General features: G+C 63.8%; 172 protein-coding genes, 1 tRNA gene and 1 rRNA gene. 56 read left to right on the top strand and 118 right to left on the bottom strand.

The features are described from left to right. Nucleotides 1–113 (bottom strand): 16S ribosomal RNA (locus O0881_RS25595); the annotation flags it as partial. A 605-nt stretch (nucleotides 114–718) separates the two neighbouring features. On the opposite strand from O0881_RS25595, the gene O0881_RS25590 reads away from it, so the two are divergent. The 3 genes from O0881_RS25590 to O0881_RS25580 all read left to right on the top strand — a co-directional run bounded on the left by O0881_RS25590 (nucleotide 719) and on the right by O0881_RS25580 (nucleotide 4,193). Continuing rightward, nucleotides 719–2,011: a histidine kinase gene (locus tag O0881_RS25590; RefSeq protein WP_289913544.1), complete on the top strand. Its 1,293-nt coding sequence runs from the start codon at nucleotides 719–721 to the stop codon at nucleotides 2,009–2,011. A gap of 68 nt (nucleotides 2,012–2,079) precedes the next feature. Next, nucleotides 2,080–2,838, top strand: coding sequence for a LytTR family DNA-binding domain-containing protein (locus tag O0881_RS25585; protein ID WP_034751497.1), 759 nt, complete (start codon nucleotides 2,080–2,082; stop codon nucleotides 2,836–2,838). A gap of 164 nt (nucleotides 2,839–3,002) precedes the next feature. Then, nucleotides 3,003–4,193: a PAS domain-containing sensor histidine kinase gene (locus tag O0881_RS25580; RefSeq protein WP_289913543.1), complete on the top strand. Its 1,191-nt coding sequence runs from the start codon at nucleotides 3,003–3,005 to the stop codon at nucleotides 4,191–4,193. 47 nt (nucleotides 4,194–4,240) lie between these two features. Here the strand turns inward: O0881_RS25580 and O0881_RS25575 are convergent, their stop codons facing one another. The 3 genes from O0881_RS25575 to O0881_RS25565 form a co-directional block, all read right to left on the bottom strand. After that, entirely contained in the window at nucleotides 4,241–5,188 is a 948-nt protein-coding gene (locus O0881_RS25575) for a porin (RefSeq protein ID WP_046682561.1), read from the bottom strand. A gap of 185 nt (nucleotides 5,189–5,373) precedes the next feature. After that, on the bottom strand, nucleotides 5,374–6,024 hold the full coding sequence (locus O0881_RS25570; protein WP_099665030.1) for a class I SAM-dependent methyltransferase: 651 nt from the start codon (nucleotides 6,022–6,024) through the stop codon (nucleotides 5,374–5,376). Nucleotides 6,025–6,085: 61 nt separating this feature from the next. Next, a complete protein-coding gene (locus O0881_RS25565) occupies nucleotides 6,086–7,027 on the bottom strand; it encodes a CysB family HTH-type transcriptional regulator (RefSeq protein ID WP_034751505.1) in 942 nt (313 codons plus the stop codon). 160 nt (nucleotides 7,028–7,187) lie between these two features. Here O0881_RS25565 and O0881_RS25560 point away from each other — a divergent pair, with 160 nt between their 5' ends. The 8 genes from O0881_RS25560 to O0881_RS25525 all read left to right on the top strand — a co-directional run bounded on the left by O0881_RS25560 (nucleotide 7,188) and on the right by O0881_RS25525 (nucleotide 14,971). Next, nucleotides 7,188–7,961, top strand: coding sequence for a sulfite exporter TauE/SafE family protein (locus O0881_RS25560; RefSeq protein WP_289906107.1), 774 nt, complete (start codon nucleotides 7,188–7,190; stop codon nucleotides 7,959–7,961). 82 nt (nucleotides 7,962–8,043) lie between these two features. Further along, nucleotides 8,044–9,732: a nitrite/sulfite reductase gene (locus O0881_RS25555; RefSeq protein ID WP_289906108.1), complete on the top strand. Its 1,689-nt coding sequence runs from the start codon at nucleotides 8,044–8,046 to the stop codon at nucleotides 9,730–9,732. Continuing rightward, nucleotides 9,725–10,285: a DUF934 domain-containing protein gene (locus O0881_RS25550; protein WP_099665033.1), complete on the top strand. Its 561-nt coding sequence runs from the start codon at nucleotides 9,725–9,727 to the stop codon at nucleotides 10,283–10,285. Before O0881_RS25555 ends, O0881_RS25550 begins: the two co-directional genes overlap by 8 nt. A 9-nt stretch (nucleotides 10,286–10,294) precedes the next feature. Further along, nucleotides 10,295–11,011 carry a phosphoadenylyl-sulfate reductase gene (locus O0881_RS25545; protein ID WP_289913542.1) on the top strand — a complete coding sequence of 239 codons (717 nt, stop codon included), beginning with the start codon at nucleotides 10,295–10,297 and terminating at the stop codon, nucleotides 11,009–11,011. A gap of 40 nt (nucleotides 11,012–11,051) precedes the next feature. Further along, nucleotides 11,052–11,963 carry a sulfate adenylyltransferase subunit CysD gene (gene cysD, locus O0881_RS25540; RefSeq protein WP_176390377.1) on the top strand — a complete coding sequence of 304 codons (912 nt, stop codon included), beginning with the start codon at nucleotides 11,052–11,054 and terminating at the stop codon, nucleotides 11,961–11,963. Continuing rightward, nucleotides 11,963–13,279 (top strand): GTP-binding protein, encoded by a 1,317-nt coding sequence (locus O0881_RS25535; RefSeq protein ID WP_251350055.1) that lies wholly within the window; start codon nucleotides 11,963–11,965, stop codon nucleotides 13,277–13,279. The genes cysD and O0881_RS25535 overlap by 1 nt, the downstream gene beginning before the upstream one ends. Before the next feature lie 28 nt (nucleotides 13,280–13,307). Then, nucleotides 13,308–14,072 (top strand): uroporphyrinogen-III C-methyltransferase, encoded by a 765-nt coding sequence (gene cobA, locus O0881_RS25530; protein WP_289913541.1) that lies wholly within the window; start codon nucleotides 13,308–13,310, stop codon nucleotides 14,070–14,072. Between the two features lie 248 nt (nucleotides 14,073–14,320). Next, nucleotides 14,321–14,971 (top strand): hypothetical protein, encoded by a 651-nt coding sequence (locus O0881_RS25525; protein WP_289913540.1) that lies wholly within the window; start codon nucleotides 14,321–14,323, stop codon nucleotides 14,969–14,971. Here the strand turns inward: O0881_RS25525 and O0881_RS25520 are convergent. From O0881_RS25520 to lptF, 4 genes are read right to left on the bottom strand one after another with little or no spacing between them, the layout of a single operon-like run. Further along, nucleotides 14,968–15,936 carry a Stealth CR1 domain-containing protein gene (locus O0881_RS25520; RefSeq protein WP_289913539.1) on the bottom strand — a complete coding sequence of 323 codons (969 nt, stop codon included), beginning with the start codon at nucleotides 15,934–15,936 and terminating at the stop codon, nucleotides 14,968–14,970. The two genes, O0881_RS25525 and O0881_RS25520, sit on opposite strands and share 4 nt — an antisense overlap. Beyond that, entirely contained in the window at nucleotides 15,933–16,340 is a 408-nt protein-coding gene (locus O0881_RS25515) for a CbiX/SirB N-terminal domain-containing protein (RefSeq protein WP_289913538.1), read from the bottom strand. The genes O0881_RS25520 and O0881_RS25515 overlap by 4 nt, the downstream gene beginning before the upstream one ends. Further along, nucleotides 16,340–17,509 (bottom strand): LPS export ABC transporter permease LptG, encoded by a 1,170-nt coding sequence (lptG, locus tag O0881_RS25510; protein ID WP_289900075.1) that lies wholly within the window; start codon nucleotides 17,507–17,509, stop codon nucleotides 16,340–16,342. The genes O0881_RS25515 and lptG overlap by 1 nt, the downstream gene beginning before the upstream one ends. Further along, complete coding sequence (gene lptF / locus O0881_RS25505; RefSeq protein WP_077401100.1) at nucleotides 17,506–18,651, bottom strand: LPS export ABC transporter permease LptF; 1,146 nt, start codon at nucleotides 18,649–18,651, stop codon at nucleotides 17,506–17,508. Before lptF ends, lptG begins: the two co-directional genes overlap by 4 nt. 67 nt (nucleotides 18,652–18,718) lie before the next feature. Between lptF and O0881_RS25500 the strand changes: the two genes are divergently transcribed. Then, nucleotides 18,719–20,212, top strand: coding sequence for a leucyl aminopeptidase (locus tag O0881_RS25500; RefSeq protein ID WP_289906114.1), 1,494 nt, complete (start codon nucleotides 18,719–18,721; stop codon nucleotides 20,210–20,212). A 186-nt stretch (nucleotides 20,213–20,398) separates the two neighbouring features. Here the strand turns inward: O0881_RS25500 and O0881_RS25495 are convergent, their stop codons facing one another. Genes O0881_RS25495 through O0881_RS25480 form a run of 4 tightly spaced genes read right to left on the bottom strand, consistent with a single transcriptional unit; the run spans nucleotide 20,399 to nucleotide 22,011 of the window. Continuing rightward, nucleotides 20,399–20,926 carry a hypothetical protein gene (locus O0881_RS25495; protein ID WP_251350050.1) on the bottom strand — a complete coding sequence of 176 codons (528 nt, stop codon included), beginning with the start codon at nucleotides 20,924–20,926 and terminating at the stop codon, nucleotides 20,399–20,401. Nucleotides 20,927–20,936: 10 nt separating this feature from the next. Further along, nucleotides 20,937–21,407 (bottom strand): CreA family protein, encoded by a 471-nt coding sequence (locus O0881_RS25490; RefSeq protein WP_077401094.1) that lies wholly within the window; start codon nucleotides 21,405–21,407, stop codon nucleotides 20,937–20,939. Between the two features lie 33 nt (nucleotides 21,408–21,440). Further along, nucleotides 21,441–21,629 (bottom strand): DUF1653 domain-containing protein, encoded by a 189-nt coding sequence (locus O0881_RS25485; RefSeq protein ID WP_034782199.1) that lies wholly within the window; start codon nucleotides 21,627–21,629, stop codon nucleotides 21,441–21,443. A 10-nt stretch (nucleotides 21,630–21,639) separates the two neighbouring features. Next, complete coding sequence (locus O0881_RS25480) at nucleotides 21,640–22,011, bottom strand: hypothetical protein (protein WP_034751548.1); 372 nt, start codon at nucleotides 22,009–22,011, stop codon at nucleotides 21,640–21,642. 569 nt (nucleotides 22,012–22,580) lie between these two features. Here O0881_RS25480 and xth point away from each other — a divergent pair. Beyond that, nucleotides 22,581–23,345, top strand: a complete 765-nt coding sequence (gene xth, locus O0881_RS25475) for an exodeoxyribonuclease III (RefSeq protein ID WP_289913537.1) — start codon at nucleotides 22,581–22,583, stop codon at nucleotides 23,343–23,345. On the opposite strand, the gene O0881_RS25470 is transcribed toward xth, so the two are convergent. Further along, complete coding sequence (locus O0881_RS25470) at nucleotides 23,342–27,004, bottom strand: EAL domain-containing protein (RefSeq protein WP_289913536.1); 3,663 nt, start codon at nucleotides 27,002–27,004, stop codon at nucleotides 23,342–23,344. The genes xth and O0881_RS25470 overlap by 4 nt on opposite strands. Before the next feature lie 212 nt (nucleotides 27,005–27,216). Here O0881_RS25470 and prpR point away from each other — a divergent pair, with 212 nt between their 5' ends. From prpR to O0881_RS25445, 5 genes are all read left to right on the top strand, one after another. Continuing rightward, a complete protein-coding gene (prpR, locus tag O0881_RS25465; RefSeq protein WP_289913535.1) occupies nucleotides 27,217–28,842 on the top strand; it encodes a propionate catabolism operon regulatory protein PrpR in 1,626 nt (541 codons plus the stop codon). A 25-nt stretch (nucleotides 28,843–28,867) separates the two neighbouring features. Continuing rightward, the gene (locus O0881_RS25460) at nucleotides 28,868–29,794 is read left to right on the top strand and encodes a phytanoyl-CoA dioxygenase family protein (RefSeq protein WP_289913534.1); all 927 of its coding nucleotides are present in this window, start codon (nucleotides 28,868–28,870) and stop codon (nucleotides 29,792–29,794) included. Between the two features lie 90 nt (nucleotides 29,795–29,884). After that, entirely contained in the window at nucleotides 29,885–30,757 is an 873-nt protein-coding gene (locus tag O0881_RS25455; RefSeq protein ID WP_289913533.1) for an alpha/beta hydrolase, read from the top strand. Nucleotides 30,758–30,760: 3 nt separating this feature from the next. Then, nucleotides 30,761–31,825, top strand: coding sequence for a histidine kinase (locus O0881_RS25450; RefSeq protein ID WP_289913532.1), 1,065 nt, complete (start codon nucleotides 30,761–30,763; stop codon nucleotides 31,823–31,825). Continuing rightward, the gene (locus O0881_RS25445; protein ID WP_289913531.1) at nucleotides 31,822–32,541 is read left to right on the top strand and encodes a LytTR family DNA-binding domain-containing protein; all 720 of its coding nucleotides are present in this window, start codon (nucleotides 31,822–31,824) and stop codon (nucleotides 32,539–32,541) included. Before O0881_RS25450 ends, O0881_RS25445 begins: the two co-directional genes overlap by 4 nt. Nucleotides 32,542–32,546: 5 nt before the next feature. On the opposite strand, the gene O0881_RS25440 is transcribed toward O0881_RS25445, so the two are convergent. The 3 genes from O0881_RS25440 to clpS all read right to left on the bottom strand — a co-directional run bounded on the left by O0881_RS25440 (nucleotide 32,547) and on the right by clpS (nucleotide 38,707). Continuing rightward, nucleotides 32,547–35,900: a S41 family peptidase gene (locus O0881_RS25440; protein WP_289913530.1), complete on the bottom strand. Its 3,354-nt coding sequence runs from the start codon at nucleotides 35,898–35,900 to the stop codon at nucleotides 32,547–32,549. A 207-nt stretch (nucleotides 35,901–36,107) separates the two neighbouring features. After that, nucleotides 36,108–38,408, bottom strand: a complete 2,301-nt coding sequence (clpA, locus tag O0881_RS25435; protein ID WP_035825884.1) for an ATP-dependent Clp protease ATP-binding subunit ClpA — start codon at nucleotides 38,406–38,408, stop codon at nucleotides 36,108–36,110. Next, the gene (gene clpS / locus O0881_RS25430; RefSeq protein WP_034751577.1) at nucleotides 38,405–38,707 is read right to left on the bottom strand and encodes an ATP-dependent Clp protease adapter ClpS; all 303 of its coding nucleotides are present in this window, start codon (nucleotides 38,705–38,707) and stop codon (nucleotides 38,405–38,407) included. Before clpS ends, clpA begins: the two co-directional genes overlap by 4 nt. A gap of 321 nt (nucleotides 38,708–39,028) precedes the next feature. Between clpS and O0881_RS25425 the strand changes: the two genes are divergently transcribed. Next, on the top strand, nucleotides 39,029–39,232 hold the full coding sequence (locus O0881_RS25425) for a cold-shock protein (protein WP_010395943.1): 204 nt from the start codon (nucleotides 39,029–39,031) through the stop codon (nucleotides 39,230–39,232). A gap of 92 nt (nucleotides 39,233–39,324) precedes the next feature. On the opposite strand, the gene icd is transcribed toward O0881_RS25425, so the two are convergent. After that, nucleotides 39,325–40,578, bottom strand: coding sequence for an NADP-dependent isocitrate dehydrogenase (gene icd / locus O0881_RS25420; protein WP_289906125.1), 1,254 nt, complete (start codon nucleotides 40,576–40,578; stop codon nucleotides 39,325–39,327). Nucleotides 40,579–40,870: 292 nt separating this feature from the next. Here icd and O0881_RS25415 point away from each other — a divergent pair, with 292 nt between their 5' ends. From O0881_RS25415 to O0881_RS25405, 3 genes are all read left to right on the top strand, one after another. Continuing rightward, nucleotides 40,871–41,434: a pseudouridine synthase gene (locus tag O0881_RS25415; protein WP_099665051.1), complete on the top strand. Its 564-nt coding sequence runs from the start codon at nucleotides 40,871–40,873 to the stop codon at nucleotides 41,432–41,434. Between the two features lie 107 nt (nucleotides 41,435–41,541). After that, the gene (locus tag O0881_RS25410) at nucleotides 41,542–41,868 is read left to right on the top strand and encodes a hypothetical protein (RefSeq protein ID WP_143451357.1); all 327 of its coding nucleotides are present in this window, start codon (nucleotides 41,542–41,544) and stop codon (nucleotides 41,866–41,868) included. 162 nt (nucleotides 41,869–42,030) lie between these two features. Further along, nucleotides 42,031–42,474 (top strand): DUF192 domain-containing protein, encoded by a 444-nt coding sequence (locus O0881_RS25405; RefSeq protein WP_289900062.1) that lies wholly within the window; start codon nucleotides 42,031–42,033, stop codon nucleotides 42,472–42,474. Nucleotides 42,475–42,636: 162 nt separating this feature from the next. On the opposite strand, the gene rpsT is transcribed toward O0881_RS25405, so the two are convergent. Next, complete coding sequence (gene rpsT, locus O0881_RS25400; protein WP_010395935.1) at nucleotides 42,637–42,903, bottom strand: 30S ribosomal protein S20; 267 nt, start codon at nucleotides 42,901–42,903, stop codon at nucleotides 42,637–42,639. A gap of 308 nt (nucleotides 42,904–43,211) precedes the next feature. On the opposite strand from rpsT, the gene murJ reads away from it, so the two are divergent. Next, nucleotides 43,212–44,759 carry a murein biosynthesis integral membrane protein MurJ gene (gene murJ / locus O0881_RS25395; RefSeq protein ID WP_289913529.1) on the top strand — a complete coding sequence of 516 codons (1,548 nt, stop codon included), beginning with the start codon at nucleotides 43,212–43,214 and terminating at the stop codon, nucleotides 44,757–44,759. A 160-nt stretch (nucleotides 44,760–44,919) separates the two neighbouring features. Here the strand turns inward: murJ and O0881_RS25390 are convergent, their stop codons facing one another. The 12 genes from O0881_RS25390 to gspG form a co-directional block, all read right to left on the bottom strand. Next, nucleotides 44,920–45,417: an FxDxF family PEP-CTERM protein gene (locus O0881_RS25390; RefSeq protein WP_077401053.1), complete on the bottom strand. Its 498-nt coding sequence runs from the start codon at nucleotides 45,415–45,417 to the stop codon at nucleotides 44,920–44,922. Nucleotides 45,418–45,639: 222 nt separating this feature from the next. Continuing rightward, on the bottom strand, nucleotides 45,640–46,281 hold the full coding sequence (locus O0881_RS25385; RefSeq protein ID WP_289913528.1) for a type II secretion system protein: 642 nt from the start codon (nucleotides 46,279–46,281) through the stop codon (nucleotides 45,640–45,642). A gap of 5 nt (nucleotides 46,282–46,286) precedes the next feature. Beyond that, on the bottom strand, nucleotides 46,287–46,670 hold the full coding sequence (locus O0881_RS25380; protein WP_099665056.1) for a prepilin-type N-terminal cleavage/methylation domain-containing protein: 384 nt from the start codon (nucleotides 46,668–46,670) through the stop codon (nucleotides 46,287–46,289). A 3-nt stretch (nucleotides 46,671–46,673) separates the two neighbouring features. Next, nucleotides 46,674–47,165, bottom strand: a complete 492-nt coding sequence (locus tag O0881_RS25375; protein ID WP_251350037.1) for a type II secretion system protein — start codon at nucleotides 47,163–47,165, stop codon at nucleotides 46,674–46,676. Next, nucleotides 47,162–49,177 (bottom strand): secretin N-terminal domain-containing protein, encoded by a 2,016-nt coding sequence (locus O0881_RS25370; RefSeq protein WP_289913527.1) that lies wholly within the window; start codon nucleotides 49,175–49,177, stop codon nucleotides 47,162–47,164. The genes O0881_RS25375 and O0881_RS25370 overlap by 4 nt, the downstream gene beginning before the upstream one ends. Next, the gene (locus O0881_RS25365) at nucleotides 49,177–49,695 is read right to left on the bottom strand and encodes a hypothetical protein (protein WP_289913526.1); all 519 of its coding nucleotides are present in this window, start codon (nucleotides 49,693–49,695) and stop codon (nucleotides 49,177–49,179) included. The genes O0881_RS25370 and O0881_RS25365 overlap by 1 nt, the downstream gene beginning before the upstream one ends. After that, the gene (locus O0881_RS25360) at nucleotides 49,692–50,288 is read right to left on the bottom strand and encodes a hypothetical protein (RefSeq protein ID WP_289913525.1); all 597 of its coding nucleotides are present in this window, start codon (nucleotides 50,286–50,288) and stop codon (nucleotides 49,692–49,694) included. The genes O0881_RS25365 and O0881_RS25360 overlap by 4 nt, the downstream gene beginning before the upstream one ends. Then, nucleotides 50,285–50,833 (bottom strand): hypothetical protein, encoded by a 549-nt coding sequence (locus O0881_RS25355; protein ID WP_289913524.1) that lies wholly within the window; start codon nucleotides 50,831–50,833, stop codon nucleotides 50,285–50,287. Before O0881_RS25355 ends, O0881_RS25360 begins: the two co-directional genes overlap by 4 nt. Continuing rightward, the gene (locus O0881_RS25350) at nucleotides 50,830–51,648 is read right to left on the bottom strand and encodes a hypothetical protein (protein ID WP_289913523.1); all 819 of its coding nucleotides are present in this window, start codon (nucleotides 51,646–51,648) and stop codon (nucleotides 50,830–50,832) included. The genes O0881_RS25355 and O0881_RS25350 overlap by 4 nt, the downstream gene beginning before the upstream one ends. Next, entirely contained in the window at nucleotides 51,641–53,347 is a 1,707-nt protein-coding gene (locus tag O0881_RS25345) for a GspE/PulE family protein (protein WP_289913522.1), read from the bottom strand. The genes O0881_RS25350 and O0881_RS25345 overlap by 8 nt, the downstream gene beginning before the upstream one ends. After that, a complete protein-coding gene (locus O0881_RS25340; RefSeq protein ID WP_289913521.1) occupies nucleotides 53,344–54,549 on the bottom strand; it encodes a type II secretion system F family protein in 1,206 nt (401 codons plus the stop codon). Before O0881_RS25340 ends, O0881_RS25345 begins: the two co-directional genes overlap by 4 nt. Before the next feature lie 36 nt (nucleotides 54,550–54,585). Further along, nucleotides 54,586–55,029, bottom strand: a complete 444-nt coding sequence (gene gspG / locus O0881_RS25335; RefSeq protein WP_034782166.1) for a type II secretion system major pseudopilin GspG — start codon at nucleotides 55,027–55,029, stop codon at nucleotides 54,586–54,588. 262 nt (nucleotides 55,030–55,291) lie between these two features. On the opposite strand from gspG, the gene O0881_RS25330 reads away from it, so the two are divergent. Further along, a complete protein-coding gene (locus tag O0881_RS25330; protein ID WP_289913520.1) occupies nucleotides 55,292–55,657 on the top strand; it encodes a protease inhibitor I9 family protein in 366 nt (121 codons plus the stop codon). Between the two features lie 6 nt (nucleotides 55,658–55,663). Here the strand turns inward: O0881_RS25330 and O0881_RS25325 are convergent, their stop codons facing one another. From O0881_RS25325 to O0881_RS25305, 5 genes are all read right to left on the bottom strand, one after another. Next, nucleotides 55,664–56,347 carry a LuxR C-terminal-related transcriptional regulator gene (locus O0881_RS25325; RefSeq protein ID WP_289913547.1) on the bottom strand — a complete coding sequence of 228 codons (684 nt, stop codon included), beginning with the start codon at nucleotides 56,345–56,347 and terminating at the stop codon, nucleotides 55,664–55,666. Next, entirely contained in the window at nucleotides 56,347–57,057 is a 711-nt protein-coding gene (locus O0881_RS25320) for a winged helix-turn-helix domain-containing protein (protein ID WP_251350029.1), read from the bottom strand. Before O0881_RS25320 ends, O0881_RS25325 begins: the two co-directional genes overlap by 1 nt. Nucleotides 57,058–57,252: 195 nt before the next feature. Beyond that, the gene (locus O0881_RS25315; protein ID WP_251350027.1) at nucleotides 57,253–57,891 is read right to left on the bottom strand and encodes an NF038129 family PEP-CTERM protein; all 639 of its coding nucleotides are present in this window, start codon (nucleotides 57,889–57,891) and stop codon (nucleotides 57,253–57,255) included. A 10-nt stretch (nucleotides 57,892–57,901) separates the two neighbouring features. Next, nucleotides 57,902–60,916, bottom strand: coding sequence for an ExeM/NucH family extracellular endonuclease (locus O0881_RS25310; protein ID WP_289913519.1), 3,015 nt, complete (start codon nucleotides 60,914–60,916; stop codon nucleotides 57,902–57,904). 124 nt (nucleotides 60,917–61,040) lie between these two features. Next, a complete protein-coding gene (locus O0881_RS25305) occupies nucleotides 61,041–61,367 on the bottom strand; it encodes a hypothetical protein (RefSeq protein WP_289913518.1) in 327 nt (108 codons plus the stop codon). On the opposite strand from O0881_RS25305, the gene O0881_RS25300 reads away from it, so the two are divergent. Continuing rightward, nucleotides 61,366–62,088: a PEP-CTERM sorting domain-containing protein gene (locus O0881_RS25300; RefSeq protein ID WP_251350025.1), complete on the top strand. Its 723-nt coding sequence runs from the start codon at nucleotides 61,366–61,368 to the stop codon at nucleotides 62,086–62,088. The two genes, O0881_RS25305 and O0881_RS25300, sit on opposite strands and share 2 nt — an antisense overlap. Before the next feature lie 65 nt (nucleotides 62,089–62,153). Here O0881_RS25300 and O0881_RS25295 read toward each other — a convergent pair whose 3' ends face one another. From O0881_RS25295 to O0881_RS25255, 9 genes are all read right to left on the bottom strand, one after another. Continuing rightward, entirely contained in the window at nucleotides 62,154–63,194 is a 1,041-nt protein-coding gene (locus tag O0881_RS25295; RefSeq protein WP_257218703.1) for a TIGR03790 family protein, read from the bottom strand. Nucleotides 63,195–63,268: 74 nt separating this feature from the next. Next, entirely contained in the window at nucleotides 63,269–64,723 is a 1,455-nt protein-coding gene (locus O0881_RS25290; RefSeq protein WP_289913517.1) for a mannose-1-phosphate guanylyltransferase/mannose-6-phosphate isomerase, read from the bottom strand. 20 nt (nucleotides 64,724–64,743) lie between these two features. After that, a complete protein-coding gene (locus tag O0881_RS25285) occupies nucleotides 64,744–65,898 on the bottom strand; it encodes an NDP-sugar synthase (RefSeq protein WP_289913516.1) in 1,155 nt (384 codons plus the stop codon). A gap of 49 nt (nucleotides 65,899–65,947) precedes the next feature. After that, nucleotides 65,948–67,210 (bottom strand): glycosyltransferase family 4 protein, encoded by a 1,263-nt coding sequence (locus tag O0881_RS25280; RefSeq protein WP_099665071.1) that lies wholly within the window; start codon nucleotides 67,208–67,210, stop codon nucleotides 65,948–65,950. Then, complete coding sequence (locus O0881_RS25275) at nucleotides 67,191–68,501, bottom strand: UDP-glucose/GDP-mannose dehydrogenase family protein (protein ID WP_077400992.1); 1,311 nt, start codon at nucleotides 68,499–68,501, stop codon at nucleotides 67,191–67,193. The genes O0881_RS25280 and O0881_RS25275 overlap by 20 nt, the downstream gene beginning before the upstream one ends. Next, nucleotides 68,498–70,513, bottom strand: coding sequence for an alginate lyase family protein (locus O0881_RS25270; RefSeq protein WP_289913515.1), 2,016 nt, complete (start codon nucleotides 70,511–70,513; stop codon nucleotides 68,498–68,500). Before O0881_RS25270 ends, O0881_RS25275 begins: the two co-directional genes overlap by 4 nt. Nucleotides 70,514–70,520: 7 nt before the next feature. Next, complete coding sequence (asnB, locus tag O0881_RS25265; RefSeq protein WP_289913514.1) at nucleotides 70,521–72,389, bottom strand: asparagine synthase (glutamine-hydrolyzing); 1,869 nt, start codon at nucleotides 72,387–72,389, stop codon at nucleotides 70,521–70,523. Between the two features lie 26 nt (nucleotides 72,390–72,415). After that, nucleotides 72,416–73,450, bottom strand: a complete 1,035-nt coding sequence (locus tag O0881_RS25260) for a glycosyltransferase family 4 protein (RefSeq protein WP_289913513.1) — start codon at nucleotides 73,448–73,450, stop codon at nucleotides 72,416–72,418. 231 nt (nucleotides 73,451–73,681) lie between these two features. Beyond that, nucleotides 73,682–74,893 carry a glycosyltransferase gene (locus O0881_RS25255; protein WP_289913512.1) on the bottom strand — a complete coding sequence of 404 codons (1,212 nt, stop codon included), beginning with the start codon at nucleotides 74,891–74,893 and terminating at the stop codon, nucleotides 73,682–73,684. Between the two features lie 316 nt (nucleotides 74,894–75,209). Between O0881_RS25255 and O0881_RS25250 the strand changes: the two genes are divergently transcribed. Then, nucleotides 75,210–76,196 carry a glycosyltransferase gene (locus tag O0881_RS25250; RefSeq protein ID WP_289913511.1) on the top strand — a complete coding sequence of 329 codons (987 nt, stop codon included), beginning with the start codon at nucleotides 75,210–75,212 and terminating at the stop codon, nucleotides 76,194–76,196. 48 nt (nucleotides 76,197–76,244) lie between these two features. On the opposite strand, the gene O0881_RS25245 is transcribed toward O0881_RS25250, so the two are convergent. From O0881_RS25245 to O0881_RS25095, 31 genes are all read right to left on the bottom strand, one after another. After that, nucleotides 76,245–78,476, bottom strand: a complete 2,232-nt coding sequence (locus O0881_RS25245) for a heparinase II/III family protein (protein WP_289913510.1) — start codon at nucleotides 78,474–78,476, stop codon at nucleotides 76,245–76,247. Between the two features lie 205 nt (nucleotides 78,477–78,681). Further along, nucleotides 78,682–79,626 carry a glycosyltransferase family A protein gene (locus tag O0881_RS25240; RefSeq protein WP_289913509.1) on the bottom strand — a complete coding sequence of 315 codons (945 nt, stop codon included), beginning with the start codon at nucleotides 79,624–79,626 and terminating at the stop codon, nucleotides 78,682–78,684. Further along, entirely contained in the window at nucleotides 79,626–81,044 is a 1,419-nt protein-coding gene (locus O0881_RS25235) for an O-antigen ligase family protein (RefSeq protein ID WP_099665077.1), read from the bottom strand. The genes O0881_RS25240 and O0881_RS25235 overlap by 1 nt, the downstream gene beginning before the upstream one ends. Beyond that, nucleotides 81,037–82,575 (bottom strand): lipopolysaccharide biosynthesis protein, encoded by a 1,539-nt coding sequence (locus O0881_RS25230; protein ID WP_289900038.1) that lies wholly within the window; start codon nucleotides 82,573–82,575, stop codon nucleotides 81,037–81,039. Before O0881_RS25230 ends, O0881_RS25235 begins: the two co-directional genes overlap by 8 nt. A gap of 64 nt (nucleotides 82,576–82,639) precedes the next feature. Beyond that, the gene (epsI, locus tag O0881_RS25225) at nucleotides 82,640–83,326 is read right to left on the bottom strand and encodes an exosortase-associated protein EpsI, B-type (protein ID WP_077400965.1); all 687 of its coding nucleotides are present in this window, start codon (nucleotides 83,324–83,326) and stop codon (nucleotides 82,640–82,642) included. After that, a complete protein-coding gene (gene xrtB / locus O0881_RS25220; RefSeq protein WP_289913508.1) occupies nucleotides 83,323–84,231 on the bottom strand; it encodes an exosortase B in 909 nt (302 codons plus the stop codon). The genes epsI and xrtB overlap by 4 nt, the downstream gene beginning before the upstream one ends. Next, nucleotides 84,231–85,109 (bottom strand): chain length determinant protein tyrosine kinase EpsG, encoded by an 879-nt coding sequence (epsG, locus tag O0881_RS25215; protein ID WP_077409017.1) that lies wholly within the window; start codon nucleotides 85,107–85,109, stop codon nucleotides 84,231–84,233. Before epsG ends, xrtB begins: the two co-directional genes overlap by 1 nt. 13 nt (nucleotides 85,110–85,122) lie before the next feature. Continuing rightward, nucleotides 85,123–86,520, bottom strand: coding sequence for a chain length determinant protein EpsF (gene epsF, locus O0881_RS25210; RefSeq protein ID WP_077400960.1), 1,398 nt, complete (start codon nucleotides 86,518–86,520; stop codon nucleotides 85,123–85,125). A 41-nt stretch (nucleotides 86,521–86,561) separates the two neighbouring features. Beyond that, complete coding sequence (gene epsE, locus O0881_RS25205) at nucleotides 86,562–87,350, bottom strand: polysaccharide export protein EpsE (RefSeq protein ID WP_077400957.1); 789 nt, start codon at nucleotides 87,348–87,350, stop codon at nucleotides 86,562–86,564. A 56-nt stretch (nucleotides 87,351–87,406) separates the two neighbouring features. Then, nucleotides 87,407–88,345 carry an EpsD family peptidyl-prolyl cis-trans isomerase gene (locus O0881_RS25200; protein ID WP_289913507.1) on the bottom strand — a complete coding sequence of 313 codons (939 nt, stop codon included), beginning with the start codon at nucleotides 88,343–88,345 and terminating at the stop codon, nucleotides 87,407–87,409. 527 nt (nucleotides 88,346–88,872) lie between these two features. After that, complete coding sequence (locus O0881_RS25195; protein ID WP_099665081.1) at nucleotides 88,873–90,255, bottom strand: undecaprenyl-phosphate glucose phosphotransferase; 1,383 nt, start codon at nucleotides 90,253–90,255, stop codon at nucleotides 88,873–88,875. 8 nt (nucleotides 90,256–90,263) lie between these two features. Further along, nucleotides 90,264–91,502: an XrtB/PEP-CTERM-associated polysaccharide biosynthesis outer membrane protein EpsL gene (gene epsL / locus O0881_RS25190; protein WP_289913506.1), complete on the bottom strand. Its 1,239-nt coding sequence runs from the start codon at nucleotides 91,500–91,502 to the stop codon at nucleotides 90,264–90,266. A 40-nt stretch (nucleotides 91,503–91,542) separates the two neighbouring features. Next, nucleotides 91,543–92,205, bottom strand: a complete 663-nt coding sequence (locus O0881_RS25185) for a CAAX prenyl protease-related protein (protein WP_289913505.1) — start codon at nucleotides 92,203–92,205, stop codon at nucleotides 91,543–91,545. Between the two features lie 176 nt (nucleotides 92,206–92,381). Next, complete coding sequence (locus O0881_RS25180; protein ID WP_077400945.1) at nucleotides 92,382–94,274, bottom strand: ATP-binding cassette domain-containing protein; 1,893 nt, start codon at nucleotides 94,272–94,274, stop codon at nucleotides 92,382–92,384. 172 nt (nucleotides 94,275–94,446) lie between these two features. Then, nucleotides 94,447–94,521 (bottom strand) — tRNA-Arg (locus O0881_RS25175). 71 nt (nucleotides 94,522–94,592) lie between these two features. Further along, a complete protein-coding gene (locus O0881_RS25170; RefSeq protein WP_289913504.1) occupies nucleotides 94,593–95,660 on the bottom strand; it encodes a hypothetical protein in 1,068 nt (355 codons plus the stop codon). 8 nt (nucleotides 95,661–95,668) lie between these two features. Beyond that, complete coding sequence (locus O0881_RS25165; protein WP_354669673.1) at nucleotides 95,669–97,036, bottom strand: MBOAT family protein; 1,368 nt, start codon at nucleotides 97,034–97,036, stop codon at nucleotides 95,669–95,671. Between the two features lie 340 nt (nucleotides 97,037–97,376). Continuing rightward, nucleotides 97,377–98,150, bottom strand: coding sequence for a PEP_CTERM-anchored TLD domain-containing protein (locus tag O0881_RS25160; protein WP_251350006.1), 774 nt, complete (start codon nucleotides 98,148–98,150; stop codon nucleotides 97,377–97,379). Nucleotides 98,151–98,269: 119 nt separating this feature from the next. After that, the gene (locus O0881_RS25155; RefSeq protein WP_099665086.1) at nucleotides 98,270–98,662 is read right to left on the bottom strand and encodes a RidA family protein; all 393 of its coding nucleotides are present in this window, start codon (nucleotides 98,660–98,662) and stop codon (nucleotides 98,270–98,272) included. A gap of 17 nt (nucleotides 98,663–98,679) precedes the next feature. Then, nucleotides 98,680–99,840, bottom strand: coding sequence for an acyl-CoA dehydrogenase family protein (locus O0881_RS25150; RefSeq protein ID WP_289913503.1), 1,161 nt, complete (start codon nucleotides 99,838–99,840; stop codon nucleotides 98,680–98,682). Between the two features lies 1 nt (nucleotide 99,841). Further along, nucleotides 99,842–100,696 carry an enoyl-CoA hydratase family protein gene (locus O0881_RS25145; protein WP_289913502.1) on the bottom strand — a complete coding sequence of 285 codons (855 nt, stop codon included), beginning with the start codon at nucleotides 100,694–100,696 and terminating at the stop codon, nucleotides 99,842–99,844. A 2-nt stretch (nucleotides 100,697–100,698) separates the two neighbouring features. Beyond that, nucleotides 100,699–101,211 carry a MarR family transcriptional regulator gene (locus tag O0881_RS25140; RefSeq protein WP_289913501.1) on the bottom strand — a complete coding sequence of 171 codons (513 nt, stop codon included), beginning with the start codon at nucleotides 101,209–101,211 and terminating at the stop codon, nucleotides 100,699–100,701. A gap of 13 nt (nucleotides 101,212–101,224) precedes the next feature. Then, nucleotides 101,225–102,025: an SDR family NAD(P)-dependent oxidoreductase gene (locus O0881_RS25135; RefSeq protein ID WP_289913500.1), complete on the bottom strand. Its 801-nt coding sequence runs from the start codon at nucleotides 102,023–102,025 to the stop codon at nucleotides 101,225–101,227. A gap of 1 nt (nucleotide 102,026) precedes the next feature. Continuing rightward, nucleotides 102,027–104,414, bottom strand: coding sequence for a bifunctional salicylyl-CoA 5-hydroxylase/oxidoreductase (locus O0881_RS25130; protein ID WP_289913499.1), 2,388 nt, complete (start codon nucleotides 104,412–104,414; stop codon nucleotides 102,027–102,029). Then, on the bottom strand, nucleotides 104,411–106,030 hold the full coding sequence (locus O0881_RS25125) for an AMP-binding protein (protein WP_289913498.1): 1,620 nt from the start codon (nucleotides 106,028–106,030) through the stop codon (nucleotides 104,411–104,413). Before O0881_RS25125 ends, O0881_RS25130 begins: the two co-directional genes overlap by 4 nt. A gap of 93 nt (nucleotides 106,031–106,123) precedes the next feature. Then, entirely contained in the window at nucleotides 106,124–106,834 is a 711-nt protein-coding gene (locus O0881_RS25120) for a response regulator (protein WP_289913497.1), read from the bottom strand. Nucleotides 106,835–106,920: 86 nt separating this feature from the next. Beyond that, complete coding sequence (locus O0881_RS25115) at nucleotides 106,921–111,105, bottom strand: two-component regulator propeller domain-containing protein (RefSeq protein ID WP_289913496.1); 4,185 nt, start codon at nucleotides 111,103–111,105, stop codon at nucleotides 106,921–106,923. Between the two features lie 99 nt (nucleotides 111,106–111,204). Then, entirely contained in the window at nucleotides 111,205–112,374 is a 1,170-nt protein-coding gene (locus O0881_RS25110; RefSeq protein WP_034751717.1) for a patatin-like phospholipase family protein, read from the bottom strand. A gap of 41 nt (nucleotides 112,375–112,415) precedes the next feature. Beyond that, nucleotides 112,416–114,191 (bottom strand): gamma-glutamyltransferase, encoded by a 1,776-nt coding sequence (ggt, locus tag O0881_RS25105; protein ID WP_289913495.1) that lies wholly within the window; start codon nucleotides 114,189–114,191, stop codon nucleotides 112,416–112,418. Nucleotides 114,192–114,285: 94 nt separating this feature from the next. Further along, nucleotides 114,286–115,044, bottom strand: coding sequence for a 3-hydroxyacyl-CoA dehydrogenase (locus O0881_RS25100; RefSeq protein WP_099665094.1), 759 nt, complete (start codon nucleotides 115,042–115,044; stop codon nucleotides 114,286–114,288). Nucleotides 115,045–115,196: 152 nt separating this feature from the next. Next, nucleotides 115,197–115,592, bottom strand: coding sequence for a hypothetical protein (locus tag O0881_RS25095; RefSeq protein WP_289913494.1), 396 nt, complete (start codon nucleotides 115,590–115,592; stop codon nucleotides 115,197–115,199). Here O0881_RS25095 and O0881_RS25090 point away from each other — a divergent pair. Continuing rightward, complete coding sequence (locus tag O0881_RS25090) at nucleotides 115,591–115,797, top strand: hypothetical protein (protein WP_289913493.1); 207 nt, start codon at nucleotides 115,591–115,593, stop codon at nucleotides 115,795–115,797. The genes O0881_RS25095 and O0881_RS25090 overlap by 2 nt on opposite strands. Nucleotides 115,798–115,912: 115 nt before the next feature. Next, entirely contained in the window at nucleotides 115,913–117,970 is a 2,058-nt protein-coding gene (locus O0881_RS25085; RefSeq protein ID WP_289913492.1) for a TonB-dependent receptor, read from the top strand. Between the two features lie 129 nt (nucleotides 117,971–118,099). On the opposite strand, the gene O0881_RS25080 is transcribed toward O0881_RS25085, so the two are convergent. The 9 genes from O0881_RS25080 to O0881_RS25040 form a co-directional block, all read right to left on the bottom strand. Continuing rightward, on the bottom strand, nucleotides 118,100–118,450 hold the full coding sequence (locus O0881_RS25080; RefSeq protein ID WP_289900020.1) for a glycine zipper family protein: 351 nt from the start codon (nucleotides 118,448–118,450) through the stop codon (nucleotides 118,100–118,102). Between the two features lie 13 nt (nucleotides 118,451–118,463). After that, complete coding sequence (locus O0881_RS25075; RefSeq protein ID WP_289900019.1) at nucleotides 118,464–118,850, bottom strand: hypothetical protein; 387 nt, start codon at nucleotides 118,848–118,850, stop codon at nucleotides 118,464–118,466. Nucleotides 118,851–119,040: 190 nt separating this feature from the next. Continuing rightward, nucleotides 119,041–121,164, bottom strand: a complete 2,124-nt coding sequence (locus tag O0881_RS25070) for a sodium-translocating pyrophosphatase (RefSeq protein WP_289913491.1) — start codon at nucleotides 121,162–121,164, stop codon at nucleotides 119,041–119,043. 180 nt (nucleotides 121,165–121,344) lie between these two features. Next, entirely contained in the window at nucleotides 121,345–122,001 is a 657-nt protein-coding gene (gene adk / locus O0881_RS25065) for an adenylate kinase (RefSeq protein WP_077400901.1), read from the bottom strand. Nucleotides 122,002–122,245: 244 nt separating this feature from the next. Then, nucleotides 122,246–123,001: a 3-deoxy-manno-octulosonate cytidylyltransferase gene (gene kdsB / locus O0881_RS25060; RefSeq protein WP_099665099.1), complete on the bottom strand. Its 756-nt coding sequence runs from the start codon at nucleotides 122,999–123,001 to the stop codon at nucleotides 122,246–122,248. 2 nt (nucleotides 123,002–123,003) lie between these two features. Beyond that, entirely contained in the window at nucleotides 123,004–123,180 is a 177-nt protein-coding gene (locus tag O0881_RS25055) for a Trm112 family protein (RefSeq protein WP_010395789.1), read from the bottom strand. Continuing rightward, nucleotides 123,161–124,216, bottom strand: coding sequence for a tetraacyldisaccharide 4'-kinase (gene lpxK / locus O0881_RS25050; protein ID WP_289913490.1), 1,056 nt, complete (start codon nucleotides 124,214–124,216; stop codon nucleotides 123,161–123,163). Before lpxK ends, O0881_RS25055 begins: the two co-directional genes overlap by 20 nt. A gap of 74 nt (nucleotides 124,217–124,290) precedes the next feature. Beyond that, nucleotides 124,291–124,731: a biopolymer transporter ExbD gene (locus tag O0881_RS25045; RefSeq protein WP_035825768.1), complete on the bottom strand. Its 441-nt coding sequence runs from the start codon at nucleotides 124,729–124,731 to the stop codon at nucleotides 124,291–124,293. Next, nucleotides 124,728–125,330: a MotA/TolQ/ExbB proton channel family protein gene (locus O0881_RS25040; protein WP_251349991.1), complete on the bottom strand. Its 603-nt coding sequence runs from the start codon at nucleotides 125,328–125,330 to the stop codon at nucleotides 124,728–124,730. The genes O0881_RS25045 and O0881_RS25040 overlap by 4 nt, the downstream gene beginning before the upstream one ends. Nucleotides 125,331–126,199: 869 nt before the next feature. On the opposite strand from O0881_RS25040, the gene O0881_RS25035 reads away from it, so the two are divergent. Both O0881_RS25035 and xseA read left to right on the top strand, forming a co-directional pair. Next, nucleotides 126,200–126,343 (top strand): hypothetical protein, encoded by a 144-nt coding sequence (locus O0881_RS25035; protein ID WP_289913489.1) that lies wholly within the window; start codon nucleotides 126,200–126,202, stop codon nucleotides 126,341–126,343. 316 nt (nucleotides 126,344–126,659) lie between these two features. Further along, complete coding sequence (xseA, locus tag O0881_RS25030; RefSeq protein WP_289913488.1) at nucleotides 126,660–128,021, top strand: exodeoxyribonuclease VII large subunit; 1,362 nt, start codon at nucleotides 126,660–126,662, stop codon at nucleotides 128,019–128,021. An 81-nt stretch (nucleotides 128,022–128,102) separates the two neighbouring features. Here the strand turns inward: xseA and O0881_RS25025 are convergent, their stop codons facing one another. The 6 genes from O0881_RS25025 to O0881_RS25000 all read right to left on the bottom strand — a co-directional run bounded on the left by O0881_RS25025 (nucleotide 128,103) and on the right by O0881_RS25000 (nucleotide 136,218). Then, nucleotides 128,103–130,565: a TonB-dependent receptor gene (locus O0881_RS25025; RefSeq protein ID WP_289913487.1), complete on the bottom strand. Its 2,463-nt coding sequence runs from the start codon at nucleotides 130,563–130,565 to the stop codon at nucleotides 128,103–128,105. 108 nt (nucleotides 130,566–130,673) lie between these two features. Then, nucleotides 130,674–131,714 carry a sn-glycerol-3-phosphate ABC transporter ATP-binding protein UgpC gene (gene ugpC / locus O0881_RS25020; protein ID WP_289913485.1) on the bottom strand — a complete coding sequence of 347 codons (1,041 nt, stop codon included), beginning with the start codon at nucleotides 131,712–131,714 and terminating at the stop codon, nucleotides 130,674–130,676. Nucleotide 131,715: 1 nt separating this feature from the next. Further along, on the bottom strand, nucleotides 131,716–133,089 hold the full coding sequence (locus tag O0881_RS25015; RefSeq protein WP_289913484.1) for a GH1 family beta-glucosidase: 1,374 nt from the start codon (nucleotides 133,087–133,089) through the stop codon (nucleotides 131,716–131,718). Between the two features lie 27 nt (nucleotides 133,090–133,116). Then, a complete protein-coding gene (locus O0881_RS25010; protein WP_289913483.1) occupies nucleotides 133,117–133,935 on the bottom strand; it encodes a carbohydrate ABC transporter permease in 819 nt (272 codons plus the stop codon). Continuing rightward, nucleotides 133,932–134,921: a sugar ABC transporter permease gene (locus tag O0881_RS25005; RefSeq protein WP_289913482.1), complete on the bottom strand. Its 990-nt coding sequence runs from the start codon at nucleotides 134,919–134,921 to the stop codon at nucleotides 133,932–133,934. The genes O0881_RS25010 and O0881_RS25005 overlap by 4 nt, the downstream gene beginning before the upstream one ends. A gap of 7 nt (nucleotides 134,922–134,928) precedes the next feature. Then, a complete protein-coding gene (locus tag O0881_RS25000) occupies nucleotides 134,929–136,218 on the bottom strand; it encodes an extracellular solute-binding protein (RefSeq protein ID WP_289913481.1) in 1,290 nt (429 codons plus the stop codon). Nucleotides 136,219–136,638: 420 nt separating this feature from the next. Between O0881_RS25000 and O0881_RS24995 the strand changes: the two genes are divergently transcribed. The 4 genes from O0881_RS24995 to O0881_RS24980 all read left to right on the top strand — a co-directional run bounded on the left by O0881_RS24995 (nucleotide 136,639) and on the right by O0881_RS24980 (nucleotide 140,122). After that, nucleotides 136,639–137,658: a substrate-binding domain-containing protein gene (locus O0881_RS24995; protein WP_289913480.1), complete on the top strand. Its 1,020-nt coding sequence runs from the start codon at nucleotides 136,639–136,641 to the stop codon at nucleotides 137,656–137,658. Between the two features lie 329 nt (nucleotides 137,659–137,987). Next, nucleotides 137,988–138,566, top strand: coding sequence for a Fe-Mn family superoxide dismutase (locus O0881_RS24990; protein WP_099665109.1), 579 nt, complete (start codon nucleotides 137,988–137,990; stop codon nucleotides 138,564–138,566). Nucleotides 138,567–138,796: 230 nt separating this feature from the next. Then, the gene (locus tag O0881_RS24985; RefSeq protein ID WP_289913479.1) at nucleotides 138,797–139,168 is read left to right on the top strand and encodes a lysozyme inhibitor LprI family protein; all 372 of its coding nucleotides are present in this window, start codon (nucleotides 138,797–138,799) and stop codon (nucleotides 139,166–139,168) included. A gap of 78 nt (nucleotides 139,169–139,246) precedes the next feature. Then, the gene (locus tag O0881_RS24980) at nucleotides 139,247–140,122 is read left to right on the top strand and encodes a Kdo hydroxylase family protein (protein WP_289913478.1); all 876 of its coding nucleotides are present in this window, start codon (nucleotides 139,247–139,249) and stop codon (nucleotides 140,120–140,122) included. A gap of 48 nt (nucleotides 140,123–140,170) precedes the next feature. Here the strand turns inward: O0881_RS24980 and O0881_RS24975 are convergent, their stop codons facing one another. Beyond that, a complete protein-coding gene (locus O0881_RS24975) occupies nucleotides 140,171–141,751 on the bottom strand; it encodes a CYTH and CHAD domain-containing protein (RefSeq protein WP_289913477.1) in 1,581 nt (526 codons plus the stop codon). Between the two features lie 121 nt (nucleotides 141,752–141,872). On the opposite strand from O0881_RS24975, the gene mgrA reads away from it, so the two are divergent. Next, entirely contained in the window at nucleotides 141,873–142,913 is a 1,041-nt protein-coding gene (gene mgrA / locus O0881_RS24970) for an L-glyceraldehyde 3-phosphate reductase (RefSeq protein WP_289913476.1), read from the top strand. A 14-nt stretch (nucleotides 142,914–142,927) separates the two neighbouring features. Here the strand turns inward: mgrA and O0881_RS24965 are convergent, their stop codons facing one another. From O0881_RS24965 to O0881_RS24955, 3 genes are all read right to left on the bottom strand, one after another. Beyond that, complete coding sequence (locus tag O0881_RS24965; RefSeq protein ID WP_289913475.1) at nucleotides 142,928–143,389, bottom strand: DUF2244 domain-containing protein; 462 nt, start codon at nucleotides 143,387–143,389, stop codon at nucleotides 142,928–142,930. Nucleotides 143,390–143,463: 74 nt separating this feature from the next. Next, nucleotides 143,464–143,781, bottom strand: coding sequence for a hypothetical protein (locus O0881_RS24960; RefSeq protein ID WP_077400845.1), 318 nt, complete (start codon nucleotides 143,779–143,781; stop codon nucleotides 143,464–143,466). A 96-nt stretch (nucleotides 143,782–143,877) separates the two neighbouring features. Next, a complete protein-coding gene (locus O0881_RS24955; protein ID WP_099665118.1) occupies nucleotides 143,878–144,183 on the bottom strand; it encodes a hypothetical protein in 306 nt (101 codons plus the stop codon). Between the two features lie 284 nt (nucleotides 144,184–144,467). Here O0881_RS24955 and O0881_RS24950 point away from each other — a divergent pair, with 284 nt between their 5' ends. The 7 genes from O0881_RS24950 (at nucleotide 144,468) to O0881_RS24920 (ending at nucleotide 151,112) form a co-directional block, all read left to right on the top strand. Continuing rightward, nucleotides 144,468–144,785, top strand: coding sequence for a DUF4148 domain-containing protein (locus O0881_RS24950; RefSeq protein ID WP_180278609.1), 318 nt, complete (start codon nucleotides 144,468–144,470; stop codon nucleotides 144,783–144,785). A gap of 131 nt (nucleotides 144,786–144,916) precedes the next feature. Beyond that, nucleotides 144,917–146,329 carry an efflux transporter outer membrane subunit gene (locus tag O0881_RS24945; RefSeq protein WP_289913474.1) on the top strand — a complete coding sequence of 471 codons (1,413 nt, stop codon included), beginning with the start codon at nucleotides 144,917–144,919 and terminating at the stop codon, nucleotides 146,327–146,329. Between the two features lie 73 nt (nucleotides 146,330–146,402). Continuing rightward, the gene (locus tag O0881_RS24940) at nucleotides 146,403–146,909 is read left to right on the top strand and encodes a MarR family transcriptional regulator (RefSeq protein ID WP_034782299.1); all 507 of its coding nucleotides are present in this window, start codon (nucleotides 146,403–146,405) and stop codon (nucleotides 146,907–146,909) included. 10 nt (nucleotides 146,910–146,919) lie between these two features. Then, nucleotides 146,920–149,064, top strand: a complete 2,145-nt coding sequence (locus tag O0881_RS24935; protein ID WP_289913473.1) for an FUSC family protein — start codon at nucleotides 146,920–146,922, stop codon at nucleotides 149,062–149,064. Continuing rightward, complete coding sequence (locus O0881_RS24930) at nucleotides 149,054–149,254, top strand: DUF1656 domain-containing protein (RefSeq protein WP_070224633.1); 201 nt, start codon at nucleotides 149,054–149,056, stop codon at nucleotides 149,252–149,254. The genes O0881_RS24935 and O0881_RS24930 overlap by 11 nt, the downstream gene beginning before the upstream one ends. A 38-nt stretch (nucleotides 149,255–149,292) precedes the next feature. Beyond that, complete coding sequence (locus O0881_RS24925; RefSeq protein WP_099665121.1) at nucleotides 149,293–150,198, top strand: efflux RND transporter periplasmic adaptor subunit; 906 nt, start codon at nucleotides 149,293–149,295, stop codon at nucleotides 150,196–150,198. Continuing rightward, entirely contained in the window at nucleotides 150,195–151,112 is a 918-nt protein-coding gene (locus tag O0881_RS24920) for a LysR substrate-binding domain-containing protein (RefSeq protein ID WP_289913472.1), read from the top strand. The genes O0881_RS24925 and O0881_RS24920 overlap by 4 nt, the downstream gene beginning before the upstream one ends. A gap of 10 nt (nucleotides 151,113–151,122) precedes the next feature. Here O0881_RS24920 and O0881_RS24915 read toward each other — a convergent pair whose 3' ends face one another. From O0881_RS24915 to O0881_RS24895, 5 genes are all read right to left on the bottom strand, one after another. After that, nucleotides 151,123–151,659, bottom strand: coding sequence for an ester cyclase (locus O0881_RS24915; RefSeq protein WP_289913471.1), 537 nt, complete (start codon nucleotides 151,657–151,659; stop codon nucleotides 151,123–151,125). Between the two features lie 121 nt (nucleotides 151,660–151,780). Continuing rightward, nucleotides 151,781–152,527 carry an SDR family oxidoreductase gene (locus O0881_RS24910; RefSeq protein WP_289913470.1) on the bottom strand — a complete coding sequence of 249 codons (747 nt, stop codon included), beginning with the start codon at nucleotides 152,525–152,527 and terminating at the stop codon, nucleotides 151,781–151,783. A gap of 91 nt (nucleotides 152,528–152,618) precedes the next feature. Beyond that, nucleotides 152,619–152,843 (bottom strand): hypothetical protein, encoded by a 225-nt coding sequence (locus O0881_RS24905; RefSeq protein ID WP_070282668.1) that lies wholly within the window; start codon nucleotides 152,841–152,843, stop codon nucleotides 152,619–152,621. A gap of 14 nt (nucleotides 152,844–152,857) precedes the next feature. Beyond that, entirely contained in the window at nucleotides 152,858–153,529 is a 672-nt protein-coding gene (locus tag O0881_RS24900) for a thiol:disulfide interchange protein DsbA/DsbL (RefSeq protein WP_289913469.1), read from the bottom strand. A 146-nt stretch (nucleotides 153,530–153,675) separates the two neighbouring features. Beyond that, a complete protein-coding gene (locus tag O0881_RS24895) occupies nucleotides 153,676–155,211 on the bottom strand; it encodes a TonB-dependent receptor (protein WP_289913468.1) in 1,536 nt (511 codons plus the stop codon). A gap of 245 nt (nucleotides 155,212–155,456) precedes the next feature. On the opposite strand from O0881_RS24895, the gene O0881_RS24890 reads away from it, so the two are divergent. Beyond that, the gene (locus tag O0881_RS24890) at nucleotides 155,457–157,745 is read left to right on the top strand and encodes a M1 family metallopeptidase (protein WP_289913467.1); all 2,289 of its coding nucleotides are present in this window, start codon (nucleotides 155,457–155,459) and stop codon (nucleotides 157,743–157,745) included. After that, complete coding sequence (locus tag O0881_RS24885) at nucleotides 157,742–158,626, top strand: hypothetical protein (RefSeq protein WP_099665129.1); 885 nt, start codon at nucleotides 157,742–157,744, stop codon at nucleotides 158,624–158,626. The genes O0881_RS24890 and O0881_RS24885 overlap by 4 nt, the downstream gene beginning before the upstream one ends. Here O0881_RS24885 and O0881_RS24880 read toward each other — a convergent pair whose 3' ends face one another. Next, a complete protein-coding gene (locus O0881_RS24880) occupies nucleotides 158,627–159,517 on the bottom strand; it encodes a LysR family transcriptional regulator (RefSeq protein WP_289913466.1) in 891 nt (296 codons plus the stop codon). Between the two features lie 114 nt (nucleotides 159,518–159,631). On the opposite strand from O0881_RS24880, the gene O0881_RS24875 reads away from it, so the two are divergent. Continuing rightward, nucleotides 159,632–160,435, top strand: coding sequence for a class III extradiol ring-cleavage dioxygenase (locus O0881_RS24875; protein ID WP_289913465.1), 804 nt, complete (start codon nucleotides 159,632–159,634; stop codon nucleotides 160,433–160,435). 69 nt (nucleotides 160,436–160,504) lie between these two features. Here O0881_RS24875 and ylqF read toward each other — a convergent pair whose 3' ends face one another. Continuing rightward, entirely contained in the window at nucleotides 160,505–161,452 is a 948-nt protein-coding gene (gene ylqF, locus O0881_RS24870) for a ribosome biogenesis GTPase YlqF (RefSeq protein WP_083411975.1), read from the bottom strand. Nucleotides 161,453–161,652: 200 nt separating this feature from the next. Here ylqF and O0881_RS24865 point away from each other — a divergent pair, with 200 nt between their 5' ends. Next, nucleotides 161,653–162,450 carry a hypothetical protein gene (locus O0881_RS24865; protein ID WP_289913464.1) on the top strand — a complete coding sequence of 266 codons (798 nt, stop codon included), beginning with the start codon at nucleotides 161,653–161,655 and terminating at the stop codon, nucleotides 162,448–162,450. Nucleotides 162,451–162,619: 169 nt separating this feature from the next. Continuing rightward, nucleotides 162,620–163,006, top strand: a complete 387-nt coding sequence (locus O0881_RS24860) for a hypothetical protein (protein WP_143451364.1) — start codon at nucleotides 162,620–162,622, stop codon at nucleotides 163,004–163,006. A gap of 13 nt (nucleotides 163,007–163,019) precedes the next feature. On the opposite strand, the gene O0881_RS24855 is transcribed toward O0881_RS24860, so the two are convergent. Next, a complete protein-coding gene (locus O0881_RS24855; RefSeq protein ID WP_289913463.1) occupies nucleotides 163,020–163,946 on the bottom strand; it encodes a histone deacetylase family protein in 927 nt (308 codons plus the stop codon). Between the two features lie 244 nt (nucleotides 163,947–164,190). Here O0881_RS24855 and O0881_RS24850 point away from each other — a divergent pair, with 244 nt between their 5' ends. The 5 genes from O0881_RS24850 (at nucleotide 164,191) to O0881_RS24830 (ending at nucleotide 170,061) form a co-directional block, all read left to right on the top strand. After that, nucleotides 164,191–165,099, top strand: coding sequence for an AAA family ATPase (locus tag O0881_RS24850; RefSeq protein WP_251349961.1), 909 nt, complete (start codon nucleotides 164,191–164,193; stop codon nucleotides 165,097–165,099). A 5-nt stretch (nucleotides 165,100–165,104) separates the two neighbouring features. Continuing rightward, entirely contained in the window at nucleotides 165,105–166,103 is a 999-nt protein-coding gene (locus O0881_RS24845) for a DUF58 domain-containing protein (protein ID WP_289913462.1), read from the top strand. Next, on the top strand, nucleotides 166,100–168,121 hold the full coding sequence (locus O0881_RS24840) for a DUF3488 and transglutaminase-like domain-containing protein (protein WP_289913461.1): 2,022 nt from the start codon (nucleotides 166,100–166,102) through the stop codon (nucleotides 168,119–168,121). The genes O0881_RS24845 and O0881_RS24840 overlap by 4 nt, the downstream gene beginning before the upstream one ends. A gap of 8 nt (nucleotides 168,122–168,129) precedes the next feature. Next, the gene (gene mltB, locus O0881_RS24835) at nucleotides 168,130–169,290 is read left to right on the top strand and encodes a lytic murein transglycosylase B (protein WP_289913460.1); all 1,161 of its coding nucleotides are present in this window, start codon (nucleotides 168,130–168,132) and stop codon (nucleotides 169,288–169,290) included. A gap of 438 nt (nucleotides 169,291–169,728) precedes the next feature. After that, nucleotides 169,729–170,061, top strand: a complete 333-nt coding sequence (locus tag O0881_RS24830; protein ID WP_034751784.1) for a hypothetical protein — start codon at nucleotides 169,729–169,731, stop codon at nucleotides 170,059–170,061. Nucleotides 170,062–170,161: 100 nt separating this feature from the next. Here the strand turns inward: O0881_RS24830 and cysM are convergent, their stop codons facing one another. Continuing rightward, a complete protein-coding gene (gene cysM / locus O0881_RS24825; protein WP_035825682.1) occupies nucleotides 170,162–171,064 on the bottom strand; it encodes a cysteine synthase CysM in 903 nt (300 codons plus the stop codon). Nucleotides 171,065–171,316: 252 nt separating this feature from the next. Here cysM and O0881_RS24820 point away from each other — a divergent pair, with 252 nt between their 5' ends. From O0881_RS24820 to O0881_RS24805, 4 genes are all read left to right on the top strand, one after another. Continuing rightward, the gene (locus tag O0881_RS24820; protein ID WP_289913458.1) at nucleotides 171,317–173,086 is read left to right on the top strand and encodes an FAD-dependent oxidoreductase; all 1,770 of its coding nucleotides are present in this window, start codon (nucleotides 171,317–171,319) and stop codon (nucleotides 173,084–173,086) included. A 125-nt stretch (nucleotides 173,087–173,211) separates the two neighbouring features. Further along, nucleotides 173,212–174,777: a phospholipase D family protein gene (locus O0881_RS24815; protein ID WP_289913457.1), complete on the top strand. Its 1,566-nt coding sequence runs from the start codon at nucleotides 173,212–173,214 to the stop codon at nucleotides 174,775–174,777. Nucleotides 174,778–175,007: 230 nt separating this feature from the next. Continuing rightward, complete coding sequence (locus tag O0881_RS24810; RefSeq protein WP_289913456.1) at nucleotides 175,008–175,766, top strand: PEPxxWA-CTERM sorting domain-containing protein; 759 nt, start codon at nucleotides 175,008–175,010, stop codon at nucleotides 175,764–175,766. 77 nt (nucleotides 175,767–175,843) lie between these two features. Continuing rightward, nucleotides 175,844–176,689, top strand: coding sequence for a sterol desaturase family protein (locus O0881_RS24805; RefSeq protein WP_289913455.1), 846 nt, complete (start codon nucleotides 175,844–175,846; stop codon nucleotides 176,687–176,689). Between the two features lie 86 nt (nucleotides 176,690–176,775). On the opposite strand, the gene O0881_RS24800 is transcribed toward O0881_RS24805, so the two are convergent. The 15 genes from O0881_RS24800 to gyrA all read right to left on the bottom strand — a co-directional run bounded on the left by O0881_RS24800 (nucleotide 176,776) and on the right by gyrA (nucleotide 193,693). After that, on the bottom strand, nucleotides 176,776–177,477 hold the full coding sequence (locus O0881_RS24800; protein WP_289913454.1) for a helix-hairpin-helix domain-containing protein: 702 nt from the start codon (nucleotides 177,475–177,477) through the stop codon (nucleotides 176,776–176,778). A 164-nt stretch (nucleotides 177,478–177,641) separates the two neighbouring features. After that, nucleotides 177,642–178,595 (bottom strand): D-glycero-beta-D-manno-heptose-7-phosphate kinase, encoded by a 954-nt coding sequence (gene rfaE1 / locus O0881_RS24795; protein WP_077400769.1) that lies wholly within the window; start codon nucleotides 178,593–178,595, stop codon nucleotides 177,642–177,644. Beyond that, the gene (locus O0881_RS24790) at nucleotides 178,592–179,959 is read right to left on the bottom strand and encodes a UDP-glucose/GDP-mannose dehydrogenase family protein (RefSeq protein ID WP_099665144.1); all 1,368 of its coding nucleotides are present in this window, start codon (nucleotides 179,957–179,959) and stop codon (nucleotides 178,592–178,594) included. The genes rfaE1 and O0881_RS24790 overlap by 4 nt, the downstream gene beginning before the upstream one ends. Nucleotides 179,960–180,098: 139 nt before the next feature. Further along, nucleotides 180,099–181,274 carry a lipopolysaccharide assembly protein LapB gene (gene lapB / locus O0881_RS24785; RefSeq protein WP_077400762.1) on the bottom strand — a complete coding sequence of 392 codons (1,176 nt, stop codon included), beginning with the start codon at nucleotides 181,272–181,274 and terminating at the stop codon, nucleotides 180,099–180,101. A 46-nt stretch (nucleotides 181,275–181,320) separates the two neighbouring features. Further along, entirely contained in the window at nucleotides 181,321–181,623 is a 303-nt protein-coding gene (locus O0881_RS24780; protein WP_077400759.1) for a LapA family protein, read from the bottom strand. Nucleotides 181,624–181,747: 124 nt separating this feature from the next. Next, nucleotides 181,748–182,053, bottom strand: coding sequence for an integration host factor subunit beta (locus tag O0881_RS24775; RefSeq protein ID WP_008446215.1), 306 nt, complete (start codon nucleotides 182,051–182,053; stop codon nucleotides 181,748–181,750). Nucleotides 182,054–182,070: 17 nt separating this feature from the next. Further along, entirely contained in the window at nucleotides 182,071–183,783 is a 1,713-nt protein-coding gene (rpsA, locus tag O0881_RS24770) for a 30S ribosomal protein S1 (protein ID WP_071650172.1), read from the bottom strand. A 141-nt stretch (nucleotides 183,784–183,924) separates the two neighbouring features. Next, entirely contained in the window at nucleotides 183,925–184,593 is a 669-nt protein-coding gene (gene cmk, locus O0881_RS24765) for a (d)CMP kinase (protein WP_251349951.1), read from the bottom strand. A 15-nt stretch (nucleotides 184,594–184,608) separates the two neighbouring features. Beyond that, nucleotides 184,609–185,964, bottom strand: a complete 1,356-nt coding sequence (aroA, locus tag O0881_RS24760; protein WP_289913453.1) for a 3-phosphoshikimate 1-carboxyvinyltransferase — start codon at nucleotides 185,962–185,964, stop codon at nucleotides 184,609–184,611. A gap of 18 nt (nucleotides 185,965–185,982) precedes the next feature. Beyond that, nucleotides 185,983–186,888 (bottom strand): prephenate dehydrogenase/arogenate dehydrogenase family protein, encoded by a 906-nt coding sequence (locus O0881_RS24755; protein WP_289913452.1) that lies wholly within the window; start codon nucleotides 186,886–186,888, stop codon nucleotides 185,983–185,985. Between the two features lie 4 nt (nucleotides 186,889–186,892). Next, nucleotides 186,893–187,999 carry a histidinol-phosphate transaminase gene (hisC, locus tag O0881_RS24750; RefSeq protein ID WP_289913451.1) on the bottom strand — a complete coding sequence of 369 codons (1,107 nt, stop codon included), beginning with the start codon at nucleotides 187,997–187,999 and terminating at the stop codon, nucleotides 186,893–186,895. Nucleotides 188,000–188,043: 44 nt separating this feature from the next. After that, complete coding sequence (pheA, locus tag O0881_RS24745) at nucleotides 188,044–189,114, bottom strand: prephenate dehydratase (protein WP_077400751.1); 1,071 nt, start codon at nucleotides 189,112–189,114, stop codon at nucleotides 188,044–188,046. An 83-nt stretch (nucleotides 189,115–189,197) separates the two neighbouring features. Further along, nucleotides 189,198–190,289 (bottom strand): 3-phosphoserine/phosphohydroxythreonine transaminase, encoded by a 1,092-nt coding sequence (serC, locus tag O0881_RS24740; protein WP_289913450.1) that lies wholly within the window; start codon nucleotides 190,287–190,289, stop codon nucleotides 189,198–189,200. A 27-nt stretch (nucleotides 190,290–190,316) separates the two neighbouring features. Beyond that, a complete protein-coding gene (locus O0881_RS24735; protein WP_289913449.1) occupies nucleotides 190,317–190,901 on the bottom strand; it encodes a DUF2059 domain-containing protein in 585 nt (194 codons plus the stop codon). Between the two features lie 107 nt (nucleotides 190,902–191,008). Then, nucleotides 191,009–193,693, bottom strand: coding sequence for a DNA gyrase subunit A (gyrA, locus tag O0881_RS24730; protein WP_251349945.1), 2,685 nt, complete (start codon nucleotides 193,691–193,693; stop codon nucleotides 191,009–191,011). Nucleotides 193,694–194,309 lie beyond the last annotated feature (616 nt).

The raw sequence follows: 194,309 nt of genomic DNA, 5'->3' as shown, positions 1-194,309 counted from the left end.
TACTCACCCGTTCGCCACTCGCCACCAGAGCAAGCTCCGTGCTGCCGTTCGACTTGCATGTGTAAGGCATGCCGCCAGCGTTCAATCTGAGCCAGGATCAAACTCTTCAGTTTAATCTCTGTTTAATGTCATTTCTGACAGGTCGAACAGTATCACTACCATCCAAATCTTTTGCATTGCAAAAGATTTGCTCACTCAAAAAACTGACAGGCTACTTCCGAAGAAGTATCCTATCTCATTATTTCTTGTGAACATTTGATATATTTTAAGTATTACGCTAATCCGAAGATTGGCGCTGCACTGACATCAAATGCCCACACTTATCGACTGTTAATTGTTAAAGAACTGTATTCGGCACTGCTTTCGCGCTATCGACAAAGCGTTGTGTTTGTCAGCTGCGAAGAAGGAAGAGTATGAAGCAATTTGCTACGTCCGTCAACTCCTTCTTTTTCTCGTCTCACTCGGCATTTGCATGCGTCGTTCAGCGAGGGGGAGAATTATAGCCCTGCCCTGCACTCTCCGCAAGGGCTATTTCCCCGCCCTCACGGCCCAGCAAGCCTTGTCTTCACTTCAAGCGCCTTTTTGTGCAGCCTGTCGCAATCGGCTGGTGTAGTTCGTGGTCTTTAGGCACAGTGGCAACATCAGACTCTGACGCGGCTCAACAAGAGGTTAAACTTGCCCGCTGCGTCGATTAACTCTTGTACTTGAAAGTGCCCCCATGCTTCCGATTTCCAGCCTGCCCCAATTGTTGAAAACCATCCTCGCTTGGTTGCAACGGGCATTCGACGCGACGACGACCTGGGTCACCCAACTGTCCTGGTGGAAATTCTTCCTGTTCGCTGCGCTGGCCCTGATCGCCGGTTCCATTTTGCAAGATGAACTGTTCTCGTCCAGTCAGAATGAAGAAGTGGTCATCAAGTCGCACAAGCGCAGCAGCAAGGGCTCGGGTGAAACCAATATCCTGATCGACGATACGGGCATCCATTTCAATCCCCGCAACAGCAAGAACCGGCGCAACAGCACGACGGATGCGGCCAGCGATCCAGCCGATGCCGCCGAGGCGGACGAGCACGCAAACGCCGTGCCGCCGGCGCCGCCGGAACCGCCGGCTGCCCCCGCCAAGCCCAGCTATCCCGTAACGACGAATGCCTCGGGCGAAGAAGTCCATATTGAACTGCCACCGCAAATCGGTGAAGAGTTGTCGAATGCCATCGAAGAAGCCGTCGATGATGCAGCAGAACAAAAAGTGTCGCGCTATCACCAGCAAGCCTCGACCTGGTTCAAGAGCTTTGTGTCCTTGCTGGTATTGGCCCTGTTCGCCATGAAGGCCTTGGTCGGCGGCAAGAAACGTGCGGAAGCGGAAACCGTCACGGCAAACGAGGCCGCCGAGCGCGAATCCATGCAGCGCCAGCTCAGCGAAGCGAAGATGCAGATGATGCAAGCCCAGGTCGAGCCGCATTTCCTGTTCAACACGCTTGCTTCCGTCGAACACCTGATCCAGGTCGACCCGCCGCGCGCGGCCAAGATGCAGCGCAGCCTGATCCAGTATCTGCGCGCCGTGCTGCCGCAAATGCGCGACAACGCCCTGATTACCAACCTGGGCCGTGAAGCGGACATGGTGCAAGCGTACTTGAATCTGCTGAAAATGCGCATGGAAGAACGCCTGACCGTCGACTTCCAGATTCCCGACGGCCTGCGCAGCGCCGCCTTCCCGCCCATGATGCTGCAATCGATGGTGGAAAATGCCATCAAGCACGGCCTGGAAGTCAAACCGGAAGGCGGCACCCTGCGCATCGTGGCCGAAGTGGCGCACAGCAAGCTGCGCGTGACGGTGACCGATGACGGCCTGGGCTTTGGCGTGGTGCCCAGCGATGGCACGGGACTGGGTTTGCCCACCATCCGCGAGCGCCTGAAGCTGTTGCATGGCGACCAGGGCAGCCTGACCATTACGCCAAATCAACCGTCCGGCGTGTGTGCCGTGATCGAAGTGCCATATCAATTGTCCAAATAAGACAGAGTAGTTGATAAAAACGCTAAATCATTGAATAATCAATCTTCGCCTGTTCACACTTGAGACCTATGCCTACCGCTATTATTGCCGACGACGAAAGACTGATGCGCGACCAGCTGCGCCTGCGCCTGGGCCAAGCCTGGCCTGAACTGGAAATCATCGGCGAAGCCAAGAATGGCGACGAAGCGATCGAACTGGTGGAACAACTGAAACCGGATTTTGCCTTCCTCGATATCCGCATGCCGGGAAAGACGGGCATGGAAGCGGCGCAAGTGATCGGCAGCAAGACGCATATCGTCTTCGTCACGGCCTACGATAGCCACGCCGTCGAAGCCTTCGAGCGGGGCGCCGTCGACTACGTGCTCAAGCCGCCCGAGCATGAGCGCTTGCTGGTCACTGTCGAGCGCCTGAAAACGCACTTGAACAAGCCGGCCCTGGACGTCAACAGCAGCGTCACGGCCATGCTGTCGCAACTGGCGGAAAAAATCACGGCCAAGCCCACCTACCTGCAATGGATACAGGCCAGCATCGGCCAGGACTTGCGCATGATCCCCGTGGAAGAGATCCTGTTCTTCCGTTCTGACGAGAAATACACCTGCGTGCAGACCGCCAAGTACGAGGCGCTGATCCGCAAGCCCGTGCGCGACCTGGCCGAAGAGCTCGATCCTTCGCTGTTCTGGCAAATCCACCGCGCCACCCTGGTCAACGTGAATGCCATCGAAGGCGTGACGCGCGACATCCGCGGCCGCCACCTGGTACTCATCAAAGGCAAGTCCGACAAGCTCGAAGTGAGCCGCAGCTTCTTGCACCTGTTCAAACAAATGTAAGTCTCCCGCCGCCGCCCGGCCCAGGCCGGCACGGCGCGCACCCCTCTTCTTTCCCCTTCCTGCGCCACATCAAGCCACGCCGCGCCAACAGGCATAGGCTATATCAAGTCCTGTCCGTCGCTCCTGTCTTGCCTGCCTTCGTTCACGTTCGCAAGGAGAATCCCATGCCTGACCGAGGCAGTTCGACACTGCTGCGCATCCTGCCGCTAGGCATGGCGGCGATGCTTTTGCTGTGCTTGTTTCCTCCACTGAAAGCCCGCCGGCAGCAGCAGGCGCGTGGCCAGGCCATCATAGACAGCGCCAGCGACGCCTTCATCAGCATCGACAGCGGGCAAATCATCCTGCATGCGAACGCGGCGGCAGCCAGATTGTTCGACGACACGCCGGCCGGCATGCGCGGCATGCGCCTGGGCCACTACATCCTGCGCGACTTGCGTACCCTGGGCGGCCTGGGCAAGCACGATGGCGATCCGCCGTTTGGCGACATCAGCCAGGAGCTGCGCCTGACGGGCCGGCGCGCCACCGATTACACGCTGACGGGACGGCGCAGCGATGGCCTCATGTTTCCCCTCGAAGGCTCGCTCTCGGCCATGCAGGAAGACGGCCATAGCGTGTTTACCATCATCGTGCGCGACATCAGCGCGCGCCAGCAGATGCATGAACAGCTGGCCCGCTCCTTTTCGCAACTGCGCGAATTGTCGAGTGCGCTGCAATCCATCCGCGAAGAGGAGCGCAAGCATATCGCGCGTGAATTGCATGATGACCTGGGGCAATTGCTGGCCACCTTACGCGTCGACCTGACCCTGGTGCGCCAGCACACGGACACCACGGAGTCTCTGCAAGCCTTGCTGCACAGCATGGATGGCTTGCTGGTGACGGCCATCACCTCGTTGCGGCGCATCGCCAGCAACCTGCGTCCGCGCGCGCTCGATGAAGGGGGATTGTATTTTGCGCTGCAAAAACTGCGCCACGACTTTCTGCTGCGCCGCGCCATCCATTTCGACTTGCTGGCCGACGAGGCCGATCTCGTGCTCGACGATGCGCGCAGCACGGCCATCTACCGCATCGTGCAGGAAGCGCTGACGAATATCGCGCGCCATGCCGAGGCCAGCCACATCACCATCGCCCTGCACCGCATCGATTCCTCGCTGGCCATCACCATCCAGGACGACGGCCGCGGGATTGCCGAACACGACCTGGAAAAAGCCACGGCCCTGGGCTTGCTGGGCATGCGCGAACGGGTGTGGGGCTTGAACGGCAGCATCCATATCGGCGCCGACAGCGAGCTAGGCGGCACGCGCATCGAAATCTCGCTGCCCATGCACGCGGAAGCGGCAGCGGCGGCGATGCAATAAAAAAAGGCGCCCGCAGGCGCCTTTCACTTCGTCACATCGAACGATGCTTAGAATTTGTGTGCCAGGCCGATCTGGTACGAGGTCAGCGACTTCACGCGCTCGCGGCCAGCGTAAGCGTACACGTCGGTGCGCTTCGACAGGTGGTAGTCGTAGCCGACGCCGAATTCCTTGATGGTGTCCTGATCCTTGAACTTGTTGTTACTTTGCTCTTGCTTGCCATACGACACTTTGGCATCGCCGCCGCCAACCGTGTAGTTCAGGCCGATCAGGTAGGACTTGAATTCGCCAGTCGTGGCTACCTTGGTGTCGCCTTTCGAGTAGGCGGCCGTGATCTTGGCCGGGCCGAATTTATAGCCGCCACCGATGGACCACAGGTCAGGCTTGGCGGCCGTTGCCGTTGCTTGCACGGCTTTTTCGTAGCCGGCGTGCAAGCTGATCGGGCCGTTGTCGTAGGTTGCCAGGCCAATCACGCCTGCGTCAGCGCTGTTGACTTCGCTCAACACGTATTGCAGGCTGCCCACGAAACCTTCAAAGCTTGGGCTGTTGTAGGTCACTGCATTGTTGACGCGCGACGAACCGACGCCCGAACGCAGCAAGGTTTCATTGTTCTTGCCGACCACGCCGTAGGTGTTGAACGGATCGACGCGGGCGATGGTGCCATCGACCAGATTCTTGGTGCGGCCCAGGATGGCGGTACCAAACGCGCCTTTCAAGCCCACATACGCTTGACGGTCGAACAACACGCCTTTTTGCGCGCCGGTGTCGGCCAGGAATTCACTTTCCAGGTTGAAAATTGCGGACAGGCCGCCACCCAGATCTTCCGTACCCTTGAAACCGAGGCGCGACGCGTTGTTTTCGCGTTGTACCGTCGGCTGGCCAGTGGTCTTGGCAATACCGAGGTCAACCAGGCCGTACACGGTGACGTTCGATTGTGCTTGTGCCGTAGCTGCTGCGAAGGTGCCGATGATCAATGCTGCCAGAGTAATTTTTTTCACTTGAGATTCTCTACATTAGGTTGGACAAGAGTGGTGCTGCTTAGCTGCTGAACCGAATCATGCCCACCAAATACTTCAACAATATGACATCGACAAGATGTTGTTTTTTAGCACAACATCTTGTCAGATAAAAACAACAGGCGAAAAAAAACCGCCCGAAGGCGGCTTGTGTTGCCATGACTGCCTTACTTCAGGCGGCAGCTCAGCAGCCAGTAGTATTCCAGGCGCTTCATGCGGATTTCGCGGGCCGAATGGGCAAACTTCTTGCGCAGGTGGCTATCCGACGGGAAATTCTTCAACACTTCATAGCGCTCGCCCCCCTCCGTCGTGCGGAACTGGTGGGTATTGCCTTCCAGGTCGGTGCGCGCGATGACCGTGCTGCTGCCGTCGACATAGGAATTGTCGATCAGCACCAGCAGGATGTCCTTGCCCAGCTTGCTGCGCAATTGCTTCAGGTATTTGTCCTGGTCTTCGCGCTTGACGTGCGACCACCAGAAACCGGCGAACACGGCAGTGAACTTGCCCAGCAGATCGTCCGGCAGATTGAATGCGTCGAGCTTGGCGAAGGTCACGTTGTCGGGCAAGCCGCGTGCCTGGGCCAGCGCCAGCATTTCATCGTTGATATCGGTGGCCAGCACGGACTCGGCCGACTCGGCGACCACTTCCGTCCAGTAACCGGTGCCGCAAGCCAGTTCCAGCACGGTGTGGCCTTCCAGCACGTCGGCGACCTTGTCGCGCAACACTTCCAGGTCTTCCTGGCGTTCGGGCTTGTCATAGACGCGCTCGTACTGCTGCGCGATGGTGGCGTAATATTTGGCAAGCTGATCGGTAATCATTGTTTCTTCTCTTCTTAAATAATCTTGGCCAGGCACCTCGCCCGGCCGATTTCATGCATTGTTATAGTTCGTAGTGCTCTTTATCACCGCTCATCGCCTGCTCGATGAGCTTGCGGTTCAGGGTCGGCGTCAGCAACTCGATAAAGGTATAGATATAGCTGCGCAAATACGCGCCTTGCTTGACGGCAACGCGCGACACATTCATGCCGAACAGGTGGCCGACAGGGATGGCGCGCAAGCCTTTGTCGCGCTCGGCATCGAAGGCCATACCCGCTATGATACCAATCCCCATGCCCAACTCGACATAAGTCTTGATCACGTCCGCGTCGATGGCCTCCAGCAAGATGTCCGGCTTCAAGCCGCGCAGCACGAAAGCATGGTCGATCTTGTTGCGTCCGGCGAACGCGCTGTCATAGGTAATCAGGGGGAAAGCGGCGATTTCTTCCAGGGTCACGGACTTCGACTTGAGCAGCGGATGGTCGACCGGCACCACCACCACGTGTTCCCATTGATAGCAGGGCAAGGTGATCAAGCCATCGATGGCGGCGATCGATTCCGTGGCGATGGCCAGGTCGGCCTGGTCGCGCTGCACCATTTCGGCGATCTGGCGCGGATTGCCTTGCAGTAACGACAATCTTACCTTCGGGAACTTCAGCATGAAGGCTTGCACCACCTTGGGCAAGGTGTAGCGCGCCTGCGTATGCGTGGTGGCAATGGTAAAGCTGCCGCTGTCCTGCGCCGCGAATTCCTTGCCGATGCGCTTCATGCTGTCGATTTCCTGCATGATCAGCTCGACCGATTCCAGCACCAGGCGGCCCGGCTCCGTCAAGCCGCGGATGCGCTTGCCGTGGCGCGTAAAAATATCCACGCCCAGTTCTTCCTCCAGCTCGATGATGGCTTTCGATACGCCCGGTTGCGACGTAAACAAGGCCTTGGCGGCGTCCGTCAGGTTGTAATTCTGCCGGACCGCTTCGCGCACGAAGCGCAGTTGATGGAGATTCATTGCTGGTTTGCCCTAGATTGCCGTGATTTGCCGAGTTTCCGCCCCACCCATGATTTTGCGTTCATGCATATACGCATATCGCATATAAGCAAATGCGTACTTAGTAGTTTGGATTAAACGCCAAGTTTATTACTATTGCGGGTACTTTGGGGGTGAAAGCATGACTTTGTCTTATATAGTCTCAGGATTTGCCGTAGGATTACTCGTAGGAATGACCGGCGTGGGCGGCGGTTCGCTGATGACGCCGCTGCTAACCTTGCTGTTTGGCGTGCCGCCTTCCGTGGCCGTGGGTACCGACCTGGCCTTCGCCTCGATCACCAAGAGCGCCGGCACGCTGACGCACCGCCTGCGCGGCACCATCCGCTGGGATATCGTCAAGCGCCTGTGCATCGGCGCCCTGCCCGCTGCCGTCGTCTCGACCCTGGCGCTGAAATCGTTCGGCACCCTGTCGCCGGAAATCGGCCAGATCATCCGTTACTCGATCGCCGGCTCCGTACTGCTGACCGTCGTGGCGCTGATCTTCAAGGGCCGCATGCTGGCTTGGATCAATGCCCACCCCGAGAAACAATTACAAGGCAACAAGCTTGCCGCCGCGACCATTATTTCCGGCGCCGTGCTGGGCGTGCTGGTGACGGTATCGTCGATCGGCGCCGGCGCCATTGGCGCCACTCTGCTGGTGATGCTGTATCCCCGCATGAGCTCGGCCGAAGTGGCCGGCACCGATATCGCCTACGCCGTGCCCCTGACGGCCATCGCCGCCCTCGGTCACTGGTGGCTCGGCTCCATCCACTGGGAATTGCTGGCCTCCTTGCTGGTCGGCTCCCTGCCCGGCATCACGCTCGGTTCCTGGGTCGCCCGCTCCGTGCCGGAAAAGTTTTTAAGAGTGCTGCTGGCGATGACCTTGACCGGCGTGGCAGTGAAGCTAATCTATTAATTGACCGACCATGTGACACGAACAGTATCAAGAACATAATCCCAGGCAATCTTCCAGCACCCCGGCTTTTTTAGGAATTGATATGTACCATTACGATCAGTACGACCACCTCATCATCAAAGAACGCATCGCCCAGTACCGAGACCAGGTTGCGCGCCGTATCGCCAATGAACTGACGGAAGAGGAATTCATTCCGCTGCGCCTGCAAAACGGCCTATACATGCAGCGCCATGCCTACATGCTGCGCATCGCCGTGCCGTACGGCTTGCTGTCGTCGAAGCAGATGCGCATGTTCGCGCACATCGCGCGCAAGTACGACCGCGGCTATGGCCACTTCACCACGCGCCAGAACATCCAGTTCAACTGGATTGAGCTGGAGCAAACACCCGATATCCTGACCGACCTGGCATCCGTGGAAATGCACGCGATCCAGACCTCGGGCAACTGTATCCGTAATACAACATCCGACCCGTTCGCCGGCGTCGCGGCCGATGAAATCATCGATCCGCGCCCGTACGCGGAAGTCTTGCGCCAGTGGAGCACCTTCCACCCCGAGTTCATCGCCCTGCCGCGCAAGTTCAAGGTCGCCATCAATGGCGCCGAAGAAGACCGCGCCGCCATCGCCGTGCACGATATCGGCTTGACGGCCGTGCGCAATGCGGCCGGCGAAGTGGGCTTCAAGGTCATGGCGGGCGGCGGCATGGGCCGCACCCCGATCCTGGGCAGCGTCGTGCGCGAATTCCTGCCGTGGCAGCACTTGCTGACCTACATCCAGGCCATCATGCGCGTGTACAACCTGCACGGCCGCCGCGACAACAAATACAAGGCGCGCATCAAGATCCTGTTGAAAGCCATCGGCGTGGAAGAATTCACGCGCCAGGTGGAAGCAGAGTGGGTCGATCTGAAGGATGGTCCGGAAACCTTGAGCGCCGAGGAAATGCAGCGCGTGGCGGACTTCTTCAATCCGCCCGCCTACCTTGCCCTGCCGGAACTCGACTACAAGGCCGAGCACGCGGACAACAAGGCGTATGTGAACTGGCTGGCACGCAACGTCAAGCCGCACCAGCGCCCCGGCTACGTGGCCGTGGTACTGTCCTTGAAGAAAACCGGCGTGCCGCCGGGCGACGCGACGGCCGAGCAGATCGACTTCGTGGCCGACCTGGCCGACCGCTACAGCTTTGGCGAACTGCGCGTGACGCACGAGCAAAACCTGGTGCTGGCCGACGTGGAGCAATCGAAACTCTTTGCACTGTGGCAAGAAGCCAAGGCGCACGGCCTGGCCACGCCGAACATCGGTTTGCTGACGGACATGATCTGCTGCCCCGGCGGCGACTTCTGCTCGCTGGCCAACGCCAAGTCCTTGCCGATCGCGGCCGCCATCGCGGAACGCTTCGACAGCATCGACTTCCAGCACGACATCGGCGAGATCGAACTGAATATTTCCGGCTGCATCAATGCCTGCGGCCACCATCACGTGGGCAGCATCGGCATCCTGGGCGTCGACAAGGATGGCAGCGAATGGTATCAAGTGTCGATTGGCGGCGCGCAAGGCAACAACGCGGCCATCGGCAAGATCATCGGACCATCGTTCTCTTCCCTGCAGATGCCTGAAGTCATCGGCCGCCTGCTGCACGTCTACGTGCGCGACCGCCATGAAGGCGAGCGCTTCGTCGATACGGCCCAGCGCCTGGGCCTGGCGCCGTTCAAGGAACACGTATATGCAACGCCGATCACCGTCGGCAACCTGGTGGGAGAAGACGAATATGTTTGAAGTACGCGAAGAAATCATCAAGAACGCCGCCGTGGTGCCGAATACCTGGGGCTTGCTGCGCCTCGATGAAAACGACACGCCGGAAACGGTGGTCGTTCCGGCCGGCAAGGTCATCGTGCCGTTGCTCGTTTGGCAAGCCCAGCGCGCAACCCTGGCCGCGCGCCTGCCCGACATCGGCGTGTGGCTGGCCAGCGACGAGCGCCCGGAAGAACTGGCGGCCGACGTGGCGCAACTGCCCGTCATCGGCGTGGATTTCCCGAAATTCACGGATGGCCGCGGCTACTCCATCGCCTTCAACCTGCGCGCCCGCCTGGGTTTCCAAGGGGAATTGCGCGCCATCGGCGACGTGTTGCGCGACCAGCTGTTTTCCATGCACCGCGTCGGCTTCGATGCGTATGCGACGCGTCCGGACCGCAGTATCCATGACGCGCTGAAAGGTTTGTCCGTGTTTTCGGAAACCTACCAGGCGTCGTGGGATCAAAAATCGCCGCTGTTCCGCCGCCACCAGCGCGAAGGCCAGAATCCTGACCTCGACAACGCGGCCGGCATCTGAGGGCCAATCATGAGCGATCTGACTTCTTTGATACACGCCACCGAGCAAACGCTGACACGCATCGCCGCGGATTTTTCGCCGGCCGTGTTCGCGTCCAGCCTGGCAGCCGAAGACATGGTGCTGACCGACATGATTCTCAAGGCGAAGCTGCCCATCGGCATCTTTTCCCTGGAAACAGGCCGGCTGCACCAGGAAACCCTGGCCGTGCTCGACAAGGTCAAGGCCCGCTACGACCACGACATCACCCTGTACCGCCCGCAGCCCGACGCCGTGGCCGCCTACGTGGAACAGAACGGCTTGAACGCGTTCTACAATAGTGTCGAAATGCGCCGCGAATGCTGCCGCATCCGCAAGGTCGAACCGCTGGGCCGCGCCCTGGCCGGCAACAAGGCCTGGGTGACGGGACAACGCCGCGCACAGTCCACCACGCGCGCCGAATTGCACGTGCAGGAAGAGGACGCCGCGCACGCGATGACGAAATTCAATCCGCTGGCCGACTGGTCGGAAGAAGACGTGTGGGCCTATATCCGCGCCAACGACGTGCCGTACAACGCGCTGCACGACCAGGGCTACCCGTCGATCGGCTGCGAACCGTGCACGCGGGCCGTCCAGCCTGGCGAAGACGTGCGCGCCGGACGCTGGTGGTGGGAAAACCCGGATTCCAAGGAATGCGGCCTGCACATGGTGGACGGCAAATTGATACGCATCAAATCCGTGGCAGCTTGATCAGACACAACAGATACAGCAGAACAAGAAAGCACCCTATATGAGCAATATTTTGAACCAGCGTCACCTCGACAGCCTTGAATCGGAAGCCATCCACATCATGCGCGAAGTGGCGGCCGAATCGGCCAACCCTGCGCTGCTGTTTTCCGGCGGCAAGGATTCCGTCGTCCTGCTGCGTTTGGCCGAGAAAGCCTTCCGCCCAGGCAAGTTCCCGTTTCCCCTCGTGCATATCGACACGGGCCACAACTTCCCGGAAGTCATCACTTTCCGCGACAAGAAGGTGGCGGAACTGGGCGAGCGCCTGATCGTCGGCTCCGTGGAAGACTCGATCAAGCGCGGCACCGTGCGCCTGCGCAACCCGGCCACGGATTCGCGCAATGCGGCCCAAGCCGTGACCTTGCTGGAAACCATCGCCGAACACGGTTTTGACGCCTGCATCGGCGGCGCCCGCCGCGACGAGGAAAAGGCCCGCGCCAAGGAACGCATCTTTTCGTTCCGCGACGAATTCGGCGCCTGGGATCCGAAAGCCCAGCGTCCGGAACTGTGGGACCTGTATAACACCCGCGTGCATCCCGGTGAAAACATGCGCGTCTTCCCCATCTCGAACTGGACCGAACTGGACGTATGGCAATACATCGCCCGTGAAAAACTGGAATTGCCGCCAATCTACTTCGCGCACGAGCGCCAGGTGATCCCGCGCAACGGTTTATTGGTGCCGCTGACGGATTTGACGCCGCCGCGCGAAGGCGAAACGGTGGAAACGCAGGTCGTGCGCTTCCGCACGGTGGGCGACATTTCATGCACCTGCCCCGTGTCGTCGGATGCGGCGACGGTCGACGCCATCATCGCCGAAACGGCAATCACGCAAATCACGGAACGGGGCGCCACCCGCATGGATGACCAGACGTCCGAAGCCTCGATGGAAAAACGCAAGAAAGCAGGGTATTTCTAATGAACGCAGCAATCCAGAACACCAATCTCACCGACAGCGTCGAACGCGGCATGTTGCGTTTTATCACGGCCGGTTCCGTCGATGACGGCAAGAGCACCCTGATCGGCCGTTTGCTGTTCGACAGCAAGGGCATCTTCGCCGACCAGCTCGACGCCATGTCGCGCTCCAAGCACAAGCGCACGGTGGGCGACACGGTCGACCTGTCGCTGCTGACGGACGGCCTGGAAGCGGAACGCGAACAAGGCATCACCATCGACGTGGCTTACCGTTACTTCGCCACGCCGAAACGCAAATTCATCATCGCCGACACGCCCGGCCACGAGCAATACACGCGCAACATGGTCACCGGTGCATCCACGGCCGACGCCGTCATCATCCTGATCGACGTGTCGAAGGTCAAACTGGGTGACGATGGCAGCGTGGAACTGTTGATCCAGACCAAACGCCATTCGACGATCGCCCATTTGCTGCAGATCGAGCACGTGGTCGTTGCCGTCAACAAGATGGACCTGGTCGACTACGATGAAACGGTCTACAACCGCATCGTGGCCGCCTACCGCGAATTCGCCCAGTCGCTGGGTTTGAAAGATATCACGCCGATCCCCCTGTCCGCCTTGACGGGCGACAACGTCGTCGAACGCGGCGACAAGCTGGGCTGGTACACGGGCCCGACCCTGATCGAACTGCTCGAATCGCTGTCCGTCTACGACGAATCGCACGACACGCCGTTCCGCTTCCCCGTGCAACTGGTGGCGCGCCACAATGGCCACGAAGCGAACGACTTCCGTGGCTACATGGGCCGCATCGAGGCGGGCAAGGTCAGCATCGGCGACACCCTCGTGGTGCAGCCATCGGGCCAGACGGCAACCGTCAAGGATATCGTCACCCTGGACGGCTCGCTGCCGACGGCCGTCGTGGGCCAGTCCGTGACCTTGCTGCTCAATGAATACCTGGATATTTCGCGCGGCGACTTGCTGGCGAGCAACGATCGCCCTGCCACCCTGCTGAAACAGGTGGTGGCCGACGTGTGCTGGCTGTCGGAAGATGCGCTGGACCTGCGCCGCAAATACTGGATCAAGCACGGCACGAAGCAGACGGCGGCCAAGGTGACGGCGATCGAATCTATCCTCGACATCAACACGCAGCAGCGCCACCCGGCAGAAGGCTTGAAGCTGAACGACATCGCCCGCATCAGCCTGAACGTGCAGCAGGCGCTGGCGGCCGACGCGTATGCCGATATCCGTGCCACGGGCGCGTTTATCCTGATCGATGAAGTGACCCACCAGACGGTCGCGGCCGGCATGGTCCGGCTCTAACCCCGTATCGTCCAGGAAAGGCAGCCATATGAACAGCTCCCCATCTCTCCCCGGCAAGGTTTACCTGGTCGGCGCCGGCCCCGGCGCGCAAGACCTGATGACCTTGCGCGGCGCGCGCCTGCTGGCGCAAGCGGACGTCGTGCTGCACGACGCGCTGGTCACCGAAGAGATGCTGGAGCTGTGCCCGCAGGCGCAAAAAATCCTGGTCGGCAAGCGCTGCGGCCAGTTGTCGACGGCGCAGGCCTTCATCAACAAGCAACTGGTCGACAACGCGCGCAAGCACGCCGTCGTCGTGCGCCTGAAAGGGGGCGACCCCATGCTGTTCGGCCGCGCCGACGAGGAATTGCGGGCGCTGGAAGAGGCCGGCATCGCCGTCGAAGTGGTGCCCGGCATTACCACGGCCCTGGCGGCGGCCGCCGCCACGCAGCAGCCGCTGACCAAGCGGGGCGTGTCGCGCAGCGTGGCCTTCTTTACGTCCAGCACGGCGCCGGGCGAGCCGGACCAGACGCGCATTCCCGACTGCGATACCTTGGTGCAATACATGGGTGGCCGCGAAGCCATCGCCACGGCCCAGCGCCTGCTGGCCCAGGGACGCCGTGCCGACACCCCGGTGGTGGTGATTGAAAACTGCAGCCGCCCGGACCAGCGCATCGTGCGCCTGCCGCTGAGCAGCCTGGCGCATGGCCTGGGCGACACCCACGGCCCCGTGCTGGTGATGCTGGGTGACGCCATGGCCGCGCGCGCGCACCAGGTCACGGAAGCAGCGGTCGCCATTCTGGCGCGCCATGCTTGAATAAACACACCGTATTTTACCGACTTTAAAGTCAGTAACTGACGTCTTCCGAGGAAACATGATACGATGCTCACGCATCTTTTCTCGAGAAGTTGTTGCGTGATAGCAAGAAAATCACGCTTCGCCCCGCCATCGCGCTTGCTGCGCGGCCTCCCGGCTGACGGGAGCCGTCCGGCAATCTCCCCGAAAAAAGCTGCGCCCGCAGGCTGCAATACCGCGCCGCGCAACTTGAGCCGTCACAATCAACAATGAATTTCTCTTCCGTGCGCGAAGCCCTGACTTCGCTCAGCCGCAGCAATGCCGGCGTCGCCGGCGCTGTGCTGCTCAGCATGCTCGCCTCCATCGCCCTGTGGACGGTGTTCCCGAATATCGACGATGAAAACCACTTACTGGAATGGCTGCAGGCGCTGCTCCTGGCCCTGGCCTGCACCGTGCACGGCACGCGCGCCTGGCAAGAGACTGACCGCCAATCCTTGCGTTTCCTCATGCATGCCGGCTTGTCGGCCCTGCTGTTCGGCTTCCTGCTGCGCGAACTCGATATCGACCAGTTCGGCACGGCGCCCGCCTGGGCGCAGCTGGAAAAAGCCCTGCGCGTGGTGGAATTGCTGATATTGATACGCGTGCTGATCTTTTTCGCACCGCGCGCGCGCAAGGTATTTGCCCATGCGCCGCAGATTTTCAGCATGCGCATCACCATCCTGACGGCCATCGGCGGCTTGCTGATGGTCGCCGGCTGGCCCTTCGACAAGAAGGTCTTCCATGGCATGCCGGACGCCTATGCGCTGCTGGGCGAGGAAGTCTTCGAACTGGGCGCCTATTTGCTGCTGTTCCTCGCATCGCTGTCCGACAGCTCGGCCGCCGCCCGCATCAGCCTGGCGCCGAAGACAAAGCTGGCCTAGCCCAGTTCAAACAAGGATGGCAGCGGCAGCAGCCGCTGCAAGGTAGCGGCCACGCGCAGCAGGCGCGGGTCGTCGTCCTCGGCCTCGTCGCAGGTATCGTTGATACAGAAAAACGGCAAGCTGCCGAAACGCGCCGCCAGCTCCTCGAGCTGCTGCGGCGCCTGCACATCGCCGCTGGCGATATGCAGCGGGTCGAGCATGCGCGAGCGCGCCAGCCCCTGATGCACCATCCAGCGCGGCACCAGGTCGGGCAGCAAGGCCGGCACCTGCCACGAGCGGAACACCGTCGCGCGCACGCCGGCAAACATGGCCGGCGCCAGCCCTTCCAGTACATGCAGTGCGCTTTTCAGCATGGGCCGCGGCGCATGCGCATACAGGCGCGGTTCATGCCGGTAATCGGCGTACTGCGCCGACAGCCATTGCCGCGACAAGGTGGCGCAATTGACGGGCGCCGCCACGTCGGCGCGCAAGCCCTGCAGCTCATCCTGCAGAGCGCTCTCCGTGAAAACGCTCAACCGCCCGTCCCCTTCCCCGCCAAACCAGAATGCGGGTTCGAACGGCGCGCCGAAAAATACGTCGTCGTTCAGATACAGGAAACGCTCGGACAAACCCGGAATATGGTGCAGATACGATTCGATATGGCCGGAATCGAACACCGGCAGGGATGCATCGGGCATCAGGCTGGCATGGTCGATCACCGTCAGGCGCTTTGATGCGCGCAGCCAGCGGGGAACTTGCCGGTCCGTCAGCAGGTAGACATGGCCGTGGCCGGGGAAGAAGCGCTCGAGCGCGCGCAGGTTGTAGCGCAGTTCGCCATTGTCGCGGTAGCGCCCCGCCACGTTGCCGTGCAGGGCCAGCTGGCCGGGATGCGCCTGCGCCCAGGCGGCATATGCCTGCTGCCGGCGCGCGCGCCAGGCGGGATCGGCGCCGTCCACCCACAGGTAGACGATGTCGATGCCGCTCAAGGCAGAGGGCTGGAGCCTGGCGCCGCCACGCAGTAATCGGCGATGGCGGCAAGCACGCTGGCGTTCTCGCCCACCGCCTCGACCACCTTCAGGCGCAGCGCCGGATGCTGCTGGCGCAATTCTTCCAGCAACAGCGGCAAGTCGCGCAGCACATGCCCGCCCTGCCCCAGGAACACGGGCACCACGGTGGCGTCCAGGATGGCGCCGGCGGGCAGCTTGGCCAGCAGGGTCGCCACCAGTTCGGGCAGGCGCGGCGACATCAGCTCCAGGAAGGCCAGGTGCACGCCGGTGCCCGGCATGCGCGCCTGGGTCAGGTCGCGCAGGCGCTCGAAGGGCGCGGCCCACGATGCGGCGCGCGCGCCATGGGCAAACAGGATCAGCGCCTGCTGCACGTTCGTCTCCATCAGTGCCGCTCCACCCACCACAGGGCGCCCAGCGCCAGCAGCAGGTACAGGGCGCTCGGCGCCACCGCCGTCAGGAAGGCCGGCCAGGTGCTGAGCAGGCCAAGATGCGAGAACAGGGTGTTGACCAGCATGAAGCTCACGCCGATCATGATGCCGATGAAGATCTTCAGGCTGATGCCGCCGCTGCGCGTATGCATGTAGGCAAACGGCAGCGCCAGCGCCATCAGCACGAAAATGGCCAGCGGGTCGATCAGTTTTTTCCAGAAGGCGATGCGGAAACGCTCGGTTTCCTGCTTGTTCTCGGCCAGGTGGCGCGTGTACACGGCCAGTTCGCTGGCCGACATGCGCTCGGGATCGGACGCCGACACCGTCAGGATCTTCGGCGTCACTTCCGACGTCATGTCCTTGCTCGCGCTTTGCACCGTGCGCACCAGGCTCGTTTCCTGCCCATAGTAGTTCGCCAGCTTCGGCTCGAAGCCGGGCGAGGCGGCCGCGCTGTTCGAGAACGACGTTTCCGTCACCTCGGTCAGGCGCCAGATATTATTGCCCTGATACGTAGCACCCTTGGCCACGGTCAAGGTGCGCAAACGCATATCGGTGTCAAATTCATACAGCTTGACGTTTTTCAGCTGGCCGTCCGGACGCGCTTCGCCGACATTGAAAAAGCGCGAACCGGTGACGGTGCCCGTCAAGCCCTCGCTCTTGACCATGTCCTTGGTCCACAGGCCGGAGCGAAACTCGCTCGACACGGCCGCGCCGCGCGAGGTCAGCTTGAGGCGTTCGGCCAGCGGTTCCGTGCGCGGCGTGATCAACTCGCCGAAGATGAAGGTGATGACGACGAAGACGATACCGATGCGGAACAGGAAACCGGCCGCCATCGCCGTCGACATGCTCGATGCGCGCATGATGGTAAATTCGGAGCTGGCGGCAAACTGCGCCATCGTGTAGATGGTGCCGATCAGCGCCGCGATCGGCATCACCTCGTACACGTGTCCCGGCACCAGCACCAGCACGTACAGGAAGGCATACTGGATGGTGTAACCGTTGCGCCCCACCTTGGGCAGTTCGCCCGTCAGGTCGATGAAGGCTTGCAGTGCCAGGAAGGCCAGCAGTACGAACAGCACCGCCTGGAATATCGAGACCGCAAAATAGCGCTGTAAAATCTTCATTTCGATGCCGCTTTACTTGTGTTGCCGGCGCGGCGCGCGCGCTTGAAAGCCGCCAGCAGGACCAGCGGATGATAGCGGTGGTTCACATTCAGGCGCCACGCGAACAGCCCCACCACGGCCAGCGCCGCCAGCAGGTGCAGCGGCCACCAGGCCAGGCCGAAGGTCAGGCGGCCCTGCTTCACGCTCGCTTCGATGACCTTGATCAGGTTGCTGTACGTAAAGAAAATCAGCAGGGCGATGATCAAATTGGTCGAACTGCCGGCACGCGGATTGACAAAGCCCAGCGGAATGGCCAGCAGGATCAGCATCAGGCCGATCAGGGGCGCACTGACACGCCACAGCAGTTCGGCCATGGTGTAGGGGTTCGGCTCGGCGATGAGCGCCATGGTGCTCATGGCGCGCACGCCCAGTTCCGCGCCCAGTTCCTGCTGCTTGCTCTCGATGCGCATGATGTACTGTTCGAATTCCATGGTCTGGAAGTCCGCCTGCGTCGGCACGCCCTGGTAGCGGCGGCCGCTCTTGAGCACCAGGAAGCGTTCGCCCTTGGCGTCGGTATTGATCACGCCTTCCTTGGCGACGACGACGACGGCGCTGCCTTTTTCATCGACGGTATTGACGAAGACGTTCTGCACCACGGTCTTCTCGCCGCTGACGCCCTCGACGAAGAAGATGCGGTTGCTGCCGGCCGATTCGCGGAACTGGCCAGGCGTGACTTTCTGCAGGTCTTCGCGCTTCTCGAAGCGCGCCACGTATTCATCGCTCTTCTTTTGCGCCCACGGCGTGGCGTACAGGCTCAGGATGCCGGTGGCCAGCACCAGCGGCAGGCCGAAGCTGAGCACGGGCCAGATCCAGCGCGACAGGCTCAGGCCGGAGGCGAACCACACCACCATCTCCGACTCCTTGTAGCTGCGGGTGACGACCATCAGCACCGAGATGAAACCGGTGAGGATGAGGATGGTGGGCAGCTGCATCAGGGCGGAAAAAACCATCAGCGACATGACGTCGGACGACGCGATTTTGCCGCCCGCCGCCTTGCCGAGAATACCGATCAGCATCCAGGTGAGCAGGATGCTGAACAAAACTGTGAAGGTGGCCCCGGCGGCACTAGCCAATTCACGTCGAAGGGCGCGTTGAAAGATCATTCGGAGTTTATAATTCGGGTCAGTTAGTTGAGTAACACGTTACTAGTAAATGAAAACGGAGAACCAAATGGACTTTAGCATAAAAGCATTCGATACCAAGAGCACCCTCGGCACGGCCAAAAGCGGATGCATCGCGGTTGCGGTATTCGAAAACAAAAAACTGTCGCCAGCGGCAAAATCGCTGGACAGCAAGGGTGCGATTTCGGCTGCGCTGAAGTCCGGCGACATCAGCGGCAAGCCTGGCAGCACTTTGCTGCTGCGCGCAGTCGATGGCGTCGCCGCCGAACGTGTTCTGCTGGTAGGCATGGGCAGCGATGACGCTGTCAGCGAAAAAAGCTTCACGACCGGCGTACAAGCCGCACTGAAGGCCTTCGGCTCGCTGGGCGCTGCGGACGCCATTATCGCACTACCGCTGACTGAAGTGAAAGAGCGCGACGTAAATTGGGCAATCCGTTGCGTGGTGCAAGCCGCACATGACAGCGAATACCGCTGCGACTCGCAAAAAAGCAAAAAAGATCCGGCACCGGCAGGCGTGCGCAAGATCGTCCTGGCGGCGCCTGCAACGGCAGCCACGCGCGGCGCGCTGGCGCAAGCCATCGCCATTGCCAACGGTTCCGACCTGACGCGCAACCTGGGCGACCTGCCGGCGAACATCGCCAATCCGACCTACCTGGCCAACACGGCCAAACAGCTGGCCAAGGATTACAAGTTCGAAGTCGAAGTGCTGGACCGCAAACAGCTCGAAGCGCTGAAAATGGGCAGCTTCCTGTCCGTCACCAACGGCAGCGAGCAGCCACCGAAGTTCATCGTCCTGAAACACATGGGCGGCAAGGCCAAGGATGCGCCAGTGGTCCTGGTCGGCAAGGGCATCACCTTCGACACGGGCGGCATTTCGATCAAGGCCGGTCCTGGCATGGATGAAATGAAGTACGACATGTGCGGCGCCGCCTCGGTCCTGGGCACCTTCCGCGCCATCGGCGAAATGAACCTGAAGCTGAACGTCATCGGCGTCATCGCCGCGTGCGAAAACATGCCGTCGGGCCGCGCCACCAAGCCGGGCGACATCGTCACCTCCATGAACGGCCTGACCATCGAAGTGCTGAACACGGACGCCGAAGGCCGTCTGGTGCTGTGCGACGCGCTGACCTACGCCGAACGCTTCAAGCCGGCAGCCGTGGTCGATATCGCCACCCTGACGGGCGCTTGCGTCGTCGCCCTGGGCCACCACAACAGCGGCCTGTTTACGCGCAGCGATGCGGCGCATGACCAGCTGGCCAATGAATTGCTGGCAGCAGGCAAGCAGTCGAGCGACACGGCATGGCGCATGCCGATCGAAGAGGCGTACAACGAGCAGCTGAAATCGAACTTCGCCGACCTGGCCAACATCGGCACGCCAGGCGGCGGTTCGGTGACGGCAGCGGCCTTCCTGGAAAACTTCACCAAGAAGTACACCTGGGCGCATCTAGACATCGCCGGCACGGCGTGGAAGTCGGGCGGTTCGAAGGGCGCGACCGGTCGTCCCGTCCCCCTGCTGACGACGTTCCTGATCAACCGCGTGTAAGAGAACGCCAGACCAAACCTACTGCGCGGGGCTATTGGCGGCCGGCGATGCTCGCTGTACATAAAGTACAGCTGCGCTTCTCGGCCACCACTAGCTCCCGCTCGCTACGGTTTTGTCAGGCGTCGTTACGCAAGAAGACAGCCGCCATGGTCACTGCCCCTGGCGGCTTTTTTATGTGCTGTTGAATCAGTAGACGACGGGATTGGGCAGAGGCGATGGCGCCACTTTCGGCTGCACCACCGTTTCCGGCACGGCAGCCGCTGGCGGCGGCGCTGAAATCGGCGCGGGCGGCGGCGCCAGGCGCGCGGGGTCCTGCATGACGATGGTCAAAATGGACGGGTAGTCGAAGCCGGCGCCCGTGTTGCGGTCGACGAAATAGCCGACGCCCAGGGTCAGGATGACATTGCCCCAGACGCTGCCATTGAGCTTGGGATCGATATGGTCGTCCGTCGCGATGGCGGGCGAACCGTGCTTGCGGCAATCGACCTTCAGCGGTTCCTGGCTCTTGCGGATGGTGATGCGCCCGGGCGTGGTAACGAACCACTTGCCCACGTCGTTGCTGAGGATGCAGCCGGCGCCCGTCAGCTCGCGGTTGTCCTGGATGGTTTGCACCAGCACCATTTGCTCGGTGTTGCCCGTCAGGGTGGCGCAGCCGCCCAGGCCCAACAGCAACAGCGTCCTGGCGGCAAAGGGAGCAGACAGCGGCACGCGCATGGGAGCTCGCTTAACGGACGGGAATCGGCTGGTCGCCAGGCACGGCGACGGCGGTGACGCTGTTTTTCGGACTGCCTTCGATCAGGCGGTCGGAATACACGAGGTAGACCAGCGCATTGCGCTTGCTGTCGACCATGCGCACGACGCGCACGTGCTTGAAGAAGATCGAGGCACGCTCGGTAAACACTTCTTCCTGGCGCGGCAGCTTGCCCTTGAATTGCAGCGGCCCCACCTGGCGGCAGGCCACGGCCGCATCGGCCTTGTCTTCGGCCAGGCCGACGGCGCCCTTGATGCCGCCCGTCTTGGCGCGCGACAGATAGCAACTGACGCCAGCGACGCGCGGATCGTCATACGCTTCGACGACGATCTTGTGGTCAGGGCCGATCAGTTTGAACACCGTATCGACCGAACCGATGGTTTCGGCCTGCGCCGCGGCGCAGGCAAGGCCCAGCACCAGAGCGGCAGGCAGCAATTTACGCATGAAGGGTATCCCGGGCACGCACGCAGGCGGCCATCAGTTGATGGGAGCGAAACGCTGGACCATGACGCCTTCGACTTCGATCAGTTGAAAGAACACGTCTTTCGGCCGGGTCCAGATGGAACCGTCGGCGGCGCGATACACGATCATCGGCGTCAGATCCGCTTCCAGCGTGGCTTCGCACACCAGTTCATAAATGCCGCCCTTGTAGTGCCGATAACGCATCGCCGTCCCCTCAAGCCGTGGAATCTTCGCTCTTGTCGTCGGCCAGTGCCTTCTGCTTCTGCTTCAGGCCCTGGATCACTTTCAGTATGCCTTCCATGCCGGCCGCGCCATCGGCGCCGCTGAAGGCGTCGAGCACCTCATTGAGCACCTTGTTGCGCACGGTCGCTTCATCGGAAGACATTTCCAGCGCGCGCTGGGCTTTCGCCGCCTTTTCGGCCGCGCTCACGCGCGGCTTGGCAGCCGTCTTGCCATGCGTAAGAGCAGCCTGCCAGATAACCCAGCGGCGCTGGGTCTCGAAAATCAGGTACTCATCCGGTTTGTCTTCTCTTCGCCGCACAATGTGGCCGTCACGCTGCGCCCACGCTTCAAATGCAGTTCGCATTTTCTTCCTTTGCAAATGCTACGCGCAAGTCTCACTATTAAAACTGCAACATTTCAAAATAGTACCATCTATTGATGTCGCAAAACAGTCTCATAGATATAGTACTGCAATTTATATAACAAGTCTGGCGGCGCCAAGGACGGAATTGACATTCCGTCCCCGGCACAGTGGTCATGTAATCGGAATAGCAATTACAACTAATTACAACTGCTTCCTGTTCGGTTCTTAACTTGGCTGTAACAAAGCCGTATGACACAGTTGTTACACGGTGCCATTTTAGTAGTTTTTATCGCGTTTTAGCGAGAAACTTTACACCTTTGTCGCGTTAAACGGCCAGACGCATCCTGCCGCGCCAGCCACTTATGCCAAATCAAACATAGGGGTTGATCAATGATACACAAAAACATAATATTCATGCGTCACGATTGGTTAAGTATAAATATTTTATCTGCACTCTTTTTCCCGGCCAGTAAATAAAGCCCGCACCGGCCAGGCAGCGCAGGACGCCGGCGACACGCATGCGGTAAGATTCGCGCCTATCGATACCTATTCAAGCAAGGATTTTTCCCATGAAACTCGCCACCTGGAACGTCAATTCGCTCAAAGTGCGCCTGCCGCAAGTGCTGCAATGGCTGACGGACAACCCGGTCGACATACTCTGCCTGCAAGAAACCAAGCTCACGGACGACAAGTTCCCCGTCGCCGAAATCGAGGCGGCCGGCTACCAGGTGGTCTTCAGCGGCCAGAAAACCTACAACGGCGTGGCCATCCTGTCGAAGCTGCCGATCACCGACGTGGTGAAGAACAACCCGCGCTATGAAGATGCGCAGCAGCGCATCCTGGCCGCCACCGTCAAAGGCGTGCGTGTCGTCTGCGCCTACGTGCCGAACGGCCAGAGCATCGATTCGGACAAGTACGAATACAAGCTGGGCTGGCTGGCCGCCCTGCACGACTGGCTGGCGGAAGAAGCGCAGCAGCACCCGCAACTGGCCGTCGTCGGCGACTACAATATCGCGCCGGACGACCGCGACGTGCACGACCCCGTCGCCTGGGCCGGCCAGGTGCTGGTCTCGGACAAGGAACGCGCCGCCCTGCAGCGCCTGTTCGACCTCGGCCTGACGGACGCCTTCCGCCTGTTCGAGCAGGCGGACAAATCGTTCAGCTGGTGGGATTACCGCCAACTGGGCTTCCGCCTGAACAAGGGCCTGCGCATCGACCACATCCTGCTCTCGCCCGCCCTGAGTGGCCGCTGCACGGCCTGCGTGATCGACCGCGTGCCCCGCAAGTGGGAACAGCCGTCCGACCACGCGCCGGTCGTGGCAACGATTGATTAACTAGCGGCTATCCGCTCCAGCAAGGCCTGCGCGTTCACGGCAGGCACGGGCGCGGAAAACAGATAGCCCTGCGCATAGCGGCAGCCGTTCGCCTGCAGCAGGGCGAACTGCTCTTCCGTCTCCACGCCCTCGGCCACGGCCGACAATTGCAGGCTGTCGGCCAGCGCGATGATGGCCGCCACGATGGCGCGGTCTTCCCCGCTGTGTTCGAGGTCCTTGATGAAGGCGCGGTCGATCTTGACCTTCTTCACGGGGAAGCGCTTCAGGTAGGCCAGGCTGGAATAGCCGGTGCCGAAATCGTCGATCGACAGGCGCAAGCCCATGCCATTGATCTGCCGCAAAATCTCCAGCGTATGCTCGCCGTGCTGCATCAGCGCCGTCTCGGTGATCTCGAATTCCAGCAGCGCCGGGTCAATGCCCGTTTCCCGCACCACGGTTCCGATGGCCGCCACCAGGCCCTTGTGCATGAACTGGCGCGGCGACAGATTCACCGCCAAGGGCACGGGCTGCAAGCCCTGGCGCTGCCAGGCCATGCTTTGCTCGCACGCCTGGCGCATCACCCACTCGCCCACCGGCACGATCAAGCCGTTTTCCTCCATGATGGGGATGAAGCGATCCGGCAGCACCAGGCCGTGGCCGGGACGGCGCCAGCGCAGCAGCACTTCCATGCCGTGCAGCCGGCGCGTGGCGATATCGATGACCGGCTGGTAAAACAGCTCGAACTGCTGCTGCACCAGCGCCGTGCGCAAGCTGCTTTCCAGGTCGAAGTGCAGGGCCGCCGCCTGGTTCATCGTCTGCGTGAAGAACTGGTAGTTATTGCGGCCATTGCCCTTGGCGTGGTACATGGCCGCATCCGCATGGCGCATCAGCGCGTCGACATCGCCGCCATCGTCCGGATACAGGCAGATGCCGATCGACGGCGTCACGTGCAGCACGTGGCCGTCGAGCGGAAAGGCGGGCGTCAGCGCCTCGATGACCTTCTCGGCCACGTGCGCCGCTTCGTCGCTGCCGCGGATGCCCGGCACCAGCACGACGAATTCATCGCCGCCCAGGCGCGCCACCGTGTCGCTGGCGCGCACGGCGCCGCACAGCCGGGCGGCCACTTCCTTGAGCAGCAGGTCGCCCGTCATGTGGCCCAGCGAATCGTTGATGGTCTTGAAGCGGTCCAGGTCGATGAACATCACGGCCAGCTTGCGCCCGGAGCGCTGCGCGGCCAGCATGGCCCGCTCCAGCCGGTCCGACAGCAGCGCGCGGTTCGGCAAGCCCGTCAGGTTGTCGTGGTACGCCATGTGATGCACCCGCGCCTCGGCCTGGCGCCGCTCGACGATTTCGCCCTGCAGCAGCAGGTTGGCGCCGGCCAGTTCGGCCGTGCGCTCCTGCACGCGCAATTCCAGCTCGTCGCGCGCGCGGCGCACCGCCTCGGCCGCCTCGCGGCGCGCCGTCACGTCGTCAACCAGCCACACGGAACGGCCATGCGCATGCGCCAGATCGAACGGCCGGCCGGACAGGCGCGCCCAGAAACGGCTGCCATCCTTGCGCACCAGCTGGTATTCGGACATGTGCACCCTGCCCGCATCGAAATCGCGCGCCGTCTCGCCGCGTGCCGCCTTCCACGCGGCCACGTCGGGATACAGGGCCTGCACCGACAGGCCGTTGATCTCGCCCGGTCCATAGCCGAACAGCTCTTCCATCTTGCTGTTGGCGCGCAAATTGTGGCCGCCTTCCACCACCGAGATGCCCAGCACGGCGCTGTCGAGGATCGCCTGGTTTTCCAGCAGCGCGTTGCGCAGGGACTCTTCGGCGCGCTTGGCTTCCGTGCGGTCCTCGATGATCCAGATGGTGCCGGCGGCGGGATCGTCGGGATTGACGACATAGGCGATCAGCTGCGCCCACAAGGTGCTGCCGTCGCGGCGCATCATTTCCACTTCCGTCTGGAAGGGCTTGGCCACGGACAGGAAGGGAAAGGCCGCCGCGCCCAGCAATTCATAGGATTGCTGCGACACGTACAGCGCGCGCCCGGGCAAGCCCAGCGCCTCGTCGCCGCTGTAGCCGAACATCGCGGCAAAGCCCAGGTTATAGCGCGTGATCTGGCGGTTCTTGGTATACAGGATGCTCACCGAGGCATTCGTCATGATGGCCGCCACTTCCATCTGCGTCTGGCGGCTGGCCGTGACGTCTTCCAGTATCCAGATGGCGCCCTGCTCGCTGTGCGCCTGGTCGACGGCCTTGGCGCGGATGCGGCACCAGAACAGGCTGCCGTCGCGGCGGCGGAACAGCGATTCATCCTGCTCGTAGGGCAAGCCCTGTCCCAGCAGCGGCGTGGCTTGCACGCCAAACGCCTCGTAGGCGGCGGGGGAAGGAAACAGCTCGGCGGCGGGCAAGCCCGTCATCTCCTCCTGCGCGTAGCCGAACATTTCGGCGAAGCGGGGATTGCAGCGCAGGACCAGGCGCGAACGGGAAAACAGGATACCGACGGAGGCGTTGTCGAGGATAGCCTGCTGCTCCAGCATCAGCTGGCGCGTCGCCTCCTCGGCCGCCTTCTGCGCGCTGCGGTCGTCGAATAGCCAGATCGTGTCGCGCAGGCCGCGGTCCGTCTGGCTCTCCGGATTCAGGACATAGCCATACGCCAGCGCCCAGAAAGTGGAACCGTCGCGGCGGCGCATCTCCATCTCGCCCTGGAACGGCTGGCCGCGCCGCAGCAGGGGAGACGCCTGCCTGACGACATTTTCATACGCCGCGCGCGACGGATACAGGTCGGCGACGGCCATGCCCACGCCGCTGTCGCCATCGAAACCGAAGCATTCGGCGAAGCGCCGGTTGTAGCGCAGCACGCCCTTGTCGCGCTGAAAACCGATGGCCAGGGGCGCGTTATCCATCACGGCCTGCATTTCCAGCATGGCGCGGCGCAGCTGGTCTTCGTCGCGCCGGTGGTCGCTGATATCCTCGATGATCCAGACCGTGCCGTCATGCGTATTGAGGGGATCGACGGCGCGCCCGTGCAGGCGGCTCCAGAACAAGCTGCCGTCCTGGCGCCGCAATTCCAGTTCGGTGCGGTACGGCTTGCCCTTCGACAACAGCGGCGCCGCTTCCAGCCCCAGGGCGCGGCAATGCTCGGCGGAGCGGTACAACACCGCGCCCGGCATGCCCGTCAACTGGTGGCGCGCGTAGCCGAGCATCTCGGCGGCGCGGATATTGCACTCTTCGATGAAGCCGCCCTTGGAAAAAACGATGCCGACGGCCGCGCTTTCCAGGATGGCCTGCTGCTCGAGCAAGGTCTTGCGCAAGGCTTGCTGGTCGCGCTGCTGCACGCGGATGTCGGCAAACACGAGGGTCGCGCCGGGCAAGCCATCGTCCACCAGCAGGGGCCGGGACCAGACCTGCACGGCGATGGCGCCCGCCGCCCCTTCCAGACTGCTGTCCCAGTGCCGCTCGCGCCCCGCCGCACCGAGCGCGCCGCGCAGCATGCTGGTGCTCGACGCGCGGTAGGCGTCCGTAAAGCAGTCGGCCAGCAGCCGGCCCGCGATATCCCGGCCCAGCAGGGCCTGCAAGGCGCCATTCGCCGCCACCACCATGCCGCAGGCATCGCAGGCGCACGCCGGCAAGGCGATCAGTTGCAAGGCATCGGCGATGAAATCGGGACTGGTCGGTACGCGGTTCATGGACACCATGGGACGGTTAAGGACAAGATAAACATGCGCCTGGGAAAAAGATTCTTACAAGCATCATGGTGCTGCTAGATCATAAACCAGTTTCCCACGGTTTTTTCATATTCCTTATTGGCAATATCTGAAACACCACAGACCACCTGCAACACGCCCGTTGCAACGCCGTTGCATGGCTGGAAAATGAAACAAATCGTTTAGAATAAAGCATGCGCCGCCCTCCCCAACCTCCGCTCGACCACCGCGACAAACCCGTCATATGGACAGTCTCCGTCTCGCGCCTGTTCGACCTGTTCCGCGACATCACGCTCGAATACGACGACCTAGCGACGATCGAACCGATCAACCTGGGTTTCGACGACGCCGTGCGCCACATCCGCGAACGCATGGCCACGGAACGCTGCGACGCCGTCATCGCCGCCGGCTCGAACGGCGCCTACCTGAAAGGCCGGCTGTCGGTACCCGTCATCATCGCCAAGGCCAGCGGCTACGACGTGATGCAGGCACTGGCGCGCGCGCGGCGCATCTCGCCGCACATCGGCGTCGTCACCTACCAGGACCCGATGCCGGAACTGGCCGAATTTGCCGCCACCTTCGGCTTCCAGATCGCGCAGCGCACCTACGCCACAGAGGAAGACGCGCGCGCGCAGATCAATGAACTGAAGGCGGCCGGCGTCAAGGCCGTCGTCGGCGCGGGCCTCGTCACCGACCTGGCCGAGGAAGCGGGACTGGCCGCCGTCTTCGTGTATTCGGCCACGGCCATCCGGCGCGCCTTCGACGACGCGCTGGAACTGGCGCGCCTGACCCAGATCGAATCGAACCGCGGGCGGCGCGCGGTGGTGGCCGACACCCTGCGCGCGCGCCACGGCCTGCACGATTTGCGCGGCGAATCGGAAGCGATGGAAGCGCTGCGCCAGTCGGTGGTGCTGTATGCCCGCTCGCCGGCGACGGTGCTGATCCAGGGCGAGACGGGCAGCGGCAAGGAACTGGTGGCGCAGGCGATCCACCGTGAAAGCCCGCGCAGCCTGGGCGCGAACCGGCCCTTCATCGCCATCAATTGCGGCGCCATCGCCGAATCCCTGCTGGAATCGGAACTGTTCGGCCACGAGGATGGCGCCTTCACGGGTGCGCGCCGGGGCGGCCATGCTGGCCTGTTCGAAGCGGCCAACCACGGCACCCTGTTCCTCGACGAAATCGGCGAAATGCCGCTGGCCCTGCAAACGCGATTGCTGCGCGTGCTGGAAGAGCGCGAAGTGGTGCGCGTGGGCGGCACGCGGCCCATCGCCATCAACGTTCGCATCATCAGCGCCACCCACTGCGACCTGGAACAGCGCATCCGCGAAGGACGCTTCCGCGCCGACCTGTTCTACCGCCTGGCCGTGCTGCGCCTGCATCTACCCGGCTTGCGCGAACGCGCCAGCGACATTCCAGGCCTGGCCGAATGGTCGCTGAAAAACGCGCTGGCGGCGCTGGGCGCCCGTCCGCATCCCAACCTGCACGCGGAAATCCAGGCTTGCGCGCCGCTGCTGCGCCGCTACGACTGGCCCGGCAACGTGCGCGAACTGCGCAACCTGGCCGAACGCCTGGCGCTGTTCCTGGCCGCCGAACCGCTGCAGGCGCTGACGCCCGCCTTCGTGCTGGGCGTGGCGCCGGAACTGGCCAACGCTGCCGGCACGGCGGCGCTGCCGCCGGCGCCGGCTACCGCCGCCGCGCCGCGCCTGGAGGACGAAAGCGCCAGCGCCGTGCTGGCGCGCTTCGGCGGGCGCCGCGACGCCGCCGCCCAGTACCTCGGCATCAGCCGTACCACCTTGTGGCGCCGCCTGCGCGCCGGCTGATTTTTCCAACCAGACAAAAAACACCATGGACGACTGGGCTCACTTGCACGATTTATGGCAGCGCTGCACGGGACAAGGCGCCGTGAGCGGCAACCCGGGACTGGCACGCGACCACAGCGACATCAAGGCGCTGTACGCACGCGGCATTTCGATGGAAGACGCGCTGCACTTCCTGTATCAGCAACGGCCGACCCTGCAAGCCTACACGGACTGGATCGCCGCGCGCACGCGCCCACGCCCGGCCCACGCCGGCAGCCCGCACGAGGACGTGCTATCCGCAGCCGAGCTGCACCATTTCGAGGAGCACGGCTACCTGGTGCTGCGCGGCGCCGTGCCGCGCGCGCAGTGCGCCGCCGCCCGGGCGGCGATCTGGGACTACCTGGGCGCCTCCCCGGACGATGCGGCATCGTGGTACCAGCCGCACCCGGGCAAGCGGGGCCTGATGCTGCAGTTTTCCGACCACCCGGCCCTCGAGGAAAACCGCCACAGCGCGCACATCCGCCACGCCTACCAGCAGCTGTACGGCACTGGCGCCGGCATCTACGCCAGCATCGACAAGGTGAGCTTCAATGCTCCGGAAACGCCGCAGCACCGCTTCCTCGGCAGCGCCCTGCACTGGGACGTCAGCCTGCAGCAGCCGATTCCATTCAAGCTGCAAGGCATGCTGTACCTGAGCGACTGTCCGGCGCAGCACGGCGCCTTCCACTGCGTGCCCGGCTTCCAGCACCGCATGGCCGGTTGGCTGCGGCAAGTGCCGCCAGGGCGCCAGCCGCGCGAATGGGCCGTCGACGACTTGCGGCCCGTGCCCGTCGAAGGCATGGCCGGCGATTTCATCATCTGGCACCAGGCCCTGCCCCATTGCGCCACGCCCAACCGCGGCCCGGCGCCGCGCATGGTGCAATACCTGACCTACCATCCGGACCACTGCCAGGACCACGATGGGTGGATCTGAACCGCTCATCCCGCCCTGGCGCCGCTCATCCCGCGACGCTGGCCGCGCGTTCCCGGCAACGCTAGCATGGTCGTCAAGGAGGAGTACCCCATGAAACGAACACTGCAAACATTGATCTTGCTCAGTACGGCGCTGCTGGCGGGCGCCAGCCAGGCCGCCGCGCCCAATGCCTTCACGGTCGAGGTCACCGGACAAGGCCGTCCCCTGATCCTGATTCCCGGCCTCGCATCCTCGGGCGAAGTGTGGCAAGCCACCGTGGCGCGCCTGTGCGGCCCGCAGGCCGCGCGCCAATGCCACGCGCTGACATTGGCCGGCTTTGCCGGCGTGGCGCCCATCGCAGGCGACCTGCTGGCGCAGGCGGAACAGCAGCTGGCCGACTACATCGGCACCCGCAAACTGGGCCAGCCGGCCATCATCGGACATAGCCTGGGCGGCTTCCTGGCCCTGAAAATGGCCATCGACCATCCGGCGCAGACGGGCAAGCTGGTGATCGTCGATTCGCTGCCGGCGCTGGGCGCGACGCAGCTGCCCTCCATCACGCCGGAGCAGCTGCAAGCCATGTCGCAGCAGATGCAGGCGGCCATGCGGGCCCAGGATGCGGCGGCCGCCAGCGCCAGTCAGCGCCGCACCGTCGCGACCATGGCCAGCGCGCCGGCCGACGTGGAACGCATCATCGGCTGGGGCCAGCGCTCGGACCGCGAAACGGTGATCAAGGCCATGGGCACCCTGATGGCCAGCGATTTGCGCCAGGACGTGGCGAAAGTGCAGTCGCCCACGCTGGTGCTGGGCACCTGGATCGCCTACAAGGACTACGCGCCGCGCGCCGCCATCGAGGCCACCTTCCAGCAACAGTATGCCCAGCTGCCGGGCGTGCAGATCGCGCTGGCCGACACGGCGCGCCACTTCATCATGTACGACCAGCCGGACTGGATGTTCGGCCAGATCGAGCAATTCCTGCATTGAGCCATGACGCCACCCCACCGCCCCCCGTTGCTGGCCCGGATCGACTGGTACTGGACCTTCCAGCTGGCCGGCTGGGGCGCGCTGGCCCTGTTCAACAGCGTGTACGGCGGCTCCTCGCAACTGCGCATCGTCGCGACCATCGCCTGCTGGGGATCGCTTGGCGGCTTGCTGCTGTCGCACCTGTGGCATGGCGTGCTGCGCCGGCGCGGCTGGGCGGCAAACGGCTTGCGCTGGAAACGTATCGTGCCGTCGCTGATCCTGCTGGCCGCCATCCAGACGGCCAGTGTGACGGCCGCCTTCCACGTCATGTATCCGCCCGACATCCTGCGCGGCATCGCCTGGCTGCCCGGCGCGCTGCTGTTCTGGTTCGGGGTCTTCCTGACCTGGACGGTGTTCTACTTCACCGCGCTGTCGCTGCGCCGCGCCGCTCGCCTGGAAGCGGAAACCCTGCGCCTGCAGCTGCACGGACGGGAGGCCGAACTGCGCGCCCTGCAGGCGCAAGTCAATCCGCATTTTTTCTTCAACAGCCTCAATAGCGTGCGCGCCCTGATCTTCGAAGACCGCGAAGCGGCCGCGCACATGATCGACCAGCTGGCAGGCCTGATGCGCCACGCGCTGCAATCGGGCCAGCACGCCACGGTGCCGCTGGCGGCCGAACTGGACGCCGTGCGCGCCTACCTGGCCATCGAACAGATACGCTTCGAGGAACGCTTGCGCGTCAGCTTCGCGATCGAGATCAGCGCGCCCGACGTGGAATACGTGCGCGTGCCGCCCATGGCCCTGCAGACGCTGGTGGAAAACGCCGTCAAATACGGCGTCGAAGCAAGCGCCGAGGGCGCCGACATCCGCATCGCGGCGCGCCGTACCAGCCCCGCCGACGGCGCGGCCATGCTGCAGATCGACGTGGCCAACACGGGCGCCTTGCGCGAACCGGGCAACTCCACCTGCGTCGGCCTGCGCAATGCGCGCCAACGGCTGCAACTGGCTTGCGGCGAACGCGCCAGCCTGGAATTGCGCGAACAGGCGGGCTGGGTGCATGCCACCATCCACCTGCCGGAGCGGGCATGAACGGCCAGCCGCTCAAGGTACTGCTGGTCGATGACGAGCGCCTGGCGCGCGCCGAGCTGCGACGGCTGCTGGCGCCGCATGTGCAGCGCGGCGCCGTGGAGATCGTGGGCGAGGCGGCCAGCGCGGCCGACGCCGTCGCGCAGATCGGCAAGCTGCGGCCCAACCTGCTGCTGCTCGACGTGCAGATGCCGGGCGGCTCCGGCTTCGACCTGCTGGCCGCGCTCGACGATGCGCCCGACGTCATCTTTTGCACGGCCTTCGACCAGTACGCGCTGCAGGCGTTCGAGGTCAGCGCCCTCGACTACCTGCAAAAACCCGTGCAGGCGGCACGCCTGGCCACGGCGCTGGCACGCGCCGGCGCGCGGGCACAAGCCGTGCCGCCGCCCGCGCCGCGCAAAGTCTTCATCAAGGACGGGGAACGCTGCTGGTTCGTGGCATTTGACGATATCCGCCTGCTGGAATCGGAAGGCAACTACACACGCGTGCATTTCGGCGCGCAGCGTCCGCTGATGCTGCGCACCCTGAACCAGCTGGAAGAAAAGCTCGATCCGGCCCTGTTCCTGCGCGCCAACCGGCGCCAGATCGTCAACCTGGCGCAGGTGGCGCAAGTGGCGCCGAATGCGGCCGATGGCCTCGACCTGCACCTGCTGGATGGCAGCGTGGTCGAGGTGTCGCGCCGCCGCGCGCAACAGTTCAAGGCCGCCTGCGGCCTGTAGCGGGACTACTTCAGCGCGGGGATCGGCTGCGCCTGGAAAGCGGGGCGCGGCTGCTCCTTGAGCTTTTTCGCCAGCATGTCGAGCGCCACTTCCAGCTGGCGGTCGGCGCCATTGAAGGTGGCGTGCGGCGGATTTTCCACCTCCACGTCCGGCACCACGCCCACGCCTTCGATCAGCCACTGGCCGTCGATGCCGAACTGGCCGTTTTCCGCCACGCGCGCCATGCCATTGTCGGCCAGGCGCGTATTGTCGCTGAGCCAGACGCCCGCGCCAGCCGTGCGCTTGCCCACCAGCGGCGCCAGCCCCAGGGCCTTGATGCCAGCGGCGAAGGTCTCGCCATCCGAATACGTGAGTTCGTCGACCAGCACGACCAGGTGGCCGCGGAAGGTATTCTGCATGTTCGACGACGGCTGCACGCCCGGCGGCGCCCAGTAGGCCCAGGCCTTGCGCAGCAGTTTTTCGATGATCCAGCTGTCGATATTGCCGCCGTTATTGCGCCGCACGTCGATGATCAAGCCTTCGCGGTTGACGTTCGCATAAAAATCGCGCGCGAACGAGGCGATGTCGTTGGGCCCCATGGCACGCAAATGCAGGTAGCCGATGCGCCCCTGCGAGGCGGCCGCCACCTGCTCGGCGCGGCTCAATTCCCAGTCGCCATAGCGCAGCGCCGTCTGTTTCGCCATGTTGACGGGCGTGACGATGACGGCGCGCGGCGCGCCTTTGCCCCGTTTGACCTGCAACAGCACCTGCTTGTCGGCCTGGTTCAGCAGCAGGTCGCTGATGTCGCGCGCGCCCAAGACGTCCTTGCCGTTGACGGCCGTGATCACGTCGCCCGCCTTCACGTCCACGTCGGGACGCGACAAGGGTGCGCGCGCCGAAGGCAGCTCCGCCTCGCTGCGGTAGACATGCTCGACCCGGTAGCCGTCGCTGGTGCGCGCCAGCACGGCGCCCAGGCCCGCCGGCGTGCCTTCCTGTTCCGTGCGGCGCAATTCGCCGGGGCGGATCTGCGAATGCAGGGCGCCCACTTCGGCCACCATCATGCCGAGTAGATCATTGAGTTCGGCGCGGTCCGTGACCCGTTCGACCAGCGGCGCATATTTGTCGCGCGCCGCCTTCCAGTCCACGCCGCGCATCTTCGCGTCGTAGAGAAAATCGCGGTGCAAACGCCAGGCGTCGTTGAACATCTGCTTCCATTCCAGGCGCGGATTCGACACGAAAGTCCAGTCGTCGACCTTGACCTTGGCCTTCGACAGGTCGGCCGGCAGCTTGGCGCCCGCCTCGATCACCAGCATCTCGCCCGGTCCCGTGGCCGCCGCCGTGCGGTAGTACAAATGCTTCTTGTCCTGCGCCAGGTCGAATTCGCGCACATTGGCCACCAGCAATTCCGGCTTGGAGCCGGTGTTGCCAATCGCCAAGGTCTTCAGGCTGGACTTGTTTTCGCCGCTGTCCCGCTCGAGGAAATACAGGCGCTTGTCATCGGCGGCCAGCGCGCTGTAATTGCCCGCCGCCAGCGGCACTTCATACAGGCGTTCGGCCAGGCCCTGGCTGACGATGGCTGGCAGTGCCGCCGGCGCCTTTTTCACGGCGCCCTTGCCGCCCGCCTTTTCCAGCGCTTTTTCCGCCGCCGATTCGGCCGCCTTTTCATCGTCCGTCTCGGGCGGCTTCACTCCCGGACGGCTCAGTTCATCGTCGGGCTGGAACGGGAACCGGTTGCCCGGCTGCAGCGCCAGCGCATACACGCCGGTGCGCTTGTCGAACACGGGCCCCATGTTGCGGTCGCCCCATGGCGAACCGTTGGCCAGCTGGAAATTGCGCGCCGACAAGAAATACAGCCAGCGCCCGTCCGGCGAAAACACGGGCGAACCAGACGTGTAGCGGTCGCTGGTGACGAATTGCAGCTGCTTCGACGCGAGGTTGTACAAGCCTATCTGCTCGCGCTGCTCGTTGCTGGCCACGCGCACGATGGCCAGGTTGCGGCTGTCGGGCGACCATTGCACTTCGTCGTGCTTGTCCACGCCCGCCTTGCCCGCGTCGTCGATCAGCGCGTTGCCCCTGGTCGCCAGGTCCAGCAGCCAGAAACGGCCCTTTTTATCCGTGTGGGCCAGCCAGCGACCATCCGGCGACGGATACAATTTCCAGCGGTGATTATCGCCCTGCGTCGTCAGCTGCTCGCCCTTGCCCGAGCCATCGGCGGCGTACTTCCAGATTTCATTCTCGCCGCTCGTGTCGACGACGGCGAAGATGGATTTCTCGTCGCTGGAAAAGACGGCGTCGCGCGCCCGCGCCCCTTCCGGAATGGCGATGTCGACGCGGCGCAGGCTGCCCGTGCCGGCGATGCTGACACGGCCCCTTGCAGTAAGGATGATGCGCTCATCCTTGCCCGACACCTGGACATTGCTCAAGGTATCGAGCGGCGAACGGATCTGGCGCGCGCGCTGCTGGTCGAAATCGGACACGAGGCTGATGGCCAGCGGCTGCGAGGCGCCCGTTGCCGGGGCGTTCAGGTCGAGCACATGCAAATCGGCGCCCAGCTGGTAGACGATCTTGCCGTCGCCCAGGGACGCATTGCGCACGTCCCACTGCGTGTGGCTGGTCAAGGCGCGGCGGTCGGAGCCGTCGGGCAGCATGCTCCACAGATTGTCGCTGCCGCCCGCGTCACTGATATAGTAGACACGGCCCTGCCACCACATGGGGCGCTTGTTGTTGCCAGCCAACACAGCGGGCTCCGCGTGCATGCGCACCGCCTCGCCCTTGCCATCGAGGTCGTAGCGCCACAGGACGGCATGCGCGCCGCCCCGGTAGTTGCGCACATTGTCGTTGGTCATGGCCAGGCCGAAACGCGTGAAGAACAGCGTCTTGCCGGCGTCGTCGAGCACGGCATCGTTGGCGTCGGCCACGGGAAACACGCGGCGCGTCTGTTTCACGGGATCGATGGCGGCAACGATGCGGCGCGACGCGGGACCGTCCGTATTTTGCGTGCTGACCAGCACTTCGCCCTGCGCCGTCCAGCCCAGCACCAGCACGCCGCCATTGTCGTACGAAATACGCCGCGGCAAGCCGCCGGCCAGCGGCATCACATACGCTTCCTGCGCCCCTTCATAGGCGGCGGAAAAGGCGATCCACTGGCCATCGCGCGAAATCGCCGCATTCGTTTCATAGCCCGGATGCGTGGTCAGGCGCTGCGCCGCGCCACCGCGCAGATTGCTTTTCCACAAGTCGCCTTCGGCCGTGAAGACGACGGTATCGCCGCGCACGGCGGGGAAGCGGAAGTAGCTGCCGGCAGGCGCGGCAGCGGCGGCAGCGCTCCCCAGCAAGCCGGCGGACAACAGGAGGAAGGCGAGAGTACGGGAAATTTTCATGTAGGCAGTCTTTCAACGAGCAGTCAGCGGTCATGGAAACGATGCGGGGCAAGGCCGACACCGGGATCCCGATTCTTGCATAGCTGATGCAAAAGCAATACCTTTTTTTAAACAAGGCAATTTGCATAATAGTTTCCATTACTCACTTACGGGCGTAAAAAAACCCGCGCCACTTGCGTGGGCGGGTTTTTGTTGACGGCAGGAAGCTTATTCCACTTCCACCGTTTCCGGCGCAGCCGTCGGCGCCGCGTCTGGCGGTTCCGGGAATTCCAGCAAGACCTGGTCCTTGTCGTCGAGGTCGACCGTGACCCGTCCGCCCGTCACCAGGCGGCCGAACAGCAGTTCGTCGGCCAGGGCCTTGCGGATCATGTCCTGGATCAGGCGCGCCATCGGCCGCGCGCCCATCAGCGGATCGAAACCTTTCTTGCCGAGGAAAGCGCGCAGCTTCTCGGTAAATACGGCTTCGACCTTTTTCTCGTGCAACTGCTCTTCCAGCTGCATCAGGAACTTGTCGACCACGCGCAGGATGATTTCCTGATCCAGCGAACGGAAGCTGATGGTCGCGTCGATGCGGTTGCGGAACTCCGGCGTAAACATGCGCTTGATGTCGGCCATCTCGTCGCCAGCCTGCTTCGAGTTGGTGAAGCCGATCGACGTCTTTTGCAAGCTTTCCGCTCCCGCATTCGTCGTCATGATGATGATCACGTTGCGGAAATCGGCTTTGCGGCCATTGTTGTCCGTCAAGGTACCGTGATCCATCACTTGCAGCAGGATATTGAAAATGTCCGGATGGGCTTTTTCAATTTCATCGAGCAGCAAGACCGCATGCGGCTTCTTGGTGATCGCTTCCGTCAGCAAGCCGCCCTGGTCGAAACCGACGTAGCCCGGTGGCGCGCCGATCAGACGACTGACGGCGTGGCGTTCCATGTATTCCGACATGTCAAAACGGATCAGCTCGATACCGAGGATGAAGGCCAGCTGTTTCGCCACCTCGGTCTTGCCCACGCCCGTCGGACCGGAGAACAGGAAGGAGCCGATCGGCTTGTCCGTCTTGCCCAGGCCGGCACGTGCCATCTTGATGGCCGACGCCAGCGCATCGATGGCCGGATCTTGCCCGAACACAACATTGCGCAAGTCGCGGTCGATCGTCTGCAGCTTGCTGCGGTCGTCCTGATTGACCGTTTGCGGCGGAATGCGGGCGATCTTGGCGATGATGTCCTCGATCTCGGCCTTGCCGATGGTTTTCTTTTGCTTCGACTTCGGCAAGATGCGCTGCGCCGCGCCCGCTTCATCGATGACGTCGATCGCCTTGTCGGGCAAGTGGCGGTCGTTGATGAAGCGCGCCGCCAGTTCGGCCGCCGTCGACAGGGCCGAGGCCGAGTATTTCACGCCATGGTGCTCTTCGAAGCGCGATTTGAGGCCGCGCAAGATTTGCACGGTTTGCTCGACGGTTGGCTCGTTGACGTCCACTTTCTGGAAGCGGCGGCTCAAGGCATGATCTTTCTCAAACACGCCGCGGAATTCCGTGTACGTGGTCGCGCCGATGCACTTCAACTGGCCGTTGGCCAGTGCCGGTTTCAGCAGGTTGGACGCATCCAGCGTGCCGCCCGACGCCGAGCCCGCACCGATGATGGTGTGGATCTCGTCGATGAACAGGATGCCGTTCGGATTGTCCTTCAGCTGTTTCAGCACGGCTTTCAGGCGCTGTTCGAAGTCGCCGCGGTATTTGGTACCGGCCAGCAAGGCGCCCATGTCCAGCGAATACACGACGGCATTCTGCAGGATTTCCGGCACGTCGCTTTGCGTGATGCGGTAGGCGAGGCCTTCGGCGATGGCCGTCTTGCCCACGCCCGCTTCGCCGACCAGCAGCGGATTGTTCTTGCGGCGGCGGCACAGGATCTGGATCACGCGGTCGACTTCTTCCTCGCGGCCGATCAGCGGGTCGATCTTGCCTTCGGCAGCGGCCTTGTTCAGGTTTTGCGTGAACTGGTCGAGCGGGCTTTCCTTCGGCTGGCCGTCGACGGGCGCCTCTTCCACGCCTTCGGAGGCTTTCGCGCTTTCCGTCGACTGGTCCTTGCGCACGCCATGCGAAATGAAATTGACCACGTCCAGGCGCGTCACGCCCTGCTGGTGCAGGTAGTAGACAGCATGCGAATCCTTTTCGCCGAAGATGGCCACCAGCACATTGGCGCCCGTGACTTCCTTCTTGCCATTCGAGGCGGACTGGACGTGCATGATGGCACGCTGGATCACGCGCTGGAAACCAAGCGTCGGCTGGGTGTCGACTTCGCCCGTGCCAGGCACGGTCGGCGTGTTATCGCCGATGAAATTGGTGAGGGTCTTGCGCAGGTCTTCAATATTGACCGCGCAGGCACGCAACACCTCGGCAGCGGAGGGATTGTCCAGCAGTGCCAGCAGTAAATGCTCAACCGTGATGAATTCGTGTCGTGCCTGCCGAGCTTCGACAAACGCCATGTGCAAACTTACTTCTAATTCCTGCGCAATCATACTTCCTCCATCACGCACTGCAGGGGGTGCCCCGCCTTGCGCGCATGCGTTAAAACGAACTCCACTTTGGTACACGCTATATCTTTAGAGAACACGCCGCACACTCCTTTGCCGTAGCGATGAACACTGAGCATGATTTGCGTCGCCGTTTCACGGTCCTTGTTGAAATACTCCTGAATGATGGCCACCACAAATTCCATGGGGGTGTAGTCGTCATTGAGCAAGGCTACCTGGTAGAGCGGTGGCGGCTTCAGCACTTGCCGCTCCAGCAGGGTTTCTGTGTCGTGCTTGGTTGCCATACGCTTATTCTAATGCTTTCACAGTGGTTGTCATGCGCAATATCTACGCCTTTCCAATTGTTTTCAATCTTACGCGTTTTCTTAATAGTGCGCAGATGGCGACCTTGCCGTCAAAATCAAGAGTTGCTTTTTTGGTTGTCGTGAAGAATTTGGCAATATCGATGGAAAAGCGCTTGACTTCATTATTTATTCCGCCAACAATGCTGTATCGACTGTTGCAGTAATGTACAGCTTGATAAGAAGTGAGACGTCGAGGAGGGGGCAAGAAGCTTCTTGCTTTTATGGCTCGTGTGATTTGTTTTAATTTTGAAAGTTCTTTTTATGGCAACAGGTACAGTTAAGTGGTTCAATGATTCCAAAGGTTTTGGCTTCATCACTCCAGATGATGGCGGCGAAGATTTGTTTGCTCATTTCTCCGCAATCAACATGAACGGTTTCAAGACCCTCAAAGAAGGTCAAAAAGTTCAATTCGAAGTCACGCAAGGCCCTAAAGGCAAGCAAGCTTCCAACATCCAAGCAGCCTAAGCATCGCCGGCCCTCAGATGTGAAAAACCCCGTTTCCTTGAAGCGGGGTTTTTTTTCGTTCGCAGGGCGCGCAGCACCCTGCCCCGTTTCCTTTACATGTGCTCGACCATCACCTGGCCGAAACCGGAGCACGACACTTGCGTGGCGCCTTCCATCAGGCGGGCGAAATCATAGGTGACGCGCTTCGAGGCGATCGATTTTTGCATCGAGGAAATCACTAGGTCGGCCGCTTCCAGCCAGCCCATGTGGCGCAGCATCATTTCCGCGGACAAAATCAGCGAACCGGGGTTCACGTAATCCTTGCCCGCGTACTTAGGCGCCGTGCCGTGCGTCGCTTCGAACATGGCGACGGAGTCGGACAGGTTGGCGCCCGGCGCGATGCCGATGCCGCCCACTTGCGCCGCCAGCGCGTCGGAAATGTAATCGCCGTTCAAATTCAGGGTGGCGATGACGCTGTATTCGGCCGGACGCAGCAAAATCTGTTGCAGGAACGCGTCAGCGATGGAATCCTTGACGATGATGTCGCGGCCCGTCCGTGGGTTCTTGAACTTGCACCACGGGCCGCCATCGATCAGCTCGGCGCCGAATTCCTTTTGCGCCAGCGCATACGCCCAGTCGCGGAAGCCGCCTTCCGTGTACTTCATGATGTTGCCTTTGTGCACGATCGTCACGGATGGCTTGTCATTGTCGATCGCATACTGGATGGCCTTGCGCACCAGGCGCTCGGTGCCTTCGATGGAAACGGGCTTGATGCCCAGGCCCGACGTGGCCGGGAAGCGGATCTTCGTCACGCCCATTTCATTGACGAGGAAATCCATCAATTTCTTTGCTTCGGGCGAGCCTTGCTGGTATTCGATGCCGGCATAAATATCTTCCGAGTTTTCGCGGAAAATCACCATGTCCGTCTTTTCCGGCTCTTTCACGGGCGATGGCACGCCCGTGAAGTAGCGCACGGGGCGCAGGCAGACGTACAGATCGAGCTGCTGGCGCAAGGCCACGTTCAGCGAGCGGATGCCGCCGCCGACGGGCGTGGTCAGCGGGCCCTTGATGGAGACCACGTAATCTTTCAGCACGGCCAAGGTTTCTTCCGGCAGCCACACATCGGGGCCGTACACATTCGTCGCTTTTTCGCCCGCATAGATTTCCATCCAGCTGATCTTGCGCGCGCCGCCGTAGGCCTTGGCCACGGCCGCGTCGATCACCTTGATCATGACCGGGCTGATATCGATGCCCGTGCCATCGCCTTCAATGAAGGGAACGATGGGATTATCTGGTACATTCAGCGAAAAATCGGCGTTGACGGTGATTTTTTGGCCGTCAGCAGGTACAGTGATATGTTGATACATCGTGATCTCCGAAGTGGGACACACCGCTGGCGGGCAACACAGGCCGGCGACGCGCTCTGCGGTTGCAGAGTTTACAAAAACAAGTCCGAACAGGGCGGCAACAACGCACTTTAGCAGGGAAAGAACACCCGGGCCACCCGCGGCGCCAAAGAACCGCATTGCCATACCGCCTCAAGTCTTCTATAAGACATAAGACTAACATTTCACATTATGCACCAGTATCTTACAGGGCGCCACGCTTTTGCGGCGCCGATCAGCAGCCACCATCGCTTACATCAATTCCCTTACCAGCATGCCACTCATCCTCTTCAATAAACCATTCCAGGTCCTGTGCCAGTTTTCGCCGCAGGAGGGCCGCGCCACCCTGGCCGACCACATCACCATCCCCGGCATCTACCCGGCCGGCCGGCTCGACGCGGACAGCGAAGGCTTGCTGCTGCTGACGGACGACGGCCGCCTGCAGCACGAGATCAGCCACCCGGACCGCAAGGAAGCGAAAACCTACCTGGTGCAGGTCGACGGCGTGCCCGATGCGGCCAGCCTGGCGCGCCTGCAGGCGCCGCTGGACCTGGGCGACTTCATCACCAAGCCGTGCAAGGCCGTGCGCATCGCCGAGCCGGACTGGCTGTGGCCACGCAATCCGCCGATCCGCGCGCGCGCCGACAAGCCCACCTCGTGGCTGGCGATCACCCTGAAAGAGGGAAAAAACCGGCAAGTGCGGCGCATGACGGCCGCCGTCGGCCTGCCCACCCTGCGCCTGGTGCGCAGCGCCATCGGCCCGTTTTCCCTGGCCAGCCACCCCTTGCTGCCCGGCGAATGGTGCGAAGTGCCGGCCGAAAACATCGGAAAAGCGTGAACCGGACAAGAAAAAACGTCCCCGGCGCCGAATTTTGCCAAGATGCACTATTTATTTTTAGATAATGCATTAAAATCATCCCACCTTAACATGATAGAAAAGGAAAGATGATGACAAAAGTAATCCTGGCCCTGGCCGCTTCCCTGCTTGCCGGCGCCGCACTGGCGCAATCGGGCGCCAAGGTGCACGCTTCCGCCGCGACCGATGCCGTCAAGCCGCCGCCCGCTTCGGCAGCCAGCCATGCGTCGGCCGCTACCGACGCCGTCAAGCCGGTGCCGCCGGCGTCGGCCACCGTCAACGCTTCGGCCGCGACGGATGCGGCGCGTTCGGGCGCATCGACCAAGGCTTCGGCCGCAACGGATGCCCCGCGCCTGGTTCCCCAGGCCCGCAAGGCGAAGCAGCCAGCCGCCGAGGCAGGCAAGCCCGTGAAGTAAGCAGCAAGAAGTAAGAAGTAAGAAGAAGCAAGGGTAATTCCCGGGGTTACGGCAGCAGCCATGTTGCTGTAACCCCACGCTTTCGGCGCGGACAGGCAGCATGCTTGACCAGGCAGCCGCCAGCATGGCTTAATCGCCGCTTCGCAGCCACCGTCCCACCCCATGAAAAATTCCCTACGTCATCTCAGCCTGTCCATCGCCCTGCTGGCCGGCGCCAACATTGCTCAAGCTCAAACAAAGAGCGTGCAGCTGTCGGCTGGCATGCATTTGATCCAGGCGGAAGTGGCCGCCACGGAAGAGCAGCGCGAACAGGGCTTGATGTACCGTGAAAAGATGCCGGCCAATGCGGGCATGCTGTTCGTCTTTGGCAACCCATCGACGCAATGCATGTGGATGAAAAACACGCCGCTGCCCCTGTCCGTGGCCTTTATCGATGCCGGCGGCAAGATCGTCAACATCGAAGACATGCAGCCGCACACGCTCGACAGCCATTGCTCCACGAAGACCGTGCCCGTGCGCTATGCGCTGGAAATGAACCTGGGCTGGTTCAAGCAAAAGAATATCAAGCCGGGCATGAGCATCGGCAACTTGCCAGGGGCACGCTAGGCCAGCGCGGCCGCAGCCTGCCGCTGGCGGATGCGGCCGCAAAAAATCCTGAAAAAACGCGAAAAAACCCGCCAGAATGAATCTGCGGGTTTTTGCTTTTCAACCAGTGCCAGCGTACCGGCACAGGCAAGGCCGCCGTGGCGGCTTGCCTGCTGGCGAATATTAAGCGGACAGTGCTTTCAAAGCAGCTGCCAGACGGCTCTTATGGCGAGCTGCCTTGTTTTTGTGAATGATCTTCTTGTCAGCGATACGGTCGATGGTCGACACGGATGCTTGGAAGATTGCAGCAGCAGCTGCCTTGTCGCCGCCCTGGATCGCTTTGCGAGCAGCTTTGATAGCCGTGCGCAAGGTCGAACGTTGGGACGAATTGTGTGCGTTTTGCTTAACTGCTTGACGAGCGCGTTTGCGCGCTTGTGCGGTATTTGCCATGGAATTTCCTAAAACAGGGTCAAAGTGCGTTTGCAAACATTAGTGTTTGCCAACCGGTGCGTTCTGTGCGTCTGCCGAACCATGTGTGCCAAACCAGTGCCTGTCAAACATTAGTGTCTGCGTAACAGAATTCTGTACAGCCTTCGATTATAGCGATATTTTCAAGCGGGGGCAAATCAAAAAACCGTGTGTGATGCCAAAATCACCTGAAAATGGGCCTGGCAAGGGCGAATCGGCCCCGCTTGTTACCCGCTTGTTACCATATTTTAACCGTTTGCCGGTACCGCGCCCGGCTATAATCTGCCCCCATGAACTTGCTTAAAACCCTCGCCGCCATTTCCAGCATGACCATGCTGTCCCGTGTAACCGGATTATTGCGCGAAAGCCTGTTCGCGCGCGCCTTTGGCGCCGGCGCCTACACGGACGCCTTCATCGTTGCCTTCCGCATTCCCAACCTGTTGCGCCGCCTGTTTGCCGAAGGGGCCTTCTCGCAAGCCTTCGTGCCGATCTTGTCTGAATACAAGAACCAGCATGGCCAGGAAGCGAGCAAGCAACTGGCCGACCATGTGGCCACTACCCTCGTCTGGGCCACTTTGCTCGTGTCCGCCATCGGCATCGTCGGCGCACCCTGGTTCGTGTACGCGATCGCCACGGGCCTGTCCAAGGACCCAGGGGCCTTCGACGCGGCCGTGTGGATGACGCGCCTGATGTTCCCTTATATTACTTGCATGTCTTTCGTGGCCCTGGCTGGCGGCATCCTGAATACCTGGCGCGAATTCAAGATACCCGCGTTCACGCCAGTGCTGCTGAACCTGTCGTTCATCGCCGCCTCGCTGTTCCTCGCGCCGCACTTGAAACAGCCGATCTACGCCATGGCCATTGCCGTGTTCGCCGGCGGCTTGCTGCAAGTGGCAATCCAGATTCCCGCCCTGATCAAGATCGGCATGCTGCCGCGCCTGTCGATCAATCCCGCCATCGGCCTGTCCGACGGCGGCGTGCGCCGCGTGCTGAAAAAGATGGGACCGGCCGTGTTCGCCGTCTCGGCAGCGCAGATCAGCCTGATGATCAACACGAGTATCGCGTCGCGCCTGGCCGAGGGCAGCATTTCCTGGCTGTCGTATGCGGACCGCCTGATGGAGTTCCCCACCGCCATGCTGGGCGTGGCCCTGGGCACCATCTTGCTGCCCAGCCTGTCGAAGGCAAACGTGGATGGCGACAAGACGGAATACTCGGCCCTGCTGGACTGGGGCTTGCGCCTGACTTTCCTGCTTGCCCTGCCCGCCGCCGTCGGCATGGCGACCCTGGCCACACCGCTGATCGCGACATTATTTCACTACGGCAAGTTCACGGCCGAATCCGTGACCATGTCGACGCAGCCGCTGGTGGCCTACAGCCTGGGCTTGATTGGCATCATTCTCGTGAAAACCCTGGCGCCCGCCTTCTATGCGCGCCAGGATATCCGCACGCCCGTGAAAATCGCCATCGGCGTGCTGATCGCCACGCAGCTGATGAATCTGTTGTTCGTGCCCTACATCGCCGTGGCCGGCCTGGCCCTGTCGATCGGCCTGGGCGCCTGCCTGAACGCCAGCTTCCTGTACTGGGGCTTGCGCAAGCGCGGCATCTACCAGCCGAAACCGGGCTGGGCCAAGTTCTTCCTGCGCCTGCTGCCGGCGCTCGTCGTGATGGGCGGCGTGGCGTATGCTGGCGCCATGCGCATCGACTGGATCGCTATGCAAGCCCATCCGCTGTTGCGGGCCGGCGCGCTGGCCCTGGTGGTGGCCCTGTGCGGCGTGGCGTATTTTGCGACGTTATTTGCGGTTGGCTTCCGCTTCCGCGACTTCAAGCGCCACGCTTGACAACATGGGCAGGACGTTGTTGCCTGCGTCTCGCCGTACTGGCGTACTGTCTTCGACTGGGCGCCTAGTCCTGCACATGTTGTCGCAATCGCACATGTAGTCATGCAGTAGAAACAAAAAAACCCGCCTCGGCGGGTTTTGTCATTCTTGCCAGCAAAAATCAAACAGCTTTGCGGGCGCGGCGGCGGGCGGCGAAACCGACCAGCGCCAGGCCACCCAACAGCATGCCGTAGGTTTCCGGTTCCGGCACAGGCAAGGCCGAGACCGTGCCCACGTACTGGCCATTCTGCAAACCGGTCAAGCCCGAAACACGCACCTCATAGGTACCCGCCGCCAGGGAACCGGCCCAGCTCAGGCTCTGGATGCCGGCCACCGACGTCAGGGTCAGGTCGCCATAGCCCACCAGGGTGGCGGCGAAGTTGCTGATCGCGCCTTCGGCAACGGAAAACGTTTGCAATGCGCCAAACGAAGTCGACGACGGGGTCAGCAGTTTGAAGGTCCACAAATCATCGACCACCGAATTGGCGGCGAAATTGGTGGTGATCGATGCCCGCGTATCGAAGCCGCTTGGATCCAGGATGCCCAGATTGTAGGTGGCCGCCGATGCGCTGAACGATGCTGCAGCCAGAATGCCTGCCGCGATAAATTTCAATTTCATAAATTATCCCTTAAAAGTAATTTATGGCCGCCAGGTGGGCCAGCCATCGCTTTAGTACTGAAAGTACCAGGAAGGATGGTAGCATAAAGACATCAAATTACTTGTAATTATTTTATTGAAATTTCATTTATTGAAAGTATTTCCTCTATGAAATGGTTCCAGGTCAAGATGAATTTCCAGGTGAAAATAGTTATCCCTGTATTCTTCATCGTTGACTTATGGTTAAAGTGGATTGCGCGCTTGCGCGCCGGCCTCTTCCTCCGGCTCCACCACCTCGGGCGCCGACGGTTCGGATGCTGGCGCAGCCGGATGCGGCGGCGGGAACAAGGCGGGCGGCGCGGCGGAGGGCGGCGCGGCGGCGTCTGCCGGCGCCAGGACCAGTCCCGCCGGCGGCACGGGCCCGCCGGCAACGAACTGCCACTCGGACAGGTGCGACTTGCCTTCGAAACCGGTGAAGCGGGCGTCGAAATTGCCCACTTTTAAGGGCGCGGACGATGACAGGCTATGCACGCCGATGATGCCCTGGCCGCCGGGCTGGTACAACAAGCCCCATTCGGCGCGTCCCGTGACGGGGTCCACATACAGCTTGCGCAAATGGCGGCGCACCTGCGGAAAGCGGGGGTCGCGCAGCAAGGCGGCCAGGGTCGGCGGATGCTGCGGCTGGCCGGCGGGCGTGGCGCCCGTGTAACTCTGCAGCGCATCGACAAACTCCGCCCCGATGTCGAGCAGCTCCTGCTCGGCCGCCTGGCGCTGCAGCAAGGAGCCCATCTTCAGCCCGGCCGCCCCCACGAGGCCCAGGATGGCGACCAGGATGATCAGGCCCAGATACGTAACACCGCGCTGGCGGCGCGCAGGACGGTGCATGGCCGCTACCAGTCGGCGAACGGCGTGCCGCTGCGGTCCTTGCCGGGCGCGCCGCTTTTCACGTCATACACCTGGCCCGGCGTATCGTCGGGCGGCGGCACGATCAGCCATGTCGATTCGCTGTCCGTGATGGGGTCGATGGGCATGGCGCGCAGGTATTTCTTTTCGACCAGTTGCTCCAGAGTATCGGGATAACGGCCCGTATCGCCGTGAAACTGGTCGATGGTCGTGCGCAGGTTGCGCAAGTTGTCCGCCAACACGGTTTCCTTCGCCTTGTCGAGGCTGGGAAAGTAGCGGGGCACGGCCAGGGTCAGCAACAGCGCCACGATGCCGAGCACCACCAGCAGCTCGATCAGCGTAAAGCCGCGCGCGCGGTCAGGGACAGGCATGGTTCACCATAGACGGTAAGGCACGTTGTTCAGGCCGGTCTTGTTGGAAGTCGAGTACACATCGTACACATCGTCGCCCTCACGCGGTTCGGCCGCTTCGCTGGCGTAGCTGCGCTTGCCCCACGTTTGCGCATCGCTCAGGCCCGCGTCCGCATTGAACGGGTCGCGCGGCACGCGGCGCAGGAAAAACAGCTTGCTGCGCTTCGGGTTGCGCTGGTCCGGCACGCCCTCGACCAGCAGCTCCAGGCTTTTCGGATAGCCGCTGGCGTCGGGCGTGCGCATGACGCGGCCTTCGTCGCCGGCCCGTTTATAGGCGTCGAGCCCCTGGCGGATCTCGCGCAGCGCGCGCCGCAATTCCTGCTCCTGGCGCCGCTGCACCGTCACCTGCGTGACGGGGATCACCAGGGTGGCCAGCACGCCCAGGATGGCCAGGGTCACCAGCAGCTCGATCAGGGTGAAGCCGCCTGGCCCGCCCTGCGCATGCGCCAGTCTCATTTGGCGGGCGCCACCGGCACCGGCTGGCTCGATGACAGCGGCAAGGGCGATGCCTGCAGCGGCACGGGCTGGCCAGCCGAGATCGGCAAGGGCGAGGCGGCCGGCTCGGGCGATGGCGCCACTTCCTGCGCGGGCACGCTCTGCGGCAAGGCCTGCGGCACCTGGCCCGGCGCCATCAGCTGCTGCGCCGGCGCCGGCTGCATGCCGACGGCCGACGGGCCGGAACGCACGATCACCGTGCCCGGCATCTGCGTGGGCGCCTTGGCCGCCATGTCGGGCCGGCGGCGGAAGCTGCCTTCCGTGCCGGCGGAAAATTCCGACTCCTTCGCTTCCGGACGCTGCACCGTACGCACCAGGTGCGGCGTGATCGACAGCACGATTTCCGTCTTCTGGCTATCGTCCTTGCTGCTGCCGAACAGGCGGCCCAGCACGGGAATGTCGCCCAGGCCCGGCACCTTGTTGCCCGAGCTGCGCTCTTCATTGTTGATCAGGCCCGCCAGCACCTGATTTTCGCCATCCTTCAGCTGCAGCATGGTCGACGCCTGGCGCGTGCCGATCTGGTACAGGGTCGAGCCGCTCCGGGTGGTGGTGGCCGCGCCCAGGTTGCTCACCTCGAGCGAGATGCGGATGCCCACTTCATTGTTCAAATAGATGGTCGGCTCGGCGTTCACCGTCAGGCCCACGTCCAGGTAGCTGATCGATTCGGAAGCGAAGCCGCCCGTGCCCGGCGAAATCGTGGTGGTCACCACGGGCACCCTGTCGCCGATGACGAATTTCGCCTTTTCCCGGTTGCGCACGCGGATGCGCGGATTGGCCAGGATGTTCGCGTCGCCATCCGTCTTGTTGGCGTTCGCCGTCACGGCCAGGTTGCTCACGCCGAGAGTACGCTGATTCAGATTATTCAAGTCGTTGATGGTCAACCCGATCCCGCCCGAGGTACTGAGCGGCGTCAAGGTCAGGCTCGATGGCCAGGCCACGCCCAGCTCCATCAGGCGGCTGCGCTTGACTTCGAGGATTTCCAGTTCCAGCACCACTTCCGCCTCCGGCACGTCCTGCAGCGCGATCAGGCGCTCGGCCAGGCGGATCGCCTCGGGCGTGTCGCGCACGATGACGAGGTTGAGTTTTTCATCGGCCACCACGTCGCGCGTCTTGAGGATGGTCTTGAGCGTGTTGGCCACCTGCTTGGCGTCCGCGTTCGCCAGGAAGAAGGTTTTCACCAGCACTTCCTGGTATTCCTTCAATTTCGCCGCCACATTGGGATAGATCAAAATGGTGTTCGCATCCATCACCTGCTGCTCCAGCTGGTTCGTCACCAGCAGGAAGTAGACGGCCGATTCCACCGTGCTGTTTTTCAGGAAGATCGACGTTTTCGCATCCGCCTTGACGTCCTTGTCGAAGACGAAATTGAGGCCGGAACGGCGCGCGATCAGCTCGAACACCTGTTTTAACGGCGCGTCGCGAAATTCGATCGTGATCGGCTGCTTGTACGACTTGGCCAGGCCCGATTCGACGATGGGCGGCGCCGTCTTTTCATCGACCTCGCGCAGCAGCGCGCGCGCGCCCGCGTGATTCGGCTGCTCCGTCAGGATGGCGTTCAAGCGCTGGCGCGCGGGGTCGTATTGTTTTGCCTCAAGGGCCGTGCGCGCATCGGCCAGCAATTTTCCCTGGCGCTGCTCGCGTTCGAGCGCGCGCAAGCCACTGTTGGCCCGCTCGTTCTGCGCATCGATTTCCAGCACGCTCATGAACGAGGCGCGCGCCAGCTCGCCCTGCCCCGCCTGCGCCTGGCGCTCGGCCTGCTGCAAGCGGCTGCCGGTGGCCCGTTCGCGCGCCTGCAGATAGGCGCTGCGGTATTGCGCATTGCCGGGGTCTTGCTGCAGCGCTTCCTGCAGTTTTTGCAGGCCGGCCGGGATTTGATCTTGCGCAATCAGCTCGCGCCCGTCGCGGTAAGCTTGCTGCCCTGCGCAGCCGGACAGCAGCAAGAGCAGCAGCGCCGATGAAAAGGAACGAGACATCACTCGGAAACTCCAATGTTGAGCTGCTGAACCTGGTTCAACGGCAGATAAGTGAGCGTCATGACGGGCGGCGCGATCGTCACGACCTTGTAGGCGCCATCGACGACGGTATTGGCGCGCACGATATACGTCTTGTCGGCGCGCGACAAAAACACTTCCCAGGCGCCGTCGGCGGCCGCCTTGCCCAGGTAGACGAAGGGCAGCGGCGGCGCCATCGGCGGCGGTGGCGGCGGCGCTGCCGTCACTGCCATTTTCGGCGGCGGATTCCAGTTCTGGCTCTGGAAGACGCCGTCGGCGCCGCCAAAGGTCTCGCCCTCCTCGCCCGCCACTTCGCTGCGCGGCAGCAGGGCCAGGATGGCCGGCTGCGCGGCCTGCGGCCTGGCGGCCGCATGGCGCGCGGGCGCGACGGCCCGCTCCACCGCTTCGGCCACGTCGGCCACGGGCTGGCGCTCGCCGAACAGCAGCAAGGCGCCCGCGCCCAGCACGCCGGCCAGCATGAGCCAATGGCGCGGCGTCATGGCGCGCCTCCCGCATCGCCCGGCGCATCGGCCTGCGTTTCGGCCTGCGTTTCGGTCAAATAAAACGTCAGGCGCAAGCGCGCTTCCAGTTGCGTATCGGTGATTTGCTCGCGGCGGAAACTCAGTTCGTCGAGCGAGGCGAAGGGCGCGGCGCGCAGCGCCTGCAGCGCGAACTGCCACACGACCCCGTAACTGCCCTTCAGCGGCAAGGTCACCTGGTAGGTGGCGACCCGGCTGGCCTTGTCGTAGCCGCTCTTGTATTCGCCCTGCGCCAGCAGCAAGCCATTTTTCGCGGCCAGGTCGAACAGCTGCTTGACCTGCTGCTCCGCGTGGCGCTGCTGTCCCAAGGCGGCATAAAAGCGCGCCAGGTTTTCGCTGGCCGTCGCCGGCGGCGCCGCGATGGCGACGGCCAGCGATGGCACGGGCAAGGGACGTGCTTCCAGCTGCGCCGCCACGGCCCGCTGCTGCCAGGCCCACGCCCAGGCGGCCACGCCCAGCGCGAGCAAGGCCACGGCGATGCAGGCGGGCGCGCCCAGGCGGCGCAGCAGCAGTTGCGCGCGCAGGCGCAGGATATTGATGTCGATGGCCATCATGGCGTGCCCCAGCGCGCTTCGAGCTGGAAGCGCAAGGGTTTGTTCGGGTCGAGCGCATTGATTTCATGGCGCAGCAGCTGCACCCTGGCGCCAAACAGCTCCTGCTGCTTCAGTTGCGCGATGTAGGCCACCATGGCGTCGCTGCCGGTCGTCTCGGCCGTGATCTTCAGCACGCGCTTGCGCGCATCCGGTTCCAGCGCCAGCAGCGCGATGGCGGGCGGCGTGGCGCTGGCCAGCGCATCCTGCAAGTCGCGCCACGGCAGGTTCAATTGCAGGATGGCCGCATTCACGGCCGCCGCCTGCGCGGGCGCGATGGCGATTTGCGGCGCAGGCGCGGGGCCCTGCATGGCGGCCAGCACGCGCTGCTGCGCCAGATGCCAGCGTGCTTCGCTTGCCTGCTGGCGCTGCAACGCGGCGCTGCCGCTGCAGGCCGCCGTGACGGCCAGCGCCACGCCCAGCACCCCCGTCATCCACGCCCAGACGGGCACGCGGTGCAGGCTGCGGCGCCAGCCGGGTGGCGCGAAATCGAAATCGAGGCGCGTCATGCCACGCCTCCGCTGCGGGCCAGCCGGGCGGCCGGCGACAAGGCGCCGTCCCCGTCCGGCGCGGAAAAAACCTGGCAGCGGAACGCTGCCGCCGGCGCCAGCCAGAGCGCTGGCGGCGCGCCGCACAGCTGCAGCAGCGCCGGTGCGGGCACGCCCTGCAGCAGCGCCTCGCGCGCCAGCGTGTGTTCCAGCCAATCCTGGCCCGCGCCGGGCGGCACGGGCAGCGCGCGCACGGCGCGCAGGCGGCCATCGTGCCGCACGCCCAGGGTCAAGGCATTCTCCTGCAACTGGCCGAACCAGGCGCCCGGTTTCAACGCGCCGTGCCAGCGGTTCCAGTGGCGCGCGAATTGCGGCGTGATGAAAATCAGGGCCAGCTTGCGCGCGGCCGCCACGCGCGTCAGCTGCGCCAGCAGGGCACGGGGCACGGCGCAAAAGAAAGGCGCGCGCGCATCCCAGGCGCTGCTGCTGTGCCACAGGCCGGGAGGATCGCCATACAGCGACTGGAAGCGCAGCGCGGCGGCCGCCTCGATGTCGGCCAGGCGCGCGGCGCCGTGCGGCATATCCACTTGCCACAGGCGCGCCAAGCCATCGTCGAGCACCACGGACAGGGGCCAGCCCGCGTACTCGCCGGCCGGCAGAATCTGTTCCAACGCCTGCCCCAGGGCGGCAAAGTCGCCGTGCAGCGTGTCGCCCGGCGCATACGCGGCTTCGCCCAGCGGTGTCCAGACGGGCGCGCGCCAGCGGCTGCTGCGCCACAGGCTCACCTTGCCCGCCGCCACGCCCAGGCGCAGTCCCAGTCCATAAGCTCTACGCATGCAGGGTGACCCTCTTGATTTCCGTGATGCTGGTGGCGCCCCGCTTGACCAGTTCCAGCGCCGCCAGGCGCAGGCTGCGCGTGCCGTTCGCATGCGCGGCCGCCTTGATCTGGCGGATCGGCTTCTTGTCGACGATGAGTTCGCGGATTTCATCGGTCAGCACGAGGATTTCGGCGATCGAGCGGCGCCCCTTGTAGCCCGTGCCGCGGCAGTCGCCGCACCCCTTGCCCTGCTTGAATTGATATGCATCAACGTCGGCGCGCGCCAGGCCCACGCTGGCCAGTTCAGAATCGTCCGGCGTATATTCGGTAGCGCAATGGGGGCAGTTGGTGCGGATCAGCCGCTGCGCCCAGATGCCGTTCAGGGCCGAGACGAACGCATACGGATCGATGCCCATGTGGGTAAAACGGCCGAACACGTCGAAGACGTTATTCGCATGCACGGTGGTGAGCACCAGGTGGCCCGTGAGGGCCGATTGCACGGCGATTTCCGCCGTCTCGCGGTCGCGGATCTCGCCCACCATGATTTTATCGGGGTCGTGGCGCAGGATCGAGCGCAAGCCCTTGGCAAAAGTCAGCCCCTTCTTTTCATTGACGGGAATCTGCAGAATGCCGGGCAGCTGGTATTCGACGGGGTCTTCGATGGTGATGATCTTTTCGCGCCCGTTATGGATTTCCGTCAGCGCCGCATACAGGGTCGTCGTCTTGCCCGAGCCCGTGGGGCCCGTCACGAGCAGCATGCCGTAGGCTTCCTGCGCCAGCGCGCGCAGGGCTTCCAGCGATGGCGCGTCAAAGCCCAGCGCTTCGAGGGTCAGGGCGCCGTACGCCTCGATCATGGCGCGCTTGTCGAGGATGCGGATGACGGCGTCTTCGCCATGGATGCTGGGCATGATGGAGACGCGCAAATCGATTTCGCGCCCGCCCGATTCGACGCGGAAGCTGCCGTCCTGCGGCACGCGGCGCTCGGCGATATCGAGTTCGGCCAGCACTTTCAGGCGCGAGATGATGTGCTCCGCCACTTCGATGCCGTTGACGGACGTGGCGTGATCGAGCACGCCGTCGACGCGGTACTTGACGGCCAGGCCGCCGGCCGTGCTTTCCAGGTGGATGTCGGAAGCGCCCGCCTTCAGCGCGTCGTACAAGGTCGAGTTGACCAGCTTGACGGCGGGGCTGGCCGCTTCCGACACGCTGGCGAACGACAGCACGGCGGCCGTCTTGCCGTCGCGCCGCGCATCGGTGGCGGCGCCGGGCAGCAGGCTGTCGACGGCGCGCGCCGATTCTTCCTGCTTCGACAGGTAGGCGCCGATGTCGGCCTGCAGCGCCAGGCGGATGCTCAAGGCGCCCTGCCCCGCGCGCGCGCCGAGCCAGGTTTGCAGGTCCAGGTCGAAGGGGTCGGCGATCACGCCCACCAGCTGGCCGTCGGCGGCGCGCAGCAGCACGCTGTGGCGCGCCAGCGCCTGCGACAGGGGCAGCACGTCGAAGGCGGGAGACAACGCCAGCATGTCGGCCGTTTCCAGCACGTCCAGGCCGAACGGGCGCGCCAGCGCGCGCACCACGGCGCGCGCCTCGATGCCGCTCAACTGCTGCAATTCCTCGACCAGGCTGCGCTTCGATTGGCGGCACAGGATGCGCGCGCGCTGCAGCAGCGCGGGATCGATGGCCACGCCGGCCACGGGGGATTCGGCTGCGCTCTGCATCATGAAATATCGCCGGCAAGGTCAAAGATGGGCATGTACAGCAGGATCACGATGGCGCCCACGACGAGGCCGATGGCGGCCATCAGCAAGGGTTCGAAGGTGCGCGTGAAACGGTCGATCCAGCGGCTGATTTCGCCGTCATAAAAGGCCGCCGACTGCGTCAGCATGGGCCCCATGTCGCCCGTGCGCTCGCCCACGCGCAGCATGCGCAGGGAAATGGGCGTCGTCAGTTGATATTGCTCAAACGCGGACGACAGGGGCTGGCCCGCCTCGATGGCGCCGCGCGCCTGCTGCAACGACGCCTGCATGCCCGGCGACACCATCGCTTGCACGGTGGCGATCGCCTGCACGATGGTGATGCCGCCTTCGGCCAGCATGCCCAAGGTCAGGTACAGGCGCGACAATTCATAGATGCGCACGCGCTCGCCGATACCGGGCAACTTCGCCAGCAGGCGCGCCACGCCGCCATGGCGCAGCACGCGCCGCACGGCCGACCATGCGACGCCGCCCGTGATCAGCAGCCCGAGCAACAGCAGCACGCCATGCTGCGTGACGAACTGGCCCCAGCTGAGCATGACTTGCGACATCCACGGCAAGTTGCGTCCCGCGCCCTGGTACACCTCGGCGAAGCGGGGCACGACATAGCTGATCAGGAAGGCGCTGACGCCGCCGCCCACGGCCAGCAAAATGGCGGGATAGATGGCGGCGCTGACGATCTTGCTGCGCACCGTATCGATGCGCTGCTGGTAATCGATGTAGCGCGACAAGGCGCGCGGCAAGTCGCTCGTGCCTTCGGCCGCCTTGACGATCCCGATATACAAGGGCGGAAACAGTTCCGCCTGCTCCGCCAGGGCGGCGGAAAAGCGCTTGCCTTCGCGCAAGCCTTCCAGCAGACGCGTGAGCACGCTGCGCGTGGCCGGCGACGCTTCCTTTTCCAGCAAGGCTTCCAGCCCTTCGACGATGCCCAGGCCCGCGTTCAGCAGCGCCAGCAACTCCTGGCTGAACAGCAGCAGGGGCAAGGCCCGCGCGCGCTGGCGTCCGGCCGCGCTGAACGGCGTGGCCCGCAGCGGGCGGATGGCGCTGACGAACAGGCCGCGCGCCTCGGCCTGGCGGCGCGCGTCGGCTTCGTCGCGGCCGTCGATCACGCACGTATGCAAGGTTGCTACGGCCTGGTCCGTGGAAAGCGCGCGTACTTCGAACTGCATGATGGCTTGTCCGTAGGAAAAAGAATGGTGCTGGCGTTATTGCGAGCTGATGTCGGCGTTCTCGCCGCTGCCGCCCGGCTGGCCATCCTTGCCCATCGAGACGATGTCATATTCGCCCTTGCTGCCCGGGGCGCGGTATTGATAGGCATGGCCCCACGGGTCGAGCGGCACGGCCTTTTTCAGGTAGGGACCATTCCAGCGCGTGCCGGCGGCGGGCGGCGCGGCCAGCAGCGCGGCCAGGCCTTCTTCCGTGGTCGGGTAGCGCCCCACGTCGAGGCGGTAGGTATCGAGCGATTTTTCAAACGCCTCGATCTGCGCCTTGGCCACCGTCACTTCGGATTTGCCCAATTGGGCGAAATATTTGGGGCCGACATACGCCGCCAACAAGCCGATGATGACGATGACGACCAGCAATTCGAGCAAGGTAAAGCCGCGCGCATGGCGCGTTGCTGCAAGGTTCTGCCTGTGTGCTGCATGCATCCGGTAACTCCTTATTGCCTACCTTCAATACATTGCCGCCATGTGCACCGCTGGTGGCCGCGCACAGGCGGCGCGCGCCTGCCTGATGCCTAGCAGGCTACCATGCCGCTTATGGTTAATACAATCTTTTGTTTGTACTGAAAACAACAAAATACCAGGGGAAACCATCGCGTTTGCACTAACGCAAGTCGCGCGCCACCTGCCCTGCGGCCGGCGTACAATCGGCGCATGTGCGGCCACGCCGCCTGCCTTGGGAGCTTGCATGTCTGCAATCCGTTTCAGCCTTGCCATCCTGGCCGCCGCCAGCGTGCTGCCTGCCGGCGCATCGGCGCCGCAGCAGCGGCAGCCCTATGTTGTTGAACTGCGCCTTCAACTGACGCCGCCTGACGCAGCGCAACGGGAAACCCAGCGGGAAGCGGGACGGCGCGCCGTGCTGGCGCTGGTGCCTGATGCCACCGTGCAATATCACTACACGGCCGCGCTGAACGGCTTTGCCGCCCTGCTGACGCCGGCCGAAGTCCAGCGCCTGCGCGCCAGCCCCCTCGTCGCGCGGGTCGCGCCCGGCACCGAGGATCAGTTCAACGATGGCGGCACGCACCGGAACGCCGCACCCCGGCCGCAGCGCTAAGCGGCATCAGGCGGCCAGCAGGCGCAGCGCGATGCCGCGCGAGACGGCTTGCGTGCGATTGCTCACCCCCAATAATTTATAGATGCGCTGCAAATGGCTTTTCACGGTCCCCCCGCTGATGCCGAGAATTTGCCCCACCTCTTCATTGCTCTTGCCGATGCTGACCCAGTGCAACACTTCCAGCTCGCGCGCACTGGCCGCGCGTGCCGCCCCGGCGGGAGCTGCCTGCGCGCCGTCCGGCAGCGCCAGCCAATGCAGATGCAGGCAGGGCAGCAGCAATTCCAGCACGTACGCCTGGCGCGCCGGGTCGGGCCAGGAGGTGCAGGGGGCGCGCAACAGGGCAAAGAAACTGCCGCCGCCAGCGCCTGCGCTGCCATGCACGAGGACTCCGTCGATGAGGGCGACGCGCCGCCCGCCTGCGCGCCAGGCCTGCGCCAGCCGGGCCACCTGTCCGTGGCGCGGGTCGCTGAAGTCCCGCACCTCGGCCTCGGCCAGCACCGCGCTATGCCAGGCCGCACTGCGCACCACGCCGCCATCGGCGCCCAGTTGCGCGCAGACGAGGACGGCATGCGGCAGCAACGCCTGCAGCGGCCCCTGGCTCCACAAAAAGAAATCGCCGGGCGCGGCGATGCCATGCGCGCCGAGTATGGCGTGCAGCAAGTATTCCTGTTCCCGCCCCGTCAGCAACATCAGGCGCACACGGCGGTATCAAACGCCAGGTAGCGGTAGCCGCTGCCGCGCACGGTTTCGATGCGGTGGCCGCAGCCGCCCGGCAGCAAAGCCTGCCGTAGGCGGCCCACGTGGGCGTCGACCGTGCGTTCGTCCAGATACGCGGCATGGCCCCACACCTGGTCCAGCAGTTGCGCGCGGCTATGCACCCGGCCCGGATGGTCCATCAAAAAATGCAGCAGCTTGAATTCCACGCGGCCCAGGCTGACAGGCACGCTGCCGGCCGTCACGCGCCGGGTGTGCGGATCGAGCCGCAAGGCGGCGCCGTCCGCGCTTGAGCCTGCGCGCAAGGCCGCTGGCGCGCGGCGGCGCAGCAGCGCATGCACGCGGGCCAGCATTTCACGGGGACCGACGGGCTTGCACAGATAATCGTCGGCGCCGCTTTCCAGGGCCAGCACCTTGTCCTGTTCGCTGTCGCGCGCGCTGACCATAATGATGGGCAAGTCGCACAGCACGCCGTCCTGGCGCACCTGGCGCAGCAGTGCGATGCCGGAGGCATCCGGCAGCTCCCATTCCAGCAGCAGCACGTCGGGCGGGTCGGCGGCCAGCAAGGCCAGCGCGCCGCGCGCATCCACGGCGCAGCTGACCCGGTAGCCGGCGCCTTGCAGGTTATGCACCAGCAAGGCTTGCGAGGCTGGCGCAGGATCCAGCAGCAGAATATGACGGCGCATCGATGCATCCTCCCGAAAAAAGTGGGCGGCCCTCCCTGAGAAACTAGACGGCACGACAAGTTTTTGACTATGCATCAAGCGTAAAACGGTGACTAATACAATTTAGTTTCCTGATTTATAGCTATTCCGAATAAATAGGCGAAAAAAAACACAGCGCACCGAGGGCGCGCTGTGTTCAGACGGGACAACGACTATTTATGCTGGCGTGACGAACTGGCGGCGGCGCAGGGCAAAACCGATCAGCGCCAGGCCGCCCGTGAGCATCATCCATTCCGACGCTTCCGGCACGGCCGAGATCGTCGCGATGCTGGCGTAGGTGCTGCCGGCTATGCTGGCGGGCAAGCCGCCGTTCAGCGGGGTCAGTTCGAATTGCAGCAGGTTGCCATTCGCATTGCCCAGGTAAGCCATACCCGTGTAGTCGAGCAAGCCCACGCCAAACGTCGTGCCCGCGTTGCCGGCCGTGTTCAGGAAGTCGCCGCCGAAGACGACGTTGAAACCGAACTTGCCGCCCAGGGTCACGTTGTGGAACCAGTCGTTGTAGGCGCCGCTATTGCCGAAGGTCAAGGTACCGGGCACGCTGCCGCTGACATTGCCTTCCAGCGATTCCAGCGCGCCGAACGCGCCCGAAAAATTGCTGAGCACGGCGCTGGCGCCCGGCGCGGGGCTGTTGCCGGCGATAAAGGCGAAGTCGAGGAAGCCGGCGCCGGAAAAGGCGCTCGTGTCGATTTCCACGCGATAGGCTAGCGGGTCCGCCAGAGCCACGCTGGAGCTGGCGGCCAGCACGGCGGCCAGCACGGCGCGGCGCAGGGCCGGATGGAGTTTTGTTGTCAACATGATGGTGTCCTTAGAAGTTGCCGGCGTAGATGCTGGCCGAGTAGGTGATCGTCACTTTCGACGGATTGGTGAAACTGACGGCAAACGATGCCGTCGCGCCCGGCGCCAGGCTGGCGGCGTTGACGGTGACATATGCGGCGCCCGCATGGGTGCCCGTGGCATTGGCCAGGCTGACGCCGGCCGGCAAGCCGCCGAACGCCACCTGGAACGGGCCGGCCAGGGCGCTCGTGCCCGTGTTGGTGAACGAGAACGTGCCCGTGTATTTTTGCGTCGCGCGGTTGTACGCGAGGCCCGAGCTGGCCGTCGAGACGGCGGCCGTGATGTCGCGGTAGGCGGGCTGCAAATCCAGGCTGATGACGACGGGGTCGTGATCCGAGGCGCGGTAAGGCAAGGCGTTGTACAAGTCTTGCGGCTTGGCCGAATCGATGTTGTAGTCGATCACTTCCGGCTCATCCGCATTCACATGCCATTCGGCCACGCCGGCCACTTGCGGGCTCAGCGACGCGCTGGCCAGCGCGTGGTCGAGGTAGCCGCTCTGGCCGCCGAATACATACGAATACGGCATGCCGGACGGCCGCACGAAACGCTCGAGTTCATTGACGAAGCCGGCGCCCGTGATGACCTGGATCGGGTCTTCCGCGCCATAGGAATTCAAGTCGCCGATGACCAGCACGTCAGCGTCGCCGGCAGCGGCCGCCACCTGCGGCACGAAGCTGCCCACCAGGCGCTGGGCTTGCTGCACGCGGGTGGCGTTCCAGCAGCTCTGGCTATCGTTCTGGTCCGCGTCCAGCCCGCTCGAAGGGCAGCTGCCCTTCGATTTCAGGTGGTTGACGATCAGCGAGAATTTCTCGCCATTGCTCGCAAGAAAAGTTTGCGCCATCGGTGGCCGGTTGTTGATGGCGTTGGCGTCCGACAAGGCGCCGCCCACCAGGCCAAGCTTGCCCGGCTTGTAGATCATGGCCACGCGGATGGCGTCCGTGCCCGTGGCGGCCGGTTTCGGCACCACGGCGTACGTGACGCCGCCGGTGGCCGCGTTCAGCTGGTCGACCAGGTAAGTGACGGCAATTTCGCCATTGTTCTGGATTTCCATCAAGCCCACCACATCCGCATCGATGGCTTTCAGTTCGGCCACGATCTTGTCGCGCTGGCGCTCGAATTCGGCCAGGTTGTCGGCGCCGCGGCAGTTCGACTTGGTGGTCGAGGCGCCCAAGGTGCAGCCCTGCCCCGTCTGCCCAAAGATATTGTTGCCATTCGTAAAGGTCGTAAAGAAATTCAGCACATTCGCGCTGGCCACCTTGACGTTGCCGGATGGCAGTTCTGGGCTGCCCGTGCGCGGGTTGTCGCGCGAAAACTGCGGCGTCTGCGTCGGCTGCAATTTATACGCGGCGCCGCCACCGCCGATGGCACCGAAATCGACCACGCCCGTCAGGTCGGCCACCGTGTCGCCGCTGCGCACGGTGTTGTCCTGGCCGATGTAGGGAATCGTGGGCGGCGTGACGAAAATGCCATCATCGAGCACAATCAGGTTGTTCGCATTGGCGGCGATCAAGGCTTGCGCCTCGGCGGAGCCGGCCGGATAACGGTTGGTCGGCACTTCGCGCCGGCCCGCCGACAGGGTCAACTCGCCGCGCGCGCCCAGGTAAGCGTTTTGCGACACGGTCAGGGGCTGCGTGAAACGCACCAGCATGCCTTCCACGGCGGCCAGCTTGTCGTTCGGCAAGGTCACATTCGTCGGCACGATGCCGTGGCCCGCGCTTTGCGTGAGGATGGCCGTCACGTCCTTCAATTCCGTGTAGGAATTCTTGGCGCCCGTGGGCGTGTATTCGAACACCGTGCCTGTCACGCGCACCAGTTCGCCCGGCTGCACGGTGGTGGTCGTCGCGCCCGTGTACACGAAGATGCCGTCCGACGTCGATGGATCGCCGTCGCCGGCCGCGTCCTGGATGAAGAAGCCCGTGCCCACTTTCAGGGTCACCACGCCTTCCGTCGTCTGCACGGAATTGGCGTAGGGGCTGGCCGCGCCGCTGCCCTGGATTTGCGGAATCGTGTGGCTGACGGCGGCCAGGCCTTGCACGGCGACATCCACCTTGCAGGTGGCCGTCTGCTGCTGGTCATTGCTGAAGCTGACGATGACGGGATAGTTGCCCACCGGCACGCCAGCGGCCACCAGCAGGCTGACCATGGCGCTTTCGCCCGCCACGCCGGCCGCGCTGAAGTTGGCCAGGCTGATGCCGGCCACGGCCGGCGAACTCAAGGTAGCGGCGTTCACGACGCCATCCGCGTCGGACGCGCGCAGCACGGCGCTGCCGCCATTGCCCACGGCCAAGGCCAGGCTGGCGGGGCAACTGGTGATGATCTTGTGCACGACGGGGCCGCCGCACACATTCAGCGGCGAGGCCGTATTGCGCGGCGTCACGCTGCCGGTGGCAAAATCCACGCTGTTATCGTCCGTGTCGCCGCAGCCGCCATTGGCGCGCAGAATCGCCAGGGTATTCGAGGGCGCGGGCGCCACGGCGCCTTCAAAGCCGTTGGCCGTGCCGAAGCCGACCAGGTCGATGACGGCCGCACCCGTGGGGCTGGCGCCCACCTGGGCCGTCTTGCTATTACTCAACAGTACCTTGCCCGTCGTGCCGGACATGGCCAGGGTGCCCGTCGCGTCCGGCGTCGGCAAGTCCTGCGTGCCGCCCGTGCCCTTGGCTTGCTGGACCAGCAAATACTGGCCAGGTTGCAAATCGATAGCCGGCAAGGCCGTCACGGACCAGCTCGTATTAGCGGCGGAGCCGTACTGCACGCTCCAGTTGCTCAGGTTGACGGGACTGGCGCCACGGTTGAACAGCTCGATGAAATCGTTGCGGTACACGGCGCCCGTGTTGCCGCCGCCCCCATACACCTGGCTGATGACGACATCGGATACGGCCAGGGCTGGCAAGGACAGGCTGGCCAGCACGGCGGCCATGACCGTCAGGCGCAACGGTTTACGCAGGGACGAGAGCGGGACGGACGGGACGGCAAGGTGGACATTCATGGTTTTCCTGGTCGGTAAGATGACGCCAACCCGGACAGGCGCTGGCAGGCTGTTCTTGACAAAATGATGACGAACTTATGATTTGCATACTAAACAGTGTGCATGACGAGTTGATGACATTTCATTAAGCTGAACGGAGTAATGCGCAGCGCGGATCCAGGCTGGCGGCCGCCTGCCGAAAGTATCCTTTCAACAACGCCAGGCTGTACAAAGCAAGCCAGGTCGTTATGCCGCTGTACAATATGATATAATTCAAACAAATAAGTTTAGTTCCTGACAAGGAATTGAACGGCAACACCAGACCCAGTAGTGCAGGCCCCATCCATGCCTGACCTTGAAACGCACTCCCTGCCTTGCTCGCAACAGTAGCCTGGACGGGAGCGGCAACAATCGCATGCGGACACACGCGCCCGGCGGCGCACCCTTCCATGCTTTTTGAGAGATCGATCATGCCAACACCAATTTTCACGCCAGCCTCTTCCCGTCCCTTGCTGCTGGCCGCGGCCTTGATGTTCTTCGGCGCCAGCGCCCAGGCACAAACGGCCGCGCCTGCGCAAAAGAATGAAAAGAATTGCCAGGCCAGCACGCAATCGGCGAATGGCAATACGAAAGACGCCAACCTGGACGGCACCTACAGCGCCTGCAGCCTGGCCAATGGCTTCATCGGCTCCGGCACGCGCACCAACGACGGCTCGAACAAGACGCCGGAATTTGACGGCATCGTGTCCGACCAGGAATTCCGCAATTCGTCATCGGCCGAGAATAATCACCGCCTGACCGCGCGCCAGTTGCCTGACGGTGCCGGTGCCGGCGAACCGCGCAAGGTGCGTGCCAGCGACGACCGCGACTTCAGCTTTATCACGCGCGACTTCGTGGCCGCCGAAGAAAACCGTCCTTTCGATGACGCGGCCGGCTACCGTGGTCCGGGCCGTTCGTATCAGGCCCGCAGCGGCGACACCCAGGCGCCCTTGATCGTTTCGTCGTCGCTGGGTGAAAACTTGCCCACAGGCAGCAACGGTGTCGGCGGCGGCGGTTCGGGTGGCGGCTTCACGGGCGGCAGCATCCTCCCCGTGACGCCGGAAATCCCGGCCGTGCCGGAACCGGAAACCTATGCCATGCTGCTGGCCGGACTGGGCCTCGTCGCCTTGGCGCGCCGCCGCAAAAGCAAGTAACCGTCACGCCGCACCATGAAAAAAGGCCCGCAAGGGCCTTTTTTATTGTCTGGAAAAATTCGGTTTCAGCGCCGGAAACCCGCATACGGCGCCGCCAGCGGATCGCCGATGAACAGGCCCTGGGCCGGCCACAGCACGCTGCCCCAGTACGCTTCCAGCGCCGTGGCGCCGGACAGGTAGCGGCGCAGCAGCACGGTCGGATTGGGAAACTTTTGCCAATAACTGCACGGTTCGCTGACGGTGCCATAGCTGGCCGTCGCGCCCGCCTCCAGCCAGCGCTGGCTGCTCATCTGGCTACTGCCCTGCAAGTCGCCGCCAAACGAGGTCAGGTGGTCGGCCAGGGCGCCGGGCAGGAAATGCAGGGTCTCCAGCTTGGCCACCTTGGCCTGCCCCGTCTGGTACACCATGATGTCTTGCGCCCCTTCCAGGCTGTCCGCCTTGAGGTTCTTGACGGTCAGCTTGCGCTGGCGCACGACGCCAGCGGGTGGAAAGAAACCGGCCCGGCTGTTGCGCACCGCGTCGCTGGTGGTCAAATAATAGGCGCTGGCGGCCGGCACGGAAAAGCCGCTGACGGCGCCGCGGTCCACCACGGCCTTGGCCTCTTCCACGAAATCGACAGGCAGCAGCATCGACAGGCGCAAGCCCAGCTGCGTGTAGGGTTGCGCCGCCTCGCTGTTGAAATACTTGCTGGGCTTGCCGGGATCGCACGTCTTCGCGCATTGATCCCCGTCATAACCGAGGGTGAAGGCGGCGGTGATGGCATTGCATTCGACGGCATACGGCGCGCTCCACACCATCAGCACGGCCTGGATCTCGGGTTTCAGCTGCGCATTGATGCGTTCCTTCAACTGCGCGAACTGGTCGATGCTGAGCTTGCGGGGGCGGTTGGGAATATTCACATGCGCCACATTCGCGGCAGGAATGCCGTGCGCCTTGCGGTAGTACTCGCCCACCTCGACACTGTTGGGTTCGGCGTCGTTGATGACGATGGCCAGCTGCGACGCCTGCAAGCCGGGCGGCGCCACGGCTGCGGCAGCGGCGGCTGGCGCGTCGGCATGGGCGGCGCCGGCGGCCAGCGCCAGCGAAAGACAAAGGAAGTTGCGCAAGGGTCGGTACACCGGTAAGTGAGGGATCGGAGGCAGCCGGCCTGGGGCGCGGCTGCCCTGTGATGAGAACGCCATCAGGCGCGCTGGTAGACATCCTCCAGGCGCACGATGTCGTCTTCGCCCAGGTAGCTGCCCGACTGCACTTCGATCAGGTGCAAGGGCAGCTTGCCCGGATTTTCCAGGCGGTGCGTCATGCCGATGGGAATATACGTCGATTCGTTTTCCGTCAGCAAGGTCACCTTCTCGCCGCACGTGACTTGCGCCGTGCCGCTGACCACCACCCAGTGTTCGGCGCGGTGATGGTGCATCTGCAGGGACAGCTTGCCGCCCGGATTGACGGTGATGCGCTTGACTTGGAAGCGCTCGCCGATATCGATGCCTTCATAACTGCCCCACGGGCGGTACACCTTGCGGTGCTGCACGTGTTCGCTGCGTCCCGCCTGCTTCAGGTGGTCGACCACCTGTTTCACGCGCTGTACCTGGTCCTTGTGCGCGATCAATACCGCATCGTCCGTTTCCACCACGACCAGGTCCTGCACGCCCAGCACGGCCACCATGCGGCGCTCGGCGCGCACCAGGCAATTGCTCACGCCATCGAGATACACGTCGCCGCGCACCACGTTGCCGTTGGCGTCCCCCTGCTGCACTTCCCACAGGGCCGACCAGGAACCGACATCGCTCCAGCCTATGGCGGCCGGCAACACCACCGCATGCGCCGTATGCTCCATGACGGCATAGTCGATCGAATCGGATGGGCAGGCGGCAAAGGCCTGCTCTTGCAGGCGGCAGAAATCGAGGTCGCGGTAGCCGTCGCGCACGGCCGTTTCGCAGGCGGCCAGCATGGCGGGCTGGAATTGCCCCAGTTCGCCCAGATAGCGTTCGGCGCGGAACATGAACATGCCGCTGTTCCAGAAATAATTACCGGCAGCAAGGAACGACTGCGCCGTGGCCAGGTCCGGCTTTTCCACGAAACGCTCGACCTTGCAGCCCGCGGCGCCCGGATTGACGGGCGCGCCGCTGCGGATGTAGCCATAGCCCGTTTCCGGCGCCGTCGGCACGATGCCGAAGGTGGCCAGCGCGCCATCGGCCGCCAACAGGGCCGCCTCGGCGATCGCCTGGTGAAACGCGGCCACGTCGGTGATGACATGGTCGGCCGGCAAGACCAGCATCAGCGCCTGCGGGTCGATACCCAGCAGGAATTGCGCGGCCACGGCCACGGCCGGCGCCGTATTGCGCCCCACGGGTTCAAGCAAGATGCCCAGCGGCGGCAAGCCGATCTCGCGCAGTTGCTCGGCCACCATGAAGCGGTGCTCGTTGCCGCACACCACCAGCGGCGGCATGACGTCGAAACCGGCCAGTCCGCTATCGCCGGCACGGCGGTTGGGCAGGCTGGTCACGCGCAACGCCGTTTCCTGCAACATGGTCTTGTCCGTTACCAGCGGTAACAGTTGCTTGGGCAACACGGCGCGCGACAGCGGCCATAAACGGGTGCCCGAACCGCCGGACAGGATGACTGGATAAATTTTCATGGTTTCACTTCGCAAACAGTTTATTGGGCAGCATACAGGGCCGGCGGCGTTTCGTCGCGGCGCAGGCTGCGCCGGTCGCGCGCATTGCCCCAGGCATCTTTTTCATAATCGGAGACATGGCGCATCTGGCCGGCACGGTCGACACTATAATCCTTGAAGACGATCATTTCATCAAGCACCACGCCAGGCAGCACGCGCGTGTACTCGAACAGCACGCTGCGCACCACTTCGGCGCCGCCGCAGACGTGGCTGCCATGGCCGATCCAGGCCGGCCCGATGATGGTCGTGCCCGCTTCGATGCGGCAACCCGAACCGATGTAGACGGGGCCTTCGATGCGCGTGCCGCCGCTCCAGTCGATGCTCGTGTTCAGGCCGGCCCACACGCCATCGGCGATCTGGGTGCCAGGCACGTGCAAATGGGCCACTTTTCCCATCAACACGCTTTGCAGCACTTCCCAGTAATCCTTGATGCTGCCGATGTCGATCCAGTTGTACTGGCGTTTTTGCGCATGGAAGGGCAAGCCTTGCGCGACCAGCAGGGGAAACAGTTCCGAGCCGATATCGAAGGGCTGGCCGGCGGGAATCAGGTCCAGCACGGCCGGCTCGAACAGGTAGATGCCGGTGCTGACGCAATTGGACAGCGCATCGGCCTGCGCCGGCTTTTCCTGGAAGGCGCGCACGCGCCCGTCGGCATCGCTGACCACCACGCCATAGCTCGACACCTTGTCCCACGGCACTTCCAGGGTGATGACGGACGCCAGCGCGCCCTTGCTGCGGTGCTCGCGCAGGGCCGCTTCCAGGTCGAGGTCGATCAAGGCGTCGCCGCACAGCACGATCGTCGTATCGTCGAAAAAGCCACCGAACTCCTGGATCTTCTTCATGCCGCCAGCTGAGCCGAGCGGTTGCGACACGACCTCGCCCGCATCGTTCGTATAGCCTTCGAAGGAATAGCCGATGCGCACGCCGAACTGGTGGCCTTCACCGAAATACTCCTCGATCTTTTCATGCAGGTAACTGACGTTGACCATGATGTCGGTCACGCCATGCTGCGCCAGGTGTTCCACCAGGTAAGCCATCACGGGTTTGCCCAGGATGGGGATCATCGGCTTGGGCAAATCATAGGTCAGGGGCTGCACGCGCGTGCCCTTGCCTGCTGCCAATATCATCGCTTTCATCGTCAAACTGCTCCATCAGGGTTGGGGATGGCTGGCCAGGCGGCGCACTTCAGCGGCCATCCTTGCTCAAGGTCACGGGAGCGGCGGGCGCGGCGGCGGGAAACAGGCGCGCATACGCGGCCAGCAGCTTCGGCGCTTCATATTCCCACTCCAGTTCGTTGATCACGCGATGGCGGCCAAACGCCCCCATCTGCTCGCGGCGGGCCGGGTCGTCCAGCAAGTCGACGATCTTGCGCGCCATGTCGATGGGATCGTTCTTCAATGCATACAAGGATGCCTGCTGCGCGGAAACCTTGCCCTCGACCAGATCAAACTGCACGATCGGTTTGCCCAGCGCCATGTATTCCATGATCTTGTTCATGGTCGACTTGTCGTTCATGTCGTTGGCCACGTCCGGATTCACGCACACATCGGAGGTATTGAGCATTTCCAGCAATTGCTGGTCCGGCACGCGCCCCGTAAACGTCACGTAGTCGGCAATGCCCAGGTCCTGCGCCATCTGCTTCATCTGTTCCAGCGAGGTGCCGCCGCCCACCAGGCCGAACTGCACATCGTCGCGCTTCAGGGTTTGCACGATGTATTGCGCCGCCTGCAGCAGCAGGTCGATGCCTTCCTGCGCACCCATCACGCCCACGTAGCCGACCAGGTAGGCGCGGCCCTTCTTGAGTTCCGCCACGGGCGGCAGCACGCGCAGGCGGTCCAGCTTGGGTCCGCTGCGCACCACGTAGACATCCTCGGGCTTCATGCCGCCCCGCTCGATGGCGATCTTCTTGTACGACTCGTTGGTGGCGATCGACACGTCGGCGCTCTGGAACGACCAGCGCTCGAACAGCACCATCAGCTTGTAAAAGAAATCGCGCCGGCCGAACTTGGCTTCGTACAGCTCCGGATTGATGTCATGGTGGTCAAACAGGAAACGCTTGCCCATCGTCAACTTGAAGAAGCCGCCGATGAGGAACAGCAGGTCGGGCGGATTGCAGGCGTGGATGACGTCGAAGCCGCGCGCGAAATGCACTTTCCATGCCAGGCGGAAAGTGTGGAACAGCGCCAGCGAATACTCCACCAGATAGCCCTTCGCCCCTTCCGCTTCCAGCGGCAGGTGGTAGCGGTAGATATGGATGCCGTCGATGGCTTCGTAGCGCGACTCGTAGCCCTTGCCCGTCGGGCAGATGATCGACACTTCATAACCGTTCGCATGCAGGGTGGTCGCTTCCTGCCACACGCGCCGGTCGAACGGCGACGGCAGGTTTTCCACCAGGATCAGCACCCGGCGCGGCTGTCCTGCCACGGTGTTACCAGCAGATGCCGTCATATTGCTCTCCACTTTGTTCTTTGCTGATGCGCACCAGATCGACGATATGCTGGTGCGGCTGCAGGCTGGCGGGCACGGTCTTGAATTCGGCCGCGCCATTGCCGATGACGATGGTGTCGGCAAAATCGAGCACGTCCTGCATGTTCGTCACCATCAGCTTGGAAATGTGCGGGATGTGATTGAGGATGTAATCCTGGTTGGCGCCCGTCAAGGCGGCCAGGTTGACGTTCTTGTCGTACAGCTTCAGCTCGTAGCCCTTGCCCAGCAGATACTCGATGACATCGACCAGCGGCGACTCGCGCAAGTCGTCCGTGCCGGCCTTGAACGAGAAGCCCAGGATGCCCACCTTGCGCGCACCTTTGTCGACGATCATCTTGATGCCTTTTTCCACTTGCCGCTGGTTCGATGGCAGGATAGAGTTCAGCAAGGGCAAATCGAGGTCCAGGCTGCGCGCCTTGTAGGTCAGCGCGCGCACGTCTTTCGGCAGGCAAGAACCGCCGAAGGCGAAGCCCGGCTTCATGTAGTACGGCGACAGGTTCAGCTTGGTGTCCTGGCAAAAGATTTCCATCACCTTGTGGCCATCGATGCCGACGGCCTTGCAGATGTTGCCGATTTCATTCGCGAACGCCACTTTCACGGCGTGCCAGGTGTTGTCCGTGTACTTGACCATCTCGGCCGTTTCCACGTCCGTGCGCACCAGCGGCGCATCCATCTTTTCATACAGCTGCACCAGCAGCGCGCCGGCCTTTTCGTCGGATTCGCCGATCACCGTCTTCGGCGGATTGTAGTAATCATAGACGGCCGTGCCTTCGCGCAAGAATTCCGGGTTGTTACACACGCCGAAATCAACGCCGGCCACCTTGCCCGACGCCGCTTCCAGAGTCGGGATGACGAGCGAACGCATGGAACCAGGCAGCATGGTCGAGCGCGCCACGACGACGTGGAAAGTATCCTTTTCACGGATGGCGGCGCCGATTTCCTGGCACACCTTGCGCACGTGGCTCAGGTCCAGGTTGCCATTGAGCTGCGACGGCGTGCCCACGCAGATGAGCGACATGTCCGAACCGAAGACGGCGTCGCGCACGTCGAAGGTGGCGCGCAAATGGCCGCTCTTCACGGTCGCGGCGATCATTTCGCCGATGTCTTTTTCAATGATGGGCGTGGTGCCCTGGTTGATCAGCTCCACCTTGGTCCTGTTCGGATCGACGCCGATGACTTCGTGTCCATCCGTTGCCAGGCAACCAGCCGAGACGGCCCCCACATAACCCAAACCAAATATGCTAATTTTCATGTTTTCCTCGTATTTTCTGACAGATCAGGGGTAGCCAAACTCAGGTGAAACTCCGTGCGCAAGGTGGCTGCGCCTTGCAGCCGCCCGCGCCAGACCAACACAGGCGCAGCCTGTTTTTCATCGAAGCGGTGCGAAATCCAGCCCAGCGGCGGATGGTCGCTGCCGCATACCAATTGCACGGAAGCATCCGGCAACGGCGGTAAATGCATCTCCAGTGAGAAGGCGTCGCCCGTCACGCGCAGCACCTGGCCATCCAGCTGCACGCGGCAGCGGGGATCAAAGTGCCAGAACAATTCCACCTCATGCGCGTCCTGGCATTCGAGCACGTCATCGACCACGATCAGCGCGGCGCCGGGCGCCACGCGCACGTCGCGCCGGTGCAGCACGCCATCTTTCAAGCCCAGGTAGCCGTCATGGCTGGCGCTCCAGAATTGCCCATCGGCATCGTCACGCCACGCCAGGCACTCGGCCCTGGCCTTGCGCAGCCAAAGGAAGTTGCCGCCCGACTCGGACTGGTCGCGGCCATCGATGCGCACGGTGTTGTGCGCGCTGGTGCCACGGAAATAATCGCGCCACTGCTTGTGCGTATGGTAGGCATAGGTGCCCGGATCGACCAGCACCATCTGGCCCGCCACGGACAAGGTCAGCGCCAGCGCATCGGCGTGGCCGTGCGCGGCGATGCCCAGGTAGCCCAGCGGGCCGGCATCGGCAATCAGGCGCACTTCGTCGGGCGAGCCAAAGCCGGCGCCCATCACGTAATAGCCGCCATCGGGGAAGGCGCGCGGCAAGGTATCGGGCGCAGCGTCCGGCAAGGCGTCAAACGCCTGGCTCCCCGCCTCGCCCAGCAGCCAGGCGCTTTTCTCGTCGAACGTGCGCGCCTTGGCCTTGAAGTCCGCGCGGCCGAACAGGGCCGCGCCGCTGGCCAGCAGCGACGCGTAGGGATTGGCGCCCGGTGCCTTGTCCCAGTGCGCCAGCAGCGCGTCGTCGGCGTCGCCGAGCATCGGCACCTCGCCCGCCACGTTCGTCATGGCGGCGATAAATTCCAGCATGGCTTCCAGGCGCCGCAAAAAGGCGGCCGAGCGGGGCCGGCCATTGGCGCGGCCCGCCAGCACGCACAGCAGCATTTCATCGGCCACCGTGTGCTGGTAATAAATGGCTTGCTCGCGGTTCACGCCATCGGGGCCATTCTGCTGCAGCGCCTGCGCTTCCAGCTCGCGTTCCGTCTGCGCCAGCCAGCCGGCACTTTCCGGCCAGCAAGGCCACGTGAGTGCGGCGATATGCAAGCCCGTCAATTCGCCAAACAGGTGGTTGTTGGCCGACGAGTGGCGCGAAAAGTGTCCGGCGATGAAGTGGCAATGCTGGTAGATGCTGTCGAGCCAGCGCTGCAGGAAGGCTTGCCCCTGCGCGCCCTGGAACAGGGGGCTGTTAATGCCTCCGAGCAAGTGCCACGCATGCGACCAGCTGACAAGGCGCAAGGCCAGCTCCAGCGCGCTGCTCCAGTTCGGCCCCAGCGGATACGGACATTGCTGCCACCACGATTCAAGCAAGACTTGTACACCTTGCGCATAGCGCAAGTCGCCGCCGAGACGGTAGGCCATCGCCAGGTCGGCCACGGCCAGGTGGCGGTTCGGTTCCCACAGGCATTTGATATCGCCCACCACGGTTTCGTCGCGGTAATTGAGCGTCTTGCCAAAATCCAAGGGCACGACGGTGCCCGTCTTCGGATCGCGGTTCCATTGCGGCGGGAAACCCAGCTCCGCATCGCGCAGGGCGAACACATCGAAACGGCCCGCGAGGATGCGTTCGGCCGCCGCCAGGTGCGGCGCCGTGTCGATGGGCATGCCCAGCCAGGGCGCGCCGAAACGCTGGCGCACGGCGGGCGGCGGCACCTGCGCCAGGCCGTAGCCGCGCGCCTGCAGCCGTTGCTGCAAGGCATCACGCACGCGATGCGCCACCTCGGGCGCCCCCATGGCGCGCAAACGGTTCAGTTTCCAGGACAGGTTGCTCAGCATGGACGTCTCACAGATACTGGCGGTGCCAGATTTCCAGGGTGAGCAAGCTCCACAGCAGTTTCTCGTGGTTTTGCCGTCCTGCCACGTGCTCGGCCAGCACCTGCTGCAGGGCTTGTGTATGGTAATAGTGGCGCGTGCGCGACTCGGCGCCCGTCAAGTGTTCGTACAGGTAATCCTTCATGGGGCCGCGGAACCATTCGTTGACGGGCACGCGGAAGCCCACTTTCGGCCGCTCCAAGATAGCTTGCGGCAACAGCTGCTTCATGGCTTCGCGCAAGATCCACTTGGTGGTGCGGCCGCGCACGCGGTACTCGTCCGGCAGGCTCGACACATACGCCGCCAGTTCGTGGTCCATGAAGGGCATGCGCGCTTCCAGCGACGCGGCCATGGTCATGCGGTCGCCCCGCTCGAGCAGGTTGTCGGGCAGCCAGCTCAGCTGGTCGAAGCAAAGGATGCGGCGCAAGGCGCTGTTGCCGGCGCTGCCGCAGCCCAGCGAAGGATCGCGCTGGCGCGCTGGCGCCGGCATGGCCACCAGGCGCGCGCGTTCCTGGTCGGACATCATGCCGAACCAGCGCGGCATGCGTTCGTGGAACGCTTCCAGGCCCAGGTTGACGATGGCCGTCTTGGCGCGGCGGAAACGATACGGCAAGGCGCCGATGGCCGGCTCGATCAAGCCCCGGCGCAGCAGGCCCGGCAGCATCTGGTAGTTGCCCGCATAGCGCTCGTACACGTGCTTGGGGTAGCCGCCGAGGATTTCATCGGAACCTTCGCCCGTCAAGACCATCTTGACCGTCTTGCGCGATTCCTTCGCCAGCAGGTAGATGGGAATGTCGGATGGTTCGGCCACGGGAGCATCGCGGAAGCGCACGAGGTCGGGCAGCAAGGCGATGACCTGGTCGACGGACACTTCCAGCTCATGGTGTTCCGTGGAAAATTGCCGCGCGATATCGGCCGCGTACGCCAGCTCGCTGAAGCCGCCCTCCTTGAACCCGACGGAAAAAGTCTTCACGGGTACGCCCGCGTGGCGCGACATCAGCGCCACGACGGCCGACGAATCGATGCCGCCGGACAAAAAGGCGCCGAAGGGCACGTCGGAAATCATGCGGATGCGCACCGATTCATCGAGCTTGTCGAGGAAGGTGGCGACGGGGTCCGCCGGCAGCGGGGCCGCCAGGCGGGGCCGGCTGTCGGGCGGCGTGTAATACACGCGCTCGCGCAGCACGCCGTTTTCCCACGTGGCCGTGGAACCGGGCGCCAGCTTGCGGATGCCTTGGAACAAGGTGGCCGGGCCCGGCACGTAGCGGTAGGCGAAATAATCCCAGATGGCGGCCTCGTCCGCTTGCGGCGCCACGTCCGGCAAGGCCAGCAGCGCCTTGATTTCCGAGCCGAAAGCCAGTTTTCCCTCGTGCTGCCACAGGAACAGGGGTTTCTTGCCGAACGGGTCGCGCGCCATGAACAGGCGGTCGTTGCGCGCATCCCAGATGGCAAACGCAAACATGCCGCGGAAATGCTGCACGCACTCCTCGCCCCATTGCACGTAGGCATGCACGATGGTTTCCGTGTCGGATGCCGTGCGGAAATGGTGACCCAGCGCGATCAATTCGTCGCGCAGGGGCTGGAAATTGTAGATTTCGCCATTGAAGATGATTTGCACATCGCCCGTCTCATTGCCCAGCGGCTGGTGGCCCGTGGCGATGTCGATGATGGACAGGCGGCGGTGCAGCAAGCCCACCTGCCAGGCGCCGTCGGCCGTGGCCGCGTTGAGCACGCCTGTGTCATCGGGACCGCGGTGCGCGATGGCGCGCCCCATGGCGTCGAGCGCCGCGGGCAAGCCGGCGACGGACGAAGGGAAGATCAAACCGGCAATACCGCACATATGGGCTCGCTTAAAAAAGGGTTCGGCTAGACTGCCGGCGGCGCCAGCAAGGCGCGGTAGACGCGGTGAAAATCCTGCGCCAGGCGCTCGACCGTATAGGCGCTTTCGATGCGCTCGCGGCACGCTTGCCCCATGCGCTGCAACAGGGCGCGGTCGCCGTCGAGGCGCGCGATGGCATCCGCCAGCGCCTGGGGATTGCGCCGCGGCAAGAACACGCCATGCACGCCATCCTGCATCACGTCGGCTATCGCGCCCACGGGGCACACCAGGACGGGCGTGCGCGCGGCCATGCTTTCCAGCAACGCATACGGCAAGCCTTCCTGGTGCAAGGTGGGAAAACCGAACAGGTCGGCCTGGCGCCACACGGCTTCCTTTTCCGCGCCAAAGACGGGGCCGAGAAAGCGCACCGCCTCTTGCAAGCCGAGTCCGGCGACGCGCTCGCGCAGCGCCGCTTCCTGGGGGCCGCTGCCGGCCAGCGCCAGCGTGGCTTGCACGCCTGCGGCGCGCGCCAGGCGCAGCCCTTCGAGCAAATCGAACAGGCCCTTGCTTTCCGCCAGGCGCCCCACGTACACGAGTGACAGCGGACGCTGCGGCACGAGCGGCCTGTCGCCGGGGTCGCTGCCCGCATCGATGGCGTTGGGTATCACGTCGAGCGCCAGCGCGGGATCGAAATCGCGATAGCCCTGCAGTTCGCATTGCGCCAGCAGCACCACCACATCGGCCGCGCGCAGCACGCGCCGCAGCAAACCCGTCAGCAATGGCTTGCCGTTGAAAAACACCTGCGGCAAGGCGCCGCCATGCACCTGGTACACGACGCGCTTGCCCATGGCCTTGGCCAGCAGCAGATACACGATGTCGCGCCAATAGCTGCGCCACTCCATGGACGTGTTGATATGCACGATCTGCGGACGCTGCCTGCGCATGGCCTGCACGAATTGCACGGGGCTCCAGGCAAAACGCAGCAGCTTGTGCAGGCGCGACTCGTTGCGGCCCTCGCTGCCGACCTGGAAGTGCACGAGCTTGTAGTCTTGCGACAAAGAACTGTGAAATAGTTGATTCAAATGGGTGGTTACCCCGCTCACCGCATTAAGTGCAGGTCCTAGCAGCATTATCGTAGTCATATTGGTATTATATGTTGTACTTTTGTAATTTAGACGCGAAGACAAATATATTTGCTGCATTGCGCTAACATCTACAACAATTTTCTTCCAGGGAACACCACCCATGGTGCATTCTGAGCGCCGTTTACGTGTTCGGCAACAACTTCTTGCCTGCGCTTCCAGCCACGGGCATCAACGGTGCGCGCCGGCCAGATCCAGGTAGCGCTGCGCCAGTGCCTGCGCCAGCACGCGGTAGCTGCGCCGCGCCTCGATATAGGCGACGCCGGCCTGGGCGCGGGCGCGCGCTGCGGGCACATCGGACAAGATGGCCGCCATCGCCGCGGCCATGGCGGCCGGTTCGCTGGCCGTCAGCCAGCCTGCGCCGCTGGCCGTCAGCACTTCGGCCTGGTCCGGACTGTCATTGCCCACGGCCGGCATGCGCAAGGCCAGATATTCGAGCAGCTTGGTGGGCGAACTGACGTCGAACAGGGCGCCACGGGGAATATACGACAGCGCGGCGTCGGCCCCGGCCAGCAGGGGCCACGCCTGGTCCGAGGGCAGCCAGCCCGTCACGCGCACGGCCCCGGCCAGGCCGGCGCGCTGCGCATAGGCAAGCAAGTCATCGACGTCGGATGGCGTATCGGAAGCGCCGATCAGCAACAGACAGGCTGCGGGGATGCGCTGGCGCACGATCAGCAAAGCATCCAGCAAGCGTTCCAGCTGGCGCGACTGGTCGAGCGTGCCCAGGTAGGCCAGCAAGGGCACCGCCTCCCAGCCCTCCGGCCGGACGGGCGCGATGGCTTGCGCCTGCAACACTTCCATGTCGACCCCCATGGGCACGGCAGTGAGGCGCTGCGCCGCGATGCCGCGCGCCTGCATCATGCGCAGCATCGCGTCGCTTTGCACGAACACATGATTGGCGCGCGGCAACACAATGCGGTACAACAACCATTGTTCGAGCAAGCCCTTGCACAGCACCAGGCGCGCGCGCAAGGTGGGGCGCTGCGCCAGGCTGCTGCGCGCCCGTTCGATGCGCCCCTCGCTGATCAGGTATGACACCCAGTAATAGAACGGTATGCCCTTCAGGCGCGCCACCAGCAAGGCGAGCAAGCCCGTGGGCACCATGTCGCGCACCTGGATCGCATCGCAACCGGCGCGGCGGGCGCCCGCCAGGGCGCGCAGGCAAAGCCACTGGAAAGCCAGTTCGCGCAACAGGCGGCTGCCCAGGAAACGCCCGTGGCGCACCGAACGGAAACCCTGCGCCTGCGGCGGCTGTTGCGACGGCATGCCGACGATATCGCATTCGACGCCGTGGCGCGGCAGGTACTTGCCGAACAGTACCGCGACATCGGGACGAAACGTGGGCAGGCTTTCCGGCACCAGTTGCAAAATCTTCAAGGACATAGGCGGTTCGACGGCAAAAAAAGGTTGAGGCAGATACAATACGCCATGCGCCGAAGCATATCATGCCCTTACGAAATAATTAATTATATTGCATTAGTAGCATCAAACCAAGCTTGCGCCATTGATGAGCGGCAAGCATGCTGCAAGCTGGCCGCAGCGTGACAGGTCTCACGCTGAAACAATGTGTAAACGTCCATTTTAATGCTATTGTAATAATGCGGTCGATTGCCAATCATTAATTGTGTGACAACGAGCGCCGGAACGGCTTTGGCTGTTGTTTTAATGTGATAATGTTCATTTTTAATAAGGCGCAACAATGATCCACGTGCTGCTGTCGGAAGCGGGAACCTACCACGACATCGTCGAGCATCTGGCGGCGGGCGGCGCGCGCGTGACGCATATCGGGCCGGACGCGCAGGCGCACATGCGCAGCAAACTGTCCATCCTGGCCGCCATGCTGTCGCCGTCGCTGTTGCGCACGCGCAAATTATGGTGCCAGCAAGACCGCCTGCTGGTCGTCGGCTGGCAAGCGCTGCCCGTGCTGGCGCTGATACGCCTGGGCCTGCTACCGCGCCCGCAACGGCTGCTGGTGATGGCTTGTTTCATCCATGGCACGCGGGCCCGCAACGTGATCAACCGGGCCTGGCGCCTGCTCAATTTCCCCGGACTGGAATTCATTACTTTTTCCAGCGGCGAAACGCGCAACCTGACCGACAACGTCGGCATCGCGCCCGCCGCCGTGCATTTCCACCTGTGGCGCCAGCATCTCGACGGCGCCACCACGGCGTCCCAGCGGCAAGATGACGGCAGCATCTTCTCCGGCGGCTTTTCCAACCGCGATTACGACCTGCTGCTGGACGCGGCGCACGGGCTGGAAGCGCACCTGGTGATCGTGGCGTCGGCGCAAAACCAGATCCCCGCGCAAGACCCGGCGCAGACCACGGTCCATCTCGACTTGCCGGAAGCGCAGTTTGAAAAGCTGCTGGCAAGCAGCCGGGTGGTCGCCATGCCGCTGAAAAGCCAGGGCGAAGCCTGTGGCCAGAGCGTGCTGCTGCGGGTATTGCGCAATGGAAAACCGCTGATCGCCACGCGCCACGAAGCCATCGAAGCGTACCTGGGACGCGATTACGCCGGCTTCGTTGCCGCCGGCGACAGCGGCGCCATGCGCGAAGGCTTGCGCCGCACCCTGTCCGACGACGCCTTCCGCGCAGGCTTGGCCCAGCAGGTGTCGCGCGCCTATGCCCGAATGGAGCAGCGCGGCGGACCGGGCCAGGAAATCGAACAATTTCTGCTCGGCAATTAAAAAAATCCACTGCCGCAACGACGGCAGTGGATTTTTCTTGAACCGCGGTCAGTTCGGCAATGTCACCACTTGCTTGCCGACCGTCAGCGTGCGGGCCGTGCCGCTTTTTCCCAGCTTGATCAGCGGCTTCTTGCAGCCGACATCGAGCACCGTGAGGAATTCGCCGCTCAGCGCCGCGGCCGACTTGATGAACACCCCATGCTCTTCATAGGTACCGGGCTGCGGCGGAGGTCCCGTGCGCTTTTCGAAACGCGCTCCGGTACTGACCGGCACCACGCACACCTTGCGGCCCTGATTCGTCACCGAGATGGCGCCGCCGGCGTCGACCACGATAGGCGCATACGTATGGAAGTTCCACTCGAACACGCGCGGCGTGGCCGAGGTCACCTGGTCCTGCACCACCACGGCGTCCGTGGTGCGCAGGAACCACAGCTTGCGCAGCGCCGATGTCAGCTGGCCGCCATAGGCCAGCGTGGCGTCGCCCGCCACATAGTCGACGGTGGCCTTGGGAGCAAAGGCGGTGATGCGGCCGTTGCGCGCCATGGTCGTCTCATAGCCGTCGACCAGCTGGCCCTGGCCATTGTCGAACGTCAAGGCATTGTGGGCCTTGGTCTGGCGGTACCAGGAACTCCACAGCGGCGAATCGTACCAGTCGTACCAGCCGCTTTCCGTCAGCAGGGGCACGCCCGCGCTGGCCAGCACAAAGCCGTTCTGGTCGCCGTGGCTGTGATTGAACGAACCGTAGGGACTCGATTTGAAATACACCGAGGTGCGCTGCAGATTGCCGATGTCGCTGTGCATGGCGGCCCAGCCAATGCTGGGGTAATACGCCGAGTTGCCTGGCGGCGCTGGCGTGGCCACCGTCGCCACCGGCAACGGGTATGGCGCCTGCAAGGTGGCCAGCGAATCGTCGGTGCGGATCAGGTTCTTGTAATACCACGCCGCGGCAGGCGTGGCGAAATGCGCGGCGAAACCCTTCATCATGCGGATTTCAGGCAGCGACTCGTGCCCGTCGCCAAACACGTGGGTCTGCGAACCAGGCGGCACGAAATGCATCAGGTAATCGAGGAAGCCGCTGGCCCAAGGCTTGGTGAACAGGTCGACCTTGGTCGCGTAGGCGAGCGCCGGCCAGATCTGCAGCGCATAGTCGGCTTCATACTCGGCATACGCCGTGCCGTTGGCAAAACCGCCCTCCGGACCGCTCCACACGCTGTAGGAACTGACAAAGGCGCGGAACGAAAAGTCGAACCAGTCCTTCGCCTCCGGGATATCGCCCAGGGACAGCGTTGAAATCAGCGTCAGGAAACCGATATTGCTGGCGGCGTGGGAATCGTAGGGATACTGGTCCAGGCGCCCCGTCTGCGCAGCCAGGTCGAGGTACATCGCATTGGTACGAACGCGTACCATTTCCAGCCACGCGGCGCGGCGCGGCGCATCGAGGGCGCTGCCCAGGTTGTCGACCGCCTTGATCAGGCTTTGCGCAATGGCGCGGTTGCCCTGGTCATGGTTGACAAAACTGGTACCGCCGTTCGGGCTGAGCGCGGCTTCCTGGTCGCCGCGCGCGATCGCCTCCACCAGATACTGGTTCTCGCCCGTCACGCGGTACAGCAGCGAGGCCGCTTCGAGCTGGCGGGAGCTCTGATTCGTGCGCGAAATGACGCGCGCATTCTGCGCCTCGTTGGCGGCCGTGCGCACCTTGCCTGGAGACAATGGCCACTCGGCGTCGGAGACGGGCGCGATCGCCGTCATATTACGTATCACCTCGGTACTCAGCCAGGTCAGCACCTGGGAGCGGTCGGCGCGCTTGGCCGCGCTCCAGCTCGCAAAAAAGGTCGCATTATCCTCCAGGCCGCGCGGACGCGGGCGCAAGACGATGGCAGCGCGCAAGGTGCTGCTTTCCGGCACTTCGAACACTTTCGACGTGGCGTCGATCACAAAGGTTCGCGGGCTTGACCATTCATTGCTCGTGCTGGGACGCACGCGCCAGCTATAGGTGCCTGCCGCAAATTTCTTGGATGGCAGATACCAGTTGCGCGCCGACGTGAAGGTGCTGACCACGGTGCCCGCCAATTTGACTTCAATGACATACGACGCCGGCGACAGCGGATGGCGCGACCAGGTAAAACTGGGGGGATTTTGCGGCTGGATCTGGCGGTTGTCCGGCAAGGTGCGGACGGCCAATGGGTCGGTCGCCAGGGCCCAGTCGGCCTGGGCCTGGCCGCAGGCTGAACAGACGAGCAGCAGCGCCACTTTGACCAGCGTATATTTAGCGAATTTCATAGATTACCTTCTTAACATCAACTATCGAGCAAGATACCGCCGCTGCGTGGGGCATATCATACGCCTCCTGTCGAGGCTGCTTGCGAGACACAGGACGGCCCGCCGTACAAAATCGGGCAAAAGGCGAAGACACTGCTGAAGGCACTGCGAATACCTGTAAGCATATACCTAAAGTATTCTTCCGAACATTAATATTAGTTGCAGCTCAGCTATTAATGTGCGTTTCGCGCCACATTTGCCATTTGACGGCGAGCCGGGTCGGCAGCAAACAAGACAAGGCCAGAGCCACCCACCAGTGGCGCGACATGCCGCCGCCGGCGGCGCGGCGCAACCCGGCCAGCGCTTCGCCGCGGCGGCCCCGCGCCAGCGCCGCGCGCGCCACGCTGACGCGCGCATCGGACACCAGCCGCAAGGCGGAACGGCGCGCCGGATTGGCCGCCGGCCAGGCCAGGGCGCGCCGTTCCAGCCGTTCGAACGTGGGCGCCAGCACATCGGCCGACTCGATCGCGCACAGGCTGCCGGCCACCTCGACACGGTAGGCCACCAGCTGTGCCGGCGTAAACACCAGGGTCAGGCGCTCGGCCAGCCGGAACCACAGATCCTGGTCCTCGCCAGCCGACTCGCCTTCCGGGAAGCATGGTTGCAAGGGCAACAAATCGCTGCGCCGGATGGCCACCGAATTCGTGCAGAAAAACGGTCCGCCACGGCGGCGCCGCTCGAAAAAGTCGTCGAGCAGGCGCGTCTCGCGCACGGCCCCGCCCTGGTAGCTGAGCGCCGCGGCGCGGCTGGCCGGTATGCGTTCGAAGCCGCAGGCGAAAAACGAGCCGGACGGATGGGCCCGCGCCATGCCGACCATGGTTTCCAGATACACGGGGCCATACCAGTCGTCCGCATCGAGAAAACAGATCAAGTCGCCGCGCGCTTCGAGGATGCCGCGGTTGCGCGCGCGCGACACGCCGCCATTGGCCTGGCTGACGAGGCGCACGCGCGCATCGGCGCAGGCCCGCACGCGCTGCGCGCCATCGTCGCTGGAACCGTCATCGACCACCACCACTTCCCAGTCGGCATGGGTTTGCGCCAGCACCGAGGCCAGCGCCGCTTCGATATACGGCCCCTTGTTATACAGGGGCACGATGACCGAGCACAGCATCAAGCCATCCCCGGCACGCGCACCTTGCGCGCCCTGACGGCCTGCTTGTCGGCCACCGGGAAATACGCCGTCACGATAATGAGCAGCAGCAAATGCGTCATCGCCTCGGCGGCAAAGCCCGTCAGCGACAGCGGCACTTCGCTGATCGAGCGGATGGCGATGAGGACGAACAAGGCCATCGACAGGCCCTGGCTGGCCCGCGCCGTGCGCGCGCACGCATACAGCAGCGCCATGGCATACAGCACCAGGCCGATGGCGCCGATGGTGCCGGCGCTGGCCAGGCTCTGGTAAAACTGGCTGTGCGCATGGGTGGCGTATGGCATGCCGATGCTGATGCGGAACGCGTCATCCCACAGCGGCAAGCCGTAGCCGAACACGGGATTCTTGTGCCATTCCTGCAACGCCACCTGCCAGATCACGTCGCGGCCCGTCAAACTGATCAAGTCGGAGCCTTCGCTGCTGGTGGCAAAGTGCGCCAGCTTGGCATCGATATTGCCAAACATCACATACAACATGCCAAGCGTACACAGCAGGATGAAGCAGAAGATGCCGACGATCGACAATTGCGGGCGGCGGTAATCGAACAGCCGCTCCTTGATCTGTTCGCGGAAACCGAAATAGGCGACGCAGGCAAAGCACAGGAAGCAGGCGATCCAGCTGGTTTTCGATTGCGCCAGCAACAGGCTGCCCAGGCCCAGGCCCCAGGCGAACAGGTTCAGCGGGCGCCAGCCATAGGGCTTGCGCCACAGGCACAGCAGGAACACCACCACCATCGGTCCCAGGCTGTTGGCGTGATTGGCCAGGCCCGTATAGCGGATGCTGAGGAAGGGAATCAGGCCGTGGTAATTCCGGTTGACGACCATGTTCGGCTTCCAGGCAAACACGGCTGCGCTGAGCACCAGGAACAGCAGGGTGGCGTTGCGCATCGAGATGACGCTCAGGTCGACCTCCTTGTGCGTCATCAGCAAGGCCGCATAGCCGGCCAGGAACATGTACAGGTATTCATGCGACACATTGGTATGGCGCCCCAGCACGGCCGGACTGACGATATTACTGAGGAAATACACGAACAGCGCCCAGAACAGCAGCATCGGTATCGGCTGCAGCTTGTCGCGCGTAGTCAGGCGGTGCAGAATGCGCTCGCCGCAGGCAAAGATAACGAACAGGGACGTGAGCCGGCCAAACCAGGAGCTGGCCGGGTGCCGCGCCAGCGCCTGCATGCCCATCTGGAGTTCATCGCCCGAGACATCGCGGTTCGACAGGATGGCCGCCACGGCGATCGACAGGAAGACCGGATAGAACACGTACGGCACCAGTCCCGTCTCGCGCTTGCTGCCCCAATGGATGCTCAAGGCGATCACGAACACCACCACCAGCGCGGCGACCACGGCAAACAGGCCAAACAGTATTTCACTCATGTAGTTCTCGCGTATCCAGTAAGTTGTCGCGCGCGCCACAGCGGGCGCGCAAATAAGAGACCACCCTGGCCGGCAGCGGCGGGCTGAAGCGGGCAAGCATGCCCACCGCGCGCGTGCCCAGCAGTTCAGGCCAGGCCAGCACGGCCAGCAGCAGGGTCAGGCCGCCGAACAGCGCGCCGCCCAGGAATGCCGGCAGCGGATGGCTGCCGCCCAGGCCGCCCAGCATGGCGCCGCCCCAGCTGCCGGCGGCGGCCAGCAAGCCCATGGCCAGGCCGCGCGCGGCCAGCGGCGCCAGATCGCCCGGCCCCACCTGCAGGCGCAGGCACGCCACCGTGCCCACCACCAGCGCCCGCGCCAGCAAGGTGCCGGCGGCGATCATGGCGACCACCGCCCCGCCCTGCCCCGCCCACAGCACCAGCGCCGCGCCGGCCAGCACGATCAGCGGCAGCTGCAGCAGGCTTTCCAGGTGCTTGCCGCCCGTATTCCACAAGATCGGCGTCGACATGCCCCACGTGATGTACGCAGGCATGGCCAGCGCCAGGATGCTCAGCACGATGCCCGACTCTTGCCACACCTTGCCGTACAACACGCCGATCAAGTCCGGCGCCGTCATCGCCAGCAGCACGAACAGGGGCAGGATGATGATCCAGATGGTCGCCAGCACCGACAGATACGTGTCGCGCAGGCGCGGCAGATCGTCCTGCAGCTTGGCGCCCGTGGCCAGGAAGGCCGGCTGCAAGGCGCTCAGGAACAGCGAGTTGGGCGTATTGGCCAGGTTGTAGCCGACCGCATACACGCCCACCGCGTGGGCATTCAGGAAGCGGCCCAGGAACACGCGGTCCATATTGTTCAGGCACCAGTTGCACAGATTCGTCACGAACACCGTCACGCCCACATTCGTCGAGCGCCGCGCGCCCTCGTACCACAGCAGCGGCTTGAGCGAGAAACGCGTACGCGCATACGTCAGCACCAGCGCCGTGGAAGCCTGTCCCAGCCAGGCGCACACGAGGGTCCACACGCCGGCGCCCGCATACGCGAGCGGCAAGCCCACCAGCAGGTAGCCGACGATATAGCTGATCACCTGGATGATGTTGAGCCAGCGGAAATCGAGGGCGCGCCGCAGCAGGCTGCTGCCCGGCGCCGTCAGCGCATTCAGCAGGCAAGTTAGGCTCATCCAGGCGATCACGGGCGCGATGCGCGGTTCCTTGAAGTACGCGGCGATCCACGGCGCCATGAAAAACAGCAAGCTCATGGCCGCCAGGCCCGTCAGCGCCTGCCACGTCACCGTGAAGCGCACGTCTTCCTCGCTGAGCGTGCGGTTTTGCACCAGCCCCCAGGAAAAACCGAAATCGGCCAGAAAGTTGCTAAATGTCAGCACAATCAGTCCCATCGCAAACAAGCCGTAGTTTTCCGGCCCCAGCAGGCGCGCCAGCACCACTTGCGTGACCAGCTGCAGGCCAAACATGAGGACCGTGCCCATCGCCGCCCACTTGACGGCGCTGACGCTTTTCTTGTTGATGTCGCTGCTCATGATTCTCGCTGTCCGCCACGCCGTGCCGCGCCCGCCGGCGCTTTGTCATCGTTCAAGCCATGCCTCATCCGGGCGGCGCGCCGATCAGGCGGCTGCGCTGCGCCGCCGGCATGCTGGCCAGCAAGCCGTTGACGAAATCGGCCTGCAAGCGGTAGGCGCGCGGCAAATCCGTATCGATGCTCGACACGCGGAACAGCATGGCGTCGGCCACGGTGCCCGTCAGGCCATAGCGCAATTGCTCCAGGCGCTGCTGCATGCCCACCTTGCTGATCTTGTCGCCGATGGTGATCCAGTACGTGATGGGCTCGCTGCGGTTGCCATTCACGGCCAGCAAGCGCTTCACGGGCAGGCTGCCGTAGGCCGAGGCCAGCTCGCCGTATTCGTCGCGCTCGACCTGGAAACCCTGCGCCGCGTAGCACACTTCCGGCTTGTGCACGCCCATGTTGTCGCTCTGGTCGCCGCCGTACGCGATCGACAGCATCACCCGTTCGCCGTGCCCATTGATGTAGGTGCGCGACAAGGTCTGGTTATAGATCTTGTTCAGGCGTTCCTGGGTTTCCGGATCCACCTGCAGCGGCACGATGGAACTGTCGACGCGCCAGTCGCCGAACGCTTGCGGTATCGCCGCTTCCAGCGAAAAACTCGGGCGCTGGTCGGCCATCTTCACGCCCGGCGCCACGCCGTGGCTGAGGACAGCCGCGCCCAGCAGCAAGGCGCCCAGCAGCATATTCATGCGCAATGCAGCGTTCATGTCGACGCTCCCAAGGTTGGTGCGCGGCCCGCCTGGCGCTTGCGCACGATCCACTGCAGCAAGCTGTCGACACTGAGGATCAGCAGCAGCGCGGAAATGAACAGCACCATGCCGGCGAAGCCGTGCAGGAAGCCCTGCCCGGCCGCGTCGCCGAAGTAATACGTGATCAGGGTCAGCACCATCACGCGGATGACATTGGCAGTAAAGGAAATCGGCACGATCAGCAGGGCCAGCACGATGTTGCGGAACGGCGAAGTATGCCGCACCAGGTTCAGGTAGAACAGGCCCAGCGCTTCAAGCGTCAGCAGGGTCTGCAAGCCGGCGCAGGCGTCGGCCACCAGCAGCTGGTACTGGCCGATCTGCAGGATCACGCCATTGCGGGCGATCGGATAGCCGGCCAGGAAAAGCAGGTGTTCGGTCACATACGAAACCGCCATTTTCATCGGCATGGTCAGGGTCGTCACCAGCGGCAGCGGCAGCGGCACCATGAACAGCATGAAAAAGAAGGGAAACCACAGAATGCGCGCGGCAATCCAGCCGCGCTTGAGCAGCAGCAGGGACAGGCCGGTGCCGATCAGGGCGAGGATTTCCAGCGACAGGATATGCTGCGAACGGCCCAGCACATACAGCAGCAGCGAGACGGCCAGCAGCGGCCAGCCGGCGCGGGCCGGACGGGCGCCGGCGCTCTGCGCCAGCATCTCGGGCCATTTGCGGTAGATCAACCACAGCGACAGGGCCAGGATGATGGGACCGTGCGCCTGCTCTTCGGTCGACCAGATGCCGCGGAACAGGCCGACCAGGCTGGGTGCGAGCATGGCCAGGAAACCCAGCGCCAGCGGCAGCCAGTCCGGCACGGCGGAGCGGCCGGCCTGCGCCGGCGGCATGGCGTGGCCTGGCGCAGCCATCAAAAGTCGACCATCACGGAACCGACCACCTGGGCGCCGCTATGCGTCATCTGCTCTGCCATGGCCGCCACTTCCGCCATCGGCGTCTTGTTCTTGCGCGCCACCAGCAGCACGCCGCCCGCACGCGCCGCCACGGCCAGCGCATCGGAACCGGTGGCATACGCCGGCACGTCGTACAGCACCACGTCATAGCGGCTTTCCAGCTGCTTGTTGAGCGTGACGAAGGAGGTACGGCTGAGCAGTTCCTGCGGATTCGGCGGCAAGGTGCCGGCGGACAGCACCGACAGCGCGACAAACGATTCCACCTTGGCGATGATATCGAGTTCGGCGCGGCCGGCCAGCACGTCGGACAGGCCCTGGCGTGTCTTCAGGTCGAAGATTTCCTGCTGGCGCGGCGCGCGCAGGTTGGCGTCGACCAGCAAGGTGTGCTCGCCCAGCTGGGAAAACACCACGGCCAGGTTGGCCGCGAACAGGCTGGCGCCGTCGCCCGGCTCCATGCCCAGCACCACCAGCGATTTGCTGCCGCGGGCGAACCAGCGCAGCATCAGCTGGCTGCGCACGGCGCGCAGGGTTTCCACCTGGTGGCTGAAAGGCTGGTAGGCGGCCACCAGTTCCTGCGGATACTTGCCGGCGCCCGGCTGCAGGTACGGATAGTCGAACTGGCGCGCCAGCACTTGCTCGATATCGGCTTCCGTGATCAGGCCCAGGCGCAAGGCCGCTTCGCCGAAGCGGATGCCCAGTTCCTTTTGCATGCGCAGCACGCGTTCGGCGTTTTCCGGCGTGATCTTGCCCGATTCGAGCAACAGGCCGCCAATGCTGGAATCGGTGCCGCGCGCCAGCGGCGCAGTGGTATTGAGGAGGTGTGGACTTGAAGTCATGATAGGTTCCATCTCAGTTCAGGCGCAAACGGCGCGGCAGCATGCCGCGCATGCGACGCTGTTTAGGTTTCCAGTCGACCACGCCGAACACGGGAATCTGCAGCACTTCGCTCAGGTCCTGGTCGGAACGGATACGGCGGTCCAGCAATTCGGCCAGCAGCGCGATGCCGCAGCCCAGCATGAGGCCGAGGAAGATCGACAGCAGCACGTTGCGGAGAATCTTCGGGCTGTCCGGCTCGATCGGCGCCGTGGCCGGATTGAGCATGGCGATATCGGACTGCTCCGCCTGGCCTTCGATGCGCGTCTGCGACAGGCGCTGCGAGGTCACGTCGAAGGCGCGCTGGGCGCTTTCCACATCCTTGCTCAGCACGCCCATTTCATCGCGCGTCCGGTTCAGTTCCAGCACCTTGGCTTTTTGCGCCGCCAGTGCGGCGCGGATCGCGCCTTCGCGCTGCTGCAGGATCTGCGCATTGTTGCCCACGCTTTGCGAGGTGGCGCGCGTCTGCTCGGCCAGGTCGCGGCGCAGCTTGTCCACTTCCGCCTTGGCGCTCTGGTATTGCGGGTGATTGCGGTCCAGGCGCTGGCCCAGTTCGGCCAGCTTGCCCTCGGCATTGCCCAGGCCCAGCTTCAGGCTCTGGATCAGCGGATTCGACGCGACGTCCGGCGATTCGGACAGGTTGCCGCCCTGCGCCATGCGCTGGCGGGAATTGGCTTCCATGGCCTGGCCCTGCGCCAGCACCAGTTGCGCCGACAGGTCGTTCAAGCGGTTCGATTCCACATCGAGGCGGTTGTCGACGCTGACGATGCCATTATCCTGCTGGTATTTCGACAGGCGGCTTTGCGCGCGCTCAACGTTGTCACGCAGCAATTTGGTCTGGTCATCGAAGTACGTCGTCGCCTTGCGCATCGGGTCGACCTTCAGCTGGATGCTGACCTTTTGATACTGTTCCGCAAAGGCGTTCGACACGGCCGCGACGAATTGCGGGTCGGCGCCCTTGAAACTGACATCGACCACGCTGCTTTCGCGCGACGGCATCACTTCGAGTTTCTTCAGCAGCAAGTCGGCCAGCCAGTCGCGCACCGTGCCCTTGCCTTGCGCCGCGTCATTGAACTGGGCGATCACGGCGGGGCTGCGCGCCAGTTCCAGCTGGTCGACGACGCGCAAGGCCACGTTCTTGCTGCCGATAATATCGACCTGGGTCGCCATGTAGCCAGGCAGCAACTGCCCCGGCATGGTCATGCCCGTCAGGGGATCGACGCCCTTGTAGTTCAGCAGCAGGGTGCTGGTGGCCTTGTAGGTCTTCGGCAGCACCAGGCTGACGCCCAGCGCCAGCGCCACGGTGATCATCAAGGTCAGCAGCACAATCTTCTTGCGTGCCCGAAGGATCAGCAATAGTTGGGTGAGGTTCATTTGGAAACTTTCAATACAAAAAGGTAGGGAGCCAGTTGCTCTTAGAACAGGCTTTCCTGGACATACACGACATCGTCGACGCGCAGCAGGTCGTCATGCTTGACCGACAATACTTCCATCTGGCCTTCCGCATTGCGGCGCTTGACCCGCACGCCCCGTTCGGTGCCGCGCAAGGTCAGGCCACCGCCCACTGACAGGGCTTGCAGCACGGTCATGTTGCGTTCCAGGCGGAAGGCGCCCGGACGCTGGACTTCGCCGTAGATGTAGAAGCGCGGCGCGCGTTCCACGTAGATGATGTCGTTGCCGCCCACTTCCATGTCGCCCTTCAGGTCGCCGTTGCGCACGATGTCGAGAATGTCGGCCACGTCGCGCGTGGCAGTGCCGCCGCGCTTGCGGATCACGGTGATCTGGTCGGCGCCGTCAGGACTGACGCCGCCGGCCATGGCCAGCATGTCCATCACGCTGCGCTTGCCTTCCACCGGGTAGCGGCCCGGACGGTTGACCTGGCCCAGCACGGACGCCTGCTGGCTTTGCAGGCTGGTCACGATGATGTTGACTTGCGCCTTGCGCAGGAAGCCGCCGCTCTCGAGCAGGCCGCCCAGCTTCTTTTCCGCTGCCGACGTGGACAGGCCGCCGACGGCCACCGCGCCCACCAGCGGGAAGGTGATTTCCCCCGCTTCGCTCACGCGCGTCTCCAGGCCCAGGTCCGGGTTGCCGTAGACGGAGATTTTCAGCACGTCACCAGCCCCAAGGGGGACATCGGCTGCACCGGCCATGCCTGCGGCGAGGGCCAGAAAGGCCGCCATCATCCAGTTTGCGAGTCGTTTCATGATTACAGATTCCCGTTGGTAGATTGCTGATGTTTAACTACTTGTCGATAAGTCACTTATTTCAAGCCCGCCACGCCGCGCTCGTTGGCTTCATGCGCGCTGTTCGCCGGCGCCGCTGCCGCAGGTGCGCTGGCCGTAGCCGAGGCCGCAGCCGCTGCATCCTTGTTGAAATACTCGATCTTGGCGCTGGCGCGCAGACGCTTCAGCTCCGCTTCGGCCGCATCCTTGTTCTTCTTGTTGGCCAGGAACTGCTCGATTTGCGGCGCCGCCGCGTCCAGGCCCACCGGGCTGTCCTTGATATCGGCCAGGGCAATGAGCAGGCTGCGCTCGCCTTCGCGCACGATGAACAGCTGGCCCTTCGGCATCGATTGCAGTTTGCTGCTCAGTTCGGGCGCCAGGTCGGCGCTGGTGCGCGACACCTGGGTGCGGCCGAACGCGATCTTGCGCTCCTCGAGCCATTGCGCCACGTCTTCCAGCGACTTGGCGCGGTCCATGACGGCTTTGAGCTCATCGTTCAACGCCGCCGTCGGGATGACCAGCTCGCGCAGATCGAATTGCTTGCGCTGGCTGAAGAACAGCGGGTTCTTCGCGAAATACTCTTCCACTTCGGCCTTGCTCGGGCGGGTGGCCGCGCCGATGCGCTTTTGCATGTATGCCTGGGCAACGATCAGCGCCTTGGCGCGCTCGATGGCCTGCATGACTTTCGGATCGCGGTCGACCTTTTCCTTGGCCGCTTCGTTCTGCAGCAACTGGCGGTCGATCAGCGACTCGAGCAACTGCTTGCTGGCCGCGGCCTGCTGCGGCGCCTGCACGCCGGCGCGCTGCAACTCTTCATTCAACTGCAAGACGGTGATTTCTTCGCCGTTCACGCTGGCCAGCGCCTGGCCAGCCTTTTTTTCCTTGTTGCCGCAAGCGGACAGGCCAGCAGCGGCCAGCAGGACCAGGGCGGCGCACAACAAACGTGGCGCGGGGCGGGAGTGAATAAAATGATTCAAGCGTGCTCCTTCGGATGACAGGTATGACGGGGGTGGAAAATCCGGCGCAGTATAACGGGCCATGGCCAGGCTGCACTGCACGGATGCCCCGAAAAATAGTTATTCGTCAAATAATTAACAATATTGTAAACATAATACACATAATGCATGACGACAAGCAAAATATTTGCTTAAAAATCTACTAATGAGATATAAAAACAACTATTTCCACAGCCTACTTGATTGCAAAAAATTATGTATTGCGTGGTTCAGACCGACTTTAAAATCGATAGTTGGCGCGTGCCGTCCCGGACGGCTTCCCGTCAGGGTGACGCACGTCCGGCAGGGGCAAGGCCGGATACTGCTCACATCGTGAACCCTTTCCAAGAGGAAAGTAATGGCGCATGGCCGGCACGACTCGTGGCAAGGTGAGCGCGGAGTGGTCGCGTAATGCGCTGGTGCTCTATAGATGCTCCATTTTAACGCGTATTGACTCCGTGCAAAGTATATTCAAACGCTATTTTTTCCTGCTGGCAGCATACTGACGCTCAATGGGCGTTCTCGCGCGCCAGCACCACTTTGACCGTGCGCGCGATAATCCACAGATCCAGCCACAGCGACCAGTTGCGCAGGTAATCGAGGTCGAAATGGATGCGCGCCTCCATCTTGTCGAGCGTTTCCGTCTCGCCCCGCAAACCGTTGACCTGGGCCCAGCCCGTAATGCCGGGCTTGACCTTGTGGCGCAGCATGTAGCCCTTGATCAGCTTGCGGTACTGCTCGTTGTGCACGACGGCATGGGGGCGCGGTCCGACTATGCTCATGCGGCCCTGCAGGACGTTGAGGAATTGCGGCAGCTCGTCGAGCGAGCTGCGGCGCAGGAAGGCGCCGACGCGCGTCACGCGCTGGTCGTTCTTGGTGGCCTGCACCACCGTGTCGCCATCTTCGCCCACCGTCATGGAGCGGAACTTGTAGACGACGATTTCCTCGCCATACAGGCCATAGCGGCGCTGGCGGAAAATCACGGGGCCTTTCGAAGTAGTCTTGACGGCGATGGCAATGACCAGCATCACCGGCAGCAGCAGGATCTGGATCATCAACCCCAGCACGATATCGCTGCCCCGCTTGACCATGCTGTTAAAGCCCGTGAACGGCGATTCGCGGATGGCGATGACGGGCATGCCGCCCACGTTGTCGAAACGCGCCTGCATCAGGTCGAAGATATAAATATCCGGCAGGAAATACACGGAAGCCGTCGTATCTTCGAGCTCGTCGAGCATCTTGCGGATGCGCGGCTGGGCCGAAATCGGCTGGCTGATGAAGATCATCTTGATGTTGTGTTCGCGCACGTAGGAGGCGATATCATCCATGCGCCCCAGCATGGGTTCGCGCATCTTTTCCGGCCAGCGGTCGTCCGTGCGGTCATCGAAAAAGCCGTGCACGTGCATGAACAGGTTGGCATTGCGCTCGACGGTGGCGGCAAACTTCAGGCTGGCGTCGTTGGCGCCGATGATGACCACCGAGCGCACTTCGCTGTCGCCGTCGGGGCGCAGGCTGAACCTGCGCCCGGCCAGGTGCCCAGCCAGCAGCACGAAGGGCGTGAGGACAAACCAGGCCAGCACCACTTCGGTATCGAAATGATAGGCCAGGCCCGTGGCCGAGCCCAGGAAGGTGAGGATCAGCGCGACGATGGTCCAGCCGACGAGGATATCACGCGCATACGCCAGCATGCGGCCGCTGCGCCAGGTACGGTAGGGGTCGACATGCTGGTAGACCGTCGATGAAATGAAGACAGCCAGTATCATCAGCACCAGCGTATAGCCGGTGAAGGTCGAACCCGACAACACCGTCATCAGGTACAGCAAGCCCATGATGATGATCGGGTCGAGAACGCGCTGGAAAAACGAAATCAGGGGTATATCATTGACAGTCATGTTGATCTTTAAAACTGTACGCTGCCATTGAAGGAAATGCCCTTGGCCCGGTAGCTGCCGCTATCGATGATGGCGACGCCTTCGCGCCGCTCGTGGAACACGCGCACGCCAAGCTGGATTTTCCGGTGCGGCGCATACGTCGCGCCCAGCGAAGCCGTGCGCGTGGTGTCGCGCCCGTCGCCGGGCAGCACCAGGCCGCTGACGGCCTCGAAATCGCGCCGTTCCTGGCGCAGCTGCGCATCCACGCGCACCTTCGACGTGGCCGTCCAGGTCGCGCCCAGGCTGGCGCCCGTGTTCAGGCTGCTCGTCACCAGCGAATTGTCGACGGAACCGAATTCGCGCCAGACGATGCCCGTGAAATTGACCTTGCCCAACGGCTTCCAGTACACGCTCAGCCGGCCATTCGTGCCGCTGGTATCGCGCCCGGACAGCAAATTGTTGCGGTGGCGCACCCAGCCACCGAGAAATTCCATCTGCGTGATATCGCTGAAATCCCACAAGACATTGGCCTTGACCTCGTCCTGGCTATAGCCGTTGCCGTACACACTGGCGTCGAGCGCGCCGCGGTTCGGATACTTGCCATTCAGGTGGCGCAGCTGCACGCCGACGCGGCTATTGCTGCGCGCCAGGTAGTCGACGCCAAATTCCGTCGCGTCTTCCACCCAGTTGGAAAACGCCTGCGACGGCAGGTCATACGAGTAGCGGTCGCGCGACAGGCCGCCGCGCACGCGCCAGCTGGGGTGGAAGCGCCACGCGCCATTCACGTACTCGCGGCGCTGCGTGCGCAGATTGCGCACCGAGCTCTGGAAGTCGCTGAACGGCGTCAGGGTCTGCGAATAACTGGCGCCCACATGGCCTTCCAGGTGGTTGGCGATGTGCCATTCCAGGTCGGCCAGGTAATCCTTGCCGTCGTAGTCGAACTGGCTGAAGCGGTTGAAGCTCACCTTCGACCACTTGGCCTGGCCCGTCAGTATCTGGCGGCCGATGGGACGGTTGAACAGGAAGCCCGCCTGCAGCATCCTCGACGTATCCGAACGGGGGCCGGAAAAACCCCGCACATCGTCCGGCAGGCGCATCAGGTTGTCGTCGTACGAATAGGACGTGGCAACGAAGGGCTTGATGGTATCGCTGATATCGGCCACGGCGGCGCCGCTGGCCAGGGTGCCCAAGAGTAACAGCGCAACCGGCAAACGTGGGCTGGCCGTGAAGGCGGCGGCAACGGCTTTTTTACGCAAGGAATTCAACATGGATTTTGTCTTTGAAAGATCACACAGTTGATAGGCAATACTACCAGTAAATCCAGTGCCCACCAGAAATAATCCAGAGGCCCAGCACGCCGTTCGTCACGCCGTGCGCGAGGATGGGCGACCACAGGGACTGGCTACGCATGTACAACAAACTATAGACCGCACCGGCCACCATGCCGGCCAGCCATAAATTATGCTCAAAGCCAAACAGCAACACGCTGATGGCGAAGGCCTTGGCGCTGGCCAGGCGCGGATCGACCCGCAAAAAGTCCGGCTTGTCGATCCAGCGCAGCAGGAAGGAGCGCCAGAACAGCTCCTCCATCACGGGCACCACCAGCGCCGCGCCGGCAATGCGCAGCACCACCAGGCTCCACTCGATGCGGCCATCGGTGCGGGGGTCGAAACCGTCCGGCTTGCCGATGCTCATCCAGCTGGCGTCGAGATTGATCCACAGCAAAAAAACAACAACACCGCCTGCCAGCGCCCCGAGAATGGCACGCGCGCCCAACGGCGTCCACCGCAATTCCGTGTAACTGCGGCGCCAGTACAACAACAAGCCCAGCACGACGCCGATCTTGACGACATACAGCCAGCGCAAGTCCTGCGCGGCAACGCCCAGGCGGCCGAGTATGTCGGCAATGGCAATGAAGGAGAGATAGGCCAGGAATGGCGCTACCCGGGGCAAGGCGGCGCGGTCAAACATGCTGCCACGCATCGGAGGAGGAGCTGCGCGCCGGACGCGGTGGTCCGGAGCGCATGTTTTTCATGACAAACATGCATCCCCCAATGTAATAAATATAATTATATAATTATATCAAGCAGAACCGTTGCCGTGGCAAATAATCCTGACTTAATTACAACAGGGTATGCAAAAAAGCATCAGCTATTCGCGCGCGCCTCGATCTGCTCCCACTTTTCCAGCGCTTCCAGCAGTTCACCTTCGATCTCGGCCACGCGCGCATTCAGGCGCTTGCCTTCGGCTGGCGTCTTCTTGTAGAAGTCCGGATGCGACAGTTCGGCGGCCAGCACCGATTGCTCGTCTTCCAGCTTGGCGATCAGTTTCGGCAACTCTTCCAGCTCGCGCTGTTCCTTGTAGCTGAGCTTTTTCTGCTTGGCGGCCGGCGCGGCAGCCTCGACCTTCACGGCCGGCTTGCTGGCTGGCGCCGTGGCGATCGGCAAGGTGCGCACGCGCTCCCAGTCCGTGTAGCCGCCGACGAATTCGCGCCACTTGCCCTCGCCTTCGGCGACGATCACCTGCGTGACCACATTGTCGAGGAAGGTGCGGTCATGGCTGACGAGGAAGACGGTGCCTGTGTATTCTTCCAGCAACTCTTCCAGCAATTCCAGGGTATCGATATCCAGGTCATTGGTCGGTTCATCGAGCACCAGCACGTTGGCCGGCTTGGCGAACAGACGCGCCAGCAGCAAACGGTTGCGCTCGCCACCGGACAGCGACTTGACGGGCGAACGGGCACGTTCCGGCGCGAACAGGAAGTCGTTCAGGTACGTCATCACGTGACGGCGCTGGCCGTTGATCTCGACCCAGTCGCTGCCCGGCGCGATGGTTTCCATCAGGTTCGCCTCTTCGTTCAGCTGCGTGCGCATCTGGTCGAAATACGCCACTTGCAGCTTGGTACCCAGGCGGATGGTGCCCGTGTCCGACTGCTCTTCGCCGAGGATCATCTTCAGCAGGGTGGTCTTGCCGGCGCCGTTGGCGCCGATCAGGCCGACCTTGTCGCCGCGCAAGATGGTGGCGCTGAAATCCTTGACAATGACCTTGTCGCCGTAAATCTTCGAGACGTTTTCCAGGTCCGCCACGATCTTGCCCGAGCGTTCGCCGGCCGAGACGTCCAACTTGACTTGTCCCTGCTGTTCGCGGCGCGCATTGCGCGTCAGGCGCAGCGCTTCCAGGCGGCGCACGCGGCCTTCGTCGCGCACGCGGCGGGCCTTGACGCCCTTGCGTATCCACACTTCTTCCTGCGCCAGGAACTTGTCGAACTTGGCGTTTTCCACTTCTTCGATTTCCAGCTGCTCCGCCTTGCGCACTTGATACGCCGTGAAGTTGCCCGGATACGACAGCAAACGGCCGCGGTCGAGCTCGATGATGCGCGTGGCGACATTGTCGAGGAAGGAGCGGTCATGGGTAATGAACAGCACGCTGCCCTTGAAGTCGCGCAACAAGCCTTCCAGCCACAGGATGGAGCTGAAGTCCAGATGGTTGGTGGGCTCATCGAGCAGCAGCACGTCGGGCGCCGACACCAGCGCGCGCGCCAGCGCCACGCGCTTCTGCATCCCGCCGGACAGGGTTTTCATGGCCATGTCGCCCGTCAGGTTCAGACGGTCGAGTACGGTTTCCACCTTGTTCGGCAAGCTCCACGCATCGGCCGCATCGAGTTTGACCTGGATGTCGTGCATGCGTTCCATCAGTTCGTCGTCATTGCCCTGGCCAAACTGGCCCGTCAACGCATCGTATTCCTTCAGCCACGCCTGCGATTCGCCCATGCCGGACGCGACGGCGTCGAACACGGACATTTCCGGGTCGAATTGCGGTTCCTGCTCCACATACGCGATCTTGATGCCTTGTTGCATTACCAACAAGCCGTCATCGAGCTTGAACTTGCCCGAAATAACCTTCAACAGCGACGATTTACCCGTGCCGTTGCGGCCGATCAAGCCGACCCGCTCCGAGGTTTCCAGTGAAAATTCCGCGTGATCGAGCAGCGCGACGTGACCGAACGCAAGTTGCGCCGATGAAAGAGAAATGACAGCCATAATGAGTAAGAGTGCTCGGGCGCCGTCTCGCGCACACCGCGTGGTGTGCGAAACAGCCGCCGATTGGATGAATGAAGCACGCATTGTACCGATAACTCGGACTTCAATCGCCATCGACCAGTAATTACCGCCTGGATGATCACAGGCTGCCGACGCGCGTTGCGTGGAAACGTGGTGTCGCCAGCAGGAATCGAACCTGCATTTAAGTCTTAGGAGGACCTTGTACTATCCATTGTACGATGGCGACACGCGCAGCGGCATTATACAGGCTAGTTCCTGCCATTGACAGTCCGGCAGCACGTGCGTGGGACAGGCGCCTCAGTGTCCTGCCACTTGGCGCAATGGCGCCGGCAACGCAGGCGATGCCGAAGGCAACAAGGGCAGGATTTGCTGCGCCGCCAGATCGTGCGCCACCGGGTTCCAGTGGCCGTCCATCGGCAGGAAATCCATGCGCTCGCGCTGTTGCGCCCAATGGCGCGCGAATACCGGCTGCATGTCCACCACCTGATGGCCGTGTCGCAGGGCCGTCTGGATGAAAAATGCGCGATCGCCCGCTTTCCAGTTGGGTACCGCCTTCTGCGGCGCGTACAGCATGTTCCGGTCCGCGTCGACCAGGAAGATAAAGCGCGTATCGCCAGCGCCGCCCAGCGCGCGCAATTGCGTCATGTAGTACTCGAGCGCGGCGGCGCGGCGTGCATCAGGTGCGCTGGCGGCCGGCGCCTGCGCCGCGGCAGGAGGACTGCGGCGCAACTGGCTCATCAACCAGTCAGGAAATTTCAAGTTGTAATAGATATAACGGGCCAGGGCCGAATAGGCGACCAGCCGCTTGGCCTTGGACTCGACATAGGGAACATGCACCATCCTGATATCGTTCCCTTCGCTGACAAACATGCTATGGCCCCGCTGCGCCGGCGCCAGGATGTCCTGCATGTCCATCGGCTCGACAAACATCACCACCGTGCGCGGATGCAGCTGCGCACGCGTATGACGGAACACTTCCAGCGCGTCGGCAAAGCCGTTGCCCGAGGCAGAGGCGGCATACACGCCGCCGCCCAGGGCTTGACTCAGCCGGCCTTGCAGGGTTTCCGGATATTCCAGCATCAGGCTTTCGATAAAGCTGTCGCCGATGACAAGCACGGCCGCACCATCCTTGAAATCGGGGGAGTTGGTAAAGCCCTGCCGATTCGTGCGGCCATGCCGGGCATTCGCCATGGCCCAGCCGTGCGAATACACGTAGTCCTGCTGCGGCAGATAACGGGCATACGGGCGCTGCTCGCTGCTCTGCTCCATGCGCAATCCGGACACCACCGGCATGCATTGCAGGAACGCTTCCAACGCCAGTGCCGTGACCAGCACACCCAGGCCTATCGCAAATATGGAGCGCATATGATTTGTCAGAAATTAAAATACAAGAATTCAGAAACGCCACGCGTCTCGCTAATTGCCAGCAAGACCAGGCAAAGCATCAACATGGCCCCCAGCAAGACGCTGCCCCGGCCACTGTCCAGGCGCTGCTCCGTCGACAGGCGCAAGCCTCGCCCCAGCAACTCATACACATTCGGCAGGAAGAAAACGATGGCGGCGCAAACGCCCAGCCACCACAGGCAGGAACTCAGCTGCATGATGCGGTTCACGCCCAGCATGCTTTCCTGCATGGCGGGCGTCAGCGTGCCTCCGCCCATGGCTTGCAGCACGTCCAGCGCCACCTCGAGGGAACTGGCGCGAAAAAACACCCAGGCCAGCACCACGGCAAAAAAAGTCGCCAGTGCGCCGCCGGCCCGTATCGCCAGGTTGCTGCGCTGGCCCAGCAGATGGCGCAAGGCATGGTTGACGATCAGATAAGCGCCGTGCAAGCAGCCCCAGACCACAAAGGTCCAGTTGGCGCCGTGCCACAGTCCGCCCAGCAGCATCGTGATCAGGAGGTTGCGGTAACGCAAGAATCCGCCCTTGCGGTTCCCGCCCAGGGGGATATACAGATAATCGCGCAGGAAATTGGACAGCGTGATGTGCCAGCGGCGCCAGAAATCGATGATGGAGGTCGCCTTGTATGGCGAGAGAAAGTTAATCGGCAAGATAATGCCGAACATATAAGACAAGCCATACGCCATGTCGCAGTAGGCCGAAAAGTCGAAATACAGCTGGAACGTATAGGCCAGCGCACCGGCCCATGCCTCCAGCATGCTCAAATGGGCGTGATGGAGGTCGAAGACGGGTGCGACGTAGCGCGCGATGCCATCGGCCAAGATGACTTTCTTGAACAGGCCAATCGTGAAGAATGTTAGGCCGACGATCAGGCGCCCGCGGCTGAAGACATGCGATTCGGCCTGCACGAACTGCGGCATCATCTCCTTGTGATGCAGAATCGGACCGGCGATCAGGTGCGGAAAGTAGGTGACGAACAAACCATAGCTTTCTGGCTGGTAATCCTTGACCTTGCCGGCGTGGCAATCGACCAGGTAGGCGATTTGCGTGAAGGTGAAAAACGAGATGCCGATCGGCAGGGTAATCCCCAGCGGCTGGAATGTCGCCCCCGTCAGGGTGGCAATATTGCTGATAAAAAAATCAAAATACTTGAAAAACACCAGCAGCGACAAATTGAAGGCGAGTCCGAGCCACAGCCAGTGCTTTGCCTCGCGCTTGCGGCCCGTCTCTTGACGTTTCGAAACGACTCGGCCAATGCTGAAGTTACAGCAGATTGACAGCAGCAACAGCGGCAGGTAGGCGACATCCCAGTAGCTATAGAATGCAAGCGAGGCCAGCAACAGGAAAATTATGGATAGCCGCAGCGAGTATTTTGACAGGAGAAAGTATCCCAGCAACGCCAACGGCAAGAACACCAGAAAGAACGGAAATGAATTAAATAACACGGTGCAATTCCATAAAGTTGCTTATACGTAACGCGTTGGCAGCCAGCAATGGCAAGTTTATGCTTTTAACGCTGATATTTGTTTATTATTATTCTGAACATGGTGACGAGACGAACTCTTGCCCGCACAACGTGCGGGCATGCGCCGGACAGTCACGGCCAGGCGCGCCGTCGCCGTCAGCCATTCCTGCACACCATTTCCCGCCACGCTGCCGAACTCGTACCAGCGTCCTGCCTTATTTGAGACCCATGGTGGCAAACGGCGGCACGCTGAATTTCCTGCGCCGCGCGACGCCTGCACCAACCAGCAACAAGCCGGCCAGCATGAGTTGCAACATCGCGGGCTCGGGCACGGCGCTGACGCTAAATACTTGCATGGCGCCAAACGTGACGTTCGGATAGGAGCCATACGGCGCGCCATCGAGCAAGCTTGCGCCAAAGATGCCATTGACCGGGTCGATGTACGAGTAGCGCGAAGAAATGCCATTGGTGCTCAGGTCCGCCGACATGCCCAGATCGGCGCCGATGCCGAACGTGGGGCCGGCATCGATATCATTGAAGGTTTGATACGCCCCCACCGAGTCCAGTGCATAGGTTTTCGGCGTCTGCCGGAAATACTGGCCCGACGTCAGGTTGAAGATGAAGGCCGTGCGGTCGCGGTCTTCCGGCGTCATGTTGTAAGTACCCGACGAATTCCAGCTTTGCGGGTTATAGCCGCCCACCAGCCAGGTCTGGCCGGCGGCGTTGCTCGCCTGCATCACGGAAAACGTGCGTCCCTTGCCGTCGGCGGCCAGGTGGAAGTCGCGCGAGGTGTCGCCCGCCGACTTCGTGTAGATGGCCGTCAGCGCCAGCGGCCCTTCGCCCAGCCAGGCGGACAGCTGTGCTTCCTGCGCGCCGTTGAGCAAGGATTGCGCCGAGGCGACAGGAACGCTGCCGATGCACAGCAAGGCACCGGCGAGCAAGGTGACGGGCCGCACCGCCTTGATTTTCAGCATGATTTGTTGTTGCATCGCTCCCCCTGTATATATGCCGCGAATTTTCGGCATATCAATATAGCACAGGGTGATATATTAATTGCATTAATTTATTTCAATTGAAATGCAGTTAAGGCAATAGTTTATTGTAGCCATCATGGCGGCAGCACGGCCGTCACCTCGATTTCCACCCTGGCGCGATCCTCGATCAGGCCGGCCACCTGCACGGCCGTCATGGCTGGAAAATGCTTGCCGATCAGCTCGCGGTACGCCACGCCGATTTGCGGATACGCCGCCACATACTCCTTCTTGTCGAGCACATACCAATTCATGCGCACGATATGCTCGGGCAAGGCGCCCGCCTCCGCCAGCACGGCGACGATATTCTGCAAGGCCTGGCGCACCTGCCCCGCAAAATCGTCCGTATGGAACCGGCCCTGCGCATCCCAGCCTATCATGCCGCTGACGTACACCGTGCGTCCGCTGGCGGCCACGCCGTTCGCATAGCCGCGCGGCCTGGCCCATCCCGGTGGTTGCAGCACTTGCATTGCGTTCTCCTGGTTATTCATACATGTCCCGCCTCGCGCAGCAGTTCGCGCGCGATGATCAATTGCTGTACTTCGCTGGCGCCCTCATAGATGCGCAAGGCGCGGATTTCGCGGTACAGGCGCTCGACCGGATGGTCGCTGACCACGCCCATGCCGCCGAACAGCTGCACGGCTGCGTCGATCACCTGCTGCGCCGTTTCCGTGGCCGTCAGCTTGGCCATGGCCGCTTCCTTCGTCACCTTGCGGCCCTGGTCGCGCTGCCAGGCGGCGCGGTAGGTCAGCAAGGCAGCCGCCTCGATGCCGGTGGCCATCTGCGCTAATTTTGCCTGCGTCAGCTGGAAGTCCGCCAGGGTCTGGCCGAACATCTGGCGCGCCATGGCGTGGCGCAGCGCCTCGTCAAATGCGCGCCGCGCAAAGCCCAGCGCGGCGGCGGCCACCGACGTGCGGAACACGTCCAGCGTGGCCATCGCCACCTTGAAACCCTGTCCCGCCTCGCCCAGGCGCTGCGTGGCGGGCACGCGGCAGGCATTGAAACGCAGGCGCGCCAGCGGGTGCGGCGCGATCACCGCGATGCGCTCGGCGATTTCCAGGCCGGGATTGTCCGCGTCGACGATGAAGGCGCTGATGCCGCGCGCGCCCGGCGCCTCGCCCGTACGCGCGAACACCACGTAAAAATCGGCGATGCCGCCGTTCGAGATCCACGTCTTTTCGCCATCGAGCACGTAATCGTCGCCATCGCGGCGCGCCGCGCACGCCATCGCCGCCACGTCGGAGCCAGCCTGCGGCTCGGACAGGGCAAAGGCGGCGATGCGCTTGCCGCTGGCCACGTCCGGCAAATAGCGCGCCTTGTTGTCGGCGCTGCCGAACAGGCCGATGGCGCCGGAACCGAGTCCCTGCATGGCGAAGGCGAAATCGGCCAGGCCGTCGTGGCGCGCCAGGGTTTCGCGCATCAGGCAAATGGCGCGCGTGTCGATCTTGCCATCGGTGCCCGTGGCGTATGCCAGCCAGCCGCCCTGCCCCAGTTGCACCACCAGCGCGCGGCAGGCGGCATCGACGTCGGCGCCATGGGCTTCCTGCAGGTGCTGCGCGGCCCAGGCATCGAGTTCGCGTTCAAGTTCGGCATGGCGCGCTTCGAAAAACGGCCAGTCCAGGTAAGTCGTATCACGCGTGCTGCTCATGTCAGTCGCCCTCGAATTGCGGTTTTTCTTTCGCCACGAAGGCGTGATAGGCGCGGTGGAAATCGTTGGTGGCCATGCAAATGGCCTGCGCCTGCGCTTCCGCCTCGATGGCTTCATCGACGCCCATGTTCCACTCCTGCTGCAGCATTTTTTTCGTCATGCCGTGCGCGAAGGTGGGGCCGCCGGCCAGGCCGGCGGCGAACAGCTGCGCCGCCTCGGCCAATTCTGCCGGCTCGACCAGGCGGTTGAACCAGCCCCAACGTTCGGCTTCCGCCCCCGGCAAGGAGCGCCCCGTGTACAGCAATTCGGCGGCGCGGCCCTGGCCGATCACGCGCGGCAGCAAGGCGCAGGCGCCCATGTCGCAGCCGGCCAGGCCCACGCGGGTAAACAAAAAGGCCGTCTTGCTGCGCACCGTGCCGATGCGGATATCGGAAGCCAGCGCCAGCATGGCGCCGGCGCCCGCGCAAATGCCGTCGATGGCGGCGACGATGGGTTGCGGGCAGGCGCGCATGGCTTTCACCACGTCGCCCGTCATGCGGGTAAACGCCAGCAAGCCGGGCATGTCGAGCTGCGTCAGGGGGCCGATGATGTCGTGCACGTCGCCGCCCGAACAGAAATTGTCGCCGCTGCCTGTAATCACCACGGCCTTGACGTCGTCCGCATGCGCCAGCGCGCGGAACAGCTCGCGCAGCTCCGCATACGAATCGAAGGTGAGCGGATTCTTGCGCTCGGGCCGGTGCAAGGTCAGGGTGGCGACGCCTGCGTCGACGGAAAACAGGAAATGCCGCGCGGCGTAGCCGGCCAGGCTGGCGCGGTTGCCTGGCAGGTCTTGCGGCTGGCCGGGTAGATGGCGCATGCTCAATCCTTTAGGGGGGTGTTATTCAACTGCTGCTTCATGTGCGACAGCAGGTCGATCAATCGGGTTTTGTCGTCCGGTGTCACGCCGTGCAGCAGTTCGGCGATCCAGCCTTCGTGCACGCGCGCCATTTCGTCGAACGCGCGCCGGCCTGCCGGCGTCAGCTTGACGCTGTACGAGCGGCGGTCCTTCGGATCGACCACGCGCGCCACCAGTTTTTCCTGCTCCAGCTGGTCGGTGATGCCCGTGATATTGCCGCCCGTGACCATCATGCGTTTGGACAGTTCGCCCATGCGTAAACCTTCGGGAAAGCGTTCGAGCTGCGCCATCAAGTCGAAGCGGGGCAAGGTGATGCCGAAGGTGGCGCGCAGGCGCGTGCGCACCTCGTTTTCGATCTTGACCGTGCACGAGAGCATGCGCAGCCACAGCTTGAGCGACTGGTGGTGGTCCTGCGTCAACCGGCTGGCCAGATCCAGCACGGGTTCGTCCTGCACATTGTCGGGTTCTTTATCCATGGTCTTCATTCCGTTACATGACTTCACCGCCGGCGACGGCGATCGATTGTCCATTCATGGCGGCCGACGCGGGCAGGCATAGCCACGCCACCGCATCGGCCACTTCGCACGGCTGCACCAGCCGCTGCTGCGGATTGCTGGCCGCCAGTTCCGCGCGCGCCGCATCTTCGCCGCGCCCCGTCTTGCGCACGATATTCTGCACGGCCTGGGCCACCATGTCCGTTTCCGTGTAGCCGGGGCAGACGGCGTTGACGGTGACGCCGCGCGGCGCCACTTCCAGCGCCAGCGCGCGCGTCAGGCCAATCACGCCATGCTTGGCAGCGACATAGGCGCTGACGTAGCGGTAGCCTTTCAAGCCCGCCGTCGACGCCACGTTGACGATGCGTCCCCAGCCCGCTTCCAGCATGCCCGGCATGGCCACCTGGCAGCAGTGGAACACACCCGTCAGGTTCACGGCCAGCATCTGCTGCCAGATGGCGGCGTCCGTCTTGCCGAAAGGCGCCGCATGCGCCTGGCCCGCGTTATTGACCAGGATATCGATGCGGCCGAAATGCGCGGCGGCCTGCGCGAAACCCGCCTGCACGGACGCTTCCACGGCCACATCGAGCACGCAGATGGCCACCCTGCCCGCATGGCCCTCCTCTTCCAGCTGCATGCGCGCACGCGCCAGCCGCGCGCCGTCACGCCCGGCCAGGGTGACCCGGGCGCCCGCGTCCAGCAAGGCGCCCGCGCAGGCCAGGCCGATGCCGCTGCCGGCGCCCGTCACCAACGCGTGTTTGCCGGCCAATGCGCCATCCAGTCGTTCCTTGCTCATGTCATCCTTCCAGCAGCCGTGCGGCTACCTGTTGCGGGGTGAGACCCGTATTGGCGGCCGCCAGCTGGCGCTCGCGCTGCAGATTGCGTTCCAGCTGCTGCTGGCCCGGCCGGTACTGTTTCGGCCAGACGGCACCGGCGGCGCTGTAGCCGATGCGCGCCGTCTCCGTCAGGGTCCAGGCGGGGTTGGCCAGGTGCGGGCGGCCCACGGCGCACAGGTCGGCGCGCCCGGCGGCGATGATGCTGTTGGCGTGGTCGGCTTCAAAAATCGAGCCGACGGCCATGCTGGCGATGCCCGCCTCGTTGCGCACGCGGTCGGCGAACGGCGCCTGGAACATGCGCCCGTACACGGGCTGTTCGAGCTTGCTGACCTGACCCGAGGAGCAGTCGATCAGGTCGGCGCCCGCCTGCTTGAACAGGCGCGCGATGACGACGGCGTCGTCGGGCGTGATGCCGCCATCGACCCAGTCGTGGGCCGAGATGCGCACGCTCATGGGTTTATCCTGCGGCCAGGCGGCCCGCATGGCGCGAAATACGCGCAGCGGATAGCGGCAGCGGTTTTCCAGGCTGCCGCCATATTCATCCGTGCGGCGGTTGGTCAGCGGCGAGATAAAACTCGACAGCAGATAGCCGTGCGCGCAATGCAGCTCCAGCCAGTCGAAACCGGCGACGGCCGCCGCCAGGGTGGCGTGCACGAAATCCTGCTCGATGCGCGCCAGGTCGCTTTCCGTGGCCGCACGCGCCACCTGCGACACGCCAGCCAGGTATTGCTGCTCCGAGGCCGAGATCAGCGGCCAGTTACCCTCTTTCAAGGGCAGGTCGATGCCATCCCACATGGGCCGCGTCGAGCCTTTCGCCCCCGCGTGGCCCAGCTGCAGGGCGATCTTCGCATCGCTGTTGGCATGCACGACATCGACGATGCGGCGCCAGGCCTGCGTGTGCGCTTCGCTGTACATGCCCGGGCAGGCGGGCGTGATGCGCGCATCGGCCGACACGCACGTCATCTCGGCAAACACGAGGCCCGCGCCGCCCATGGCGCGCGCGCCCAGGTGCATCAGATGGTAGTCGCCCGCCACGCCATCGACGGCGCTGTATTGCGCCATCGGCGAGACGGCTATGCGGTTTTTCAGCAGCACGCCGCGCAGCCGGAACGGCGTGAGCATGGGCGGCAGGGCCTCGTCCCGCATCGCCACGCCGGCCTGCTCGCCCGCGCGCCGCGCCAGCCATCGCTCGTAATCGGCCACGTAGGCAGGGTCGCGCAGGCGCAGGTTTTCATGCGAGATGCGCTGGCTGCGCGTGAGCATGGAATAGGCGAACTGCGGCGCTTCCATGGCGCTGTAGCGTTCAACGTTTTCAAACCACTCCATGGAATTGCGCGCCGCGCTCTGGATTTTCAGCACCTCGATGGCGCGCAGCTGCTGGTAGGCGGCCAGCGCAGCATCCGTACCGGCAGCGGCATCGGCATGCTGGCCGAAACAGCGCGCCAGTTCGATCGCGTCTTCCAGCGCCAGCTTGGTGCCCGAGCCGATGGAGTAATGCGCCGTGTGGGCCGCGTCGCCCATCAGCACGACGGGCACGCCATCCTGGCGGTGCACCCATTGGCGGCAGACGATGCGGGGGAAGGTGATCCACTGCGCCGAGCCGCGCAGGTGCGGCGAGTTGCTCAGTAAACCGTGGCCATCGAGTTCCTCGGCGAACAGGGCTTCGCAAAAGGCGATGCCCTCTTCCTGGCTCATGGCATCGAGGCCCGCCGCGCGCCACACGTGTTCGGGCGTTTCGACGATGAAGGTCGAGGTGTCGCCGTCATACTGGTAGATATGCGCCTGGAACCAGCCGTGCGGCGTCTGGCGGAAGGCAAACGTGAAGGCCTCGAATTTCTTGCGCGTGCCCAGCCAGACGAAGCGGCAATGGCGCTGCTCGATCTCGGGCTGGTAGCTGGCCGCATAGCGCGTGCGGATACGGCTGTTCAAGCCGTCGCTGGCGATCACCAGATCGGCGCCGTACTGGCGCGCGATGGCCTGGTCGTCCTGCACTTCCGTCTCGAACACCAGCTGCACGCCGAGTTCTTCGCAGCGCGCCTGCAGGATGTTGAGCAGGCGCTTGCGGCCGATGCCGCAAAAGCCATGGCCGCCAGAGCGCACAGTCTCGCCCTTGAAATGGATTTCGATATCGTCCCAGTGGTTGAACGCCTGCAGGATGGCGCGCGCCGTCGGCTCGTCCGCGTTGGCCAGGTTGCCCAGGGTCTGGTCGGAAAACACGACGCCCCAGCCAAACGTGTCGTACGGGCGGTTGCGTTCGATGACGGTGATGCTGTGCGCGGGGTTCTGCTTTTTCATGAGCAGGCTGAAATACAGGCCGGCGGGGCCGCCGCCGATGCAGACAATATTCATGGAGTGTCCGTGCGAAGTTTGAAGCGCTGCAGCTTGCCCGTTTCCGTGCGCGGCAGGGAAGGCAGGAAATGGATGGCGCGCGGGTATTTATACGGGGCGATCTGCTGGCGCACGAAGTCCTGCAGTTCGGCCGCAAGCAGGTCGCTGGCCTGACAGCCCTCCTTGAGCACCACGTGCGCCTCGACGATCTGGCCACGCTCGGCATCGGCGCGCCCGACCACGCCGCATTCGGCCACGGCCGGGTGGCGCAGCAGCGCCTCTTCCACTTCCGGGCCGGCGATGTTGTAGCCAGCCGAGACGATCATGTCGTCGCTGCGCGAGCGGTAATAGAAATAGCCGTCGGCATCCATCTCGAAGGTGTCGCCCGTCAGGTTCCAGCCGTTCTGCACATACTCGCGCTGGCGCGGGTCGGACAGGTAGCGGCAACCGGTAGGGCCTTTCACGGCCAGGCGGCCCGTCACGCCAGGCGCCTGCGGCACGCCGGCGTCATCGACGATGCATGCCTGGTAGCCGGGGATGGCCTTGCCGATGGCGCCGCGGCGGATGCCCTCGCCCGTGGCGGAAATGAAGATGTGCAGCATCTCGGTGGCGCCGATGCCGTCCGTCATGGCCAGGCCCGTCGCCGCCTGCCAGGCGTCGCGCGTGGCCAGCGGCAGCGCTTCGCCGGCCGAGACGCACAACCGCAGGCTGCGCAAGTCGTGGCTGGCCGCCAGGGGCGCCATCTGACGGTAAAAGGTGGGTGCCGTGAAGCAGATGGTGGCGTGATAGGCCTCGATGGCGCGCAGCAGGCCCTCGGGCGTGAGTTTTTCCAGCAGCACGGCGCAAGCGCCAAAGCGCAGGGGGAACAGCAGCAAGCCACCGAGGCCGAAGGTGAACGCCAGCGGCGGCGTGCCGATGAAGATGTCGTCGGCGCGCACCTGCAGCATGGAGCGGGGAAAGCAGTCGCAGATGGCCAGCAGGTCGCGGTGCATGTGCATGGTGCCTTTGGGGACACCCGTCGTGCCCGAGGTAAAGCTGATCAGGCAGACGTCGTCGGCCGCCGTGTCGCATGCGGCAAAGGGTGCATCGTGGGCCGCCATGCGCTGTTCCAGTTCGGCGCCCTCGGCACCAAAGCACAGCATGGGCGGCAGGGACGCTAACGCGTCAAGTTCCGCGCGCAAGCCTTGCGCGCACAGCAAGGCGTTCACTTCCGCCTTGGCCAGGATGGTGGACAGTTCACGCGCGCGCAGCAACGGCATGGTGGGCACGGCGATGCAGCCGGCTTTCAGCACGGCCAGCAGGCAGGCGGCCATCATGGGCGTATTCGCGCCGCGCAGCAGCACGCGGTTGCCGGGGATCAGGCGCAGGTCGCTGCGCAGCACGTGGGCGATGCGGTCGACCTGCCGCGCCAGCTGCGCGTAAGTCCAGCGCTGGCCGTCGGCAAGGATGGCGGTGCGCCCGCCGCCGCCATTGGCCACGGCGGCATCGAGCAGCGCGGCGACGCAATTGAGGCGCGCCGGATACTGCAGCTCGGGCAAGTCAAGGCACAGCTGCGGCCAGAGTGCGCGCGGCGGCAAATGCGCGCGCGCAAAGTCATCCTGGGGAGATGCGGTGGTAGGCGAAGGGTCGCTGCTCATGCTCATCCTGGCTGGTAGCGGGCGCGTGCACAAGGCCCGGAAGCAGATACTTTAAACCTAAAGTATTTCCCCGGCAAGCGAAAAACGGCAGATTCAGTCGATCCCGTCCAGTTGCCGCAGCAGGCGCGCCTGCTGCGCCACGCTGCGCGCCAGGGCGGCCAGCGCCGTCTGCATCTGGTCGCCATCGAGCACCGAGGCCTGCAGCAGGGCCATCATCCCGGCTTCCGCGCCATGCAAACCCAGGGTGCGGCAACCGAGGTGCAGCCGTTCGAGCTGCTGGCGCGCCTGGGCCGGTTCGCCGCGCGCCAGCAAGGCGTCGACCTGTTCGCTCGCGGCAACTATCTGTCCCTGGAAGCCCGTCAGATACGCCAGCAGGCGTTCGCTGTCGATGCCCAGCCGCTGCAAGGTGTCGCGCGGCGCCTCGGCCGGCAAGGCCGAGACGTCGAAGCAGGCGTCGATATGCTGGCGCACCTGCTCCGGCTGGAAAGGCTTGACGATGTAGCCGGCGGCGCCGGCCTGCACGGCGTCACGCACCGTATCCTGGTCATTGGCCGACGACACGAGCACCAGCGGCATGGCATCGAGCGCGCTGTCGGAGCGGATTTTCTGCAGCAGCTCCATGCCGGACAGGCGCGGCATGCGCAAATCGCAGAAGCACAGCGACGGGCGCAAGCCGCCTTCGAGCTGTTCCCACGCCGCCGCGCCATCTTCGGCTTCCACGATATCGTGCACGCCGCAGCTGTCGATCAGATGCATCAATACCATGCGCGACACGACATCATCGTCAACCACCAGTACTTTCATTGCGTTCTCCATTGGCGGCAGCGTCTCGGTGCCTGGCCGTATTCTACCCAGTTTCGCCGCGCGCTCCATGGCCGGCATTGCCTATTTTACATTTCCTTGTCCAAAACGGCTATTTGCGCCAACAGTGCGCGCAATTGCGGCAAATGCAGGGCCACCTGCGTCCAGCGCCCGCCGTCCGCCGCTTCCTCCATTTCCGTGCACAGCATGTGCAGCTGCGTTTCATCGAGATAGGCGGCGCTGCCCTTCAAACCGTGCAGCAGGCGCCCGGCGTTGTCCTTGTCCTGCGCCGCCAGGGCGTCGTCGAGTTCACGCAAACGCCCTTCCAGGTCGGCGACGAAGGCGACGCGGATGCGCCGTTGCAGTTCCCCGCTGCGGATGGACTGGGAAGGCGCCGCGACGGGAACTGCCGGCGCGATGCCGAACAGGGCGTCGAGTTCGGCCTGTCCCCGCGCCGTGCCGCGCGGCGCGTTCGACGGCATGCGCGGCAACATGAAACCGCGCTGCAGCTGGCGCTCGATGGCGCGCGCCAGCAAGCCATGCAGCACCGCCTCATCGACGGGTTTGCTGAGGAAATCATCCATGCCGACGCCAAGATAGCGGCTGCGGTCTTCTTCGCTGGCGTTCGCCGTCAGGGCCACGATCATCAATTCCTGGTCGCGCACGGGCTGGTCCGGCCAGCCGCCCACGCGGATCAGGCGCGTCGCCGTGGCGCCGTCCATCTCCGGCATGCGCCCGTCCATCAGGATCAGGTCATAGCGCGTATGCACGCAGGCCGCCACCGCCAGCACACCGTTGGCGACCACGTCGACCCGGTGCCCCAGCTCTTCGAGCATGACGCGGATGATGATCTGGTTGGTGGGGAAGTCTTCCGCGCACAGCACGCGCAACTGGTGGCTGTGCGGCGCCAGCGCCACCTGCGGCACCAGCGGCGGCGCCACGCCATCGGCCAGCGGCAAGGTGAAGGCAAAGGTACTGCCCTGCCCCGGCGTGCTGGCCACCTCGATCTGGCCATCCATCAGTTCGACCAGCTGGCGGCAGATCGCCAGGCCCAGTCCCGTACCGCCGTAGCGCCGCGTGGTGCTGGCGTCAGCCTGCTCGAACTTCTGGAACAGCCGCGCCATGGCATCGGCATCGATGCCGATGCCGCTGTCGCTGACGGTAAAGCGGATCAGGTTGACCTTGCGTCCGCCGCTGCCGCTGGCCACGCCGGCCCGCTCGACGCTCACGCTGACGCCGCCGCGCTGGGTGAACTTGAAGGCATTGCCGACCAGGTTGACCAGCACCTGGCGCAAGCGGGTCGGGTCGCCCACCACGAAGGGCGGCAGGTCGGGCGCGAAATCGATGGCGAAACCGATGCTGCGCGCGGCCGCCTGCTCCTCGAACAGGGTGACGACCGTCTCGATCGCCGCGCCAAGCGCGAAGTCGATGTTTTCGATACTCAGCTTGCCCGCCTCGATCTTGGAAAAATCGAGCAAGTCATTGATGATCACCAGCAGCGACTGGGCGTTGGCCTGGCCGCGCAGGATCTGCTCCCGCGTGGCGTCGTGCAGCTGCTCGTCGCGCAGGGCAAAGCCCAGCATGCCGATCACGCCAGCCAGGGGCGTGCGCATCTCGTGGCTCATGTTGGCCAGGAATTCCGACTTCTGGCGCGTCGCGTCCTCGGCCTTGCGCTTGGCCTGGCGCAGACTTTCCTCGTTTTTCGTCAGGCTGCTGTTGACTTGCGCCAGCTTTTCCGACTGGGCCAGCACTTCGATTTCCTTGCTCTGCAACTCGGCCGTGCGTTCGCTGACCTGCTTTTCCAGTTCATTCTGCTGATGCCGCAGCGCGCGCACGCGCTGGCGGTACGCGCCATAGATGGCGCCCAGCAGCAGCGCCGCCATCAGGGTGCGGAACCACCAGGTTTTCCAGAACGGCGGCAGGATCGTGATGGCCAGGGTGGCGCCGCTCTCGTTCCACACGCCGTCCTTGTTGGCCGCCTTGACGCGAAACACGTAGTTGCCGGCATCGAGGTTGGTATAGGTGGCAAAGCGCCGCCCCGCATCCGTCATGACCCAGTCCTGATCGAAGCCTTCGAGCCGGTAGGCGAACATGTTGCGCTGGGGCGCGGCGAAATGCAGGGCCGCGAATTCCAGCGAAAAGACGCTTTCGCGGCTGGTCAGCACCAGGTTGCGCGTGTGGTCGATCGCCGCCTTGAGCACGTGCGCGAACTCGCCGCGGCCGATGGCCACCGGCTTGTTGAATATCTGCAGCTCCGTGATGGCCACCAGCGGCGGCACGCGGTTGTCGTGGATATCCTCCGGCACAAACGCCGTCATGCCGTTGAAGCCGCCGAAATACATGGTGCCATCGGCCGCGCGCAGGGCCGCGCCATCGAAGTACGAGCCTTCCACCGTACCATCGGCGCTGTCGTAATTGCGGAACAGGCCGCTGCGCATGTCGAGCCGCGTGATGCCGCTGTTCGTGCTCAGCCACAGCTGCTCGTTGTCGTCGCCGAGGATGCTGGCGACGGCGTCGTCGGCCATGCCATCCTTGCGCACGAAGCGGCGGAAGCGGATCTCGCCCTTGGCGTCGACGTCCATGCGGTTCAAGCCATTGGCCGTGCCCACCCACAGCACGCCGCGCTTGTCTTCGTGCAGGAAATGCACTTCATCGTGGCTCAGGCTATGCGGGTTTTGCGGATCGTGGCGGAAATGGCGGAAGTGGCCGCTGGCGCGGTCCAGCAAGTCCAGGCCGTGGAAGGAACCTATCCACAAGCGCCCCTTGCCGTCTTCCAGCACGGGCCGCACCATGTTGTCGGACAGGCTGTTCGGGTTGGCCGGGTCGTGGCGGTAGGTGGTAAAGCGGCGGCTGACGGGGTCGAAACGGTGCACGCCGCCCCGCGTGGAGACCCACAGCATGCCGCTGCGGTCGCTCACGATATTGCGGATCGTGTCGCTGTTCGGGTCGCCGGCGGCAAAGCGCATGGTAAAAAAACGCCCGAGGGCCGGATCGAAGCGGTGCAAGCCCGTCGAGCCGCCCACCCACAGCACGCCGTCCGGCGCCTTGTACAGGGTGGTGACCTGCTCGTCGCGCGACATGCCAGGCGAGCTGCGCAGGTCGAACAGCCGCGAGCTGCCGTCGCGCGTGTCGTACAGTTTCAGGCCGCCCTTGGTAGCCAGCCACAGCTTGCCATCGCCGGCATCGGCCACGGCGCGCACTTTCTTGTCCGCCAGCGCGCCCACGTCGCCGGGCGCGCGCGCCATGCGCGAAAAGCCGCCACTGCCCAGGTCGACCCGGCTCACGCCGCTGTACCAGGAGCCGACCCAGAAGGTACCGGCGCGGTCGCGGTACAAGGACGACAGCTGGTTGTCGGCGACGCTGAATTTGTCGCCCGTCTGGTGCCGGTATTGCAGGAAGGTGTCGCTCGCGGGCAGCCAGCGGAACAGGCCATCGGCATTGCTGCCCAGCCAGACGGTGGCGTCGACATCCTGGTACAGGCTGGCTACGCGGATGGCGGAAAAGCCATGCTTCTCGCCGAAGCGCACGCGCGCCTGCGGTGGCTGGCCGGCGCCGCCCAGGCGCCAGCGCTCGGCGCCGGCCATGGTGCCGATCCACAGGTTCTGCTGGCGGTCGATCAGCAGCGACTGGATCACGTTGTATTTCGAGCCAGGCTCCGTATCGACGGCAAAATGCTCGAAGCGCTCGCTGCCCGGCGCCAGCATGTCCAGGCCCGTTACCGTGCCGATCCACAGGCGCTGTTGCGCGTCCAGCGCCAGCGCCTTGATTTCATTATCGCCCAGGCTGTGCGGGTTGCCCTCTTCATGGTGCCAGGTGCGGAAGGTGCCCGTGGCCGGGTCGAAATGCTGCAAGCCGTCCGAGGTGGCGATCCAGAAGCCGCGCGCGCCATCGTCGAGGATGGCGTGGATATGCCGGTTGCCGTTGCCGCGCTTGCTCTTTTCAGCCGGGACATAATGGATGAAGGTCTGGCTGGCGGCGTCGAAGCGGTCCAGGCCATTGTCGGTGCCGACCCACAGCTGGCCCTGGCTATCGACATGCAGCTCGCCCACCCAATTGTCGGCCAGGCTGGTCTTGTCGCCCTCGATATTCTTGTAGACGACCATGCGGTAGCCATCGTAGCGGCTCAGGCCAGACTGGCTGCCGAACCACAGATAGCCCTGCCGGTCCTGGGCGATGGCCAGCACCGACTCCTGCGCCAGGCCCTGGTCGACGCTGAGCTGGTCGAAACGCAGGGTGGGCGCAGGCGCCGCCGCGGCCGGGACGCCCAGCAGCAAAATTAACAGTAAAGCAACATCGCAAACACGTCGAAATACCAGCACAATCGTCCTGTCAAAAAAAACGCGAAAAACCCGCACACCGCTCCAGGGGCCGTCTCAGGAACCAAAGAACGCCAGGACATCATCCTTGCGGGCTTGCGTATCGCGCTGTCCAAGACGGATCAGCTCGTTAGTATACGTCGATTCGAACAATAAATACGATGCCAGCGCCGCGCCGCGCGCTTCGGCCGCGCCGATACCCGACAACATGGTGCGGATGGGACGGGGCAAACTGCCGATATGCCGGCTGGCGATGGCGTCGAGCCGCTCGGACGGCGCGATGACCAGCAATTCCACGGGCCGCAAGGCCGTCTTGCCCAGCAATTCGGGCGGCAGCATCGACAGGGTCAGGTTGATGCGGTTCAGGCGCTCGATGTCGACCGCCAGGCCGTCGAGGAAGATCGACGACAGCGCATGGCCGGCAATCTGCGCCAGGCTCGGGTAGCGTGCCGCTTCGGACGCGGCGGGCGCCGGTTCCGTCATGCGCCCCGCCCCCACCACCAGCACCTTGTTCGCGCCCAGGTGGATCGCCGGCGAGATCGGCGCCAGCTGGCGCATGGAACCGTCGCCGCAATATTCGCGCTGGCCGCCCACGTACAGGGGCACGGCGGGAAAGATGAAGGGGATGGCGGCCGAGGCGAGCAAGTGCTCCACGCCGATCTGGTCCGGCAGGGCCAGGCGCTGCGTGCGCACCCAGGGCGCGATATCCTCGGCCGTCTGGTAAAACGTCATGTGGCGGCTGCCCGAGTACGACGACGCCGTCACGGCCAGCGCATGCAGCAGGCCGTCGGCCAGGGCCGCGTCCAGGCGCGGCAGGTCGAGCATGCGGTGCAGCAGGCTGACCAGCGGCGTGTTGTCGAGCAGGGAGCTGGGCGGCGACGCGTGCCACTGGCGCAGCAGCCAGCCGAACGACAGCAACGACAGCCAGCGCGCGCCCGAGCGGATCACGCCCAGCGAATCGGCCCGGTAGACTTGCTCGACTTCGATGTGCTGCCACACGTCGAGCAGCTTTTGCACGCCTTCGCCGAAGTTATCGGCACGGCAGGCCAGCGCCGTGGCGTTGATGGCGCCGGCCGAGGTGCCGCAGATGATGTCGAACGGGTTGCGCGCCGGCGCCCAGCCCGCTTCCCACAAAATCGCCGAAATCGCCTGCAGCACGCCCACCTGGTAGGCGGCACGGGCGCCTCCTCCCGTGAGTATCAAGCCTGTTTTATTTTGCATTCCCATGCCGGCAGATTAGCAGGGTCTTGATACTTTGTGGAAAAGTTTCAATCTCCCTTGACCATGCCTTCACGGCGCGGATCGGCGCCGCCAAACCAGAAGTCCTTGCCATGCGCATTCAGCCGCATGATGCCCTGCAAGCCGGAATTCTGTTCGATCACGCGCACCTCGTGGCCCATCGCCTGCAGCGCCTCGACTTGCGCGACAGGCGCGCGGCCCTTTTCCAGCTCCGTCGGGCCATTGCGGCTGCCGAAGTTCGGCAGGCTGATGGCTTGCTGCACGTTCAAGCCCCAGTCCATGGTGCCGACCAGCACCTTGGCGACATAGTTGATGATGGACGAGCCGCCGGGCGAACCCGTCGCCAGCACCAGCTTGTGCGTGCCCTTCTCGAACACGAGGGTGGGCGACATGGCGCTGCGCGGACGCTTGCCCGCTTCGACCCGGTTGGCGATGGGGCCGTCCGCATCGCGCGAATCGAACGAGAAATCCGTCAGCTGGTTATTCAGCAAAAAGCCGTCGACCATCTGGCGCGAACCGAACGCGTCTTCCACGCTGGTGGTCATCGACAGGCCGCCCCCAAAAGCGTCCACCGCCACCAGGTGCGACGTTGACGGACGCTGCAAGGCGTTGTCCATGCCCCACGCCACCTGCATGCCCGGCGGCGTGCCAGGCAAGGCGCGGCCCATGGATTTCTCGCCGATCAGCGAAGCGCGCTGCGCCAGGTAGGTTTTATCGAGCATCGAAGCGACGCCATTGCCCGGCAGCGGTACGAAGTCCGTGTCGGCCACGTAGCGGTTGCGGTCCGCGTAAGCCAGGCGCCCCGCTTCCGAGAACAGGTGGATCGCCCGCGCATCGAGCACGCCGTCGACGGGCGCATACGGCCGGATATCCTTCACTTCCAGCATGCCCAGCATCTGCGCGATGGCGATGCCGCCCGACGATGGCGGCGGCATGCCGCACACCGTCCAGGCCTTGTAGTCGCTGCAGACGGGTTCGCGCACCTTGGCGCGGTAGCCGGCGATATCCTGCGCCGTCAGCTTGCCCGGATTGGTCGGATGCGCCGCCACCTTGGCGGCGATGTCGCGCGCGATGCGGCCGTTGTAAAACGCGTCGGCGCCGCCACGGGCGATCTCGCGCAGGGTGCGCGCCAGCTTCGGGTTTTTCAGCACGTGGCCGACGGGCCATGCCTTGCCGTCCGGGTCATAGAAATACGCGGCGGCGACAGGGTCGCGCTTCAGGGCCTGGTCCCAGTTCAGCAAGCCGTTGAGGCGCTGGCTGACGGGAAAGCCGCCGTGCGCCAGTTTGATGGCGGGGCCGAACAGGGTCGCCCACGGCAGCTTGCCGTGTTCCTTGTGCGCCAGTTCCAGCATGCGCAGCACGCCCGGCGCGCCCACGGAACGCCCGCCCACCACGCCCGTGGCGCGCGAGACGGGACTGCCGTCGGCATTCTGGAACAGGTGTTCATCGGCGCTGGCAGGCGCCGTTTCGCGTCCGTCGAACGCTTGCACGCCCTTGGCCGTGGAGTACAGCAAAAAGGCGCCGCCGCCGATGCCCGACGATTGCGGCTCGACCAGGGTGAGCACCAGCTGCGTGGCGATGGCCGCGTCGATGGCGCTGCCGCCCTTTTTCAGCATCTGATAGCCGGCATCGGCGGCCAGCGGATTGGCGGCGGCGACCATGAATTTCTGTGCCGCCCAACCCGATTTCTCCGCATACGCGGTGGCGATTTCCGGTGCCTTTTGCGGCACTTCGGCAAATGCGGGACTGGCAGCGAGGGCCCCCAGCAAGGTCAGGCTCAGCGCCAGCGGCTTCAATATGATCATGGATTCTCCGATAAAAAAAGGGCGCACAGCCAGGCAAGGCTGTACGCCCCATACGGGGGTATCCTACATCAAATGCCCGTCAGGGCACTGCCCCTTACTTGGGCTGCATGCGGATGGCGCCATCTAAACGTATCGTCTCGCCATTGAGCATGACGTTTTCCACGATGGCTTTCACCAGCTGCGCGTATTCGCCGGGTTTGCCCAGGCGCGAAGGGAACGGCACCATCTTGCCCAGCGCATCCTGCACTTCGGCCGGCATGCCCAGCAACATCGGCGTTTCGAAAATGCCGGGCGCCACCGTCATCACGCGTATGCCGTTGCGCGACAGGTCGCGCGCCATCGGCAGGGTCAGGCCCACCACAGCCGCCTTCGACGACGCGTACGCGGCCTGGCCGATCTGGCCATCGTAGGCCGCCACGGAAGCCGTGTTGATGATGATGCCGCGCTCGCCTTCGGCCGTCGCATCCTGTTTCGCCATGGCGTCGGCGGCCAGACGACACATATTGAAGGTGCCCACCAGGTTGATGTTGACGACCTTCTGAAACAGGGCCAGCGGATGCGGGCCATCCTTGCCCACGGTTTTCACGGCAGGCGCCACGCCGGCGCAGTTGACCAGGCCGCGCAAGGTGCCCAGCTTCGTGGCTGCCGCCACCACGGCCAGGCCGTCCTCTTCCGACGTCACGTCGCACTGGACGAACACGCCACCGAGTTCAGCGGCCAGCGCCTGGCCCGCTTCCGTCTGCACGTCGGCCAGCACGACCTTGCCGCCGGCCGCCGTCAGCATGCGCGCCGTGGCGGCGCCCAAGCCCGATGCGCCGCCCGTGATGATGAATACATTGTCCTGAATCTGCATGAAATCTCCTGAGTGATAAGGGCCGTGTTCCCGGCGCCTGATGGTTGATACATGATGCCATCATTACGTTTACGTAAACGTAATGTCGGCGACAATTGTAGCCATTTTTATGGTCACCGAGCGAAAACTTGCAGCGCTGGCGAATGAGAAAGTTAAAAACACTGCATGAAAGCGCCATTGCGGTGGCAGATGCGCCCATTGGCATCGAGCGTGGCATTGCCCGCGCCGTTGTAGCGCGCGCCTGCCGCATCGCGGCAACCGCCTGAATCGCATGAGCCGATGGGCTGCGGCGCGCGCGGCATCGGCACGGCGGGGCTGGGAGGCAGGGGCGCGATGGGCACGACCGGTGACGCAGGCTGCGCCGGCATGCGGCCGATCACCTGCGCCACGGAACGGCGCGGCTGCATGGGCGGCGCCGGGCGGCACGGCTCCACCGCCAGCTTGCCGCTGTCGCGCGGGTCGAGCTGGCACACGGGCAAAGGCTCAGTCAAGGACTCGGCAGGCGCCGCCTGCTCCTGCGCCCAGGCATGGCCGCCAGCGAGCTGCATGACGCAAGCCAGTGCCGATATCATTTTTGCCAGCCTCTTCATGCCGCCTCCCAAGCATCCATCGCAACTTTCATTATTGGCACACGCCGCGCCAGATGCCAGCGCGGGTAACAATTTGTCACGCTTGTACCTGCCATGCGCACAGCGTAACGGTGTTTTATTTCCTTTCAGCACTTTCCTTCTTGCCAGTATGGCATTACAATAAGAACGATTCTTATTCTCATTCGCAGGATGGGAGCGCATTTTTTACTCTTTTCATTCATTCATACCCGAGCCACCCGGAAGGCAGCCAGGAAATAACAACATCCGGAAAGTTCACCATGACCAAGCGTAGTCCCGCCTTCGTAGCCCCCGTCGCCACTCCCGCCCACCCCCTCCATTCCGCCGCCCTGCTCCTGCCCTGCCTGCTCTCGCTGGCCGTCAGCAACGCCTGGGCCGAAGGCAATGTGGCCGCCGATCCCACCATGAACACGGTGGTCGTCACGGCGTCCGGCACGGCCATCGACATCAAGGATGCGCCGGCCAGCATCAGCGTCATCACGCGCGAGGAAATCGAGCGCCAGCCCGTGTATGACTTGAATACCTTGCTGCGCCGTATCCCCGGCGTGACGGGCGGCACCGGCCCCGAAGGCGAAGCGTCGAAGATCAAGCTGCGCGGTTTGCCCGACAAATACACCCTGATCCTGGTCGACGGCAAGCGCGTGGGCAGCTCGAGCGACACGGCTTACCGTCCCGACCTGGGCCGTCAGGACTTGAACTGGATCTCGCCCGACATGATTGAGCGCATCGAAGTGGTGCGCGGACCCATGTCGTCGCTGTACGGTTCGGACGCCATGGGCGGCGTGATCAACATCATCACGCGCAAGGTGCCGGGCAAGTGGAACGGTTCGGCCACGGCCAACTACACGCAACCGCAGGAAAGCGACCGCGGCACGGCGCACCAGCTGGGCGTCAACCTGGCCGGCCCCCTGTCGGACACGGTGGGCATGCGCCTGGGCGTGAGCCAGACGCGCCAGAATCCCGATGAAAAATTCGACAAGGCCGGTGGCATCGGCGGCGAACGCAACCAGACTGTCTCGGGCCAGCTGACCTGGGCGCTGGGCAAGAAACAGAACCTGTCGCTGGACGCCAGCTATGGCAGGCAGGAAGCCAGCGGTTCGAGCACACGCGATGCGGACGGCGAGTCGCTGGTTCCCAGCTGGGGCGCCAACAAGCTGATACGCAAGAGCGTCAGCCTCGGCTACGAAGGCCGCTGGGACTTCGGCAAGACCACGGTCAACCTGTATCACAACGATTTCGACAACCAATTCGTCGGCACGGTGGCCAAATCCAAGGACAGCACGCTCGATGCCAGCCTGGAAAAACGGGTCGGCTGGGGCGGCATCGAGCAAATGCTGGTGATGGGCGGCCAGTGGAAGCACCAGGAATTGACGAACACGAACACCATCGGCACCGTACCCACCGATTACCTGGGCAACACCGTGAGCGGCGCGACCCTGTCCGGCACCACCTCGGCCCTGTTTGCGGAAGATCAATTGTTCCTGCGCGAGGACTTGACGGCCACGGCCGGCTTGCGCCTCGATCACCACAGCAAGTTCGGCAACCATTACAGTCCGCGCCTGTACCTGGTGTACCACCCTGCCCCCGCCTGGACCATCAAGGGCGGCATCTCGCAAGGCTTCCGCGCCCCGAGCCTGAAGGAAAACTCGCCAGCGGCAGCGACCAACTCGGCCGGACGCGGTTGCGGCAGCCTCAAGCCGCTGGGCTACATCAAGGGCGACTGCTACATGGCCGGCAATGCGGACTTGAAGCCGGAAACGAGCACGGCCGGCGAGATCGGCGTGGCGTGGGAACAGAATGGCTGGGACGTGGGCCTGACCTACTTCCACACGGATTTCAAGAATAAGATCGACTATGCGCCGCTGGGCTTTTACCAGCAGCGCTGGTGGACCAAGATGACGAATATCCAGAAGGCGCGCACCAGCGGCCTGGAAGCGACGGCCACCATCCCGCTGACGAAAAACCTGAACTGGCGTAACAACGTCACCTACATGGCGGAAGCGAAAAACCTGACCACGGGCGCCAACCTGCTGTCGACGCCGAAGCTGTCGTGGTACTCGGCGCTGGGCTGGCAAGTCAACGACCAGCTGTTCGGCGAAGTCTCGGCCCAGTACACGGGCAAGGAACTCGACGCCGGCAAGCTGGCCGACAAGGCCTACACCATCGTCGACACCGTCGTGTCGTACAAGGTCACGCCGCAATGGACCGTGCGTGGCGGCGTGCAAAACCTGTTCAAGAAGGGTCCGATGGCCGATGGACTGGTCGACTATTACGTGCCGGGACGGCGCATGTTTGTCGGCCTGACGTCGCGCTTCTAAACACGCCTGTCAAAACCTGCTGCGCGTCGCGGGTTGCGGTCTGCGATGCTCACTGTACCTCCGTACAGTTGCGCGTCTCAACCGCATCCCCCTTCCGCTCGCTACGCTTGTGCCAGGCGTTGTAGCAACCTAGTACCGGGGCGGCGGCGTATCGGGCGGCGGCGTGGCGGCATTCGCCGGCACGCTGCCCAGCATCCGCCCGGCCGCGGGCACCTTGTGGCCGCTCGCATACATGCATTTCTGATAAGAATCATCGTAGCTGCGCTGCATGCCATGCGAGGAACTGTCGGCCGCGCCCGTGCCGGCCAGCTGCGCCTGCGCGTAGCCACGGCAACTGCCGTCATCGACGCGGAATTGCTCGGGGCTCTTGCCCGTGCCGGGCAAGGCCGTGGCCGACGGCCCTTCCGGCATCACCGTGCAGGCGGCCAGCAGCAGGGGCGCCAGCAGGCCGGCACGCCCCATCAACGCTTTCGTGTTCATCTTCGCCTCCCCGTCAGCGCACGCTGGTCGGCAGCACGGCACGCCATGCCGTACTGCAATTTTTCACATAGGGATAATAGCCCTGCGGTCTCGCGCAGTAGTACCACATCTGCACCGTCGGCTCGCCGCCCTGCTCGATGTATACGGGCGGCGGCTGCACGATCAGGGTGCGCCCATATGGATAGGGATAGCCATACCACGGGTCGCCATACCAGCCCGGCCCGTAGCCATACCACCAGGGCGATCCCACCCAGACGCCCACGTGCGAACGACCATGGAAGTGGCCGTGGCCGCCGTGAAAGCCGCCATGCCGGCCCGGCGCCGCCTGGGCCACTCCCGCCGTGACCGCCAATACCAAGAGCGCCGCCAGCGCGCCGCCCTTCCTGCTGATGCTGTCCATGACATCCTCCCGCCTTCATGCCCAACTGTGACGCTCATTCCATTATTGACAGAGAGCCAGCACAAGCAAAGGCGCCGTAACAATTGCTCACCTTTGATACGCCGAGGATATGGACGGCAGGAAAGTTTCATTTGCGCAAAATACAAACAGCCCCGCGGCGCTGGCCACGGGGCTGCAGGGATGGCGCAGTTTATTGCGCGGGCAAGCTTTGCACGGGTGTCGCCGGCGCCAGGATGGGCGGCGCGGGCGCGTGGATGGGCACCGGCGCCTTGACGGCCAGCCAGCCCGTGGCCGGCAGCAGCGGCACCAGCAACAGGGCCACGATATTGATGATCTTGATCAAGGGGTTCACTGCCGGACCGGCCGTATCCTTGTACGGGTCGCCCACCGTGTCGCCCGTGACGGCCGCCTTGTGCGCGTCCGAACCCTTGCCGCCGAAATGGCCATCCTCGATGTATTTCTTCGCATTGTCCCAGGCGCCGCCGCCCGTGGTCATGGAAATGGCCACGAACAGGCCCGTGACGATCGTCCCCATCAGCAAGCCACCGAGCGCCGCAGGCCCCAGCAGCATGCCCACGACGATGGGCACCACCACGGGCAGCAGGGACGGCACGATCATTTCGCGGATGGCCGACGCCGTCAGCATGTCCACGGCCTTGTCGTATTCTGGCCGCGCCGTGCCTTCCATGATGCCCTTGATGTCGCGGAACTGGCGCCGCACTTCCACCACCACGGCGCCGGCCGCGCGGCCCACGGCTTCCATCGCCATGGCGCCGAACAGATACGGTATCAAGCCGCCGATGAACAGGCCGACGATGACCATGGGGTTCGACAAATCAAAGGTGATGTGCTGGCCCACGGATTCGAGCGCATGCGTGTAGTCGGCGAACAGCACCAGCGCGGCCAGCCCGGCCGAGCCGATGGCGTAGCCCTTGGTGACGGCCTTGGTCGTATTGCCGACGGCATCCAAAGGATCGGTGATGGCGCGCACGGAGTCGGGCAAGCCCGACATTTCCGCGATGCCGCCCGCGTTATCCGTGATGGGGCCATACGCGTCAAGGGCGACGATGATGCCCGCCATCGACAGCATGGATGTCGCCGCGATGGCGATGCCGTACAGGCCCGCCAATTGATACGAAACGAGGATGGCGACGCAGACGGCCAGCACCGGATACGCCGTGGACTTCATCGACACACCCAGGCCGGCGATGATGTTCGTGCCGTGGCCCGTCGTCGACGCTTCGGCGATGTGGCGCACGGGCTTGAAATCCGTGCCCGTGTAGTACTCGGTGATGTACACCATCAGGCCCGTGAGGACGATGCCGACGACGGTGGCGCCCAGCATCTTGTAGCGCATGGCGTCGTCGGGCCACAGCAGCCACGTGACCACGGCAAAACCGACCAGCGACAGGCCGGCCGCCCACCACAGGCCCGTGTACAGGGCCGACATGATCTTCTTGCCGGGGGCCGTCTTGACCATCGAGCAGCCGACGATGGACGCGAGGATGGAGACGGCGCCCAGCAGCAGCGGGTAGATGATGGCCGTGCCGCTCGCCTCGGCCATCAGCAGTGCGCCCAGCAGCATGGTGGCGATCAGGGTCACGACATAGGTTTCGAACAGGTCGGCCGCCATGCCGGCGCAGTCGCCCACGTTGTCGCCCACGTTGTCGGCGATGACGGCCGGGTTGCGCGGATCGTCCTCGGGGATGCCCGCCTCCACCTTGCCCACCAGGTCCGCGCCCACGTCGGCACCCTTGGTAAAGATGCCGCCGCCGAGCCGCGCGAAGATGGAAATGAGCGAGGCGCCGAAGGCCAGGCCGATCAGGGGCTTGATCAGGTCATGCTGCGTGAGGCCGGGCGCGCCCGTCGTCGCCAGCAGCCAGTAGAACAGGGTCACGCCCAACAGGCCCAGGCCGACGACCAGCATGCCCGTGATCGCCCCGCCCTTGAAGGCCACGTTCAGTGCCTGGTTGATGCCCAGGGTGGCCGCCTGCGCCGTGCGCACATTGGCCCGCACGGAGACATTCATGCCGATGAAGCCGCAGGCGCCCGACAGCACGGCGCCGATCAAGAAGCCCAGCGCCGTGTGCAGGCCAAGCAGCGCATAGATGGCGATCAATAACACCACGCCGACGATGGCGATGGTGCGGTACTGGCGCGCCAGGTAGGCGGCCGCGCCCTGCTGGATGGCCAGGGCGATTTCCTGCATGCGCGCGTTGCCGGGATCCTGCCTCAGGATCCAGCTGCGCGACACCAAACCGTAAATGACTGCGACCACGCCGCAGGCTACCGCAAACCACAAGCTGGCTGCCATATCGTCCCCTTCTGTTTTTATCCGACGTCATTGCCAACAGCTGCAGACCGCACCGGGTAGGCACGCGCAGCCAGGAAAACACGACCTGCAAAAAACCTGAACTACGAAAACGATGCCGCACCGCTGTTGAAAAGCGGGCACAAAAAAAGCGGACACTCAGGTCCGCTTTTCATAAACTGCTTATTCCGCCAGGGCGGCAAATGCGCTGTCGCGGATTTGCTCGACCGGACCGACGCCGGCGATGCGGCGGTATTTCGGTGCGCCTGGCAGGCCGGACTTGGCCCAGTCATTGTAGTAGCCCAACAAGACCTTGGTCTGGTTGTGGTACACGTCCAGGCGCTTCTTGACCGTTTCCGCCTTGTCGTCGTCGCGCTGGATCAGCGGTTCGCCGGTGATGTCATCGACGCCGTCGACCTTGGGCGGGTTGAATTTGACGTGATACACGCGGCCCGAACCCGGGTGGCTGCGGCGGCCGTCCATGCGCTCGATGATCGAAGCGTCAGGCACGTCGATTTCCAGCACGTAGTCGACATTGATGCCGGCGTCTTTCATGGCGTCCGCTTGCGCGATGGTGCGCGGGAAGCCGTCGAACAGGTAGCCATTGGCGCAATCGGCTTCCTGCAGGCGATTCTTGACCAGGCCGATCATGATGTCGTCCGACACGAGGCCGCCCGCATCCATGACTTTTTTCGCTGCCAGGCCCAGTTCGGAGCCTTCCTTGATCGCCGCGCGCAGCATGTCGCCCGTGGAGATTTGTGGAATGTTGTATTTTTCTTTGATGAAATTAGCTTGGGTGCCCTTGCCGGCACCGGGTGCTCCTAAAAGTATCAGACGCATTGAAAAGTTCCTAAAAAACAGATTTTGGATGGTGGTATGTGTAATTTTTTTTAGATGGTGTTGCTAAGGCTATCTTTCCCTACGAAACTTACCACAAAAAATCCCCGGAACGCCAGTTTGCTATCGAATTGCTATGCCCTGATTGATCAAAGCCAGCAATTCGCGCGGCGCACGTTTCAAAATGTGGTTTTTACTGCAGGCGCACAAAATTATATTTGCACGCCTGCCGTTTTGCGGGTAGCGCTTACAGGGCGCCGTAGTGGGCTTGCACCCTGGCAAGATCTTCCGGCGTGTCGACACCGGCGGCCGGCGCGCTATCGGTCACGTGGACGGCGATGGCAACACCGTGCCACAGCACGCGCAGCTGCTCCAGCGCTTCGATGGCTTCCAGCGGCGAGGCGGACAATTGCGGATATTCTTGCAAAAACGCATTGCTGTACGCATACAGGCCGATATGCCGCAGGGGCACGTAGCCTGCCGGCAAGCTGTCTTTCGACTGCGCGAAGCCGTCGCGGTGCCACGGGATGGTGGCGCGCGAGAAATACAAGGCGCGGCCGTTCTTGTCCAGCACGACCTTGACCACGTTCGGATTGAACGCGTCGGCCACATCATGCAGCGGATGGGCGCAGGTGGCCATGGGGACGGCAGCGCTGATCTGCGCCGCGCAGGCGGCCAGCAGGGCCGGATCGATCAAGGGTTCGTCGCCCTGCAGGTTGACGACGACGGCGTCCAGCGGCAGCCCGAGCGTGCGCGCCACTTCGGCGATGCGGTCCGTGCCCGACGGATGGTCGCTGCGCGTCATGCACACTTCCACGCCATGCGCGGCGCAGGCTGCGCGGATGCTGTCATGGTCGGTGGCGACGATGACGCGCGCGGCGCCCGAGAGCAGCGCCTGCTCGGCCACGCGCACCACCATGGGTTTGCCGCCCAGGTCAGCCAGCGGCTTGCCCGGCAGGCGCGTCGAGGCCAGGCGGGCCGGGATGATGACGATGAACGCCATCGTTATTCCACTGCGTCTTGCAGGGTGCGCGCTTCGTCCGCCCACATGATGGGGATGCCATCGCGGATAGGATAGGCCAGACGGTCGGCGCGGCAAATCAGTTCCTGCGCCTTCTTATCGTGTTCAAGCGGACCCTTGCAAACAGGGCAGACCAGGATATCAAGCAGTCGAGCGTCCACGACATTTCTCCACAATTTGTTGGGCCAGCGCGCTATCGATGCGCGCACTGACGGGGACGACCCACAGTCTCGGGTCATCTTTGAGATGTTCAATTTGCGCACATTTTACTGCATCCTTCTCGGTGATCAAGATCACATCCGTGTCGAGGGCGGCAAATGGCTGGTCGAGGAAGTCGTGGTGGTCGGGCAGGGGCAGTTCCGTGAAGTCCAGTCCGGCCCCGCGCAGCATTGCAAAGAAGCGCCCGGGATTGCCGATGCCGGCCGCCGCCACGAGGCGCCGGCCGCTGGCCGCCAGGTCTGCAAGGGCCATGCTTTCGCCGCGGTTCAGCAGGCGCTCGGCCACGCCGCCATCGAGCCGCATCTGCACCACCAGCCCGCCTTGCGGCGCGACCTGGTCCACCAGTGCCGGAGCCAGCTCGGGCGCATTGATCACCGTCACGTCGCGCCGGCGGCGCGGCGATTCGCGCAGCGGTCCCGCCGGCAGCAGCCAGCCATTGCCTGCGCCGCGGCCGTCGAACAGCACGATTTCCACGTCGCGCCGCAAGGCGTAATGCTGTAAGCCGTCGTCCGTCACCAGCACGTCGACGTCCGGATGCGCGGCCAGCAGCGCCCTGCCCGCTTGCGCGCGGTCGCGCCCCACCATCACGGGGCAGCCGCCGCGCTGGAAGATCAGCAGCGGCTCGTCGCCCACCTGTTGCGGCGTGGAGGCGGCGCTGACGGCGCGCGGCAAGCGGTCGGCGCTGCCATGGCCGCGCGAAATGACGCCCGGGCGCATGCCCGCGTCGCGCAAGGCTTGCACCAGCCAGATCGTCAGCGGCGTCTTGCCCGTGCCGCCGATGAAAATGTTGCCGACGACGACGACGGGCACGGGCAGGCGCGCCGATGTCAGGAGATTTGCCCGGTACAGGCCGCGCCTGACGCTGCTCAAGGCGCCGAACAGCAGCGACACGGGCCACAGCGCGCACGCCAGCGGGCCGCGCGTCAGCCAGGCGCGGGTGAGAGTGGATTCAAGCTTGAGGGGTGAGGAAGTGGGCATGCGGTGAAGGGTAAAGGGCTGGGGTCTGACCCGGCGGGTCAGTCCCCAATTTTGTTGCCGGTAACGGTCGGAACTTACTTGCCGCCCGCCTGCGCCGCAAACGTCAGCTTTTCATAACCGGCCAGGCGCGCCGCTTCCATCACGTGGATGACCATCTGGTGCATGGCGAACTGGTCGGCGTTGACCACCACGACGGGCGTCTGCGCGGGCGCCTTGCCGCCATTGGCCGCCTTGGCCGCATCCTGCAAGGCGTCAGCCAGGCCGGCCACGTCGCGGAACGAGACGGGTTCGCGGTTGACCGTGTAGTTACCCTTGGCATCGATGGTGACGTCGAGCTGCTGCGGCTTGTCCTTCGCTTGCTCGGCATCGGCCGTCGGCAAGGTGATCTGCAGCTCCGTGAACTTGCTGTAGGTGGTGCTGACCATGAGGAAGATCAGGATCACCAGCAGCACGTCGATGAACGGGATCAGGTTGATTTCGGGGTCTTCACGCCCCTTGCCTTTGCGGAAGTTCATTTGCGGCCACTGTGGACGATGTCGACGAACTTGACCGCTTGTTGCTCCATGTCAATGACGAAGCTGTCGACGAGGGCGCGGAAGTGGCGGTAGAAAATCAGGGCCGGCATGGCGATGGCCAGGCCAAACGCCGTGTTATACAAGGCGACGGAAATACCGTGCGACAGCGCCGCGTTCGACGCGGTGGCGCCGGGCGAGGCAAAAATCTCGATCATGCCGATCACCGTGCCGAACAGCCCCATCAGCGGCGCCAGGGTGGCGATGGTGCCCAGGGTCGTCAGGAAACGTTCCAGCGTGTGGGCCACGCCGCTGCCCGCCTCTTCGATCGATTCCTTCATCACTTCGCGCGGCGCGTCGACGTTGCGCAGGGCGGCGGCCAGCACCACGCCCAGCGGCGAGTTGTCTTCCAGCTTGGCCACCGTGTCCGGCGTGATCTTGCCGCTGCGATACACCTGCACCACTTCATCAAACAGCTTGCGGGGCAGTATCTTGACGCGGCGCAAATACAGCAGGCGCTCGATGATCAGGGCCAGGGCGACGATGGAAGCGATCAACAACAGCCAGATGGGCCAGCCAGCGGCTTGAAATATAGCGAGCAAAAGAAACTCCTGATAGAGGGAAGGCGATGAATCGCCCGAACAGCCTGTATTGTACCGAGCGCCGAAGACCGATTGTACGTCCGCGCGGGAATGGCGCAATGTAGCGCGTTGCCGCGCCGGCGGCAAGTGGCGCCCGCATGGCACTTGCCCACACGGCCCGGCGGGCGTGCGCCAAGCGCACCCAGTTTTGCACACTTTGTGTGGATAAGATTGTGAGCAAGCATGAAGTCCAGCATGCAAGCCCTTGATTTACAAGCGAATTATTATACTGCGCAAAATACAGGCATAGCAGCTTATCGATAGTAGTCAATGTCATAAAATCAATATTTCAAGAGTTCTGCACATTTACTGTGGACAAGATTGTGCGCAAAGCCGAGGAATTCAATTAAACCATTGATTTTAAAGAAAATTAAATCAATGAGTAAAAAAGTGGCAGCGGGCGCGAAATCGACGCCAGAGAGACCGTCAAAGTTCTGCACACAATCTGTGGACAAGATTGTGTGCAAGCACAAGGATACGCGCTAAGTACTTTGATTTATATCGTTTTTATTGCCATGCATAAAAATGTGGCAAGCGCTGGAAAGCGGGCTTTTATCGCTCCGATTGCGCTTCGAAACGGCAGTTTTCCACCGCAAAGGCAGTTTCGCACATAAAGTGTGGATAAGATTGTGAGCAAGCGGATTGACTCCATTCAAGGTCATTGATTTTAAAGGAGTTTTTTTCAATGCTGAAAAATGAGGCAGCGCAACGGCCTGGCCGCGCGGTGGAAAACCAGGCGAAAAAACGAAACGATTTATGCAGTTTTGCACATATTCTGTGGATAAGATTGTGAGCAAGGCCTACGATGTGACGCTATACCATTGATTTATATGGCTATTTTTATGCTGCGCAAAATTCAGGCAAGCCATGCCATGGGCATTCCGGTGGATAAATCCGGCGCCGCGCCAGAGTTCTGCACATTTTTTGTGGATAAGATTGTGCGCAAGGCCATGCATGGCATACTAAGCGCTTGATTCCTATACTCTTTATTTCCGTGCGCAAAAATGTAGCAAGGCAGTTTTATCGGTCAATGCCGGCTTGCCGGGCCATGTTTGTCCAAGGCAAAAAGTTCCGCACACTTTCTGTGGATAACTTTGTGCGTAAGTGGCGGGGGCTGTACTGATGTGCTTGATATTAAAGGTTTTTTTCCCTGTGCACGCAAATCAGGCATATGGGAATTCATCATGAAATCAAATACTTAGAAATAGAACTTGTTGTTTTGCACGATATATGACATAAGCATGACCTCGCCGATAATATGTGGACAGTTCCCTCACCTCCCCCAGCTTGATGATGACCGACACCCCGACTGACAGCGGCTTTGCCGCCCCGCCCGTGCTGACCGTCAGCGCCCTGAACCAGGCCGTCGCGCGCCTGCTCGAGCGCTCGTTTCCCCTGACCTGGATCGCCGGCGAGATTTCCAACTTCACGCGCGCCGCTTCCGGCCACTGGTATTTCACCCTGAAGGACGATGGCGCCCAGGTGCGCGCCGTGATGTTCCGCGGCCGCGCCCAGTTTGCCGGCTTCACGCCGCGCGAAGGCGACAAGGTGGAAGTGCGCGCCCTCGTCACCCTGTACGGCGCGCGCGGCGATTACCAGATCAACGTGGAAGCCATCCGCCGCGCCGGCGTGGGCGCCCTGTATGAAGCGTTCCAGCGCCTGAAGGAAAAGCTGGCCGCGCAAGGGCTGTTCGACCAGGAGCGCAAGCGCGCCATTCCCATGTTCGCGCGCAGCATCGGCATCGTCACCAGCCCGCAGGCGGCCGCCCTGCGCGACGTCTTGATCGCGCTCAAGCGCCGCGCGCCGCACGTCAACATCATCCTCTACCCCACGCCAGTGCAGGGCCAGCAGGCGCCGGAAAAGATCGCGCACGCCATCCGCACGGCATCAACAAGGGCCGAGTGCGACGTGCTGCTGGTGTGCCGCGGCGGCGGCAGCATCGAGGATCTGTGGTCGTTCAACGATGAAGCCGTGGCCCATGCGATTGCCGACTGTTCCATGCCCGTGATCAGCGGCGTGGGACACGAGACGGATTTCACCATCGCCGACTTCGCGTCCGACCTGCGCGCGGCCACGCCGACGGCGGCGGCCGAACTGGCGGCCACGCCGCGCGCCGACTGGATGGCGTCCCTGCGCGCCGATGCGGCGGACCTGCGCCGCGCCATGCGCCGCAGCCTCGACGATGCGGCGCAGACCCTGGACCGCCACAGCCGCCGCCTGCTCAACCCGAAGGCGCAGCTGCAGCAGCAGCGCCTGCAGCTGCTGGCCCTGTCGACGGCCATGACGCATGCGGCGCGCGCGCCCGTGAACCAGTCGCAGTACGCGCTGGAGCGCCTGCGTGCGCGCTGGACGGCCTTGCGGCCCGACGTCACGGCGCCGCGCGCGCGCCTGGTGGAAATGCAGCGGCGCGGCGGCGCGGCCATGGCGCAGCAGCTGGGCCAGCGCCGCCACCGCCTCGACGGCCTGGCGGCGCAGCTGGAACTGCTCAATCCCCAGCGCACCCTGGAACGGGGCTACGCCATCCTGCGCGATGAAAAAGGCGCGATCGTGCGCTCTCCTGCACAACTGCAGGCGCGCCAGAACGTCAACGTGCGCCTGGCCGAAGGCAGCGCGCAGATCGGCATCGCCAGCGTGCAAGCGACATTGGAGTAAAAAAGGCCGGGGAAGAACCCCGGCCCAACACCTTCCCTACTGAGTGGACTGCTACTGCGACTGCTCTTTCCCCCTACGCCATCAGAACTTCATCGACACGCGCGCGCCAAAGGTGCGCGGCGCGTTGTAGAAGGCGCCGTAGATCTGTTGCGTGGGCTGGCATGGCATGCCCACGTCCGTGCAGATTTCATTGACGTCCAGCTTGACGGCCTTGTCGGTGGCATTCTGCACGAACGCTTCCACCGTATAGGCCTTGTTCGCCGGCTGGAAGCGCAGGCTCAGGTCCAGCGTCGTATACGCTTCCTGGCGCTTGACGCCGGCATGGCCCGGCACGTCGCCGTTGAACGCGCCCGCACCGACATACGACATGGTTTCGTAGTGCACCGAGGCGCGCGGCGTGAGCTGGCCACCGGCGACATTGAAATCATGCTCGTACTGGACGGTCGTGGAAAACTTCGGCGCATGCTTCATGGTGCTGCCGCCCACGTTCACCAATGGCGCCGTCGATCCGCAGGCCTGGCCATTCGCGCGCGCAGCATCGACGTCGCACGACATGAAATCGTCATACACGGCTTTGAGCCAGGTGGCGTTGCCCGTCAGGCGGTCGACCTTCGTTGGCCGCCAGACCCATTCCGCTTCCAGGCCCTTGACGGTGGCGCCGGCCGCATTGAAGTTGGCCAGCACGCTGTTGACCACCTGCGACTCGAGCTTGTCCTTGTACTTCATCAAAAACGCGTCGAGGTTCAGGGTCAGTTCGCGGTTCAGCAAGTCCGACTTGAAGCCGATTTCATAGCTGGTCAGCTTTTCCGGCTTGGTGGTGGCGCCGCCGTCGCCGATGGCCGGCGAGTGGAAGCCCGTCGTCACGGAGCCGAACAGCAAAATATCCGGGCGCAGCTTGTACTCGATGCGGCCCAGCCAGGTGGCCTGGCCGTATTTCAGGTCGGCCGTGTTGTCGCCCGGCGTATTGCCGCAGCTGGCGGCCGTGATGGCGCCGCCGGGGCCGATATTGTGCGTGTTGGCCAGGCCCGAACCCGGCGTGACCAGCTGGCGCAGCTGGTCGGCAGTAAGGACCGTGGTGCCCAGCGGCGTGTTGGCGGGCCAGTTCGGGCAAGCCCAGTTCTTGCCGCCGATATCGAATTTATGGTCTTTCGTATAGCGCGCGCCGGCCGTCAGCTTGATCTGATCCGTCACCTGCTGGCTGACCTGGCCGAATACGGCTTTCGATTTGAGCTGGCGGTCGCCCTGGATGAAGGACATGGCCGAGGCATACTGGCCCACGGTGGGCTGCACGAAGATCACGGCGCCGTTGGCGATATCCTGCTGCACGGCCGCCTGCGAAATCTGGCTGCGGTCGATATCGAAGCGCACCTTGTTCTTTTCGTTGAACAGGAACAGGCCCGCCACCCACTGGAACGGCGCATCGTCGTCCGAGCGCGCCTGCAGCTCGTGCGAATAGCTGTCGAACTGCGCCCAGTCGGTACGGTTTTCCGACTTGAAGCCGGGGAACAGGCCCGCATCGGCATCGTTGCTGTTCTGGCGCTTGTAGCGGCTCCAGCTGCCCAGGTAAGTGAAGTCGAGCGCATCGGTCGGCTTGTAATTGAGCTTGCCCTTGTAGGTCAGGATCGACTGATCCAGGGTGCCCGGCGTGTCGATCAGGGCCGAGCGCAGCTTCTCGCCCGCTTTCGGTTCGGCCGCCAGGTAGACGTTGCCGGCGCCCTGGTCGAGGAAGTAATCGGCGATGAACGTGCCGCGCAACTGCGGCGTGAACTTCCACAGCAGGGAGGCGCGCACGCCCATCTGGTCGCCGGCGCCATACTTGGCCGTGCCCGGCATGACGTTCGAGCCGCGACGGAAGTCCACCGTGCCGTCATGGCTATCCTTGATGGCGGCGATGCGCAGCGCCACGTCGTCCGAAAACGGGATATTGATCATGCCCTGCGTCTGCAGATGGCGCTTGTCACCCACGGTGATGCCGGCCGAGCCCATGAACTTGGCCGTGCTCGGCGCAGCCGACACGAGGTTGACGGCGCCGGCCGTCGAATTGCGGCCATTCAGGGTGCCCTGCGGTCCGCGCGCCACCTCCACGTGGCTCAAGTCATACATCAGCGCCGTGGCGCCCTGCGGACGCGGCGAATACACGCCGTCGACATAGAAGGCGACGGCCGGGTCGCCCAGCTCCGTGTGATTGGCCGAGCCGACGCCGCGCATGTAGACGTGCACGCCGCCCGAGTCGCCATGCTGCTCGACGACGAGGCTAGGCACCATGGTGGCCAGCGACGCCAGGTCCTTGACCTGGTTGTTTTGCAGGGTGTCCTGGTTGAAGGCGGTGACGGCCAGCGGCGTCTCCTGCACGAAGGTATTGCGGCGCGTGGCCGTGACGACGATGCGGTCCATCTGCTCGGCGGCCGGTTTTGCCGCGTCGGTGGCTGCCGCGGTGCTGGCCGCTTCCTGGGCCATGGCAGCGCCGCTGCCCAGCAAGATGAACTGGGCGAAGGTCGCATGCGCCAGGCTGAGGGCGATGGTATTGCGTTTGAGCTGTTGCATTGTGGTTGTCTCCTGTACCGCTGGTTGAATGATGATCACATAGCTCTTTGGCTACTGCTGCACATTTTTTTGGGTGTCAATCTGAAGTCATGTCGCCTCCGTGCGGGGTCAATGGGTAGCCACGGCGCGCCCGGCCGTGTCGAATAGAAAGGCATGGCCTTCTTCCGGCGCGAAGCCGATGGCGCTGCCCTGCGCCAGCGCGTGGCGCGCCTCGCCATGCAGCTTGATGGCCACCGTATGGGGGCTGGCGTCCAGCGTGGCGTGGATGATTTGCGCATCGCCCAGCTGCTCGATCAGGGTGACCGTGGCGCCGTAGCCTTCATTGCGCGGCACCAGCCGCAGGTGTTCGGGGCGTATGCCGACCAGCATGCCCGCCTCGCCACCGAGCTCGATGGCCAGCGCGGGAACGGCGGCGCACGGCAAAAAGTTCATGCGCAGGGCGCCGATGAAGCCGGCCACGAACTGGCTGGCCGGGTGGCGGTACAGCTCCAGGGGTGCGCCCACCTGCTCCAGGTGGCCGCCGTGGAAGACGGCGACCCTGTCGCCGAGGGTCATGGCCTCGACCTGGTCATGCGTGACATAGATCATGGTGGTGCCCAGTTCCTGGTGCAGCTTGGCCAGCTCGATGCGCGTCTGCACGCGCAGCGAGGCATCGAGGTTCGACAGCGGCTCGTCGAACAGGAACACCTTCGGCTGGCGCACGATGGAGCGGCCGATGGCCACGCGCTGGCGCTCGCCGCCCGACAAGGCCTTGGGTTTGCGGTCGAGCAAGTGCGTGATCTGCAAAATCTCGGCCACCTTGCCGACTGCCGCGCGCACCTCCGCTTCCTGCCTGCCCGCCAGTTTCAGGGCAAAACCCATGTTGTCGCGCGCCGTCATGTGCGGATACAGGGCGTAGCTCTGGAAGACCATGGCGATGCCCCGCTCGGCCGGCGCCACGTCGTTGGCCAGCAAGTCGCCGATGCGCAGCTGGCCCGCGCTGATATCTTCCAGGCCCGCGATCATGCGCAGCAGGGTCGACTTGCCGCAACCGGACGGTCCGACGAAGACCATGAATTCGCCGTCGTGGATATCGAGGTCCAGACCCTTGACGATTTCCGGACCGTCGCCGTAGGTCTTGCGGATGCCGCGCAGGGAGATGGCCGCCATGTCAGTGCTCCCCGGCCAGGACGGCCGCATCGGCATGTGCGGCGCGCTGGGCGGCGATGAAATCGCGGTACCACAGGGCGCTGTCCTTGAAGCTGCGCTGCTGCGTGGCGTAATCGACGTACAGCATGCCGAAGCGCTTGGCGTAGCCCGAATTCCACTCGAAGTTGTCCATCAGGCTCCAGTAGAAATAGCCGCGCACGTCGATGCCCTGCGCGATCACGGCGCGCAAGGCGTCCAGGTGCAGCTGCACGTATTCGATGCGCGCCTCGTCGTGGATCTTGCCGCCGACGGGCTTGTCGGCGACGGCCATGCCGTTTTCCGTGATGTAGACGGGCGGCAGCCGGTATTCGCGGTGCAGGCCCACGAGCAGCTCCGTCAAGCCTTGCGGATAGGTTTCCCAGCCCATGTCGTTGACGCCGAGCTTGCAGTCGGGCTTGCGCGGCGGCGTCTCGGCGCTCACGTAAGCGCGCGTGTAATAGTTCACGCCGAGGAAATCGATGGGCTGTTTGATATCTATGAAATCGTTTTCAAAGATGGACAAAGCAGAAGCGTCGACGTGTTTCAGGGCCAGGGCCGGGTAGCGGCCCTTGAAGATCGCGTCCATATACCACTGCACCGAGCGTGCATATTCGAGTTCGGCCAGTTCGCGGTCCTGGGCGCTGTCGGTGGCCGGCGTGGCCGTCCATTGATTGAGCACGATGCCCAGTTTCGCGGGCGGATTGACGGCGCGCATCGCCTGCATGGCCAGGCCGTGCGACAGCAGCAGATGGTGCGACACTTGCACGGCGGCGGCCGGGTCGGCCATGCCGGGCGCGAACTGGCCCGTGCCGTGGCCCAGCACGGCCGTGCACCACGGTTCGTTGTGCGTGGCGATGCTGGCGACCTTGTGGCCGAAGCGGCGCGCCACCTCGGCCGCGTAGGCCGCGAAGTGGTAGCAGGTGGCGCGGTTGAGCCAGCCGCCCTCGTCCTGCAAGGCTTGCGGCAAGTCCCAGTGGTACAGGGTCAGATGGGCATCGAGGCCCTTGGCGGCCAGGGCGTCGAGCAGGCGCGCATAGAAGTCGAAGCCCGCCTCGTTCCAGGCGCCGGAACCCGTGGGCTGCACGCGCGACCAGGACATGGAAAAGCGGTAGGCGTTCACGCCCAGGTTGGCGATCAGCTCCACGTCCTCGGCATAGCGGTGATAGTGGTCGCAGGCCACGTCGCCATTGCTGCCGTCGATGATCTTGCCATCCGTGTGGCTGAAGGTATCCCAGATGGATGGGCCGCGGCCATCGATGGCCGCGGCGCCCTCGATCTGGTAGGCGCTGGTGGCCACGCCCCAGGTGAACGTGGCGGGGAAGTTGGTGTCGATGTCGTCGTTATGCATGGTGGTCATGTCAGTGTGAGTGGATTAAAGAGAGTGCTAGCCTTTGACGGCGCCTTGCGTGAGGCCCTCGATCAGGCGCTTCGAGGCGACAAAGAACATCAGCAGCAGCGGCAGCACGGCAATGGCGGCGCCCGTCATCAGCGCGCCCCACTCCGTGTTGTTCGGCGCCTGCATGCTGCGCAGGGCCAGCGGGATCGTATAGTTCTCGACCGAGCGCATGACGACCAGCGGCGTGATGAAATTGTTCCACGAGTTGATGAAGGTGATCAGGCCCAGGGTGCCCATGGCGGGACCGATCAGCGGCAGCACGACCCGCCAGTAGATGGCGAATTCGCCGCAGCCGTCGATGCGCGCCGCCTCGATCAAATCCTTCGGAATCGCCGTGCCGATGTACTGGCGCATGAGGAAAATCCCCAGCGCGCCGGCCGCTCCCGGCACGTACAGGGCGCGCGGCTGGTCCAGCCATCCGAGGAAATCCATCAGCATGAAGGTGGGAATCATGTTCATGAAGGACGGGATGATCATCGACGCCATCACCAGCGTAAACAGGGGCCGCTTGAAGCGGAATTCGTACATGGCGAAGGCATAGCCGCCCAGCGAGCAAAAGAACAGGGTCAGCGCTGTGGTCATCAGGGCCACGTACAGGCTGATGCCGATATTGCGCCAGAACGGCAGGCGCTCCTGCAGCAGTTCCAGGTTGTTGAGCAGGGCCGTGCCGAACCAGCGTGGCGGCGGCAGGCTGTAGATTTCGGCGCTCGTGTGCGTGGCGAAGACGAACATGAAGTAGAACGGCGCGACCATGATCAGGGCGCCGATGGCCACCATGGCGTAGGCCGTCCAGCGGGTGATTTTCATCGGACCTCCTTGCGTTCATTGCGGCTGAAGATGCGGTTGTTGACCCAGGTGGTGCTGGCGATGATGAGGAACAGCAGCCAGGAAATGGCCGACGCCGTGCCGAAGTCGCCCGAGGAAAACGCCGTCTTGTAGACGAAGATGGCAGTCGTCATCACGGACTGGCTCACGCCGCTCGATTCGGCCACCAGCACGAAAGGTTCCTCGAACAGCTGCAAATTGCCCATGATGGTCAAGGTGACGGCCAGGTAGATCATGGGGCGCAGCTGCGGCAGGGTGATGTACCAGAATTGCTGGCGTTTCGAGGCGCCGTCGATGGTGGCCGCTTCATACAAATCCTTCGGAATCACCTGCAGCGCGGACAGGTACAGCACCAGGTTCCAGCCCAGGTAGCGCCAGAAAATGACGAAGGCGACGGCCGGCTTGATGAACAGCGAGCTGCCCAGCCAGTCGATCGACTCCGCAGGGAACAAGCCACCGACCAGCGGCAGGCTGGCGCACCATTCGATCAATACATTGATCTGCCCATAGTCGCGCGAAAACAGGGTATTGAAGACCATGGCGATGGCCACGCTGGAGGTGATGAACGGTAAAAAGTAAATGCCGATCACCAGGTTGCGCGAGCGCTTGAAGCTGTTGTGGATGAAGGCCGCCAGCGGAATGGCCACCAGGTGCTGCGGCACGCCCGAAGCCAGCGCCAGCCAGACCGTATTGCCCAGCGAGCGCAAGAACCATGGGTCGCTCAAGGCGTACTTGTAGTTATCCAGGCCCACCCACTGCATGGCTTCCACGCCGCTGGCCGCTTCCCACTGGTTGAACGACAAATAGATGGAAAACAGCAGCGGGAACAGGCTGAAGACGGCGAACAAGATGAAGAAGGGGCTGATGAAAATGTACGGCGCCCATTTCTTCATGTTGAAGCGTTTCCTGGCGGGCTGCGCTGCAGCAGCAGCGGGCGCGCCCTCGGTACAAGGCATGGAGGTAGTCATGCTGCTCCTAGCGCCGCGCGCGGTGGGTGATCAGGGCCTTGGCGTCGGCCAGCGCCGTCTTGATATCCTTGTTTTGCGCCAGCACGCTTTCCAGTTCCATGTTGACGATGTCGCGCGCCACGGCGTCGAACTTGTCGACACGGATGACGGGAATCTTCGCCGCCGTGTCGCGCGCCAGCAAGCGCGTCTTCTGGCCGCCGAAGTACGGCTGCGGCTCGTCCATCATGGGGTCCGCATAGGCGGCCTTCAGGGCGGGAAACGCGCCGATTTCCTTCAGCGAGTGCAGCTGGATATCCTTGTTGACGGTCATGAACTTGATGAATTCCCAGGCCTGGGCTTTATTCGCCGCCTTTTTCGGGATGCCGTAGAAGGAGCCGCCGTACGACGCCAGCGCGCCGGCCGGCAGGTTCGCCGCGCGCCACTGGCCCTTCGAATCGGGCGCCAGCCACTTGGCCAGGTGGCCGCTGAGCCAGGAACCCATCATCTGGCTGGCTACCTTGTCGCGTTTGAAGCCTTCGGCCCACTCGCCCGTCCAGGCCACGGTGCGCGCATCGATGCCGGCCACCCGCGCCGCCTTGGCCAGCTCGAACGCCTTGACGAAGCGGGGCGAATCGACCAGCACCTGGCCCTTGTCGCCAAAGTAAATGCCTTCGCCATCTTTCAAATTGGCGCGGATGACGATGTCGGCCAGGTCGCTGGCGCCGGCCAGCAGATAGGTGCCGGTGGCGGCCTTGAGCTTCTTGCCGGCGGCGATATACGATTCCCACGATTGCGTCAGGTCGGCCTCCTTGATGCCCGCCTTGTCCATCAGGTCCTTGCGGTAGAACAAGGTGCCCGGTCCCAGGTCGGCCGGCATGGCGCCCAGGGTGCCGCGCGAACTGGTGGCCTGCACGAAGGTGAACGGCACGAACTGGGCGCGGTACTGCCCTGCTCCGTACGGCGGCTGCAAGAGGTCTTCCATGCCCTTCGATTCGGCGAAGCTGCCGACATAGCGGAAGTCGATGGCCATCACGTCGGGCAGGCGCGCGCCGGCCGCCAGCGCCGTCGTCATCGAGTTATGGTGGTCGTCGATCTGCAGGCTGACCAGCTTGACCTTCACTTGCGGATACAGTTTTTCCCACAGGGGCAAGGCGGTTTTCACTGCGCGGTCCAGGTCGGGGAACGAGGCGACGGTAATCGTGGCGGGGGCCAGCGTCGGCAACGGCGCCGCCGGCGGGACGGCTGCGGACGCGGCGGCCACGCCACAGGCCAGGGTCAGCGCTGCCAGCGGGGCGGCGCCAAGGATGCTTGACTTCATTATTTCATCTCCGATTATTGAGCGTCTTCTATCTTGAAAACGTTTTCACAACATGTGTCCATTTAACACCGCAAAGAAAATCAAGTCAACCGAAAAAGTTGTCATTTTTATTGAGGGTAGCGTGGCAAGCGGCATGCCGCGGCGCGTGTTCCCCTATGACAGAGGCGAAAATACGGGCTGCCGTTAGCGCTGTTGTTTTTTGTGAAAACGTTTTCAAGGAAGGGTCGATAAGCAGGGTCGCCCAGGTGCGCCGGCATCATCCGACGTGCACGGCCCACAATCTGTCGGCTTACACCCTGCGGGCCAAGCCGCGCTGCGCCCGACCTGCTGCGCTATCAGCTATGGCCATTTATGGTAATCTTTCGATGAAAAGGTTTTCAGAGCACTGACAACCAGCCATCTTGATACCCAGGAATCACCTTGAACGATAGCGCCCACGCTGCTCCCCCTTCCACCCTGCTCGACGTGGCCCGCCAGGCCGGCGTGTCGCCCAGCACCGTTTCGCGCATCCTCAATGGCACGGCCAGGGTCTCCGACGACAAGCGCGACGCCGTGCTGGCGGCGATTGCCCACATGAAATTCGCGCCGAACCAGATGGCGCAGGGCTTGAAGAAAGGCCGCTCGATGACCATCGGCATCGTGGTGCAGGATATTTCCAGCCCCTTCTTCGACGAAAGCCTGCGCGGGGTGGACGACGGCTTGAAAGACACGGGCTACGCGTCCGTCATCGTCAGCGGGCACTGGAATGCGCAGGAAGAGGCCGACCGTATCCGCCTGCTGCTGGCAAGGAAGGTCGACGGCATCATCCTGCTGTCGGGGCGCATCTCGGACGAGAGCGTGCTTGATTTCTCGCAGCAGCGGCCCATCGTCTCGACGGGCCGCCTGCTGGCCACGAAAAGCGCCATCGGCTTCAAGCTCGACAATGAATACGGCGCCTACCTGGCCGTGCGCCACCTGGTGGAACTGGGCCACCGCCGCATCGCCTTCGTGGCCGGCCCCGCCAACAACACGGATGCGGCCGAACGCCTGACGGGCTACCAGCGCGCGCTGCGCGAAGCGGACATACCCATCGACCCGAAGCTGATGGCGGAAGGTGATTTCCACGAAGCAAGCGGAATGCTGGCCATGAACCATTTGTTCGATACGCAGCAGCAGTTCAGCGCCGTCTTCGCCGCCAACGACCTGTCCGCCTACGGCGTGCGCCTGTGCCTGTACCGCAAGGGCATCCGCGTGCCCGACGATATCTCGCTCGTCGGCTTCGATGACTTGCCCGGCTCGTCCTACACGACGCCGCCGCTGACCACCATCCACCAGCCCCTGTACGACATCGGCCGCATCGCCACCGAAGCGCTGCTGGGGCTGATCAATGGCGAAGCCGTGCAGGCCGCCATTCCGCCTTTGGCGCTGATCGTGCGCGAGACTACGCGCCGCATCCGCTAAGGATTGCACCATGATAAACCTACTGCGCAGCCCACTCTCGGGTCGGCGTTGCTCGCTGTACTTTTTGTACAGCTGCGCTACTCAACCCGATATCGGGCTTGCTCGCTACGGTTTCTCAAGGTGCTGACGCTTCACCATATACCACTATTTTCCTGAACGAGAATCAATACGCTGCCAGTATCCGCAACGCATGCGGGAATCTGCAGCAATGGCGCATCCGCTTTACAATAGTGGCTCGTTCAGCAAGAATGCCTGCTTCAAGCAAGCTTGGCTCAACCCTCCGGCCGCAGGCTGGAAGACTCCGAACATTCACCACAAAGGGACATCACATGGAACATACTCTGCCACCACTGCCGTATGAAATGGACGCTCTGGCGCCGCATATTTCGAAAGAAACCCTGGAATACCACTATGCCAAGCATCACCAGGCGTATGTCACCAACTTGAACAACCTGATCAAGGGTACCGAGTTCGAGAATCTGTCGCTGGAAGACATCATCAAGAAATCGTCGGGCGGCATCTTCAACAATGCAGCACAAGTATGGAACCACACCTTCTACTGGAACGGCATGAAGCCGGCCGGCGGCGGCGCGCCTGCGGGTGCCGTGGCTGACGCGATCAACGCCAAATGGTCGTCGTTCGACAAGTTCAAGGAAGAATTCACCAAGTCGTGCGTGGGCAACTTCGGTTCGGGCTGGACCTGGCTGGTGCAAAAAGCCGACGGCTCCGTCGACATCGTCAACACCTCGAACGCCGGCTGCCCGCTGACCACCGGCGACAAGCCGCTGCTGACCTGCGACGTGTGGGAACACGCCTACTACATCGACTACCGCAACCTGCGCGCCAAGTACGTGGAAACGTTCTGGGGCCTGGTCAACTGGGACTTCGTTGCCAAGAACTTCGCGTAAGCGCGTTCCTGACAACGTAAAACGGACGCGCTTGCGGCATGTGCCGCAGTGACCCGTCTTGAAAAGAAGCCTGTGCTTGCGAGCCGGGCTTCTTTTTTTTGCCCCTGCAGAACACGCGTGCCCGCCACGCGCTGTCAAGCGAACCGGTATGGCAATCGGAATGTTATAAGATGCGCAAGAGCTGCACTCCTCCATGTGCCCTGTCCCCGTTTCCTTGCTGAAAGAAAAAAATGAAAAGATTCATGCTCGCCCTGCTGCTCTGCGCCTCCGGTTCCGCCTTCGCCAACTCGGCCTGCGACACGCCGCGCAACGACTTCGACGGCCTGTATTGCCTCAACAAGGTGTACCAGGAAGCGGACAAGGAACTCAACGCCAACTACAAGAAACTGAGCTCCCAGCTCGACGCCGGCGGCAAGCAAAAACTGAAAACGGGCCAGCTGGCGTGGATCAGCGCACGCAACCAGAACTGTTCGAAACGCGAATCCTCGGGCTTCTATGTGAACCTCGATTGCGCCACCCAGACCACCATCGAACGCGCGCAATTTTTGCAGGACCGCGTGCGCGAATGCGTGAGCGCCGGCTGCCAGAACAGCAAACTGTGAGCTGAAGCTGCGCCAGCGCAAACGCGAGCGGGCGGTAATCACCCATACTGGCCACTCGGAGGTCTTTCCGTTTATGCCATGAGCAAACTCATCGATATTTCCCTGGATCAATGGGACGCCAGCGGCAGCCCCGCGCAGCAGGCGGCGGCGCTGCAAGCCCTCGAAGATGGGCAAGTACTGCTGCTGCCCCGCCTGGGTTTCGCCCTGCACCCGGAAGAGCATGGGCTGCTGAACGGCGCGGCGGGTAGCGCCAGCGGCGCCAAGAACATCAGCTGGGATCCCGCGCGCGGCGTACGCGGCCAGGGCGACGCCTGCGATGCGGCCCTGCTGGCGGCGCTGATGCAGCGCTACGCACGCCAGACGCGCAGCTTGCTGGGCGGCTTGCTGCCCAGCTACCAGGCGCATCTGCAGCAAGGCAAGGGCAGCTTTCGCCCCGTGGAAATCGCCGGCAGGGTAACCTCCTGGCGCAAGGACGATACGCGCCTGCATATCGACAGTTTCCCCTCCTCGCCCACGCAGGGCCGGCGCATCCTGCGCATCTTCACCAACATCCATCCGCGCGACGCGCCCCGCGTGTGGAAACTGGGGCCGCCCTTCGAGCAGGTGGCGCAGCATTTTTTACCCGTCGCGCAGCGTCCGCAACCCGTGCTGGCGACCCTGCTGCAATGGCTGCGCATCACCAAGTCGCGGCGCACGGCCTACGATCACTACATGCTGCAGCTGCACGACGCCATGAAGGCCGACCTGGCCTACCAGGCGCAGGTGGAACAGCACACGCATGCCTTCGCGCCGGGCCAGACGTGGATCATCTTCAGCGACGCCGTATCGCACGCGGCCCTGCGGGGACAGCATGCGCTGGAGCAAACCTGGCTGCTGCCCGTGCGCGCCATGGCCGCCCCCGACAAGTCGCCGCTGGCCATCCTCGAGCGCCAGTTGCAACGCCCGCTGGCCTAGCCTGGCCGGGCACTACGCCCCGGCAAAGCCAGGCTCAGGCAAACCGGCTCAGGCAGGCAAACGGGCCGCCTTGAAGCGCCGCCAGGCCTTGTGCATGCGGCCATCGCTGCCCTGCGCCTGTGCGCGCGCCGCCAGGTAGCCGCGCACGAAGGCCGCGTGCTGCCGCAACCCGTCCTGGGCGGACTGGTCAGCCTGGCCAGTCTGAACATCGGGCAATTGCTGCAACAGCCGGTCGGCCACCTGCACATCGTTAAGCCAGCCCAGTTCATCCTGCAGCACCGACAGCCGCCCCACATACGGTTGCACGGCGCGCGCGGCAAACAGCGAGGCAAAAAATTCCGTCGCATAGCGCGTCTTCTTGGCCGCGATGCGCACCCGGTGGCGCTGCAGCGGCGTGGCATGCAGCAGGCGCTTGCCGCGCTTTACCAGGCGGCGCTGGTCCTTGCGCAGGGTGGCGCGGGCAAACGGCGAGACGTGCGCATCCAGGCGCCGCACCTGGCGCGCGGAACTACTGTCGCGCCAGGCGCGCGCCTGCAGCCAGCGCTGCAAGCCCAGCATGCAAGCCGTGTAGCGCGCCGACATGACGGCCTGGGCCGCTTGCGCATGCTTGAGGCGCGCCTGCGCGTGCGCCGCCTCTGCCAGCGCCGCCGCATCCGCCTGCGCCTCGCCATCGAGCTGCGCCAGGGTATTGCCAGCCAACACATCCCAGTCGCGCGCCTCGCCCAGCGCGCCGCCCAGCCAGTCGAGTTCGGCCTTCAAGGCATCCGGCAGCGCCAGCAGCGACTTGAACATGCCCAGCGCCGAGCGCAGACGGCGCAGACCCACGCGCATCTGGTGCACGCTTTCCACATCCTCGCCCGCCGCCACGCCATCCTGGTTGCCGCTGACCTGCTCCAGGCAATTGCCGGCGATGGCCAGGAACACTTGCTCCACCGACATCGCCGCGTCCAGCGCCAGGGGCTGCGCCTTGACCGCCTGCAGAGGCTGCGATGCCGCGAGGCGGTAGCCGCGTTCCGCCTTGCTCATGTGGCCCAGCTGCAGCGGCACGTCCTGCAGCAGGGCCAGCGCCACGTCGAACAGGCTGGCCGCTTGCCCCTGCTTCAATTCCAGTTCGATCTCGCTGACGGGCACGCTGCGGACGGCGCCATTCGCCCCATCCGCGCCGCTTTCGATGACACCCTGGTCCAGCACGCATTCGATCTCGTCGCCCTGCGGCGTGCGCAGCTGCCATACGGTGCGCTCCATGCGCGTGGTAAACACAGGCTGCAAGGCGTCGCGGATGGCGTCCTGGCGCAGCAGCGCGCGGATGGGCTGCTTGCGGCCGATGGCCGAATCCAGCGCGGCGAGGTCCGGTTGCGGCCCGGAAACTTCGCCTTCCCATTCGTGGCGGCTGTGCAAGCCGCTGTTGACGGTGCCACCGGCCTTCAGGGTTTGCACCCAGCGCCCGTCCACCTGGCGCACGCGCAAGCCCGCCTGGTGGCGGCACAGCTGCAAATCGGGCGTATCGACATAGATATCGTGCATCTGCAGCAGCTGCACCTCTCCTTGTGCCTGCTGCGCCAGCAACGGGTGCGCGCGCAGGCGCGCTACATCTTGCTGCGCCAGCAACAATTTCAATTCGATTTCCATGACCGCTCCTTGCGAGACTCCTGAACGCCCATTGTAAGGCGCGTCCGGCCACATACAAGGAGCACGCGCACCGACCTTGATTTTGCGCGAAAATAGGCGCTTCATTCAACCAGGAGATGCCATGACCTACCACGCCGCCGAAAACCGCTACGACACCATGCAATACCGCACGTGCGGGCGCAGCGGGCTGAAACTGCCGCTGTTGTCCCTGGGACTGTGGCACAATTTTGGCGACAGCAACAGCCTGGCCGCGCAGCGCGACATGCTGCGCACGGCCTTCGACCTGGGCATCACACATTTCGACCTGGCAAACAACTACGGCCCGCCATATGGCAGCGCGGAAAGCAATTTCGGCAAGCTGCTGCGCGACGATTTCTTACCGTACCGCGATGAACTGATCATTTCCACCAAGGCAGGCTGGGACATGTGGCCGGGCCCGTACGGCCAGGGCGGCGGCTCGCGCAAATACGTACTGGCCAGCCTGGACCAGAGCTTGCAGCGCCTGGGCCTCGACTACGTCGACATCTTTTACTCGCACCGCTACGACGCCGACACGCCGCTGGAAGAAACCATGGGCGCGCTGGCCACCGCCGTGCAGCAGGGCAAGGCGCTGTACGTGGGCCTGTCGTCGTATTCGCCGCAAAAGACGGCTGAGGCGGCCAAACTGCTGAAAGAGTGGAAAGTGCCGTGTCTGATCCACCAGCCTGCCTACAACATGCTCAACCGCTGGATCGAGGAAGACGGCTTGCTCGATACCCTGCAGCAAGAAGGCATGGGTTGCATCACCTTTACGGCGCTGGCGCAGGGCTTGCTCAGCGACAAATACCTCGACGGCGTGCCGCAGGATGCCCGCGTCAACCGCCCCGGCGGCGGCTCGCTGCTGCAAAAACACCTGAGCGCGGAAAACCTGGCCCGCGTGCGCGCGCTGAACCAGATCGCCGCACAGCGGGGGCAAACCCTGGCGCAGATGGCGCTGGCCTGGGTGCTGCGCGATCCGCGCGTCACCTCGACCCTGATCGGCGCCAGCAGCAGCGCGCAAATCCGCGAAAACGTGGCCGCGCTGCAGCAATTGTCTTTCACTGCCGACGAACTGGCCGCCATCGACGTGCAGGCGCGCGAAGGCCATATCAATCTGTGGGAAGGTCCGTCGCGGGCCGTGTAACGCAATCACGACGGCTACAAGGGCGGCGGCAGCCAGGCCAGCAGCTCCTGCGCCACCTGCCGCCGCCGTTCCGGCGTGGCAAAGGCGCCCACCTCCACATGCGTGCGGCCGCAGCTGATGCATATCAGCTGGCGCGGCCCCTCCGGCACGACGATATGCGTGCACCAGGGACGAAAGCTGCTGCGCTGGCGCCGGCTGGCACTCACCTGCTCGACGACCAGCACGCCGTCGCGCAGGGCCAGATGCTCGTAGTCGCGGGCATGGCGCAGGTAATACAGCAGGGAAATGGCCACCAAGACCAGTTCGGCAAATGAAAAGACGGGGATGTACCAGTAGCCGCGCAGCGCAAAGGCGGCGGCGATGGCGGTGGAAAACAGGCACAGCACACCATAGGCGCGCAGCAACTGGCGCACCGTCAAGGCACTGTGGCGCGTAAACAGCCATTGCGGCTGTTCCCGTGCAGTATCGCGTGGCATCTCGCCTCCCGCAACAGGAAGGGCGCCGGCGTCATCGCTGCAGCGGCGCGTCCTTCAGGATATGCTTGCGCCGCTCAGGCGCCCATCCGCACCAGCGCATGGCCCACGTGCTGCCACCAGTGATCGCGCGACTTGACCTGTTTCAGGCAAGACGTGTCGATTTCCGCGGGGAAGACACGATCCTGGCACACCTTCGTTTCCAGCGCGTAACGCTGATTCTCCGCCGCCGCCAGGGCCACGACGAGCCAGAACGCCAGCGCCAGCAAGACCACCAGCGAACTCCAGGCCAGGTGATTGGTGTTACTTTTTTCGCCAAAAAACTCGCGCGGCCGCGTCTCGCGGTACATCGACATCAAGTCTTTTTCTTTCTCTTCCGACATCTGCGTTTGCATCCTCTGACATCCTATCCTGTGCCGGCCGGCTGGCCATGGCGGCGCGCACGCCGCCTTGCCTGCATTTTACGCCGATGGCGCAGGAGAGGCGGTAATTCATGGGGGCAATTCGCCATCACCACCCTGCGCCGGCTGCACGGGCGCCACGCTTTCCACATGATCGACGTCGATGTCGCCGCCAGCAGGCGCCGTATTGCGCGGCTCCACGCCGGCCCGCTCGCCAGTGCCGGCCGCATCGCTGTCGTTCTCCAGCGCTTCCGCATCCTGGCCCGGCACGCCCTGCATGTCGCTGCCGCTGTCGGAACTGTCGCTGGGACCGAGCGCCCCCTTGCCATGGCCGCTGCCCAGAACGCGGTCAGGCGTGACGGGCAAATTGTCCGGATCGAGTGTGCTGCTGCTCATGGCGGCCTCCCGTTCATAAAAAACCAGCTTACTCCGCTGGCCTGACCTGCGGCGCACGCCTGCACGGCATTTCCGTGGGAAAAATGCGGCGGCGCACAACTATTTTCAGAAATTACTTCACAAATGTACTATTCATTGCTATAGTTAATTCAAGTAAGCATCTTCTCATCCAGAAACTGCTTCATCGGCGGCACGGCGCCCACCAGCGCCATGCCGCCGAACCGACCGGTACGTGGCGAGCCGGCCCATCCACCCAGCCATCATGCACATATTGGAGTTTTATCATGCAAGCCAAATCACTCATCGCAGCATTGTTTGCCATCACCGCCGCCACGTCGGCTTTCGCCCAAAGCGCCGCGCCTGCCGCTGCCAGCCAGCAACTCACGCGCGCTGACGTCACGGCCGAATACATCCGTGCCCGCAACGCCGGCGAAATCGCCACCAGCGAAGTCGACTACCCGAAAACGCCGGCCACCGCCGCCAGCAAAGTGACGCGCGAAGAAGTCATGGCCGAGTTCTACGCCGCCCGCAAGGCTGGCCTGATCCCGCAAACGGAAGCAGACTTTGACGTCGCGCAAACGACCAAGCACGTCGTGAAATAAGAAACCAGTCAGCCGGTTTCAGTCAGTCAGTAACACACCTCAGTTGCGGCGCAGCACTCGGGCCACTCCCGAAGCTCACCGCGGCGAGCTGTCAGCAACACCCCCAACACGATCTTTCCCGGAGTCCCTGCATGTCCCTGCACCGCCGTTTGCTTGCCGCCAGCCTGATCCTTGCTTTGAGCGCCTGCGCCGACATGGGCCATATCGCGCCGCAATCGGCCATGCTCGACGCCAACAAGCTGCAGGCGAGCCAGGCCATGGATGCCGCCGCCAGCGCCGCCATACAATGGCCGCGCACGCAATGGTGGCAAGACTTGCACGACCCCCAATTGAACCGCCTGATGGAGCAGGCGCTGGCCGACAGCCCCACCCTGCGCGGGGCCCAGGCGCGCGTGCGCCAGGCCGAGGCGCTGGCGGGCGCGGCGGAAGACAAGACCCGCCCGCAAGCCGACGCAGCCGTCTCCATCAACCGCGAACTGTATTCGCAGCACGGCAGCACGCCGGCGCCCCTGGCCGGCAATTACGCCTGGCGCAACCAGGCCACCGTCACGGCTTCGTACGACCTGGACCTGTGGGGCCGCAACCGCGCCGCCCTGTCGGCCGCCCTGGGCGACGTGCAGATGGCGTCGGCCGAATCGCAGATGGCCCGCCTGGCGCTGGAAACGGCGCTGGTGCGCACCTACATCCAGCTGTCGTATGAATTCCAGCTGCAGGACGTGATCGAACGCAGCCTGGCGCAGCGCGCCCGCATCCTCGACATCACGCGCCAGCGCAAGCAAGCCGGTATCGGCACCGACATTGATGTAGCGCAAATAGAAACCACTTTGCCCGCCGGCCGACGCCAGCTGGAACAGTCGGCCGAGTCGCTGGCCCTGCTGCGCAACCAGCTGGCGGCCCTGTCGGGCAAGGGTCCGGCGGCCGGTGCGGCGCTCACGCGGCCCGTGCTGCGCCTGGACCAGCCACTGGCCGTTCCCGCCGCCCTGCCGGCCGACCTGATCGGCCGCCGCCCCGACATCGCCGCCCAGCGCTGGCGCGTGGAAGCGGCGGCGCAGCGCATCGACGCCGCCAAGGCCGAGTTCTACCCGAACGTCAACCTGGTGGCCTTTGCCGGCTTCCAGGCCTTCGGTTTCAGCCACTTTCTCGATGCCAACTCGGACATCCGCGGCGCCTCGCCCGCGCTGAGCCTGCCGATCTTCGCCGGCGCCCGCCTGCGCGCGCAGCTGGGCAGCCAGACGGCCGTGTACGACGGCGCCGTGGAGCAATACAACGCCACCGTCATCAACGCCATGTCGGACGTGGCCAACGCCGTCACGAAGGCCCAGTCGCTGGCCAAACAGCACCAGCTGACCGTGCAGGCGTTGGCCACGGCGCAGCGCGCGCGCGACCTGGCGGAGAAGGCCTACAAGGCGGGCATGAGCGACGCCATCAACATGCTCAACACGCAAGTGGCGCTGCTGGCGGAAGAACAGCAGCAGGCGCAAAATGGGGCGCGCGAGCTCGATCTGTACGTTTCCTTGATGAATGCACTGGGAGGCGGCATCTGAGCTTGCAATCCTGGCATTGCCCTAGCCCAACAAGATACAATCGGAACTTTATTCACACATGAAGGAATATGACATGACCGCTTTTGACGCCACCTCCAAGCGGCTGCAAAACATCCGCACGCGCATGCCAGGCTTCCCCATGGAACTGATGCGCCTGTTGCGCATGACGTACCACATTCAAAAAGGCATGAAGGATCTGACCAATGCCGCGCTGAAAAAGCACGACCTGGTCGATGCCAGCTACATGGTGCTGGCCGTGCTGTACGGCACGGACGACGAAACCTCGAACGCCTGCACCCTGGGCATGGCGTGCCATGAAAAGCCGGCCAACCTGACGCGCGTGTGCAACGACCTGGAAACGCGCGGCCTGATCCACCGCGGCACGCGCCCCGGCGACCGCCGCTCCGTGATGATTTCGCTGACCGACAAGGGCCGCGCCCTGATCGAAACGGCGCTGCCGGACGTGTACCAGGAAACCTCGGCCCTGTACGAAGGTTTCACGGACGAAGAGCTGCAAGTGCTGGACAAGCTGTACATGCGCCAGTTGCGCAACCTCAACAATCTCAACAACCAGAACTGATAGCCTATCGATGACGCCAGCCACAGCAACAAAACCCACATACGGTCCCCTGACCCGGGCGGCCCACTGGCTGGCGCTGGCGCTGCAGGACTGGCGCTCGACGGAAGGCGAACGCTGGATCTACGTCGGCAAGACCCTCATCGCCTCATTCTGCGCGCTGTGGCTGGCCTACCGCCTGGGCCTCGATTCGCCCAGCACGGCGATGACCACGACCATCATCCTGGCCCTGCCCAGCAGCGGCATGGTGCTGGAAAAAAGCTTTTACCGCCTGTGCGGCACCCTGCTCGGATGCACGGCCGCGCTGACCCTGATCGGCCTGTTCCCGCAGCAACCCGTGCTGCTGTTCGCCGGCCTGGCCCTGTGGGTGGGACTGTGCACGAGCGGCTCGGCCCTGCACCGCAACGCGCAATCGTATGTGTACGTGCTGGCCGGCTACACGGCTTGCATGATCGTGCTGCCCGCCATCGAGCAGCCGATGCAGGTGTTCGCGCTGGCCGTCACGCGCGTGGCTGAAGTAAGCCTGGGCATCATCTGCTCGGCGGCCGTGTCCAGCGTGCTGCTGCCGCGCCACCAGGGCACGCAGGTGATGCGCACGGTGCAAGCGCGCTACGGCAAATTCCTCGCCTTTTGCCAGGACGTGCTGCAGCAAAAACTCACGCCGGCGCAGGTGGAACTGACGCATTTGCAGTTTGCCGCCGACGTGGCGGCGCTGGAGCTGGGCCGCTCGGCCGCCCTGTTCGAAGTCACCAGCAAAGTGAGCCACGTGCGCGCGCAAAACCGCAAGCTGCACGCCTTCAATGCTACCTTCATGACGGCGCTGACCACTTTCTATACCTTCCACCGCCTGTTCGACCGCCTGCAGCGCGACGACGAGACGCAAGTCATGCAGGCTTGCGCGCCCCTGTACGCCATCGTCGCCGAAGCGCTGCAAACGACGCCGTCGCAAGACTCGCTCGACACCATGCAGCAGCACCTGCAAACGGCGCTGGGGCAGGCCCGCGCGGACATCGACGGCGCCCCCATCGCGCATGCGCAGCGCATCGATTTCGACACCGTGTGCGAGCTGCTCGAGCGCTTCGCGCGCGACATGAGCCGCTTTCACGAAGTGTATTTCAGCCTGGCGCACGACACGCCGCTGGAAATCAGCACGCCGCAGGCCTATGCGCCAAAGACGCCGCCCGCGCTGGTGATCGCCAGCGGCGCGCGCGCAGCCATCAGCCTGGCCTTGCTGGCGCTGGGCGCCTACTTCCTCGCCTGGCCCTATGCCAGCACGGCGATGCTGATGGCGGCCGTGTTCTGCGCACTGGCCTCGTCCTCGCCGCGCCCCATCATGATGGTCCGGCAAGTGCTGGCGGGCTTCTTGATCGCCATGCCGCTGTCGCTCGTGTGCGTGTACTTCGTGCTGGTGCACGGCGACGGCTTCCCCATGCTGGTGCTCAGTTTTGCGCCCTTCCTCGCCGTGGGCCTGTATCTGATGACGAATCCGGCCAAGCTGGGCGTGGGCCTGGGCGTGTCGACCTTCATCACGCAGATGGCGCCGACAAATCTGATGCATGTCGACGGCGCCGCCTTCCTCAACACGGGCATGGCGCTGATCATCGGCCTGATGCTGGCCGCCCTCGTGTTTGCCGTGCTGCTGCCCGAACACACGATGGGCCACAAGGACCATATCGGCCGCGCCCTGTGGCGCGAAGCGCTGCATGCGTGCACGGCGCCGGCGCGGCGCGTGAAACACCGTTTCGACAACCGCGTGCGCGACCTGCTCAGCCAGCTCAATGCGGCGGCCGGCCCGGCGCCTGGCGAGGCCACGCGCGCCGTCGTGCGCCAGGCCCTGACCCTGCTGGAAATCGGCCACTCGGTGATCGAATTGCGCGAACTGATCGCGACCGCCAGGCCGGGCGCCACGCGCCACGCGCTGCAGCAATGCGTCGACCACATCGCCGGCTGGCTGCGCACGCGCGGCGACACGGCACTGCAGGCGGCCCTGGCGGCCACCCTGCAGGCGGGCGCCGTGATGCGCGCGGCGCAGAACGAAGCCGGCGTCACGCCCGAGCGCAGCGCGCGCCTGCAGACGGCGCTGGCCGACCTGCATTCGATCTACACCTCTTTACTCGACCACATGGCGCCTGGCGCCGGAGACCACCATGCCGCGTGAATTCGCCCTGTTCGGAATTCTGATTCCTACCCTGCTGCCCCTGTTCATCCTCAGCATCGGCCTGCAAACCCTGCTCGACCGCGTGCTGGGCTGGCTGGGCGTGTACCGCATGGTGTGGCACCCGTCGCTGGCGCGGCTATGCATCTTCATCGCCATCTTCGGCGCGCTGGCCTTATCGCTTTACAAATAAAAAAAACTGTTCAATCCAATCAAGGAAAGGCTGCCGACATGGTAAGCAAACTGACCCGCTATGCAATCACCCTGCTGCTATTGGCCGCAGCCCTGTGGATAGGCAAGACCGTCTGGGACCGCTACATGGAGTCGCCGTGGACGCGCGACGGCCGCATCAAGGCCGATATCGTCAACATCAGCGCCGACGTGGCCGGCACCGTCACGGACGTGCTGGTGCGCGACAACCAGGTGGTGCAAAAAGGCGACGTGCTGTTCGTCGTCGACAAGGAACGCTACACGAGCGCGCTGGCGCAAGCCGACGCCGTGCTGGCCGCGCAGAGGACGGAGCAAGGCCGCCGCGGCAAGGAGGCGCAGCGCCGCGCAGGCCTCGACGCCAGCATCATCTCGACGGAAAGCCGCGAAAGCGCGGCGTTTGCCGCCAGCTCGGCCTCGTCGCAAGTGCAGGCCGCCGTGGCCGCCCGCGCGCTGGCGCAATTGAACCTGGAGCGCACCACCGTGCGCGCCCCCGTCAGCGGCTACGTGACGAACCTGAACGTGCACAAGGGCGATTTCGCCGCCGTCGGCGCGGCCAAGCTGGCCGTCATCGACAGCGCCTCGTACTACGTCGTCGGCTACTTCGAAGAGACCAAACTGGGCATGCTGGCGCAGGACGACAAGGCGGAAATGAATCTGATGAGCGGCGGCACCCTGCACGGCCATATCGAGAGCATCGCGCGCGGCATCACCGACCGCGACGCCGCCACGGGCCGCGAATTGCTGGCCGACGTCAATCCCACCTTCAACTGGGTGCGCCTGGCGCAGCGCGTGCCCGTGCGCATCCACATCGACGAGCAGCCGAAGGGGCAATTGCTGGTGGCAGGCACCACTTGCACCGTGGTGATCACGCCCCACTCGGCGCATTCCGCACCGGCGCCGAAGCCAGCGGCCGCGCACCCGGCATGAGCCGCGGCGGCGCCGGACGCCTGGCGGAAATCGCCCTGTTCCTCGACGCTGCGGCGCTGGGCAGCTTTTCCGCGGCCGGCCGCAAGCACGGCCTGTCGCCGGCCGCCGCCAGCGCCGCCATCGCGCGCCTGGAAACGGCGCTGGGCGTCACCCTGTTCGAGCGCACCACGCGCCAGCTGCGCCTGACGGAAGAAGGTGTGCACTACCGCCACTACAGCGAGCAGGCGCTGGACTTGCTGGCGCAGGCGGAAGACGGCTTGCCTGCGGGCGGCGGCGCCGTGCGCGGCGTGGTGCGCATCTCGGCGCCGTCCGACATCGGCCGCCAGCTGCTGCTGCCCATGCTCGACCGCTTTGCCGCGCTGCACCCGCAAGTGCGCCATGCGCTGACCCTGACGGACGCCACGGCCAGGCTGGTGCAGGACGATATCGACCTGGCCATCCGCTACGGCGAGCTGCCCGACAGCGACATGGTGGCGCGCCTGCTGCACCCGGGCCGGCGCGTCGTGTGCGTGGCGCCCGCGCTGGCCGCCAAAGTGGGCGTGCCGGCCACGCCGCGCGACCTGGCGCTGCTGCCGACGCTCGTGCTCACGGCGGGCGACGGCGCGCCGCAGGAGTGGCGCTACCGCGAGGACGGCAAGCGCCACAGCCTGCGCCCGCAAGGCGCCTGGCACAGCAACGATGGCGAAATCATCCGCCGCTGGGCCGTGGCCGGCCATGGCTATGCCTACAAATCCCTGCTCGACATCGGTGACGACCTGCGCGCGGGGCGCTTGCACACGGTGCTCGACGATTACTTTGCCGACAGCGTCCCCCTGAACCTGCTGTACCGGCGCAGCCGCTTCCAGCCGCCGCGCGTGGCCCTGCTGGCCGACTTCCTGCTGCAGCAATTCGCCGCCCTGCCGGCGCAGCGCTAGCGGGCCACGGTCAGGGCGCCAGCACGCCCAGCTGGCGCAGCAGGGTCAGATTGTCTTCCAGGTGCCAGTTGTCGCTGATGCGCCCCTGCGCATTCACCCGGTACAAATCGAACGCGTAAAAGTCGATGGCCTGGCCCTGCCCCTGCAAGGGGCCCTGCGGCGTGGGGAAGACGCCCGTGAAGCGGCCCGTGAAATGCAGGCGCAAGGTGACACGGTCGCCCGCCACCAGCATGTCTTCGATGGCCACCTGCAAATCCGGCACGGCCGCATGAAAGACTTGCGAGGCCTGCAGCGGACCGGCCAATCCCTGCGCACGCCCGGCGGGCAAGCTGCGGTCGGTGAAATCGTCGGCCAGCGCCTGGCGCGCCAGGGCCGGGTCCCCGCTCTGCCAGAACGCGGCGTAGCGGCGCGCGGCCAGCGCCACCTTGTCGGTGGCGGCGGCGCCGGACAGGTGGGCCGGCATGGGCAGGTGCGTGGCGGATTGGGCGGGCGCGGCGGCCAGCAGAGAAAGGGCCAGGATGGCGGGGGCAAGAACAGGTGCGGGCATAATGAATCCAGGTGAGTTGATCGGCGTGCCTGCTGCATAGGGCACCCCGTCATTCTGGACTCGCTTGCCTTATTTGATAATTGGCCCCGCGCTTGAATCACTCGCTTGCAGTAGTTGAAAATCAGCGGCCGCCCGCCACGTCGAGGATGCTGCCCGTCACATAGCTCGCGCCTGGCCCCAGCAGGTACAGGATGGCGTCGGCGATTTCTTCCGGCTGGCCGCCCCGCTGCATGGGCACGCCGGACGCCAGGCGCGCCACCCGTCCCGGTTCACCGCCCGACGCGTGGATGTCCGTGTAGATGATGCCGGGGCGCACGCCGTTGACGCGGATGCCCTCGGCCGCCACTTCCTTCGCCAGGCCGACGGTGAGCGTATCGACGGCGCCTTTCGAGGCCGCGTAATCGATGTATTCGCCCGGGGAACCGAGGCGCGCGGCTGCCGACGAGACGTTCACGATGCGCCCGCCCTGCCCGCCGTTGGCCGTCGACATGCGCCGCACGGCTTGCTGGCAGCAGAGGAAATAACTGATCACGTTGGTGCGCAGCACGCGTTCGAGGCGCTGCACGGAAATGTCGGCCAGCCGGCATTTCTGCTCCAGCACGCCCACATTGTTGACCAGCGCCGTGAGCGTGCCCAGGCGCGCGTCGACTTCCGCAAACAGGCGTTCCACGTCGGCTTCATCGCTGACGTCGGCCTGCACGGCGATGGCTTCGCCCCCGCCGGCGACGATGCGCGCGCACAGCGCCTCGGCCGCCTGCGCATCGCGCACATAGTTGACGCAAACGGCATAGCCCTGGCGCGCCGCCAGCTGCGCCGTCGCCGCACCAATGCCGCGGCTGCTGCCGGTAATCAAGATCACTTCCTTCATCGTCCCTCCTGAATTGTTGTGGCTGCTTGTGGCTGCATCATACGCGGACGAAAAAAAACCCGCGCATGGCGGGTTCTGTATGCAAAGACCTTCAATTCCTGAAGTGCGTCATGGCGTAAGTCAAGTGCTGCCACCAGTGCTCGCGCGACTGCACGGACGCCAGGCATTTCGCGTCGACCTCGTTCTTGAACGCGGGGTCCACGCACGCCTTGGTGGCCAGCGCATTGCGCTGGTTTTCCACGCTGACGACGGCAATCGCCAGCCAGGCCACGAGGGCAAGAGCCAGCGCACACAGGGTCCAGGGCAGCTGTTTCATGACGTTCTCCAGTATTACTTCTTCGCTGGCGCCGGGGCGCGCTCTTTCAGCACGCGCGCCACCAGTTCATCCATCACGCGCAGGGTCGCTGTCTGGGTTTGCGGCTCGGACTGCCCCGGACGCGACAGCTGCGCCGGCGACGTCACGAAGCGGCCATCGATGACGATGGTCGGCGCGCTGTCGATCTTGCTGGCGGTGATCAGCTGTTCATTGCGTTTCAGCTTGGTCTGCACGCCGAAGGAATTGAACATGTCCAGGTATTTCGCCTTGTCGATGCCGTTCTTCACCAGCAGCTCGAGGATGGCGTCATCGCGGTTCAGGCGGTTGCGCTCGACGTGGATGGCGCGGAAGATCTTGTCGTGGAACTGGTCCAGCTGGCCCATCGCTTCCAGGGTGGCGTAGGCGTGCGCCTGCGCATCTTTCGGGCCATTGAAGGCCAGGTGGATGCGGCGGAAGGCGATCTTGTCGCCCTGCTTCTTGACCCAGTCGTGCATCAGCGGATCGAGCGCGTAGCAATGCGGGCAGGAATACATGAAGTACTCCACCACTTCCACCTTCTTGCCCGTGTCCGTGCGCACTGGCGTCGGGAGCGTGGTAAAGCCGGTATCGGCCGCCATGGCGCCGCCGGTGGCCGCCACCAGGGTGACGGCGGCAAGCAGGGGACGCAAGAAACGCAGAAAACGCATAATAATCCTTCATCATAAGTGGTCGAGAACGGGGCGAGATTACCACTTTTTGCGCCGGGCGATGAGGCCCGGGCGGAAAAAAGCCATGTTTATCGCCCCGGTTTGCGCCAGCTTAAGCCGTATTTAAGCCCCGCTGCACCCGCGCCTCAAAAATGGTAGCGCGCCGACACGCGCAGCTGGCGCGCATCCTTGAGGTAAATGCTGGAACGGCAGCCGGGCGCATCGCCGTAATGGCGGCGGTTGGCCAGGTTGCTGCCGGCCAGTTCCAGCTCCCAGGCGCCCAGCTTGTGCGCGTAGCGCCCGTCCATGGTGGCAAACGCGGGCACCTGCGCCAGGCAGCTGCCCGCGAAATCGGGGCCATAGCGCAGCGCGCGCAGCCATTGCACGCCCACGTCGGCACTGGCGCCGCCCTGCCCCGTCCAGTACAGGCGCAGGCTGGCCAGGGTTTTCGGCACGAGGGCGATATCCGGGCCGTCATAGGCGTAATCGTCGTAGCGCGCATGCACTTGCCGCAGTTGCCCGTCGAGGCGCCAGTCGCGCGCCAGCGCCATGCTGGCCTCGATGGCGATGCCGTCGCGGCGCGAGGGGTCGAGGTTGCCCGCAAAGCCCAGCTGGCCCAGGCTTTGGTCGAAAACGATCTGGTTGCTCAGGCGCTCGCTGAATACGCGCACGGAAGCGCTGCGCGCCGCGTCGCCGACGGTGGCGCCCACTTCCATTTCGCGCCGCAACTGGCCCGCCAGGGGGCGGTAGCCGGCGCGGGTATAGCCATCGTCGTCGATGCGGTAGCTGCGCGCGGCCTTGGCGTAGACGCTCAGTTGCGGGCGCAATTGCAGGCTGCCCTGCAAGTCCCAGGCATTCTGGTTTTCCCAGTCGCTGCCGCCGGCGGGCAGGTCGGCCGGATCGAGCTGGAACTGCTCATGCCGCAGCCCCAGCAGCAGGCGCGGCGCATACGGGCCGCCGAAGGCCAGCTCTTCGCGCAGCAGCAGCGCGCGCGAATACTGGCGGCGCTGCCCGTCGCCATCGCGGTCCGAGCGCCGCTGCCACTGCATCAGGTCCAGGCCCACTTCCGTATCCGTGCCCACGCCGCCCACCTTGCCGTAATGGCGCAGGCGGGGCGCCAGCTGCCGGCGGCGGCTGCTGTACCTCGATTCGCTGCTGCCATCCTCGCCCGCATAGTGGGCCGTGGCGCGCTTTTCCCGCTGCGACAGTTCCACGCCCAGCTCGAAACTGCCCACATAGCGCTGCACGAAGGCGCTGGCGCGCCGCACCTCATAGCGGTACAGGTCTTCCGGGCGCGCCGCCAGCAAGGCCAGGAACGGCGCCTCGGGCGCGGGATAGCGGGTCTCCTGGTTCAGCTGGTCGGCGCTGAAGCCGAAGCGGCCCTGGCGCGCCTTCCATTCCGCGCCGCCGTTGATGCCGCGCTGGTGAAACACGCTGCCATCGCGGTAATTGCCATTGCGCAGCCCGTCCATAGCCACATCGAGCGTCATGCCGTCCTGCTCGCGCGACAGGGCGCCGCGCACGCTGTGCTGGCCGCCCTGCGCCAGCTCGGCGGACACGTCGCCATGCGTGACGCCGGCCGCGCCGGCATCCACGCCTTCCTGCGCGCACGCCGGCATGGCCAGGGCGCACAGCAGCAAGGTGCGCGTGGCGATGGTCAGGATGGGAGGGGCAGGCATCATGGCGGCAGGCTTGAGGCGTCACCGCGGCGCGGACGCGCGCTGGTGGAACGGAGGGATGGCAAAAGCGAATCATTATACGCACGGCGCACGGCGCCGCAAGCGCCAGCCCGGCGGTACTTTCCTTATGCCAATATTTTATTGGTTATTTGGCATTTTTGTAGGTATATTAAGGTGCGCCCGGCGATCCTGGGCGCAGCCGACTGCATTTAAAAATCAACAATAAGAAGTCACTGTGGGAGTCACGCATGGAAAGTCGTAGCACAACGCGCCGGGGGCCGCCAAGTCCCCGCGGCACGCGCCGCAGCATTGGTTTTTTCCCCATCTCGGGCAAGCTCAAAGCCCTTTCCATCACCGCCATGCTGCTGGCCGGCCTTGCTTTGCAGGCCGACCTGTTCGCCCAGCCGGGTCAAGGCAAGCCGGCCGGCGCGCCCACGCCGCTGGCGCCGTCCGCCGACGGCATCGCCCTGGCGTCGCCGCATGCGTCGGCCGTCAGCACGCCCAGCGCCAGCAATGCCTGGGGCGGTGCGCGCACGGGCGCGCAAGCGACCCTGTCGGACCGCGTCGTCGATTATCAGATCGAAGCGACGCTCGATCCCGTCAAGCACACGATCGACGGCCAGCAGAAACTGCGCTGGCGCAACCGCAGCGCGCAAGCCGTCAGCAGCGTGTACCTGCACCTGTACCTGAATGCCTTCGAAGGCGAACATTCGACCTTCTTCACCGAAAAGCGCAAGCTCGACACGGGCTTCCGCTCGGGCGTCGACACGCGCGACGGCGAGTGGGGCTACATCGAACTGCGCAGCATGACGCAGAACGGCGCCAAGGCGCCCTGGCACTTCGTCCAGCCGGACAACGGCCCGGCCACCGACCGCACGGTCGTGCGCGTCGATTTGCCGCAGGCCGTCGCGCCGGGCGCCGAGACGACGCTCGACATCCGCTTCTTCGACCAGTTGCCGCGCGTCATCGCGCGCACCGGCTATTTCGGCAGCTTCCACCTGGTGGGCCAGTGGTTCCCCAAGATCGCCGTGCTGGAACTGCCCGGCGAACGGGGCGCCACCGCGCCGCGCTGGAACGCGCATGAATTCCACCTCAATTCGGAGTTCTACGCCGATTTCGGCAACTACGACGTAAAGCTGACCGTGCCCAAGGAGTACACGGTGGGCGCCACGGGCGAACTGCAGGGCGCGCCGCAGGAAAAGAATGGCATGCTCACGCATCACTATGTGCAGGGCGACGTGCACGATTTCGCCTGGACGGCCGACAAGCGCAGCGCGCAGCCGTTGACGGGCAGCTGGAGCGGCCCGGGCAGCCCGCCGGTGGCCATCAAGGTGCTGTACCCGCCCGAATACGCGTCGAACGCGGCGCCCGCGCTGCAGGCGGCGAAGGATTCGCTCACGTATTTCTCGCGCACCCTGGGCCCGTATCCGTACAAGACGCTGACGGTGGTGATTCCGCCGTTTAACGCGGCCGAAGCGGGCGGCATGGAATACCCGACCTTCATCACGGCCTCGAGCTACGCCAACCTGCAGCCGAAGACCATTCCCGAATTCGGCCTCGATTTCGTCACCATCCATGAATTCGGCCATGGCTATTTCTATGGCATCCTGGCGTCGAACGAGTTCGAGGAACCCCTCCTCGACGAAGGCTTGAACGAATACTGGGACCAGCGCATGCTGCGCGCGCGCGGCCAGGACATCCACGCCACCACGCCCCTGCTCAAGCGCCTGGGCTTCGATCCCGTCTTCAAGGTCTTCGAATTCGAGCGCATGGCCGCGCCGCGCCAGGATGCGGCCGATCCGCTGGGCCAGAACGCGTGGGACCGCCTGCAGGGCGTGGGCCCCGTCTACAGCCGCACGACCATCACCATGCGCGACCTGGAAGCGCGCATCGGCAGCGAAGCCATGGAACGGGGCTTCAAGGCCTATTACGAACAGTGGAAATTCCGCCACCCGAGCGTGGCCGACCTGCGCGAAACGCTGGCCGAGGCGACGGGCCAGCGCCGCATCGTGGAACAGGTCTTCGCGCAGCAGGTCTATGCCAGCGCGAATATCGACGACCGCATCGGCACCTTCACCAGCGAAGAACAGACGCCGCTGGCCGGCATGGCGGTGGTGAACGGCAAGCGCGTGGAACATACGGCCGAAGCGCTGGAAAAAGAGGAGAAAAAGGTGCGCGAGGCGTGGGACAAGGCGCATCCGGACGCCAAGCCCGGCACGGGCCCGTATCCTTATCTCACCAGCGTGGTCTTGCGCCGCCGCGGCGCGCCCGTGCCGCAGGTGCTGCTGGTGAAATTCGCCGACGGCAGCTCCGAACGCGTGGTGTGGGATAACGAGCAGCTGTGGCAGCGCTACACCTGGAGCAAGCCCGTGAAGGCCGTCTCGGCCGAACTCGATCCCGACCGCGTGCACTACCTCGACGTCAACAAGCTCGATGACAGCCGCACCCTGAAAGCCGACACTTCGGCCGCGCGGCGCTGGAGCTTCGACCTTGCCGCCGTCTTCCAATACCTCCTTTCCCTGATTGCCACCGTATGAGCGCCACTTCCACGACACGGGCCAGCGGCCTGACCCTGACCACGCGCGCCAGCCGCGCCGCCCTGCAATGGCGCTTGCTGCTGCTGTGGGCGGGCCTGCTGCTGATCCCCGCCATCCTTGCCGTCATACCCCTCTGGCGCACCTTGAGCGCCAGCCTCGATAACGCCGTGCATGCAGCGGCCCTGGCGCACAAGCTCGACCTGATGACCCTGGCCGACCTGGTAGCCAATACGGGACGCAACGGCGCCGCCATCAGCCAGGCGGCCATCACCGGCGTCGTGCTGGCCCTGCTGCTGTCGCCGCTGCTGAGCGGCCTGGTGGTGACGGCCGCGCGCGCGCCTGCGCCACCCGGCTTCGGCCCCCTGCTGACGGGTGCCTTCAGCGAATACGGCCGCATGCTACGCATGTTGCTGTGGAGCATCGTGCCGCTGGGCGTGGCGCTGGCGATCGGCGCCGGCGCGCTGAAACTGGCCGACAAGCACGCGGCAAAGGCCATCCTGGAAGCGGACGCCGACCTGGCCCGCCACCTGGCCTTGCTGCTCACGGGCTTGCTGTTCCTGCTGGCCTGCGCCACGCTCGACGCGGGCCGCGCGGCGCTGGCCGTCGACCGGCGCCGCACCTCGGCCGTCAAGGCATGGTGGCGGGGACTGGGCATGCTGCGCCGGCGTCCGCTGGCCAGCCTGGCCATCTACCTCGTCATCACCCTGCTGGGGCTGGCGCTGTATGCGCTGCTGGGCGTGGCGCGCCTGAACCTGGCCGCGCCCGGCCCGCTGGCCATCGTGGCCGGCCTGCTGGTGACGCAGCTGGCCGCGCTGGTGCTGGCGTGGATGCGCAGCGCGCGCCTGTTCGCCTTGATCGACGTCAAGCGCTCGCTCGCGTAATCAAGCCCCCAGGCGCCCTTCATCGGCCAGGAAGTCGATGAAGGTGCGCACTTTCGACGACAGGTAGCGGCGGCTCGTGTACACGGCGTACACCTTGCCGCCCGCCAGCTTGAAATCATCGAAGAGGCGCACCAGGCGCCCCGCCGCCAGGTCCACATCCGTCTGCCACGACGGCAGCAGCGCGATGCCCATGCCGTCGAGCGCGGCCGCGTGCAGCAGGCTTTCGTTATTGCATTGCAGGACGGGCGAAAACTTCACCGTCTCGCGCCCCTGTGCCCCGTCGAAGGCCAGTTCATTGCCGTTTGCCAACAAGGAATAGCTGATCATGGCGTGCTGCGCCAAGTCTTGCGGCAGGTGCGGGTGGCCCGCGCGCGCCAGATAGGCGGGCGCGGCCACCAGGTGGAATTCGATGCTGCCTATGGGCCGCGCGATCAGGGTCGGCGATGGCGCCTGGCTCACGCGCAGGGCCAGGTCGAAACCCTCTTCCACCAGGTTCACCACGCGGCCGCTGAGGTCGATGTCGAAGGTCACTTCCGGAAAGCGCTCGCGGTAGGCGGCCAGGGTGCGCGTAAAGATGGCGTTGGCGAACCAGACGGGCGCGCTCAGGCGCAGCATGCCGCGCGGCACCACCGTCGTGCGGCCGACGGTGGCTTCCACCTCGTCGAGATTGTCGAGCATGTCGCGGCACTGTTCGAAATACACCTTGCCGATTTCCGTCAGGCTCAGGTGGCGGCTGCTGCGGTTCAGCAGGCGCGCGCCCAGATGGCGCTCCAGGTGCATCACATGCTTGCTGACCATGGCCGGCGACAGGTCCAGGCGCTCGCTGGCGCGCACAAAACTGTCCAGCTCCACCACGGCGCGAAACACGCGCATGCTGCGCAAGGTATCCATGACGACCCAATCATCAACAAAATGGAAATGATATATCAATAATAGCGACCTTGATCAACTGACTGCGCATGACTATCATGGTTCCATCGTTAGCCATTCCCACCAGGAGCCGCCATGCAAGAGCACACCTTCCCCACCTACTTCCTGTCGCACGGCGGCGGCCCGTGGCCGTTCATGAAAGACCAGTTCGGCGGCCGCTACGACGTGCTGGAAGCGTCGCTGCAGGATATCCCGCGCCAGGTCGGCGCGCGTCCCAAGGCCGTGCTGGTCGTCACGGCGCACTGGGAAGGGCCGCAATTCCTCGTTTCGGCCAGCCCCCGTCCGGGCATGATCTACGACTATTCTGGCTTTCCGCCGCATACGTACCAGATCCAGTACCCGGCGCCGGGCGCGCCGGAACTGGCGTCGCAAGTCAAACAGTTGCTCGACGCGGCCGGCCATCCGGCACGCCTGGACCACGAGCGGGGTTTCGACCACGGCACCTTCAGCGCCCTGTTCCCCATCTACCCGCAGGCGGACATGCCGCTGGTGCAGCTGTCGCTGAAACACGGCTACGACCCGCTCACGCACGTCGAGGTGGGCCGCGCGCTGGCCAGCCTGCGCCGCCAGGGCGTGCTGATACTCGGCAGCGGCCTCAGTTATCACAACCTGCGCCAGTTCGGCCAGGCGGGCGCCGTCGCCTCGCACCAGTTCGACGCCTGGCTGCGCCAGGCCATGGCCCTGCCGCCAGAACAAAGGCTGGAGCAGTTGCTGGCCTGGGACCAGGCGCCGGGCGCGCGCCAGGCCCATCCGCAGGAAGACCATCTGCTGCCGCTGATGGTGGCGCTGGGCGCGGCCGAGCAGGAAGCAGCGCACGTGGTGTACCACGAGGAGGATTTCTTTGGCGCGCTGGCCGTGACCAGCTTCAAATTCGGCTAATCGGCCAGCGCATGAAAAAAGCGCCGCGACATTGCTGTCGCGGCGCTTTTTGCATGGTGAAGCGGTAACTTACGTGCCGCGCTTGCCGCGCGCCGCATTCCTGGCCTTCTCGGCGGCGATTTCCGCCGCCTTGGCCGCTTTTTCCGCCATCTCGGCCGCGTGCTGGGCCAGCAGGGCCGCGCGCGTGTCCGGCGTTTCCAGCGAAATGCGTCCCAGGATGCCGCTGCGGTAGTCGAGCAGCAGGGTATGCGAGGCTTTCTCGAAATCGTAGTCGCCGCCCTTGATGCGGAAGCCGCGCTTGGCGGCGATGCCCTCGACCACGCCGATGGCGTCGACTTCATCGACCTTGGTGCCGTAGCGGGCCGCCAGCAAGTCCGGATAGCGCTTGAGCAATTCCTCGGCCAGGAACACGGCCACTTCCTCTTCGATCAGCGCATTCGAGCCGATGGCGTGGCTGGCCGCCAGCATCAGGCCGTCGCTGGGGATGGCGATCTTCGGCCACAGCATGCCGGGCGTGTCGACCAAAATCGTGTTCTTGTCCAGGTACAACTTTTGCTGCATCTTGGTGACGGCCGGCTCGTCGCCCACCTTGGCCACGCGCTTTTTCAGCAGCGCGTTCATCAGGGTCGACTTGCCCACGTTGGGAATGCCCATGATCATGATGCGCAGCGGTTTCGTCGGCACGCCGCGGTGCGGCGCCAGCGATTTCGCCAGTTCCGGGATGCGCGCCACGTCGCCCGGCTTCTTGGTCGTCATCGCATATGCGGTCACGCCTTCCTGGGCATTGAAATAGGCCACCCAGGCGGCAGTGGCGGCAGGATCGGCCAGGTCGGTCTTGTTGAGGATCTTCAGGCAAGGGCGCTGGCGGAACAGGCGCAGCTCGTCCACCATGGGATTGCAGCTGGCTGCCGGCAGGCGCGCGTCCACCACTTCAATCACCAGATCGGTGTTTTCCATGGTCTCGGCCGCTTTCTTGCGGGCCGCGTTCATGTGTCCTGGGTACCATTGTATCGCCATGCTCTTGCTTTCAAAATCGTTCGGTCAATCCGCTATTTTACGTGGTTGCCGCCACGACGTCCCATTTTCCGCCGCCAACGCCAGCCGTGCGACACGAACGAGACAATTGGTGATAATTTGGCAGTTACATGAATGATAAGATTCGCAGTCCGTCCAGCCTGGACGGTTTCCCATCGCAAGCTTAACCTGGCACGCAATCCATGCACTTTCCCCGCTTTTGCCTCCTCGCCTCCCTTTATGCCAGCCTGCTGCCCGCCATGGCCCAGGAACAAGCGGCGGCGCGGGGCGATGCGGCAAGCCAGGAAATGCAGCAGATTGTCGACGTGCAAAGCACGCGCGATCCCGACCTGCGCCCCTACCGCACCATGCTCAAGGGACTCGATGCGTATGCCGACCACCAGCGCCTGGCGCCGGGCGCGCCGCTGCGCTTCATGCTGATTCCCGCCACGCCGCAGGCCAGGCTCGACGGCGTGACACTGCATCTGTTGGCCGACAACCTGTCCATCCCCGTGCCGCTGGCGGCGGACGGTGGCTTCACCTTGTCGCGCGACAAGACCGCCTACGATGCGAATGCCGATCTGGTCAGCAACAAGAAGCGCGACACCCTGCGCTGGCGCGCCGACATCCATACGCCGGGCCTGCCCCAGAACGTGCGCCGCCTGGGCGACCTGCGCCTGGAATGCGAAATCCGCTGGGCCGTCGAGCAGGATGAGTTGTCCTTTGTCCGGCGCAACCTGTTCCGCCTGGCAGGCGGGCCGTGCCACTCGTCGCTGATCCACGTGCCGTTTCCCGTGGTGCGCAAGCTGCTTGCCGTGCAGGCGCGCTCGGGCGAGCGCACGCTGGACATCCGCGTCACGCAAGACCGGCAACGCTTCGTGCCGCCCCTGCATGACCTGAACTGGGACGACAATACCCTGCTGACCCTGACCTACGCCGACGACGGAAAAATGGCGGGAGCCGCCCCGGCAGCGCCCTCGCAGGCAGCGCAGCGCCAGTAAGGCGCCGCCCGCGCAGCCAGGTCAAATATTTCCATATGGATTCTTATATTTACTGAAAGAAATAAAGAAGTATGTTCTAATATCGCCTCTTAAATGAAAAGCAATTATTTTCCAGGCTGGCTAGCGCCGGATGCAGGGAGATAGGCGATAGGGATGGCTCGATATGGTGATGGAACACACTGGCAAGGCGCCAGCGGCACACGTGGAATGCGAACGTGGCAGCGCACGCCCGGCCAAGGCGGCGGCCAAGCGCGTGCCGCGCAATGGCAGCCTGTTGCAGTGGAAGAAGGAATGCCGGCAATTGCAGGGGCAAGTGGCGCAGCTGGAAGAGCGCCTGAAGCGCCAGAGCGCCGACAGCTATGGCTTGCAAGTGCTGTATGACCAATTGGTCAATGAAATCAAGCACCACCGCGACATGTTACAGCTCGACAGTTTTGACGCGGATAAATCATCGCTCGTCTACACGCAAGCCTGGCGCCGCTTCATGGCTGGCGACGCGCTCGACTACCAGACGCACCGCCACACGAATTCCCGCAGCCGCCCCAGCCTGCTGTAGTTCAAGCTCCCCCTTACAGCTCCGCCAGCGCCTTCACGTGCGCGGCCACGCTGCGGCCCAGCGACGACAGGTTGTAGCCCCCTTCGAGGCAACTGACGATGCGGCCCTTGCCATACTGATTGGCCACGGCCATCATTTGCTGCGTCATCCACGTGTAGTCGGCCTCCACCAGGCCCATGCCGCCCACGTCGTCTTCGCGGTGGGCGTCGAAACCGGCGGAAATGAAAATCATCTGCGGCTGCTGCCGGTGCAGCGCGGGCAGCCAGTGGTCGAGCACCAGCTGGCGCACGGCGTCGCCTTTCGAGCGGGCCGGCACGGGCACGTTGACGCGCGTGTCCGTGTACGATTCCACGTCGCTGTACGGATAGAACGGGTGCTGGAAAAAGCTGACCATCAGGATGCGCGGATCGTGCGCCACGGATTCGGCCGTGCCATTTCCATGATGTACGTCAAAGTCGACGATGGCGACCCGTTCGAGCCCTCGCACGTCGAGCGCATGCTTGGCGGCGATGGCGACGTTATTGAACAGGCAAAAACCCATGGGCTCGCTGGGCCGCGCATGGTGGCCGGGCGGGCGGATCGCGCAAAAGGCGTTGTTGATCTCGCCGTCGATGACGGCGTCCGTGGCTGCCACGGCCGAGCCAGCGGCGGCCAGCGCCGCGTCGTAGCTGTGCGCGTTAAGCAGGGTGTCGCCGTCGAGCGGGTAATAGTCGCCCGCGGGCGGCACGTTGTCGCGCACGAGGCCGATGGCCGTGGCGCTGTGGTTGCGCTCGATATCGGACAATTGCGCGCGCACGCCGTCGCGGTGCTCGACCAGGTCGCTGATGTGCGCCAGGATCAATTGATCGTTGATGGCCTGCAAGCGGGCCGGCGATTCGGGATGCCAGTCGCCCATTTCGTGGCGCTGGCAATCGGGATGGGTATAAATGGCTGTGCTCATGCGCTGTACTGGTTACCTCTGTCTCTGCTCTCTATCCATACCGGGAACGCATGCCGGAATCACTGCAGAGCATTCCTGCCTGCCTGGCCCGTTCTCGCATAAAATCACTGGCTGGTCTGTGCCGCCCTTGCCGCCTTTGCTGTCACGCTAATCTACCACGAGCGCGCAGGCGGCGGGCGGCGCGGTTTGACCTGGCCAAAGCGATTGTAAATTAAATAATCCGTCTTACTGTGATAGAAATAGCATGTTTTCGAAAATACACCAGGCCGCACAGCAGATCGGCGAAGTTCTCGTCGGCAAACAGTTACAGATCCGCCAGACCCTCGCCTGCGTGCTGGCCGGCGGCCACCTGCTGATCGAGGACGTGCCCGGCGTGGGCAAGACGACCCTGGCGCACGCGCTGGCCATCTCGCTGGGCCTGCAATGGAAGCGCCAGCAATTTACCAGCGACCTGCTGCCCGCCGACGTGGCCGGCATGAGCGTGTATGACCGGGGCAGTGGCAGTTTCATCTTTCATCCTGGCCCCCTGTTTACCCAGGTGCTGCTGGCCGACGAAATCAACCGCGCCACGCCGAAGACGCAATCGGGCTTGCTGGAAGCGATGGAAGAGCGGCAAGTGACGCTCGATGGCGTCACGCGCGCGCTGCCGCAGCCGTTTTTCGTCATCGCCACGCAAAACTGCGCGCACCAGCTGGGCACCTTCCCGCTGCCCGAATCGCAGCTCGACCGTTTTCTCATGTGCGTCACCCTGGGCTACCCCGATGCGGCCGCCGAACGGGAACTGCTGCTGGGCGCCGACCGCCGCGCCATGCTGCAAACCTTGCCGGCCGTCATGAACGCGGAAGAATTGCTGCAGGCGCAAGCGGGCCTGCGCGCCATCCACGCCTCACCTGCCGTCGTCGACTACGTGCTGTCCCTCGTGCATGCCACCCGCGTGCCGGGCGTGTTTGCCGATGGCCTGAGCCCGCGCGCCGCGCTGGCCTTGCTGCAGGCGGCGCGCGCCTGGGCCGCCCTGGCCGGACGCGACCACGTCACGCCCGACGATGTGCAAGCCGTACTCATTCCCGTCTGCGCCCACCGCCTGCACGCCGCGCAAGGGGTCACGGACAGCCGCATGCTGCTGCAGCAATTGCTGCTGGCGACACCCGTCTGACAGCCGTGCGCCTGCGCACCATCCGCTGGCTGCCGGCGCGCCCCTGGCTGGGTGCGCAGCGCGTGCACATCCGTCCCTCGCGCGCGGGCCTGGCCTTTGCCGCGCTGCTGCTGGCACTGTGGATCGCCGCCGTCAACTACCGCCTGGGCCTGGGCTACGCGCTGACCTGTTTCGCGGCCGCCTGCGCCATCGCCGACATGCTGTTTGCCAGCCGTAACCTGGCGGGCCTGGCGTTGGCCGCCACGCCGGGCAATCCCGTGTTCGCGGGCAGCCAGGCCACGTTCACCTTGCGCCTGATCAACCGCAGCGCCCGCCCGCGCCATGCGATCCACCTGGCCATGCGCGATTCGGCGGCGGCGCCCGGCCCGGTCGACATCGCCGCCCACGGGGAAACGGCCGTCACCATCGTCGTTGCGGCGCGGCAACGCGGATGGGTGATTGCCCCGCCGCTGCGCCTGTCCGGCAGTTTCCCGCTGGGCCTGTTTATCGCCTGGTGCCATTGGCAACCCGAAGCGCGCGTGCTCGTGTATCCGCAACCCGAGCAGAACGCGCCGCCGCTGCCCTTGGCGGCCGGCACGGTACAGCAGACACGACAGAAAGCACGGCCACACACGTCCGATGGCGCCCTGGAACTGGCAGTGGAACTGGCGGGCGTGCGCGCCTACCAAGCGGGCGACCCCTTGCGGCGCCTGGCCTGGCGCCAGATCGCCCGCCATGACGGCGAGCATTTATTCAGCAAGCAATTCCAGCCAGCCGCCGACGCGCCAACGGGAGTCGCCCCTGACAGCATCGTGCTCGAGCACGCCGCCCTGCACGCGCTGGCGCCTGAAGCGCGATTGTCGCGCCTGGCCGCCTGGGTGCTGCAGGCGGAACGCACGGGCCTGCCATACGACTTGCGCCTGGGTACGCTGACCGTGGCGCCGGCCCTGGGCGCCAGCCAGCGCGACGCCTGCCTGCGCGCGCTGGCCCTGCACGATTTGCCACAGGATGAGGCCATGGCATGAGGCAATGGCTAGCTAACTTGTCGCGCGACAAGGCCGACATCCTGCTGCTGTTGCTGGCCGCCGCCATGGTGCTGGCGCCGCACGCGCTGCACCTGCCCCCATGGCTGTCGGCCGCCGCCGCCGCGCCCCTGCTGTGGCGTGCCTTCATCACCGTGCGGGGCCGGCGCCAGCCGCGGCTGGCCGTGCTCGCGCCGCTGGCCTTGCTCGGCATCGCCGCCGTCTATGTCAGCTACGGCACCGTGCTGGGACGCGATGCGGGCGTGGCCATGCTGGCCTTGCTGCTGGCCTTGAAATCGCTGGAAATGCATGGCCGGCGCGACATCTTCGTGTTTGTCTTCCTCAGTTTTTTCCTCCTGTTGGCGAACTTCTTTCATGCGCAAGGCATCGTCAGCGCCGCCTGGATGCTGGCCACCGTCATCGTCCTGCTGGCCGGCCTGCTGTCGTCCCAGTATGGCGCCGTGCAACCGCGGCTGGCGCACAGGCTGGGCTTGCTGGGGCGCATGCTGGCGCTGGCCCTCCCCCTGTCGGCCGTGATGTTTCTTGCCGTGCCACGCGTTGACGGCCCCCTGTGGGGCGCGGCACCAGAAGGCACGCAGGCGCGCACGGGCTTGTCCGACAGCATGCGGCCGGGCGCCATCGCCTCGCTGGCCCTGTCAAGCGAACCCGTCTTCACAGCCCGTTTCAGCACCCCGCTCCCGCCGCAAGACCAGCTGTATTGGCGCGGCGTGGTGCTGGGCGACTTCGACGGCGCCACCTGGACGCGCAGGGGCGCTGGCCAGCGCACGCCTGCCAGCGACAGCCGGATAGACATCGCCCTGGAAGGCCAGCCCAGCCAGTACGAAGTGACGTTGCAAGCGAGCGGCCAGCGGCGCATCTTCGCGCTCGACGTGCCGCGCAGCATCGAACGCTTGCCCGGCAATCCGTATGTCGTGTCGTCCGCGCTGGAAGTGCTGACCATACAGCCCATTACTTCGACCGTCCGTTACCGCGTCAGTTCCCAACCCCGCTACCGCTTGCAGGCCAGCCTGACTTTTGTCCAGCAGCAGCCCTGGCTGGCATTGCCTGCCGGCAGCAATCCGCGCAGCGTGGCCTGGGCCCGCGCATTGCGCGGCCATGGCGCGCAGGCGCTGGCGCCCGCCGACGCCATCGCCGCCGTGCTCGATCACTTCCGCCGCGCGCCCTTCCGCTACACCCTGCAGCCGCCGCTGCTGGGCAAGCATGGCGTCGACGACTTCCTGTTTGCCACGCAAGCGGGCTTTTGCGAACATTACGCGGGCAGCTTTGTCGTGCTGATGCGCGCCATGGGCGTTCCCGCGCGCGTCGTCACGGGTTACCAGGGCGGCCTGCATGGCGCGACGGACAACAGCCTGAGCGTGCGCCAGTCCGACGCCCATGCTTGGAGCGAAGTGTGGCTGGCGGGCCGGGGCTGGGTGCGCGTCGATCCCACCAGCGCCGTCGCGCCCCTGCGCACGGAGCGCAACCTCGATGCCGCCCTGCCGCCGGCCCCGTCGCCGCTGACGGCATGGCGCGCCCTGGCCGGCCTCGACGGCGGCGCGCACGGAGCGCTGGCCGCGTGGCGCCAGCAATGGCAGCAAGCCGAGCAAGCCTGGAGCAGCTGGGTGCTCGACACCACGCCGCAACGCCGGCGCGCCATGCTCGATGGCTTGAAAAATGTGCCGGCAAAGAAACTGGCAGTCGCTTGCGCCGTACTGGCCCTGCTGTCCTCCCTGGCCGGCGCACTGGTCTGGTGGCGGCAGGCGCGACAAGGCGATCCGCTCGACGCCCTGTACGCGCAGTTTTGCCAGCGGCAGGCGCGGCGCGGCTACAGCCGTGCGCCGCATGAAGGCCCGCACGGTTATGCTGCCAGATTGGCCGCAGGCAAGGCCACACAAGAAGCGCACGCCGCCATCGCACAGTTTCTGGCAATCTATGCCGCGATGAAGTATGGTAATGCCAACCCAGACGAACAACTCCGCGCGCGGCGCAGCTTGCGCCGCCTGTTAACCCAATGCCGATGAGACGCTCCTTGTTACCGATCAAAACCTCCGCCCTGTCCCTGCTCCTCTCCCTTCCCCTGTGCCTGTCCACCGCGCACGCAGGCGAAAACAGCAATATTTCCGACGCCGACCGCGCCCGTGCCGTGCGCGCGGCCAAGGCCCAGCCCGTCAAGAAGGTCACCGGCAAGCCGGCGGCGAAGAAAGCACCGGCGAAATTCGACTTCGAGGGCGAATTTGTCGACTATGCCAACTGGAAAGAAGTACGCGCCTTCCTCGACGACATGTCCGCCAAGCATGGCTTTAACCGCGCCGAACTCGATACCCTGATCGGCAAGGTGCGCTATGTCGAATCGACCGTGCAACTGATGAAGCCGGCTCCGCCGGGCAAGCCGAAGAACTGGCAAGCGTACAGCGCCCGCTTCATCGAGCCGGTGCGCATCAATGCGGGCGTGAAATTCTGGGAAGAAAATGCGGAAGCGCTGGCGCGCGCCGAACGCGAGTATGGCGTGCCGGCCGAAATCATCGTCGGCATCATCGGCGTGGAAACGGTGTACGGACGCAACACGGGCCGCTTCCGCGTGCTCGACGCGCTGACCACCCTGGCGTTTTCCTATCCGGAAAGCCCGACCCGCGCCGCACGCATGGAGTTTTTCAAGGGGGAACTGGAAAACGCGCTGCTGTACGCGCGCAAGGATGGCATCGATCCCTTGACCCTGCTCGGCTCGTATGCGGGCGCCATCGGCTTGCCCCAGTTCATGCCTAGCAGCATCATGAAATATGCGGTGGACTTCGATGGCGATAGTCACATCGACCTGCGCAATTCCACGGCCGACGCCATCGGCAGTGTCGCGCATTTCCTCGTCGAGCACGGCTGGCGGCGCGACGATCCGGCCATCAGCACCTATCCCGTCACCGTTTCGGCCAGCCGCGCCTGGGAAAAATTCATCGGCCAGGGCTTGCAAGCCAAGTACCGGCTGGCGGAATTGCAGGAGGCCGGCGTGAGCGCTGGCCCGTCCACGCCGCAGAACATGTTGTTCGGCCTGATCGATCTGCAAAATGGTTCAGAAGCAACTGAGTATCACTTGGCAACCAATAACTTCTTTGCTATAACTCAGTACAACAGAAGTTATTTTTATGCCATGTCAGTGATCGACTTGGGCAAGGCCATCAGTCAAGTGCGCGCACGCTAACTGAAAGTCGGTGTAAAGTTATAATATTACTTGTAAGAAAGCGTAAGGGATGTTGAAGCGACCAGAAAACAAGTCTATGGTAGGGCCGATAACATGTGCCAGCCTTGCTCGCCAGCCTTTGTGCGGCACGGAATACGGAAATGGTTTTATACTTAACTTTTGTCAAAGTACAATTTTTGTTCTATCATAGAGCATAATAAAGAATAAATAGGTGTTGCAACAAGACAACACCTATTTTGTACAAAGCAAGATTACTGGGCTTTCCGGCCTGAAATTGAATCCTGTTGTACAATTGTGTATATATTACGAAAAACTGTATCCCGGATCGTACCGTGTGTGAATTCGTTCCTTTTAGTAAAGAATGAACATGAACGCAGCAAGAGCGAGCTCCGAGTGTTTTTTACTTTGCAGTGCAACTACAGAAGGAACAATAACATCATGACAAACCAAGTCGGCATTGATATGAACAGCGATTCGGACTCCGACGATCTGCTTCAATACAACCCAAACAGATTGCTCGATACCCTGATCGAAAACCTGCGCCTGAAAAACGACGCAGCCCTGTCCCGCGCGCTGGAAGTAGCACCGCCAGTCATCAGCAAAATCCGCCACCACCGCCTGCCGGTCGGCGCATCGCTGCTGATCCGCATGCACGAAGTCAGCGACCTGAGCATCCGCGACCTGCGTTACCTGATGGGTGACCGCCGCAACAAATTCCGCATCAGCGACAAGCAATTCAAGCCAAAAGAAGGCGAAACGCCACAAGGCTGATCCTGCCAGTTGCGCAGGTTTTCCCTCCCCGCCATGGGGAGGGGGTATTTCCAGCAGTTCTCAGGCCGTTCTGGCCGATATTATTTTCCCGTATCAACTATCAAGCAGGAAACACGCCGGTCGACAGATAGCGGTCGCCACGGTCGCAGACGACGAACACGATCGTCGCGTTTTCCACTGTTTGCGAGATGCGCAGCGCGATTTCGCACGCGCCGGCAGCCGAGATGCCGCAGAACAAGCCCTCTTCCGCCGCCAGGCTGCGCGCCATGCGTTCGGCCACGCCCTGGCTCACGTATTCCACCTGGTCCACGCGCGACTTGTCATAGATTTTCGGCAAGTACGCTTCCGGCCACTTGCGGATGCCGGGAATCTGCGAACCTTCCTCGGGCTGGGCGCCGATGATCTGGATGGCGGGATTCTGCTCCTTCAAATAGCGCGACACGCCCATGATGGTGCCCGTCGTGCCCATGGCGCTGACGAAATGCGTGACTTGGCCATTGGTATCGCGCCAGATTTCCGGCCCCGTGCTTTCATAGTGGGCGCGCGAATTGTCTTCGTTGGCGAACTGGTCGAGGATCACGCCACGGCCATCCTTCTGCATCTGCTCGGCCAGGTCGCGCGCATATTCCATGCCGCCCGTCTTCGGCGTCAACAGGATGTCGGCGCCGTAGGCGGCCATGCTCTGGCGGCGCTCCACGCTCAGGTTATCGGGCATCAGGAGCAGCATCTTGTAGCCGCGCAAGGCGGCGGCCATGGCCAGCGCGATGCCCGTATTGCCGCTGGTCGCCTCGATCAGGGTATCGCCCGGCTTGATGACGCCGCGCTCTTCAGCGCGCTTGAGCATGGACATGGCGGCGCGATCCTTCACGGAGCCGGCCGGATTATTGCCCTCCAGCTTGCCAAGGATGACGTTGTTGCGCGCAAGCGCATCGGCACCCGGCAAGCGCGTCAGCTGCACCAGCGGGGTATTGCCTATCGTATCTTCAAGTGTCTTGTAAGCCATCGTGTCTGTTTGAGTAGATTCAACAAAAACCCATTCTAATATGAGATGCTGGGTGGCGTATCGCTCATCGGCGCCTGCATCCGGGCCTGCGTGCGCGTCCGGATGCGCCGCCGCATGCCGCACGGCGCCTGCCGCGCTGCCGTTTCCGGGCGTGTACAAGGGTGATTGCGGCAGGCGCGCGCCGCATGCGCTAGACTCGCCACTGTTAGTTATTTTTGTTATTTGCTTATTCAGCCTCCGAACGGACTCGCCATGGCCAGCAACACACCCGAATTCATTCCCGAAACGACGCAGGACGATCCCGTCCAGTTTGCCACGCTCGACTTGCAGGGCCGCAGCCACCAGATCTCGCCCGTCTTCACCGCGCTCGAACTGCAGCGCTTGCAGCGCTATGGCACGCGGCGGCGCTTTGCCGATGGCGATACGCTGTTCGAGGCGGGCAGCAGCAGCTTCGGCATGCTGGTAATATTGTCCGGGCGGGTCAGCATCAAGCGTCACGAAGTGCTGGGGCAGGTGTCGCAGCTGCGCGAAGTGGGCGTCGGCCACTTCATTGCCGAAGTGGCGCAATTGTCCGGCCGCCCCACCCTCGTCAACGGCAGCGCCGTGGGCGCCGTGGAATTGCTCGACATCAGCTCGGAATCCTTGCGCGCGCTGATCGTGGCCGAGGCGGAGATGGGCGAACGCATCGTGCGCGCCCTGATTCTGCGCCGCGTGGCGCTGATCGAATCCAACTCGGGCGGCCCCGTGCTGGTGGGGCCGCGCGGCAACGGCAATCTGTTCCACCTGCAAAGTTTTCTGTCTAGCAATGGCCATCCGCACACGGTTCTCGATCCGGCCACGGATGCGGCCGCCGCCGCGCTGGCCGGGCGCTACCAACCCACGCCGCAGGAATGGCCGCTGGTGGTCTGTCCGGACGGCAAGATCATGAAGAATCCCGGCAATGCGGAGCTGGGGCGCTGCCTGGGCATGCTGCCCGATTTGTCCGGCGACAAGATTTTTGACGTGCTGGTGGTGGGCGCCGGCCCGGCCGGCCTGGCCACGGCCGTGTATGCGGCTTCAGAAGGCCTCACCGTGCTGGCGCTGGAACAGCGCGCGTATGGCGGCCAGGCGGGCGCCAGCGCGCGCATCGAAAATTATTTGGGCTTTCCCACCGGCATCTCTGGCCGCGCCTTGGCGGGGCGCGCCTATGTGCAGGCGCAAAAATTCGGCGTCGAAATCGCCACGCCGGCCAGCGCGGCCAACTTGCTGTGCGACACCTGGCCCCTGCGCGTCAACCTGTGCGACGGCACGCAGGTGCGGGCCCGCACGGTGGTGCTGTCGTGCGGCGCGCGCTATCGCCGCCCCTCGCTGGCCAACCTGAAAACGTATGAAGGACGGGGCGTGTATTACTGGGCCTCGCCCATCGAAGCCAAGCTGTGCCGGCAGGAAGAGATCATCCTGGTCGGCGGCGGCAATTCGGCCGGCCAGGCGGCCGTGTTTCTCTCCGGCCATGCCGCCAAGGTCCACATGGTGATCCGCGGCGAAGGGCTGGCGGCCAGCATGTCGAGCTATTTGATCGAGCGCATCGCCGCCACGCCCAACATCACCCTGCACACGCACACGGAAATCATCGCCCTCGAAGGCGACGACGATGGCTTGACGGAGGTGCGCTGGCGCAACAACCGCACGGGCGAGGAAGCCGCTTGCGCCGTGCGCCGCGTGTTTCTCTTCGTCGGCGCCGATCCGAACACCGACTGGCTGCACGACTGCGCCGTGGCCGTCGATGAACAGGGCTTCATCCGCACGGGCTTCGACGTCACGCGCGCCGAATGCCGCGCGCACGGCCACGCAGCGCATTTAGCCTACCCGCCGCCGGACTTGCCCGAGCGGGCCGCCCTGGAAACGAGCGTGCCGGGCGTGTTCGCCATCGGCGACGTGCGGGCCGGCTCCACCAAGCGCGTGGCCGCCGCCGTCGGTGAAGGGGCGGCCGTGGTGTCGCAGATTCACGGCTTCCTGGCGCGGCTGCCGGCTGGCTCCGCCTGAAAATCGTGCATTGTAGAAACTGCTACAATCGGCTGTTGCCATCCAGCTGAAAGAGTCCGCATGCCCCACACCGCCAAGCTTTCCTCGCGCCGCAACATGCCCGCGGTCCGCTGACGGTGCGCCGCATGCTCATCAAACTGTTGCTGCTGGCCACCTTGTTTGCCGTGCTCAGCATCGCTGCCCTGTACAGCTACGGGCGTTTCGCCGAGCGGTCGCTGGGTGCGCCAGGGATGGCCTTGCCCGTGGCGGCGGACGCCACCCTGCTCGACCGCGTGCTGGCGCCGCAACTGGGGCAACGCCCGGGCCACAGCGGCACGGCGCTGATCGACGACAACCTGGAAGCGTTCGCCCTGCGCGCCCTGAGCGCGCGCGAAGCGGGCCGCAGCATCGACCTGCAATACTACATCTGGCATAACGACGTCACGGGACGCCTGCTCGTGCGCGAACTGCTGCGCGCGGCCGACCGTGGCGTGCGCGTGCGCGTGTTGCTCGACGATATCAACGCGCGGGGCCAGGACGCCGCCATCCTGGCGCTCGACAGCCACCCGCTGATCGACGTGCGCATCTTCAATCCGGGCCGCAACCGCGACGGCATCTGGTTGCGCGCCATGGAAATGGCCTTGCGCGCCGTCAGCCTGAACCGGCGCATGCACAACAAGGCCTGGATCGTCGACGGCAGGGTCGCCCTCGTCGGCGGGCGCAATATCGGCGATGAATACTTTGATGCCGCAGAACAAGTCAATTTCCAGGATGCCGACTTGCTGCTGGTGGGACCCGCCGTGCAGCAGACGAGCGACATCTTCGACCGCTTCTGGAACAGCCGCGCCGTCATTCCCATCAGCGCCTTGCACGCCGGCAAGAACGCGGGCGCTCCCGAATTGCAGGCCGTGCGCGCCCGCCTCGACGCGCTGACCGGTGAACTGGGTGCCTCGCCCTACCTGCGCCAGCTGACCGATGCGGGCCAGCTGCAAGCCCACCTCGATGGCCGCCTGCGCCTGCACTGGAGCACGCACGTGCAAGTATTGTCGGACCCGCCGGAAAAAGCTGCGCCCGTGGCCAGTTTGCAGCGCAGCGAGCACTGGCTCATGCACAGCTTGCTGCCGCTGCTGACGGACGCGCGCCAGGAAGCACTGCTGACCTCGCCATACTTCGTGCCCGGCGCGGAACTGACGCAGACCCTGGGTAAAAAGGTTGCCGCCGGCGTCCAGGTCCAGGTGCTGACCAACTCGCTGGCCGCCACCGACGTGGCCCTCGTGCATGCGGGCTATGCGCGCTACCGCCAGGCGCTGCTGGGCGGCGGCATCGAGCTGTATGAATTGAAGACCCTGCACCGCAAGCGCATCAGCCTGATGGGGTCGAGCCGCGCCAGCCTGCATACCAAGGCCGTCGTGGTGGATAGCCAGCGGGGTTTCGTCGGCTCCTTCAACCTCGATCCCCGCTCGGCCCAGCTGAATACGGAAATGGGCGTGCTGTTCGACGATGCCGCGCTGGCGGCCGACATGCGCGCGCTGTTCCAGCATTCGACGGCCAGCGACACCAGCTACCGCGTGTTCCTCGACAACGGCGCCCTGCGCTGGTCCGACGCTACCGAAGAGCCCGCCAAGGTGTGGACGCACGATCCCGAAGCAGGCTTCTGGCGCCGCACGCTGGTATCCGTGATGCGCTGGCTGCCGATCGAATCGCATCTGTAGGCGTGCGCGGCATGTAAAAACTTTAATCCTGGCAAGATTGCCATCTAAAAATATTTGTTGTTTTCGAGACATGTTAGATGCCGTTTTGCCAAACGCTGCTATAATCGTTGCAACGGGACACCACTGCTGTCCCTGAAGTACCTTTCTCGCCCCTTCCGCGATTGAATAAACGTTGGCCAAAAGCTCGCCGACAGACTGCAACACTACCCTGTCACTTTTGGAGCTTTATCATGCGTAAAACATCTACCTTGCTGGTGCTGGCCGCCGCTTCCCTGTGCGTCACCACCGCCCAGGCCGCCACGACCAACCTGGTCAAGAATGGCGATTTCGAACTGACCAGCAACGGCACCTCGAAACAGCTGAACGAAGGCACGTACGCGCGCGCGGACCGCACCTACCTGAGCGACTGGTCCAGCAAAGGCTATAACTTCGTCTTGAACGGCAACAACATCGACGACACCAACGCCGCGACGACGCTGGCCTTGTGGGGTCCGAATTCGTACAGCGGCCACGGCCCGCAAAACGGCCTGGGCGCCAGCCCGACGGGCGGCAATGTGCTGGCGGCCGACTGGGATTACTTTCCCGGCCCCGTCACGCAGCAAGTCAGCGGCCTGATCCCCGGCCAGGCGTACACCCTGAGCTTTTCCTACGGCGCGGCCCAGCAAGTGGGCTTCCGTGGCGATAACCTGGTCAATTACTGGGATGTGTCGCTGGGCAACAGCAAACAGCAGACGGCGTCCCTGGCCAACGTCAGCCAGGGTTTCACGGGCTGGCACCAGGCCAGCATGACCTTCACGGCCGCCAACAGCAGCGAATTGCTGTCGTTCATGGCCAAGGGCAGCCCGTCCGGCGCGCCGCCATTCATGCTGCTCGACGGCGTGTCGCTGGTGTCGGCCGTGCCGGAACCATCGACCTGGGGCATGCTGATCGGCGGCCTGGGCCTTCTGGGGTTCATGGCGCGCCGCCGCAAGGCTGCTGTAGCAGTCTGAGCCGCCAGCGCGCGTGACAGAATCCGGACCAGCCCAGCCTTGTCCGGATTTTTTTGTTTCTTACCTGATGGAATGAAATGAGCCTGCTGCACACCCTGCAAACCCACCTGCCCGGCATCGCCGTCGATGTGCTGCGCCTGAGCCTGTGGCTGGTGCTGCTGGCCGTGATCTTCGTGCCGCTCGAGCGCTTGTTCGGCGAACGCCACGCAGGGCGCTCCCGCACGGAACTGTTCAGCGACCTGGGCTTTTATTTCATCAGCAGCCTGCTGCCGGCCGCCGTGCTGGCCGCGCCGCTGGCCCTGCTCGCCGTCGCCGGCCAGCACCTGTTGCCGGACGCCATCCCCGCCACCTTGTCTACCCTGCCCCTGTGGGGCAAGCTTCTGCTGGGCTTGCTGATCGGCGAAGTCGGCACTTACTGGGGGCATAGACTCAGCCATGAAATTCCATGGCTGTGGCGCTACCATGCCGTGCACCACAGCACGGAACAGCTGTATTTCCTCGCCAATACGCGCACCCATCCCATCGACATGGTCGTCACGCGCCTGTTCGGCCTGACACCGCTGTATCTGCTGGGGCTGGCCGGCCCCGGCGCGGCAGGCAGCGCGGCACCCGTGCTCTTGCTGCTGATCGGCACCGTCTGGGGTTTCTTCATCCACGCCAACCTGCGCTGGCGCTTCGGCCCGCTGGAATGGCTGGTGGCCACGCCCGCCTTCCACCACTGGCACCACAGCAAGTTCGAACACATCAACCGCAACTATGCGTCGACCCTGCCCGTGCTGGACCGGGTGTTCGGCACCCATCACTTGCCGCGCGCCTGGCCAGCCGCCTGCGGCATCGAGGCGCACATGCCGAAGACGCTGGCAGGGCAACTGGCTGCGCCATTCCGGCCCACCGACAAGCGGGAAGTTCCGGCCGCGGAATAAAAAAAACCCCACGCGGCCGGTACCACGCGGGGTTTTCTTCTCGTGCTGCGCGGCACCACCACGCAACACGCTTTACAGCAACACGCTTACTTTTTCTCGGCTTCTGCCTTCTTCGCGTCGGCAGCAGCCAGTTTGGCTTCCTTCTTCGCAGCCGCTTCCGCAGCCTTGGCTTCTTTCTTGGCCGCCGTTGCTGCTTTCTTCGCAGCAGCAGCTTCCTTCTTCGTTTCGGCAGCCGTTTTCACAGGGGCGGCATCGGCCGCGGCAGCAGCGGGAGCCGGCGCAGCAGCAGGCACTGCCTTGGCGGCGGCTTCCTTCTTGGCGGCAGCGGCAGCGGCCTTGGCTTCTTTCTTGGCGGCAGCCGCTTCCTTCTTCGCTTCAGCGCCCGACTTGGCTGGTGCCGCAGCGGTGTCGGTCGCAGCAGCTGGCTTCGGTGCGGCTTCTTTCGCTGCAGCTTCCTTCACAGCAGCTTCCTTTTTTGCCGGAGCAGCTTTCGCCGCCGGCGCCGCCGGCGCGCCGGACTTGGCCTGGCCATTCACTTGCAAGCCCGCTTCCGACAGTTTCACGGAACTTTTCGGGCCGATACCTTTTACGCGGCTTTCGAAATCGGCCCAATCCTTGAAGGCACCGCCCTTGGCGCGCTCATCGACGATGGCTTTCGACGTGACGGGGCCGATGCCCTTGACGCTGTCGAGTGCCGCCTGGTCCGCCTTGTTGACATCGACCTGGGCAAAGGCAAAGCCCATCGTCGCGATCAGGGTGGCGATGGCCAGCAGTATTTTTTTGAACATGGGTATCTCTCCGTGATGTGGTTTCAAGATGACTCGAACGCAAGGGAGGAACAGCGCCTTAACGGCTTAACGGCTGTAGCGTGATACGGTTGACAAGATGGGACTGCGGAACTGCGGGAAAACCTGCGCCAGATCAAACGATCCGGCGCAGGCGATATCACATATTACTGCGAAAACAGCTCGTCGCGGGTGACGGTGGCCGTGCCCAGCTTGCCGACGACGATGCCGCCGGCGCGGTTGGCCGTGCGCACGGCGTCGCCCAGGGCCATGCCGGCCCCCAGCATGGCTGCCATGGTGGCGATCACCGTGTCGCCGGCGCCCGAGACGTCGAACACTTCGCGCGCATCGGTCGGCATGTGCAGCACCTCATCGGCCGTGTACAAGCTCATGCCTTCTTCGGAACGGGTCAGCAGCAAGGCGTCCAGGCCCAGTTGCGCGCGCATCTGCTGCGCGCGCTCCGTGAGTTGCTCCTCCGTATTCCAGCTGCCGATCACGCGGCGCAGTTCGGACTTGTTCGGAGTAAGCACTGACGCACCTGAATAGCGGCTGAAATCATCGCCTTTCGGGTCGACCATGACGATCTTGCCGGCGGCCCGGGCCGCCTTGATCATCTCGGCCACGTTCACCAGGCTGCCCTTGGCGTAGTCGGACAGGATCACCACATCGTAATGGGGCAGCAGCGCGTTGAACTGCGCCAGCTTGTCGCGCAGCACCGTATCGCTGGGCGCATCCTCGAAATCGATGCGCAGCATCTGCTGCTGGCGGCCGATCACACGCAGCTTGATGATGGTGGAAATGGCTGCATCGCGCTGCAGATAGCTGTGGATGCCGCCGCCTTCGAGCAGGCGCTCGACCTGGCTGCCGGCCTCGTCATCGCCCACCACGCCGAGCAAGCTCGTCTTCGCGCCCAGCGCAGCCGCGTTGCGCGCCACGTTGGCCGCGCCACCCAGGCGTTCCTCGCGCTTCTCGATGCGCACGATGGGCACGGGCGCTTCCGGCGAAATACGGCTGACGTCGCCGAACCAGTAGCGGTCCAGCATCACATCGCCCACCACCAGCAGGCGTACCTGGGCCAACGCGGCCGGCGCCGTCAAGGCGACCACCTCTTGGGCGCTCATGCGCGCGTCAGGATCGAGCGGCCGATCCCGTGGTATTCGATGCCATTCTCGGCCATGACGGCCGGCTCGAACAGGTTGCGCCCGTCAAAGACGACGGCCTGCTTCAGGCGCGCCTTGACCTGCTCGAAGTCGGGGCTGCGGAAGGCTTTCCATTCGGTCACGATGACCAGCGCATCGGCGTCCTGCAGCGCATCCTTCGGACTGTCGGCAAAGCGCACCTTGGCCAGTTGCTCCGGCGTCAAGTCCAGTTGCAGCACGCGGCGCGCCTCGGCCATGGCGACGGGGTCGTACACGGCCACGGTGGCGCCGCGCCCCAGCAAGTCGGCCAGCAGCACGCGGGCCGACGCTTCGCGCATGTCGTCCGTATTCGGTTTGAAGGCCAGGCCCCAGACGGCAAAATGCCGGCCCGTCAAGTCTTCGCCGAAGCGAGCGACCACTTTGCGGCCCAGCACCTGCTTTTGCTGGTCGTTGACGGCTTCGACGGCGCGCAGGATCAGCAATTCCTGGCCGTGGCCGCGCGCCGTGCGCTCGAGCGCCTGCACGTCTTTCGGGAAGCAGGAACCACCGTAGCCGCAACCGGCATACAGGAAGCTGTGGCCGATGCGCGGGTCGGAACCGATGCCGTGGCGCACGGCTTCGATATCGACGCCCACCTTGTCGGCCAGGTTCGCCAGCTCATTCATGAACGAGATGCGCGTGGCCAGCATGGCGTTGGCCGCATATTTCGTGAATTCGGCCGAGCGCACGTCCATCCAGTAGGTGCGCTCGTGGTTGCGGTTGAACGGCGCGTACAGGCTTTTCAGCAATTCGCGCGCGCGTTCACCGTCCGGCGTGGCGTCGACGCCGATGACGATGCGGTCAGGGCGCATGAAGTCTTCGACGGCCGCGCCTTCCTTGAGGAATTCCGGATTCGACGCCACCGAGAACGTGGCGGCCACGCCGCGCGCATCGAGTTCGCCCTGGATGGCGGCGCGCACTTTTTCGGCCGTGCCGACGGGCACGGTGGACTTGTCGACGATGACCTTGAAGTCCGTCATGTACTTGCCGATGCCGCGCGCGGCGGCCAGCACGTATTGCAGGTCGGCCGAGCCGTCTTCATCGGGCGGCGTGCCGACGGCGATGAATTGCATCACGCCGTGCGCGGCGGCAGCCTCGACGTCGGTGGAAAAGGTCATGCGGCCGGCGGCGCGGTTGCGCGCCACGACTTCTTCCAGGCCCGGCTCATGGATGGGGATGCCGCCGCTGTTGAGCAAGGCGACCTTCTGTACGTCGAGGTCGAGGCAAAAGACGTCATTGCCCAGCTCCGCCAGGCAGGCGCCCGTCACGAGGCCCACATAGCCCGTGCCGATAATGGTGATTTTCATGGTTGTGCCGTATTTGTAATATGGGTATCTGACCTGCAAGTGCACAGCACAGGGTTCAGGGCAAGGCGCGGCGCCGAAGACAGTACGAATAGTACGGCGAGGCGCTGCAACGCAGCCATGAGCCCTGTGCTGGGCACGACTAATTCATGACGTTGAGTTCTTCCGTGCGACGCGGCGGATAGGTTTCCCACTTATTGCAGCCCGGGCAATGCCAATAGAACTGGCGCGCCTTGAAGCCGCAGTGGCTGCATTGGTAGCGGGCCAGCTTCTGCGTGTAGCCGTGCACGAGGTTTTTCACCATCGACAGCTCCGACCAGATGGCGGCCGGCGCATCCATCATGCGCGCTTCCAGCAGTTTATCCAGGCCCAGCAAAGTCGGCGTGCGGCGCAGCTCGGCGCTAACCAGCTGTTTCGCCGCTTCCACGCCGTCGAGCTCGATGACGGCCTTGAAGACGACTTCGATCAAGTCGATCGACGACGCCTCTTCCAGATAGGAGCGCAGCAGGTTGACGCCTTCCTGTGGACGGCCCAGCTTGGTATAACCATCCATCAGGCGCTGCGCCACCAGGGCCACGTGCGGCACGCTTTGCTGCTCCACGCGGCGCCAGGTGGTCAGCGCGCCTTCCACGTCGCCGCGCGCCAGCAGCACGTCGCCCGTCAGGATGGTGGCGCGCACGCTCTTGCGGTCCGTCTGCAAGGCTTTTTCCAGCAGCGGCATGGCTTCGTCCGGCTTCATGTGCACCAGCGCGTCATGCGCCAGTTCGCAATAGAACTGGGCGATTTCCTTCTGGCGCGCGCCGGCGCCCGATTCCTGCAAGCCCACGGCCGCTTCGATGGCGCGTGGCCATTCCTTTTCGCGCTGGTAGATTTCCAGCAGCGCGCGCCGCGCCTGGGCCGCATATTGCGTGTCGACCAGGCTGTTGAAGGTTTCTTCGGCGCGGTCCAGCAGACCCGCCTTCAGGTAATCCATGCCCAGCTCATAGGCAGCATGGCCTTGCTGCTCCAGCGGCAAGTCCGGGCGCGCCAGCAAGTTCTGGTGCACGCGGATGGCGCGCTCCGTCTCGCCGCGGCGGCGGAACAGGTTACCCAGAGCAAAGTGCATATCGGCCGATTCCGGGTCCAGCTTGACGACTTCGATGAAGGCATCGATGGCCTTGTCATGCTGCTCATTGAGCAGGAAATTCAAGCCCTTGAAGTAATTGCGCGGCAGGCTGCGCGATTCGGACACCAGTTGATGAATGTCAACACGCGCGGCAATCCAGCCCAGCGCGAAAAACACGGGGATACCCAAGAGCCACCAGAGTTCAAAATCCATGCGATTGTTTTTATTCGAGTAAGAGAGATAGGAGCGATGGCGCCGCTTACTGCGCGCTCACGCTGTCCGGTTGCGGCTGGACATTGCTGGCCACGCCAACGGTCTGCAGCGCGGCAATGGTGGTTTTTTGCTTGCTCGCTTCGCGGCGGTGACGGAACACGGTCGGCGTCAAGGCCAGTACGCCCAGGCTGGCGCCGGCGACAAAAAAGCCCAGCAGCATCAGAACCAGGGGGCCGCGAATTTCATAATTGAGGAAAACATGCAGATCGACAACCTGCGCATTCTTCAGCGCAAAACTGAAGAACAGGACGAAGAGAACACAGCCAACGATGGTGGAGATGATTTTCATCGATAGGTCCAAAGAAAGCTACACAAGGTGGTGTGAATGCCGACAGGGCATAAACTTAGAACATATTAACAAAAAAAAGCGGCATCCAAGGACGCCGCTCTTTGTGTCGCCTTCCAGCAGACGATTAATCCTCGATGATCGGTTGTCCGACCATCGCGTCCACCCGCTCGCGCAACTGTTTGCCCGGCTTGAAGTGGGGTACCCGTTTTTCGGGAACCATCACCTTGTCGCCGGATTTCGGGTTGCGGCCGATGCGCGGGGGCCTGCTGTTCAGGGCAAAACTGCCAAAACCGCGGATCTCGATACGCTGACCGGTCGCCAGGGCGTTGGTCATCGCATCGAGAATGGTCTTGACGGCATACTCCGCATCTTTCGCCACCAGCTGAGAATAACGCTCAGCGAGGCGGTTGATCAGCTCGGACTTTGTCATCTGCCGTATCCGCAGTCTTAGTTCTTGTTATCGAACTTAGCTTTCAACAAGGCGCCCAGGCTGGTGGTGCCCGAAGCTGCGTTGTTGTCGGTAGCTGCCATCTTCTGCATGGCTTCCTGGGTTTCAACATTGTCTTTCGCTTTGATCGACAGTTGGATACCACGGGCTTTGCGGTCGATGTTCAACACCATTGCTTCGACGGTGTCGCCGACTTTCAGGTGCGTACCAGCATCTTCAACGCGGTCGCGCGAGATTTCGGAAGCGCGCAGGTAGCCTTCAACTTCTTCGGACAGTTGGATCACGGCGCCTTTAGGCTCAACCGATTTAACGGTACCGGTTACCAGCGAGCCTTTGTCGTTCATGGCTGCGAAGTTGTTGAATGGGTCACCTTCCAGTTGCTTGACGCCCAGGGAAACGCGCTCGCGCTCAACGTCGATGGCCAGAACGATGGCTTCCAGTTCGTCACCTTTCTTGAAGCGACGCACGGCTTCTTCGCCGGTTTCGGTCCAGGACAGGTCGGACAGGTGCACCAGACCGTCGATGTTGCCGGCCAGGCCGATGAACACGCCGAAGTCGGTGATCGATTTGATCGCGCCGCGGACTTTGTCACCTTTCTTATGGGTAACACCGAAGTCGTCCCATGGGTTCGCTTTGCACTGTTTCATGCCCAGCGAGATACGACGACGCTCTTCGTCGATTTCCAGAACCATCACTTCTACTTCGTCGCCCAGTTGGACAACTTTGTTAGGAGCAACGTTTTTGTTCGTCCAGTCCATTTCGGAAACGTGTACCAGACCTTCGATACCCTGTTCCACTTCAACGAACGCGCCGTAGTCGGTCAGGTTCGTTACTTTACCGAACAGACGGGTGCTTTGTGGGTAACGACGGGACAGACCGGTCCAAGGATCGTCGCCCAGTTGTTTCACGCCCAGCGAAACACGGTTTTTCTCTTGATCGTATTTCAGGACTTTGGCGGTGATTTCCTGGCCAACCGTCAGAACTTCCGACGGGTGACGTACACGGCGCCATGCCAGGTCGGTGATGTGCAGCAGGCCATCGATACCGCCCAGATCCACGAACGCGCCGTAGTCGGTGATATTTTTGACGACGCCGGTCACGACCGTGCCTTCTTTCAGCGTTTCCATCAGTTTCTGACGCTCTTCGCCCATCGAAGCTTCGATGACGGCGCGGCGGGACAGAACCACGTTGTTACGCTTGCGATCCAGCTTGATCACTTTGAATTCGAGGGTTTTGCCTTCGAATGGGGTGGTGTCTTTGACAGGACGGGTATCAACCAGCGAGCCCGGCAGGAATGCGCGGATGCCGTTGGTCAACACGGTCAGACCGCCTTTGACTTTACCATTGACGGTACCGACGACGATTTCGCCCGATTCCATCGCTTTTTCCAGAGCCAGCCACGAAGCCAGACGCTTGGCTTTATCGCGCGACAGGATGGTATCGCCGAAACCGTTTTCCAGCGATTCGATCGCCACGGAAACGAAGTCACCAACTTTGACTTCCAGTTCGCCGTGGTCGTTCTTGAATTCTTCGACAGGGATGAATGCTTCGGATTTGAGGCCGGCGTTCACGATCACGAAATTGTGGTCGAGGCGCACGACTTCAGCGGAAATAACTTCGCCGGAGCGCATATCTTGACGCGACAACGATTCCTCGAAGAGCGCAGCAAAACTTTCCATACCGGTAGATTCGTTAGTTGTAACAGTAGACATAGGGTTCACACAGGTTATCCAGCAGAGATCGCACGATGCGACTTAAACTGGGTTAGGTTTTTGACACACCCGGACAGGCCAGGAGCCGTCAACGGGCACCACATAGCACGCACTACACATCAATACACGCTATTTTGCTGCTTATTTTGCAACTGCGGCATACCATTTCAACACGGTTTCAACGGCATCATCTGCCGTCATGGCCGAGGTATCGAGGACATGCGCCCCTTCCGCGGGGACCAGCGGCGCAATCGCACGGTGAGTATCACGTTCGTCCCGCGCCTGCAAATCCATCAGAAGGTCTTCCATATTAGCAGAAAAACCCTTGTCTATCAATTGCTTGTAGCGCCGTTGCGCGCGCGCCTCGACGCTGGCGGTCAGGAACACCTTCAATGGGGCATGCGGGAAGATCACCGTGCCCATATCGCGCCCATCGGCCACCAGGCCCGGCGTCTTGCGAAAGCCCAGCTGCAAACCGACCAAGGCATGGCGAACCGTTGGCAATACGGCAATTTTCGACGCCGTATTCCCCACTTCTTCGGCACGGATCTGCTCCGTGACATTTTCATGCGCCAGCAGGATCTCGCCGCCCGCAAAATGACAGGGCAAGTGTTCGGCCAGCTTGGCCAGCGCGTGCTCGTCGCGCAAGTCCGTGCCGCGGCGCAGCGCGCTCAAGGCCGTCAGGCGGTACAGCGCGCCCGAGTCCAAGTAATGAAAGCCCAGCTTGTCGGCCACGCGGTGCGCCACCGTGCCCTTGCCGGAAGCGGTGGGGCCGTCGATGGCGATGACTGGGATGTGGGAGGTCGGCATAGTGTTGGCAATCAATTAAATCAAAGTGTCTTTGGCAATCCCCGCGAAGGCGGCGAAATACTCGGGGAAGGTCTTGGCCACGCATTTCGGGTCGTTGATGCGCATCTCGTTGCCGCGGCGCGCGGCGCCGTCCAGCGAGGCCAGCGAAAAGCACATGGCCATGCGGTGGTCATCATACGTGTCGATGGTGGCGGCAAGAATCTGCGCCGGCGGCGTCACGCGCAGGTAATCGGCGCCCTCTTCCACTTCCGCGCCCAGCTTGCGCAACTCCGTTGCCATGGCGGCGAGGCGGTCCGTCTCTTTTACGCGCCAGCTGGCGATATTGCGCAAGGTGCTGGTGCCGTCCGCGTACAGGGCGGCCACGGCGATCGTCATGGCCGCGTCGGGAATGTGGTTAAAGTCCATGTCGACGGCTTTCAGGACGCCGTTCGAACGGGCTTCGATCCAGTTCTCGCCCATGGTGATGGTCGCGCCCATCTCCTGTAAGGCTTCGACGAAGCGCACGTCGCCCTGGATGCTGTCGCGCCCCACGCCTTCCACGCGCACGGGACCGCCGCCGATGGCGCCAGCCGCCAGGAAATACGAGGCCGACGAAGCGTCGCCTTCCACGTGGATGGTGCCCGGGCTTTGGTATTGCTGGCCCGGCTGCACGGTGAACGACTGCCAGCCGTCATGTTCGACCGTCACGCCGAAACGGCGCATCAGGTTCAGGGTGATCTCGATGTACGGCTTCGAAATCAGCTCGCCCGTCACATCGATGGTGACCGCATGGTCGCGCGCCATCAGCGGCGCCACCATCAAGAGGGCCGTCAGGAACTGGCTCGACACGTTGCCGCGCACGGCGATGCGCTGCGCGTGGATGTGGCCGCGGCCGATGCGCAGCGGCGGGAAGCCCTGCTCGCCCGTGTATTCGATCTGCGTGCCGACGGCGTTCAGCGCGTCGACCAGGTCGCCGATCGGGCGCTCGTGCATGCGCGACACGCCGTGCAAGGTGTAGTCGCCGCCGATGACGGCCAGCGCCGCCGTCAGCGGGCGGATCGCCGTGCCCGCATTGCCCATGAAGAGGTCAGCCTCGTGGTGCGGGAATACGCCGCCGCAGCCTTCCACGTGGTGGATCTGGTGCGCGGTGGCCGGGTCGCCCTGCAACTCGTCCTGCGTCCATTTGACGCCCAGCGACGTCAGGGCCGTCAGCATGACGAAGGTGTCGTCGGAAGCGAGCAAGTCGACGATCTTCGTCGTGCCCTTGGCCAGCGCGGCCAACAGCAGCACGCGGTTGGAAATGCTTTTCGAGCCGGGCAAGCGCACCGTGCCCTCGGCGTGCATCACCGGCTTCAAGTCGATATGGTGGGGGTAGTGCTTGGTCTGGGTCATACTGGAATCCTTGAGTATTTATTGTGCGGGCGCGGGAGCTTCCGCCGTCTCGATCGCCTCGATCCATTGCTGCCGCGCGTGCTGGGCGTTCGCGTACACGCCCTCGATGGCGGCGCCGTCGTGCGCGGCCAGGTGGGCGCGCAAGGTCGTCAACTGCGCCAGGTAGGCATCCAGTTCGTGCAGCAGCGCCGGCTGGTTGGCCAGGCTGATGTCGCGCCACATTTCCGGCGATGAGCCGGCGATGCGCGTAAAGTCGCGAAAGCCGCTGGCCGCGTATTGAAACAGCAGGCCCGCGTGCGGTTTGTTGGCGATGTCGTCGACCAGCGCAAAGGCCAGCAAATGCGGCAGATGGCTGACGGCGGCAAACACCTTGTCATGTTCTTCGGGCGTCAACGTGTGCAGGATGGCGCCGCAGGCACGCCAGGCGGCCGCCACGCGCTCGACGTCGTCCGCGGCGTTTTCCGCCAGCGGCGTGAGCACCACTTTCTTGCCTTGATACAGATCAATGATGGCGGCGTCGGGACCATTCGTCTCGCGCCCCGCGATCGGGTGGCCGGGCACGAACTGGCCCACCTTGCCGCCGAGCGCCGCGCGCGCGGCCGCCACCACGTCGCTCTTCGTGCTGCCCCCATCGGTGACGATGGTGCCGGGCTGCAGGTGCGGCGCGATGGATGCCAGGATGGGACCCGTCTGCGCCACGGGCGCAGCCAGCAGCACCAGGTCGGCGCCATGCAAGGCTTGCGCCATGTCGCCGCCGATTTCGTCGATGATACCCAGTTCGAGCGCGCGCACCATCGAGGCGGGCGAGCGGCCCATGCCGACTACGGTTTGAACCGCGCCCGCGTGTTTCAAGGCGCGCGCGAACGAGCCGCCGATCAGGCCTACGCCAAAAATGACGACCTTCTTCAGTGCAGGCGTCGTCATGGCGTCAGGCCAGCGCTTTCGTCAGCGCGGCGATGAAGATGGCGTTTTCCTGCGGCAGGCCGATGGAAATGCGCAGCCATTGCGGCAAGCCATAGCTGCCCACGGGGCGCACGATCACGCCCTGTTTCAGCAGCGCCAGGTTCACGCGCGCGCCCGCTTCATCATCGTCGCCCACCTTCACCAGCACGAAATTGCCGTGCGACGGCACGTATTCCAGGCCCAGTTGCGCAAACGCTTCCGTAAACTGCCGGTAGCCGGCCGCGTTGTTGCGCGCGCTTTGCTCGAGGAAGGCCTTGTCGTTCAGGGCGGCAATCGCGGCCGCTTGCGCCAGCGAATTGACGTTGAATGGCTGGCGGATGCGGTTCATCAGGTCCGTCAGCACCGGCTGGGCGATGGCGAAGCCGATGCGCAGGCCGGCCAGGCCATACGCCTTCGACAGGGTGCGCGAGACCACCAGGTTCGGATACTGGCGCACCCACGCCGTCGATTCGTACTGCTCGTCGGCCGACAGGAATTCGTTGTAGGCCTCGTCCAGCACGACGACGACATGCGCCGGTACTTTCTGCAGGAAGGCTTCGAGCTGCGCCGCCGTCAGGAAGGTGCCCGTCGGGTTGTTCGGGTTGGCGATGAAAATCAGACGCGTGTCGTCGGCAATCGCCGCCGCCATGGCGTCCAGGTCATGGCCATAGGCTTGCGCCGGGACGACGATGTGGCGCGCGCCCAGGCCCTGCGTGGCCAGCGCGTACACGGCGAACGAATACTGCGAGTACACGACGGATTCGCCATGCTGCACAAACGCGTGCGCGGCGATTTCCAGGATGTCGTTGCTGCCGTTGCCCAGGGTGATCCAGTCGGCCGGCACGTCATAGCGCTTCGACAGCACGGCTTTCAAGTCGAAGCCGTTGGCGTCCGGGTAGCGGCCCAGGTCATCGATGGCGGCGATCATCGCCTGCTTGGCCGATTCCGGCATGCCGTACGGGTTTTCATTCGACGCCAGCTTGACGATGGCTGCCTCGTCGAGGCCGAATTCGCGCGCGACTTCCGCGATCGGTTTGCCGCTCTGGTAAGGGGCGATGGCGCGGACGTATTCTGGACCGATATTTTTAGACATGGTGTTCTTTAAAAAAGTGGGTGATTGTAAGAATAGCTACAGCTTCACAGGCTGACAGGATATGACCCCAGCACCTTGAAAAACGCCGCATTGCTTTGCAGCTCGGCCAGCGCCTGGGCGACGGCTGCGTCGTGCACGTGGCCCTCCACGTCGACATAGAAATAATACTCCCAGCTGCCCATGCGCGCCGGGCGCGACTCGAAGCGCGTCATCGACACGCCGTGTTTCGCCAGGGGCGCGAGCAACTGGTACACGGCGCCCGCCTTGTTCGGCACGGCCAGCACCAGCGACGTCTGGTCCTTGCCCGACGGCGCCGTCTGCAAGGTGCCGACGACGGCAAAGCGCGTGCGGTTGTGCGGGTCGTCCTGGATATGGCCCTTGACCACGCCCAGCTTGTACTGCGCGCCCGCCAGTTCGCTGGCGATGGCCGCCACCGTGCCGTCTTCGCCGGCCATGCGGGCCGCCTCGGCGTTCGAGGCCACGGCATGGCGCGCGATGTGCGGGTAGTTCTGGTTCAGCCACACCTGGCACTGCGCCAGCGCCTGCGAATGGGCGCAGATGGCGGTGACGCCATCCATGTTGCCGCTCTTCGTCATCAGGCTGTGGTGCACGGCAATCGCCACCTCGCCGCTGATGATGAGACTCGTCTGCAGCATCATGTCCAGGGTACGGTTGACGGCGCCTTCCGAGGAATTTTCGATCGGCACCACGCCGAAATCCGCCGTTCCCGCCTCGGCGGAACGGAATACTTCGTCGATGGACGCGCATGGCAAGCCTTCCACGGCGCTGCCGAACTGCTGGTACACGGCCTGTTCGCTGAAAGTGCCGGCCGGGCCAAGGTACGCCACGGTGACCCGTTTTTCCAGCGAGCGGCAGGACGACATGATTTCGCGGAAGATGGTCTGCACTTCGCGGTCGCCCATGGGGCCGGGATTGCGCTCGGCCACGCCGCGCAGCACCTGTGCCTCGCGCTCGGGGCGGAACACGGGCGCCTGCGTTTCAGCCTTCACGTGGCCCACTTGCTGGGCGATTTGCGCGCGGCGGTTCAGCAGTTCGAGGATTTGCGCGTCGATCGCATCGATCTGTTCGCGCAGCGGTTTCAATTTATCGGTCATGGTTGGTTTGTTTCGTCAGCTGTACTTCAATCATGGCCGCGCGGCCTGCGCCGGCGGCGGGCCGGCGCGGTCGTCTAGGCGACTCAGCGTCCGGCAAACTCGTTCAAATAGTTGACCAGGGCTTGCACGCCCTCGATCGGCATCGCGTTATAAATCGATGCACGCATGCCGCCGACGGACTTGTGGCCCTTCAGTTGCAGCAGGCCGCGCTGTTTCGCGCCGGCCAGGAATGCGTCGTTCAGACTTTCATCGCGCAGATAGAACGGGATGGTCATGCGCGAGCGATATTCTGGGGCGACCCGGTTCTGGTAAAAGTCGTCCGCATCGAGCGCCGCGTACAGCAGCGCCGCTTTCTCAATATTACGCTGTTCCATGGCTGCAACGCCACCCTGGCGTTTGAGCCACTGGAAAACCAGGCCGGCGATATAGATGCCGTAGGTAGGCGGCGTGTTGTACATCGACTCATGTTCGGCCACGATGCTCCAGTCGAAGGCCGACGGGCAGATCGGCAGCGCCTTGCCCAGCAAGTCTTCGCGCACGATGACCAGGGTCAGGCCGGCCGGGCCGATATTTTTCTGCGCGCCGCCAAAGATGACGCCATATTGCGATACATCAATAACACGCGACAAAATGTGCGACGACATGTCGGCCACGATGGTGGTCCCGGACGGCACGTTCGGCGCCTGCTGGAATTCCACGCCGTCGATGGTTTCATTGGTGCAGATGTGCAGGTAGGCGGCGCCTGGCGTCAACTGCCATTCGGCGACCGGCGGCACGCCCGTGAAACGGCCCGCCTTGGACGACGCGGCCACGTTGACGTTGGCGTACTTGGCCGCTTCCTGGATCGACTTGCCGGACCACGAGCCCGTGTGCACGAAGTCCACGGTGGCCGGCTGCTGCGCGGCCAGGCCCACCAGGTTCATGGGAATGATGGCGTTCTCGCCCAGGCCACCACCCTGCAGGAACAGGATCTTGTAGTTGTCGGGCACGGCCAGCAGCTCGCGCAGGTCGGCCACTGCCTGCTGGTAGATGGAAATGAATTCGGGACCACGGTGGCTCATTTCCATCACCGACATGCCACTGCCATGCCAGTCCTGCATCTCGGCAGCTGCTTGCGCCAGCACTTCCTTGGGCAGGACGGCGGGGCCGGCGGAAAAATTGTAGATATGGGTCACGATACGGTCCTTGGCAAAATGGAAATCTTATTGGGGCGACTGCGTGGCCGCCCGCATGACCTGGTCCAGCACCGCATTCACGCGCGGGATCAGCACGCGCTGGCTGATGGCCATCGATTCGGCAGACAGCTGCGGCATGGTGGCCAGCATCTTGCGCCCCAGCGGCGTCTTGTAGAAGGTCGTCAGCTGCTCGACTTCGGGCACCGTGTAAAAGCGCGCGTACAGGGGCACCATTTCGGCGGCCAGTTCGTCGATCAGGGTCGAGTCGGCCAGCACCTGCGTCAGGGTGGCGATGGCCAGGGGGATTTCTTCCTCGGCGCTGGCCAGCGCGCGCGCCTTGCGCTGCTCGTCCAGGTTCGGGTTGCTGCTGATTTGCTGCTGCGCCGACTGGCGGATCATGGCCGGCACCGATTGCAGCATCTGGTCGAAGATGTTGCGCGTCAGTTGCGGAAACTGCATCGCGTCGAGCATGCGCCGCACGGCCACCTTCATGGCGGGGCTGGGCGCCGCCTGGCGGGCGGGCGTGGCTTGCGTGCTCTGGGCCAGGGCCGGCAGGGTCGCAAGGAAGGCCAGCGAAAACGCGGCGAAGAAGGTGGCGACGATTTTTCTCATGGCATGCGGGACTTTACAAAAGCGGGGAACTATCTGGGGATACGCAGGCTGGCGCCGCAACTGGCACGCCAACAGCAATTGGGGCTCCCGAAAGAGCCCCAATCATCTTACTCCGGCTGCGCCGGGTCGACAGGATCGGCCGGTTCAGCCGCTGCCGGCGCGGCCGCAGCCTCCTGGCCCGCCTCCGTCGTCAGCTCGACTTCGTCGATATCCGTCTCCACCACGCGCTGCAGGCCGGACAGCTTGGTGCCGTCTTCCACGGCGATCAGGGTCACGCCCTGCGTCGCGCGGCCCATCTCGCGGATTTCCGACACGCGGGTGCGGATCAATACGCCACCGGTGGTGATCAGCATGATTTCATCGCTGGTATCGACCAGGGTCGCGGCAACCACTTTACCGTTGCGCTCGCTGGTCTGGATGGCGATCATGCCTTTCGTGCCACGGCCATGGCGCGTGTACTCGGTGATCGGCGTACGCTTGCCGTAGCCGTTTTCCGTGGCCGTCAGCACCGACTGCTGCTCGTTCTCGGCCACCAGCAGGGCGATCACGTGCTGGCCTTCTTCCAGGTTCATGCCGCGCACGCCGCGCGCCGTACGGCCCATCGGACGCACGTCGTTTTCGTCGAAGCGCACTGCCTTGCCCGAATCGGAGAACAGCATCACGTCGTGCTGGCCGTCGGTCAGCGCCGCGCCGATCAGGAAGTCGCCGTCGTCCAGGTCGACCGCGATGATGCCGGCCTTGCGTGGATTGCTGAAGTCCTTCAGCGGCGTCTTCTTGACGGTACCGAGGCTGGTCGACATGAACACGTAATGGTCTTCCGGGAACGTGCGGTTCTCGCCCGACAGCGGCAGGATCACGGTGATCTTTTCGTTGTCCTGCAGCGGGAACATGTTGACGATCGGCTTGCCGCGCGAATTGCGCGAGCCTTGCGGCACTTCCCACACCTTCAGCCAGTACATGCGGCCACGATCCGAGAAGCACAGGATGTAGTCGTGCGTGTTGGCGATGAACAGCTGGTCGATCCAGTCTTCCTCTTTCGTCGCCATCGCCTGCTTGCCGCGGCCGCCGCGCTTCTGCGCGCGGTATTCGGTGATCGGCTGGGCCTTCATGTAGCCCGTGTGCGACAGGGTCACGACCATGTCCTGCGGCGTGATCAAATCTTCCGTTTCCAGGTCGGTCGCATTCAATTCGATCTGCGAGCGGCGCACGTCCTTGTTGCCGGCGCCGTATTCGTTCTTCGCCGCCGTCATTTCATCGGTGATGATGACAGTGACGCGTTCCGGCTTGGCCAGGATGTCGAGCAAGTCGGCGATGTGTTCCATCACGTCCTTGTACTCGTTGACGATCTTGTCCTGTTCCAGGCCGGTCAGGCGCTGCAGGCGCATTTGCAGAATTTCCTGCGCCTGGTCGTCCGACAGCTTGTACAGGCCATCGCCCTGCATGCCATAGTGCTTCGGCAGGTTTTCCGGACGGTAGGCATCGATGCCGCCTGGCGTCGAGCCGTCGCCCGTGCGGGCCAGCATTTCGCGCACGACGGACGAATCCCAGGCCTTGGCCATCAGTTCGACCTTGGCGATCGGCGGCGTCGGCGCGGCCTTGATGATGGCGATGAAGTCATCGATGTTGGCCAGCGCGACAGCCAGGCCTTCCAATACGTGACCGCGTTCGCGCGCCTTGCGCAGTTCGAACACGGTACGGCGCGTCACCACTTCGCGGCGGTGCGACAGGAAGCATTGCAGCATCTGCTTGAGGTTCAGCAGCTTCGGCTGGCCATCGACCAGGGCCACCATGTTCATGCCGAAGGTGTCTTGCAACTGGGTCTGCTTGTACAGGTTGTTCAGCACCACTTCCGGCACTTCGCCCCGTTTCAGCTCGATCACCACGCGCATGCCCGACTTGTCGGATTCGTCGCGGATGTCGGAAATGCCGTCGAGCTTCTTGTCGCGCACGTTTTCAGCGATGCGTTCCAGCAAGGATTTCTTGTTGACCTGGAATGGCAGCTCGTCGACGATGATGGCGATGCGGCCGCCATCCTTGCCGTATTCTTCGAAGTGGGTCTTGGCGCGCATGACGACGCGGCCGCGGCCCGTGCGGTAGCCGTCGCGCACGCCGGACACGCCATAGATGATGCCGGCCGTCGGGAAGTCCGGCGCCGGGATCAGCTCGATCAATTCATCGATCGTGCACTCGGGGTTGCGCAGCACGTGCAGCGCGCCGTCGATGACTTCGGTAATGTTGTGTGGCGGAATGTTCGTCGCCATGCCGACCGCGATACCGGACGAGCCATTGATCAGCAGGTTCGGGATACGCGTCGGCAAGACCGTCGGTTCCTTTTCCTTGCCATCGTAGTTGGGCTGGAAGTCGACGGTGTCCTTGTCGATATCGGCCAGCAGTTCGCTGGCGATCTTGTCCAGGCGGCACTCGGTATAACGCATCGCCGCGGCGCCGTCGCCGTCGACGGAACCGAAGTTGCCCTGGCCATCGACGAGCATGTAGCGCAGCGAGAAATCCTGCGCCATGCGCACCAGCGTGTCGTAGATCGAGGCATCGCCGTGGGGATGGTATTTACCCATGGTTTCGCCGACCACGCGGGCGCACTTGACGTAAGGGCGGTTCCACACGTTGTTCATTTCATGCATCGCGAACAAGACGCGACGGTGCACTGGCTTCAAGCCATCGCGCGCATCGGGCAAGGCGCGACCGACGATCACGCTCATGGCGTAATCGAGGTAGCTCTTGCGCATCTCTTCTTCGAGGGAAATAGGAATTGTTTCTTTTGCGAATTGATCCATTGGCGGTTCGACTGATCTCAGGCTGTGGTTAACTTATCTGTTACGCAATGTATGACGCAATACTGCATATCCTGGGTGGCTGTCGTCGTGGACGCCGCGCCGCGCGCTGCTGGCGCGGCCCGGCTTCCATGTCGCAGAGTGCCGGAACAAATCGGCGGGCTGGCGGCACGGCCAGTACGTGTACCGCAGTGGTACGAGCTGGCCATGCAGTGCCGCCGTGGGCATTTGCCCGACACTCTTAACAGTCAAGCGCACGATTTTAGCATGCGCGCCCAGCTACCTGTACAAATTGGCCATACCAACAAGATTGGCAGTTTGCACCGGAGCCGTGCAGCCTGACCTCTCGATAATGCACAATGGCAATACCAGTTCAAGATACCTGCCCTTAAAAGAGGCAAAAAAAGCGATCAATTGTTACAGACGCGTTACAAATGGGCATTTTCGTTGCGCAAAAACAACGCGCGGTCTAAAATCGGGCAAGCTTTGATTTAACCACGGTCGTGCGCCCCTGATGCGTGTGGCAAAATGACTGGGAAGTTAATTGCTAGTTTCGCAATCTGAAACGAGCGCATATGGTCTACATGATAAAATCTTGGCACGTAGCACCAGTAGCGCA

It is taken from the genome of Janthinobacterium sp. SUN100 (genome assembly GCF_030397705.1).
Classification (GTDB): domain Bacteria; phylum Pseudomonadota; class Gammaproteobacteria; order Burkholderiales; family Burkholderiaceae_D; genus Janthinobacterium; species Janthinobacterium kumbetense.
Note: the sequence above shows the minus strand (reverse complement) of the source record. Positions and strands in the feature narration are given on the sequence as shown.

Bases quoted from the DNA above. Each gene is read 5' to 3' on its own strand.
- O0881_RS25480 (WP_034751548.1), bottom strand. From the start codon at position 22,011: ATGCGAACTGCATTTGAAGCGTGGGCGCAGCGTGACGGCCACATTGTG.
- O0881_RS24880 (WP_289913466.1), bottom strand. From the start codon at position 159,517: ATGGATACCTTGCGCAGCATGCGCGTGTTTCGCGCCGTGGTGGAGCTG.
- O0881_RS25370 (WP_289913527.1), bottom strand. From the start codon at position 49,177: ATGTCTCGTTCCTTTTCATCGGCGCTGCTGCTCTTGCTGCTGTCCGGC.
- O0881_RS25560 (WP_289906107.1), top strand. From the start codon at position 7,188: ATGACTTTGTCTTATATAGTCTCAGGATTTGCCGTAGGATTACTCGTA.
- O0881_RS25340 (WP_289913521.1), bottom strand. From the start codon at position 54,549: ATGCAGTTCGAAGTACGCGCGCTTTCCACGGACCAGGCCGTAGCAACC.
- O0881_RS25160 (WP_251350006.1), bottom strand. From the start codon at position 98,150: ATGCAACAACAAATCATGCTGAAAATCAAGGCGGTGCGGCCCGTCACC.
- O0881_RS25580 (WP_289913543.1), top strand. From the start codon at position 3,003: ATGCCTGACCGAGGCAGTTCGACACTGCTGCGCATCCTGCCGCTAGGC.
- O0881_RS24830 (WP_034751784.1), top strand. From the start codon at position 169,729: ATGACAAACCAAGTCGGCATTGATATGAACAGCGATTCGGACTCCGAC.
- O0881_RS25360 (WP_289913525.1), bottom strand. From the start codon at position 50,288: ATGATGGCCATCGACATCAATATCCTGCGCCTGCGCGCGCAACTGCTG.
- O0881_RS24855 (WP_289913463.1), bottom strand. From the start codon at position 163,946: ATGAGCACAGCCATTTATACCCATCCCGATTGCCAGCGCCACGAAATG.
- ylqF (WP_083411975.1), bottom strand. From the start codon at position 161,452: ATGGCGATACAATGGTACCCAGGACACATGAACGCGGCCCGCAAGAAA.
- O0881_RS24800 (WP_289913454.1), bottom strand. From the start codon at position 177,477: ATGTTCAAAAAAATACTGCTGGCCATCGCCACCCTGATCGCGACGATG.
- O0881_RS25125 (WP_289913498.1), bottom strand. From the start codon at position 106,030: ATGAGCAGCGACCCTTCGCCTACCACCGCATCTCCCCAGGATGACTTT.
- O0881_RS24850 (WP_251349961.1), top strand. From the start codon at position 164,191: ATGTTTTCGAAAATACACCAGGCCGCACAGCAGATCGGCGAAGTTCTC.
- lapB (WP_077400762.1), bottom strand. From the start codon at position 181,274: ATGGATTTTGAACTCTGGTGGCTCTTGGGTATCCCCGTGTTTTTCGCG.
- O0881_RS24780 (WP_077400759.1), bottom strand. From the start codon at position 181,623: ATGAAAATCATCTCCACCATCGTTGGCTGTGTTCTCTTCGTCCTGTTC.
- O0881_RS25535 (WP_251350055.1), top strand. From the start codon at position 11,963: ATGAACGCAGCAATCCAGAACACCAATCTCACCGACAGCGTCGAACGC.
- cysD (WP_176390377.1), top strand. From the start codon at position 11,052: ATGAGCAATATTTTGAACCAGCGTCACCTCGACAGCCTTGAATCGGAA.
- rpsA (WP_071650172.1), bottom strand. From the start codon at position 183,783: ATGTCTACTGTTACAACTAACGAATCTACCGGTATGGAAAGTTTTGCT.
- epsI (WP_077400965.1), bottom strand. From the start codon at position 83,326: ATGAACGCTGCATTGCGCATGAATATGCTGCTGGGCGCCTTGCTGCTG.
- cmk (WP_251349951.1), bottom strand. From the start codon at position 184,593: ATGCCGACCTCCCACATCCCAGTCATCGCCATCGACGGCCCCACCGCT.
- ggt (WP_289913495.1), bottom strand. From the start codon at position 114,191: ATGATCATATTGAAGCCGCTGGCGCTGAGCCTGACCTTGCTGGGGGCC.
- O0881_RS25010 (WP_289913483.1), bottom strand. From the start codon at position 133,935: ATGAAAATCACCCGCTGGACGGCCTACGCCATGGTGGCCATCGGCGCC.
- pheA (WP_077400751.1), bottom strand. From the start codon at position 189,114: ATGACCGATAAATTGAAACCGCTGCGCGAACAGATCGATGCGATCGAC.
- O0881_RS25075 (WP_289900019.1), bottom strand. From the start codon at position 118,850: ATGGACAGCATCAGCAGGAAGGGCGGCGCGCTGGCGGCGCTCTTGGTA.
- cobA (WP_289913541.1), top strand. From the start codon at position 13,308: ATGAACAGCTCCCCATCTCTCCCCGGCAAGGTTTACCTGGTCGGCGCC.
- O0881_RS25380 (WP_099665056.1), bottom strand. From the start codon at position 46,670: ATGCCTGTCCCTGACCGCGCGCGCGGCTTTACGCTGATCGAGCTGCTG.
- icd (WP_289906125.1), bottom strand. From the start codon at position 40,578: ATGTATCAACATATCACTGTACCTGCTGACGGCCAAAAAATCACCGTC.
- O0881_RS25080 (WP_289900020.1), bottom strand. From the start codon at position 118,450: ATGAACACGAAAGCGTTGATGGGGCGTGCCGGCCTGCTGGCGCCCCTG.
- O0881_RS25070 (WP_289913491.1), bottom strand. From the start codon at position 121,164: ATGGCAGCCAGCTTGTGGTTTGCGGTAGCCTGCGGCGTGGTCGCAGTC.
- O0881_RS25450 (WP_289913532.1), top strand. From the start codon at position 30,761: ATGACGCCACCCCACCGCCCCCCGTTGCTGGCCCGGATCGACTGGTAC.
- O0881_RS24735 (WP_289913449.1), bottom strand. From the start codon at position 190,901: ATGAGAAAAATCGTCGCCACCTTCTTCGCCGCGTTTTCGCTGGCCTTC.
- O0881_RS25245 (WP_289913510.1), bottom strand. From the start codon at position 78,476: ATGAAATTCGCTAAATATACGCTGGTCAAAGTGGCGCTGCTGCTCGTC.
- epsE (WP_077400957.1), bottom strand. From the start codon at position 87,350: ATGAAACGACTCGCAAACTGGATGATGGCGGCCTTTCTGGCCCTCGCC.
- O0881_RS24975 (WP_289913477.1), bottom strand. From the start codon at position 141,751: ATGGAAATCGAATTGAAATTGTTGCTGGCGCAGCAAGATGTAGCGCGC.
- kdsB (WP_099665099.1), bottom strand. From the start codon at position 123,001: ATGGCGTTCATCGTCATCATCCCGGCCCGCCTGGCCTCGACGCGCCTG.
- O0881_RS24860 (WP_143451364.1), top strand. From the start codon at position 162,620: ATGGAACACACTGGCAAGGCGCCAGCGGCACACGTGGAATGCGAACGT.
- O0881_RS25185 (WP_289913505.1), bottom strand. From the start codon at position 92,205: ATGTTTGACCGCGCCGCCTTGCCCCGGGTAGCGCCATTCCTGGCCTAT.
- prpR (WP_289913535.1), top strand. From the start codon at position 27,217: ATGCGCCGCCCTCCCCAACCTCCGCTCGACCACCGCGACAAACCCGTC.
- O0881_RS25315 (WP_251350027.1), bottom strand. From the start codon at position 57,891: ATGTTGACAACAAAACTCCATCCGGCCCTGCGCCGCGCCGTGCTGGCC.
- O0881_RS25255 (WP_289913512.1), bottom strand. From the start codon at position 74,893: ATGTCCTTGAAGATTTTGCAACTGGTGCCGGAAAGCCTGCCCACGTTT.
- O0881_RS24965 (WP_289913475.1), bottom strand. From the start codon at position 143,389: ATGCCACGCGATACTGCACGGGAACAGCCGCAATGGCTGTTTACGCGC.
- O0881_RS24915 (WP_289913471.1), bottom strand. From the start codon at position 151,659: ATGCCCGCACCTGTTCTTGCCCCCGCCATCCTGGCCCTTTCTCTGCTG.
- O0881_RS24910 (WP_289913470.1), bottom strand. From the start codon at position 152,527: ATGAAGGAAGTGATCTTGATTACCGGCAGCAGCCGCGGCATTGGTGCG.
- O0881_RS25440 (WP_289913530.1), bottom strand. From the start codon at position 35,900: ATGAAAATTTCCCGTACTCTCGCCTTCCTCCTGTTGTCCGCCGGCTTG.
- O0881_RS25545 (WP_289913542.1), top strand. From the start codon at position 10,295: ATGAGCGATCTGACTTCTTTGATACACGCCACCGAGCAAACGCTGACA.
- clpS (WP_034751577.1), bottom strand. From the start codon at position 38,707: ATGGCAACCAAGCACGACACAGAAACCCTGCTGGAGCGGCAAGTGCTG.
- O0881_RS25355 (WP_289913524.1), bottom strand. From the start codon at position 50,833: ATGACGCGCCTCGATTTCGATTTCGCGCCACCCGGCTGGCGCCGCAGC.
- adk (WP_077400901.1), bottom strand. From the start codon at position 122,001: ATGCGTCTGATACTTTTAGGAGCACCCGGTGCCGGCAAGGGCACCCAA.
- O0881_RS24810 (WP_289913456.1), top strand. From the start codon at position 175,008: ATGCGTAAAACATCTACCTTGCTGGTGCTGGCCGCCGCTTCCCTGTGC.
- O0881_RS25025 (WP_289913487.1), bottom strand. From the start codon at position 130,565: ATGCAACAGCTCAAACGCAATACCATCGCCCTCAGCCTGGCGCATGCG.
- O0881_RS24960 (WP_077400845.1), bottom strand. From the start codon at position 143,781: ATGCAAACGCAGATGTCGGAAGAGAAAGAAAAAGACTTGATGTCGATG.
- O0881_RS25365 (WP_289913526.1), bottom strand. From the start codon at position 49,695: ATGACGCCGCGCCATTGGCTCATGCTGGCCGGCGTGCTGGGCGCGGGC.
- lpxK (WP_289913490.1), bottom strand. From the start codon at position 124,216: ATGCCCACTTCCTCACCCCTCAAGCTTGAATCCACTCTCACCCGCGCC.
- O0881_RS25485 (WP_034782199.1), bottom strand. From the start codon at position 21,629: ATGCGTTATCGGCACTACAAGGGCGGCATTTATGAACTGGTGTGCGAA.
- O0881_RS25120 (WP_289913497.1), bottom strand. From the start codon at position 106,834: ATGAAAGTACTGGTGGTTGACGATGATGTCGTGTCGCGCATGGTATTG.
- O0881_RS25085 (WP_289913492.1), top strand. From the start codon at position 115,913: ATGACCAAGCGTAGTCCCGCCTTCGTAGCCCCCGTCGCCACTCCCGCC.
- O0881_RS25570 (WP_099665030.1), bottom strand. From the start codon at position 6,024: ATGATTACCGATCAGCTTGCCAAATATTACGCCACCATCGCGCAGCAG.
- O0881_RS25590 (WP_289913544.1), top strand. From the start codon at position 719: ATGCTTCCGATTTCCAGCCTGCCCCAATTGTTGAAAACCATCCTCGCT.
- lptG (WP_289900075.1), bottom strand. From the start codon at position 17,509: ATGAAGATTTTACAGCGCTATTTTGCGGTCTCGATATTCCAGGCGGTG.
- O0881_RS24815 (WP_289913457.1), top strand. From the start codon at position 173,212: ATGCTCATCAAACTGTTGCTGCTGGCCACCTTGTTTGCCGTGCTCAGC.
- O0881_RS24840 (WP_289913461.1), top strand. From the start codon at position 166,100: ATGAGGCAATGGCTAGCTAACTTGTCGCGCGACAAGGCCGACATCCTG.
- clpA (WP_035825884.1), bottom strand. From the start codon at position 38,408: ATGATTGCGCAGGAATTAGAAGTAAGTTTGCACATGGCGTTTGTCGAA.
- gspG (WP_034782166.1), bottom strand. From the start codon at position 55,029: ATGCATGCAGCACACAGGCAGAACCTTGCAGCAACGCGCCATGCGCGC.
- rpsT (WP_010395935.1), bottom strand. From the start codon at position 42,903: ATGGCAAATACCGCACAAGCGCGCAAACGCGCTCGTCAAGCAGTTAAG.
- epsF (WP_077400960.1), bottom strand. From the start codon at position 86,520: ATGAACCTCACCCAACTATTGCTGATCCTTCGGGCACGCAAGAAGATT.
- O0881_RS25135 (WP_289913500.1), bottom strand. From the start codon at position 102,025: ATGAGCAAGGAACGACTGGATGGCGCATTGGCCGGCAAACACGCGTTG.
- O0881_RS24990 (WP_099665109.1), top strand. From the start codon at position 137,988: ATGGAACATACTCTGCCACCACTGCCGTATGAAATGGACGCTCTGGCG.
- O0881_RS25410 (WP_143451357.1), top strand. From the start codon at position 41,542: ATGATGACAAAAGTAATCCTGGCCCTGGCCGCTTCCCTGCTTGCCGGC.
- O0881_RS25035 (WP_289913489.1), top strand. From the start codon at position 126,200: ATGGCTATTTTTATGCTGCGCAAAATTCAGGCAAGCCATGCCATGGGC.
- O0881_RS24930 (WP_070224633.1), top strand. From the start codon at position 149,054: ATGCCGCGTGAATTCGCCCTGTTCGGAATTCTGATTCCTACCCTGCTG.
- O0881_RS24985 (WP_289913479.1), top strand. From the start codon at position 138,797: ATGAAAAGATTCATGCTCGCCCTGCTGCTCTGCGCCTCCGGTTCCGCC.
- O0881_RS25415 (WP_099665051.1), top strand. From the start codon at position 40,871: ATGCCACTCATCCTCTTCAATAAACCATTCCAGGTCCTGTGCCAGTTT.
- mgrA (WP_289913476.1), top strand. From the start codon at position 141,873: ATGACCTACCACGCCGCCGAAAACCGCTACGACACCATGCAATACCGC.
- lptF (WP_077401100.1), bottom strand. From the start codon at position 18,651: ATGATCTTTCAACGCGCCCTTCGACGTGAATTGGCTAGTGCCGCCGGG.
- O0881_RS25550 (WP_099665033.1), top strand. From the start codon at position 9,725: ATGTTTGAAGTACGCGAAGAAATCATCAAGAACGCCGCCGTGGTGCCG.
- O0881_RS25470 (WP_289913536.1), bottom strand. From the start codon at position 27,004: ATGAACCGCGTACCGACCAGTCCCGATTTCATCGCCGATGCCTTGCAA.
- murJ (WP_289913529.1), top strand. From the start codon at position 43,212: ATGAACTTGCTTAAAACCCTCGCCGCCATTTCCAGCATGACCATGCTG.
- O0881_RS24980 (WP_289913478.1), top strand. From the start codon at position 139,247: ATGAGCAAACTCATCGATATTTCCCTGGATCAATGGGACGCCAGCGGC.
- O0881_RS25390 (WP_077401053.1), bottom strand. From the start codon at position 45,417: ATGAAATTGAAATTTATCGCGGCAGGCATTCTGGCTGCAGCATCGTTC.
- O0881_RS25095 (WP_289913494.1), bottom strand. From the start codon at position 115,592: ATGCAGCTCGCTGGCGGCCATGCCTGGGCGCAGGAGCAGGCGGCGCCT.
- O0881_RS25375 (WP_251350037.1), bottom strand. From the start codon at position 47,165: ATGAGACTGGCGCATGCGCAGGGCGGGCCAGGCGGCTTCACCCTGATC.
- O0881_RS24890 (WP_289913467.1), top strand. From the start codon at position 155,457: ATGGAAAGTCGTAGCACAACGCGCCGGGGGCCGCCAAGTCCCCGCGGC.
- hisC (WP_289913451.1), bottom strand. From the start codon at position 187,999: ATGTCTAAAAATATCGGTCCAGAATACGTCCGCGCCATCGCCCCTTAC.
- O0881_RS25140 (WP_289913501.1), bottom strand. From the start codon at position 101,211: ATGGATAAAGAACCCGACAATGTGCAGGACGAACCCGTGCTGGATCTG.
- O0881_RS25385 (WP_289913528.1), bottom strand. From the start codon at position 46,281: ATGCACCGTCCTGCGCGCCGCCAGCGCGGTGTTACGTATCTGGGCCTG.
- O0881_RS25145 (WP_289913502.1), bottom strand. From the start codon at position 100,696: ATGCGCCATCTACCCGGCCAGCCGCAAGACCTGCCAGGCAACCGCGCC.
- O0881_RS25280 (WP_099665071.1), bottom strand. From the start codon at position 67,210: ATGACGGCATCTGCTGGTAACACCGTGGCAGGACAGCCGCGCCGGGTG.
- epsL (WP_289913506.1), bottom strand. From the start codon at position 91,502: ATGTTGAATTCCTTGCGTAAAAAAGCCGTTGCCGCCGCCTTCACGGCC.
- O0881_RS25425 (WP_010395943.1), top strand. From the start codon at position 39,029: ATGGCAACAGGTACAGTTAAGTGGTTCAATGATTCCAAAGGTTTTGGC.
- O0881_RS25345 (WP_289913522.1), bottom strand. From the start codon at position 53,347: ATGATGCAGAGCGCAGCCGAATCCCCCGTGGCCGGCGTGGCCATCGAT.
- O0881_RS24940 (WP_034782299.1), top strand. From the start codon at position 146,403: ATGACCGCTTTTGACGCCACCTCCAAGCGGCTGCAAAACATCCGCACG.
- O0881_RS25045 (WP_035825768.1), bottom strand. From the start codon at position 124,731: ATGAACTTCCGCAAAGGCAAGGGGCGTGAAGACCCCGAAATCAACCTG.
- O0881_RS24925 (WP_099665121.1), top strand. From the start codon at position 149,293: ATGGTAAGCAAACTGACCCGCTATGCAATCACCCTGCTGCTATTGGCC.
- O0881_RS25585 (WP_034751497.1), top strand. From the start codon at position 2,080: ATGCCTACCGCTATTATTGCCGACGACGAAAGACTGATGCGCGACCAG.
- O0881_RS25250 (WP_289913511.1), top strand. From the start codon at position 75,210: ATGATCCACGTGCTGCTGTCGGAAGCGGGAACCTACCACGACATCGTC.
- O0881_RS25515 (WP_289913538.1), bottom strand. From the start codon at position 16,340: ATGGAGACGAACGTGCAGCAGGCGCTGATCCTGTTTGCCCATGGCGCG.
- O0881_RS25240 (WP_289913509.1), bottom strand. From the start codon at position 79,626: ATGCTGTGCTCGGTCATCGTGCCCCTGTATAACAAGGGGCCGTATATC.
- O0881_RS25310 (WP_289913519.1), bottom strand. From the start codon at position 60,916: ATGAATGTCCACCTTGCCGTCCCGTCCGTCCCGCTCTCGTCCCTGCGT.
- O0881_RS25235 (WP_099665077.1), bottom strand. From the start codon at position 81,044: ATGAGTGAAATACTGTTTGGCCTGTTTGCCGTGGTCGCCGCGCTGGTG.
- O0881_RS24950 (WP_180278609.1), top strand. From the start codon at position 144,468: ATGCAAGCCAAATCACTCATCGCAGCATTGTTTGCCATCACCGCCGCC.
- O0881_RS25180 (WP_077400945.1), bottom strand. From the start codon at position 94,274: ATGGCTGTCATTTCTCTTTCATCGGCGCAACTTGCGTTCGGTCACGTC.
- xth (WP_289913537.1), top strand. From the start codon at position 22,581: ATGAAACTCGCCACCTGGAACGTCAATTCGCTCAAAGTGCGCCTGCCG.
- O0881_RS24820 (WP_289913458.1), top strand. From the start codon at position 171,317: ATGGCCAGCAACACACCCGAATTCATTCCCGAAACGACGCAGGACGAT.
- O0881_RS25285 (WP_289913516.1), bottom strand. From the start codon at position 65,898: ATGAAAGCGATGATATTGGCAGCAGGCAAGGGCACGCGCGTGCAGCCC.
- xseA (WP_289913488.1), top strand. From the start codon at position 126,660: ATGATGACCGACACCCCGACTGACAGCGGCTTTGCCGCCCCGCCCGTG.
- O0881_RS25330 (WP_289913520.1), top strand. From the start codon at position 55,292: ATGTCTGCAATCCGTTTCAGCCTTGCCATCCTGGCCGCCGCCAGCGTG.
- O0881_RS25325 (WP_289913547.1), bottom strand. From the start codon at position 56,347: ATGTTGCTGACGGGGCGGGAACAGGAATACTTGCTGCACGCCATACTC.
- O0881_RS25155 (WP_099665086.1), bottom strand. From the start codon at position 98,662: ATGCAAGTGCTGCAACCACCGGGATGGGCCAGGCCGCGCGGCTATGCG.
- O0881_RS25495 (WP_251350050.1), bottom strand. From the start codon at position 20,926: ATGCGCGTGCCGCTGTCTGCTCCCTTTGCCGCCAGGACGCTGTTGCTG.
- gyrA (WP_251349945.1), bottom strand. From the start codon at position 193,693: ATGGATCAATTCGCAAAAGAAACAATTCCTATTTCCCTCGAAGAAGAG.
- O0881_RS24805 (WP_289913455.1), top strand. From the start codon at position 175,844: ATGAGCCTGCTGCACACCCTGCAAACCCACCTGCCCGGCATCGCCGTC.
- O0881_RS24775 (WP_008446215.1), bottom strand. From the start codon at position 182,053: ATGACAAAGTCCGAGCTGATCAACCGCCTCGCTGAGCGTTATTCTCAG.
- O0881_RS25445 (WP_289913531.1), top strand. From the start codon at position 31,822: ATGAACGGCCAGCCGCTCAAGGTACTGCTGGTCGATGACGAGCGCCTG.
- O0881_RS25230 (WP_289900038.1), bottom strand. From the start codon at position 82,575: ATGAGCAGCGACATCAACAAGAAAAGCGTCAGCGCCGTCAAGTGGGCG.
- O0881_RS25275 (WP_077400992.1), bottom strand. From the start codon at position 68,501: ATGAAAATTAGCATATTTGGTTTGGGTTATGTGGGGGCCGTCTCGGCT.
- O0881_RS24755 (WP_289913452.1), bottom strand. From the start codon at position 186,888: ATGACGACGCCTGCACTGAAGAAGGTCGTCATTTTTGGCGTAGGCCTG.
- O0881_RS24885 (WP_099665129.1), top strand. From the start codon at position 157,742: ATGAGCGCCACTTCCACGACACGGGCCAGCGGCCTGACCCTGACCACG.
- O0881_RS25350 (WP_289913523.1), bottom strand. From the start codon at position 51,648: ATGCGTAGAGCTTATGGACTGGGACTGCGCCTGGGCGTGGCGGCGGGC.
- O0881_RS25500 (WP_289906114.1), top strand. From the start codon at position 18,719: ATGGACTTTAGCATAAAAGCATTCGATACCAAGAGCACCCTCGGCACG.
- O0881_RS25100 (WP_099665094.1), bottom strand. From the start codon at position 115,044: ATGCAGATTCAGGACAATGTATTCATCATCACGGGCGGCGCATCGGGC.
- O0881_RS25110 (WP_034751717.1), bottom strand. From the start codon at position 112,374: ATGGGAATGCAAAATAAAACAGGCTTGATACTCACGGGAGGAGGCGCC.
- O0881_RS25460 (WP_289913534.1), top strand. From the start codon at position 28,868: ATGGACGACTGGGCTCACTTGCACGATTTATGGCAGCGCTGCACGGGA.
- O0881_RS24955 (WP_099665118.1), bottom strand. From the start codon at position 144,183: ATGAGCAGCAGCACACTCGATCCGGACAATTTGCCCGTCACGCCTGAC.
- O0881_RS25555 (WP_289906108.1), top strand. From the start codon at position 8,044: ATGTACCATTACGATCAGTACGACCACCTCATCATCAAAGAACGCATC.
- O0881_RS25290 (WP_289913517.1), bottom strand. From the start codon at position 64,723: ATGAAAATTTATCCAGTCATCCTGTCCGGCGGTTCGGGCACCCGTTTA.
- O0881_RS24875 (WP_289913465.1), top strand. From the start codon at position 159,632: ATGCAAGAGCACACCTTCCCCACCTACTTCCTGTCGCACGGCGGCGGC.
- O0881_RS24895 (WP_289913468.1), bottom strand. From the start codon at position 155,211: ATGATGCCTGCCCCTCCCATCCTGACCATCGCCACGCGCACCTTGCTG.
- O0881_RS25090 (WP_289913493.1), top strand. From the start codon at position 115,591: ATGACGCAAGCCAGTGCCGATATCATTTTTGCCAGCCTCTTCATGCCG.
- O0881_RS24935 (WP_289913473.1), top strand. From the start codon at position 146,920: ATGACGCCAGCCACAGCAACAAAACCCACATACGGTCCCCTGACCCGG.
- O0881_RS25005 (WP_289913482.1), bottom strand. From the start codon at position 134,921: ATGACTACCTCCATGCCTTGTACCGAGGGCGCGCCCGCTGCTGCTGCA.
- O0881_RS25000 (WP_289913481.1), bottom strand. From the start codon at position 136,218: ATGAAGTCAAGCATCCTTGGCGCCGCCCCGCTGGCAGCGCTGACCCTG.
- rfaE1 (WP_077400769.1), bottom strand. From the start codon at position 178,595: ATGAGCGCCCAAGAGGTGGTCGCCTTGACGGCGCCGGCCGCGTTGGCC.
- epsG (WP_077409017.1), bottom strand. From the start codon at position 85,109: ATGACTTCAAGTCCACACCTCCTCAATACCACTGCGCCGCTGGCGCGC.
- O0881_RS25270 (WP_289913515.1), bottom strand. From the start codon at position 70,513: ATGCTGAGCAACCTGTCCTGGAAACTGAACCGTTTGCGCGCCATGGGG.
- O0881_RS24900 (WP_289913469.1), bottom strand. From the start codon at position 153,529: ATGCGTTTTCTGCGTTTCTTGCGTCCCCTGCTTGCCGCCGTCACCCTG.
- O0881_RS25150 (WP_289913503.1), bottom strand. From the start codon at position 99,840: ATGAGCAGCACGCGTGATACGACTTACCTGGACTGGCCGTTTTTCGAA.
- O0881_RS24905 (WP_070282668.1), bottom strand. From the start codon at position 152,843: ATGAAACAGCTGCCCTGGACCCTGTGTGCGCTGGCTCTTGCCCTCGTG.
- O0881_RS25525 (WP_289913540.1), top strand. From the start codon at position 14,321: ATGAATTTCTCTTCCGTGCGCGAAGCCCTGACTTCGCTCAGCCGCAGC.
- O0881_RS25130 (WP_289913499.1), bottom strand. From the start codon at position 104,414: ATGAATATTGTCTGCATCGGCGGCGGCCCCGCCGGCCTGTATTTCAGC.
- xrtB (WP_289913508.1), bottom strand. From the start codon at position 84,231: ATGGCTGCGCCAGGCCACGCCATGCCGCCGGCGCAGGCCGGCCGCTCC.
- O0881_RS24865 (WP_289913464.1), top strand. From the start codon at position 161,653: ATGCACTTTCCCCGCTTTTGCCTCCTCGCCTCCCTTTATGCCAGCCTG.
- O0881_RS25405 (WP_289900062.1), top strand. From the start codon at position 42,031: ATGAAAAATTCCCTACGTCATCTCAGCCTGTCCATCGCCCTGCTGGCC.
- aroA (WP_289913453.1), bottom strand. From the start codon at position 185,964: ATGACCCAGACCAAGCACTACCCCCACCATATCGACTTGAAGCCGGTG.
- O0881_RS24945 (WP_289913474.1), top strand. From the start codon at position 144,917: ATGTCCCTGCACCGCCGTTTGCTTGCCGCCAGCCTGATCCTTGCTTTG.
- cysM (WP_035825682.1), bottom strand. From the start codon at position 171,064: ATGGCTTACAAGACACTTGAAGATACGATAGGCAATACCCCGCTGGTG.
- O0881_RS25320 (WP_251350029.1), bottom strand. From the start codon at position 57,057: ATGCGCCGTCATATTCTGCTGCTGGATCCTGCGCCAGCCTCGCAAGCC.
- O0881_RS24920 (WP_289913472.1), top strand. From the start codon at position 150,195: ATGAGCCGCGGCGGCGCCGGACGCCTGGCGGAAATCGCCCTGTTCCTC.
- O0881_RS24790 (WP_099665144.1), bottom strand. From the start codon at position 179,959: ATGAAAATCACCATTATCGGCACGGGCTATGTGGGCCTCGTGACGGGC.
- O0881_RS25565 (WP_034751505.1), bottom strand. From the start codon at position 7,027: ATGAATCTCCATCAACTGCGCTTCGTGCGCGAAGCGGTCCGGCAGAAT.
- O0881_RS25490 (WP_077401094.1), bottom strand. From the start codon at position 21,407: ATGCGTAAATTGCTGCCTGCCGCTCTGGTGCTGGGCCTTGCCTGCGCC.
- asnB (WP_289913514.1), bottom strand. From the start codon at position 72,389: ATGTGCGGTATTGCCGGTTTGATCTTCCCTTCGTCCGTCGCCGGCTTG.
- O0881_RS25170 (WP_289913504.1), bottom strand. From the start codon at position 95,660: ATGCGCTCCATATTTGCGATAGGCCTGGGTGTGCTGGTCACGGCACTG.
- ugpC (WP_289913485.1), bottom strand. From the start codon at position 131,714: ATGGCGGCCATCTCCCTGCGCGGCATCCGCAAGACCTACGGCGACGGT.
- O0881_RS25195 (WP_099665081.1), bottom strand. From the start codon at position 90,255: ATGACTGTCAATGATATACCCCTGATTTCGTTTTTCCAGCGCGTTCTC.
- O0881_RS25015 (WP_289913484.1), bottom strand. From the start codon at position 133,089: ATGACCACCATGCATAACGACGACATCGACACCAACTTCCCCGCCACG.
- O0881_RS25300 (WP_251350025.1), top strand. From the start codon at position 61,366: ATGCCAACACCAATTTTCACGCCAGCCTCTTCCCGTCCCTTGCTGCTG.
- O0881_RS25305 (WP_289913518.1), bottom strand. From the start codon at position 61,367: ATGATCGATCTCTCAAAAAGCATGGAAGGGTGCGCCGCCGGGCGCGTG.
- O0881_RS25455 (WP_289913533.1), top strand. From the start codon at position 29,885: ATGAAACGAACACTGCAAACATTGATCTTGCTCAGTACGGCGCTGCTG.